Source organism: Bradyrhizobium sp. LCT2 (genome assembly GCF_009931255.1).
Classification (GTDB): Bacteria; Pseudomonadota; Alphaproteobacteria; order Rhizobiales; family Xanthobacteraceae; genus Bradyrhizobium; species Bradyrhizobium diazoefficiens.
The window spans coordinates 57,672-288,357 of record NZ_CP034432.1; the positions used below are offsets into that span (position 1 = coordinate 57,672).

The following is a 230,686-nucleotide window of genomic DNA, read 5'->3' on the forward strand; positions in this document are numbered from 1 at the left end:
GCGTCTTGACGTGGCTGCGATGCGCGCTCCTCTATGCTGATAGCGCCGAGGCTGCGCGCAGCCAATTGCAACCGACATCCCCGAGGAACGTCACACCATGACCACCGCCGCTGAAATCGCCGACGAGATCGCCAAGGCGTACAATCTGCCAAAGGCGCAAGCCAAGGCCATCGTGGACGGTGTCTTCAAGTCTATCGCCGATGCAGCAGCGAGCGACGCTGAAACCAATGTGCCGGGCTTCGGCAAGTTCAAGGTGAAGCACACCCCGGAGCGCGAAGGCCGCAATCCCTCGACTGGCGCGGCGATCAAGATCGCGGCGTCGAGGAAACTGACGTTCGCCCCGGCCAAGGCTCTCAAGGATGCGCTGAACGGCTAAAGGCAGGGGCGCAAGGCCGGGACCCCTGTTGGGCCCCTTGTCCGAGGGTTCTCTATGCGGACCAGCCGTGCCTTGAGGAAGGCGAGCGTGCGGATCGGACCGGTCAACTCGTTGTTGCCGGTCTTCCGGAAGGTGTTGATGGTCGCCACAGTGTCTTCCTTGATCTCTGTTTCCGCGCTCGCACCATCAGCGCTAAAGCCGCGCTTAGCGCAGGCTCGATGATGAAGGCTTGGTGCCAGTCTGGATGCCTGGACGGGACCCACCGTCGCGCCGATATCAGCCGCGCGCCAAGCGCTGCTTGGCTGGTCCGCCTGCGGCCATTCCGGTGAGGCGGACGAAGGCCGTGATGCTGACGGCAATGGCCCCGACGACCCCGAAAATCGTCTGCCAGGCGGGTGAAGGCATCGCAATCTGGGCGATTCCGTGCGCCGCGCTGTAGCCGGCGAAGGTGGCGGGCGCGACATAGAGGAGGATGATCGGGAGCCGGAGCCAGGTGCATGTCACGAAGGCGAGCGCGAGTTGGCCGATGCCGAAGGTTGCGCCGCCCGCTACGAGAGCCACCGCGATGCCGCCGAGCACACCAGCCCCGTGTGGAAGGCCCACATGCCGATCGTCACGCCAGCGAAGAATGGCAGTGCGAAGACGGCAAGCGTGAAGAGCAGCCAGCCGAAGAAGCCGATAACGAGCAGTGGTCCGAAGAGGGTCATGGTGGTGGGCTCCGTGAGATAAAGGCCTGACGGTCGCGCCTTCCACCACCACCACGGCGCGAGAATGAGTATAGCTGCAGACAAGCGCCAGCGGGAGCGATAATCCCGCTGGCCTTGCGTAGTCCAACTCGCGTAGCGATGCACCTTCATGGTTGGAAGGGATCGAATTCGTGAACGATGGCGGCGGGATCGCCATCGTACTCACCGGACGGCATAACGCCGTAGGTGCCTGTGCCAGACTGGAAGACGACGACACAGACCATGAGAGTGGTGGCGAGAATCCAGCCATTAGCGAATGCGAGGGCTTGAGACATTGATCCGGCTCCTGTGCTGAGGCGGGGACCATCCCCGCGCGATAGGCGCCCGATGTGTCGGGCCGAGGGCCGCAATCACCGCGCAGACGAAGACGGAGCGGCGGCACGCTCACGCGTAAGCCGACCCCTTGTGGGTTGATGGCGTCAGGCCTCTCGGTCCGACCAAGGATCAGCGCCGATAGACGCGGGGTGGCGCCCGCCGGCAGGAGACGTGCCTCTGAACCTGCGGAAACGGCGCATATCGTCGCCCTCTCCAGCCGTTGGCCGATCGGCTAAGGTGTATTGCGACTTGGCAAGATGGAGTGAGGCGCCATGGCACGGGGCGCGACCTGCACCTGGTAAAGAAGGCGCTCGCCATTACGGTGCTGGCGATCGAGCGGCAGCCGGGGCCGCTTCAATCGGTGTCTGATCAGAGCGACATGAAGGCGCTGCTCGACGATCTGATCGAGAACGATGCGGAGTTGGCGCACTATGCCCGTGCGGCACGGATCGCCGTAACGGGTGAGCCGGACTGAAAAGTGGGTTTGCGGAAAGCCGGCGATCCGCCTTTCCGCTCTCAAGTCACTACGCATTGCGGCGAGAGCGGCGCTATGCGCCGCCGAACCTCCAGACCGGGATGCCGAGCTTCTTCGCCTTGTCGGCGAGATTGTCCTGGATTCCCGTGCCCGGGAAATGCATCACCCCGATCGGCAGCTCGTTGAGCATCGCATCATTGCGTTTGAACGGAGCGGCCTTGGCATGCTTCGTCCAGTCGGGCCTGAAGGCGATCTGCGGGACCTTGCGGTTGTCGGCCCACTTGGCGGCGATCAGCTCGGCGCCCTTGGGAGATCCGCCGTGCAGCAACACCATGTCCGCATGCTTGGCGTGCACCTGGTCAAGTTTGGCCCAGATCAACCGGTGATCGTTGAAGTCGAGACCACCAGTCAGCGCGACTTTCGGTCCGGGCGGCATGAGCACCTGGTGGTCGGCGCGCTTCTTCGCGACCAGGAAGTCGCGGCTGTCGATCATCGCGGAGGTCAGATTGCGGTGGTTGACCTTCGACCCGTTGCGCGGCCGCCAGACGGAATGGGTGTGGCGTTCGAACTCATCGGCGGCCTGGTCGCGCATCAGCTCGAAGGCGTTGCGTCGCTCGATCAGCGTCTGACCCTCCGCTGTCAGTCGTTCCAGCTCGACGGATTTGATCTCGCTGCCATCTTGCTCCCGCTGCGACCGCTGCTGCGCCAGTTCGTTGTCGTCGAGCTCGCGCTCGATCCTGTCGCTGGCGCGATGGAAGACGTTCACTGTCGACCAGAGCAGGTCTTCGAGGTCGGCCTCAAGACGGGTATCGGACAGCGCCACCACCAGGGCATCGAAGATGTCGGCGATGCTGCCGGTGAGGACTCGCGCATCAGGGAGCCGCCGGGGATCGGGCTCATCGTGGAAGGGACGGTAGCCATGGAGCTGAAGTTCCTGGAGGACCTGGTCGGTCGGGGATGAGCTTTGGTGCGGCTCGAAATCGTCGTCGTGGTCGGTGGTCATTGCGGCTTTGCCTCGTCGGATCGACCGCGCCCATCGCGGCCTTCATGGCGACGAAAGCGGCGGGCGGAACGGACTTGCACCCGCAGCGCAGCGGAGGGCCGGAGCGTTAGCGGAGGAACGAAGGGGGCCGACTATTTTGCCTCGCGATGTAAAGGCGGCTCTGCCGCCGACGGAAAATAGTCGGTCCACGAGGTTGCCGGTCCGGGCCGCTTGCCGCCCGATCGCCCTCTTAAGAAGGCCGTGGGGCGGTCCTCTCCGGCGCCGAGGGGAAGCAGGACCACCGGCCTCGCGATAACGAAGCGGCTGCGTCGCACCTCATCCCCGTTCCGGCTATGCCGCCAGCTCGATAAAGCGCGCGACGTCCTGCGCCGCGATCTGCACGCGGCTCGCGGCCCGAAGGGCGTCAAATCCGAGCAGACGAAGATCCTCGTTGAAGTCGCCAAGCCGTGGCGAGATCACGATCGCCTCGATCCCGGCCTCCTGCGCCCGATCGATCAAGGTCGCCATGGCGCCGTCACCGGCAGGATCGTCATCGCGGGCGATGTAGAGCCGGCGGAGCGTGTCCGGGAGAAGGATGGCTGAGAGATGCGCCGCCGATAGGGCCGCGACCCTCGGCATGGTCCGCAGCACGCTGCGGAGCGACAGCATCGTCTCGATGCCCTCGCCGGCCGCCATGACCTCACCCGCTAGGCCAAATCGAACGGCGTGACCAAGCAGGTCGCCCATCGCCCGTTTCGGCGTGTCGATCAGCGCCTTGCCGAGCGTCGTCTCGCTGAAGCCTCCGGGGTCAAGCCAGGTGCGATGCGCGCCGGTCAGGTGGCCGCGGAGATCGGTGACGGCGGCGATCATCGCCGGCCAGGTCTCGGTCGCGCTGTGGTCGTCGGGCCTGTAGTAGCAACGTGGGTGAAAGCGCAGACTTCCGGTTTCGTGCAAAGCCGTAATGCCGCGATTGCGGAGATACGCTTCTACGAGTGTGCCTGCGATCGACTGAGACACGCCGAAGAGCCGCCGCGCCGCCTCTGGCGATCCGAGGGGCGCGGGCGACGTTCTCGACCGGAGGCGATTTGGCGCAGGCTCCGGTTCTGGACGCGGCAGGCTCAGAAAGCGTCGTGCCTCATTGGCGACGTCGCGAAAGTTCGTGAAACAGCAGCTCTCGCGGATCACGTCGAGGAGATCGCCATGCTCGGCCGAGGCAGCATCTCGCCAATGCCCAGCGGCGCCGGGTCCGGATTCCGGTCCGCTGAGCCGGACGAACATCGACCGGCCGGGCGTATTGCGGACGTCGCCCACCGTCCAATATCGGCCCTGGCGCCGCCCGTTGGACAGGTAATGGCGGCACACGGCCTCGGCGTCACGCGCAAGACGGCGGGCCAGTTCGGAGGCGTTGTCGCGGGCCATCAGGCGGCCTCCCGCTCGCCGATGCGCACGATCGGATAGTGGTCGAGCACCTTTGCCAACACGGCGGCGCCGGTCGCATCTGATGGCACGAACATGCGCAGCTTCCACGAGATGATTTCGCTGAAGAGGCCGTATGCGCGCAACCGGTCACGCATCACATCTGTAAAGCCGGACAGTTCGAAGCGATGGGCGCCCATCACGCGGACACGACGGAGCTGCAGATCCTCGGCGAGCTCAAGGACGGTGCGCCCCTCCATCAGCGCCGAGAAGGCTTCGTTCGGGGTCAAGCTGCAGGTCGCGGTCATGCAAGCGCTCGCGGCCCAAGCTGGCGAGACCCTGCGACCGATGATGCGCTCGCCAGCATCGGTCTGGAGCCGATAGACGCGCGTCGACTTGTTCGGCAACCGCTTCCAGATCGGCAGCAGCAGACCTGCGACGATGTGGAGCGTGCTCTCAGCGAACTCGGGAACGTCGACGACTTCGCCGTTCCATGCCGCGGCGAATGTCTCGCGATCCGTAGGCTGCCAGTGGCTCTCGTCCATCATCTTCATCGAAGCATGATGGTGCTCCATCGGACGAATCAGCCGCACCCGACTTTCGATCTCGCCGTCATCGAGCATGAAGCTCGGCGCCGGAATCTGCACCGCGGCGCGACCCGAGCGCTCGTTGACCAGCAGCACCGCCCGAGCATCGGCGAGATAACCGAGCGCGCGATCCAGCGTCATGGGGCGATTGCGCCGGCGTTCGGTGATCGTGAGCAGCCGGGTGTCCGCGCCGGTCGCGGGGTGCGTGTAGATCGGGCGCCGATCGGTGACGATGAAGCTCTCAGCCTGCAGTGTCTCCAGGCCGACATCGTAGACGCCGCTGGCGATGGCGCCCTCAACCTTGGCGTTGAGGAGCTGTTCGAAGGCTGTGAAAAGCAAACCTTGCAGGTCGATGGTGAGCGCGAGCAGGCGATTCAGGAACGTCGTGATCGGCGGCAACTCGTCCTTGATGCCGTTTGCGTCCATGAGCTTCAGGCCCGTGGCGTCCTCGAAGATCTGGAGTGAGCAGCCTTCGACCTTGCCGCGCACCAGCAGCAGATAGAGCTGGCGCAGCGCATCTCGGGCATAGTGGCTCTCAAGATTGTCCTCGGGCCGGAACAGGCCCTGGCCGCCGGTCTGGCGCTGGCCGCGCGTGATGGCACCCAGCGTGTCAAGCCGGCGCGCAATGGTCGAAAGGAAGCGCTTCTCCGCCTTGACGTCTGTCGCGATCGGCCGGAAGAGCGGCGGCTGCGTCTGGTTGGTGCGGTTCGTACGACCGAGACCCTGGATCGCGGCATCGGCCTTCCAGCCCGGCTCGAGCAAATAATGGACCCGAAGCCGGCGATTCCGCGCCGAGAGTTCGGCATGGTAGCTGCGGCCTGTGCCGCCAGCCTCCGAGAAGACACGCACGCGCTTCAGGTCATCCATGAAGGCGGCGGTCTCTGCGAGATTGGCGGAAGCTGCACGGTTCTCGACGGTAAGGCGGTCACATCTGCGCACCACGCGCCGCGAACGGCCGGTCACTTCCGCCACGAGGTCCGTCCCGAAGCGCTGCACGATCTGGTCGAGCGCGCCGGGAACAGGCGGAAGCGACGCGAGCCGCTCGATCAGCTCATTGCGGCGGGCGACGGCCTCGCGGCTCTCGACCGGCTGGCCGTCGCGGAAGACGGGCCGCGACGAGAGATTGCCCTCGGTGTCGGTGAAGGGCTCATAGGCCTGCACCGGGAAGGAATGGGCGAGGTAATCCAGCACGTATTCGCGGGGCGTGATGTCCACGCGCACGTCGTTCCATTCCTCAGGTGGAATCTCGGCGAGCCGACGCTCCATCAGCGCCTCGCCGGTCGATACGATCTGGATCACCGCGGCATGGCCCTCGGCCAAGTCCCGCTCGATGGAGCGGACCAGGGTCGGCGTCTTCATGCTGGTGAGCAGATGACCGAAGAATCGCTGCTTGGCCGATTCGAAGGCCGAGCGCGCGGCCGACTTCGCCTGGCGGTTGAGCGTGCCGTTCTCACCGGTAATGTTGGCGGCCTCCATTGCCGCGTCGAGGTGATTGTGGATGACGCTGAAGGCAGCGGCGTAGGCATCATAGATCCGGCGCTGCTCGTCGGAGAGCTGGTGCTCGACCAGTTCATACTCGACGCCGTCGTAGGAAAGCGAGCGGGCGGTGTAGAGACCGAGCGAACGAAGATCGCGAGAGAGCACCTCCATCGCAGCGACCCCGCCCTCCTCGATCGCCTCGACGAACTCGGCGCGGGTGGCGAACGGAAAATCCTCGCCGCCCCACAGCCCGAGGCGCTGGGCGTAGGCGAGATTGTGGACGGTGGTGGCGCCGGTCGCCGAGACATAGACGACGCGGGCATTGGGCAGCGCATGCTGAAGACGCAAGCCTGCACGCCCCTGCTGCGAGGGCGCGACATCGCCCCGCTCGCCCTTGCCGCCACCGGCATTCTGCATGGCATGGCTCTCGTCGAAAATGATGACGCCGTCGAAGTCGGAGCCCAACCATTGAACAATCTGCCGGACGCGCGAAAGCTTCTCGCCGCGGTCGTCGGACCGCAGCGTAGCGTAGGTTAAAAATAGGACGCCCTCGGCCAACCGGATGTCGTACCCTTGAGGGAAGCGCGAGAGCGGCGTGACCAACAGACGCTCCATGCCGAGCGCCGACCAGTCGCGCTGCGCGTCCTCGAGCAGCTTGTCGGACTTAGAGATCCAGACCGCCTTGCACCGGCCCTGGAGCCAGTTGTCGAGAATGATGCCGGCGGACTGGCGACCCTTGCCGGCGCCGGTCCCGTCACCGAGCATGAAGCCGCGACGGAAGCGGACGGCGTTCGGTGCGTCGTCGCGGGCGGCCGTGACGAGGTCGAAGGTCTCGTCAACGGTCCAGGCGCCGGCGAGATAGTTGCCATGCGCCTCGCCGGCATAGATGACCGTCTCAAGCTGGGCGTCTGAGAGGACGCCGCCACTGACGAGGCTGGCTGGCAGTCGGGGTCTGTAGCTCGGCTTCGGCGGCGCGACCGAGGCCATCGCGGCCGACTGCACCAGCTTGGTCGGGTGCGCCTGCGCGCCGGGGATCTGGATCGATTGTAGCCGGTATTCCTCGTAGATGGCGTCGCTGAGGCGCGCGCCCTCGGGCGGCGTCCAATCGGTCGTCTCGTAGACAAGATCAACCGCTTCGGGGGCGGCAACAGACGCCTTAGCCGGCTGCGCGGCCGGCCGGGCGAGATAGCCGCGCACGCTGCGAGGCGCCGGCGAGGCTGACATGGGAAGCGCGCCGGTTGATGCGACGCTCAGGCGAGGTGGAACGTGTTCGCCGATCCACCGGAGCAGCGTCGCGACGTCGGGCGCCATTCCCGGCGACGCCAGGAACGCGTTCCGGTCATCGGCAGGCACTTTGTCGATGACGGTGAGACGCGTCTCGATCGTGGTGCCGTGCTTGGCATAGACCGCGCCGGCGATCGCCGCAGTGAACACCACGCGGCCGCGTTCCTGCAGTCGGGCGAAGGCGTCATGCCAGGCTGAGGCTTCGGGTGAGACGTTTGCGCCTGATATCGTGACCAGCCGGCCGCCATCGGCGAGACGCGCCAGGGCCGAGGCGATGTGACGGTACGCGGTGTCGGCCATCCGGCCCGAAACGTTTGCCATCGCCGAGAACGGCGGGTTCATCAGCACGAAACTCGGGACCACCGTGGGATCGAGGTGGTCGTCGATTTGGGCCGCGTCGAAGCGCGTGACGGAAACGGCCGGAAAGAGAGAAGAAAGTAACACGGCCCGGGTCTTGGCCAGTTCGTTCAGCACAAGCCCGCTGCCGGCAATCTCGGCGAGGATGGCGAGCAGCCCGGTGCCGGCGGACGGCTCCAGCACGCGATCCGCCGCAGTAATGGCGGCCGCAGTCAGCGCAGCCAGGCCGAGCGGAATCGGGGTCGAGAATTGCTGGAAGATTTCGCTCTCGGCAGAGCGGCGCGTGTGGGTCGGCAGAAGCCTTGCGATCTTTTCCAAAGCGGAAAGTCGTGAAGCCGCAGAATCAGCTTTGCGGAAGAGCGCCTTTCCGTATTTGCGTAAGAACAGGACGGTGGCGACCTCACAAGTGTCATAGGCCATCTTCCAGTCCCAGGCGCCCGTCGCATCGGATGCGCCGGAGGCCACTTCCATTGCGGCGCGGAGAAGCGCGGCGTCGATGCGTCGGCCACGCTCGAGATGCGGAAGGAGATGACTCGCGGCAGCGATGATGACACTGGCGCCCTCGGGAGCGCGAACAGGCGAGATCGGAGCGGCCGGGTCGGCCGCGATCGGGGAATGGTCATTCATGGAGGAAGCCTTCAGGAGAGCGGGAATGGGCGAGCCGATCGGCGCTCTCTCTGACCGCGCCGGCTCAAACCCGTCCCGGCCGTCCTCTCCCTCTCAGCATCAAGGCGGTGCCCGACATGAGAAACGGCGCCCCACCGGGTTGGCGGCGCGCCGTGTACAAAGCGTTCGTCAGTATCCGAACTGCCAGGACGGCTACGCCTGGCCTTCGTCAGCGGCGACCGCTTCCGCGAGGTAGCTCGCATCGCCTTCGACGACGGTGACGGCGTATTTCGTCACGACGCAGCTCCTTCGATCGGATCATTTTCGCCCGCGAGAATGGCCTCGGCCTTCGCGATGGCGGCGTCTGCCCGCCGGCGCCAAAGCTCGACATCCATTGAGCCTTCCTCCGGAACGTGGATGAGTATTTTGAGCAGACCGAGCAGCAACTCGAAATGGCCGGCCTTGCGCTGGACCTGCTCGCCGAAACGTGAGGGAAACGCCAGGCGTGGGCCGCTATAGGCAGCGTCGCGGCCTTCCCAGGCACCGGTAACATAGGTATCGCCAGACGTTTCAACGTCCGACCTGTTGTCGTCCCAGCCCTCGTCGGCGATCGCAAGATCGCAGGCTTGGTCGAGCGTTTCGGCTTCGTAGGTTCGCTGCCGATAGATCGGCAAATGATAGGTCGTCTCGATGGTGAAGAAGGGCACGATAGCCTCCAGAATGCAAAAGCCCGGCTCGCGCCAGGCTTTGGTGTGAATGGCAGTGAAAAGACGCGGGACGGCCGAAGCCGCCCCGCGTGCTCGAGCTATTCGGCCGCGATCATGCGCGACTCGTCTGCTTCATCGGCCGGAGTTTCCTCGTCGTCGCCGGCGAGGAATTCCGGCAGCGCCTCGCCATCGCCCTCGGGCTCCGCAGCATCGACAGCCGCCGCCAATTGGGCGTCGGGCATCCGCAGGGGCTCGGGCAGCCAGCCGGCCTCGGCGAGGAGGCGCTCGGCCTCCTTGGCCATGTCGCCCTTCTTCAGATGATCGATGAGCTGCGCGGCCCGCTCGCCGGCCCCCTCCCGCACCGCTTCCAGGATGCGGAGCTTCGGGACGCGGCCGAGATAGTTCTCGACGGTCGGGCGCCAACCGGACTCCACCATGTCGAGGTCGACGGCCCGGGCGATGCGATCGGCCTCAGTGATCCGGTGCTCGACGGTGTGCGGCGTGATGCCGCCGCCGTAGCGGTCGCCCTTCTCGTAGAGCGCGTTGATGCCGAATGAGGCGCAGTGCGCGAAGAGCGCCGCCTGCTCGTCGCCGGTGAGGCCGGTCAGCCAATCCCAGAGTTCGGTCTTCTCCTTGGGCAGGCGCTCCTCCCACGTCTTGTGGCGCGCGTCGATCGCCTTGGCCGCTGGCGTGTCCTTCAGCCCTTGCGCTTGCACCGGGAAGCTGACGCTGCGCACCGAGACCTCCATCGCCGTCCCGTAGGAGGAATAGCGGGAGAAGACGTCGAGGCAGAATTTGTGCAGCACCGCCTGGAAGGCGACCGAAGGCGTGATCGCCAGCCTGTCGCGCAGCGCCAAAGTCCGCTCCGCCGTGAGCTCGGTCAGCAGGCGATCGGGGAGCGGCTTCACCGCATCATCATCCTCATCCTCTGCCTCCGCGAGCTGCCCGCCGATGGTGATGACGGCGCGCTGGATTCCCGGCGCTGATGGTTCGGCGCCGTCGAAGGTCGCGGCAGCGGGTTCGCCATCGCTGCCCTGCTCTGGCTCGGCCACGGGTAGCTCGTCCTCAGGGCGGACGTAACCGCGATCAACCAAGAGCGTGCCTTCGGCGTCGATGCCGACGAACACACCCGCGCGGGCGATGTCGGCAAGCTGATAGTTGATGGGTCGATCGTCAAAGACGGCGAGAGCCGTCTCGATTTCGCCAAGTCGCTGGTCAACCTCGTCGGGCAGCTCATCCGCGCCGTCATGCTCGGCTTCGAGCCTGGCAAATTCGGCCTTGAGCGCCTCGATGGTCGCCTGCTCTTCGGCGGTGAGACCGGCGGATACGCTGTCCAGCTCGCGCAAGCCACGCGTGTGGCCGTAGGGGAAGTCGATCGCGACCTCGATCCACTTCCAACCTTCGGCAGCGATCGTTTCTGCCTCCGCCTTCAACTTCTCGGCGACCAGGCGGTCGAGCAGAGCGACGTCCTCGAGCCAACCGCCGTCGTCGGACTGGAACAGGTCGCGCAGCACCACACCGCCAGCCGCCTCGTAGGCGTCGAGGCCGACAAACACGGCCCTCCGGTCGGAGGCGCGCGCCGTCTTCTCCGTCAGCATGCGGCGGATCTGATAGGGCTCCTTCTGCCAGGAGCCGGAGATGGCCTGCCAGACCTGTTCCTGGCGTCCATGATCCGCGGTGACGGTGAAGGCCATCAACTGCTCAAGCGACATGCCGTCCTCGGCATAGATGTCGAGCAACGCGGGCGAGACCGAGGCCAGGCGCAAGCGCTGCTTCACCACATTGACCGAGGTGAAGAAGACCGCGGCGATGTCCTCCTCGGTCCGGCCCTTCTCGCGCAGAGCCCGGAAGGCACGGAACTGATCGAGCGGGTGCAGCGGAGCTCGCTGGACGTTCTCGGCGAGCGAATCTTCCTCGGCGATGCCGCTGTCGCGAACGACGCAGGGCACCGGCGCGGTCTTGGCCAGGCGCTTCTGCTTCACGAGCAGCTCCAGCGCGCGATAGCGGCGGCCGCCGGCCGGGATCTCAAACATGCCGGTCTCGGCGCCTTCGGGGTCGAGGACCCGGCGGACGTTGAGGCTCTGGAGCAAGGTACGCCTGGCGATGTCCTCGGCCAGCTCCTCGATGGAGACGCCGGCCTTCACACGCCGGACGTTTGACTGGCTGAGCACCAGCTTGTTGAAGGGAATGTCGCGCGAGGACGACAGCGTGATCTTCTGAACGGCAGTAGCCATAGGTAATACTCCGCGACGGGCGACCCAAAGTCTCTCTCTGGACCTCCAACCCGTCACGAAGCGCGGCGCCGCCCTCTTCCTCTCAAGGGCAGCGCCACAAACTGACGATCAGGAAAGACGGAAAGGCACGGAGTAGGAAGCACGCCTTTCCGCATCTCCGGCTTTCCGGGTGTCAGGTCGCGCGGTCGGGCAGCTTCTTCGCGCGAGCCTCCAGCTGGAGAACGTGAACGTCCAGCATCTCCAGGTCCGCGCCCTGCTACAACGTGCTAGCGACAAGAGGAAAATGAGACTGGTACGCATCCGCCTCGTCGGGGACTGCGGATGAAGTCTGACGGTCCTCAGCAGATACGGGCTGCTGCGCGTGCATCCAGTCGGCGGCCTGCTGCGCCTTGCTGGCGGCAGTAAAGATGGCCCGAGGATCGTCCTTCAACACTTCGATCCACGACGCAATATACGCTGCGTGATCGGGATGCGGATAATGGGCTATGCCCAAATCGGCAAGGACAAGCCCGCTGAGAATCTCCACGCAACATTCCTCGGCGGCATAGGCAGCCGAGCCGAACCGACCCGAGAGATCGCGGTCAAGCCGGTGCTTTGCCCCTGAGGCATGGCCGTCCTCATGCAGCCAGACAGCATAGAATGATGCGGCATCGCGGAAGGACGCGAAGTCCGGCATGAATACCGTGTCCGATGACGGAAGGTAGTAAGCCTCGGATCCGCCGAATACAGTCTTGATCCCGAGGTTGGCGATGAAAGCTTCCGCATGCGCGAGGCGCTCGTTCTCTGGAAGGACGTTCGTCGGAGGGCGCTCGTATCCGTCCACCTGAGCGACGTTGAACACCGAGAATGCTCGGGCAAACATCCGCCGATCGCCGTCATCGTCGTCAGCCGGCTCGGACGGAGCGACCTGCTTCCACAGCACAACAGTGGTAGCGCGTTCGCCCTTGCGCACCTGCGCGCCAGCGTCCCGCCATTGCCGATAGGTGCCCCACAGGCCATCGCTGTAATGGCTGGCCGTGGCTGCGACCCAGAGCGCCACCGTGTTTATGCCCCGGCAGCGTCTGCCCGAAGCGACGTTGATTGGGCGAGCAACACTCGTCCCGTTGTGGAACCACGGCGCACGCCACTGGCCTGCACCTTGCTCGATTGCCGCGATGATCTCCGCGGTGATGCGCGTGTAAACATCGGCACGCGCTCCGGACTGCATCCTGAAAGACATCGTGATAGCTCCTTGGGAGCGACGCGAGCGCACGGGATCGCCACCGCTTGCGGGCGGCGTCACGCTCAACGTCGATGGGAAGGGATCAGTGAAAAGCTGGTGAGACAGCCTGACTGTTTAGATAACGGCCCATATTCGGGGCCAGTAGCGGCGCGAAGCTCGACGCGACCATCCTCTATCTCGAGCGCCTTGAGCTGCTCGGTTCGATGAGAGCTGAGGCCGAACTGCAGGTTGATGCTAGCGAGCGGCGCCGGAAGCTGACGGAGGTAAGCCGCCGGCTCTCCAACTAAGCTGGACAAGTTGGCCGAAACTCCAGTGAGTCGGCGCGTCGGAACCGGGCAGCAGCAGAGCGAGGCGCTCGGCATCGTCGCGGCGGCCTCAACCCGGATCGCAGCGCTCTCGAGCGTTCGGGTCCGGCTTCGCTCGGTCCGTCTACGCACGTGGCATAGAGGTCCGACAGGGATAGATAGCGCTCGTCCGCTGGCCGCGAGAACCGTTCCGACGATACTCGGCCGACGCGCTCGCCGCGGGTCACGTCCACCTGGTAGCCGCCGATGTGGTCGTGGCCAGCGCTCAGAACTTCTGACTTGGGTCATGGGTCATCTCCACGACAGGCACCGGAGACCTCTCCTCCGTTTTCAACCCGTCATGGCGAAGCCCGTCCGCTCTCTCACTCTAAAAGGGGGCGTTGCGGGGTTCTCCCCGCAGAAGGGGTCGGCCGAGACCTCAGGCTCGGGCGTAGGGGAAGGCTTTCCCCCGCAGCGCATAATACGCGACATCCGTGCGTTCGGCGGCCTTGCCGTCTATCGCGACAAAGCGGCCCCGAAGAACATGGCACCGATCTTTTGAGCAGATGATCAGTGGCGTTCACGGCGAAGGAGACGCAATCCCGATAGTGGACATTCACCAAGTTCGGTGACGAACTTCAACGGCAACGGCGAATCTCAAACTTGTGGGCGTAGTTTCACCGATTTTTGTGCACACGAAATTCAGAGAGAAGTCGAGGTAATCAAGTAGATCTTCTGCGTTGAAAACGACATCAGTCATCCGTGCGATCGACTTGTGGTGATACACGTCATTTCGAGCATCACGAACCGTTTGAATTTCCGCTTGAAGTGATCCAGCGAGAGGCGGTTTGGACCGCGCACGAATCGCGAAGAGAATATGGTCCAGTGATCTTCGATCAGACGCGCTATGTGACTAAGATGGCAAGCCTCGACAAACTGGAACCCGTTTACAAATCCCCAAACGAGATTTCGCTGAAATCGGTCCCCGTCGATGGCGTAGATGATCTCGCCGAATGAGTGTGCGGTGTCGGATGGTATTGGCACAGTTCCGATCTTCTTTACGGATCGAGCTTTGTTGCCATTTCGCAACTCATCATCGATCTTCCGCCACCACCGCTGGTGATCGTAATGCCGCTCCAGTGTGACGGCCACGGTGGACCGAAAAGCGGTTTCGAACGAATGGAACAGCCCAAACAACTGGGCGTGTTCTGCCACCTTGCGGTTGTAAACCTGGAAAAGAGCTGGCCGCCATTCCCCAGCGATGCCTGGTCGTTACCTGATTGGCCAGGAATCATTCGTGCAAGGACGGCGTGCGCGCAGCGCATCGCCCTCTGAAATGGCACCCGGAGAGCGTGAGCATAGCGGCCCGAAGGGGCACGCGGGTCCGAGTGCAACGACGAGACCGGCTTAGCAGCGGCACCCGGGAACGGGCCAGTGATAGCGGTCGCCGAAGGGGAGCCCCTTTTCCGAGTGCCCCCGGCGAGGAGCACATTATGTCTTGCGCGATGGGATCGTTACCCGCATGGGCCGAGACCCCGTTTCCGTAAGGGACTCGGTAAGCGCAGCTCATAGAGCCCGGTTCGCGACAGCGAACGCGCGCATCTAGGTACGTGGCCTTCGCCAGAGATGAACAAACCGCACCCGATCTTGTCCAGTCTGTCTCGCTCATAAAACGGAACACCGACAAGCCTTGGGCTGCCGGGTCGGGCAAGCGATCTGCGGCTTACTTTCGCGAAGAACTAATAGTGGGGTTATATCCAGTGGTTTGACGGCGCGGCCGAGGCCATGGTGTGGCACATGAAAACTCGCGCCCTAGTGGCCTGGAATGTGCGTCGGATTCGCGTAGAGCGAGGTATCTCGCAAGAAAAATTGGCTTGCGAGGCTGGGATAGACCGCTCCTACATGAGCAGTCTTGAACGGCAGTCGAAAAACCCGACGATTGATCTTCTTGAGCGGATCGCCGACACGCTCGGCGTTCATTTGTCCGAGCTCTTTGTTCAGCCGCCCAAGGGTACACGGATTCCAACCTCGTCCAACGGTCGCAAACCGGAGCGCCCGCAGCGCAGCAAGAAACAGTTACGGTCAGTGCAAGTTCGCTGATGCGGTAACAGTCTTGTCAATGATAGCCCGTGTGGGTTACCGCTGACCGCTCCGGAGTGTTCGTCATATCAGCGCCTCCAAGCATTCGGAGGCGCGCATACCGCATGACGCACGGGTCCATCCTTCCATCAGGGAACGGTTCAAATTGGACGAGGTCACCCAGTGTGCCGGACACAGCCCATAGTGTCGTCGATTGGTCTCTTGCTGGAATGGCGTCCGAAACGCTGGCCGGTCGAAGGCGCGGGCGAACATTGCAAGGGCTTGCTCGTCATCGATGTCCTGAAACTTGTCGACGAAATTGCGCAGCTCGCCTTCGCTGTCGGGAAACGGAATGCCCTCGACCAGGCGGCGCAGGAGGAATTCGGCTCGAAGCCGGAGACGCTCCTCGAATTCCGCGCCGGACCAGATCGCTACTTTAGGGACACCCAGTTTCGCGGCCGCCGCGCGAACCTCATCGCGACGCTGGGCGGAGACACTGCCACGGCATACGAACTTGAACGCGTCAGGTTTGCCGGTTACTGCGTTCACCGCCGCGGCCATATCCTTCTCCGCCTTCGCGTGGGTCAGGCTGCCGCGATTGACGCATTGAATGACAGTGCGCTCGTCCGGTTGGTCGTCGAACGGACGTGTGCCGATGATGTCACGCCCTTGGTCACTTCCCGTCTGACCGAACCAAGCGAGATCAGTCCAGCCATCGCAAAGGTGGTAGGCGAACACGAGGCGTTCGAACTCGGTGCCGCTGAAATCCTCGAAGTGAATCGGCCGGACCGTCCGAGCTATCGTCACCTGCCTACCTCCTGGCTCCCAGAGCACGGAGCGGGTTGATGATCTGAATGTCCTCGAAGTCCTTTTCATTATCGGTCACGACGACGCACTGGTTGGCTTCGGCTACAGCGGCAATGATTGTGTCTAGCGCGCTTCGCGAACGGCCTTTGGCTTTGCCGTTGGCCATCAGCCGCGCCCACACGAGGCCAGCTTTCTCGTCGAACGACAGCACGCGGCCAGCGAACAGCGCTTGCGGACCTTCGGGGCCCGCGAACCAAGTTTCAAGGCTATTGCGCTTCTTGCCCTTTGGTTTCTCTAAGATGCCTCGGCGGATTTCGGCGACGGTAAGCGAAGCAATGAAGAGGTCGTCATCCTTCTGAGCACCCATCCAAGCCAGCAGCGAGTCCGACGGCTCCGGCTTTATGATGTTGCTGATGATATTGGTATCAAGGAGGTAGCGCGTCACAGATCGACCTTACGCCCCTCTTCTCGCGGGCGGCTGAGGCCGAGATCTGCGCCGACCATAGGTGAGCGACGCAGCGCGGCGAGAATCCCCCCCGCTTTTGGAGGCTCACCCGCCACTGCCTGCCGTATAGTCCGGCGAAGCTGCCCGGCTTCCGGACCGTCCTCCGTCAATTTCCGGGCAAGGGATCGAAGCAGATCGCGGTCGGCGTCGAGCGCCTGGATCTCGAACCGCGCGATGCCACGCTTAGTCAGGCGGGACCGATAATTCTCGAGGGCTCTCTTCTGCGCACTGTTGCTCATCGCGTCCCTCCGTGCTATATCCAGATATATAACCGTATTTTCTTTGGAGTGCAAGGCTGGTGGAATTGTTATCGGTCTCGCCAAATGAAGATGGCCCCTCAAAGGCATGGGTGCCGCAGGGGGGTGCCACCATGACAAGACGCCCCTCTTCCAAGGGGGGCGATCACAAAAATATTATGGCTACGACGACGGTCGACCCGCGTCCCGCCGCTGCGCTGCCACCCGCCAGAATCTGCTCCAATTCGCCGCAAGCCATTGACTTACAATACATTTTTACCTTGCCGACGCGCTGCTGCTGGGCATCATTGTCGCGAAGCGGGGTATTCCGCGCTAGGACAAGGACGCGATCGTGGCGCGACCGAGACGTACAACAGCCGAACAGCTTCTTGTGGTTACCGACGCGACCCGCGAACCGGTTGCGCTTGCCTCATCAAAACCCGATCCACGCCTCGTCAATCTGGTCCGACTGCTGGCGCGACAGGCCGCGCGGGACTTCATTCGAGCCGAAACTGATAGCCGGACGCGAGACCACCTTCCGGAGTAAGGAGGTCGCCTCGTGAAGGTCGCGCTCTACGCCCGCTACTCATCAGACAATCAGCGAGACGCTTCAATCGAGGATCAGTTGCGGCTGTGCCGCCTGCACGCCGAGAAGCAGGGCTGGACGGTCGTCGATAGCTATACCGATCGCGCAATCTCTGGCGCGTCGCTGTTGCGTCCCGGCATTCAGGAACTGATCGGCGACGCGATGCGCGGCAAATTCGTCGTCGTGCTCGCAGAGGCGATGGATCGCCTGAGCCGCGATCAGGAGGATATCGCTGGACTGTTCAAGCGTATGGCTTTCGGCGGTGTGCGTATCGTTACGCTGTCGGAGGGTGACGTGACGCATCTGCACGTCGGTCTCAAGGGCACAATGAACGCTCTCTTCCTGAAGGATCTCGCCGACAAGACGCGCCGCGGGCTGCGCGGCCGCGTCGCGAATGGCAAGTCCGGTGGTGGGCTCTGCTTTGGGTATGACGTGGTGAAGCAGTTCGCGGCGAATGGCGAGCCGATCCGCGGCGATCGGACGATCAACAAGGCGGAAGCTGCCGTCGTACGCCGTATCTTTGCAGACTACATTGCCGGCAAGTCGTCCCGCGCGATTGCCTTTGAGCTGAATAAGGAAGCCGTGCCTGGACCACAGGACGCCGAATGGGGGCCGTCAACGATCCATGGCAACCCGAAGCGCGGCGTCGGGATCCTCAACAACGAACTTTATGTCGGGCGCCTCGTCTGGAACCGGCTCCGCTATCTGAAAGACCCGGATACGGGAAAGCGGGTGTCGCGTCTCAATCCTGAATCCGAGTGGGTGATTCAGGAGGTTCCGGAGATGCGCATCATCGACCAGGAAGTTTGGAATGCGGTGAAAGCGCGCCAAAAATCACTCGCCTATGAGACGTCTGAGCCCGGCGAGAACCCGTTGAATGAGCGGCGGCGCCCGAAGCACCTATTTGCCGGCCTCGTGAAGTGTGGCTGCTGTGGCGGCGGTTATACGATGATCTCGAAAGATCTGCTTGGCTGCGCAACGTCGCGGAATAAGGGCACCTGCGAAAACCGCTTGAACATAAGGCGAGACGCCCTTGAAGCCTCCGTGCTTAGCGGCCTCCGGACACACTTGATGGAGCCCGGGCTATTCAAGGAGTTCTGCGACGAATTCACTCGCGAGGTGAACCGGCTGCGGATTGAGCGCAGCGCAGACATCATCAGTCAGCGCAAAGAGTTGGAACGCGTTCAACGGGACTTGGATCGAGCGATCCAAGCCATCCTGGATGGTGTGCCCGGCGCTCAGCTCAAGGACAAGATTGGTGGTCTTGAAGCCCGCAAGGCCGAACTGACCGAGTTGCTGGCGAACGCTGAGGAACCACCGCCCCTTCTGCATCCGAACATGGCGGAGATATACCGCCAGCGGGTCGCCGCGCTTTACGAGAGCCTACTGAGCGCGGACGGCACGGCCGAGGCGGCTGAGCTGTTCCGGACGCTGGTCGATCAGGTGACGCTCGTGCCCAACGAGGCCGAACTGGCGATCGTGCTGCGCGGCGACCTGGCTGCGATCCTTCGGTTCGCCGCGAACAAGAAAAACCCCGACATCCTTGCGGAAGCCGGGGTTTTGGGTGCCTTGCTTTCGCAAGAATCGTTGGTTGCGGGGATAGGATTTGAACCTATGACCTTCAGGTTATGAGCCTGACGAGCTACCGGGCTGCTCCACCCCGCGTTAAACCGTTGCGCGCCTTCGTTAAAATGCCGGGGACGGGGGATGAGGGCCGGCGCTGTTCGCGTGGCTTGCTTCTTCCGTCCCAAAGGCTTCCTTGGAAGGCAACCCCGGGGCAAAGCCCGTCGGGTGCGGGGGGTATGTACCAACCCGGGCTGCCTTTGGAAAGGGCTGCGAGGACGTTTTTTTCGACTTTATGACAGGTGGATGGACCGGATTCCGGCCCGCCAGCCGCGCCCTTGCCAGAAGTTCCGCAAAGGGCCAGCTTGCCGCAACAAAACCAAGGGCGAAACGCCAGTTTAGGGAGCAACGCCATGGACCATATCCGGGACCAGATCTTGGACCGATCTTTGGACCGATCCCTGACAAGCGCCCCGCTGCGGGCCCTCGACGACGCCTTCCACGCCATGGTCGCGCGGTCGCGGGCGGAGCCGGCCGCTGATCTGGCCGAGCGGCTCGACCGGCTGGCGCGGCTGCGCGCCGTCGTCGCCGACAATGAAGAGCGCTTCCGCCAGGCGATCTCGGCCGATTTCGGCCACCGCTCGGCGGTCGAGACCACCATTGCCGAGACCATGATGGTCTACAGCGAGATCCGGCATGCGACAAAACACCTGAAGAGCTGGATGGCGCCGCAGCGCATCGCCACCGCGCTGCAATTCCTGCCGGCGCGCAACCGGCTGATGCCGCAGCCGCTCGGCGTCGTCGGCATCATCGCGCCCTGGAATTATCCGCTCCAGCTGACGCTGGCGCCCGCGATCGGCGCGATTGCCGCCGGCAACCTGGTCATGATCAAGCCGAGCGAGCTCGTCCCGCATTTCGCAGGCCTGCTGAAAGAGACGGTTGCCGCAAGGTTCGACGCGACCGAGCTGCTCGTCACCGGCGTCGAGGACGAGATCGCCAAGGCCTTCGCGTCGCTCCCCTTCGATCATCTGGTGTTCACCGGCTCGACCCGGGTCGGACGGCTGGTCGCGGAGGCCGCGGGGCGCAATCTGACGCCTGTGACGCTCGAACTCGGCGGCAAGTCGCCTGCTATCATCGACGCCTCCGCCGATCTCGATGAGGCGGCCGAGCGCATCGCCTACGGCAAGCTGCTCAATGCCGGGCAGACCTGCATCGCGCCGGATTACGTGCTGGTGCCGGAGCGCTCGCTGCAGGCCTTCGCCGAGAAGCTGCGCACGCAGATGCGGCGCATGTTCGGCACCGATCCCGCGAACAAGGACTACACCTCCGTCATCTCCGACCGGCACTACGCGCGGCTCGAAGGTCTCGTCGCGGATGCCGTAGAGCGCGGCGCAAGAATCCTGCAACCGGCAAGGGCCGACGATCCCAACTGGAAGGCGCACCGCAAATTCCCGCCGACGCTGATCCTTGGCGCCACCGAAGACATGGCGGTGATGCAGGAGGAGATATTTGGGCCGGTGCTGCCGGTGCTGGGCTATCGCGAGCCGGCGGATGCCATCGCCTTCGTCAACCGCCGCGACCGGCCGCTTGCGCTCTACTGGTTCGGCAAGGACCGCGACGCGCGCGACGCGGTGCTGTCGCGCACCGTCTCCGGCGGCGTCACCGTCAACGACTGCCTGTTCCACTTCGCGCAGGTGAACCAGCCGATGGGCGGCGTCGGCGCATCCGGCACCGGCGCCTATCACGGCGAATGGGGTTTTCGCACGTTCAGCAAGCTGAAGCCGGTGTTCTACCGCTCGAAATTCAACCGCCTCGCCGATCTCTACCCGCCCTATGGCGGCAAGATCGCGCGGCTGGAGAAGATGATGCGGTTCATGTCGTAGGGGCAGTCGTTCCGGGGCGCGAAGCGAACCCGGAACCTCGAGATTCCGGGTTCGCGCTACGCGCGCCCCGGAATGACGATAAGGGGAGAAACAACATTGTCTGACACATTCGATTTTGTCGTCGTGGGCGCGGGCTCCGGCGGCTGCACCGTTGCGGGGCGGCTGTCGGAGGATGCGGCGACATCAGTGGCGCTGCTCGATGCGGGCGGGCGGAACGACAGTTGGCGGATCACCACGCCATTCGGGCTCGCTTTGCCATACCGCGCGGCCAACTGGGCGTTCGACACTGTGCCGCAGAAGGGATTGAACGGCCGCATCGGCTATCAACCGCGCGGCAAGGGCCTCGGCGGTTCCTCGGCGATCAACGCGATGGTCTACATCCGCGGCAACAAATGGGACTACGACCACTGGGCCGCGCTCGGCAATGCCGGCTGGTCGTATGCGGATGTGCTGCCCTACTTCAAGCGCTCGGAGAACAACGCCGATTTCGACGGCGAATATCATGGCAAGGGCGGCCCGCTGCATGTCAACAAGCTGCGCTCGGACAATCCGATCCATGACGTCTTCCATCAGGCTGCGCGCGAGGCGCAGTTCCGCATCCGCGAGGACTTCAATGCCGACGACCATGAAGGGCTCGGCAGCTACCAGGTGACGCAGCACGGTGGCGAGCGCTGGAGCGCGGCGCGCGCCTATGTGGATCCCCACATGGGCAAGCGGGCGAATCTGCGCGTCGAGACGCAAGCGCATGCCACGCGCATCCTGTTCGAAGGTGGGCGCGCAGCGGGCGTCGAGTACCGGCAGGGCAAGGAGCTGAAGCAGCTCCGCGCCCGCCGCGAGGTGATCCTCGCCTCCGGCGCCTTCCAGTCGCCGCAGTTGCTGATGCTGTCGGGCGTCGGCGACGGCGATGCGCTTGCCGCGCACGGCATCGGCGTCGTGCATCATTTGCCGGGCGTCGGGCGCAATCTGCAGGACCATCCGGATTTCGTGTTCGTCTACGCCTCCGACTATCCGCACTTCGTTCACGCGTCACTCGGCCGGCTGCCATCCCTGCTGCGCGCGATCCAGCGGTACCGCCGCGAGCGACGCGGCCTGATGACCACCAATTTCGCCGAGTGTGGCGGCTTCCTGAAGACGCAGGCCCACCTCGACGTGCCGGACATTCAACTGCACTTCATCATCGCGATGCTCGACGACCACGGCCGCAAGAAGCACAAGGAAGCGGGCTTCTCGTGCCATGTCTGCCTGCTCAGACCGAAGAGCCGCGGCAGCGTCTGGCTGAAGAGCGCCGATCCGCTCGCAGCCCCCATGATCGATCCGAACTTCTTGGGCGAGGCGGAGGATCTCGAGACGATGGTCGCAGGCTTCAAGACCACGCGACGGCTGATGGAGACGCCTGCGATGCGCGCGTTGCAGAAGAAGGACATGTTCACGTCCGATGTGAAGACGGACGACGACATCCGCGCCATCCTGCGCAATCGCGTCGACACCGTCTATCACCCCGTCGGCACCTGCAAGATGGGCACGGACGCGATGGCCGTGGTCGATCCGCATTTGAAGGTGCACGGCGTCGAGGCCTTGCGCGTCGTCGATGCCTCGATCATGCCGACGCTGATCGGCGGTAACACCAATGCGCCGACGATCATGATCGGAGAGAAGGCGGCGGATATGATCAGGGCGGAAGTGCGGGCGAATTAGCGACGCTGTCGCGTCACTCTCCACTGTCGTCCCGGCCTAGTGGTTCATCACAGTGATTTTGACGTTTTGATACCGAGCCATTCGAGGATCGGCAAGCTTTCCGGTGGCACGAGGATTTCGATGCTTCTGGGGACGCCGGGTTGACGTCGGATGAAGCCGTTTCGTTCGAGGGTGACGATCATCTGATGGACCGAAGGCGGGCTGACGCGGAAGTGGCGCTGGATGTCGGCTTCGGCGGGGGACGTCCGAACATATGGGCGTAGGTATGGATGAAGGCCAGGTAATAACCCTGCTTCTCGGTGAAGCGCGCGCCTGATTTTTGACTCATCGTTGGATTCGTCCCGGCCTCCGACAAGGAGGCAAAGCATGAATGTACGTTATCGGGTCGAATTGAGCCAAGCCGAGCGCGACGAACTGACGGCGATGCTCGGCGGCGGCAAGCACGCCGCCCGCAAGCTTAAGCGGGCGCAGATTTTGCTGGCGGCCGATGGAGGCTGCCGCGACGAGGAGATTGCCCGGACCGTGAGTGTCAGCCTCTCCACCGTCGGCCGGACCAGGCGCCGCTTCGTGGAAGGCAATATGGAGCGGGCCCTGAGCGAGGAGCCGCGTCCGGGCGCTGAGCGCAAGCTGACCGGCAAGGAGGAAGCCCTGCTGGTGGCGACCGCATGCGCCAAGCCGCCCGCTGGCTGCAAACGCTGGACGCTGACGCTGCTGGCCGACACGATGGTCAAGCTCACCGATCACAACAGCCTGTCGGGCGAGACCGTGCGTCGCCGGCTGGCCGAGAACGACCTCAAGCCGTGGCGCAGGGACATGTGGTGCATTCCCCATGTCGACGGCGAATACGTTGCCCGCATGGAGGACGTGCTCGACCTCTACGCCGAGACGCAGAATCCCGCCCGGCCGCTGGTCTGCTTCGACGAGACCCCCATCCAGCTGATCGGCGAGGTGCGCCAGCCGGTCCCGGCCCAACCGGGACAGCGCGAGCGCTACGATTACGAGTATCGCCGCAACGGCACCGCCAATCTCTTCGTCACCTTCGATCCACATCGGGGCTGGCGCAACGTCAAGGTCACCGACCGCCGCGCCGCCGTGGACTACGCCCACTGCATGCGTGATCTCGTCGACGTCCATTATCCCGACGCCGCCTGCATCCGTGTCGTGCAGGACAATTTGTCGATCCACAAGCCTGGGGCGCTGTATGAGGCCTTCGCGCCCGCCGAGGCCCGGCGCATCCTGCGCCGCCTCGAATTCCACTTCACCCCGAAGCACGCCAGTTGGCTCAATATGGTCGAGTGCGAGATCAGCGTGCTACAGCGTCAGTGTCTCGGCCGCCGCATCGACGATCCCAAAAGGCTCCGAAACGAGATCGCAGCATGGCAAAAGAGGCGGAATAAAACCCGAGCCCGCATCAAATGGATGTTCACAACAGAAAAAGCCCGCACCAAACTCGGCCGCGCCTATCCAGCCACCGCCAAAGAGTCATAATCACTGTGATGAACCACTAGTGCGCAATTGCGCATGGGGGCCGGGACGACGGAAGCAATCAATTCAACAAGAACCCGCCGTCCACCGTCACCACGCTCCCCGTCATGTAGCGCGAGGCCTTCGAGGCCAGCAGCAGGATCGCGCCGTCGAGATCGGACTCGGCGCCGACGCGGCGCTGGGGGATGCGTTTTGCCAGGCGCTCGCCTGCCGGCGTCGACCAGAAGGCGTGGTTCATCTCGGTGTCGATATAGCCGGGCGCCAGCGCGTTGATGCGGATGTTCTGCCCCGCAAGCTCCAGCGCCATCGCCTTCGTCGCCTGGATGATGCCGGCCTTGGAGATCGCGTAGGGCGACACCGCTTTCAAGACGCCGGTGCCGAGCACCGAGGCGATGTTGACGATGTTGCCTTCCTGCTTGCGCGCGATCATGCGCCGCGCGACTTCCGTCGCGAGGAAATAGGCGCCCTTGAGATTGGCGCCGATCACCGTGTCCCAATCGGCCTCGGTCTGCTCGGTCGCCAGCTTCTCGATGGCGATGCCGGCATTGTTGATCAGCACCGTGACGGGACCGAGCGCGGCTTCCGTGGCATCGACGGCCTTCGCGATCGAGGCGATGTCGGTGACGTCGAGCGCGACGGCGGCGGCGCGGCCGCCGTTGCCGCGGATCTCCTGTTCCAGATTCTTCAACTTGTCCGTTTGCCGTGCCGCGAGCGCGACGGCCGCGCCATGCGCCGCCAGCAGCCGGGCAAACTGCCACCCCAGCCCCTGGCTCGCGCCGGTGACGAGGATGGTTTCTTTACTGACGTCGAATAGGCCTGACATGACGATTTCCTTGGGCGTAACCCTTGAGCTTCCGGAGCCAAAAATACAGACGATTTTAGCGGTCTGACACCAGAATGATCGGTTCGGCGTTCATTCGTTCCATCGAGGCAGGGCTCTGCTCATGAACAGTTTCGATCTCGCGGTCTATGCGGCGCTCGCCATCGCCATCGGCTTCGGATTCAGGACCGGCCTGCTGCGCAGCGCCATGACCATCCTCGCCTATCTGCTCGCCGCGCCCATCGCGGTCGCGCTGATGCCGCTGATCGTGCCGCAGGTCGCAAGCAATCCGAACGCGCCGCTGCTCCAGAACTGGATCTGGTTCTTCGGCATCTTTCTCGTCGTCGGCATGTTGTTCGGACATATCGGCCGCCTCGCGGTGAACGACACGGTCCGTGAGGCCGGGATCGGCGACCGCCTTGGCGGCGCCGCGCTCGGCGCCATCAGGGTCGGCCTCGTCGCCACCACGCTGGTGCTGGTGTTCGACCAGATCGTGCCGGCCAACCGCCAGCCTCCCTTCCTGGCCGGCTCGCATCTGCGGCCACTGTTCTCGGCGGCCGGGCAGATGGGCTTCAAGTCGCTGCCGCCGGAAGCCGCTGCCGCGATCGACCGCCTCAAGCAGGAGCGGCACATCTGATCAGGCGCATTTGCATCGCCGCGCGGATGCGCATGCATTTTGGTGCGAGCCCGTCCCTTATCAGCGGCACCACGATTGGCTAGAGTGCCGCCCGTCCAAAACCTGCCTGACATTACGGGAGTGAAACAGTGGATCTTGGGATCAAAGGTCGCCGCGCCATCGTCTGCGCATCCAGCAAGGGCCTCGGCCGCGCCTGCGCCATCTCGCTGGCCGAAGCCGGCGTTCACGTCACGCTGACCGCGCGCGGCGCCGAGGCCCTGAAGAAAACCGCCGACGACATCCGCAAACTCTATCCGGCCGTCACGGTCACCGAGATCGTCGGCGACATCACGACGCCGGCGGGCCGCGAGGCCGTGCTGAAGGCCTGCCCCGAGCCGGACATCCTGATCAACAATGCCGGCGGCCCGCCGCCCGGCGATTTCCGCAACTGGACCCGCGACGACTGGATCAAGGCGATCGACGCCAACATGCTGACCCCGATCGAGCTGATCAAGGCGACCGTGGACGGCATGATGGCGCGCAAGTTCGGCCGCATCGTCAACATCACCTCGGCCGCGGTGAAGGCGCCGATCGACATCCTCGGCCTCTCCAACGGCGCGCGCGCCGGCCTCACCGGCTTCATCGCCGGCCTGTCGCGCAAGACCGTGATCAACAACGTCACCATCAACGGCCTCCTGCCGGGCCCGTTCGAGACCGACCGCCTGACCGGCACCGCCAAGGCCGAGGCCGACAAGCGCGGCACAACGCCGGAGCAGATCCTGGCCGAGCGCGCCAAGCTCAATCCCGCCGGCCGCTTCGGCCAGCCGGACGAGTTCGGCTATGCCTGCGCTTTTCTCTGCGGCGCCAAGGCCGGCTTCATCACCGGGCAGAACATCCTGCTCGACGGTGGCGCGTTCCCGGGCACGCTGTGAGCCATCGCGCCTGAGACGGCGCAATCCACGAAAGACCATCATGCCCGGGCTTGCCCCGGGCATGATGGTGTGGAGGCGTCAGAGCCCAATCATTTCCGGCTCACTGCGAGCCCGGCTACTCATCGCCGTTTCGTCGGCTCATCCTCGTCCCGTTCGCTGGGACCGGAGGAATCGGCAGTGAGGCGCTCATCGGTCCAGTCGATGCCGAGTTCGTCGAGACCGTCGGCCAACAGATCGCCCAGCATCGGCTCGCCCAGCAGATATTGCACAGCTTCACGCCGGGGCGCCTTGTATTCGGCGCGGGCCTCGGCGGCGCGGGCGCGCAGATCGTCCCACTCGTCGACGGAGCCGTCGCCGCGGCCAATCCACATCAGCGTCACGAGGTCGAGCTGCTCGTCCTCGTTCAGCGCCCCGATGAAGCCGGTCAACTCGCTTGCGACCGGATCGGACGCCGTGTCCTCCAGAACGTCGATCCCGTCATCGTCGGAGGGGTTCGAGCCCGAGTCCGGATCGGATGCTGCTTCCTTGACGTCGAATTCGCGGGCCTTCTCGATGATGAAAGCGACCTTCTCGGCGGAAATTGCAAGCTCTGGCATCGTCTTCCCCTCTCGCTCTTCTCTGGTTTTTCCTGGGTTCCAGCGATAACGCGGCGCGCCACCAGATGATCCATTGCGCTTCATGGCGGAAACCCGCATGTTTCGGCGCCAAAGCGTTCTCTCTCGTCATTCCGGGGCGCGACGTCGTCGCGAACCCGGACTCTCACGCAACGATCTCGAGATTCCGGGTTCGATGCTTGCGCATCGCCCCGGAATGACAGCGAGGCGCAAAGCAAGAACATGGGGATGCGCCGGATGTCGTGGAAGGTGGGCAAGGTCAAGATCACGAAACTCGTCGAGATGGAGACAGTCGGCTCGACCCGCTTCATCCTGCCGGCCGCGACCAACGATGAAATCCGGAAGCTGCCCTGGCTGATCCCGCATTTCGCCACCGAAGAGGGCCGACTGAAAATGTCGATCCACTCGCTGGTGGTCGAGACGCCGACGCGCCGCATCGTGGTCGACACCGGTCTCGGCAACGACAAGCAGGGCCGCGGCGTCCCCGTCTGGAACAACCGCAGCACGCCGTTTCTGGAGACCATGGCGGCGGCGGGCTTTCCCCCTAACAGCATCGACACCGTGCTGTGCACACATCTTCATGTCGACCATGTCGGCTGGAATACGAAACTGGTCGACGGCAAATGGGTGCCGACCTTCCCGAAGGCGCGCTACCTGTTCGGCGAGACCGAATACGAGTATTGGCGCGATTATACGGCCGAGCCGGACAAGGTCGCGGTGTTCAACGATTCCGTGAATCCGGTCGTCGATGCCGGCCAGGTCGAGCTGATCCCAGGCGATCACCGGCTCTGCGAGGAGATCAGCGTGATCCCGACCCCCGGCCACAGCCCCGGTCACATGAGCGTCCTGATCGAGTCCGGCGGTGAGCAGGGGCTGCTCACCGGCGACGTTGCCCATCATCCCTGCCAGATGTCGCATCTCGACTGGTGCTCGGTCATCGATACCGATCCCGCCCAATCGGCGGCAACGCGGCACAAGGTGTTCTCGCGCTTTGCCGACACCCCGACGCTGGTGATCGGCGGGCATTACTCGGCCGGACACATCAGGCGGGATGGGGACGCGTTCAGGTTCGTGGCGCTGGGATGAGACGCAATCGTAGGGTGGGCACAGCGCGGCGTGTCCACCCTCCCGGGCAAGGAAAAGATTTGGTGGGCACGGCGCTCCGCACCTTTGCCCACCCTACAAAGGAGGGGCTGCAATGCGCCCCGTTTTGAGCGGTTGAATTTCCCGCCGCCCTGTTCCATGAAGCTATTTAACCGATCGGTCCATCTCCAGGGAGAAACGAGAATGAAGCTTGTTCGTTACGGCGAAAAGGGTGCGGAAAAGCCCGGCCTGATCGACAAATCCGGCCAGTTGCGCGACCTGTCGGCGCATGTGAAGGACCTGACCGGCGAGGCCTATTCGCCGGAAAGCCTGAAGAAGCTCGCCGCGCTCGACCCCGCCTCGCTGCCCGCCGTTTCCGGCAAGCCGCGGTTCGGCGCGCCCGTCACCGGCATCTCGAAATTCGTCGCCATCGGCCTCAACTACAGCGACCACGCCAAGGAAACGGGAGCCGCGATCCCGACCGAGCCGATCATCTTCATGAAGGCGAACACCTCGCTGTCCGGCCCGAACGACGCGGTCGAGAAGCCGCGCGGCTCGACCAAGCTCGACTGGGAAGTCGAGATCGCCGCCATCATCGGCACCCGCGCCAAGTACGTCTCCGAAGCCGACGCGCTGAACTACGTCGCCGGCTATTGCGTCTGCAACGACGTCTCCGAGCGCAACTTCCAGACCGAGCGCCTCGGCCAGTGGACCAAGGGCAAGTCGCACGACACCTTCGGCCCGGTCGGCCCGTGGCTCGCCACCAAGGACGAGATCAAGGACGTGCAGAACCTGTCGATGTGGCTCGACGTCAACGGTCAGCGCCGCCAGACCGGCTCGACCAAGACCATGATTTTCTCCATGGCCAAGTGCATCTCCTATGTCTCGCAGTTCATGACGCTGCTTCCGGGCGACATCATCACCACGGGCACCCCGCCCGGCGTCGGCCTCGGCATGAAGCCGCCGACCTTCCTCAATGTCGGCGACGTCGTGACGCTGGGCATCGAGGGCCTCGGCGAGCAGCGCCAGGAGATCGTGGCGGCGTAAGCGGCAATCACCTCCTTCGTCATTCCGGGATGGCGCGAGAGCGCCAGACCCGGAATCTCGAGATTCCGGGTTCGATGCTTCGCATCGCCCCGGAATGACAACAAGGATCCAAAATGAAGCTCACCTTCTCCGCCGCCTCGCCCTTCGCCCGCAAGGTGCGCATCGCCGCGATCGAGCTTGGGCTGATCGACAAGATCGAGTTCACGCCGGCAACCGTCGCCCCGGGGCAGGCCAATGAGGACTATTCGCGCATCACGCCGCTGAAGAAGCTGCCGGTGCTGATCACCAATGACGGCGACGTCATCCTCGATTCCTACGTCATCGTCGAATATCTCAACGAGATGGCCGGCGGCAGCCTGATCCCGGATTACGGTCCGCGGCGATGGAAGGCCAAGACCAATCACTCCCTGATCAACGGCATGCTCGATTCCATGCTGCTGTGCCGCTACGAGAGAATGGTGCGGCCGCAAGGCCTGCAATGGCAGGCGTGGTCGGACGACCACTGGAACCGGGCCTGGACCGGCATGGCGCGCTTCGAGAACATGCCCGATGTCCTGAACGGCCCGTTCGACATTTCGCAGATCGGCCTCGTCTGCGTGCTCGGCTATGCCGACTTCCGCTTCGCCGATTGCGGCTGGCGCAAGGCCTATCCGAAGCTCGACGCGTTCCATCAGAAGATGCTGGAGCGGCCCTCGGTCAAGATCTCGGTGCCGCCGGCGGCGTAACCCGCTAGGAGTGTCCATGAGCCTGAAATACTCGGTCGGCGATCTCACCATCCATCGCGTCATCGAGCAGGAAACCTCGTTCGTCCCGGCGCTGGAGATGCTGCCGGGACTGACACCCGAGGTGCTGGCCGAGAACCGGGCGTGGATGCGGCAGGCCAAGGCACTCGACGACAACGACGTGCTGCTCTTGTGCTTCCAGTCCTATGTGGTGAAGACGCCGCACCACACCATTTTGATCGACAGCTGCATCGGCAATGACAAGCCGCGCCCCAATCGGCCGAAATGGAACATGAAGACCGACGACACGTACTTGGGTGCACTTGGCGCCGCCGGATTCTCGCCTGGCGACATCGACTTCGTGATGTGCACGCATCTGCACGTCGACCACGTCGGCTGGAACACACGGCTCGAAAACGGCCGCTGGGTGCCGACCTTCCCCAAGGCGCGCTACGTCTTCGCCAGGCAGGAGTTCGACCATTGGTCGGCTCAGAACGCGAAGACGGAGATCCCGCCTTTCGTGGACAGCGTGCTGCCGGTGGTCGAGGCGAAGCGCCACGAGCTCGTCGGCAACGACCATCAGATCGGCGACCACGTCCGGATCCTGCCGACACCCGGCCACACGCCGGGCCATATCGCAATCACGGTGGGCCGCGGCAAGGACGACGCGGTGTTCTCCGGCGATCTCATGCATTCGCCGCTGCAGACGCTCTATCCGGAGCTGTCGATCAAGTTCGACGTCGACCCGGCGAAGGCGGCTACGACGCGCCGCAGCTTCCTGGAGCGCTATTGCGACACCGAGACGCTGTGCTGCACGGCGCACTTCCCTTCGCCGTCGGTGGGCAAGATCCGGCGCAAGGGCAACGCGTTCGTGTGTGCGGCGGTTTAGCGAGATGCCGTAGGGTGGGCAAAGGCGCGCGCTTCGCGCGCCGTGCCCACCACTCCTTATGCTGGGCACGCACCGCTTTGCCCACCCTACGATTCCACCCGTGTGGAGAAAGCAATGACAGCACTCCCCGACATCCCCCTGCCCGCCGGAATCCGCTCGCGTTATGTCGACGGCATCAACGGCTTGCGCATGCATGTGCTGGAGGCCGGCTTCGAGTCAAAGGGCCGCTCCTGCATCCTGCTGCTGCACGGCTTTCCCGAGCTGGCCTTCTCCTGGCGCAAGGTGATGCCGGCGCTCGCCGCCGCCGGTTATCACGTGATCGCCCCCGACCAGCGCGGCTACGGGCGCACCACGGGATGGACTGCCGACTACGATGGCGATCTCGCGCCGTTCTCGCTCCTCAACCTTGTGCGCGATGCGCTCTCCCTGGTGTCGGCCTTCGGCTACAAGCAGGTCGATCTCGCCGGGCATGATTTCGGCAGCCCAGTCGCGGCGTGGTGTGCGCTGATCCGGCCCGACGTGTTTCGTTCGGTGACGCTGATGAGCGCGCCATTCGGCGGAGCGCCGCCGCTGCCATTCAACACAGTTGACCGTCCCGCAAAGCCTGCGGTCGAAGACCCCGTTCATCGCGAGCTTGCCGCGCTGCCGCGTCCGCGCAAGCACTATCAATGGTACTACGCGACACGCGAAGCCAACGCGGACATGCAGCACGCGCCGCAGGGCGTGCACGATTTCCTGCGCGCCTATTATCATCACAAGAGCGCGGACTGGACCGACAACAAACCCTATCCGCTCAAGGCGTGGTCGGCAGACGAACTGGCAAAGCTGCCAACCTATTACGTGATGGACGCCGGCGAGACCATGGCCGAGACGGTCGCGAAGGAGATGCCCTCGCCCGCCGCGATCGCCGCGAACCAATGGCTGCCGGACAGCGACCTCGCCTACTACAGCGCCGAATACGGCCGCACCGGATTTCAGGGCGGGCTGCAATGGTATCGCTACGGTACGTCGGGCATGCTCAACGACGAGATGCAGCTGTTCTCCGGCCGCAGCATCGACGTGCCCTCCTGCTTCATCTCCGGCAGGCAGGATTGGGGCACCTATCAGCGCCCTGGCGTGTTCGAGGCGATGCAGAAAAGCGCGTGCACCAAGATGCTCGGCTGCCATCTCGTCGACGGCGCCGGCCATTGGGTGCAGCAGGAGCAGCCGGCCGAGGTGAGCCGGTTGCTGCTCGACTTCCTGGCCAAGACTTCCTGACTAAGTCCCGCGCCGGCTGATTTGACCCAGGAACCACGGCGGCCTATATAATTTAGAATCATTCTAAACTAGTGGGACAGGGCCGTCGTGAAGAATTTTGCCGATCTGACCGAGCGCGAGGTGCTTGCGGTCGCGATCTCCTCCGAGGAGGAGGACAGCCGCATCTACATGACCTTCGCCGAAGATCTGAGAGAGCGTTACCCGGACTCAGCCAAGATCTTCGAACAGATGGCCGAGGAAGAGCGCGGACATCGCCACATGCTGCTGGAGACGTACGAGCAGCGGTTCGGTCCGCACCTGCCTCCCATCCGCCGCGAGGACGTCAAGGGCTTCCTGCGTCGCCGCCCGGTCTGGCTCACCAAGAACCTGTCGCTCGACACCATCCGCAGGGAAGTCGAGACCATGGAACTGCAGGCCGAGCGCTTTTACGTGAAGGCCGCCGAACAGGCGCAGGATGTCGGCGTGCGCCGTTTGCTCGGCGATCTCGCCGAAGCCGAGAAAGGCCACGAAGAGATGGCCGCAAAGCTCTCGGACCAGATCCTGAGCCCGGATGTGCGCGCGGAGGAAGATCGCACCAACCGCCGCATGTTCGTGCTGCAATATGTGCAGCCGGGCCTTGCCGGCCTGATGGACGGATCGGTCTCGACGCTGGCACCGCTGTTTGCCGCCGCGTTCGCCACCCACCAGAACTGGCAGACGTTTCTTGTCGGCCTCGCCGCCTCGATCGGCGCCGGCATCAGCATGGGATTTGCGGAAGCGCTGTCCGACGACGGATCGCTCACGGGGCGCGGCTCGCCATGGCTGCGCGGTCTCACCTGCGGCTTGATGACGACGCTCGGCGGGCTCGGCCACACCGCGCCCTATCTGGTGCCCGACAGCTGGGCCAACGCGTTCTGGATCGCGACGGCGATCGCCGGAGTCGTCGTGTTCTTCGAGCTATGGGCAATCGCCTTCATCCGCTCGCGCTACATGGACACGCCGTTCCTCCAGGCCGTTTTCCAGATCGTGCTCGGCGGCGCCATCGTGCTGGCGGTGGGGATATTGATCGGAGCGGCGTAGCGACCTCACACTCGCTGTCATCGCCCGCGAAGGCGGGCGATCCAGTACGCCGCGGCGGATATGGCGAGAGCGAGCTCTCAAACGCGGGCCTCTGGAATACTGGATCGCCCGGCCAAGCCGGGCGATGACACCGAAATTGTTGTTGGGCCGACCTGATGACCACCGGCGAGACATATCAATCGCGATCAAACAGCGGTTGCAGCGTTCGGCTAAACTGCTCATCATCCGCAGACAACCAGAGCGGGAGAAGCGCCGTGGCCAAATCGGAATGGAGTTTCAAGAGCGCAGTCGAGCTGTCGGCCGCATTGAGCGCGAAGAAGGTCTCGGCGGTCGAGCTCACGCGGGACGCGATTGGCCGTATCGAGCGTCACGACGGCAAGATCAACGCGATCTGCGTGCGGGATTTCGATCGGGCGCTCGGCGCCGCGCGCGAGGCGGACGCTGCATTGGTCCGCGGCGAGCGCAAGCCGCTGCTCGGCCTGCCCCTGACGATCAAGGAATCCTTTAACATCGCCGGCCTGCCGACGACCTGGGGCTTCGTCCCGCAGAAGGATTTCAAGCCTGTCGAAGACGCGCTGCCGGTCGCACGCATCAAGCAGGCCGGCGGTGTGATCCTCGGCAAGACCAACGTGCCGGTCGGTCTCAGCGACTGGCAGAGCTACAACGACATCTACGGCACCACGAACAACCCCTATGATCTCGGCCGCACGCCGGGTGGATCATCCGGGGGATCTTCGGCAGCCCTCGCCGCAGGCTATTGCGCGCTCGCCACCGGCTCCGACATCGGCGGCTCCCTGCGTGTGCCGGCATTTCATTGCGGCATCTTCGCTCACAAGCCGACCATCAATCTCTGCGCAGCGCGCGGCGAGACTCCGCCGCCGTTTCCGGCCATTCCGCGCGAAGGCGACCTCGCCGTCATCGGTCCGATGGCGCGCACCGCTGCGGATCTCTCCTTGCTGCTCGACGTCATGGCCGGACCGGATCCGCTCGATGCCGGCGTCGCCTACAAACTCGATCTGCCTGTTGCGCGGCATCAGTCGCTGCGCGATTTTCGTGTCCTGGTGATCGAGAGCCATCCGCTGCTGCCGACTGACCGGGACGTGCGCGGCGCGATCGACAAGCTCGCCACCGACCTTGCGAAGGCCGGCGTGACGGTCGCGCGCGAGAGCCCGCTGCTTCCGGACTTCGCGGAGACGTCGCGGCTTTACATGCGCATGCTGCTGGGCTTCCTCGGCGCGTTCTTCCTGCCCGACGAGCTGGCGGATTCGCAGGCTCGGGCGAGCCAGTTGTCGCCGGAGGACCGAAGCCTCGAAGCGGAGCGGCTGCGCGGCACGATTGCAAGCCACCGCGCCTGGGTGCTCGACGCAGGTAGCCGCGCCGGCCTGCGGGCGCAATGGCGCGCGCTGTTCAAGAGCTTCGACGCGGTGATCTGCCCGATCATGCCGACGCCGGCCTTTCCGCACGATCATTCGCCGGAACAGAGCCTGCGACGCATCAGCATCGACGGCAAGGATTATCCTTATTCCGACCAGCTCGCCTGGCCGGGCGTCGCGACGCTTCCGGGCCTGCCTGCGACGGCCGTTCCGCTCGGCCTGTCGAAAGACGGCTTGCCCGTCGGCGTCCAGATCGTCGGCCCCTTCCTGGAGGACCGCACCCCCTTGAGGCTCGCCGAACTGATCGAGCGCGAGTTCGGCGGCTTCACACCGCCGCCATTGTTCGATGATTAGTCCTGTCGTCAACGTCCACAAGAGAGAGAACGTCATGAGCCAGGACATGGAAGAGCTCACCGCGCTCAACCGCGACTACGTCGCCTCCGTGCAGAACTGCGACGTCAAGCGGTTCGACCAGATCCTGGCGCCGGAGTTTTACTGCTCCAATCCCGACAAGACGCTGGTCGACCGCGCCGCCTTTCTGGAGCAGACGGCACGGCCGATCGCGATCCGGAATCTCAGGGAGCACGACGTCATCATCCGCATCATGGGCGACTTCGCCATTATCCACGCGGGGACAAGCTACACCACGGGAGACGGCCAGCAGGCGACGGGCCGCTACACCGATTGCTGGGCGAAGAAGAACGGCAGATGGCTCGCGGTGTCGGCGCACGTGTCGCGGTGAGGCGGGCAAACCATCCTCACACTCCGCTGTCATGCCCCGGCTTGACCGGGGCATCCAGTACTCCGCGGCGACAGTTGGCTCACACAACTCCCGCTGCGGAGTACTGGATCGCCCGCCTTCGCGGGCGATGACATGACACCATCAATGTGGATCAACTATCAAATACGATCACGCTCCGCAGCGTCTTGCCGGCCTTCATGTTGGCAAAGCCCTCGTTGATCTCCGACAGCTTCAGCTTGGCGGAGATCCAGTCCTCCAGGTGCAGCCGCCCTCGCAGATAGAAGTCGACCAAGCGCGGCATGTCGACGCGGAAATGGTTGGAGCCCATGGAGGAGCCCTGGATCTTGCGTTCGCGCAGGAAGTCGAAGCCGTGCAGCTCGATCTTCTGGCCGAACGGGATCATGCCGACGATGGTGGCGGTGCCGCCGGAGGCGAGCATGGCGAAGGCCTGCTCCGCGGTCTCCTTGCGGCCGAGCACCTCGAAGGAGTGATGCACGCCGCCATTGGTGAGATCGCGGACCTGCTTCACCACGTCGCCGTCGGCGGGGTTGATGATGTCGGTGGCGCCCAGCTTGGTCGCGAGCTGGAGTTTTGCGGGATTGGTGTCGATGGCAATGATGCGGCCGGCGCCGGCGATCTGCGCGCCGTTGATCGCGGCCATGCCGACGCCGCCGCAGCCGATCACCGCGACGGTTTCGCCCGCCGTCACCTTCGCCGTGTTCACCACCGCGCCGTAGCCGGTGATGACGCCGCAGCCGATCAGCGCGGCGAGATCGAGCGGCATCTCCTTCCGGATTTTGACGATCGCGTTCTCGTGCACCAGCATCTGCTCGGCAAAGGACGAGAGGTTGAGGAACTGGTGCAGTTTTTCGGAGCGAGACCATTGCATGCGGTCGGAGACGCCCGGCAGCAGCTTCACCGTGGTGTCGGTGCAGAGCACGGTGCGGCCCGTGGTGCAGTTGTCGCAGGTGCCGCAGAACACGGACAGGCAGGTGACGACGTGATCGCCCGGCTTCACATAGGTGACGTCGGAGCCGACCTGCTCGACCACGCCGGCGGATTCATGCCCGAGCACCGCGGGCAGCGGATGCGGATACAGCCCTTCCATGAAGTGCAGGTCGGAGTGGCAGAGGCCGGCGACCGATGTGCGGATCAGGACCTCGCGCGGGCCGGGCTTCGGCAGGCTGACATCCTCGATGACCAGAGGCTTGTTGACTTCATAGAGGACGGCGGCCTTCATCGAGCACTCCCTGTCGTTTTTTTTGCTTTGAACGCGGGCGCAGCCTACGCTGCCAGAACCAGTTCGCCAACCTCGCTCATGCCGGCATCGCGCTCGCCGAGCAGCAGCGCGGCGATCTTCGCTTGCGTGGCATTTTCCGTCAGCCGGAACGGATCGCTTGGCGCGACCCGGTGATCGATCACGAGGCGCGACAGCAGCAGCCGGCGTGCATCGCCGCGCATGGCGTGGATGCGATGCGCTTCCCAGGCGAGCGCGACGGCGCTGGCGACATGATAGAGCAGGCTCGTCGCGCGGCGCGCGTCGGCCTCGTTCTCGGCCTTGCCCGCAACCTCGCGCGCGAAGCCGACCGCGCGATCGGTGAGCGTGTGCAAACGGTCGCGCCAGGCCTGCGGCACCGAGGCGCTGTCATCGAGCCGGGCGTGCAGATCCGCGGCCAGCGCGGATTCCGCGCCATGGCGACCGACCGCGCGCCTCAGCGCATCGATCGCGACGATATTGCCGGTGCCTTCCCAGACCGAGCCGAGATGGGCGTCGCGCAGCAGTCGTGCGGTGGCGAATTCCTCGATATAGCCGATGCCGCCGCGCATCTCGAGCGCATCGCCGCAGACTTTTCGTGCATCGCGCGTGGCGCGGAATTTCAATGTCGGGGTGAGGATGCGCAGCAGCGCCGCCGCGTCCTGGCTGCCGGCCTCGGCGCGGTCGAGCGCGTCCGCCGTGAGGAAGCTCATCGACAGCGCCTGCTCGACCGGCAGCATGATCTTCAGCATCTGCCGCCGGCCGAGCGGCAGGTCGATGATGCGGCTGCCGAACACCACGCGGTTCTTCGCGACCGTCATGGCGTCATGGTAGGCGCGGCGCATCAGCGCGGTGGATTTCACGCCGTTGGAGAGCCGCGACGAGTTCACCATCTCGGCCATCTGCACGAAGCCGCGGTCGAGCTTGCCGACCGCGTAGGCGATCGCGCCTTCGAGCTTGATCTCGCCCGAGGCCATCGAGCGCGTGCCGAGCTTGTCCTTCAGACGCACGATCCGGTAGTGGTTCTGCGACCCGTCGTCGAGGAAGCGCGGCATCAGGAACAGGCCGACGCCGCGGGTGCCGGGGCCGGCGCCTTCGGGGCGCGCCAGCAGCATCACGACTTTCGCATCGGCGTTCGAGCAGAACCATTTTTCGCCGTACAGGCGCCAATGATCGCCCTCCTGCACGGCGCGCGTCGTGAGCGTGCCGACGTCGGAGCCGCCCTCCTTCTCGGTCATGAACTGGCCGCCCTGGGTCAGCTTGGTCATGTCGGTCTGGGTGAGACCATCGAGATATTTTGCCTTCAGCGCCTCGCTGCCGAAATTCGCCAGGAGTTTGGCGCAGCCGTCCGTGACGTTGATCGGGCAGCCCATGCCGAATTCGGTCTGGTTGAACAGGAAGGTGAAGGCGTGCTTGGCCACCACAGGATATTTGTCCGGCCAGCCCATGATGCCCTTGCGGATCGACAGCGCATGGATGCCGAACTCGCCGAACGCGGCTTTCTCCAGTTCGCGATAGGCCGGGTGGTATTCGATCCACTGCACGTCGCGGCCGAACTTGTCGCGCTGGTGCAGCACCGGCGTGTGGCGGTCGGCCAGCCGCGCACATTCGTCGAGGGTGCCGCCGGCGAGCTCGCCGAGGCGATCGAGATGCGGCTCGATGTGACGGAACAGCGTCTCCGGCAGATGGATGCGCAAGAGATCCGTCAGCGCCTGGTCGGCGCGGTAGAAATTCATGCCTGACGTATCGGGCGCCAGCAGGCCGGATGGTGCGGCCGCGGCATTTTTCGGCTGCGCTGTGACCGGCTTGTGCATGATCGTCCTCTTCGTTTCCGCCCGACGGCAATTCTTAGCGCTTGCCGCTTTGGATGATGTCGATCATGCTCCAGCCGCGGATGCGGATAAAGCCGCAAATTGTCAGGGAGGCATGATCGCCGTGAAGGAGCAATTCGCTCTGCGGAATTGTGATCGACCGGGCCTGCACCCCGGCTGGTTGTCCGGGTGGCGGATGCATAGATCAGCGGCTTCCCGTCCTAAGAGATCACGCCATGGAACATCCGAAATACAAGATCGCGCTCATCGTCGGCGCCGGCGAAGGCTTGAGCGCCTCGCTGGCGCGGCGCCTGTCCACGCAAGGCATTCGCGTGGCGCTTGCCGCGCGGAAGATCGAGAAGCTGGGCGCGCTCTGCACCGAGACCGGCGCCAAGGCCTATGCCTGCAACGCCACCGAGCCGGATGAGGTCGAGCGCCTGTTCGGCCTCGTCGAGCGCGAGATCGGCACGCCCGACCTCGTCGTCTACAACGCCAGCGGCCGCACCCGCGGACCGTTCGTCGATCTCGTTCCGGCCGATGTCGCGCAGGCCATCGCGATCAGCGCCTATGGCGGCTTCCTGGTGGCGCAGCAGGCGGCCAAGCGCATGCTGCCGAACAAGCACGGCGCGATCCTGTTCACCGGCGCCTCGGCCAGCGTCAAGGGCTATGCGCAGTCGGCCTCGTTCGCGATGGGCAAGTTCGCGCTGCGCGGGCTCGCCCAGAGCCTGGCACGGGAGCTCTCGCCGCAAGGCATCCATGTCGCGCATTTCGTGATCGATGGCGGCATCAGGAGCGCGGCGCGGACGGAGCCGGAAGACAAGCCGGACTCCATGCTCGATCCTGATGCGATCGCACAGAGCTACTGGAACGTGCTGCAGCAGCCGCGCAGCGCCTGGAGCTGGGAGCTGGAGCTGCGGCCGTGGGTGGAGAAGTTTTGAGTTGAGTTTGTCTTTCCGGGGCGGCTCGAAGAGCCGAACTATGGTGCGCATTTGCGCACCTGAGAATCTCGAGATTCCGGGTTCGATGCTTCGCATCGCCCCGGAATGACAACAATGAACGGGAAGCGACATGACCACGGACACCACCGTCGATACCGGCACCAGCGAACTCCTCTGCGTCATCCGCGACCGCGTCGCAGTGATCACGCTGAACCGGCCGGAGGCGCGCAATTCGCTGTCGGACAGCCTGACGCCGGCGCTGCGGACGATGATCCGCACCTGCGGCGAGAGCCCCGATGTCGGCGCGCTGCTGATCACCGGCGCGGGCGAAGCGTTCTGCGCCGGCGGCAACGTCAAGGGCATGGGCGCGCATCGCGATCCGAAGAAGCTGGAGATGTCGCTGGAAGATCGGGTCGCCGATCTCCAGGAGCGGCAGCGGCTGCTCACCGGCGCGCTGGTGTCGGTGCGCAAGCCGACGATCGCCGCGCTCCCCGGTCCCGCGGTCGGCGCGGGGCTTGCGATCGCCATGGCCTGCGACATCCGCATCGCCGCGCAATCGGCCTTCGTCGCCACCGGCTATGCCCGCATCGCGCTGAGCGGCGATTACGGCATCGCCTGGCTGCTCACCCGCCTCGTCGGCACCGCCCGGGCGCGCGAGCTGATGTTCACCGGCGACAGGGTCGATGCCGCGCGTTGTGAGGCCATCGGCCTCGTCAATCGCGTCGTGCCTGACGACAAGCTACAAGCCGAAGCCTTCGTGCTGGCAAAGTCGCTCGCCGAAGGCCCGCGCCTCGCGCTGCGCTACATGAAGGACAATCTCGACGAAGCCATCCAGTTCGATTTCGAGACCGCCCGCGACCACGAGGCCGAACGACTGATCCGCCTCACCACGACCGCCGATCACAAGGAAGCGGTGCAGGCCTTCATCGAGAAGCGCAAGGCGGTGTTCACGGGGAAGTAACAGGCCCTTCACAGTCAGGAATCGAACCTGGATGGTGCAACGAGCCCTCGTTCCGGGCGATGCGCAGCATCGAGCCCGGAATCCATTGGGCCGCAAGACACGCAGTTGAATGGGTTCCGGGTTCGCGTTACGCGCGCCCCGGAATGACGGCTTGGGAAGATCTACGCGACGACGACTGCTTAAGGCAAAAAAATGCCCGGCTCAGGTTGACCTGGGCCGGGCATGCAGTCGTGTCAGGCCGAGGCTGAGGGGCTGTCGGCCTGACGGGAAAGGGCGGTGAGACGCCAGCTCGCGCAGGGAATGTCCTTCGGCGCGAGCGCGATCTCCTTGTCGAAGCGCACCAGCTTCCAGTCATCGGGGTGATTGACGAAGGCAAATCCGGATTTGCGGGCGAGCGAGATCATGGTCTCGTTGGAGCGCAGCGTATCGCCGAACATGTGCTCGGCGCCGAGCGCGGCGGCGCGGCACTCAAGATTTTTCATGAGCGCAGTGGCGATGCCGTGGCCCTGCCAGCGATCGTCGACCGACAGGCCGAACTCGAGCGTCGCGGTTTCCGCATGCAGCGCGTAGCGCGCCTCGGCGACGATGGTCTCGAAGCCGTCGACCATCTTGGTCGCGACGACGGTGAAGCGCTCGCGCTCGCCCACCTGGAGGAAGTCGTGTAGCAGGCCCTTCGGCAATTCGCTGATCGCGCCGAAGAAACGGTTGTAGCGGGAGCGGGTCGAGAGCGAACGGAAATAGTGCTGAAGCTCCTCGGTGTCGCGCGGCTCGACGAAGCGAACGTTGATCGCCTCGCCCTGCCGGGTGCGCAGGGCGTCCGAATATTGCTTCAGATCTTCCAGGCGAAGAGTGCTCATGACACATGCCCTGAGAAAGAGGGACCGCCAGCGCCCCTGTAATCAGGCGGCGCCGGCCTGGCGGCCAATCAGGCCCGCCAGAAGGGTTTGTCGGCCTCATAGGCGATGTCGGACCAGGACAGGCCGACGTCGTGGAGGTCGCGGGCGGTCCAGTTGGTCAGCTCGCGGCGGGTCCGGTAGCGCTCGTGCCAGACATGAAGCGTCTCGCCGATCTGCTGGATCAGGCCGGGCGCATGATGATTTGTCATCGAATTCTGGGTCAAGGTAGACATTTTCAGCTCCTGGAGCTAACTTGGCCGCTAATATCTGCGCTCGATCGCACTGCGACAAACGACAATTTGTACCTCTTCGCATGAAATAACGTCATGTATCCTGCTGCCAGATGACTGCCAGATTGCCCTCCCTGAACGGATTGCGGGCGTTCGAGGCCGCCGCGCGCCATCTCAGCTTCACGCTGGCGGCGAGCGAGCTGAACGTGACGCAGACCGCGATCAGCCATCAGATCCGGCGATTGGAGGAGGAGCTCGGCATCCGCCTGTTCATCCGGCAGAACCGCGCGCTGGCGCTGACGCCGGAAGCGCGCGACTATCTGCCGGGCGTCCGCGCCGCCTTCAACGACCTCCGCCTCGCCACCGACCGCCTGCTGCGCAGGGACGACGACAAGGTGCTGACGCTCTCGACGCTGGCCTCGCTTGCCGCAAAATGGCTGCTGCCGCGGCTGACGGATTTCCAGGAGCAGCATCCCGGCATCGACGTGCGGATCACCACGTCGACCAGCCTCGTCGACTTCCAGCGCGACGATGTCGATGCCGCAATCCGCTACGGCCGCGGCCAGTGGCCGGGCCTGCGTGCCGACTGGCTGATGGCGGACGAGCTGTTTCCGGTGTGCAGTCCGTCACTGCTGCGCGGCGACAAGCCGCTGCAGCGTCCGGAGGATCTGCGAAATCATCCGCTGCTGCACACCTCCAACGCCAACAGCGACGACTGGCGGCTGTGGCTGACGGCGGCAGGCCTGCCGGCCGATATCGCCAAGCAGCCCGGCATCACCTTCGACATGATCTTCATGACCATCCAGGCCGCGATCGACGGCATCGGCGTGGCGATGGGGCGGACGTCCTACGTTCAGGACGACATCGCCAAGGGCCGGCTCGTCGTCCCCTTCAAGATCGCGCTGCCGGCCGATGCGGGCTTCTACCTGGTCGCGCCGGAGGGTCGCCGCGAGGCGCCAAAGCTCGCCGCGTTCCGTCAATGGATCGTCGCTGCAACGCAAAATAAAGCCTGAAAAATCATCAGCTTCCTCTGGAAAACCGATTGACTCGCCGCGCCCTGCGCGGGAAGGGGTAGGACAGATTGTCGCAGCAGCACAACCTGTCGCCTGCCGAGAAGTGAGTTCCGGTCCGGCCACACTTGAAGGGGAGTAACGTCATGGCTGGACCAGCAACCAATCCGCCCGAGATCAAGTCGCGCATCGGCGCGATCCTGCGCGCCACATCCGGCAATTTCCTCGAGCAGTTCGACTTCTTCCTGTTCGGCTTCTATGCCGCCGCCATCGGCAAGGCGTTCTTCCCCTCCACCAACGAGACGGCCTCGCTGCTCAACACCTTCGGCGTGTTCTGGCTCGGCGCCCTGATGCGGCCCGTCGGCGCGATCGTGCTCGGGGCCTACATCGACCGCATCGGCCGCCGCCAGGGCCTGATCGTCACGCTCGGCATCATGGCCATCGGCACCGTCGTGATCGCGTTCTGCCCGAGCTACGCGACCATCGGCATCGCAGCGCCCGTCATCGTGCTGATCGGCCGCCTGCTGCAGGGCTTCTCCGCCGGCGTCGAGCTCGGCGGCGTGTCAGTCTATCTCGCCGAGATCTCGACGCCCGGCAACCGCGGCTTCTACACTTCGTTCCAGTCGTCGAGCCAGCAGGTCGCGATCTTCGTGGCCTCGATCCTCGGCTATCTTCTCTCCGAGGTGATGCCGGCCGACACGGTGGCCGCCTGGGGCTGGCGCATTCCCTTCTTCGTCGGCTGCCTGATCATTCCCCTGATCTTCTTCCTGCGGCGCACGCTCGAGGAAACGCCGGCCTTCCTCGCCATGAAGAAGCATCCCACGGCGAGCGAGGTGTTCGCCTCCGCGCTCGCCAACTGGCGCATTGTCATCCTCGGCATGATGATCGCGATCCTGACCACGACGACGTTCTACTTCGTCACCGTGTACACGCCGACGTTCGGCAAGACCGTGCTGAAGCTGTCGACGCAGGACGCGCTGCTGGTGACGCTGCTGGTCGCCGTAACCAACTTCTTCTGGAATCCGGTCGGTGGCGCGCTGTCCGACCGCATCGGCCGCAAGCCGGTGCTGATCACCATCGCCTGCCTGTCGCTCGTCACCGCCTACCCCGCGCTGCACTGGCTGGTGGCGGCGCCGACCTTCGGCAAGCTGCTCGCGGTCGAGATGATGTTCTCGTTCTATTTCGGCGTCTACAGCGGCACCATGCTCGGCGCCCTCGTCGAGATCGTGCCGGCGCATGTCCGCACCACCTGCTTCTCGCTCGCCTTCGCGCTCGCAGCCGCGCTGTTCGGCACCTTCACGCCGTTCGCCTCGACCTGGTTGATCGAGCGGACCGGCGACAAGGCCTCGCCCGGCTTCTGGCTGATGTTCGCCGCCCTGCTCGGCATCATCGCGGCCTCGACCGTGTATCGCGGCGGCAAGGCGGTGCCGACCTATGATGCGGTGGCAGAGCCGGTTGCGGGGCGTTGACGGTTATTCCGGGGCGCCTCGAAGAGGCGAGCCCGGAATCCATTTCTCCCAGCATTCCAGACGCACGATGGATTCCGGGTTCAGCCCTGCGGACTGTCCCGGAATGACAGTGGGGCTACAGCTCCACCACCACGTAGTCGCTCTCGACCTTCACCGGGATCGTCTCGGCGACATACGGCCCCTTCACGACGCTCGCGCCAGGCGCGACATGGGCCGGATAGGCTTTCACGCGGAAGCGGCGGGGGTCGCAATAGGACTGGCCGGTGCGGATGTCGAACTCCCAGCCATGCCAGGGACAGCGGATGATCTCGCCAAGCCTGGTGTATTCGATCTCGCCGGGATCGCTCGATTGCGCGAGCCCGATCAGCGGGCCCTCGCACAGCGCCGCGCCCTGATGCGGGCAGCGGTTCATCAGGCCGAAATATTCGCCCTTGATGTTGAAGACCGCGATCGGCCGTCCCTCGATCTCCAGGAATTTTCGCGTGCCGGGTGGCAACTCATCGACCGGCGCAATCACGTGACGCGCCATCAATTGATTCCGTACAGCTTGCGCGCATTGCCGAGATAAAACGCCTCGCGGTTGGTATCGCTGACGCCCGCCGGCAAGACGCGCGACGGCTCGTCGTAGTCCCAGTGCGGATAGTCGGTCGCGAACAGCAGGCGGTCCCAGCCGATCCACTTGATGACGTCGAACAGATCCTCGCGCCGCTCCGGATCCTCCATCGGCTGCGTGGTCCACCACACCTGCTCGCGGATATATTCCGACGGCGGACGCTTCACATGCGGCACTTCGCTCCTGAGCCGCTGCCAGGCCTTGTCCAATCGCCACGCAAGCGACGGCGCCCAGCCGAAGCCGGCCTCGATCATCACCATCTTGAGCTTCGGGAAGCGTTCGAACACGCCTTCAAGCACGAGGCTGGCCAGCGCCGATTGCTGGCACTGCGAATGTCCCACCATCTCCTCGATGTAATAGGAAGGCCAGCCCGACGGCGTGATCGGGTTGCCGCCGAAGCCGAAGGCGTGGACGCCGACGGGAAGGCCAGCCTCTTCCGCGGCCTGATAGATCGGCCAGTAGCGGCGCTGGCCGAGCGGCTCGACGTTGCGGCTGAGCAGCAGCACCTGAACGAAATTCTTGTCGCCGGCGCGCTCGCGGATTTCGGCGGCCGCCGACAGCCCGTCCTCATTGCCCACGACGATGGACGCTTTCAGCCGTTTGTCCTTGCTGGTCCATTTGTCGATCTGCCAGTCGTTGATCGCCGAGCACAAAGCGGCCGAGAGCTCGTGATTGCGGATGCCCTGCCCGGCATTGAGCGGATTGAGCACGCCCAGCTGCACATTGTTGGGGTCGAGCAGCTGCTTCTGCATGAAGGAGAGCGAGGAGCCCTGCGGCCCGCCTTCCGGCGGATAGGCGTCGCGGCGCGAGGCGTTGGGCTGGGCCTTCGGATAGGGCGGGCCTTCCATCATGCCCTGATAGGCGTGCACGCCGTAGACTTCGAGATGATGCTGCCAGCGTTTGGCGAGATAGGGATAGAGCTCGGTGCGGGTCGCGCGGGCCGGATGGATGTCACAATCCGCGATCGCGGTCTTGGTCGTCAGGGGGGAAGCGGCTTCGGTGCTCTCGCGGAATTGAATATTCATCGCCTTGCCTCCTTTTGCAGCGGCTAAGTCAGGCGGGGATAGGTCGCATGCGGATTGTCGATCATGATCTTGCGCACGAGATCGGGGGTGAGGCCCTGGGGGAGCGCGTCCTGGCCGTCGAACTGCCAGTGTGGATAGTCCGTGGAGAATAGGACCAATTCATCCGACTGCATATGATCAAACAGGCGAATTAATGTCTCGGGTTCCGGCGGCGCATCAAATGGCTGTAACGAGAAGCGGATGTTGCTGCGCACAAGTTCCAGCGGCGCGCGATCGACCCAGGGCGTCTCCATCCGCACCCCGCGCCAGAATTTGTGAAGCCGCCAGAGAAAGGGGGAGATCCAGGACACGCCGGACTCCAGCATCACCATTTTCAGCCGCGGATATTTGGCGAACACGCCCTCGACGATCACGCTGGTGAGCTGGGTCTGGAACGCCTGGGCCTGACCGACATAATCCTCGATGTGATAGGAACCCCAGCCCACCGCGGTCGGCGGATTGTGATAGGCGGAACCGGCATGAATGCCGACCGCGAGGTCCAGCCGCTCCGCGGCCTCGTAGATCGGCCACAGCGCGCGCTTGCCGAGCGGCACGTCGCCCATCGCCAGCATCAACACCTGTACGAAACGGCGGTCGTGCGCGCAGCGTTCGATCTCGGCGACGGCCTTCTCGACGCTTTGCGTGGGGATCACGATCGAGCCGCGCAGCCGCTTGTCACGATCGAGCCATTCCTTCACCAGCCAGTCGTTCAGCGCACGGCAGAAGGCGGCCTGCATGTCCTCGGAAAACACCATCTGCACGGCGTAGAGCGGATTGCAGATGGCATGGCTGACCTGAAAAGGATCGAGCACATGGCGCTGCATGTCTTCCAGGCTCGCGCCCGGCTTGCCGCTCTCGGGACGCCAATCGGGGCGCGCCACGATCGGCGAGTTCTGCGGGTAGGATTGCGAGACGAGGTCCATCATGCCGCGCGTCGTCACCTGATCGCGCCAATAGTCGTTCAGGTACGGCAGCAGGCTGGTCAGATGCGGCACGGCCGGATGCACGTCGCAATCCACCCCGCCGGCGATCAGGGACGCCATCACGTCTCCTTCACGTTTCCTCGTCACGTCTTCTCGCGGTCGGCTTGGCCGCTCCGCCTTGTGTGCGCCATTCAAGCAGGCCTGACCGTCGCCCGCAACTCGGCCAGGGCAGCCAGCTTATGCTAGGAAGGCTGAGCTCGGTTGCGAGGGAATGAGAGGTCAAAGGGATGAAAGAGCTCGTCGGCATTGCTGAACAGGTTGCGGCGAAACTGATCGCGCGCAAACAGACCATTGCGGTCGCGGAATCCTCGACCGGCGGCCTGATTTCGGCCGGCCTGCTCGCGGTGCCCGGTGCATCCGCCTATTTCCTCGGTGGCGCGGTGGTCTACACCCGCGATGCCAGGCGCGTGCTGATGGATATTTCGGACGAAGGAATGAAGGGCTTCCGCTCCTCGTCGGAGCCATACGCAAAGCTGTTGGCCGAGCAGATGCGCAGCCGCTTCAATTGCGACTGGGGCCTGTCCGAGACCGGCGCCGCCGGCCCCACCGGCAACCGCTACGGCGACGCCGCCGGCCATAGCTGCATGGCGGTCGCGGGGCCGGCGGCGGAAGTGATCACGCTGGAGACGGGCGGCAATGACCGGCTTGCGAATATGCAAGTGTTTGCGACGACGGCGCTGAAGCTGCTGCTGAGGAAGCTATCGGAATAGCCGCATCGTCGTTTGCGGACGAGAGAGCGGCGCCGTCTTACATCTCGTGTCGTCCTGGCGAAAGCCAGGACCCATAACCCCAAATGGAAATTGTTGCGGTCGGCGGGGCCGCAGCTTCTTCCAACAACATTCGACGGTGGTAATGGGTCCTGGCCTTCGCCAGGACGACGTTGGGGAGGCACGGTGCCTACCGCCCTAAATGCCGCATGAAGATCCGCACCACGTACCCCTTGAACCGCGGCGCTTCGTCGTAAAGGTCCGATGCGATCCGTTCGATGGTCTCGCGCAGGGACAGGAATTGCGCCTGCCGCGCGCTGCTCTCGGTGCCCTGCATGCCTGCAAGTTCGTCCATCGCGGCGTCGGAGATCTGGCAGTGCACGACCTCGCCATCGTTCAGCATGGTGAAGCGAAAGGCCAGACGTTCGAGGTCGTGGCCGATAATCCTGTCGCGCGTCAGCGGCATCCAATTGTCCCGTTCGCGCCCCCGAACGGGACAATGCTGAAAATCTGACGCGTTGTCACCACCCGCGCCAAGGGGCATGGCCGTCATGCGACGCTCTTCAACAGCGCGCTCCCGTCAGTCGGCCACGCTCCGGCGTCAGTAGACGAGCGCCGTACCGGACGGCTTGTCCAGTGCCGCCGCCAGCGATCTGTACTCATCGCAATCCGTCCCGCAGATGGATGCGATCCGGCCGAGGTGATAGAGCGCCTGCTCGCGGTTGCCCCGCTCGAGCTGCCACAGTCCGTAATATTGCCACGTCAGCACGTGGTTCGGATCTGCCCGCAAGGCGCGCTCGTACCAGACCTGCGACTGCTCGTAGTCGCCGAGCTTGCGATAGGAGTAGCCGATGAGGTTGGCGACGTTCGGATGGTCGTCATGGCCGAGCGACTTCAACTGCGCGATCGCGGTCGCATAGTCGTTACGCTCGTAGATGGTGTCATAGGCCACGCGGTAACCGGCAGCGAAAGCGGGATCGCCTATGCTGGACTGGTTGCCTTGCTTCTTGCCCTTCTGGGTCGCCTTGGTGCCCGGCCGCTTCGGATAGGTTGGCTGCGGCTTCTGATCCGAATAGGCGCCGGCGTAGGGATCGGTAGAACTGATGCTGCCGCCGCCTCCACCGCCGCCGCCCCCGCCCGCGGCGAGCGCCGGCGAACTCAACAGGGCTGCAGCAAATGTGCCGAGTGTGACGAGCCTGATCATCCCAGTGAACATCTCCGTCTCCTGTCCTGCTTCAAGCGGCCCCGGACGAATTGATAACCCTGCCTCGGCAGCGATATTCCAGGTGCTGTGTTCACGGAGACGTCAGCGTTCGTACGACAGTTCTGTTGTCCTTTACTGGAATGCCACTTCGGCAAAGCTTCTCAGCTTTCGCGAATGCAGGCGCTCCGACTCCTGCTGCTTGAGCCGCTCCAGCGCCTTCAGGCCGATCTCGAGATGCTGGCCGACGCGGCGGCGGTAGAATTCGCTGGCCATGCCCGCGAGCTTGATCTCGCCGTGCAGCGGCTTGTCGGAGACGCAGAGCAGCGTGCCGTAGGGGACGCGGAAGCGATAGCCGTTGGCGGCGATCGCGGCCGATTCCATGTCGAGTGCGACCGCGCGCGATTGCGACAGGCGGCGGATCATCTCAGGGCCTGAGATCTCCCAGTTGCGGTTGTCGACGCTCGCGACCGTGCCGGTGCGCATCAGGCGCTTGAGCTCGAAGCCTTCGAGGCCCGTGACGTCCTCGACCGCCTCCTCGAGCGCGACCTGCATCTCGGCGAGCGCCGGGATTGGCACCCAGAGCGGCAGCTCGCGGTCGAGCACATGGTCCTCGCGCACGTAACCATGGGCGAGGACATAGTCGCCGAGCCGCTGCGTGTTGCGCAGGCCCGCGCAATGGCCGAGCATCAGCCAGGCGTGCGGGCGCAGCACCGCGACGTGGTCGGTGACGTTGCGCGCATTGGACGGGCCGGTGCCGATGTTGATCAGGCTGATGCCGCGATAGCCGGGCTCGACCAGATGGAAGGCCGGCATCTGCGGCATGCGTGTCGGCGCGTCCCCGCTCGTCGCGCCCCCGCTCCGCGTGATCACGTTGCCGGGCGCGACGAAGGCGTCGAGGCCGGCCTCGCCGGACTGAAGCCGCTGCTGGCAGAGCTGCGCGAAGGCATCGACATAGAACTGGTAGTTGGTGAAGATCACGAAGTTCTGGAAGTGCTCGGGATCGGTGCCGGTGTAGTGATAGAGCCGGCGCAGCGAGTAATCGACCCGGGCGGCCCGAAACAGGGACAGCGGCTCCGGCGCGCCGGGCTGGAGCTCGAAGGTGCCGTCCGCAATCGAATCGTCCATGGTGGCGAGATCGGGCACGTCGAACGCGTCGCGTAGCGATCGCGTCACAAGGGAATTCTCGCCGGTGGTGATGGCGGCTTCGATGTTGATGTCGCGGCGATAGGCGAAGTGGATCGGGATCGGCTCCGCCGACTCGCCGATCTCGACGGGTACGCCGTGGTTCTGGATCAACAGGCCGATCTGCTCGGTGAGATAGCTGCGGAACAGATCCGGCCGCGTTACGCTGGTCTCGTGCACACCGGGGCCGGCGACGAAGCCATAGGAGAGACGCGAATCCAGCCGCGCATACGTCGCGGTGGTGAGGCGGACGAAGGGGTAGTAGGCCCGCGCCCGCGTCGTGATCGCTTCGCCGCCGACATAGGCCTCGAGCCGGTCGCGCAGGAATTTCGTATTGCGTTCGTATATCTCTTCGAGCCGTGCGACGGCCGCGGACGCGTCGGAGAAGGATTCGGTGGCGATGGAGGGCGGGGATTGCATGGTTCGAACGCCGGGTTCGTGGGGCTTGAGTCGAACTATAGCAAGACGCAGCCAAGCCGTCATTGCGAGCGCAATGACGAGTTGGGGGTGACGCGCCGTCGCGCGTCACTTCTCCCGGAAGGCCCGCATCAACTGGTCGTGCAGCGGCTTCATCAGATAGGACAGCATGGTGCGGTCGCCGGTCTGGACGAAGGCTTCCACGGGCATGCCGGGGATCAGCTTGGAATCGCCGAGCCGGACGACCTCTTCGGCCGGCAGCGAGACGCGGATGGTGTAGTAGCTCTGGCCGGTACGCTGGTCGGTGGTGACGTCGGGCGAGACGCGGCTGACGACGCCGTTGAGCTCGGGCGTGGTGCGCTGGTTGAATGCGGACAGGCGCAGCAGCGTCTTCTGGCCGATCTGGAGCTTGTCGATATCGACCGGATTGACCTTGGCCTCGACCTGGAGATCGTCGGCCTGCGGCACGATCAGCATCAGCGCGTCACCGGCGGTGACGACGCCGCCGACGGTATGCACGGTCGATTGCAGGACCATGCCGTCCTGCGGCGCGCGGATGTCGACGCGGCGAAGCTGGTCCTCGGCGGCGACCTTGCGCTCGATCAGCTCGCCGATCTTGTCGTTGGTCTCACGCAAATCCTTGGAGACCTCGCTCACCATGTCCTTGTCGACCTGGATGATCTGAAGCTCGGTCTCGGTGATCTTGCCCTTGGCCTGCGCCCGCGAGGCGATGTACTGCGCCCGCTCGCCGTTGAGGCGAGCGCTGTCGCGCTCGAGCGTGGTCAGGCGCGAGATCTGCACGAGATGCTTCTCGTAGAGATCGCGCACGCCGGTGAGCTCCTGCTGCACCAGCGAGATTTCCTTGTCCTTGGCCCGCTCCTGCGCGGAGAGACCCTCGATCTCCTCGTTGAGCTGCTGGATGCGCTCGCGGAGCTGCGCCTTCTGGCCGGCACGGCCGTTGACGCGGACGTCGAACAGCTTGGTTTCGGCGGAGAGCAGCGTCTTGACGTCGTAATCGTTGCCGCGATCGAGCAGCGATTGCGGGAAGTCGATCCTGTCGATACCGCGCTGCTCGGCCTGGAGCCGTGCCGCGCGCGCCAGCGCGGCGTCGAGATTCTTGGTGACGATGGCGAGGTTCGCCTTGGTGACGGTGTCGTCGAGCCGCACCACCACGTCGCCGGCCTTGACCACGTCGCCGTCGCGGGCGCGCAGCTCGCCGACCACGCCGCCGGTCGGGTGCTGCACCTTCTTGACGTTGGATTCGACCACGACCTGGCCCGGTGCGATCAGCGCGCCCGAGATCTGCACAGTGGCCGCCCAGCCGCCGAGGCCGACGACCAGGACCAGCACGATCCCGAGCCCGAGCATCAAGTGAAACTTGATGGAATCCCGCACGGTCTTCTTGGCGGCGGGCTTGCCGCCACCGATCGCCATCGTGCTCATGACTTTGTGCTCATGACTTGGCCACTCCGCCCTCACTGACGACCTTGATCGGTGCCGGCGGCGTCACGCGCGGCTGGAGCACCTGGGCGAGCACCTGCTCCTTCGGGCCGAAGGCCTGCATGCGGCCGTCGCGCAGCACCAGGATCTGGTCGACCGCCTCGACGCCGATCGGCCGATGCGCCACCACGACGACGATGGCGCCGCGCTCGCGGGCGGCGCGGATGGCGCGGGTCAACGCCTCGTCGCCTTCGGTGTCGAGATTGGAATTGGGCTCATCGAGCACGATCAGGAACGGACTGCCGTAGAGCGCGCGCGCCAGCGCGACGCGCTGCGCCTGGCCCGCGGACAGCGCGCCACCCTGCTCGCCGACCTGCGTGTTGTAGCCCTCGCGCATCTTGATGATCATCTCGTGCACGCCGGCCTCCTTGGCCGCGGCGATGATGCCGTCGGAGGTGGCCTCGGGGTCGAAGCGGCTGATGTTCTGCGCGATGGTGCCGCCGAACAGTTCCACGTCCTGCGGCAGATAGCCGATGTGCCGACCGAGCATGTCGGATGACCATTGGTCGAGCGCCGCGCCGTCGAGCCGCACCTTGCCGCGCACCGGCTGCCAGACGCCGACCAGCGCGCGGATCAGCGAGGATTTGCCGGAGCCGCTCGGCCCGATCACGCCAAGGCCGTTGCCGGCGGCGAGCGCGAAGGTGATGTCCTGCACGATGAGGCGCTGATCGCCCGGCGGAACCATGGCGACGCCCTCGACCGAGAGCCGGCTGGTGGGCGCCTGCAACTGGGTCGGCATCGTCTGCGCCGGCATCTGCTCCAGCAGGCGGGTCAAGCGCTGCCAGCTCTGGCGGGCCGCGACGAAGGATTTCCAGTGCGCGATGGCGAGATCGACCGGCGCCAGCGCGCGGGCCGACAGGATCGAGCCCGCGATGATGATGCCGGCGGTCGCCTCCTGGTGGATGACGAGATAGGCGCCGACCGCGAGCACGGCGGATTGCAGCATCATGCGCAGCACCTTGGCGACCGCGCCGAGGCCGCCGGCGACGTCGCTCGCACGCTGATTGCCGGCGAGATATTTTTCGTTGGCCTCGCTCCAGCGCTGGTTCATCCGGCTGGTCATGCCCATCGACACCATCACTTCGGCGTTGCGACGGCTGGAGGCGGCGAGATCGTTGCGCTGGGCCGCAAGCCCCATCGCATCCTTCGCCGGCTGGCGGGACATGAACTCGGTGACCACCGTCAGGCCGACCAGGATGATGGCGCCGACCAGGGCGGTCAGGCCGATCATGACGTGGAAGGCGAAGCAGATGGCGAGATAGAGCGGCAGCCAGGGCAGATCGAAGAACGCGCTCGGTCCCATGCCGCCGAGGAAGGAGCGGACATTGTCGAGGTCGCGCAGCGGCTGGAGGCCCTCGTTGCGGCTGCCGATCAGCAGCGGCAGGCGCACGACGGTGTCGAACACGCGCTTGTTCAGGGCCTCGTCGAGCGCGGTGCCGATCCGCCCCAGGATCCGGTTGCGGATCATGTCGAGCACGCCCTGCGCCGCGTAGAGGAAGCTGGCGATGATGATCAGGCCGACCAGGGTCGGAATGCTGCGGCTCGGCAGCACCCGGTCGTAGACCTCCAGCATGAAGATCGACCCGGTCAGATAGAGCAGGTTGATCATGCAGCTCATCAGGCCAACGCCGACGAATGCCGTGCGACAAGCGCGCAGCGCGTCAGCAAGCTCTGAACGGCGAACGCCAGGGACGGCTGCCATCAGTCTGGTCTCTTTCGGGTAAGGGGCAAAGCCCCTGATTTCAAAGGCAATTTCAGGAGTAATTGACCCGGATTAACATCGCGTTTTCGCCCCTCGTCCAACGCGGCTGAATCAACCCGATCCCCTGTGGGGGCACATCACCCCCTGATGGCCCGGCGCGCAAGTCCGGAATCTCACAGTCTTGCGGCTTTTTCTTGCAGATATGTCACCTCTCCCCGGGCGGGGAGAGGTCGAAAGTTAGGTCAAGGCGCCGCTAGAACCGGCCGCCGCCGCGTACCAGCCGCACCACGAGCAGCAGGATGACCGCGCCGATGGCGGAATAGACGATTTCCGACACGAGCCCGGTGCCGATACGAATGCCGAGCTTCGGGAACAGGAAGCTGGCCACAAACGCGCCGGCGATGCCGATCACGATGTCGCCGATGATGCCGAAACCGGCGCCCCGCACCACCTTGCCGGCCAGCCAGCCGGCGACCAGGCCGACGAACAGGATGACGAGCAGGCCTTCATTGGAAATGTACATAAGTGAGGTCCCTCTCCGTGAACGGGGCCATGGAACCGGAACCGGGATGAATGGGGTCTGAATGCTGGTCGGCTCGCCCTCGGTGGGGCGTCTAAACAAAAAACTCGAAAACAACCCCATGCACAGTAGAACGGACCTTGGCCGAGCGCGCTCGGTGAATTGTGACAAGCCGGTGTTGCCGTAGAGGAATTCCGAAGTGGCGCGCGTTTGGAAAGTGAGGGACGCAAACTCTCTCATTCCCTCCCCCCTTGCGAGGGAGGGGCAGGGAGAGGGGTAGCCACGGGCCCGGGCGGCCTTTCACCTCTGCCCACTTGCGGGGAGAGGTCGGATCGCATCGCAAGATGCGATCCGGGTGAGGGGGTACGGGTCTCTCGACATGGTCATGCGCGGAGAGAGGCCCCTCACCCCAACCCTCTCCCCGCAAGCGCGGGGCGAGGGAGCGCACCGGCTATGTCGCGACCACCGGCTCCGCCAGGACGCACCTTGCCGCCCGGCCTGGTCCCACCTCCACATTCGCAGGCAGTTGCTCCAGGCAGCGCGGCTGGGCGGCGGCGCAGCGGGGGGCGAAGGAGCAATTGTGGGGCCTTTCGGCCAGCGACGGCGGGGTGCCGGGGATGGTTTCCAGCCGCGCGCCCCGTTTGGCGCCGTGGATTGTGGAGGCGAGCAGGCCCTTGGCATAGGGGTGCACCGGCGTGCGGACGATGTCGCGCAAGGTTCCCTGCTCCACGATCTGGCCGGCATACATCACCGCGACGCGGTCGCAGATCTCGATGGCGACGCCGATGTCGTGGGTGACGAAGATGACGGACATGCCGAACTCGCGCTGCAGCTCGCGCAGCAGCAGCAGGATCTGGATCTGCACGGTGGCATCGAGCGCGGTGGTCGGCTCGTCCGCGAGCAGGATCTTTGGACGGCAGGCGAGCGCCAGCGCGATCATCGCGCGCTGACGCATGCCGCCGGACATTTCGTGCGGATAGGCGTCGAGCCGACGCTTTGCGGAAGGGATGCGCACGACTTCGAGCATTTCGAGCGCGCGTGCCCTTCCTTCCGCATAAGACTTGCCTTCGTGGCGCACCACGCTTTCGGCGATCTGCGCGCCGATGGTGTAGACCGGATCGAGCGCGAGCGCGGGCTCCTGAAAGATCATCGAGACGGTCTGGCCGCGGAACGACGAGAGCTCCTCGTCATTCATCGCGAGCACGTCGCGGCCCATGACGTTGACCTTACCGGATATCTGCGTGCGCTTCTTCGGCAGCAGCCGCATCAGCGCACGCAGGGTCACGCTCTTGCCCGAGCCGGACTCGCCGAGCAGGCCCAGCACCTCGCCGTCCCCCGGTGAGAGGCTGAGATCGTTCACGGCATAGACCGTGCGCTCGCCGGTGAAGCGGATGTTGAGGCCTGAGATCTCGACGAGCTTTGTCATGACGGCAGTTTGGGTACCCGGTCGTGATAGTCGGTGACGCGCTGAAACGCCGCGCCGATGGTGAGCAGGGTCGCTTCATCGAAGGAGCGGCCGATCAGCTGCATGCCAACCGGCAGGCCGCTCCTGGTGAAGCCCGACGGCACCGTGAGCGACGGCAGGCCGAGGAAATTCACCGGGCGAGTGAACAGCGTCAGGCGCTGCACCATGGCCGGCGCATTCGGGCCGCCGCCGACATCGCTCTCCTCGATCGTCGGCGCCGGCACCGGCGAGGCCGGCGCGATGATCGCGTCGACACCAGCGGTCGCGGCGTTGTGGGCGGCGAGCGCGGGACCGCGCCAGCGCATCGCTTCGAGATAGGTGATGGCGGGAACGGCGAGACCGTTCTGCAGCCGCATCAAGACCTGCGGTCCATAATCCTGCGGACGCTCGATCATCCAGCGCTTGTGAAAGGCGGCGGCTTCCGCCGCGAGCACGAGCTGGCTCGCCGAAGACAATTGCCGCTGGTCCGGCAGCTCGACCTTGACGATGTCGGCGCCCTCGCGCTTGAGCACCGCGATGGTCTCGTCCAGCACGCGCGCGACCTCGCCGTCGAGATCGTCGACGTAGAACGACGCGGGCACGCCGATCTTGAGGCCTTTCAGCGAGCCCTTGGTCGCGCCGACATAGTCGGACAGCGGCTCATGGCTCGCGGTCGAATCCTCGGGATCGGGACCTGCCATCAGCGCCAGCAGCAGCGCACAGTCCTCGGCGGTGCGGGCGAGCGGGCCGACCGTGTCGAGCGATTGCGACAGCGGCATTGCGCCGGCGCGACTGACGCGGCTCCAGGTGGTCTTCAATCCCGTGACGCCGCAGAAATGCGCGGGCATGCGGATCGAGCCGCCGGTGTCGGAGCCCAGCGCCGCAAAGGTTAGCCGCGCGGCGACCGCCGAGCCGGAGCCCGACGACGAGCCGCCGGTGATATGCGCGACGTTCCAGGGATTGCGCACCGGACCGTAATGGGCGTTGTGGCCGGTCGGTCCATAGGCGAATTCGGCGAGATGCAGCGTGCCGAGCCGGACCTGGCCCGCATCCTTCAGCCGCTGCAAGGCGGTGGAGGTCGTCGTTGCAACGAAATCGCGGCGGATCAGCGAGCCGCAGGTCGAGACCTTGCCGGCATCGTAATACATGTCCTTGTGCGCGAGCGGCACGCCATGCAGCGGACCGCGCACTTCGCCCTTGGCCAGCTCGGCATCGGCGGCCTCGGCTGCTTTCAGCGCCGCCTCCGCCTCGATCGACATGAAGGCGTTGAGATGCGGCTGCCACTGCGCGATGCGGTGCAGCAGCGCGCGCGTCACCTCATGCGAGGACACCTGCTTCATCGCGATCGCACGCGCGACCTCGGTGAGCGTCATCAATGCCGGTTCGGTGCTCATTTCGACACCTTCGCCGTCTGCGCGAGCACGTAAGAAGCCGGCTCGAGGTCGAATGGCAGCGTGCCGGCGATGGCGACAAAGCCTTCGAAGGCCGGCCCGATGGAGTTGGAGATGCGTGTTGCGATCTCGTCATCCACGGCAACGCCGGCAACTAGCGCGATCGGCTTGATCTCTTTTGGTGTCGGTCTCGTCATGCGATTTCCCCTGCGGGCGCGCGGCTATGGCCTGACCCCGGAATGGCCATGTAGCACGCGGCCTCGTGGCCCATTGTATCGACCGCGGTGAGCTTTGGCGCTGCATTTGCGCAGAGCGGCTCCGCAAATGCGCAGCGCGTGTGGAAGCGGCAGCCCGACGGCGGATCGATCGGATTGGGCGGATCGCCGGTGATCGGCGGCTTTTCGGTACGCCTGTCAGGATCGGAAGACGGCATCGCCGCCAGCAGCGCGCGCGTATAGGGATGCGCCGGCTGGTCCCAGACCTGGTCGACCGGGCCGAGCTCGACGACCTCGCCGAGATACATCACCAGCACACGATCGCTGATGTAGCGCACGACGTTGAGATCGTGGCTGATGAAGAGATAGGTCAGGCCGAACTCGCGCTTGAGATCGGCCAAGAGGTTGAGCACCTGCGCCTCGACGGATTTGTCGAGTGCGGAGACGGCTTCGTCCAAAATCACCAACCGCGGCGACAACGCCAGCGCCCGCGCGATGTTGACGCGCTGGCGCTGGCCGCCGGAAATCTCGTGCGGATAGCGGTTGGCGAAGTTTTCCGGGCGCAGGCCGACCTTGCCGAGCAGCTCGCGCGCCAGCGCCCGCGCCGTGCCATCGGCCATGCCGTGGACTTTCGGGCCAAAGGCGATGGATTCCTCGATGGTGAGGCGCGGATTGAGCGAGGCATAGGAGTCCTGGAACACCATCTGCATGCCGCGGCGCAGCTCGCGCAGCGACAGCGCCTGACCGACGGTCATGCCGTCATAGATGATGTCGCCGGTATCGCGCGGCATCAGATGCATCAGGAGGCGCGCGGTGGTGGACTTGCCGCAGCCGGATTCACCGACGATGCCGACGGTCTCGCCCTTGGCGACAGAGAAGGAGACGTTGTCCACCGCGCGCACGGTGCGTTTCGCGGCGAACAGTCCGCCGCGGACGGGGAAATGCTTGGTCAGGCCGTTGACCTGGAGCAATGGCTGCGCAACGCCGCCAAGATCTTCAATCGGCTCTAGCATGGCGACGGAATCGTTGGTTTCGCTCATGGCCTAATTCCTGATGTCCATGGCGCTGCGCAGGCCGTCCGAGAGAAGGTTGAAGCAGATCGAGACCGCGAAGATCATCGCGCCGGGAAGCGCGGCGACCCAGGGATTGACGTAGATCGCGGTGCGCAGCGTATTCAGCATCAGCCCCCATTCCGGCTCCGGCGGCTTGGTGCCGAGGCCAAGGAAGGAGAGGCCGGCGGCCAGGATCATCGAGACCGAGATCAAGCTGGTGGCATAGACGAAGATCGCGCCCAGCACGTTGCCCAGGATATGCACGCGCATGATGGTGAAGGCACCGGCACCGGAGGCGCGCGCGGCCTCGACGAAATCCATGTTGCGCACGCCGGTGGTGACGCTCTCGGCAACGCGGGTGATCTGCGGCACGAACACGATGGTCAGCGCCACGATGGAGTTGAGGATGCCGGCGCCGAGCGCGCCGGAGATCGCGATGGCGAGCAGCACCGACGGGAAAGCGTAGAACACGTCTACGGTGCGCATGATCGCGGTGTTGAGCTTGCCGCCGACATAGCCGGCAATGATGCCAAGCGAGGTGCCGATGCAGAAGGCAAGGATCACGGGCAGGATGCCGATGACAAGCGACAGGCGTCCGCCATAGATCAGCCGTGCCAGCATGTCGCGGCCGAGCTCGTCGGTGCCGAGCGGGTAGCCGACCGTGCCGATATGCCGAAGGCGGCGGATCATCGAGCCCTTGTAGGGGTCTTCCAGACCGAGCCACGGCGCCAGGATCGCGGACAGGAAGATCAGCAGCAGCACCAGCGCGCAGGCCATGCTGACCTTGTCGCGCACGATGCGGCGGCCGACGGTGGCCCAATAGCCGCGCGCCTTGGTGGCGGGCGCGGCCTGCAGCGCGGCGTCGCTGGTGGCGGATAGCGGAAGATCGCTCATCGGCTAGCTCCCACTGCGTATCGGTGGATCCGGTGCGCGCCAAGGCGGCAGTGCACCTCTCCCGCTTGCGGGAGAGGCAGCGGCCGCCCTTGGCGGCCGTCCCTTTTAAGTACGCCGAGGCGAAGCCTCGGCTGTGGCGAAGCGCCGGGTGAGGGCTTTCTCCTCTTGGGGGTTCTCGATTGAGGAGACACCCTCTCCCCAACCCTCCCCCGCAGGCGGGGGAGGGAGCGCACCTTTTGCATCGCTACAGCGAGGCTCATCTGACTAGCCCCGCTTGATGCGCGGGTCGATCGCGGCTTGCGCGATATCGACCAGCAGATTGAGGAAGACGAAGAACAGCGCGAGGATCAGGATCGTGCCCTGCAGCAGCGGCAGGTCGCGCTGGAAGATCGCCGAGTTGAGCAGGAAGCCCGAGCCCGGCCAGGAGAACACGGTCTCGATCAGGATCGAGCCGCCGAGCATGTAGCCGAGCTGAAGCCCCATCACCGCGAGCGCGGTGGGCGCGGCGTTCTTGATGACGTGACGGAACACGCCGGTTTCGTGCAGGCCTTTTGCCCGCAGGGCCTCGACGAAGTCCTGGCTGAGGATGTCGCCGGTCAGCGCGCGCACGGTGCGGGTGACGATGCCCATCGGAATCACCGACGTGGTGATCGCCGGCAGCACGAGATATTTCAGGTGCGCCCAGTCCCACGCCCAGGAGTTGGAGCCGTTCGGTCCGGCGCCGACCGCGGGCAGCCAGTTCAGCTGCACCGAGAAGATGATGACCAGCACCATGCCGAGCCAGTAATGCGGCACCGAGACGCCGGCGATGGCAAAGGAGGTCGCGACCTTGTCGATCCAGGTCTCGCGGAAATAGCCCGCGGTCAGGCCGAGCAGGATGCCCATGGTGAAGCCGATGATGGCGGCGGCAATCGCGAGCGTGACGGTGTTGCCGACCGCGCGCATGACCTCGGCGAGCACGGGGCGCCCCGTCGCGATGGAATTGCCGAGATCGCCATGAAGGGCACGGAGCAGCCAAAGCCCGAACTGCACCGGCAGCGGCCGGTCGAAGCCGTAGGCGGCGCGCAGCTGCGCCGCGAGCTCCTGCGAAGCGTCGGCCGGCAGCACGGCGACGAGCGGATCGCCCGGCGTGATGTGCACGAGCAGAAAGCACACCAGCGCGACGCTGATGACGATCGGGACGACATAGACGATGCGTCTGGCGGTATAGGCGAGCACGTCGGATTCTTTCTTCCCTTCTCCCCTTGTGGGAGAAGGTGGCGCGAAGCGCCGGATGAGGGGTTCTATCCGCGGTTGCAGCATTATCGAATGAGAGAGAGGGTCACTCGCGGAGAGAGACCCCTCACCCGGCTTCGCTATCGCGAAGCCACCCTCTCCCACAAGGGGAGAGGGTACGGCGTGCGTGTGGCGCGAACTACTGTATCGACACCAGCGAGAAGTCGATGAACCAGCTCTTCGGCTGCACGACGCCTGTGACCTTCGGGCTGATGGCGCGGGGGCCGACGTCGTGGGCGACGTAGAGGAAGGCGGCGTCGTCGACCGAGGCCGCGTGCAGCTCGGCGAGCGCGGCATCACGCGCGGCGGGATCGAAGGTCTGGCGCGCCTTCTTGACCAGCTCATCGAACTTGGGATTGTTGATGAAACCCCAATTGTTCGAGACCGGCGGGGCCATGCCCGATTGCAGGAAGCGCACCAGTGCGAAGAACGGGTCCATCGCTGCATAGGTGACGTTGGTCGCGTTGGAGCCGTTGGCCGAGGGATCCTTGGCGCCGCGGCGCCAGTTGGTGAACAGCGTGTTCCACTCGATGACGTCGAGCTTCACGTCGAAATAGCATTCGGCGAGCGCCTGCTGGAGATATTCGTTCATCGGCAGCGGCTGCATCTGGCCCGAGCCGGAGGCCGAAGTCTGGATCTTCACCTCGAGCTTCTTGTTCGGGCCGAAGCCGGCCTCCTGCATCAGCTTCTGCGCGGCCGCCTTGTCATACTTGATCTCGAAAGCCGGCTTGCCGCGCCAGGGATGGCCGGGCTCGAAGGTGCCGGTCGCAGGCACCATCAGGCCGGCGAGCAGGCCGTCCTTGAGGCCTTCGCGATCGACGCAGAGGTTGGCCGCCTTGCGCACGCGGATATCGTTCCAGGGCGAGCCTTCGATGCGCGAGAACTGCCACGGCCAGACATGCGGCTGCTCGTTCGCATAGAGCTTGAAGCCGCGCTGCTTGAGCTCAGGCAGCGCATCCGGCGCCGGCGCCTCGACCCAATCGACCTGTCCGGAGAGCAGCGCCGCGGTGCGGGCGTTCGCCTCCGGCATCGGCAACAGCACCATCTTGTCGACCTTGGGCACGCGCGCCTTGTCCCAATAGCTCGCGTTCTTGACCAGCTCGAGCCGCTCGCGCGGGGTGAAGCTCGCCATCTTCCAGGGGCCGGTGCCCGCGGCATCCTTCGCAAAGGCAGTCCACGCAGCCTGCGACTTGGCCTTGGCGTCGGCGCCTTCCGCCTTGTCATAGAAATGCTGCCACTTCGCCGGGCTCGCCATGAAGAGGTTGGTGAGATTGATCGGCAGGAAGCTGTCGGGCTCCTTGGTGGTGAGCTCGACCGTCATGTCGTCGATCTTCTTCGCCGAGGCGAGCGTCGGCATGCGCGAGGCGGTGACGCCGACCTGGCTGGCGTCGAACTGCGGCGCATCCTGCTTCAGCACCTTCTCGACGTTCCACACCACGGCGTCCGCATTGAACGGCGAGCCGTCATGGAAGGTGACGCCGGGGCGCAGCTTGAAGGTCCATTTGGTCTTGTCGGCATCGTCGACCTTCCACTCGGTGGCAAGGCCGGGGATCACCACGCTCGGCTTGTCGGCGGAGGACAGGTCCCAGCCGGTCAGCGCGTCATACATGGTGAGGCCGGTGAAGCGGTTGCCTTCAAAGCCCTGATCGGGCTGGCCCAGCGTGCGCGGAATATCGGCAGCGGTCATGCCGATGCGCAGCACCGTTTCCGCGCTGGCCACACGCGGCCATGCGGCGGCACTGCCGAGCGCCAGCAACGCGATCAGCGCCGCGCGGGTCTTATTGTTCTTGATCAGCATCGTCTCAGTCCTCTTCCGGCTTTCAGTGACTAATTTTGATGCAATCGTATGCAATGGCTGTGCCAATGGGGAAACTTTTTCTGCAAATTGCCCCTGCGACGACAAGTCTTTGTGATCGCACGTCTGCGGAGGCACGTCGCTGCCTATTCTGGCATCAAGATTGCAAGTTTGGCCCCGAAATCTCCTGGGAGCTTTGGGCCATGCGTATCCGACTAACGACCTGTTTCGCCGTGCTTGCGCTGGCGATTTCCGCGATCTCGGCGCGCGCCGAAACGGTGGTGCGCTACGGCATCTCGATGGCGGACATTCCGCTGACGACCGGCCAGCCCGATCGCGGCGCCGGCGCCTATCAGTTCACGGCCTACACGATCTACGATCCGCTCGTCGCCTGGGAGATGGACGTCGCCGATCGTCCCGGCAAGCTGGTGCCGGGCCTCGCGACCGAATGGAAGGTGGACGATGCCGACAAGACCAAATGGCGCTTCACGCTGCGCAAGGGTGTGAAGTTTCACGACGGCAGCGAGTTCAACGCCGATGCCGTGATCTGGAATCTCGACAAGGTGCTCAACGACAAGGCGCCGCAATTCGACAAGCGGCAGAGCGCGCAGGTGAAGACCCGCCTGCCGTCCGTCGCAAGCTACGCCAAGATCGACGATTCCACGGTGGAGATCACCACCAAGACGGTCGATTCCTTCTTTCCCTATCAGATGCTGTGGTTTCTGGTCTCGAGCCCGGCGCAGTACGAGAAGCTCGGCAAGGACTGGGACAAGTTCGCCAGCCAGCCCTCCGGCACCGGCCCGTTCAAGCTGACCAAGCTGGTGCCGCGCGAGCTTGCGGAGCTCACCAAGAACCCGGACTACTGGAACAAGAAGCGCATCCCCAAGGTCGACAAGCTGGTGCTGGTGCCGATGCCCGAAGCGCTGACGCGCACCAACGCGCTGCTCGCCGGGCAAGTCGACCTGATCGAGACGCCGGCGCCGGACGCCGTGCCACAGTTGAAAGCGGCCGGCATGAAGCTCGTCGACAACGTCACGCCGCATGTCTGGAATTATCATCTGAGCGTGCTGCCGGGCTCGCCCTGGACCGACATCCGCTTGCGCAAGGCGCTGAACCTTGCGATCGATCGTGAGGCCGTGGTCGGCCTGATGAACGGCCTGGCAAAACCCGCCAAGGGCCAGGTCGATCCGTCGAGCCCGTGGTTCGGCAAGCCGACCTTCGAGCTGAAATACGACCTTGCGGCGGCGAAGAAGCTGGTCGAGGAAGCCGGCTACTCCAAGGCCAAGCCGCTCAAGACCACCTTCATCATCGCGCAGGGCGGCACCGGCCAGATGCTGTCGCTGCCGATGAACGAATTCCTGCAACAGAGCTTCAAGGAGATCGGCATCGACATCGACTTCAAGGTCGTCGAGCTCGAGACGCTCTACACGCATTGGCGCAAGGGCGCGGCCGACGAGATGAACGCCGGCATCACCGCCAACAACATCGCCTATGTCACCTCCGACCCGCTCTACGCCATCGTCCGCTTCTTCCATTCCGGCCAGATCGCGCCGGTCGGCGTCAACTGGGGCGGCTACAAGAACCCGAAGGTCGACGCGCTGATCGACGAGGCCAAGCAGACCTTCGACAGCGCCAAGCAGGACGAACTTTTGGCCCAGGCACATGCGCTGATCGTCGACGATGCCGCACTGGTGTGGGTCGTCCACGACACCAACCCGCATGCGCTGTCGCCGAAGATCAAGCAGTTCGTCCAGGCGCAGCACTGGTTCCAGGACCTGACCACGATCGGGGTGGAGTGAGGGCAATCTACCGCGTCGAACACCCTGTCGTCCCGGGCAAGCGTCAGCGCAGACCCGGGACCCATAGCCACAGGGAGATGTTTGGCGAAGACTCGGGTTGCCGATCTCGCGCCGCAACTCCTCCCTGGGATTATGGGTCCCGGATCGGGGCGCGCTTGAGGCGCGCTTATCCGGGACGACAGCGAATGTGTGCCCCCTACTTCGTCAGCAGCGCGTATGCCCCGTTCCAGCCTTCCGCCGGCGGATTGAGCTGGAATTCCTTGATGCGGATTTCATAAAGCTTGAACAGCTTTTCCAGCGTGTCGGCGTCCTCGCTGCGACGGCCGCGCTCGATGGCGTCCAGCGCGCCCTGCCAGTCGCGGTTGCGGTAGCAGCCGAGCATCTCGATGGTGACGTTGCGCAGGCGCTGGAAGGAGCCTGAATGCATCACGTCCTCGCGGCCGGCGACGGCGTAGATCACCTCCGGCTCGGTCTTGCCCTTGACCATGATGAAGTCGAGCTCGAGGATCGCGAACTTGTCCTTGGCGGCGAGCGCGGTCCTGGAGCCGACGATGATCGGGAAACCGTATTCCTTCGACTGTCCCTCCAGGCGCGAGGCCAGGTTCACGCTGTCGCCGAGCACCGAATAGTTCTTCTTCAGGTCGGAGCCCATGTTGCCGACCACGCCGATGCCGGTGTTGAGGCCGATGCCGACATTGAGCGGGATGTAGACGTGGCCGCCGTCGGCGGCTTCCTCCTCGCGCTCCTTGTTGACCGCGTCGATCCGCTCCAGCATCTGGATCGCGGCCTCGCAGGCATTGACCTCGTGCTCGGCATCGTCGAGCGGCGCGTTCCAGAACGCCATGATGGCGTCGCCCATGTACTTGTCGATATAGCCCTTCTGATCGATGATCACGTCGGTCAGCGGCGTCAGGAAGCGGTTCATCAGCGTGATGAGGCCTTGCGGATCGTGCTTGTAGCTCTCCGAGATCGTGGTGAAGCCGCGCACGTCGGAGAACATGATCGTCATCTCGCGCTCCTCGCCGCCGAGCACGAGCTTTTCCGGCGACTGCGCCAGCTGTTCGACCAGAACCGGCGACATGTACTGCGCGAACATGCCCCGGATCTGCACGCGCTGGCGCTGCTCGCGCACGAAGCTGGCGAAGATCAGCGTCAGGTAGATCGCGGTGGTCGACAGCAGCGGGTAGGTGAAGTCGATGAGGTAGCGGTACTGCGCGTAGAAGAACCAGGACACGCCGACCAGGATGGCGGCGAACATCGCGCCCGCAAGCACGAGGCGTACCGGGCCGAGGTTCGGCGTGAAGATGATGACGAGCAGGCCGATGACAAGCGCGGCGATCAATTCGACGCCGAGCGCGTAGTTCGGCTGGGAGATCACCGCGCCGCTCAGCACGCTCTCCAGCACCTGGGCATGAATCTCGACGCCCGGCATGGTCGAGGACACCGGCGTGGTCTTGATGTCGTTGAGCCCGACCGCGGAGGTGCCGACCAGCACCAGCTTGCCGGCGATCTTGGCGGGCGGCACGGTGTTGTCGAGCACGTCGGCCGCCGAGACGTAGATCGAGGGATCCTGGCGAGCGTAATGCACCCAGAGCTGGCCGTTTCTGTCGGTCGGGATCTCGACGCCCTTGAGGCGCACGCCCCGCACGCCGGTCTTGTCGGTCCGGACCAGCAGCGTCGGCGTTCCCGTGATGACCCGCAGGATCTCGAGGCTGAGCGAGGGCATGACCATGCCCTGCGCGCGCATGATCATCGGCACGCGGCGGATCAATCCGTCGCGCTCGGTCTTGATCGAAAACAGGCCACGGCCCGCCGCAACCTTCTCGATGACGGGCACGTTGCGCAGCAGGCCCGGGAATTCGAACAGAAAGCGTTCGGCACCGTCCTCGCCGACCGTCGCGACGCCGGTGAAGGGGAGCTCCTTGTCGATCTCCGACGAGATCGCCCGCTGCCCGGTCTCGCCCAGCACCACGCGCGAGCGCTTGATAGCATCGGCAAGGATCTGGTCATTGGTCGGCAGCTCGCGCAGCTTGGCGCGGGTGGCATCGTCCAGATAGCGCATCTGGCTCGCGACCAGATCCGGGTTGAGCCGGTCGGCTTCCGAGAACACCACGTCGAAACCGATCGCGACCGCGCCGTTGCTGGTGAGGTTCTGGATCAAATCGGCGATCCGCGTCCGCGGCCACGGCCACTGCCCGAGCCTGGCGAGGCTCTTGTCGTCGATGTCGACGATGGTGACCGGCCGCGCCGTCTTGTGGCGCGGATCGATCAGCTGAAACATGTCGAAGGTGCGCAGCCGCAATTCCTGGATCGGCGGCGGATCCCAGAGCCGGGCGCCGGCGAAGACGACCAGCAGCGCCAGGCACATCAGCCGCGCAAGGCCAAGCTTCCGCGCAAACCACCGCCGGAGGATCTTGAGACGTTTCATATCGCCTGAATTTCCCGCAGCTCTTCTTCGTCCGATGTTCGGGCGACAATACGCAATCAGCTACATCTTTGATACCGGAATCCGCCGCGGACGAGGCGCCGTAGCCGAACCGGGGGAATGACCGTCAGGCATGGTTCGCGACGATGAAATCGCCGGCATGCAGGCTGCTCGCCACGAGATTCTTCAGGCGGATCGACTGGTGATCGTCGAGCGTGACCAGCGTGTCGGCTCCCTGTTGCGTGATGCCGAGATCGCTGAAGGAGTGGATGTTGGCAAACTTCTGCAGGTCGATCTTGTCCTGGCCCAGCTCGAAATCGACGATCGTGCTCTGAACCGGAAGCGTCGAATTCGTAAAGGAGAACTGGTCCTGCCCGTCGGTTCCGACCAGGGTGGGTCCCGTGGGCGGATCGACGACCAGCGTGCCGCCGTTGCCGTCGTTTGCGAAATGGAAGCTGTCGATGCTGTAGCTCCCGGCAAACTTGATGGTCGCGGTGTCGGTCCCGTCGGACAGCGTCAGCACGCCGCCCAGATGGTCGGCGTTTTCGGTGTAGGTCACCCCGGTCAGGCTCGAGAAGCCGATGTCCTTGAGGTCGAGGAGATCCGAATTGGCGGTGGTGCCGTCGCCCGCAAAGCCGTTGACGACGCCGGTGAAATCGGCGGCGTGTTCGATCGCGAAGGTGCCGGTGGTTCCGGTCCCGTTGGCGAAGGTCACGCTCTGTGCGGAAGCCTCACTGAGGTTCAGCACCGCGCCGGTCTCGATCGTCATGGGCGTGTCGGCGGGCGGATCATAAACGGTGGTGCCGCCATGACCGTCGCTCTGAAGGGTCCAATTCAGGTCCTTGCCGAGGAACGACAGGGTGACGGTGGTCGCGCCGTTGTAGAAGTCGACGGTCGTGATGTTGGTGTCCGAATTGTACTGGGCTTGCGCCGACATCGAGGACGTCCAGGCGAGATCCTTCATGTCGATCAGATTGCCGGACGAGAGCGGAGCTCCGGCCGGAGAGCCCGAGATGAGCCCGTGGAAATCCTTGGCATGGTCCAGGACAAGGGTGCCCAGGCCGTTGTCGTAGTAGACGACGATCCCCGACACGGAGCCCTCGATCTCCACGACGGCCTTGTTGGAAATCTCGATCGCTCCGGTGCCGCTGACATTGCCCTTGATGTCGATGTTCGAAACGTTGTTTCCGGAGAACGGGCCCGCCTCGATCAGACCATTGTCGACGACGTCGCCCTTCACCGTGAACACGGTGCCGGGCTCGGTCAGCAGCGTCACGCCGGAGTCGACGGTGAGGTCGTGGATCGTGACGTTGGCCGCGCTGTCGACGGTGGAGGGTTCGCCTCCGGCGAGCAGCTTCACGTCGTAGCTGGCCCCCGGCACGCCCAGGCTCCAGTTCGACGCCGTGTTCCAGTCGCCGCCGGCAGGATTGGTCCATTCATCGACCGGGGCGATCTCGACGATGGTGCCGCCGTTTCCGTCGCTGCTCGTGATGAAATGCGTGTCGCTGTAGCTGCCGATGAGCTTGAGCGTGATGCTGTGGTTATGCGTATCGCTCACGACGAGATTGCCGGTGAGGGCGTCATAGGTCGCCGTGGTCCCGCCGTCCCAGGTGATGGTCGACAGGTCGATCTTCTCGTTGGCGGCGAAGCCGGCGATCGAACCGCCGAAGGTCGTCGTGTCGATCTCGAGCTCGCCGCCGGCGCCGGCGAAGGTGACGGTCTGCGACACCAGGTTCTTGATCTCGAGCGTCGCATTGGCGTCGATCGTGACCGAGCCTGCGCCGGTCAGCGAGCCGAACAGCGTCAGCGTTCCGGTGTGGACCTCGATGAGATGGCTGTTGACGATGGTGCCCGTGATCGACGCCGCGCCCCAGCTGTCGATGTCGCCGGAATTGCTGATGCCCGTTCCGTTCACCGAAATCGAGGCGCCATTGAGCAGATCGATTTCGCCGGCGTTGACGATCGAGGACACGTTGCCGAAGACGCTGCTGCCGCCGACGGTCCAGATGCCGCCTGCATTGTTGTTGAAGGTCGCGCTCGCGACCGAGATGTTGCCGTTGATGTGGCCGGTGTTGTTGATGATGACGGCGCCGCCGGTCTCGACGATCGCATAAGTCGCGGAGGTCACGGTGGAGGCGACGGCCGGCCCGATCGTGCCGGAATTGTCGATCGTCGCGAGGCCGTTCGCGTTCTCCTGGATGAAGATCGCCGCATGGCCGGTCGCGCCCACGACCGAGCCGGTGTTGGTGATATGCGTCGAGCCGGTCGCGGCCGGATCGCCCGGAGCGACGGCGTTCTGATTGACACTGATGCCGACGCTGCTGGTGCCGGTGATATGGCCGTTATTGACAATGGTGACAGCGCCTGCGCCCGCGGCAAAAGCGGACAGGCCGACCGCGCCGGTGGCGGAGCCGTTGTTGGTGACGCTGACGTCACCGCCGCCGTGATCAAAGGCACCGATCGCGGTGCCCGCCGCGGTGATCGACGAGCCCGCGCCGGTCGTGACCGTGACCTTGCCGACGCCCCAGGTGAACGCCTCGATGCCGTAGCCGGCATCCGCGATGATGGTCGCATCGCTGGTGACGGTGACGTCGCCGCTGACGGCGTTCGAGAAGACGCCGCTGCCACCCGGCTTGTAGCCCGCGATGATCGCGCCCGGCGTGGTGGTATCGCCGTTCGGCGCCGAGCCGGAATGGATGGTGCCGTGCGCCACGACGGAGATCGTGCTGTGTACGCCGCTTGCGATCGCCGCAGCGTAGTTGACCGCCACGATGCCGGAGCTGCCCGAGATGACGCTATCGCCGCTCGCCAGGGTAACGCTGATGTCGCCCTGGTCGATGCTATAGGCGAGAATGCCGTAGCTGGTCGTGCCCTTCACCGAGGCATTGGCAGCGAGCGTGACGGTGACGTTGCCGCTACCGCCGTTCAGCGCCTGGGCGCGGATACCTATCTCGGCACCGATGACGGTGGTGCCGGCGCCGTCGTTCACCGTGACGTCGCCATTGCCGTAATTGTAGGCGTGGATGCCGTAGCCGCCCGCGGCGGTGACATTGCCGTAGTTGTTGACGACGACGTTGCCATAGACGTTGGCGTTGGCGCCAAAGCCAGTCGCCGCGCCGAGGTAGCCGGCCTCGAGGCCAGCCGGCGCGTTGCCGCTCAGATTGAGGCTCGCACCAGAGTTGACGGTGCCGTAGTTGGTGACGGTGATCGAGCTGTGATCCGAGGCCAGGAGCGTGCTCGCGCGATTGACTGCGACAACGCCGGAGCTTCCCGACGTGACGACGCTGCCGGCCTCCGTCCTGACGGTCGTGCTGCCTGAGCCATAGCTGCGCGAGCGGATGCCGTAGATCGAGTTCCCCGTGATGGTGCCGCCGGCGTCGATGGTAATGTCGCCGCCACCCTCAGTGTGCGCATCGATGCCGTAAGCGCCGCCCGCGGCGCCGCCAAGCTGGGTGATCGAAATGTCGCCGCCGTTGGCGGTGTTCAGGTTCTCGACCAGCACACCGACCGAATTCGCGCCGGAGCCGGTCGCCTTGCCGGTGAGATTGTTGACCGTGATGGCACCGGAGCCCGTTTGGCTGTCGCGCAACGTGATGCCGTTACCGGCACTGCCGGTAATGTTGCCGGTCGCCGTCAGCGAGATGTCGCCTGTGCCATTCTGCGTGACGACGACGCCATTGGCCGCACCGGTCAGTGCACCGGAGGGCGTGAGAATGATGTCACCATGGCTACCGGGCGACCCACCCGAGGCGGTGAAGTCGACCGCATCACCACTTAATGCCTCAATGTTGGCATCACCGGTGATGGTGAAGGTGCCTCCCGTTGACGCCTGACCGCTGATGGTACCGCTGAAGGCGTGGCTTGTATCGTCGAGCTTGAGCGTGTTGGAGCCGCCCGCGAAGAGGACCGTCTGCGCGTCCGCACCGCCGAGCTCGAGCATCGCGTCGTTGTCGATGATCACCGCGCCGACGCCGCTGAGGCCGCCGGAGAGGTTCAACGTTCCGGCCTGGACCTCGATGGTGCCGGTGTTGGTGACCGCCGCCGAGATCGTGTTGAGACCGGTGACCCCGTAGAGATTGCCAGAATTGCTCAGGCTGCCGCCATTGATCGAAACGTCGGACAGATGGAGTTTTGACGCGGCGTCGATCGAGATCGTTCCGCCGGCGTTGGCCACCGTGGCGGTTATCAGCTTCAGCGTGGCGCCGTTCACCACCTCGATCAGATCGTGATTGGTGATCGCGTGAAGGACGCCGGGATCGACCGTCAGCGTGCCGCCGGTGACGGCGATCGTGCCGGTATTGGTGATATCGGCGTTGTGGATCGCGCTCGTGCCGGTCGATTCCAGCGTCCCCGCGATCGTCAACGTGCCGCCATCGATCACTGCACCGACGAGATCGAGCGTCGAGCCTGATGTGACCGAAACCGCGCCGGTGCCGTTGGTCACCGTCATCGCGATCAGCTTCAGCGTGCCGCCATTGATCGCGGCCAGCGTGCCGGTGTTGGTGACGGCCTCGTGGTCGATGTCGAGCTCGGCGCCATTGGCCTGAAGCGTGCCGGCGTTGGCGATGGTGGCCGAGGTCATCGTGGCAAGCGTCAACAGGCCGCCAACCGCCTCGATCAGGCCGTTGCTGGTGATGGCAGCATCGGTGATCGTGGTCGCCCCGGACGAATCCAGCGTGCCCGAAACGGAGAGTGCGCCGCCGGTCAGGCTCGCACCCGCCAGGGTCAGCTTCTTGCCGGGATCGACCTTGACGGTGCCGCCATTGCCGATCGTGGCTCCCGCAATGGTGGCATCGTCGAGCGTCAGTGTGACGCCGTTTTCGACCGTGACCGTGCCCTTGTTCAGGGTTGCGTTGCCGTCGATCTTGCTGTTGCCGGTGACGTCGATCGCGCCGCCCTGCGCACCGCTATAATTGTCGATGGTGCCGCCGGTGATCTCGGTACCGGACAGCGTCAGCGTCTGGACATCGTCGATCTTGATGACATGGCTGGTGTTGGTCAGGATATCGTTGAGCAGCGTCGCGGCGCCGGCGATCTCGAGCGTGCCGGTGTTGGCGACCGCTCCGCCCTGGATCCTGGCGCCGTCCTTGAGCTTGACGGTGTTGTCGAGCTCGATGCTGGAATTGTCGGTGATATCAGTCCCGGACACGGTGACGCCATCCAGCGTCAGCGCGGCACCCGCGGTGACCGCAGTGACGCTGAGTATGGCACCGCCGTCGATCTTGCTGGCACCGGTGACGTCGATGGTGCCGCCGCCCTTGATGGCGCCGCCGCTGAGCGTGGCGTGGTCCAGGGTCAACGCGGCATTGGCATCGACGATAACGTTGCCGCTCGAATTATTGACGGTCGAGCCCTGGTCGATGGCCAGGGCGCCGTTCGTCAGCACCTCGATCGTGCCGGCATTGTTGACGCCCTCATTGCTCAGCGCATTGCCGCTGCCGCTGACGTTGAGGACAGCATTGTTGTTCAGGATGCCGTCGCTCAGGACGGCGTTGCCGGTCAGGTCGATTTCACCGTTGCCGGTGATCACGCCTGTGCCGCGGATGCCGGCGTTGAGGACGGGCCCCCCCTCATCGTCACCGCCGCCGATAACCGGCCCCGCTCCGCCGATCGTCGCGCCGTTGACGGTCAGCTTGCCGCTGGCATCGACGGTGATGTGGCCTGCGTTGGCGACGCTGGTGCCCTGATCGACGGTGAGCCAGCCATTCGCCAGCACCTTGATCGTCCCGGTGGAGGTGTTGGAGACGCTTTCGTGGGCGAACTCGGCCGTACCCTTGACGTTGACCGTGCCGGAATTGTTCAGCGCGCCGTGCTCGATCAGGCTGGTGCCGTCGAGCTCCAGCGTGCCCAGAATGGTGACGGTGCCGCCGTCGACCGTCGCGGTATCGACGATCAGCATCGTGCCGGCATCGGCCTTCAGCGTGCCGCCGGCATTGTGGATCGTGGCCAGCATGTTCAACGTGCCGCCCGACAGCTCGATCGTGCCCGAATTGCTGATCGTGGTGCCGTTGGCGAAATCACCGCCGCCCTGGAGCGTCAGATAGCCGGCATTGGTAAGCACGCTCGTGTCGAGGATCTTGGCCTTGCCGCCGACCGACATCGTGCCGGTCACGGCGTTGATGAGGATCGAGTCCGCGCCCATGTTGAGCGCGCCCGATATCGTCAGCGAGCTCTGGTTGATCAGTTTCGGCGGCGGGCCGCCGAAATCGTTCATCGTCACCGACCTGGCATAGGCCGCGCTGTCGATCGTCACCGGATAGGACGGGGTCAGGCCGTGCAGTTGATCGGTGATGACGATGACGTCGTCATTGATGGTCGGGACGGTGCCGGTTTCCCAGTTCGCCGCGTCCTTCCAGAAACCGCCGGAAGGCGCGCCCGCGTGGTCGGTCGCGATCCACACCACCGCGGGCGCATCGGTGCCCTTGATCGTGACGGTGATGGTCTGCTGCGAGGTGGCGCCCTGCGAATCCTTGAGCGTCACGGTGTAGGTCAGCGTCAGCACCTCGCCCTTCGGAATGAAGTCGGCGAGGTAGACGGGAAGGTCGGCCAGCGACCAGTTGATGGTGCCGGTGCCGTCCCCGGTGCTGTCGGCACCCGCCGCGATCGCGACCGACATCGCGCTCTGGAACGCGGCGAGCGGACCCGGCGGAACGGTGCTGCCATCAGGCAGGGTCGCGCTGGTCAGCGCCACCGACACCGTATGCTTGTCGGTGAGATCGACGTCGTCGAAGCTCAGCGTACCCGACGTCGGCACATCGCTGGTGAGCGGACCGCCCGGCTTGCTGGTGCCGCCTTCGAAGGTGATGGTCGGAACGCTGGTGGTGATCACCGGCTTGTCGTTGGTGCCGGTGATCGTGATGGTGATGTCGATGAACGACGCTTCGGGGTTGACCGAAAAATTGTTGTCGACGCGGACCCTGTAGGTGAGCGTCAGCGTTTCGCCCGCCGCCAGGAAGTCGAAGACGTGGTCGGGGATCGTATAGGTCCAGACCGCAGAGCCGTTATTGTTGTTGCCGGCGGCGGCGGCGACCTGGATATCGATCTGCGTCGCCGCGATGTCCTGCTTCTGGAGTGCAGAGAGTGTGCCGGTGACATCCTGCTGGCCGGCGGTCTTGTAGACGTAGTTCGGCGCGTCACCGAGGCTTATGCTCACCGTCGGCTGATCGCCCAGGTTCTGGTCGACGAAGGTGATCCGGCCGGAGATCGTATCGGGCGTCGTATCGCCGGTCGCGTTCGCGTGCTCGGTCAGCGCGAACGCCGTCTTCACATTGCCGTCGAGATCGAGGCTTTGACGCAGGGGCGGCCCGGGGATGCGGGTGCTGGTCGCCGGATTATGGCCCGCCCCCTCCGAACCCGGCTGATTGAGATTCGTGAAGGTCGCGGTCGCGGTGGCACCGGTGTCCGTCTTGATAACGACAATGTTGCCGGTCTGCGTGATCGTGTCGGTGAAGTTCGTGGTCAGCTTGGTGTTGGTGTTGTTGTCGGTGAACTTCAGCGTGAACACGTCCGTGATCAGCTTCTGGATGTCCGGCGACATCAGCGCGTTGGTGATCGAGACGTTGCCGCCGCTGATCTGGATCATCTGGCCGGCCTGATTGACCGTCGCGATCGGCAGCAGCGTGACCTTGTCGAACAGGATGTAGGAGCCCGTCGTGCCGTTCGGCTCGACCAGCACCTGGAAGCTCGCCTGCGGCTGCGGATCGCCGCCGCCGGCGGGAACGACGAAGTTGATCTGGGTCAGCACCGCCGTGCCGCGGATGCCCATGGTGGCGACCGGCGTGTCGATTTTCATGTCGCCGTGCTTGGCGGTCTCGCCGGCGACGAAGGTGATGGTGCCGGCGACCAGGCTGAGCAGCGAGGAGTTGTTCGACCCGTTGGGGTCGTAGACCATCTCGTTCAGCACCATCCGCGCATTGGAGGACAGGCCGAACACGGTGCCGTCGATGAAGGTGATACCGAGCGTCGAATCCGCGCCGGTCGAGACCACGTCGCCCTTCTCGACATTGTCGCCGTTGTTCAGGATGACCGAAACGCCGTTGCGGATCGCGGTCGCGCTGCCGGAGAGTTTGGTGACGTGGCCGATGACCTGGGCCGCGGCAATGCCGGGCGCGGCCTGCGCATATTGCACGTGGCCGGTGAGGGCATTGACGACGTCGCCGGTGAGGTGGGCACCATCGGGCGAGGCGATCGCGGCGCGCTTGTCGCCCCTGAAATAATCGTGAACGACGAACTCGTGGCCCTCATGGGACAGCACGAGGTCGAGACCTGCGCGCTTGAACTCGCCGTTGAAGATCAGGTTCGGGTCGGGAACCACGAACGCGCCATCAGGCACGTGGCCGTGCGCCTTCGCGATGAAGGGCTTGGCGGTAAAGGAATCGACATGGAGATCGGCGGGCGAGTGGGAACCCTGGCCGTCCAAGAAGATCGCGGCGTCAAATTTGCCAGCGTAATTCAACCGGGCACCGTAAAAAGGGTTAAAATTTAAGTAAGTATCAACCGCCTAAGCTTGCATAGCATTACTAAATCCTTAGCGAAACCATCTATTGCTTGTGTGATTTCGCGTCACTTGACGATCGGAGCCCTCGAGGAGCAGTGCCCTCATGGTGAGGACAAAGTATTCCTTGCAGTATTCTGAAGTTGAAGTCGGCCTGTTTTCGCACATTCTCAGTCATCCAAAGTAAACTGCCGTATAGATCAAGCGGCAGATACTCATGTCATCTTTTCTTCGTGGAACCCCGGGGCATCCTGCGGGAAATACGGAACTAAATCTGTGACCCAACTAACAGAACCCGTGAAATAGCGGGTCGTTAGCCATAGGCGCCAGAACCAGCCTACCTGCAACTTCTGCCTGCAATTGTTTCCATTTCGCGGCGACCGGACACCTCCTAGTCCCCGATTCGTAAAAATTTTACGCAATTTGGGCAGAGCCGTTTCAGCCTGTCCCACGGTTTTGGGGCCCCTGCCGGGCGCATTAAGCAGAACAAAACGGCCCGTCTCGCACTATCTCCGCGAAAGCAACAAAGCCCGGCACGTACAGGTCGAGGGGGACCTGGCGAAGCCGGAAGGGGATGTCAGATGGAGACCGCTGCTCGCTCGCGCGCCTGGCGCGCAATCCTTGTCCTGTGCGGATTGGTCCTGCTCGGATCGGCCGCAGAGCTCCGCGCCGGCACGCTGCTGTCGCCGGGCGCCGGCGTCCTCGTGCGCAAATCCGCCGAACCGTTCGGCGTGTTCGCCTTTGCCATCTCGTCCGGCAGCCTCCAGCAGAAATGGTCCGCGCTGAAATCCAGGCTCGACGACGACATGGTGCAGCTCGCGCTGTGCGACGGCGACCGCGACAATTGCGCATCGCCTGCGGCGCTCAAGCTGCTCGCCATCGTCGACCAGGCCCGCGCCCGCGACGGCCGCGCCCGGCTGGGCGAGACCAATCGCGCCATCAACCTCGCCATCCGCGCTGCCAATGACGGCGCCGACGACGTCTGGAGCTCGCCGCTTGCGACCTTCCAGCGCGGCGCCGGCGACTGCGAAGACTATGCCATCGCCAAGCTGGCCGCGCTGCGGCTCGCCGGCGTTGCCAATGAGGACCTCCGCGTCGTCGTGGTGCGCGACATCCGCGCCGGCGAGGAGCATGCGGTTGCCGCGGCAAAGCTCGACGGACACTGGCTGATGCTGGACAACCGCCGCATGGCGATGGTCGAGGACGACGACTCGCGGGGCTACCAGCCGCTGTTCGTGCTGTACCAGTCGGCCGTGCTGAAATATGTCGACGAGCCGGTGCGGTTCTCGATGGCCACGGCCGAGGCGCACTGAGCTAGCTTGTAGCCGGATAGAGCCAACGGGTCGGCGCAAAGCGCCGCCCCACAAATTCATTCCACCGCGCGATCCGGGGCGCTAGCATGCCTCCGGCAAGGCGGGGGCGACTGGAATGCGGTTCATCGGGTTGATTGTGCTTGCGCTGCTGGCGCCCGCGGCACCCCTGTTCGCGCAATCCGGCCCATCCGACCGCTCCATCGCCGACAAGCTGCCGCTGTTCGCCAGGAACAACTGCCAGCAGATTCGCGACCCCGGCAATCAATTGATCTGCGGTGACGCCGAGCTTGCCGCCGCCGCCGAGAAGCTGGGCACGGCGATCGAAGCGCGGCTCGCCCGCCTGCCCGACCGCCTGCCGGCCATCGAGGAGAACGCCATCTGGGGCCGCCAGCGCAATCTCGGCTGCGGCATCGTCGGCGAGACCCGGATCCGCGCCGACGATTTCGACCGGGTGAAGGCGTGTCTCCTCAAGGTGACCGAGGAGCGCGCCACGATCCTGCGTGATCCCGATTTCGACTGTCTCGCCGCCAATACGGCCGCGGGCGCACTGATCTGCGCGGACCCCTCGCTGGCGCTCGCCGAAACGGAGCTCAATGGCCAGGTGCTCGGGCTGATCGGCAAGCTGGACCCGACTGCGGCCCGCTTTGCCTTCGCTGAATACGGCCGGTGGACGCGAGAGCGCGACCGCAGATGCAATCTGGTCGGCAAGGAGAACGTGCCACTGCAAGAGCTCGAATCGGCGGAGAGCTGCCTCGCCGATTACCTCGCACACAAGACCGACGAGATCCGCGCCGCCAAGAGCGATCCCAAAAAGGTGTTCGGCCGGCAGGTCGCGGCCCGGTCGCCCGACACCGACGCCGTCGACTTCTGCGCCGCGCGGATTCACGCGGCCAATTCCTGCGGAAATTTCCTGCGCATCAACCGCGTCTACGCCGTCGACAGCCAGGTGAGCGACCAGGAGGCGCAGGTCACGGGCGAGATCGAAATGGTCGTGCTGGCGCCCTTCGCCACATGCAGCAAGGTCGCCTCCACCTGCACCGGCACCTGCTGGGACGCCAGGACGGGTCGTCCGCAGCCGGGAGCCGCCGGCAACAAGGAGCGCTCCGCGGACGCCTTCAACGTCACGCGCCGCCTCAGGATCCAGCGCACCTTCGCCTTCGTCAAAGCCGGCGACGGCTGGCGCTGCCGTGAAGACGAGCTGGCACCGGTGAATTCGGGGACCGCGGGCGGGGGATCGTAGGTGTTTCTTCTCCCTCTCCCCGCTCTTCGCGGGGCCGCGGCGAGCTCCGCTCGCGCTGAGAGGGTTGGGGTGAGGGGCAGCTTCCGCAAAGACGGTGAAAGATGGACTCGCGGAGACTCCCCCTCACCCGGAATTTGCTCCCGCAAATTCCGGCCTCTCCCCGCACGCGGGGAGAGGCGAAGACGCATCAAAACATCAGATTGTCCTTCACCAGCACCCAGCGGCCGCCCTTGACCTGCTGCACCTGGGTGATGGTGTTGGCGAGGTGGTCGGTCTTGGAGAACTTCGTCGGAGGCGAGCTGAAGATGTCGAGGAACTTCTCGCCCGACTCGAGCGAGTCCAGCATCTTCTGTCCCGTGAGGTCCTTGCCCGCCTTCTGCGCATAGAAGGCGAAGGTCATCACCGCGTTGTAGCCGATGATCGCCTGCGTGTTGGCGTCGGTGTTGAACATCTTCTTGTAGTTGACGAGCCAGTCGTGGACCTTGCCCTTGGCGGTGTCCTCATACGGGATCTCGAAGCCCGACGCGGCATAGAGGCCTTCCACTGCTTCCTTGCCGAGCATGGGCACTTCCATCACGTTGACGGGCGTCGCGCCGAGGAAGGTGACGTCCCAGCCGAGCTTCCTGGCCTCGGTCATGGCGCCGATGGGCTCGCGCAGCACCGCGCCGAGCACGACGAGGTCGCAGCCGTCGGACTTCATCTTCGCGACCTGGGCGCTGAAGTCGGAGGCCCCGCGCTTGTAGCTCGTGATCGAGGCCGGCTGCACCTTCATCACAGCCAGTTGCTGGTTGAATCCGTCGAGCACGTTCTTTCCGTACTCGTCGTCCTGGTGCATGATGCAGGGCTTCTGGAAGCTCTTCCACTCCATCATGTATTTGAGCGCGGCGCGCGTGCTCTCCACATAGGGCAGGAGGTTGTTGAACTTCAGCCGCTCCTGCGGCTTGGCCGGATCGAACTTGAAGGTGAACTCCGCCGCCGTCAGCGGGAAGAGCTGAAGCACCCCGGCGTCGAGCAGGATGTCCTGCGCCGCGAGCACGGTCGGCGATCCCATTGGTCCCACCATCGCGAAGATCTTGTCGCGCTCGATCAATTTTTGCGACGCCAGCACGGCCTTCTTCGGATCGTAGCCGCTGTCCTCGACCACCAGCCGGATCTTGCGGCCGTTGACGCCGCCGGCGGCGTTGACCTCCTCGACCGCCATCTTCATGCCGTTGGAGACCGGCACGCCCCAGCCCTTGATCGGCCCCGACAGATCCTGGTGGGTGCCGATCACGATCTCGGTCGCCGAGATGCCTTCATTGGTGACCTTGGTCTGTGCTGCGGCCGGCAGATGCGTGAGCACCACCGCGCTCACCGCAAGGCCGAACGCCCTGAACGATTTCGACATTGACGTCTCCTCTCCCTGGCCCTTGTTGCGCGAAGGGTTGGCCATCGCTCCTTCGCTGATTTCAGCGTCTCCTTGCGCACGGCCTTCCGGCCGCGCGCCTCACGCCACCGCACGTTCGCGATACATGGCGTCGATCTCGGCAGCGTAGCGCTTGTTCACGAAGCTGCGCTTCAGCTTCATGGTCGGCGTCAGCTCCTCGTCCTCCGGGGTGAGCTGGCGTTCGATCAGGAAAAACCTCTTGATGGTCTCGACGCGGGCGAAATTGACGTTGACCTGCTCGATCTCGCGCCAGATCAGGTCCTGGATCTCCGTCGCCCGGCACAGGCTCGCATAGTTGGTGAAGGGGATGTCGTGGTCCTGGGCGAACTTCTCGACGTTCTCCTGATCGATCATGACGAGGCAGGTGAGGTACGGCCGCTTGTCGCCGATCACCACCGCATCCGAGATGTAGGGCGAGAATTTGAGCTGGTTCTCGATCTCGGACGGCGTGACGTTCTTGCCGCCGGAGGTGATGATGATGTCCTTCATCCGGTCGGTGATGCGAACGAAGCCCTCGTTGTCGATGGTGCCGACGTCGCCGGTGTGCAGCCAGCCGCGCGGATCGATGGCCTCCGCCGTCTTCTCCGGCTGGTTCAGATAGCCCATGAACAGGAAGTCGCCCTTGATCAGGATCTCGCCGTCGGGCGACAGCGCGACCTCGCCCCAGGACACGGCGGTGCCGACCGAGCCGAGCTTGATCCGCGTCGCCGGCATCATGGTGGCGACACCGCAATTCTCGGTCTGGCCGTAGACCTCGTGCATGTCGATGCCGAGCGCGAGATACCAGCGGATCAGCTCCGGCGCGATCGGCGCCGCGCCGGTGAAGGCGATGCGGCAGCGATCGAGCCCGATCATGCGGCGGATGTTGCGAAAGGCGAGCCGGTAGGCGAGCTGGTTGGCGAGGCGCAGCGACAGCGGCGGCGCCCTGCCCTCGATCCGGCAATCGACCATGCGGTAGCCGATCCCGATGGCGCGGCGGTAGACCCATTGCTGGAGCGGCGTCGCATCCTTCAGCGCGATGGTGATGGCGGAATAGAATTTTTCCCAGATGCGCGGCACCGCGAGGAAGATGGTCGGCTGCACCTCGCGCAGATTGTCCGGCACGGTCTCCGTGCTTTCGGCAAAATTCATCACCGAGCCGAGCGCGACCGAGATGTAGTAGCCGCCGATGCGCTCGGCGACATGGCAGAGCGGCAGGAAGATCAGCCGGTCTTCGTTCTCCCGCGCCGGGATGAAGTCGTTGGCATGCCGCATCTGGTGCGTGACGCTGCGGTTGGCATGCATCGCGCCCTTGGGCGGGCCGGTCGTGCCGGAGGTATAGACGAGCACCGCGAGATCTTCAGGGCCGCGGCTGTCGATCATCTCCTGCCACAGTGCTTCGCGCCCGACCATATGGTTGCGCCCGAGCGCGCGAAACTCGTCGAGCGACATCACCATGTCGTCGGAGAAGCCGCTGAGGCCCTCCATGTCGAACACGACGATCCTTTGCAGGGACGGGCAGCGTGTGCGGCAGGTGAGGATCTTGTCGAGCTGCTCCTCGTCCTCGGCGAAGATCACCTTCGTGCCGGAATCGTTGACGAGATACTGGACCTGGGACGAGGCATCGGTCGGATAGATTCCGGACGAGACGCCGCCGGCGCACAGGATGCCCATGTCGGCATGGACCCATTCCGGCACGGCATTGGCGATGATGGAGGCGACGTCGCCGGGCATGAAGCCGATCGCGCGAAGCGCGTAGGCGATCTCCTTCGAGATCTCCAGCCACTCGCGCCAGCTCGTCGGCTGCCAGATGCCGAACTTCTTCTCGCGGATCGCCGGCCTGTCGCCCCGCGTTTCCGCGGCGCGCAAGAAGCTTTTCGCGATCGTATCAGCGACCGTCAGCACCGCCGGTCGGGCCATGCGCGTCTCCTCCTTGTCGCTTCCCCTCCGCTGCCTGCCTTGCCGGCGGTCTATGTCTTGCGGACGGGCACCCCATCTAACGCCAAGTCTTGCCTTAACGCCACGTCTTCTTCTTTTTCCAGCGCCGTTCGCCCCGAGCGCCCGCTTCCTTGGCGCCAAGGTAGAATTCCTGGATGTCCTGGGAATGCATCAAGCGGTCGCAGGTGTCGTTCATCACGATACGGCCGATCTCCAGCACATAGCCGTAATGCGCCGTTTCCAGCGCCACCTTGGCGTTCTGCTCGACCAGCAGGATCGACATGCCCTGCTCCTCGTTGACGCGGCGGATGATGGTGAAGATCTCCTTCACCAGCAACGGCGACAGGCCGAGCGAGGGCTCGTCGAGCAGCAGCAGGGTCGGCCGGTTCATCAGCGCGCGGCCGATCGCGAGCATCTGCTGCTCGCCGCCGGAGAGCTGGCCGGCCGGCTGGTCGATGCGCTCCTTCAGCCGCGGGAAATAGCCGTAGACGCGCTCCAGATCCTCCGCGACGCCGCCACGGTCCTTGCGCGGATAGGCGCCCATCATCAGGTTCTCGCGCACGGACAGGAACGGGAACACCTCCCGCCCCTCCGGCACGTGGCTGAGGCCCAGCCGCACGATCCGGTCGGCCTCCATGCGCTGGATCGGCCTGCCCATGAACTCGATCGCGCCCTTCTGCGGATCGAGAATGCCGGAGATCGTCTTCAGCACGGTGGTCTTGCCGGCGCCGTTGGCGCCGAGCAGCGTGACGATGCGGCCGCGCGGCACCTCCAGCGAGATGCCGCGGATCGCCATGATCGGCCCGTAATAGCTCTCGATGTTGGAAAGCTTCAGGATGATGTCCGGTGTCGCCGCGGCATCCATCGCGTCAGGCTCCCAGATACGCGGCGACGACATCAGGGTGCTGCTGCACCTCGGCCGGCGAGCCCATCGCCAGCACCCGGCCATAGTTCAGCGCGATGACGCGGTCGGAGACGCGGTTGACCAGCGACATGTCGTGCTCGACCATCAGCACGGTGACGCCAAGCTCGTTCTTCATGTCACGGATCCAGAACGACATGTCGTCGGTCTCCTCGACATTGAGGCCGGAGGACGGCTCGTCGAGCAGGATCAGCTTCGGCTCAGAGCACAGCGCCCGCGCCAGCTCGATCACCTTGCGCACGCCGTAGGGCAGGCCCGAGATCAGCTTGTCGCGATAGGGCTCGAGATCGAGGAACTCGATCACCTGCTCGACCCGGCGGCGATGCAGCTTCTCGTTGGCGCGCACGCTCGGCAGGAACAGCAGCTCCTGCCAGAGCTGCGTGGTGGAATGGCGGTGGCGCCCGACCAGGAGGTTGGACAGCACCGTCGCGTTCTCGAACAGTTCGATGTTCTGGAAGGTGCGGGCGATGCCTAGTCTTGCGATATCGTAAGGCGGCTGCTCGGTGATGTCCTGGTCCTCGAAGAAGATGCGGCCCGAGGTCGGCCGGTAGATGCGCGAGATCAGGTTGAAGATCGAGCTCTTGCCGGCGCCGTTGGGCCCGATGATCGAGAGGATCTCGCCCTTCTCCACCGCGAACGACACCGCATCGACGGCCTTGAGGCCTCCGAAATGCAGCGACAGGTTCTCGGCGCGAAAATAGCTCATCGGTTGCGCTCCGACTTCACGTAGATCTTCTGCCGCTTGAAGGTGGCGCGCTTGTAGAGCGGGAAGAGCTGGAAGAAGAGCTTGATCTTGAGCCAGCGGCCGTAGAGCCCGAGCGGCTCGAACAGCACGAACAGCACGATGATGATGCCGTAGATCGCGCCCTTCAGACCGTTGAGCGAGGCGAAGGCCGCGACCTTGGACTGGACGTCGGCCGCTCCTTGGGTGCCGGCGCCGAAAGCGGCGGCAATGCCGGCGATGATGCCGGGCATGTCGTCCTTCAAATAGGTCAGGAACGGGTCGATCATCACGATGAAGATCGCGCCCAGCACGGCGCCGTGCAGGCTGAAGCTGCCGCCGATCAGGATCACGATGATGAACTCGATCGAGAGCTGGAGCGTGAACATCTCCGGCGAGATGAACGAGAGCTTGTGCGCGAACAGCACGCCGGCAAAGCCGGTGATCGCCGCCGAGATCGCAAAGGACTTCACCTTGTAGAGCGCGACGTTGACGCCCATGCTGCGCGCCGCGGTCTCGCTGTCGCGGATCGCGACGAAGGCGCGGCCCGTCGGCGAGCGCAGCAGATTGAGCGTGCCGACGATGGTCAGCACCAGCACGGCGAGACACAGGAAATAGAAGGTCGGGCTGTCGCGCGGCACCGCGACGCCGAGCAGCGACAGCGTCTTGACCCGCATGCCCTCGTTGCCGTTGGTGACGCTCTCCCAGCGCGCCAGGATCTCCTCGACGATCAGGGCAAAGGAGATGGTGGCGATGACGAGATAGATGCCCTGGAGCCGCAGCGCGGGAAAGCCGACCATCGCGCCGATGATGCCGGTCAGAAGGCCTGCGGCGAGGAAGTAGACCGGGAACGGCACGTTGTATTTCTGCAAATAGGCCGCCGTGTAGGCGCCGATCGCGAGGAACGCGGCATGCCCGAGCGAGGCCTGCCCCGTAAAGCCGGTCAGGATCAGCAGCGCCACGCCGACGGTTGCATAGATGCAGACGAAGACGAGCTGGCTCATCAGATAGCTGGAGAGCACGTAAGGCGCGATCAGCAGCAGCGCGAGCAGGATGCCGTAGGAGACGAAATAGCCCGAATGCGGGAACAGCTTGATGTCGTCTTCGTAGTCGGTCTTGAACAGGAAGCGCATGGCGTTCAGACCTTCTTGCGGACGTGAAGGCCGAACAGGCCTTCGGGCTTGAGCAGCAGCACGGCGAGCAGCACGACGTAGGGCGCGACGTCCTTCCAGCCCTCGGCCAGATAGAAGCCGGCCATGCTCTCGATCACGCCGATCAGGATGCCGCCGACCACCGCGCCGGGGATCGAGCCGAAGCCGCCGAGGACCGCGGCGGGGAATGCCTTGAGGCCGAGCACGAGGCCGACATTGGAGTGAATGAAGGTGATCGGCGCCAGCAGCACGCCGGCGCAGGTCGCGACCGCCGCGCTGATCGCCCAGACGATCGACACCACGCGCTTGACCGGGATGCCCATGTAATAGGCCGCCAGCATGTTCTCGGAACTGGCGCGCATCGCGGTGCCGAGCGTGGTCCTGTTGAAGAAGAGCCAGAGCAGCGTGCACAGGATCATCGTCGCCGCGATCACCGAGAGCTTGTCATAGGCGAGCACCAGCGAGCCGATGCGCAGCACGCCCTGGCTGAACGGCGTCTCGATCTTCAGATCATCGGTGCCCCAGATCATGCCGGCGATCGAGCGCAGGAAGTAGCCGAGCCCAATGGTCGCCATGATGATGGAGAATTGCGGATAGCCGAGGATCGGCCGCACCACCACGCGTTCGGCCAGCATGCCGAACAGCGCCATCGCGGCCACCGCACCGGCAAAGCCGATCCAGTAGTTCAGGCCCATCATGCCGATGAAGGTGAAGGCGAAGAAGCCGCCCAGCATCATCAGGTCGCCCTGGGCGAAGTTGACGACCTCGGTCGCCTTGTAGACCAGCACGAAGCCGAGCGCGATCAGGCCGTAGACGCAGCCGAGCGCAACACCGCTGACCAGCTGCTGAACGAAATCCAGCATCGCCGCGCTTCCTCCTGACGCAACCGGCGGTTCTTCGATCGCCTCGTCGCATCTTGTGTCCAGTCGCTACGCAGTCGTTTCGCTGCGTCAGCGCCATTTGTCCCGGCGCCAATTCAGCCTGAACCGCCAAGCGCTGTCAACAAACGGTGACTTGCCTTTGGTCCAAGACGGATGACGGAATTTGCGGCAGTGTGATTCACCGTGCCGAAACATCTTCGGGTCATGGTCGCGGGCGATGCAAAACCGGATGGTGTGGCCGTCATGAAGCCGGACAGCTCGGCGCTCGAAGTCCGAGGGTTAACGAAGCGTTTTGACCGTCCGGCGGTCGACGGCCTCGACCTCACAGTTCACGCCGGTGAATTCTACGCCCTGGTCGGCCCCAACGGCGCTGGCAAGACCACCACTTTGCGCATGGTTGCGGGCCTCTTGCGGCCCGACGCCGGCGCGGTCTCGATCTTCGGCATCGATGCGCTCCAAAATCCGGTCGCCGCCAAGCAGGTGATGGCGTGGGTCTCCGACGAGCCCATGATCTACGACAAGCTGACGCCGCTGGAGTACCTCGAATTCGTCGCCGGGCTGTGGGGCATCGCGCCATCCGCCTCGGAACCGGTCGCCGAGGGGCTGCTCAGCTCGCTCGGGCTCGAGCCGCACCGGCACGAGCGCTGCGAGGGCTTTTCCAAGGGCATGCGGCAGAAGGTGGCGCTGGCCGGCGCGCTGGTGCACGATCCCCGCCTCATCATTCTCGACGAGCCGCTGACAGGGCTGGACGCCGTGTCCGCCCGCCATGTGAAGGGGCTGTTGAGCGAGCGCGTCCGCACCGGCTGCACCGTGATCATGACCACGCACATCCTCGAGGTTGCCGAGCGCATGGCCGACCGCATCGGCGTGATCGCCTCGGGCCGCCTGGTCGCCGAAGGCACGCTCACCGAGCTGCGCCAGCAGAACGGCCATGCCGACACCAGCCTGGAAGATCTCTTCATCGCGCTGGTGACGCTCCAGGAAGCCGCATGAGCTCGGCGACCGCGCTGACCTGGTTTGCCCGCCACGAGCTCCGGCTCGCCTGGCGCGAATGGCTCGCCATGATGACCGGCGGCCGGCGCAAGCGAACGCGCGTCGCCGTCATCGGCCTGCTTCTGTTCGCAGCGCTCCTCCACGTGCCGGCCTGGGCCGTGATCGGCCGCGTCGCCGACCTGCAACTGCCGCTCGACAAATCCTCGCTGATCGTGATCACGGCGACGATCTTTCTGGCCTGGACCTTGATGCTGTCGCAGGCGATCGAATCGGTGACGCGCGTGTTCTACGCCCGCGCCGATCTCGATCTGATCATGTCCTCGCCGGCGACGCTGGCCAACCTGTTCTCGGTGCGCATTGCCGCGATCGCGCTCGCCGTCACGGTGCTGGCGCTGTTGTTCTCGACACCCTTCATCGACGTGCTGGTGATCGGCGGCGGACCGCGCTGGCTTGCGGCGTTCGGCGTCGTGGTCGCGATGGGCCTGTCGGCCGCGGCGATCGCGATTGCCGTCACCATCCTGCTGTTCCGCTTGATCGGTCCGGCGCGGACGCGCTTCGTGGCCCAGATCCTCGCCGCCATCATCGGCGCCGGCTTCGTGATCGCGCTCCAGGTCGCCGCGATCATGTCCTACGGCACGCTGTCGCGCTTCACCATCCTGACCTCCGGCACCTTTGCCGAACACGCCCCCGACGCCGACAGCATCTGGTGGTGGCCGGCGCGGGCGGCCCTGGGCGACAGCGAGCCGCTGTTGCTGCTTCTCGCGCTCGGACTGGTGCTGCTCGGCAGCGTCATGGCGATCTTCTCGGGCCGCTTTGCCGACACCGCGATCGATGCCGCGGCGTACGGCACATCCGGCCGCCGCAGCGCGAAGCAGCGCCCGTTCCGCGGCGGATCGCGGCAGCAGGCGCTGCGGCGCAAGGAATTTTCGCTGCTCTGGCGCGATCCCTGGCTGATCTCGCAGACCCTGATGCAGCTGCTCTATCTGGTGCCGCCGGCGCTGCTGCTCTGGCGCAGCTTTGCCGACAGTTCTGCCGCACTGACGCTGATCACACCCGTGATCGTGATGGCGGCGGGACAGCTTGCCGGCGGACTGGCCTGGCTGACGATCTCGGGCGAGGACGCTCCCGACCTCGTCGCGACCGCGCCGCTCACGCCGTCCAGCGTCATCCGCGCCAAGATCGAGGTGGTGCTGATCGCGATCGCGGTCATCTTCTGCCCGCTGGTCGCGGCGCTGGCGTTTGCCTCGCCGATCCAGGCCGCGGTCAGTGCCGGTGCGATCATCATCAGTGCGGCCTCCGCGACCGCAATCCAGCTCTGGTTCCGGGTGCAGGCCCGGCGCAGCCAATTCCGCCGCCGCCAGACCTCTTCCCGGCTTGCGACCTTTGCCGAGGCCTTCTCCTCGATCGGCTGGGCCGCCACCGCTGCGCTGCTGCTCGCTCTCCCCCTCGCCGGCCTCGTCAGCGGCCTGATCACCGCGAGCCTCGTCGCCATCACCTGGAAATTCAGCCCAAGACGCGAATAAGCGGCGCGGATGACAGCTGCGATACTGACGCGCTGTTGATCGAAGCCCATTGGCCCCGCGCTGCATTGCGCGTTAGACTTTCTCCTGAAGTCATCGGGGACGGATATGTGGCGACTTGTTTCGGCCGCTCTGGCGCTGTTCGGCGCGCTCCTCTCGCCTGCCCTCGCTCAGCAGCAGCCCCAGCGCAGCGAATGCCTGGCGATGGCCAACACCGCGCCCCGCGCCATGCCGGTCGCCTTCCGGCAGGCGACAGCCGCGGCCGAGGTCGAGATCACCTATGTCGGCCACTCCACCTATTTCATCGACACGCCCGGCGGCTTGCGCATCGCCACAGACTATAGCGGCGCCTATCAGATCGGACGGTTGCCCGACGTCGTCACCATGAACCGGGCGCACAGCACGCATTACTCTTTATTCCCCGACAAACGCATTCCCCATGTGCTGCACGGCTGGGGCGAGGACGGCAAGCCGGCCATCGTGTCGGAGCGCATCGGCGACACCTTCATCCGCAACGTCACGACCGACATCCGCCGCTACTTCGGCGACGATGCCGGCACCGACATGATCCGCGACGGCAACTCGATCTTCATCTTCGAGGTCGCCGGCCTCTGCATCGGCCATCTCGGCCACCTTCACCACAAGCTCGACGACAGCCATTTCGCCCAGATCGGGCGGCTCGACATCGTGATGGTGCCGATCGACGGCACCTACACCATGTCGCTGGACGGCATCTCCGAGATCACCAAGCGGCTGCGCGCCTCCGTGGTGCTGCCGATGCACCGCTTCGCCACCCCGCTCGACGATTTCATGCGCCGGATCGGCCAGCAGTTCGAGATCGACCGGCGCCTCGAGCGCTCCTTCCGCATGTCGCGCGATGCGCTGCCCTCGAAGCCGACGGTGATCATCCTCGACGGCGTCTGAGGCGCAATTTTCTCCAAGCCTGCTGGCGCCCATTGGTGCTGATCTCTCCGCAACAGGAGATCGACATGACAGACTTTGCGAGACTGCTGCACGCGGATGGACCAAACCCCGAGCACGCGGCAGCGCTCCGGCTTTACGGCCGCTTCGTCGGCGACTGGGATGCCGAGATCACCGCCCGCGGCCCCGATGAAACGAAACACACCGCGCCCGGCGAAATCCATTTCGGCTGGGTGCTGGAAGGCCGCGCTGTCCAGGACGTCTGGATCATTCCCCGTTCCAGCGGCAGCCCCGCCTTTCCGATCGCCGGCAACTGGTACGGCACGACGCTGCGGGTCTACGATCCGACCATCGATGCGTGGCGGATCTCCTGGTTCGATCCCGGCCGCAGCGTGTTCCGTCAGCAGATCGGCCGTCCGCGCGGCGATGACATCGTGCAGGAAGGCAAGACCGACGCGGGCGACCTGACCCGCTGGAGCTTTACGGAGATCGCGGACGACTCCTTCCATTGGCTCGGCGAGGTCAAGCCGGCTCCCGCAGCCGATTGGCGACTTGTGGTCGATGTGAGGGCGAGGCGACGCAAGGGTTAAGTCGAATGGATTTTGACTGAATCGATCGGGCCACGGGTTCGCTGCAACCTCTCCCGCTTGCGGGGGAGGTCGCGCCGAAGGCGCGGGTGGGGGCTCTCTCCACACTGGGAATCTCTCTGTGGAGACACCCCCACCCCAACCCTCCCCCGCAAGCGGGAGAGGGAGCGCACCTCCTCCGCCGTTGCTATGGTGCTCTGAGCAACGCGCGCTGCCGGGCGCAAGGACGAGATGCTAGGCTCCCGCCACAAAAAACATAGAGGGAGCGAACGCCGATGGCTGCAAGCGGTCTACCCGCCAACACGAGCGGGCTATTCGTCGAGCCGCGCGAGGACTGGCTCGCGCTGCATCAGGAGGAGATCATCGATCCCTCGCGGCCGATCGTCGATCCCCATCATCACCTGTGGAATCGCGGGCACCGCTACCTGATCGAGGAGATGGCGGCGGATATCGGCTCCGGCCACAACATCGTCGCCACTGTCTATGTCGACTGCCGCTCGATGTATCGCGCACACGGGCCCGAGGCGTTCCGGCCGGTCGGCGAAGTCGAGTTCGCCAACGGTGTCGCCGCAATGAGCGCAAGCGGTGCTTACGGCACGGCCGCGATCTGCGCCGGCATCGTCAGCCATGTGAACCTGCTGCTGGGCGACGCCGCCAAGCCGGTGCTGGAAGCCGAGATCGCGGCGGGCAACGGCCGTTTCCGCGGCATCCGGCATTCCTCCGCCTGGGACCAAGATCCTGTCGTCGCGGGCATGTACGCGAACCGGCCGAAAGGACTGCTGCAGGATCCGACCTTCCGCAAAGGCTTTGCCTGCCTGGCGCCGCTGAACCTCAGCTTCGATGCCTGGCTGTTCCATCCGCAGATCGGCGAGCTGATCGAGCTCGCGCGCGCCTTCCCCGACACCAGGATCGTGCTCGACCATTGCGGCGGTCCGGCCGGCGTCGGCCGCTTTGCCGGGCGGCGCGAGGAGGTGTTTCCGCAATGGCGCGCCTCGATCCGCGAGATCGCCAGATGCGAGAACGTGGTGGTGAAGCTCGGCGGCCTCGCGATGTGCCTGCTGGGCTACGATTTCCATCTGCGCGAGAGCCCACCGTCCTCCGAGGAGCTTGCCGCGGCCTGGCGGCCCTATATCGAGACCTGCATCGAGGCGTTCGGCGCAAGGCGCGCGATGTTCGAGAGCAATTTCCCGCCGGACAAGGGCCAGTGCAGCTATCAGGTGATCTTCAACGCCTTCAAGCGCATCGCGGCGCCTCTGGGCGAGGCCGAGAAGACGGCGCTGTTCTCGCAGACCGCGACCGATATCTACCGGCTCGACTTGCCGTCATGACGAGAGAGGGGCCGGGATGTTGGTCCCGACCCCTCTTCCGTCGTAGCCGCTGGGAAGCGTCCTCGAAAAGTCTTGGTCCGGGCGTGCGCTAGCCGGCGCCCATCAGCGAGGCGGGACGGCGCTCGCCGGTGGAGACGAACATCCGCTTGAGCTTGTTGACGACGCGGATCAGGAAACCGATCATCACCGGATTGGTCTTGCGGCAGAAAGCGATTTTCTTGACGTGGCCTTCGACATGCCATTTGGCATGCGCGCCGTCGCGGAAGAAGATGACGTCGCCGGGACCGTAGCGCTTCGGCGGCATGCCGTCGCTTTCGAGCACGATCGATCCTTCCATGATCATGATCGTCTCGTCGATGTCGTAGTACCAGTTGAAGCGCCCTTCGGTGCAGGACCAGATGATGGTCGAGGCGGTACCGTCCGCGCTGGTGGACAGTATGTGCGAGCGCGACACCGGATTGCCTTCGATGATCCAGGACGGCTCGATCGGCCGCAGCTCGAGATCCACATTGCAACTACTAATTTCAATCAATGCGCGCGACATCTGTTTCCCCAGGGGATAGAATAGGTTTTTGGCCGGGTCGGGGCCCGGATTGTTTCCAATGATGTACACAACGCTAGTGATCGGCTTTTAATTCTTTCTTACGCAGGCCTCGACAATCAGCCGCAAGTTGCATGTGCGAAGCAGCTAACGCCGCGATTTCCCTGCAAATTCGCGCACATGAACCCATCTTTTCCGGGGTGCGACAAAATGCGCGAAGTGACCTGAAAGGAGCCGTGCTGATGCCCCTCACGCCCGAGGTTCTGACAGCCAACAGCCAGGTCGTCGCCCGGCTCGGGAGCCTTGATATCTCCTTCACGCCGGATGATGAGTCCTGGTTTACCATCGACGGCATCGAAGGCCCCCGGCAGGTCGGCAGCGACGGCTCCGGCGGCGCGTTCGTGCTGCTGCCGTCGCAGAATGTGCTCTACGTCTCATCGGAGGGCCGCGCAGGAATTATCGCTGGTACGTTCGAGGCCTTCATCCAGCTCGTCGTCGTCCGGCCCTACTGGCTCGACATTCTGAAATTCTCCGCGGGCGGCGACCTCGCGGAAATGCGGCGCGCGGCGGATGCACTGGAGGCGACCCTCGACGACGAGGATGAGGTCAACGAGGCCCGCGAGCAAATCCGCAAGGGCCTCGACCTGCCCGAGCCGGACGATCCGGTCGGTGCGCTCTACGAGGCGGTGGCTGCTTCCGACGCCATTGTGCGGACCACCGACGGCAGCCCGTTCACGACGCTGTTCAACCGCTTCAGCATCGACAACAACCCGATGCTGCGCAACGCGGCGGCGTGAGAGCAGGAGAGACCGTTGCGAGGACGTTCACCCCTCCCCAGCGGGGAGAGGTGAAGCAAACTACTTCGCCCACTCGCCCTTGCGGAACACTGGCACCTTGCTGCCGTCGGCGAGGATGCCGTCGATGTCGGTCTCGGCCGAGCCGATCATCCAGTCGATATGGATCAGGCTCTGGTTGCCGCCCTGCGCGGCGATCTGCTGCGGCGTGAGCTGGGCGCCGTTGACGAAGCATTTCGAGTAGCACTGGCCGAGCGCGATGTGCGAGGCCGCGTTCTCGTCGAACAGCGTGTTGTAGAACAACAGCCCGCTCTGCGAGATCGGCGAGGAATGCGGCACCAGCGCCACCTCGCCGAGACGGCGCGCGCCCTCGTCGGTGTCGAGCACCTTGTTCAGCACCTCGGCGCCGCGCGAGGCCTTCGCGTCGACGATCCTGCCGTCCTCGAAGCGCACCGCGATGTTGTCGATCAGCGTGCCCTGGTAGGACAGCGGTTTCGAGCTCACGACATGACCATAGACGCGGCGGCAATGCGGCGTGGTGAAGACCTCTTCGGTCGGGATGTTGGCGTTGCAGCTGATACCGTTCTTGGACAGGGAGGCGCCGCCTTCCCATTCATGGCCGTCGGCAAGGCCGATGGTGAGATCGGTGCCCGGGCCTGAGTACTGCAACGCGCGGAAACGCTGGCCGTTGAGCCAGTTGGTGCGCTCGCGCAGCACCGCATTGTGGCTCGCCCAATTGGCCATCGCGTCCTCGCGATCGACGCGGGAGGCCGCGAAGATCGCATCCGCGAGCTTGCCGATCGCAACGTCCTCGGGATCGTTGGGGAACACCTGCTTGGCCCATGATGGGCTCGGATAGGCGATGATGTTCCAGTTGGTGTCGAAATTGACGATCTTTTCCAGTGCCGGCTGATAGGCCATCGAGTTGGCCTTGCTGGCGCGCGCTACCTTGGACGGATCCTCGCCCGACAGCAGCATCGGATTGTCGCCGACGATGGCGAGCCGCGCGGTGTTGTCGGAGAATGCCTTGGCCATGCCCTCATAGAGCCAGCCGGCGGCGCGATCGAAACTGTTGTCGTGACCGTGGCGGTAACGCGCCAGCGTCATCTCCTCGTCCGACAGGATCGGCGTCACGATACCGGCGCCGGCCTTGTAGGCATGAACGGCGATCCGCCGCACCAGCGGCAGCGCGATCGCCGGCGCCGTCAGGAGCAGATCCTGTCCCGGCCGCAAGCCCAGGCCCACCTTCACCGCCACCTCGGCCAGCCGGTCGAGTTTCGCGGGATCGATGGGAGTGGAGGTGATGCGTTGATCGGTCATGCCGGGTCCTCTGCCGAAAGTCTCTCGCTCAATCTAAGTCTAGCATCGCGAGACACAAGTATACGAGCGTATTGGGGGCGACGAAAGATACGCAGTTTCGCGCATCTTGGTTTTCAACGCGTTGCCGATTTCAGCACCCGGTCGACCATGGCGGGAGCAAGGCCGAGGTAATTTTTCGGTGAAGTGAGCGCATCGATCGTGGCGCGGTCGATTCTGGCAGAGACGCGCGAGTCGGACGAGAGCGCGTCCGCCAGCGTCAAACCTTTCTCGTTGGCGAGCCGGCAGGCGTCATAGACCACGTCATGCGCCTCCTGCCGCCCGATCTGGGGCGCGAGCCCCATCATGACCGCTTCGGCCACAATCAGGCCCCGGCTGATGGCGAGATTGTCGTTCATCTTCGCCTCGTCGACGATGAGGCCCGCGAGCGCGAACCTCGCCTGGTGCAGCGCCCCCGCGGCCAGCACGAAGCTTTCGGGGATTGCCATCCACTCGGCGTGCCAGGGGCCGGTGGCGCGCTCGAAATCCTGCACCATCGCATCCAGCATCAGGCCCGCGTGCTGGCGCACCGCCTTGGACGCCGCCAGCATCAGTTCCGAGGAGATCGGGTTGCGCTTCTGCGGCATGGTCGAGGAGGCGCCACGGCCCTTGACGAAGGGCTCGTAGACCTCGGCGAACTCGGTCGAGGCCATGATCATGATGTCGAGCGCGATCTTGCCGAGCGAGCCGGTGACGAGCGCGAGGAAGTTCACGGCCTCGGCAAAGCCGTCGCGCGCGACGTGCCAGGTCGAGGCGGGAACGCCGAGCTTCAGCTCGTCGCACAGCGCCTCCTGCACCTCAAAGCCCTTGTCGCCGAGCGAGGCCAGCGTGCCGGCGGCGCCGGCGAACTCGCCCACCAGGACCCGCGGCTTCAATTGCGCCAGACGCTCGGCGTGGCGATCGAACATCGCTAGCCAAATCGCGGTCTTGTAGCCGAAGGTCACCGGCAGCGCCTGCTGGAGATGAGTGCGCCCCGCCATCGGCGTATCGCGATGGCGCCTGGAGAGGTCGGCGAGAATCTTTCGCAGCTCCGCGATGTCGCGCTCGACGATCTCGAGCGCGGCACGCAATTGCAGCACTACGGCGGTATCCATGATGTCCTGCGTGGTCGCGCCCCAATGCACGTAACGGCCGGCATCGCCGCATTGCTTCACCATCTGGTGCACCAAGGGCAGGATCGGATAGCCGACGATGTCGGTCTCCTGCCTGAGCAGGTCGAAATCGAGCGCGGCAACGTCGGTCCGCGCCGCGATCTGGTCGGCGGCATCCTGCGGGATCACGCCGCATTTGGCCTCCGCCTTCGCCAGCGCCACCTCGACCTCGGCATAGCGCGCAACCAGCGCGACATCGGAAAACACCTCGCGCATCTCAGGCGTGCCGAAGGCGTCGCGGAACAGCATGGAGTCGAGCACGGTGGTCGAGGCGTGGAGAGCGGGCATGGGCGTTTCTTTATGGTTGGTGTTTTGTGTGGAAGCAGCTTACGCAGGCCGCGCCGTTCGGCAATGGACAATGCCGGGTCATCACACATTCGGAGTCTTGCATTAGTCTCGCCGCCGCGCGTCAAACCATCGGCTCCGTCATCCCCGCGCAACCGCGAAGCGGTTGTCGCTGGAGGTGCGAACCATGCGACGCGACGCGTCGCGTGGAGAGCCTCGAAGGATGGCAGGCCGGGATGCGGGCCGTCGCCCTTCGAGGGCCGCTGAAGAAGCGGCCACCTCAGGGTGAAGGGAAGCGCGGTCGGCGATATCAGATTGAGTACGTGGCCTGCGACAATCCGACTCCAGCCGCCACATTCCAGTCGAGGCTGCACTCCTCCCCGCAAATGGCATGGCAGCCATCTTGAGATCGCAATGAACCAAGCGGCCTCCCGGCGGACTCACAGACTTAGGTCGAAATCCGTTTTGCTTTGTCATTGCCCCGATGTCGTCGTGAGGTCTGAGTTTTCGACGTGCAGTTTCTGTTCCGGGATCACCTTCTCGACACCGACCGGCGCGAGCTGAGCCGCGAGCAGGTTCCCGTTTCCGTGGAACCGCAGGTTTTCGACCTCGTCGTCCATCTCATGGAAAACCGCGACCGGGTGGTCAGCAAGGACGAGCTGATCGACAAGATCTGGCACGGGCGCAGCGTCTCCGAATCCACCCTGACCAGCCGGATCAATGCGGCACGCAAGGCGGTCGGCGACAACGGCGCGAGCCAGGCGCTGATCCGAACCATCGCGCGCAAGGGTTTTCGTTTCGTCGGCGACGTCGAGACCAAGCTCGCCGCGGCCGCGCCGGAACCCGGCCGGTGGATACCAGCGCCGCAGGCGACACTCGCGCTGCCCGACCGGCCCGCCATCGCCGTGCTGCCCTTCACCAATATGAGCGGTGACCGCGAGCAGGACTATTTCTCCGACGGCATCAGCGAGGACATCATCACTGCGCTGTCGAAGCTGCGCTGGTTCTTCGTCGTCGCGCGCAACTCCTCCTTCGTCTACAAGGGCCGCGCCGTGCACATGCACGAGGTCGCGCGCGAGCTCGGCGTGCGCTACGTGGTCGAAGGCAGCGTGCGGCGGAGCGGCGAGCGCGTGCGCATCTCGGCCCAGCTCAACGACGTCTCGACCGGCAGCCATCTCTGGGCCGAACGCTACGACCGCGAGCTTGCCGACATCTTCGCCGTGCAGGACGACATCACCGAGGCGATCGTCGCCGCGATCGAGCCGCAGCTCTATACGGCCGAGAGCTTTCGCGCCGGGCAGAAGCCGCCGGGCAGCCTGGATGCCTGGGACCTCGTCATGCGCGCATTGTCGCATTACTGGCGCATCACCCGCGAGGACAATGCGGCCGCGCAAGGGCTGCTCGAGAAGGCCGTCGCGATCGATCCCGCCTATGGCAAGGCGCTGGGCCTGCTCGCGACCAGCCATATCTTCGGCGCGCATATGGGCTGGGCCGACATGGCCGCGACCGTGCCGGTCGCCGAACGCGCGGCGCTTGCGGCGGTGGAGGCCGATCGCGAGGACGCCTGGGCCCATCACGGCCTCGCCTACACCTACCTGTTCCGCCGCCGCTTCGACGACGCGCTGGCGGAGTTCGAGCTGACCTTGAGGCTCAATCCGAATTTCGCGATGGCGCACGCCTTCTACGGCGTGACGCTGTGCTACGCGGGACGATGGCAGGACGGCGATGCCGCCGCGCGCCGCGCGCTGCGGCTGAGCCCGCGCGATCCGCTCGCGGCGATCTATTGCGGGGTCGCCGCCTATGCCCAGTTCATCGGCCGCAATTACGAGGCAAGCTTGCAGATGGCGCGGGAATCGATGCGGCAGCGCGCCGATTTCGTCGGCGCACATCGCGTGCTGACGGCGGCCGCCGGCATGCTGGGTGATCCGGTCCTTGCCGCGTCCGCGCTGGAAGGCTTGCGCCGCGCCCAGCCCGGCATCTCGCTCGCCTGGATCACAAGCGAGCTGCCGATGCTGCTGGAGCAGGACCGCGAGCATTATCTGGAAGGATTGCGTCGCGCAGGGATGGAGTAGACTTCTCGCGCAGCATCGAGAGTGCGCCCTCCCCCCACAAGGGGCGAAGGGAGGCGAACAACCTAAGCCACCGCGCGCCGGCCGATGATCGCGAAACGGAGCTTGCCCGAGATGAAATCGATCGCGGCGACCGCGACCAGGATCATCAGGATCAGGAACGACACCTTCTGCCATTCCAGCACACGGATCTGCTCGGCGAGCTGGAGGCCGATGCCGCCGGCGCCGACGATGCCGATGATGGTGGCCGAGCGGGTGTTGGACTCGATGAAATAGAGCACCTGGCCGGCGATCACGGGCAGAACCTGTGGCAACAGGCCAAAGCGGATCTCGTGCAGTGCGCTGCCGCCGGAGGCGCGGATGCCCTCGACCTGCTTCTGGTCGGCGCCCTCGATCGCCTCCGAGAACAACTTGCCGAAGGCGCCGAAATCGGACACGGCGATGGCGAGCACGCCGGCGAAGGGGCCCAGGCCGACGACATTGATCCAAACAAGCGCCCAGATCAGCGTATCGACGCCGCGGATCGAATCCAGGAAACGGCGGATCGGGAAGCGCAGGATGTTTGACGGCACCACGTTGCGGGCGGCGAGCAGGCTGACCGGCAGCGCGAACAATGCGGCGAGCGTCGTGCCGAGCAGAGCGATCGACAGCGTCTCGCCGAGCGCCTTCAGATAGATCGGCAGCGAGGAGCCGGGATCGGGGGGGATCATCATCAGGCTGATCCAGCCGAGCTGGCTGAGGCCTGCGACGAAGCGCGACGGCGAGAAGTCGAGATCGACGAGGCCGTACACCAGGACCGCGAACGCCGCGACGATCATCGCCGGCATTGCGAGCCGCGCCGAGGCAGGCCGGTCGAACACGTCAGGATAGCGCGCGCGAAGCTCTCGCGTGTCAACCTCTTGCGGCCGCGTCACGTCCGCGCCTCCTTGCCGAACAGGCGGCCGCGCAGCCAGCCGGTGGTGATGTCTATGATGAAGACCGTAATGATGATGGTGAGCAGGATCGCGCTGACGTCCGAATAATAGAATTTGCGGATGGCGACGACGAGCTCCTGGCCGATGCCGCCGGCACCGACAAAGCCCATCACCGAGGCTTCGCGAACGTTGATCTCGAAGCGCAGCAGCGCGTAGCTGGCATAGCCCGCGGTCACCTGCGGCACGACGGCAAAGCGCATGCAGGAGAGCCAGCTCGCGCCGGTCGAGCGGATACCCTCGACCGGCTTCATGTCGGCGTTCTCGACGATCTCCGAGAACAATTTTCCGAGCGCGCCGGTGGAATGGATCGCGATCGCAAGCACGCCAGCCATCGGCCCGAGCCCGAAGGCGATCACGAAGATCAGCGCGAAGACGATGCCCGGGACGGTGCGTGCAAATTCGAGCAGACGCCGCACCGTAAAGCGCAGCCAGGGCGCGGGCGAGGTGTTTTCCGCCGCGAAGAAGTTCAGGACAAAGGCGAGGGTCGCACCGGTCAGCGTGCCGACATAGCTGATCAGCAGCGTCTCACCGAGCATCTTCAACCATTTGCGCCAGCCCCAAAGCCACTCGCCGACATCGGTCCAGACCCGCTGGCCGTTGTCGAGCGTGAGGATGCGATCGAAATAGCTGACGAAGTTGCCGAAATAGGTGAAGAAGGTGCGCAGGTTCACTTCGGCGCCGATCGCGGCGAGAAGCAGCGCGGCGGCGAACACCACGATTCCGAGCAAGAGACGGAGCCGCCTGCGCGCGACCGCCTGATTGTAAGCGGTGTTCAGCGCAGCCAGTTGCTGCTCGGGCAGGATCGAAACCGCGAGGGTCATCTGTTCAGGAAAAGTGGCCGATCAAAGAGAAAGAGCCGGGTCCATCGACCAGGCTCGAGTAGCTCGTCCCGAAACTCAGGACGCCTTCTTCTTACGCAGTGCATCGACGAACTTGATCAGCTCGATCGTGCCATCCCAGTCCTTGGTGGTGGCGGGATGGAAACCCTTCTTCTGGCCGTCCTGGAGGCGATCGAAGGCCGCCTTGTCCTTGGCCGGCGCGTCGAAGAACGCCTTCGCGATCGCCGCCTTCGCCTCTTCCGGCAGGTCGGAGTTGTAGGCATAGGGACCGTTGATGATCGGCGCCGACTTGTGGATGATGCGGAAATCGTCCTTCTTCATCGGCGAGCCGTCGGCATTCTTCAGCATGCCCTTGGTCAGCATCTGCGCCAGCGTCGAATCGTCGTCGCTGGTCCACTGGTTGGCCGCGACATCGACCGTGCCCTGCGCCAGCGCCAGGATCGCGTTCTCATGGCTGCCGGTGAAGACGACCTTGCTGAAATAGGTGTCGGCGTCCGCGATGCCCATCTTGTCGAGCTCGAAGCGCGGCACGTTGTTGCCGGACGTCGAGTTCGGGTCGACGAGGCCGAGGTTCTTGCCCTTGAGCTGGTCGATGCTCTTGTAGGGGCTGCTCGCCTTGACGAAGAACACCGAATAGTAGCCGGTCGAGCCGTCGGCGTTGATATCGTTGGCAAAGGCGTCGGTCTTGACGCCGGTCAGGCGGGCGCGGGCGAACGAGGCCGAGCCGTAGCTGGCGATATGGATGTTGCCGGCGCGCTGGCCTTCGATGACGGCGGCGTAGTCATTGGCGATGCGCAGCGTGACCTTCACGCCCAATTCCTTGGAGAGATAGCTCATGAACGGCGCCCAGCGCTCGGTCACGCCCGAGGCGTTTTCCGCCGGAATGACCGCGAAGGTCAGCTCGGGATATTTGGCTTTCCAGTCGTCGGCGGAGGCCGAGGTCGTGAATGCGAGCGCGGCGGCGCCGGCAAGAACTAATCTGCGAGTGATCATGATACCCTCTTCATCGGTTGGGGTCGGTTGACGCAAAAATTGGCAACGACAGAAGCGATGCGGCTCAGGCGGCGGCCGCCGTTCCAAGCGCCGGAATGCCTTCGGGCGCCGGCACGGGCGAGCCGCCCATGACGTCGGTGGCTTCGAGATCGTAGAGCTCGCGCGCGACGTGATCGGTCAGCGCAGACGGTGCGCCGTCGAACACGACACGGCCCTGCGCCATCCCGATCAGGCGGTCGCAATAGCTGCGCGCCAGGTCGAGCGAATGCAAATTGCAGAGCACGGTGATGCCGAAATGCTTGTTGATGCGCAGCAGCGCATCCATCACGATCTTGGTGTTGCGCGGGTCGAGCGAAGCGATCGGCTCGTCGGCGAGAATGATGTCGGGCTGCTGCACCAGCGCGCGGGCGATCGCGACGCGCTGTTGCTGGCCGCCGGAGAGCTGGTCGGCGCGCTGCGCGGCGAGCGCGGCGATATCGAACTGTTCGAGCGCGGACATCGCCAGCGCCTTGTCGTGTTCGGGCCAGGTCTGCGACAGCGAGCGCCAGGCCGGCATCGTCGCGAGGCGCCCCATCAGGACGTTGGTGAGAACATCGAGCCGACCGACGAGGTTGAACTGCTGGAAGATCATCGCCGAGCGCGCCCGCCACTGCCGCAGCTCCCTGCCGCGCAGCGCGGTGACGTCGAGGCCGTCGAACAGGATGCGGCCCTGCGTCGGCGTCACCAGGCGGTTGATGGTCCGCAGCAGGGTGGACTTGCCGGCGCCGGATCGTCCGATCACGCCGACGAATCCGCCGGGGGAAATTTGAAACGAAGCGTCGTCCACCGCGGCTTTTGCGCCAAAGCGGCACGTCAGACCTTCAACCACCAGCATGCAGGGCTCCAGAGTAGCTGGGACCCACCGCTAACGCCGACGCTTGACACTTGTGTGACATGCACGTTGCGGTGCGGCGATCCAACACACCTCATCCCCTGTCATCGCTGCGTCATGACATTGTCATCGAGCCGCTCGAAGAGGAATGCCCGCCCTCACGCTTCGGATACGACATGGCCGGCAAAGCCCTTTCAGTCCAACCGACCATCGATCCCTCGGCCAAGCTGCACGAGACCCGGCTCGGCGCCTATACCGAGGTCGGCGCGCGCACGATCCTGCATGAAGTGACGATGGGCGATTACTCCTATGTCGTGAACGATTCGCAGATCACCTACACCACGATCGGGAAATTCTGCTCGATCGCGGCGATGACGCGTATCAACCCCGGCAATCATCCGATGCATCGCGCGACGCAGGCGCACTTCACCTATCGTTCCAGCGCCTACTTCCCCGGCGAGAGCGACGACACGGAGTTCTTCGACTGGCGGCGCCAGCATCACGTCCATATCGGCCACGACGCCTGGATCGGCCATGGCGCGATCGTGCTGCCCGGCCGTAACATCGGCACCGGCGCGGTGATCGCGGCCGGCGCCATCGTCACCAAGGACGTGCCCGCCTACACCATCGTCGCCGGCAATCCCGCGCGGATCGTAAGGCGGCGCTTCTCGGAAGAGATCGCCGGACGGCTTGCGCGGCTCGCCTGGTGGGACTGGGATCACGACAAATTGCGTGAAGCCCTGCCCGATTTCCGCAGGCTCGGGATTGAAGATTTTCTCTCCACGTATGAAGCACGGGCACACTCCCCTGCCAGCAAACGAAGCGCGGTCGCGTGACAGACATTTTCCTTGAGGGCGGCCGGGCCCTGATCGGCACCGAGTTGGTCGAGACGTCACTCAGCGTGGCCGGAACGGACATCGCACGGGTCGATGCCGCCCGTGGCCGGGCTCGGCTCGCGATCGATGCGCGCAATCTGCTGGTGTTGCCGGGAATCGTCGATCTGCATGGCGATGCCTTCGAGCGGCAGATGATGCCGCGCGCCGGCGTGGACTTCCCGATCGACGTCGCGCTCGCGGACAGCGACCGCCAGGCGATCAGCAACGGCATCACCACGGTGTTTCACGCCACGACCTGCTCGTGGGAACCGGGCCTGCGCAGCGCCGACAATGCGCGCGGCCTGATGGAGGCGATCGAGCGGCAGCGTCCGCAATTCGCTGCCGACACCCGCTTCCATCTGCGGCACGAGACCTACAATCTCGATGCCGAGGCCGAGATCAGCCAGTGGCTCGCCGAGGGCCGCGTCGACCTGTTCGCCTTCAACGACCACATGGATGGCACCGTCGCCGACATGGCCAAGCCGCGCAAGCGCAACCGCATGGTGGAGCGCACTGGCTTGTCCAGCGAGGATTTTGACGGGCTGGTCGACCGCGTGATCGCGCGCGCCGCCGACGTGCCGGCCTCCGTGTCGCGGCTCGCTGCTTCTGCCCGCGCGGCAGACGTGCGGATGCTCTCGCATGACGATGCGACACCCGCGATGCGCCGGGAATTTCGTGAGCTCGGCGCTGACATCGCCGAGTTTCCGATCAACGAGGAGACGGCGCGGGCGGCAGCGAGCCACGGAGATGCCATCGTGTACGGCGCGCCGAACGTCGTGCGCGGCGGCAGCCACACCGGCTGGACCCGGGCATCCGACATGATCGCAAAGGGGCTCTGCTCGGTGCTGGCGTCGGACTATTACTATCCCGCGCAACTGCTCGCCGCGTTCCGCCTCGCCGCCGATGGCGTGTTGCCGCTGACGGAGGCCTGGAGCCTGGTCTCCGCGGAGCCTGCGCGCGCGACCGGCCTTGCCGACCGCGGCATCCTCGCCGAAGGACGCCGCGCCGACATCCTCCTCGTCGACGACACCGTGCCGCTGCGGCCGCGGCTCGTCGCGGTGATATCGGGCGGAAAGCTCGTGCATCTCACCGATGCGACGCGACTGCTCAGCGCGGCGGCGGCGCCGCGCGAGGCTGTCGTCGCGGCATAAATTGGCTATGCTGAGGCGATGACAGGTTTTCCCCGCTACGCGATCTATTTTGCCGCCGGCGCCGACAGCGCGCTGACCCGCTTCGGCGCCAAGCTGCTCGGCTACGATGCCTACACCGGCGACGAGGTGCCGTTTCCGCCCGAGGCGCTGCACGTTGCACCGGACTGGCGTGACGTCTCCGCCGATCCCCGCAAATACGGCTTCCATGCCACGCTGAAGGCGCCGATGGCGCTGACGCCCGGCAGCACCGAGGCGGAGCTTATGGCAGCCTGCGCGACATTCGCCGAAACGGCGCGGCCGATCCCGGCCATCCGCCCGATCGTCGACACCATCAGCGGCTTCATCGCCGTCATCCCGGCCGAGCCGGTCGATGCGCTCCAGCAGCTCGCCGCCGATTGCGCGCGCGAGTTCGATTCCTTCCGCGCCGCTCTCACCGCGGAAGACCGCGCACGCCGGAAGCCCGACAAACTCACCGAGCGGCAGCGCGATTATCTCGACCGCTGGGGTTACCCCTACGTGATGGAAGAATTTCGCTTCCACATGACCCTGACTGGGCGGCTGGATGCAGAGCGCCGCGGACCGATCCTGGAGATGTTGCGGACGCGGTTCGCGTCGCTTCGTCTCGACACGCTGGCGATCGACCGCCTCGCCCTGTTCAGGCAGGACGAGACCAAGGCGCGCTTCCGCATCATCGGCGAGTGGGCTTTGGCGCGGTAGACCTCAGCGCCAGCTCGCAAGATTGAAGGCGAGCGCCACCGCGCCGACCAGAACGAGGCTGGTCGCCCAGACTGCATCCAGATTGAACCAGCTGCGCGAGACGAACCTCAATCCCAGATAGCGGTAGACCAGCCACGCCAGACATCCGCCGGCGCTGACCATGGCGGCAACGTGCACCAGGGACACCAGCACCGCCATCCCGAGACTTGCCTTCATCAGCGCGCCCGCCGCCTCATGGCCGGCATCGAGCTCGAGGGCCTGGCAGAGCCCGAGATAGATCGGCACGAGCATCAAGGCCGCGCCGTGGGCAATGGCAACGGCGAATGACCAGAGCGCCAATTGCGTTGGCGGAATTCGTGCCAGCGCGCGGGGATGGCGCCGCTCGATCAGCCGATAGACACCGAAGCCGATGACGAGAAGGCTCGCACTGATCTGGATCGAACGCTGCCACTCGGCCAGCACGAGCAGGAACGCGAATGGCAGCAGCACGAGAAATGTTGCCAGGAGATGTCCGGCCGCCAGGGCCCACAACGCGCGGAACAGCGCGCGTGGGCTCTTGTCCATGAGCCCGGCCGAAACAGCGAGCGGCCATCCCATTCCCGGGTTGACCCCGTGGTAGAGACCGCTCGCAACAAGAGCGAGCCAAAGCCAGCCAAGCGCCGGGCTCGCGTGCGCCCCATCTAGACCGACGGGTAGCAAAAGGAATCCGTCGAACAATCGCCGCCCTCGAGCCTGATCTGGTGCGCACGATATCCGTCGGGGAAGCTCACGAAATAGTCCTTGTCGAGCTCGAGGCCGCCGTTGCCACCGACATTGGCCATGACTTCCACGCCCGGAACCCCGTCGGGATAGAACTGATCGTCCCAGGTGGAATAGAGCGAATTGGTCCAGTACACGCGCCTGCCGTCGCGGCTGATCTCGACCATCTGCGGACCGGCGGCAAATGCCTTGCCGTTCGGATGGGGGGTGCGGCGCGCGATGCCGCCGATGTGGACCGAGCCCGCAAGCTTCGGCTTTCGCGGATCACTCACATCGTACTGGCGCATTTCACCCGTGCCCCAGCACGAGACATAGAGGAACCGGTCATCCATCGACAGGTCTATGTCGGTCACCAGCGGCGGCACGGCGCCAAATCCCTGCAGCAGCGGCGGGAGCTTCTCCTTTGGCGCGGGTTCGGGAGGGATCGTCGCCGTCTTCTCGGCATGGAATTTTCCGCCTTCGCGCCACCAGGTCCAGATCGATGCTTCGAGGTTGGTGGTGTCGACCACAACGCCAACGAAGCCGTATTCGCGAACCGGATCGTGCGCGGGCCGCACCTCCAGCGCCATCTGATGATTGGCGCCGAGGTCGATGGTCTGGACGTTGCGACGGGCGCGAAGGTCCCAGAAGTGGAGACGATGGCCATATTTGTTCGACAGCAGATCTTCCGGAACGATCCCGTTCTCGAACTGCGGCGGCAATGCCCATTCGCTCGTCACCATGTAGTCGCGCGGCAGATTCCACCAGAAGTCATAATGCAGCGTCTGCGGGCCACGGTCGATCTCCCATCGTCCAAGGACCTCGAACGTCTCGCAATCCATGATGAAGACGCCCGGAGGTCCGTTGGTGCCGTCCTTGCCGCCGCCGCCCAGCGTGCTGACATAGATGCCGTCCGGCCCGCAATGGATGGTGTGCGGGCGCGAGTAGCCGGTCTTCTTGAAGACTTCCTCCGGTTCGATGATCTTGTGGATCTTGGCTTTGGTCGGATCGGGCTTGGTATCGATGATGTAGATCCGCGACGAGCGCAGCCCGGGGATGATGAGATAGCGCCGCTCGATGAAGGCGTGTCCGGCGAGCGGCGACAAGGCGGAAGAGCAGGCATTCCAGCCGAAGTGATGAAACTCGTCGCCTTTGTTGGGCATCGTCACGGTGTGGACGATCTGGCCATAGGTCGGCGATCCCGGCTTGACGTCGATGACCGCAAGAGCATCCGGTTTTGAGAAATCCGGACTGAGCAGCAACGTATAGGCAAAGTTCTCCGCAGGTGCTTCCATCGCAAGCTTGGGCGATGCGTGAAAGGTGGGATCCGGCCTCATCGTCATGGCACTGCCTCCCTGTTCTGTCGGTTCGCGCCAACCTGGCTCGGGACAGCGGCATAATGAAGAACTGGTGCGCGATGTCTTGAGCTGCTCCGCGGGCTTCGTTGGCGAGCCTACAATATGTCATCGCCGGGCTGCGGGAAACGGCCCGAGCCGCGCCAATTCGACGCCTTCCGCCAAATGGAAGCCGGCGGGATCAGAGCCAGGGCCCCTCACACTCGGTGTCGTCCCGGCGAAGGCCGGGACCCATACCCCCAGGGAGCGGTTTGGCGAAGGCTAGTAGTAAAAGTCTTCCCGCGGTACCAACACCTGCGTTCACCGATAGATCACGCGGTATGGGTCCCGGCCTTCGCCGGGACGACGACTGGGGAATTGGCCGCTACTTCCCCCACCGCAGCGCCAGGGCATCCCGCTCCTTCGCCAGCTCCAGCAGCCCCGCGCGCGTCGCGGGATGCAGCGGCTGGAGCGGATGGCGCACGGCGTCCGATTTGATCACGCCGCCGGCCTGCATCATGGCCTTGCAGGCGATCAGGCCGCATTGGCGGTTCTCGTAGTTGATCAGCGGCAGCCAGCGCTCATAGGCGGCTTTCGCTTCCTCGCGCTTGCCGGCGAAATAGGGATCGATGATCTGACGGATGCCGTCGGGATAGCCGCCGCCGGTCATGGCGCCGGTGGCGCCGGCGTCGAGATCGGCGAGCAGCGTGATCGCCTCCTCGCCGTCCCACGGGCCCTCGATATCCTTGCCGCCCGCCTCGATCAGGCTGCGGAGCTTTGCCGCGGCGCCCGGCACCTCGATCTTGAAATAGCGGATGTTGGCGAAGTCGCGCGACAGCCGGGCGAGCAGCTCGACCGACAGCGGCGTGCCGGCCACCGGCGCGTCCTGGATCATGATCGGAATATTGATCGCGCCGGAGAGCACCTTGAAGAATTCGACGATGCCCTTCTCCGGCACGCGAAACGTCGCGCCGTGATAGGGCGGCATGACCATCACCATGGCGGCACCGGCCGCTTCGGCCTGCTTGCTGCGCGCCGCACAGACGGCCGAGCTGAAATGGGTCGTGGTGACGATGACGGGAACCCGTCCCGCGACATGCTCCAGCACCGCATGCATCACGGTTTCGCGCTCGGCGTCGGTGAGCACGAACTGCTCGGAGAAATTGGCGAGGATGCAGAGGCCATTCGAGCCTGCATCGATCATGAAATCGATGCAGCGGCGCTGGCCCTCGAGGTCGAGCTCGCCGCGCTCGTCGAAGATGGTGGGCGCGACCGGGAACACGCCGCGATAGGGGCGCTGGGCCTTGTGGTGGGGCGTAACCGGCATCGAACTCTCCATCCCTGATATTCCTGCACATCTAACGCCGCACTCGCGCGGCACGACAGATGTACTCGGGGCGCGGATCGGCGGCAATGCCGATCCGCGTTCCGTTGGAACAGGGATGTGAAAGTTAAGCGGTCTTCACCGCGCCGAGGAAACCTTCGACCGCGACGCGGAGGCGATCGGCGTCTGCCGACATCTTCTTCACGGATTCCGACAGCACCGTGCCGGCGTTGCCGGTTTCCTGATTGAGCTTGGCGACGCTGCCGATGGTGTCGGTCACCTCACGGGTGCCTTGCGCGGCCTGCTGGAAGTTGCGCGAGATCTCGGTGGTGGCCGCCCGCTGCTGTTCGACGGCGGCCGCAATCGCGGTCATCTTCTCGTCGATGCCGCTGATGGCGCCGCCGATGGAACGGATGGCGGTTACCGCCTGACCGGTCGCGCCCTGGATCTCCTCGACCTGGCGGGAGATCTCTTCGGTGGCCGTCGCGGTCTGCGCGGCGAGACTCTTGACCTCGCCGGCGACCACGGCAAAGCCGCGGCCGGCCTCGCCCGCGCGTGCGGCCTCGATGGTGGCGTTCAGCGCAAGCAAATTGGTCTGGCCGGCAATGGCGTTGATCATCTTCACGACCTCGCCGATGCGGCTTGCGGTCTGGTCGAGGATTTCGACCGTGGCGTTGGTCCGCTCGGCCTGCGACACGGCCTCGCGGGCCTCGCGCGCGCTCGACTGCACCTGCGCGGAAATCTCGCCGACGGAGGCCGAGAGCTCCTCGGTCGCGGCAGCGATGGTCTCGAGATTGTTGGTGGCCTGCTCGGCAGAGGAGGCGACCGCCGCGGTCTGGCTGCTGGATTCCGAGACCAGCGTACGCACATCGGTCGCCGTCGCATCGAGCTCCCGCGCCGACGCGGCAACGCTGTGAATGACGGCCTGCACGGTGTCGTCGAAGCTGCGGCAGGCGGCATCGACGGTGCCGGAGCGGGCAAGCTGGAGCGCCTGCTGCGATTCACGTTCCTGACCGAGACGCTCCGCGGTCGCGGCGCTCTCGCGCAGGCTCTCGAGCGCAGCCGCCATGGTGCCGAACTCGTCGGGATACCGGGATTGCGGAACCGGTGTCGCATAATCTCGCGCGCCGATGCGGGCGATGGCATCCAGAATGGCGCGCACTGGACGCATGAGGCGCGTGCGCACCACATAGACGCCGGCCAAGGTCACCGCGAGCGCCACAAGGAAGGCGAGCGACTGCACGACGAGATTGGTGAGGGCCCTGGCCTGAACGGCCTCGGCGCGCGCGATCGACTGGTCCAGCGCCTTGTTCGCGACTGCGACTATCGACGCGAACGGCGACTGGCACAGCGCATTCCATTCCGAGGCGGGCATCGCGGGCTTGCCGCTGCCGTCAAAATTCCTGGTGAGCTCTCCGATCTGCTTCAGGACGCCGTCGGTCTTGGCCTTCGCGTCCGACGCTGCCGTAACCAGCTCCGCCGTCACCTCGGGCGCAGCCAGCAACTCGGCCATCCCCGCCCAGCCAGAGGCGATCGTGCCATCCCATTGCGCCACCGACCGCTTCTGAACGTCGTCGAGCGGCTTGCTGCTGTTGACGTTCGAGCGAAGCGACGAACAATGGACCCCATAACGGTCGCGCACCTGCCAGGCAAAGCGGCGAACCTGAATCATGCGGGCGATGTAGGGATCGTTCATCCAGGCGCGGTTTGACACCGCGGTGGAGGCGAGGTTCGCGGTGTCGATGACCTTGGTGACGGCATCGTACCAGACATTGGTACGCTCCATCTTGCGCTCGGCCCGCGGACGCTTGGCTTCGTCGTAGAACAACTCGAACTGCGGCGCGGCTTCGTTCCAGCGCTGCTTCAGCGTATTCGCGAGCTCGTCGCGCCGGTCGAATTCGATCGTGGAGAGCGCCGAAGCGATGGATTCATAGCCGGCCTGCTCGGCCTTCTCCGCGGCTCCCAACTTGGCGCGCGGCTCGTCCTCGCCGAGCAGCGCGCTCTGGGCATCGCCGCGATTGTTGCGCAGCGACAGCACGCCGTGGAAGATGGTCTTGTCGGCGGCGGCAAGCCGCGCGGTTTCGAGACTGTCGCTGTAACGGCCGAAGGCCCCGACCATCTGGATCGCCGTGCTGGCCAGCGCGCCGGCCGCAAGCAGGGCCATCAAGGTCAGAAGAAGCGAGCTTACCGATTTCTTAAACATTGCCATGAGGTCAAGGGGCCTACTCTTCAACGAGTGGCCACCTTGCATCGCAACCTGCCAATGTTTCGTTAAGGTTTTAGTCGATTTGAGCCGGCTTCGCCTGCACCCATTCGGGCGGCCCGCCGCTCCTTACGCGACTTTCGTAAAATCGGGCGCCCGGCGCTCGGCAAACGCCGTGAACGCTTCACGCGCCTCGGCAGTGCGCAGGCGCTGCGCGAACTGCTCGCCCTCCGCCTGCATCTGCGCGACCAGCGCCTCGCCGTTACGCATCAGCTTCTTGGTGGCGGTGAGCGCGCCGGCCGGCTGGCGGGCGAGACGCTGCGCCAGCGCGAGGGTCTCGGCGTCGAGCTTGTCGAGCGGGACAACGCGGTTGGCGAGCCCCCATTCCAGCGCAGCCTTCGCCGGCACCGTCTCGCCGAGAGCGAACATCTCGTAGGCGCGGGCATAGCCGATGCGCGCCGGCATCAGCAGGCTGGAGGCGGCTTCCGGCACCAGCGCGAGGCTGACGAAGGGCGTGGACAATTGCGCGTTGTCGGCGAGCACGACGAGATCGCAATGCAGAAGCATCGTGGTGCCGACGCCAACGGCGCGACCCTGCACGGCCGCAACCAGCGGCCGCGTGCAGCGCGCCAGCGACTGGATAAAGCGTATGACGTTGCGGCTGCCTTCCGACTTTCCGCTCGCAACGGTCGCGAACTCGCCGACGTCGTTGCCGGCGGTGAACATGTCGCCCTCGCCGCGGATCAGGATCACGCGGGCGGACGGATCGAATTCGGCGGATTCGATTGCATCCGCGAGCTTGCCGTACATCGCATCGGTCAGCGCGTTCTTCTTGTCGGGGCGCGCCAGGGTCAGCGTGAGAATTCCACCGTTGTTCTCGATCCGGACGTGCTCGGTCATTGGGCTCTCCTCTTATTCCTCTGGATCTCTTGCAGGGTCTCTTGGAAACTTGTCCTGAATGCTCGACAGCCAGCGCGCGACGATGTCGATCTCGGCGCTGGTAAATCCGTCCGTCAGCGCCGCGTTGATCTCCGCCGCCGAGGTTTTCGCCTGCGCCAGCACGGTACGCCCCTTCGGCGTCAGCCACACGCGCCAGGCGCGCCCGTCCTCGCGATCGGCCCGCCGCTCAATCAGCCTTGCGGCCGCGGTCCGGTCGACGAGGCCGGAAATGCCGGCCGGCCCCATATCCAGCGCCGCGCCTGCCTCTCCCATCAGGACGCCGTCCTGCCTGCCGAGGATGAACAACAGCCCCGCCTGCGCCGGCGTTACCTCGCTCTCGGGCTGCGCGGCCATCCAGCGCTGCAACCGGCGTTGTGCGACGTTGAGCAGGTAGATCAGCCGGTGATGCCTCGTTGCGGCGTCTTTATTTCGCATGCGAAATAGATAGCCGAGACCGACCGGATTGTCAAAGGGCGGCTGCCGGGCCTAGATAGCGCGACAGCCGTCCAGAAACAGCGCCGCGCAGGTCTTGACGCGCCGCTCGATGTCCTTGCGTGACGGCAGCGCCAACCCGCCATAGATCGCCGCACGCTGCGGCGCCGACGCGACCATGCCGATCAGCATCCCGGCGGCCTCCTCGACGTCATCGAGCGCGATGCGCTTCTTCTTCACCTGGGCACGCAGCCAGCCGGCAAGCGCCGTGACGGTGCGGGAGATGCCGTTCTTGTAGAAATGGGCTGCAAGCTCCGGGAATGCGGCCGATTCCTGCAGCACCATGCGCTGCAACGCCACGACTTCCGGATCGAGCGCAAGATCCGCGCAGGCCAGCAGCGCGGCGCGCAGGCCCTTTTCGATGTCGACCTCGTCGCTTGCCTGGAGATCGACCGCGGAGAGCAGCCGCTCGAGCCTGTCGGCGCACATCGCCTCGAACAGCGCGGCCTTGCCGGGAAACAGACGATAGAGCGTCTTGGTGGAGATGCCGGCGCGGCGCGCCAGCTCCTCGGTGCTGGTCGCCGCATAGCCGTCGCCGGCAAAGGCCTGCCGTGCGGCCTCGAGAACGATTCCCTTCGTCTCCTCGTCGCTACGCACCGGCGGCCGGCCGCGCGGACGGCATTCGTTTTCCGATTTTGCCTGAGCCATGTCTTTAAATGATGCCTGTCATTCCATTGACAATTCCAAAGCTAGTCGCATTTTGGAAATTATCAAGTTTCCTAATTCAGGGGAGCCGGCCATGACCGTCCACACCACCCCGACTGCTGCCGCCCAGACCGCCCTTCCAACGACCGCCCTGGAGGGGGTCCTGCCCGCCGCGCCGGTCCAGGCAAGCCGGAAAAAGCTCAATTTTCGCAAGCTGTTGCTGATGGGAGCCGCAGCCGTCGCGCTGGCCGGCGCCAGCTGGTACGGCTACGACTACTGGACCGTCGGCCAGTACCTCGTCTCCACCGATGACGCCTATGTGAAGGCCGACAACACCACGATCGCGCCGAAGGTCAGCGGCTATCTCAACCGGGTCCTGGTCGCCGATAACGAGCATGTGAAGGCCGGTCAGGTGCTGGCCCGGATCGACGACCGCGACTTCCGCGTCGCGCTTGACCAGGCCAGGGCCGATGTGCAGGCGGCGAACGCGACGATCGCCAGCAAGGAAGCGCAGCTCGAGGTTCAGCAGGCGGTGATCAAGGCCGCGCGCGCCACGCTCGACGTCGACCAGGCCGCCCTCACCTTCGCCGCTCAGGACAACAAGCGCTACACCGATCTCGCCGCGACCGGCTCCGGCAGCGTGCAGAATGCGCAGCAGGCGCAATCGCGCATCGCCTCGGCGCAGGCGACGCTCGAACGCGACACCGCCAACCTCGCCTCCGCTCTCAAGCAGGTCGACCTGCTCAAGGCCGAGATCGTGCAGGCCAAGGCGGCGGCCGCGCGCGCGGAAGCCGTGCAGCACCAGGCCGAGCTGAACCTCGGCTACACCACCGTGATCTCGCCGATCGACGGCGTCGTCGGCAACCGCTCCTTGCGCGTCGGCCAGTTCGTGCAGGCGGGAACGCAGCTGATGTCGATCGTGCCGACTGATGGCGCCTATGTCGTCGCCAATTTCAAGGAGACGCAGCTCACCCACGTGCAGGCGGGACAGGCCGTCGACATCGAGGTCGACATGTTCCCGGGCCAGATCGTGCACGGCCGCGTCGATTCCATCGCACCCGCCAGCGGCCAGGAATTCGCGCTGCTGCCGCCCGACAACGCCACCGGCAATTTCACCAAGGTGGTGCAGCGCATCCCGGTCAGGATCGCGCTCGACGCCGCGCATGGCCCCGCGATTGCGCTCCGGCCCGGCATGTCCGTGATCCCGACCATTGCAACACGTTCGACCGCGCCGGCCGCGAATGCGGCCGCCGCGCCCAAAGCGAAGCTCGTCTCCGGAGGGTCGTGCCATGTCAAACAGCCTTTCAATTTCGACGCAAGCAGCACCGGCCGCGACGCCTGATCGCGCCGTCGCCGATCCCGCCCGCGCGAGCGCCGCGACCTGGATCGCCGTGCTCGCCGCCATGATCGGCTCGTTCATGGCGATCCTGAACATCCAGATCACCAACGCCTCGCTGCTCAACATCGAGGGTGGCATCGGCACCGGCGCGGACAACGGCTCCTGGATCTCGACGTCGTATCTGATCGGCGAGATCATCGTGATCCCGCTGACCGACTATTTGAGCCGCGTGTTCTCGTTCCGCCGCTACATGCTGGTGAGCGCGTCGCTGTTCGCCGCCTTCTCCGTCGCCTGCGCCTTCACGCACGATCTGCCGTCGATGATCGCGATGCGCGGCCTGCAAGGTTTTGCCGGCGGCGTGCTGATCCCGATGGCGTTCACGCTGGTGCTGACCAAGCTGCCGAAGCCGCAGCAGCCGGTGGGGCTCGCGATCTTTGCGCTGTCCGTGACCTTCGCCCCGGCGATCGGCCCGACCATCGGCGGCTATCTCACCGAAACCTACGGCTGGCGCACCATCTTCTTCGTCAACGTGATCCCGACCGCGGTGATGGTGGCGGCGCTCTATCTGACGCTGGAGAAGCAGAAGATGCAGCTCGGCCTCCTGAAGGAGGGCGACTGGGCCGGCATCGTCACCATGGCGATCGGACTGTCGGCGCTGCAAGCGGTGCTGGAGGAAGGCAACAAGGACGACTGGTTCTCCTCGCCCTTCATCGTCAAGCTCGCGGTGATCGCGGCCGTCAGCCTGACGCTGTTCGTCACGATCGAGCTCACGATCGAGAAGCCGCTGATCCGGCTGCGCCTCCTCGCTCAGCGCAATTTCGGCTTCGGCACGCTCGCGATGACCATGGTCGGCTTCGCGCTGTTCGGCTCGGTCTACATTCTGCCCGCCTATCTCGGCCAGGCGCAGGGCTATAACGCCGAGCAGATCGGCAACGTGCTGGCCTGGACCGGCCTGCCGCAGCTCGTGCTGATCCCGCTGATCCCGAAACTGATGCAGCGCTTCGACACGCGCTACATCGCGATCACCGGCCTTCTGATCTTCGCCTACAGCTGCTTCATGAACACGGCGATGTCGCCGGACTATGCCGGCGACCAGCTCTGGATCCCGAACATCGTGCGCGCCGTGGGGCAGGCGATGGTACTGACGCCGCTGACCTCGGTGCTGACGGGCGGCATCGCACCGCAGGATGCGGCCGCAGCCTCCGGCATCAGCAACATGTTCCGCAACCTCGGCGGCGCTATCGGCACGGCGACGCTTGCCACCATCATCACCAAGCGCGAGCAATTCCACTCCAACATCATCGGCCAGTCGGTCACGCTCGGCCGCGAGGAGGTCCGCAGCCGCATCGCGCAGATGACGGACTACTTCATCGCGCACGGCGTGCCCGACCCCCATGCCGCGCGCGAGCAGGCCATCATCGCGCTCGGCAAGACCGTGAAGCGCCAGGCGCTGGTGATGGGCTATTCCGACACCTTTGCGGTGATCGGCGTCGTGCTGGTGCTCGCCGCGATCGCGGTCCTGCTGACGCGTCGGGTGAAGGCGGCGGGTGGGCCGGCGCATTGAGCCGTTCCGTTGACGTCCTCAGTGCTCTGCCGTCAGATGCTGCGCGATTTCGTCGATCGGATGCCTGGTGAGATCCTTGTGGACCTCGGCGATGATGCGCGCCTTGACGTCGGCATGAAGGGCTTCGCGCAGATCGGCCAGCGTTCGCGGGGGGCCACGACAACAAGCGCCTTCACGTCGCGCTCGCGAACGAGCTGTTCCATTGCGCCTGCCACGCGCCGCGCGAAGCGATGCTGCTCGAGATGGTGCCAGTCGGCGGCCTCGACCGCGGTTCTCTGTCCCATTGGGCTATTCAAGCGGCCCGGACGATCGGTGCCCTGCTCACGCGTGGGCGGATTCTCATCCTCGTGCACTTGCTCCATCTTCAGGCTTGGATGCAACGGATTGCCGTCGTTGCGCAGGAACAGGGCCTTGCGGCCGTCGCCAACAAACACGAGCGCGTTGTGAGGGATGTTCAGCAGCCTCATATCGATGCTCCGGCGTTGCCAGCCGAACATTCAAACTCTCGTTTGCCGACGAGGTTAACTCAAATCAATGCGAGTCAGTCGCCGAAAAACGGTCCGCAATACTTACCGATGTCTGCATGCCCGAGCTCGCATCCTGGCCACTGCGGCCGCGCTTCCGAATTTGAGACAAATCAAGGACAGGCTGTAAGCACCGATGGAGGTTTGGCGCATTGAACGAGCTCTATCTCTGAAGGAGAGAGATCATGGCAAACGAAACCAAGCTCCCCGTCACCAAGAAAACCAACGAACCCGCATTTGGCGGCGAAACGTGGCGACCGTTCGAGGCGCTCCGCAAGGAAGTCGATCGGCTGTTCGAGGATTTCGGCACTGACGATTTCTGGCGCCGCCCGTTCCATTCGCTCGCCGGCTTCGAGCGCAATTGGGCACAGAAGCTCGTGAGCACACCGGCCGTCGATGTCACCGAAAGCGACAAGGCCTATGAGATCACGGCCGAATTGCCCGGAATGGACGAGAAGGACATCGAGGTGAACGTCGCCAATGACGGGCTCACCATCAAGGGCGAGAAGAAATTCGAGAGGGAGGAGAAGCAGAAGGACTATTACGTCTCCGAGCGACGCTATGGTTCCTTTGAACGCCACTTCGGCCTCCCCAAGGATGTCGAAGCCGACAAGATCGAAGCGTCGTTCAGAAACGGCGTGCTTAAAGTGACGCTGCCGAAGACGGCGGAAGCGCAGAAGCCCGCCAAGAAGATCGAGGTCAAGGCGGCCTGACCCCCAGGCATCGGCGCGAGGCCGCCAAGGCGCAGCGGCCTCGCGGGATTTGCGCTGATCTCACTGCGCGCAGAAATAGCTCGACGCCTCCGTCACCGCACCCGCCTTGTAATGCGGCCAGGCCGGCCAGCGGCACAGCGGCAGCGCCCGCGTCACCGCGAACAACGGCCCTTCGACCTTTTGCTCGGTGACCTCCAGGTCGCCGGGCGCCTTGCCGTTCTCGACCCAGTCGACCAGCACGCTCAGCATGTCGACATTGGCCGGCGCGCCGGAACCGACATGGTCGACGCCGGGCGCGGTGTAGAGCCTTGCGAACAACTCCGTCGTCGCCGAGCCCATCAGGCGCTCGACGCTTTCGAAATAGCGGATGCCGGCATAGGGATTCTGCGCATAATCGGCCATGTGCTCGAGCATGATCAGCCGGCCGCCGCGGGCGCGGAAGCGGCTGAGATCGGGGTCGGTCGAGTCCATCAGGCTGGAGACCTCGAGCAACCGCGCCTTGTGCTCCTCCGGCTTGTAGGTCGTAACGTCGAGATTGGGATCTCGCGCGAACACATACCGGATGCCGCCGGCGCCGTAGATCCAGGCGATGCCGTTGTTGGGCGCGGGCGGCTGCGCCGGCGGCGCGGTGCCGAGCCACCACGCGATCCAGCCGCCGGTCGGACCGGCCGCCGGCGTGTCCTCACCCGACACGCCCCAGCCCGGATAGTCGTCGAGACCGTTGGCGAGCGCGAACGGGAACTTGTAGGTCGCATGCAGCGTGTTGACCGCCTTGATCTGCGCATCGGTCAAACACTCATCCCCGCTCTGGCCGCCGGCACAGCGCAGCGTCTCGACCTTGAATGCCGCCTTGCAGGATACGGGATCCTGCACCAGCGCATCGACGGAACCGTCGGCCTTGTCGCACGCCGCGCGCACGGCATCGCCGACGAGCTTGACTTGCGCCGGGTTGATCCAGCCGTCGCCCATGGTCACGAGGCCCGAACGCGTGCCGGCATGCTGGAGGCCGACCCAGTTGATGACAGGCACGCGGGCAAAGATCCCGTCGAAATCATCGGGGTAGCGCTGCGCCATGGTGAGGCCTTCGCGACCGCCCTCGGACGAGCCCATGAAGTACATCTTCTCGGGCGTCCTGCCGTAGGCGCGCTGCATCAGCGCGACGGCAACGTCGCGAACCTTTTTGTAGGCACGATGGGCGAAGTTCTCGAAGGCTTCGTCATTCAGCGCGAACACCTGCGGCGGCTCGCCCGGCCTGGACTCATGGCCGGAATCGGTACCGTAGGTGACGAAGCCGCGCGCGAGCGGCGAGGGCTTGTCGAACGGATAGGCCGGCGGCAGCGAAAGGCCGGTGATCAGCACGCCGTTGAAGCCGCCGCCGCCATATTGCACCGAGCGGCCGTTCCATTCGACCGGCAGGTTGACCTGAAACTTGATCGGCGGCGCCTTGGGATCGACGGGATCGATATGGCCGAGCACCTTGCAGAAGCCGGGATTGGCCGGCGTGATGCGCCCCGATGGTGTCGGGCCGCGCTCCGCAACAGCGAGTTGCGACGGCGCCTGCAACGTCGCAGAATCGATCTTCACGGCATCGACGCCGCCGACGAGCCCCTTGCAGACCGTGTCGGCATCCTCCACCAACGTTACCGCCGACGCGCCGCTCGCGCCCATTGCCGCCGCCGCGCCCACGAGCCATGCGCACAGCTTCGCTCTCTTTCGCGTCATCGTTTCCACCCGGCGTTCGCTGTTTGTTGGATTTGGCCAGTTGGCCGCATTGAATGCAACCTTCAACGTTCCGTCAATCGCTCACGTTCGCATTCTGATCAGAACGATCCGAACGCGCTGCCCAGCGCGATCACGGCGACCAGCGCCAGCAGCGACGTCACGATGCCGACCATGACGATGTCGAAATAGCTGTCACGGTGCGTCAGGCCGCAGATCGCGAGCAGGCTGACCACCGCGCCATTGTGCGGCAGGATGTCCAGCGTCCCCGAGCCGATCACCGCGACTCGATGCATCAGCGAGAGCTCGATCCCGGTGCGGGCGGCGAGTTCGACATAGGTCGGGCCGAGCGCTTCGAGCGCGATGGTCAGCCCGCCCGATGCCGACCCGGTCAGCGCGGCCAGGATGTTGGTCGCGACGGCGAGCGAGACCAGCGGTCCGCCCTCGATCGCCAACACCCAGTCGCGCACGATCGTGAACGCCGGCAGCGAGGCGACGACGGCACCGAATCCGACGAGGCTGGCGACACTGAACGCAGGCAGCACCGACGCATTGGCCCCGGCGTCCATGGTCCGGCGAAGCGCCGGCAGGCGGGCACGGTTCAGTGCGATGGTGGTGACGATGGCCGCCGCCAGCGCCACCGCGACCGACCACACGCCCGCGACGGCCGCGAGCGACGTTTCGCCAAAACGTTGCTCGGCGAGATAGCTGACATCGAGCCGCGGCAGCACCACCAGCGACATCACCAGATTCACGGTGACGACGACGACCAGCGGCGCGATGGCGTTCAGCACGGGCGAAGGCCGGTCGCTGCGATGACCGTGTTGTAGTTCAGCCGGATCGAACTCGCGCGCGGTCGTTGCGCGCTCGCGCACGAGTTCGTCGGCGGCGGCCTGCTCGATCAAGCCGTCGGCATCGTCGCCATAGCCTTCTCCGGCGCGGCGGGCTGCTGCCTCGGCGCGATGCAGCCACCACAATCCCGCGCCGAGCATGATGAGGGAGGCGATGATGCCGAGGCCCGGTGCGGCGAACGGCGTCGTCCCGAAGAACGGCATCGGGATCGCATTCTGGATCGACGGCGTGCCTGGCAGGGCCGACATCGTGAAGGTCGACGTTCCCAGCACGATCGCGGCCGGGATCAGGCGACGCGGAATCGAAGCCGCGCGAAACAGCGAGCGGGCCATGGGAACGATGACGAAGAACGCGACGAACAGGCTGACGCCGCCATAGGTGACCAGCGCGCCGGCGAGAACGACCGCCAGGATCACGCGCCGCTCGCCAAGGCGCTCCGCCATGAAGCCGGCGACCGACGTCACCGCGCCGCTGTCATCCATCAACTTGCCGAAGACGGCACCAAGCAGAAAGATCGGGAAGAACTGCGCCAGAAATCCCGCAGCATTCACCATGAACACCTGCGTCAGGTTCGCAAGCAACGGTTCGCCGCCGAACAGGGCAGCAACGAGTGCCGCGAACGGCGCGAGCAGAAGCACGCTCCAGCCGCGAAAGGCAAACAGGACAAGCAGGCCGAGCCCGACGAGGAGGCCGAGGAGACCCATGTCTCAGCACTCCGTCAGGAGGACGTCGAGATCGGCGGTCGATTGCCGGCCGATGTCGGCCCCATGCTCGGCGAGAAACGCGTCCGCGGCCATGCGCCCTTCGGCGCGCAGCATCGAGACGAATTCCCATTCCGCGTTGAGTTTCGACGACGCGCCGAACTTCGTCAGCATGTCGCTCTTGATCCGGTGCGTCCGCATCTTCGCCCAGCGCGCGCCTTCGCCGCTGCCGGGGTCGGCCGCCTGGCGCAGCAGCGCGATCATCCGCAGTTCCTTCATCAGCGGCGAGTTGAACGAGATTTCGTTCAGCCTGTTGAGGATTTCAGCCGCTGTCCGCGGTTCCTCCGGCCGCTCGGTCGGATTGATCTGGACGAGGATGGTGTCGTGCGCGTCGCTCTCGCGAACCAGCGGCGTGATTGTCGGATTGCCGGCGAAGCCGCCGTCCCAATAGGGCTCGCCGTCGATCTCGATGGCACGGAACATGGTCGGCAGGCAGGCCGATGCCAGCAGCACATCCGCCGTGATCTCCGCGTTGCGGAAGATGCGGCCGCGTCCGGTGCGCACCCGCGTCGCGGTGATGAACAGCTGGATCGGCGAACGCACGAGGCGTTCGAAATCGATGCTCTCGGCCAGCACCGCGCGCAGCGGATTGTAGCCGGTTGGATTGAGGTCGTAGGGCGACAGCACGCGCGACATCAGATCGGTGAGGATGTAGAAGGGCGACGTATCGAGGGTCCAGCGTCCCATCAGCCGGTCGAGCGGCGAGCGTTGCAGCGGACTGAAGGCAGCGGCCCTGGAGACGCGGCGCCAGTATTGTTCGAGCGCCTCGCGCGCGCCCTCGGCGCCGCCGGCCGTCCAGCCATCCGCCAGCACCGCCGCATTCATCGCGCCTGCGGAGGTTCCGGAGATCGCGGCGATCGTGAGCCATCTCTCTTCCAGCAGGCGGTCGAGCACGCCCCAAGCGAAGGCGCCGTGCGAACCGCCGCCCTGAAGCGCGAGATCAATCAGTACGGCGTCCCGTTCCATGGCGGACACTCACGCAACTGAAGCTCAAATTCGACGCGATTTTTGACCACGTCGAATTCGAGCGCAGTGTGAGAGCAGTTGCCAAAAGATGCAACCGGAACGTGGGGCCGTTTAGTGCTCGAATACCAGCCTTGCGCCGACCGTGCCGTCGAGAGCGCGGATCTGCTGGAGCAATTCGCCCGAATCCTGGCCGCCGAGATCGGCATCGAGCACGACGTAGCCGAGGTCGCCGGCGGTCTCCAGATATTGCGCCGCGATGTTGATGTCGCGCTGGAGGAAGACCTCGTTGAGCCGCCGCAGCATGCCCGGCACGTTGCGATGGACATGGCTGAAGCGCGCGCCGGAGGGACGCAGATGCAACTGCACCTCCGGGAAGTTCACCGCACCCATGGTCGAGCCGGTGATGAAATAGTCGACCAGCTTGCGCGCGACCTCGCCGCCGATGCGCTCCTGCGCCTCCTCGGTCGAGCCGCCGATATGCGGGGTAAGGATGACGTTGCCGAGGCCCTGCACCGGGCTCTTGAAACGATCGGAATTCGACGACGGCTCGACCGGAAACACGTCGATGGCGGCACCGGCGATGTGATCGTCGCGCAAGGCGCGCGCCAGCGCATCGAGATCGACCACGGTGCCGCGGCTGTTGTTGATCAGGAAGGAGCCCGGCTTCATCGCCCGCAGCTCCTTCTCGCCGATCATGCCTGATGTCTCCGGCGTCTCCGGCACGTGCAGGCTGACGACGTCGCTCTGCGCCAGCAGCTCCTCGAGCTTCTCGACCGGCTCGGTGTTGCCGTGGCGGAGCTTGTCGGTGCGGTCGTAATAGATCACCCGCATGCCCATGGCCTCGGCCAGCGTCGAGAGCTGCGAGCCGATATTGCCGTAGCCGATGATGCCGAGGGTGCGGCCGCGGACCTCGCGGCTGCCGGTCGCGGACTTGTCCCAGCCGCCGTCATGGGCCGAGACCGAGCGCGGGAAAATCTGCCGCAGCAGCATCACGATCTCGCCGATCACGAGTTCGGCGACGCTGCGCGTGTTGGAGAACGGGGCGTTGAAGACGGGAATACCGCGCTTGCGCGCCGCCAGCAGATCGACCTGGTTGGTGCCGACGCTGAAGCAGCCGACCGCAAGGAGCTGATCGGCGGCCGCCAGCACGTCGTCGGTAATCTGGGTGCGCGAGCGGATGCCGAGCAACGACACGCCCTTGAGCGCCTGGCGCAGCGCCTCGCCGTCCAGCGCCTTGGTCAGCCGCTCGACATTGGCAAAGCCCGCGCTCCGGAACAGGTCCACGGCACTGTCATTGACGCCTTCGAGCAGCAGCGCCTTCGCGCTCCGCTCAGGGCTTTGGCCTGGGGCTGGCATAGAATCTCCTAAAATGGCGGCTTTGCCGCAGCTCATAAACCGCGGACGGTGCACAGCACAATAGGGGTTGGATACGGGGAGAAGATGGCGGGGCGCGGGTGTGCCTGGCATCCCACCAGCTCCGTCATCCCCGCACGCACAATAGCCGCCCCGTCATCCCGAGGTGCGAGGCATGGGACGCTATGCGTCCCATGGGGAGCCTTGAAGGATGAACGGCCCCGATACAGCCGGGCCGTCGCCCTTCGAGGGCCGATGAAGAAGCGGCCACCTCCAGCGACAACGGCTTCGCCGTTGCGCGGGGGTGACGGATAGCGCCAATCAAATCACATAGAACCCGTGCGTCCCGTCAAGCCGCAGCTGCTCGACCAATCCATACTCCCAATTGAGATAGGCCTGCATCGCACCTTCCGCGACATCGGTCCCCTCATAGGGACGGCGATAGCGGTGCGCCGGATCCGGCTTCGGCAGCACGAGCGGCGGACCGACCTCCAGCGCGCCGTCATAGCCGCCTTCGAGCACGTACACCTCCCAGCCCATCTGCGCGAGCCAGGATGCCGTCATGTCAGCGCGGACGCCCTTGTCGTCGGTCAGGAGGATGCGTGCGCCACGCACCGGTGCGGCCATGTCGGTCTCCTGGACAAGCTGGCCGCCGGGATAATGGCGGAAGCCCGGAAGGTGGCCGGCCGCGTATTCCTCCGCATCGCGCACGTCGAAGCGGTAGAGCGTGCGATCGGTCTGCGCCGCGAGCGTCGCCGCCTCGCCTGCGCCGATGTGGCGGACGCCGGCGCGATAGGCGACGTCGCGGGCATTGGCCGGGCCGCCCTCGAACGGCCCGATCGCGCCGCGCCGGTCGGCGCCGTGGTTGAGCGCATGCCGCGCCAGCGTCCAGCCGATGGTGCCGTTGCGCAACGCCCGCACCTTGTTGGGCACGCCCGCATTGATCAGCGACTGGGTGCCGATGATCGAACGGGTGCGGCCGGCACAATTGACGATGATGGTGGTGTCGGGATCGGGCGCGGCCTGGCCTGCCCGCAGCACAAGTTCCGCGCCGGGCACGCTGACCGAGCCCGGAATGTTCATGGTCGCATATTCGTCGAAGCGGCGGACGTCGAGGATCGCGATGTTGGCCTTGTCCGCGATCAGTTTTGCCACTTCGTCGGCACTGAACGACGGCGTGTGACGTCGCGCCTCGACCAGCTCGCCGAACGCTTTCGAATAGGAATTGACGTCCTCGAACACCTGATAGCCCGCATCGCGCCAGGCCCTCAGCCCGCCATCGAGCGCACGGACATTGCTGTAGCCGAGCGCCGCAAGGCGCTCTGCGCCCGCCGCGACCAAACCCTCACCGTCATCATAGAGCACAACCGCAACGTCCTTGCGCGGCAGTCTCACCTCGGCCTCAATCGCGATCCGGTCCGCGGCCATGTTGGCCGCGAACAGCGGATGGCCGGTGGCGAAGGCGGCCTCGTATCTGAGATCGAGCAGCGCGATCTCCTCGCGCAGCAGCAGCGCGCGGCGGATATCGGCGGGGGTGACGGTCGAAAGCTTCATGGCGTGAACCTTGAGAGGACAGGCCATGGGCTTTTGAACGATCGCAGGCGAGTTGGCTAGTCTTTCCGGCGCAGCTCACTCGCCGGGAACGAGGAGCCCGAGCGGCGGCTGCGCAGGACGCCGCAACCTGCGGCGCGACAGGTAGAGCAGGAGACCGGTGATCGCGAATAGCGGCATCAAGGCCGCGGCAATCATGAACGCGAGCTTGCCCGGCCACCCCAGGATCGCACCACGATGGATGTCGTACACGGCCGCGATGATCTTCTCGCCGAAGGTCTTGTCGGCGTAGCGATCCGCGGCGACCAATTGACCGGTAGCGGCATCAACGCGGAATTCGTCGCGCGTGGCCTCGAGCGTCGAATCCTTACCCCACGACCGGATCCGTATCGCCGTGCCGGGGCCGGCGGGTAGCGTCAGCAGGGCCCTGGAGAAGCGGTCGCCCTCCTCGCGCTGGAACGTAGTCCATGCCTGGTCGAATCCGATCGGCCGGGCCGGCTCGGAAACGGCCGCCACGCGCGGCGCCTTTGCAGGCATCTTGGGCTGCATCTTCGCGGCTGCCACATGCGGGCGCGACAGCAGCCAGGCGACGCCGTCCTTGTACCAATCGAACGAGTACCAGAGCCCGGTGAGCGTCATCACCAGATAGATCGGAAGAACCCAGGTGCCGATCACCGCATGCAGCGTTCGGTGCAGACCGCGTCCGCTGAGTCCGAGATTGGGCTTCAGCCACATCTTCACGCTGCCGGCACGGCGCGGCCAGCGCAGCACGAGACCCGAAACCAGCATGACGATCAGGCCGAGCGCGGCCACGCCGGTGACCTGGCGCCCCCAGCCTTTGGCATCGCCGGGGATGAGCAACCAGCGATGCAGCCTGCGCACGGTCGCGAAAAATTCCTCGCCCCGCGGCGAACCCAGCACGCGCGCGTCGTAGGGGTCGAGATAGAGCGAAGCCGGCCGCCCGCCCTGCTCATCGCGGCCAAAGCGGACATGCACCGCCGCGGCCGGATCGCTCGACAGAGTGACGGCCGAGACCTTGCCGAAAGCCTGGGCCGCCTTCAGCCGCGCGACCAGTTCGTCCGGCATCAGCGCCGGCGTGGACCGCGGCAAGACCTGCATGATGCCGGCGTTCAGATGGTCGACGATCTCGTCCTCAAAGCTCATGATCGCGCCGGTCAGCGCGATCAGGGACAGCAGCAGCGCGAGCGCGAGGCCCGCGATGGAGTGGACCTGGCGCAGGACGGCCTTGATGGTGTGCCCCAGCCGCGCTGCCATCGTTAGAACTTCACCGTCGCCGACAGAGAGACACGGCGAGCATCGCCAATGGCGACGTTCAGATTGTTGACGGCAGAAGGATAATAGACGGTGTCGAATAGGTTCTTGACGTTGAACTGATAGACGACCGGGAACTGCTCGTACTTGGTCTCGTAAGTCGCGAAAATGTCCGCGACGACATAGGACGGCAGGAAGAAGGTGTTGGTCGAATCGCCGGGACGGTCGCCGACATAGCGCGCGCCGCCACCGAGCCGGAGCTGACCCGGCAAGGCTGTGCCAAAATCATAGACCAGATAGAGCGAGGCCGTGTTCAGCGCGACGTTCTGCAGCTTCTTGCCGTAGAGCGTCGGATCTTCGGACGCCGTCACCCGCGCATCGGTGTAGCCATAGCTGCCGATCAAGGCCCAGCTGTCGGTGAGCCTGCCGGTGACGTCCAACTCGATGCCGCGCGAGTGGGCACGGCCGACGGTGTGGAGCTCCACCACGCCCGCGCTGTTCGTCTTCGTCGTCTGCACGTTCTTCTTGTCGAGATCGTAGAGCGCAAGTGTACCGGAGATGCGCTTGTTCAGATCGAACTTCACGCCAGTCTCGTATGACACGCCTTCTTCTGGCGCGACGTTGGAGTCGATCGTGACGCCGATCGGGGCAATGGTCGAGTTCGGCTTCAGTGACTCGGTATAGCTCGCATAAAGCGAGACCTGGTCGGTCAGCTTGAAAATGGCGCCGCCGAGCGGAAGTACCTTGTCCTGGGACACGTTGGTGTTGGTGACGAACGGCTTTCCGCGGCCGGCGATCTGGTCGTAGTCCATGTAGCGCACGCCGCCGACCAGTGCGAACCGTTCGGTCAGATGCAGCGTGTCCTGGAAGAATAACGACCATTGGCCGAGCTTGTCAGTCTGGGCGCTGTCGCTGTTCGAGGCCGTCGTCCCCGGCCCGATCAGCCCGTAGACGGGATTGTAGACATTGAAGGCGGGAGTTGCCTGCCGGATCAGAACGTCGCGGTAGATAGTGCGATACTGGCCGTCGCCGCCGAACACCACGTCATTGCGCATGTTGCCGAGCCAGAAGCCACCGGAGATGTAGGACGTTCCGTAGCTGACATTGCTGAGCGAGCTCCCTGTGCCGTCATTGCTGCGCGTCTCGGCACCCGTCGCGAAGTTGATGCCGGTGATGCGGAGCTGGTTGGCGCTGAAGGTTTCGGTGTTGTAGCTATAGCCTGCGTAGAGCTTCCAATCCTGGTTGAAGCGGTGCTCGACCGACGCCTGCATCAGGTCGGAGGTGCCCCATGTGTTGTTGAAGGGCTCGTCGAGCCGGCGGTCGGCTGGAACTGCCAGCGGCGCTTTCGTCACCGGATTGAATGCGGTGCCGCGATCGAACGGATAGATGAACTCGCGATGCTCGTAGTTGAGCTGGACCGTGGTGTCCTGGCCGTACCAGGCCAGCGACGGCGCGACCAGCATCTCGCGGTGACGGCCGAAATTGCGCCAGTAATCCTCGCTGACGCCGTAGCCAATGAAGCGATAGGCAAGGCCCTGGTCGCCGATCGGACCGGTGACGTCGAGCAGGCCGTCGGCGCCGGTCTTGGAGGCACTGAAGGCCGAGCCGAGCAGCGTCACCGAGCCGTGCTGGTAGAGCTCGGGGCGCTTGCTGATGGTGTTGACGATGCCGCCGGGGTCCATGATGCCGTAGAGCAGCGAGGCCGGTCCTTTCAGCACCTCGACGCTTTCGACCGCGGCGTTCAGGCTGCGGCCCTGCACCAGCGGCATGCCATTGCGCATGATCGAGCCGTCGCGGTTGTCTCCGAAGCCGCGGCGGATCACCGCGTCCTGGCTGCCGGCGAGCGTGTTAGTCTGGGTGATGCCGCTGATATTGATCAGCGCGTCGTCGATGTTGCGCGGGAGCTGGTCCTTCAACACCTGCTCGGGAACGATGTTGACGGCCTGCGAGGTATCGAGCGGCGAGGCGCCGCTGCGCAGCGTGGTCGCACTCGGCATCGCACGGTAGCCGAGCTTGGCGGCTTGCTGCGCGGCGGCCTCCGCGGCCGCGCGCTCGGATATTGTCGGCGCTGCCGGCGCGGCATTGCGATTGCGTTGGCGCGCGGCGGTCTGGGTGCGGCGTGAAGTCTCCTCCGATGCACGCGCCGGCTTCGGCCGCTGTGCCGGCGCCTCCACCGTCACCGGCGGCAGGGCCGATTGCGCCTGCGCGCTCGTCGTGTTGGAGGGATATTCGGCGAGCAGCACGGCTGCTCCGATGAGAAGACCTGCACGGCTCCCGCCGGCACGAATTCGATGACCGCTGACGCGGCCACCCAGATGGGCACGCACTTTCGATTCACTTCCAAGTCAGACACAGCATTGAAGCTGGCGCGTCTAACAGCCGTTGCGAATGAAGAGAACCGTAGGCGGGCTTGAATCCCTCTAGTGTTGAATGGTTCTAAGCGCGGATGGACGCGGAACAGCAATCAAGGATTGCTCTCGCGCACGATCGCGACGCGCTGCGCGCGAAATCCGCGGCGGCTTGTCGCAACGTTGCGGGATTTCACACGACGGCAGGAGCCATCAGTTCGTCGAGCTTCCGCTTGGACGCAGTGCCGTCCGACAAGGCCCGGAGCGGCGGGCGCACGCGCAGCCACGCTGCATCGCCCGTCTGCGCCGCAAGGATCGCCTTCAGCGTTGCGAGGAAGGATGGCGTCTTCACCACGACGTCGATCGCGGCCTGCATGCGTGCTTCGACATCCTTGCCGTCGATCATCGCCTTGACCAGCTCCGGCGCAACGTTCGCCATGCCGCAGATGGTGCCGGCGCCGCCGGCGGCGATGGCGCGGGCGATGTCGGCTTCGTTGCCGACGGTGATGGCGAGCTCCGGGCTAGCTGCGCGGAACGCCTGGAACTGCTTGAAGTCGCCGCTGGAGTCTTTCAAGCCTGCAACCAGCTTGCCATAGCGCTTGCGCAAGCTTGCGGCGACCGTGGTCGGAATCGCAACGCCGGAGATCTGCGGGATGTGATAGAGCGAGGCACGCAGGCGATCGTCGGCAACGCCATCGATGATCGCAGCGAAGGCATCCTCGATACCCTCGGGCGTGACGCTGCGGTCGAAGTAAGGCGGCAACAGCAGCACGTGGCGCAGGCCGAGGCCGAGCACGGCGCGCGTCAGCGCGATACTGTCGCTGATGGCGGGAAATCCACCGCCGATTCCGATGCGCTCCGGCGCGACGCCGGCCTTGAGCATGGCTTCGATGGTCGCGACGCGTTCGGCGACGTTGAAGGAGGTACCCTCGCCGGTGGTGCCGAACAGCACGACACCGTCGACGCCTTTGCTGAAGAGTTGCTTGGCGTGGGCGGCGAGCCGGGCGTGATCCACGCCACCGTCGGTCGCCAGCGGCGTCGCCGACGCCACCCAGAACCCGCGAATTGCCTCCATCATCACACCACCCTTTGCTGCGGTCTCGGACTAAGCCTCTGATCCCTAACGATCTTCCGGGCTCAGCGGAGACTTGTTTTTGCTTTACTTTTCACCTTGTACCTTACATACAAGACAGACGCAAATCCCCGTCGCGCAGCAGGCGCGCGACAGACGCGGCCAGATTTTGAGGAGGTCTTGCATGGACATGGTGACCCCTGTGGAGCGTCCCGACCAATTGCTCGCGGCCTTGCGCGACAAGCTCGGCGCGGCCGCCGTGCTGACCGGCACCGATGTGCCTGCGCGCAATTGCAACGACTGGAGCGCGAGCCTGCCGCAAACGCCGCGGGCGGTGATCCGTCCGCTCGATGCGCAGGGCGTTGCCGATGCGATTCTGACCTGCCGCAAGGCGCATCTGCCGTTCGTACCGCAGGGCGGATTGACCGGGCTGTGCCGCGGTGCCTCGCCTGAAGCGGGCTGGGTCGCGATTTCGCTGGAGCGCATGACCGGCATCGAGGAGATCGATCGCGCGTCGATGACGATGACGGTGAAGGCGGGCACGCCGCTGGAGACGATCCAGAAGGCCGCGGACGAGGCCGGCTTCTTCTTTCCGCTCGACCTCGGCTCGCGCGGCTCGTGCGCGATCGGCGGCAACCTCTCCACCAATGCCGGCGGCAACCGCGTGATCCGCTACGGCATGACGCGCGAGCTGGTGCTCGGCCTGGAGGTGGTGCTGCCTGATGGCACCATCATCACCAATCTCAACAAGCTGATGAAGAACAATGCGGGCTACGACCTGAAGCATCTGTTCATCGGCTCGGAAGGCACGCTCGGCATCATCACCCGCGTGGTGCTGAAACTGTTCCCGAAGCCGCGCTCGACCATGGCGGCGCTCTGCGCGCTGAAGGACTATGCGGCGGTGATCGCACTGCTGGACGCCGCGCGCAGCGGGCTCGGCCCGCTGCTGTCGGCGTTCGAGGTGATGTGGCCGGATTATTGGGACGTGATCACGACGCGCGCCGGCGTGAAGCCGCCGGTCGCCGCGGGTCACGGCCTCTACGTGCTGGTGGAAGCGCAGGGCACCGACGAAAGCCTGGATGCGCCACGCTTCCAGAGCTGGCTCGAGGAATTGATGGAGCGCGGGCTCTTGGCCGATGCCGCCGTCGCGCAATCGCTGGCGCAGACGCAAGCCTTCTGGCGGGTGCGCGACATCTGCGCCGAGTTCGGCCAAGTGCTGGGCCCGCACATCTCCTACGACATCGGCCTTGCGGTTAAGCGGATGGACGAGTTCGTCACGCGCTGCAAGGCCGCACTCGCCGACGGCATCAAGGGCTGCGAGAGCGTCTATTACGGCCATATCGGCGACGGCAATCTGCACCTCGTGTCCTGGGTCACCGGGCTTTCCGTCGAGCAGCAGCCGAAGGAAGAGATGGACGCGATCATCTACGGTCTCGTGCGCGAGATGGGCGGCAGCGTCTCCGCCGAGCACGGCATCGGCACGCTGAAGAAGAAATGGCTGGGTCATGCCAGGAGCGAAGCCGAGATCGCGCTGATGCGGACGCTGAAGGCCGCGCTCGATCCCGATCATCTGCTCAATCCCGGCAAGGTGATCTGACCGGTTGCACGGTGATGGGAGCGCCGATGAGATCATTGAAGCTCGATACGCCGAAATCGCTGTCGCAGCGGGTGATGCAGCGGCTGCGGCAGGCGATCATCGACGGCGAGTTCGCGCTCGGCGCGGCGATCTCCGAGGAGATGGTGGCGAATTCCTTCGGCGTCAGCCGGACGCCGGTGCGCGAGGCGATGGGCCAGTTGCAGGCGCAGGGGCTCGTGGTGATCCGCCCGCAGGTCGGCAGTTTTGTCTTCACCCCGAGCGCGGACGACATCGCCGCGCTCTGCACTTTCAGGATCGCGCTGGAGCCCAAGGCCGCAGAACTCGCCTTCCGCCACGATCGCGATGGTGCGGTGGCGACGATGAGCGAGGCGATCGAGGCGATGGAGCCGGCGGTCTCGGCCCGCGACAACATCGCCTATGGCCGCGCCGATGCAGCGTTCCACGAGGCGCTGTTCGCCCATTGCGGCAACCGCTACCTCGTCGAATCCTACCAGCTCGTCTCCGGCCGCGTCGCGGCGCTGCGCACCAATCTGACCTCGCCGATCGACGTGCGCACCCGCACGTCCTTCGACGAGCACCGCAAGTTGCTGGACCTGTTCGCGCGCGGCGCGTTTGCGGCTTTCGAAGCGCTGATGACCACGCACATCACCAATTCGGGCGTGGTCTACGCCAAGGCCTTGAAAGTGGAGGCGTTGAAAGTGGAGTGAGCGGTTCTACCGCCCGTCCTTCGGACCAGGCCTGTCCAGGAAATCCAGCGCGGTGTTGATCTGCTCGAGCTGATGCTCGATCCTGTCGCGGTCCTCGACGGTTTGCGCCGTCTCGAGCTCCTCTACGAGCTTCTGCTTCCGCGCCAGCAGGTTCTCTATGACCGTACTCACAAGTCCCCCATCGCCCCGAAGCGAGCATCAAGGCAAAAATCCGGTTGCGGGCACTGGCGCCGGGATCGTCGCGGCGCGCGCGAGCAGAGCTCGCGCCGGTGCCTTCATCAGAATGTTCGCGGGGGCGGTTGGTTCCTGCAAATGAACCGCAACGCGGGGCCGACGGAACTGTCGGCGCAAGCTGACCGCCGTCAGAAGCTTCCTTGCCCATCATATGAGCGATCCGTCGTCCGGGTTCTCACCGCGGCCGGCATCGGATCTGCGATTGCTCCATCACAGTCCGCTGACGCTGCCCGCGCGACTGGCGTTGCCGAATTGCGCGCCACGCGGGAACCGGAATCGTCGAAGACAGCCCAGCGATCGGTTGTATTCGCGCCTCCGGAGTCCTATGCGTATGCGCCATGGACACCCAGATCATCGCCGCCGAAAAGCCTCTGATGGCCCAGGCCCGCCCGCGCAAGCCGGCGCCGTTTCTCCCGATGAGCCGCGCCGAGATGGACGCGCTCGGCTGGGATGCCTGCGACATCGTGCTGGTGACGGGCGATGCCTATGTCGACCATCCGAGTTTCGGCATGGCGATCATCGGCCGGCTGCTGGAGGCGCAAGGCTTCCGGGTCGGCATCATCGCGCAGCCGGACTGGCATTCGGCCGAGCCGTTTAGGGCGTTAGGCAAGCCAAAGGTGTTCTTCGGCGTGACCGGCGGCAACATGGACTCCATGGTGAACCGCTACACCGCGGACCGCCGCCTGCGCCATGACGACGCCTACACGGCGGGCGGCGAAGGCGGCAAGCGGCCGGACCGCTGCACCATCGTCTATGCCCAGCGCTGCCGCGAGGCGTTCAAGGACGTGCCGGTCGTGCTCGGCGGCATCGAGGCCTCGCTACGCCGGATCGCCCATTACGACTACTGGTCCGACAAGGTGCGCCGCTCGGTGCTGGCCGACGCCAAGGCAGATCTGCTGCTCTACGGCAATGCCGAGCGCGCCGTCGTCGAAGTGGCGAACCGTCTTGCCGCCGGCGAAGCGCCGCGCGAGCTCGACGACATCAGGGGCGTCGCGCTGTTCCGCCGCGTGCCCGAGGATTACAGCGAACTGCACGCCGACGATCTCGACTCCGCCGACGAGGGCGCAACCCGCCAGAAGGGCGCGACCGTCATTCGCCTGCCGGCGCTGGAGCAGGTCGAGCAGGACAAGGAAGCCTATGCGCGTGCGTCACGCGTGCTGCACCGGGAGAGCAATCCCGGCAATGCGCGGCCGCTGGTGCAGCGTCATGGCGACCGCGATCTCTGGCTCAATCCGCCGCCGATCCCGCTGACCAGCGACGAGATGGACGCGGTCTACGATCTTCCTTACGCGCGCGCGCCGCATCCGTCCTACGGCGATGCCAAGATCCCGGCGTGGGACATGATCAAGTTCTCCGTGACGATCATGCGCGGCTGTTTCGGCGGCTGCACCTTCTGTTCGATCACCGAGCATGAGGGCCGCATCATCCAGAACCGCTCGGAAGGCTCCATCCTGCGCGAGATCGAGAAGATCCGCGACAAGACGCCGGGCTTCACCGGCGTGATCTCCGACATCGGCGGCCCCACCGCCAACATGTACCGGATGGCGTGCAAGGACCCGAAGGTCGAGGCGGCGTGCCGGCGACCGTCCTGCGTCTTCCCGGAGATCTGCCCGAACCTCAACACGTCGCATGACGATTTGATCCGGCTCTATCGCAAGGTGCGCGAGACCAAGGGCATCAAGAAGGTGATGGTCGCCTCCGGCGTGCGCTACGACCTCGCGGTGGAGAGCCCGGAATACATCAAGGAGCTCGTCACCCATCACGTCGGCGGCTACCTGAAGATCGCGCCGGAGCATACCGAGCGCGGCCCGCTCGACAAGATGATGAAGCCGGGCATCGGCGCCTACAACCAGTTCAAGCGGATGTTCGATGCCGCGGCCGAGCAGGCCGGCAAGAAATATTACTTGATCCCGTATTTCATCGCGGCGCATCCGGGCACGACCGACGAGGACATGATGAACCTCGCGCTCTGGCTCAAGAAGAACCGCTATCGCGCCGACCAGGTGCAGACCTTCCTGCCCTCACCGATGGCGACCGCGACCGCGATGTATCACACCGGCGTCAATCCGCTGCGCGGCGTGCGTCACGGCGGCAGCGACAAGGTCGAGGCGATCAAGGGCCTGCGGCAGCGCCGCCTGCACAAGGCGTTCCTGCGCTATCACGACCCCGACAACTGGCCGGTGCTGCGCGAGGCGCTGAAGGCGATGGGCCGCGCCGACCTGATCGGCTCCCGTCCCGACCAATTGGTCCCAGCGCACCAGCCGCCCGGCACCGGCAAGGCCGCCGGCACAAGGCGGCCCGTGCGCCCCGGCGGCAAGACGCAGCGGTTCACGACCAAGGGTCTGCGGGTGATGAAGTAGGCAAAGCCGGATGAGGTCCGGTCCGGCCTGCCTTCAAAATAGAAAATTTGAAAACAACCCCATGCACAGTAGCCTGCATGAGCGGGATCAATGGCTTACGCGCTTTGCGCCGACGTTGACCCGTCGGGCAAGACTGGAGCAGGATGGCATCGTCGGGCGCCTGGGATGAGCAAGCCTCCGGCGCCACTCCGTATCGATATCGTCAAGCTTCACACAGCGTCCCGCGCGCGAGCTTTTTCGCGCCTGTTCGACGCGCTGTGCGGATCATGCTCCAAACGATAGTCGAACCAGTCCATCGATTGGAATCCAATCTACACGCCGGGCGATGAGCGCTCGCTCCGTACCGCACACACCGAGACCCCTTGACCTCGGCGCCATCATGCAACATATGAAGTTACATGAAACGAGACAGCCGTCTATCCGGCGTGCTCCATGTCCTTCTCCACATGGCGCAGCAGCCTGGCCCCTTCACGTCCGAGACCCTGGCGAAGGCGATGGACACCAACCCGGTGGTGATCCGGCGCATCATGGCGGGCCTCAGGGACCTCGGCTACGTCCGCTCCGAGAAGGGGCATGGCGGCGGCTGGACGCTGGCCTGCGAGCTTTCAAAGGTGACGCTGCGCGACGTCTACACCGCGCTCGGCAGTCCCTCGCTTCTGGCCATGGGCAACCGGACGGAGGCGCCGGGTTGCCTCGTCGAGCAGGCCGTCAATGCCGCCCTGGATCGGACCTTTCAAGATGCCGAGGCGCTGCTGCTGTCACGCTTTGGCAAGGTGACACTGGCGATGCTGGGCGATGATCTGCGCAAGCGGCTCGGGGCCCGCAAGGTCCGCGACATCAGCGCGCATCACGCGTGATCGGCTCCGTTCAGCAAGGCAACCTCATGACCGACATTCAAGCCATGTTCTCCGATCCGCAAGCAGTGGCGAAATACACGGAAGGGCCGCCGCGCTTCGTTCCCGGCTACAATTCCATGCTGTCCATGGCGGCGATCCTGCTGGCCGAGCGCGCGCGTGAAGACGCGCGAATCCTCGCCCTCGGCGCCGGAGGCGGCCTGGAGTTGAGGGCTTTCGCGCAGGCGCAGCCGCGCTGGACCTTCGATGGTGTGGACCCCTCGGCGGCGATGCTCGATCTCGCGCGGCAAACGTTGGGCCCGCTCGCTTCGCGCGCGCATCTCCACCGGGGCTATGTCGACGCTGCCCCGGAGGGGCCGTTCGACGGCGCCACGTGCCTGTTGACCCTGCACTTCGTCGATGCCGCGGAACGGCGTCGCATTGCCGCCGAAATCCGCCGCCGCCTCAAGCCGGGCGCGCCCTTCGTGATCGCTCATTTCAGCATCCCTGATCGCGACGATGAGCGGCCGCTGTGGCTATCGCGATATTCGGCGTTCCTGGCCGCATCCGGCGTCGAGCCGGACAAGGCGGCTGCCGCGCGCGACGCCGTCACCAACCATCTGGAGATCCTCACGCCCGCGCAGGATGAGGCAATTCTGCGGAACGCTGGCTTCTCCGAGCCGACCCTGTTCTACGCCGGATTCACCTTCCGCGGCTGGGTGGCATACGCCTGAGACGTCACGCTTCGTCGACACGGCGCGCATTCATGGAAAGCCGGGACCCGCCGGGACGTGCAGACATGATCCCTTAGCCCGCGAATGAGGCGGTGTCCGTTCTGCCTTCAAAACCAGACATGGCCAGTACGCTCCTGCGAGTCGGCAAAGGGCCAACAACGGAAGAAGCTCTGCAAGAGGTGATCGTCGGACATTGCTTGCAGCATCAATCCGCATCTACGCGCTAGTCGCGCGCGGGCACCGGCTTCCGCGTGATGGTCGCCGCCGGAAGCGGCGTGAAATCCGGGTTCTGGTCGTTACCGACCCGTATGCCGGAATAAGCGACGAGCCCGTCAGCGGTGGCGACCGCGTCGCCCGAGCGTAACGAGCCGTCCATCGCGAGATCGACTGATGCAAGACCGGCGGGGCTTTGGCCGTTGCAAGTGCAATCGGCGCGCAGCGCCTTCCGATAGGCAAAGGCGTTTTCGCTATCGGCGTAGCGTTCGCCGGTTGCGGCATAGGCTCTGTCAATGCTGGAGCCGAAGAAAACTTTGGTCGGGCTTGCCGGACAGAAGGCCTTACACATCTGCGCCGGCGAGGCCGCGCCGCGCATCAGCGGAAAATATTTGCCGTCGCAACTGCGCACGCAGAAGGCAGGTCCCGCGCTTACGACGACCGGCCGCGGCGGTGGTGATTGCGGATCAAAAGACGAGGTCTGCTGCTGTTGCTTCTGGCCGCCACCGAAAAAGAAATCAAGCAAGCCTTCGGCCGCACTCATTTCGGGCGTCAGCGCCACGGGGCCAACGATGGCGACAGCAACAAGCATGCGGCGCAGCTTGCGCTGAAAGCATGATTCGGTACGCATCGCTTGCTCCACCGGACGCAACGAACTCTCTTCAGCACAAAGAGCGCTTGCGGCAATCGTGGATACGAAACGCGCTCTAAGCTGGGCGCAGAAGGGGAAAGAAATAGGCGAGTGGGCACGGCAAGCGCCACATTTCGGCCGTTATGGGACGCCGTGGGAGCCGTGATCCCCCGGAGTTCGCGCCGCGTTGAAACCGACCGAAGTCCGGTTCGGGTCAAAAGCAGCGGTCGTCCAATCTGTCAGGCGGTGTCCGGCCTCCCTCAAACCGCAGACATGACGATCGCTCATGTGGCGCTCGGCTCGGGGCCACTGACAGACCATTTTTGCGTGACCAAGTACGGTCTGCTCGCGGAAGCCGACGTGAGCGGCGGCATTACCGGCACATGCGGGAGCATCACCGACGTTAACCCTGTCGGCAAATGATTTGTCGCGAGTCGGCAGCCGTCGACAAGTTGCCTCATTGGCGCGGAGAATTTTCAGCGGCACGAATCTGGGTCAGAGGCGCATTATGCTGAGAATGGCGTTGTTGGGCCTCCTCATCCTGTTGAGTGTAGGAATGCTGTCGGCAATGGAGCTGAGAGCGCCACCGCGTCGCGCGGCCGCGATCGTGCAGCCGCTTGCCGAGCAGGACGCGGGCACTTCTGCTTCACACGACGCCCTGGCGAAGGCTGACCGCCTCGACGTTGCCGCTGTGAGCAGCGCGATGCCGACACAGACTGCTTCGGTGGAAGACCGCGTTGCTCCGCCAGAAGACGCCCATATTGGCTCGTCCGAGCCGGAGCCGATCGTCCGTCATCGGCACAATCCGAAAAAGATCGCGACCGCTGAACGTTCCAAGCCGAAGGCAACCGCTGTCAAGCGAACTGCCAACTTCCAGCGCTCAAAGGCCGCAAGCAATGCGGAGCCCTGTCGGCTCAAGGCGTTTGGTGGCTTGCGCAAGGCATTGAATTTGACCGGTTGCGACATCTGAGGACGCTTCTCGGGTGGCCGATTGAAGTTGAGCGATCCGAGTTCGTGGCCCGCTATCGGGCAGCAGTCCAGACCGCGCCTAATCAGTTTCCCCAAAGGGGGCTTACGGGTGCACACCCCGTATTGCCATCTTTCCTCCGATCTACGTCTCGCAAACTCTTCCGATCATCCATATGTTGCCCCCATGAAAAAGATCGGATTTCTGTCCTTCGGACACTGGACGCCCTCGCCGCAGTCGCAGACGCGCTCGGCGGCGGACACGCTGCTGCAATCGATCGAGCTTGCGGTTGCGGCCGAACAGCTCGGCGCGGACGGCGCCTATTTCCGTGTGCATCACTTCGCGCGCCAGCTGGCCTCGCCCTTTCCGCTGCTTGCCGCGGTCGGCGCCAGGACCAGCACAATCGAGATCGGCACCGCCGTGATCGACATGCGCTACGAGAACCCGCTCTACATGGTGGAGGACGCGGGCTCCGCCGATCTCATCGCCGGCGGCCGGCTGCAGCTCGGCATCAGCCGCGGCTCGCCCGAGCAGGTGATCGACGGCTGGCGCTATTTCGGATACCGGCCGGCCGACGGCCGGAGCGATGCCGACATGGGCCGCCGCCATGCCGAGGTCTTTCTCGACCTGCTCCGCGGCGAAGGCTTTGCCGAGCCCAATCCGCAGCCGATGTTTCCGAACCCGCCGGGGCTGCTGCGCCTCGAGCCGCATACCGCCGGCCTGCGCGAACGGATCTGGTGGGGCGCCGGCTCCAACGCGACCGCCGTGTGGGCGGCGAAGCTCGGCATGAATTTGCAAAGCTCGACGCTGAAGAACGACGAGACCGGCGAGGCCTTCCATGTGCAGCAGGCCGCGCAAATCCGCGCCTATCGTGCCGCGTGGAAGGAAGCCGGCCACGCCCGCGAGCCGCGCGTGTCCGTCAGCCGCAGCATCTTCGCGCTGATGAACGATCGCGACCGCGCCTATTTCGGCGGGGAGCGCGGAGGCGAAGACCAGATCGGCTTCATCGACCCGCAGACGCGGGCGATCTTCGGCCGCTCCTATGCGGCGGAGCCGGATGTGCTGATCGAGCAGCTGCGGCAGGATGAGGCGATCGCGGAGGCTGACACCTTGCTGCTGACGATCCCGAACCAGCTGGGCGTGGCCTACTGCGCGCATGCGATCGAGGCGATCCTGACGCACGTTGCGCCTGCGCTCGGCTGGCGCTGAGAGATCTGGCGAAAGCCGTGCATCGCATGTCGGCCAATTCGCCACCGTTGATCTGTTGACCCAATGCGTCAGGGGCGTGTCGGCTCATCATTGATGGGCAACCGCCACCCAGGCGTTGGAACTTCGTCGCATCGCTCGCAGACCGGCGAACGGACGCCATGACACGCGACCTGCCAGGACGCTGCTCCGCCGTCTTCTCGCCCCCATTGTCGTTCAGGGAGCTAGGCGGGGCGGCGCTATGGTGGGCATAGTTCCCAAAGGTTCCGCGTGATCGTCCGACATCTTCTACAACGCGACTCTCATCATTCCCTTTCGCGCCGCGCGCTCCTGCGCGGGCTTGTCTCGGCAGGCAGCACTCTCGCGCTGGGCGGATGCGCAGGCTTGGGCGCGACCGGCGCGCGCTACGACGCGTCGTCCCTTTCCGTTGATCCCACACTGCTCGTCGCCACCACACGAAAGCCCGTGAAGGGCGGCCGCACGAAACCCTGGTTCGGGCCGGAGCGGGCGACCGCAATGACGGTCGCGCGGGCAAGGCTGGTGGCGCCGGACGAGAGCCGACTTTCCCTCGCCTCGGTCGGACTGGGCGATTGGCGCCTAGATCAGGTCGAACCGGTGCAAGCCGAAATTGGCGATCTCCTTGCGCAGGCCGGCGCGGGAGGAGACGTGCTGATCTATGTGCACGGCTTCAAGCAGACATTCGAGACGGCCGCGCTCGACGCCGCCCATCTCTCCGATGGGATCAAATTCCGCGGCCGGACTATGGTGTTCTCCTGGCCCTCCAAGGCAGGATTGTTCGACTATGCCTATGACCGGGACAGTGCGATGTGGTCCCGCGACGATTTCGAACGCGTGCTCTCTTCCCTCGTGTCGACGTCAGGCGGCGGCCGCGTGCACATCGTTGCGCACAGCATGGGGACCATGCTGACGCTCGAGAGCCTGCGTCAGCTCTATGCGCGATACGGCGACACCGTCACGAGCAGGATCGGGACGGTCGTGTTTGCCGCACCCGATATCGACATGGACGTGTTCACGTCGGCGATCCACCGCATCGGTCCGCTTGCCGGCAAGATCACCGTGATCGCCGCGACGAACGATCGCGCTCTGGCTCTGTCGGGACAAATCGCGGGTGGAATGACCAGGGTCGGCGCCGCCGAGAAGGCTGTCATCCAGCGACTCGGCGTGCGCGTGGTCGATGCTTCCCAGGAAGGCTGGAGCATCATCAATCACGATCTGTTTCTATCGAGCGCGGAAGTGCAGCGGGAGATCCGCCGTTCGATCGACAGTACGGCCGCGTAAGAGCGTGCACTTGCGGCGCATCGTGGACTTCCCGATGGACGCGCCGACTTCTTCGCCGGCTTCACGCGCTCGGCGCAGGGAGACTATCTGCAGGCCTTCATGATCGCGGGCGCAACGGGGATCGTCGCGGCCGTGCTGTCGCTGATGATCGGCCGGCGGCCGGTGCAACCCGCGCTCGCCACGACCTTGTCAACGCCATCCGCGCCTCGCCACCAGATGACCGGGTAGGACCAGTCGTTGGTGTGATCGACATCGGCCGCGGCGTTCAGCTGATGTTTAGCAAGATCCGCCCTGACGTGCCGCTGCGCATCAAATCCAGCGCATCGTTGATGTCATCGAGCGCGAACTCGTGGGTCACGATCCCGCGGTAACTGACCTTGCCGGCTTCGTCGAGCCGGACGAGACGCGGGATGTCGCGCGCCGGCTGGCACTGCCCGCCTTCCGAACCCTTCAGCACCTTCTCGAAGTGTAGCGGCAGCGTGTAGATCTCGACCTTGTCGCGGGGAACACCGACAAGGATACAGCGGCCCTTCTTCGCGGTGACCTCGTAGGCGAGCTCGATCAAACGGCTGACGCCGGTGGTCTCGACGACCTTGTCGGGGCCGTCAGCCCCCGTGATGGACCGAACCTCGGCGGCGACATCCTTCACCGTCTCGGAGTTGATGGTGTGGGTGGCGCCGAACTGCCTCGCCATCTCCAGCTTGTTGTCGAGGCGGTCGATCGCAACGACCGGATGGGCGCCGACCATCGCGGCGAATTGCACGATGTTCAGCCCGACGCCGCCGACGCCGAACACGACGACGGCTTCGCCGATCGCGACCTGCGCGTCGTTGTTGACGACGCCGAGCGCGGTCGTCACCGCGCAGCCGAGCAGCGGCGCGCTCGTGCGATCGATCGAGGAGGGAACAGGCGTGACGCGATTTTCCGACACCACGGCATATTCGTTGAAGGTGGTGACCCAGCCCGCGTTGAGGCGCTTGCCGTGCCAGGAATAGACCGGCGTATTGGACTGGATGCCCTTGCCCGGCCGCCAATGCATGACGACGGTGTCGCCCTGCTTGCACGAGACGACGCCGGGTCCGGTTTCGATGATGGTCGCCAGCGCTTCGTGCCCCAAAAGGTGCGGCAGGAACTTGTCGACGCCCTTGACGGCGTCGATCTCGTTGATCTGTGCGCCGCAGATGCTCGAGGTGTGCACGTGCGCGAGCACCTGGCCGTGTTCGAGCGTATCGGGCAAGGTGAACTCGTCGACGATCAGCGGCTTGCCGGACTCGACGAGAATCGCTGCCTTGGCAGTCTTGATGTCCATGAGCTGAGCCCGGTCACTCGAAATAGATGAATTCGTAATCGCCGGTGTAACCGAGCTTCCCGTAGAGCCAGATCCATTCGGAGGTGTGCAGGATGGACTCCGCCGTCAGCGCCCAGCATTCGAGGTTGTGCAACTCGGCAACGGTCCGGTAGCCCTCGACCATGACGTATTTGTTCTTGCCGACCCGCTCGATCTCCTTGAGCGCCGCATCGAGCTCGTAGAGCCTGAGATTGTGCAGAGTGCCGAGCGAGATGACGAGGTCGAAACTGTCGTCGCCATAGGGATAGACGTCCTGGGCGCGATAGTTGAACAAATACGGCCTCACCTGCTCATGCGAATTTGCAAGACCATGCTTGGAGATATCGAAGCCGACGACCTTCAAGCCCGGCAGGATCTTTTGCATCTCGTACAGCAGGAAGCCCTTGCCGCAGCCGACGTCGAGCACGCTGGACCCATCCTTCAGGCCATAGGTCTCGATCAGCGCCTTGGCGACCGGAGCCCAGCGCCCGTCGATGAAGCGGTAGCCGCCATAGCCGAAACGGCGGTCGCCATCCCAATAATCGGCCTCGTATTCCCGCGCCTTCAGCGAGCAGCCGATCTTGTCGTCGTTCATGCGCCCCATGTAGTCGCGCTTGGTCGCAGTATGCAGTGGCGTCACGATATTCAGTAGTCGTCCCATCAAGTCCTCGGATTCCATCACGCGCTGAGATTGTCTTGACCGGCCTGGGGAGCCTTGCGACGTGACCTGCGAATCACCCTAGCATCTGTGCTGCAGGTGATCGTTGTTTCAGATCAATGATGGTGCGGCAGCCCCATCCACAACGTGCAGATGCGCACGGCCGGCGTCAGCCGGTCAAGGATCGAGGGATTCCTCCGCTTCACTGAGAGCTTCATCGATGGGACAAGTTCGGACCCGCCTGCTTCTGCAGGCATTCGCGGGTAGCGCGGACCCGATGTCAGGCGGACGCTTCGGCCGGCTCCGACATCGTCACCCGGTTCTTGACGCTGGGGCGCTCCTGCATCCGGGCGTACCAGGCGCGAAGTGCCTCGCACTCCGCAGGCACCGGCAGCTTCAGGAGCTCCGCAAAGATCAAGCCGCCGATGACCGTGATGTCGGCCATCGAGAAGGCCTCGCCGGCGACGAATGGCTGCTGCTTCAGAATGCCGTTGAAGTAATGCATGCCTCTGACGGCCTTGTCGCGCTGACGCAGGCCCCACTCGGCGTTCTGATAGATCTCGACCTCGGGCCCAAGCCCCGGCGTTGCGTGATGAAAGTACACGCTGATCGCGTCGAGCAGCTCCAGCTCGCCGCGCTTGCTCATCATGTGGATCACGCCCTTTTCGCGCGGCGTCCTGCCGGTGAGCACGGGAGCGCCGTCGAGCGCGTCGAGATATTCGGTGATGGCGGTGCATTCGCCGATGAAGGTGCCGTCGTCGAGCTCGAGCACCGGCAGCGTGCCCGAGTAGTTCTTGGCGAGGAACTCGGGTTTCTTGTGCTCGCCCTTCCACAGGTTGACCGACACGAACGTGACGCGCGGCCGCAGATTCTTCTCGGCGATGGCGATGCGGACGCGGGCCGGGTAAGGGCCGGTGGCCCAATCATGAATCTTCATCGATAAACCTCTTTGCTTCTCTCTACCTGCCACTTGGTAGACATTTATAGCCTTCAAAACCCGGCGGTCAAAGCCTATCTGTCACTTGGTAGATAGCGAAGCGGTGAGGCGGCGACATGAGTACCAGCGCACGGGAAGCCATCCTGGCGGCCGCCAGACGCACCGCACAGGCGCACGGCTATGGCGGCCTGAACTTCCGCGATCTCGCCGCTGAGGTCGGCATCAAGGCCGCGAGCATCCACTATCATTTCCCGAGCAAGGCCGATCTCGGCGCAGCGGTCGCCAGGCGCTACTGGGAGGACACCGCGGCGGCGCTCGAAGCCATGCTGGCCGAGACCCCGGATCCCCTGCGCTGCCTGCACCGCTATCCCGACGTCTTTCGCAAGGCACTCGAGAACGGCAACCGCATGTGCCTGTGCAGCTTCATGGCTGCCGAGCATGACGACCTGCCGGACGCGGTGAAGCGGGAGGTGCAGGCCTTTGCCGATGTGAATGTCGCCTGGCTGAGCAAGGTCCTGGCCGCTGCGGCTCCGAGCAGTTCCGGGGAGAGCGAACGGCGCGCCCGGGCGATCTTCGCCGCGATCGGCGGCGCCCAGCTCCTGGCGCGGAGCCGCTCGGATCTGTCGCTCTACGACACCTTGATCGACAGCTACCGCGCGGCCGGTCTGCTGCCGGCCTGACGGATGGTTCCCGCGAGCCGGGGCGATGACACCATGAGAGTGGCGGCACCGCAGGATTGCGTGCACCATGGCGGCCGATTCGAACGTCGTGGACGCCTGCGGCGCCCGTCTTGGTGCCGCTGACGATTTCGGTGTCGGGGAGGACCTCATGCGTAAGCCCGAACGCAACTTCGGCTAGCGTTGGCCGAAATGCATCATCATGCGGCTTCTCACGATCCCGTTCTGGTCGCGCTATCGATTCTGATCGCGGCCCTCGCCTCCTATACGGCGCTGGACCTGGCGACCCGAATGCGAGCTGCTTCGGGAAGGGCCCGCCGATCCTGGCTGGTCGCCGCGGCGATCGCTATGGGCGGCGGCATCTGGTCGATGCATTTCGTCGGCATGCTGGCCTTCAGCCTGCCTGGAATCGAAATCTCCTACGATCCATTCCTGACTCTGCTCTCGCTCGTCATTCCGATCGTCGTCGCCGCTGCCGCCTTTGCCGTTGTCGGACGACGCCCGCAGGCGCTGCTCGCATCCGGCTTCGCGATGGGACTTGGCATCTCCGGCATGCACTATACCGGCATGGCCGCGATGCGGATGGCGGCCCTCATCCAATACGATCCCCGATGGGTCGTGCTCTCGATCCTGATCGCGATCAGCGCCTCGATCGTGGCGCTCTGGCTCGCCTTTCGCAACACCAACGCGGTGCAGCGGCTGTTCGCGGGCCTGGTGATGGGCCTTGCGATCTCCGGCATGCACTATGCCGCGATGGAAGGCGCCATGTTCCTGCCGACCAGCGCCATGGCCCGGCCGGCAGGCCATCTCGGCGTCGGTCAGGCGCCGCTCGCGTTCCTGCTCGCCGGCATCACCATCATGATCCTGAGCATCGGCATCGCGGCGGCGGTCTATGACAGGGCATCGGCGGAGCGCGCCCAACGCGAGGCCGCCGCACTGAGGCGCAGCGAAGAACGCTTTCGGCTGCTCGTCGAAGGCATCGCGGACCACGCGATCTTCATGCTCGATCCGGACGGGCGCGTGGGCAACTGGAATCTCGGCGCGCGCCGGCTGATGGGCTATGGCGACGACATCGTCGGGACGAGCTACACCATTTTTCACACCGAGGAAGATTGCGCGGCCGGGGCGCCCGCGCGCGCGCTCGTTGAAGCCGAGCGGGAGGGGAAGTCCGCCATAGAAGGCTGGCGGGTGCGCAAGGACCGCAGCCGCTTCTGGGCGGAGGCAACGATCGTCGCGGTCCGGAACGACAGCGGCGCAATCGCCGGCTTTGCGAAGATCGTGCGCGACGTCAGCGAACGGAGACGGGCGCAGGAAGCGCTGGATCGCGCGCGCGAAGCACTGATGATGTCGCAGAAGATGGAGACCATCGGCCAGCTCACCGGCGGCGTGGCCCACGACTTCAACAACCTGCTCGCGGCCGTTCTCGGCAGCCTCGAACTGCTGAAGAAGCGCCTGCCGACGGACGATCCGAAGATCCTGCGCCTGGTGGAGAACGCGATGCAGGGCGCGGTGCGCGGCGCCTCCCTGACCCAGCGCATGCTCGCTTTCGCGCGCAAGCAGGATCTCAGGCCGGCGGTCGTCGACGTCCGCGAGTTGGTGCGCGGCATGGCGTCATTGCTGAAATTCGAGGCCGGGATTGGTGTCGAGACGCGGTTCCCGATGCATCTGCCGAAGGTGAAGGTCGACGCGAACCAGCTCGAACTGGCGATCCTCAACCTGGCGGTCAACGCGCGCGATGCGATGCCGGACGGCGGCCAGATCACCATCGCCGCACGCGAGGAGCAGGGCGAAGGCGGCCTTTCGAGCAGCGGCTATGTCGCGCTCTCGGTGAGCGACACGGGCTGCGGCATGAGCGACGAGATCCTCAAGCACGCCCAGGAGCCGTTCTTCACGACCAAGGGCGTCGGCAAGGGCACCGGGCTCGGCCTGTCGATGGTCCACGGACTTGCCGAGCAGTCCGGCGGCAAGCTCGTCTTGAAGAGCCGTCCCGGAGAGGGCACGACGGCCGACATCTGGCTGCCGATCGCCGAGGAGACCGCGGTGCCGGACCTGCGCATAGCGGCTCCGGCAGCCGTAGCCCGGCCCAGCCGGCAGCTTTCCGTGCTCGTCGTCGACGACGACCTCCTGGTGCTCGAGAACACGGCAGCGATGCTAGAGGATCTCGGGCACGTCGTGGTCGAGGCGCGCTCGGGCGATGAGGCGCTGGCCTTGCTCCGCCGCACCCGCACCGTCGACCTGGTCGTGACCGACTATGCCATGCCCGGCATGACCGGCCTGCAGCTTGCCAAGGCCATCGCAGCGGAGCGCCCGGAGACGGTCATCCTCCTCAGCACGGGATACGCGGACCTCCCCAGCGACACGCGATCCAGCCTGCCGCGCCTGGCAAAGCCGTTCGACCAGGCCGCACTTGCGAAGGCGATCGAGGCGGCGATGGGCGAGGAAGAGCCGGCCGGATCCGTCGTCGCGTTTCGACCGAAGAGCGCATGATTGCCTGATGATGAACGGCGCGCCATCCAGAATAAGACTGCGAACTCGTATGTTATTGAAGTGACCATACAACTTATGGCGCACCCAAACACGACCCACTGCAGATGGCGCCAGCCTTCTGGAGCACGGAGACCGCTCGGCTGCGGCCACACGAGGTATCAAGGCACGAGCTCAGGGCACCTCCCGCCGTCCGATTCTCCCGCCACTCACAATCCGATCGCTCGGATGCACTACGACCCGATCGCCGACAGCCAGTCCAGAGATCACCTCAGCCACGTGTTTATTGCGGTGACCGATCTGGATCGGCTCGAGCCGGGCATGTCCATTCTCGTCGGCAAAAACGGCCCACTGGTCACCTTTTCGGAACAAGGCGCTCACCGGGATGGTCAATGCATCGGTGGCGCTCCAGGTGGTCACATGGACGACCACCCGGTAGTCGTGGCCAAGCTGGGACCACACTTCGGGCGGATCCACGAAATCGATCGTCACCCGTACCCGCTGCTCCTCAATGCCTAGCGCCGACACCTTCAGGAAGCCTGCGGGGTCCACGCGCACGACCTTGCCCTTGATCGAGGGCCCGCCCCAGCCGTCGATCCGGACGGGCGCGCCAACCTTGATCTGCACGGCGTCGGTCGAGAGCAGGTCGGCCACGACCTCCAGATCGAGCGGGTTGCCGATATCGACCAGCGGCGTCCCTGGCAGGACCGTCGCCTCGCTGTCCTGGACGATCTTCAGCACCCGTCCGCTCGCCGGCGCGAGTACCCGGACGCAACAGGTCGGCTCCGCCGACGGGGCAGCGTTGGCTGGATCCATCAACCGGGCAGCCAGGCTGGTGCGTACCGCACGCCGCATGTCGACCTGAGCCTTGGCGCTCGCCAAGGCGGCCTCGTTCGTGGCCACGTCGAACTTCGCCTTATCGAAAGCCTGGGCCGAGGTGGACTGCGTCCGCAACAGCGTCTGCGCCCGCTGGAACTCGGTCCTGGAAAAGTCCAGCGCCGCTCCGATCCGCTGTACCTCGGCTTCCTGTTGCTGGATGGCTGCGTCCGCGGCCGCAACTTCCGCCTGAAGCTGGTCGCGGGAGCGCACGTCGATGAAGCCCGGCAGTGTCGGCTGCATCAAGGCGATGACGGTCTGGTTGGCGACGACCTCGTCGCCGACGTGAAGCGACGGCCCCTGCTCGCCGAACGGATGCGAAATCCTCAGGACCTTGCCTGCGATGGGCGCCGAGACGGTGTAGACGTGGCGGACGCGCGTCTTGCCGTCGTCGTCCGCCGTGACTTCGATCGGGCCCTTCGCGACGGTCGAGAGATCGACCAGAACCGGCCGGGGCCATGCGAACCACGCCAGTCCGCCCGCGATCCCGGCCAGGGCCGCAGCACCGATGATACGTTTGGTCCAGTTTGCCGACATGGCTAGTCTCGCGTCTTGAGGACCGCCACGAGGTCCAGTTTATCGATGCGTTCGCGGATGACCACCGCGGAGGCGACAGCGGCCAGCACCACCACGGACGTGGCGAAGACGTAGGTCGAATGCTCGACGACAAGGCGGACGCGCATCAGTTCTCCGGCCAGGTTCGTCTTCATGACCCACGCGAGCCCGTAGCCCATCACCCACCCGGGCGGCTGGGCGACCAGCGTCAGGATGGCGAGCTCAAGCAGGAGGATGCGCAGAACCTCGCCGCGCGTGAAGCCGAGGACGCGCAGGCTCGCCAATTCCCGCGCCCGCTCCGACAGCGAGATCCGTGCGTTGTTGTAGACGACGCCGAACGCGATCACGGCGGCGAGCCCGGTGTAGATGCTCGCCATCGTGGTGATGAGCAGCGCGACCGTCTTGCGGAAGTTGGCCAGCGAGACGCGCTGCAGCGCCACACCGGCGACCGTCGGCATGGACTTCACGGCCGCGTAGAAGTCCTCCTTCCGGTTCTCGTCGAGGCTGAGGTTGACGCTGGTGACGACGGGGGCCTCGCGCATGACCTGCCGGAGTGCGTCGATATCCATCATGCCCCTGATGCCGAAATAGTCCTCGACGGTGGCCACGACCGGCATCGTGACGGTACGTCGGGCGCCCTCGAGCAGATCGAGCTCGACGGTATCGCCGGCCGCGACCCCAAGGATGTGGCCGAGCATGCCGGAGATCGCGAGGCCGGTCTCCGGAAGCGCGACTGGCCGGAGGTCGACGTCGATGATGCGCCTCAGGTCGGCACCGGCGGGCCGGCCGCTGATCGTGATCCGGCGCTCGACGTTGCCATGGCGGATCCGGACGGGCACCTCGCGGAACGGCTCGGCGGCGAGAACGCCGGGCAGCCGGTTCACCTGCTCCACGACATTCTCGACCCGCTTCTCGACGAAGCCGATGGTCGCGTCCTGCCGGTCGGCGAGGAAGTAGGTCACGTCGATCAGTTGCTCCATCGTGTCCCGGGTAAACAGCGAGACGACCAGGATCGCGGTGGCCAGCGCCATCCCAAGCGCCGTGAACGCGGCCCGGACCGGGTGTCGCGCGATGTTGCGGATCATCATCAGCGTCGGCTGCGACACGACTTCGTCGAGCTGAATGCTCGCCGGGAGCAGCCGCCGGTACACCGGAGGGGCCGGCGGTTGCATGGCGACTGCGGGCGCCAGCCTCACGACTTCGCGCAGCGCCCGCAACGCGCCGATTGCCGCGGCGGCCGCGCTGAGCGCGCCGGCGATCACATACAGATCCGGCGCCTTCGCGAACACCAGGAACGGGAAGTGGAAGAAGTCGCCGAACAGCCCCGTGACGCGCAGTCCCAGTAAGGTCCCGACGATGCTGCCCAGGACGATTCCCGCCGCCACGATCATGGCGACGAACTTGAAATAGTGCAGAACGATGCTGCCGTCCGTGTAGCCCAATGCCTTCAGGAGGCCGATCTGCTCGCGCTCCAGAGCGACCAGCCGGCTGAGGGTGAGATTGACCAGGAACGCGGAGACCAGAAGGAAGATCGGCGGCAGCGTGCGGCTCATGTTGTTGAGCATGTCGAGTTCATGATCGAGCCAGGCGTGCGAGGTCTGGTCCTTCCGCCCGTGGGCCGCCTGGCCGCCGTAGGGATCGAGCAAGGCATCCAGCCGCAAGATGACCTCGCGCTCGGCGGCGCCGGGCTGCAGCTTGACCGAAACTGCCGAAAAGGCGCCGTCGAGATCGTAGACGCCTGCGAGCGCCTTCTCCGACATCCAGACGATGGCGAAGCGGCGGTCGTCCGGCATCAGGTCGCCCGGGCCGACGGTGTAGACGAACTCGGGGGACAAGGCCGTGCCGACGATGACGAGCTCACGCTTCTTGCCGTTCAGAATGGCCGAGAACCGCGCCCCTTCGGAGAACCCATGCGCCCGCGCGAACGGCTCGTTGACGACGACCTCCTCTGTCCGTCCCGGCTCCGGAAGCCGTCCGGAACGGATGTACAGCCGATTGAGGTGCGGCTCGGCGTTGTCGGGTAGGGATACGAACTGCCCGCTGGCCGGTTCGGAAAAGCCGGGGATGTCGAGCAGCGCGAGCTTCGCGATGCGCGCGTCGACGGCGGCGACACCGGGAATGTCCGCGATTGTGTCGGCGAGCGCCCTGGGTGCGCGCTTCGCCTGGGCGAACACGTCGCCGAAGCCGTAGCGTTCGTAGTACGCGATCCGCGTCTCTTCCAGAGAACGATGCGAGCCGACGGCGAGCACCAGTGTGGCGACGCCGCCTCCGACGACCAGCGCGATGGCGAGGACCTGCGCCCACATCCGCCTGACGTCCCGGAACAGCTTGATGTCGAGTGCCTTCATGCGGTCACCAGATGAGTTCGGCCGCTTCGCGACGGGTCTCGTTCCTCTGGATCCTGGAGATGCGGCCGTCGGCGAAGAACAGCACCCTGTCGGCGACTTGCTGGATGCTGGCGTTGTGCGTGATGATAATTGTCGTGGTGCCGAGCTGTCGGTTGACGCCGAGCAGCGCTTCGATCACGCGAATGCCGGTCTTCGAATCCAGCGCCCCGGTCGGCTCGTCGCAGAGCAGCACCGCCGGGCGTTTGGCGATCGCACGGGCGATAGCCACGCGCTGCTGCTCGCCGCCGGATAGCTGCGCCGGAAAGTGATGCATCCGCTCCTCGAGCCCGACCAGAGCGAGGGCGTCGGCCGGCCGCATCGGATTCTTGGCCACCTCGGTGACCAACGCCACGTTTTCGTAGGCGGTGAGGCTCGGCACCAGATTGTAGAACTGGAAGACGAAACCGACGTGGTCGCGGCGATACTTTGTGAGCTCGCGGTCTTCGAGATCGGTCAGGTCGAGATCGCGGAAGAACAGCCTGCCGCTGGTCGGCCGGTCGAGACCGCCCATGATGTTAAGCAGCGTGGTCTTGCCGCTGCCGGAGGGGCCGAGCAGCACGACCACCTCCTTTTCGGCGATTTCGAGGTCGACGTCGTTGAGGGCATGCACCATCACCTCGCCCGAGACGTAGGTCTTGGTCAGTCCCTCCGCTGTGAACACGGCTTCACGCATGGCTGCCCTTTCGGGACGTGATTGTCGGCCGGATCCGCCCTTTCGGTATTGACGTAAGTCAGGGTCTCGCGAGTGGCCCGACCACCGCCCTCGGAGAAGCCGCGGATTGACGGACGAACATTGCGATGCTCGCCGCCCAGACGAGCGCCATGCCGAGCAGGACCCACTTGAAATCGGAATGGATCAAGAAGTTGACGACGGCCATTAGCCCGATCGAGAGCGCGCCGGCGACCCCGGCACCGAGCCCAGCCACGGCGTGACGGTCGCGGAAGGACGTTCCGGCCAGGGTGAGCGGCAGCATTGAGGATAGACGCCAGCGATGCCGTGTGTCGCGCATCGTCGGCGCCCCGTATCAACCGTGACGATAGGTGCTGCCGGTCGAGTCCTGCCCGAGGATTCGGCTCAACCGCGGTATGAAGCCCGGGACTTCCGTAGCGTACTTCGCATAAGCCTCCCCGAATTCCGACCTTGCGTCCCGCTCCTCGTCGCGCGCGAGCTTCACGTACATGATCGTCAGCACCGGAAACATCGCCAGCGTGAGGATCGTTGGCCACTGCAGCAGGAAGCCGAACATCACCAGCACGAAACCGACGTACTGCGGGTGCCGGACGTAGCTGTAGGGCCCGGTGGTCGCGAGGCTCCGGGTCTGCTGCGCATCGTACAGCACCCTCCACGCCGCGGAGATCAGGACGAAGCCCGCGCCGATGAAGATGAAGCTCAGGATGTGGAACGGTCCGGCGTGCGGATTGGTCTTCCAGCCGAACATCATCTCGAGCAAGTGCCCGGCGTCATGGGAGAACCAATCGACGTTCGGATAGTGCGACTGTAGCCATCCTGAAAGGAAGTAAATGGTGAGCGGGAAGCCGTACATCTCCACGAACAACGCCACCAGAAATGCGCTGAAGGCGCCGAACGAGCGCCAGTCGCGGGCGGTCTGCGGCTTGAAGAAGCTGTAGGCGAACAGGATGAAGACCGCCGAATTGACGATGACGAGACTCCAGAGACCGTAGGCGGGCGCGGTATCGTGCATCACGCGTTCCTTGGATCGTTGGGGCGGCCGCCGCCATGGTGGTGACCGTGTCCGCCATGCATGAAGAGGTGCATCAGCGGACAGGCGAGAAGCGGAAGCCAGATCAACAATCCGAGCACATGGGCCCTGTGCTCGGTGAACAGGAGCGCGCCCGCGATGACCAGAAATCCCACCAGGACCAGGCCGGCCTTGGCCTTGGCCGACAAGCCCTCTCGAGGGCGCTCGCGATACCCGGAATGATCCTGCACCGACATCTGCACGCTCCTATGGCTCTTAGTAGCCTAGAGGCGCGGCTGCCATCATTGTTGACGCAGATCAACGGCGCCAGTCCCGCAGGGCCTCACTGCATCGGCTTGCCGGGCTGCATTCCCATGCCCATCATGCCTCCGCCCCGCATCGCCGACATCATCGGCATCATGCCCATCTGCGGCGCGAGCAGCTCGTCGGCGGTCTTCTTCTGCTCGTCGGAAAAGCTGCCGACGAGATTGGTCAACGCGGATTTCATCGCGCGGGTAGCTTCGAGCCGCGCGGACAGCCATTTCTCCTGCCAGGTCAGCCGGTCTACCAAAGGCTCGGAGCCGGCCTGTGACATCATCGAGGTTCGCAGCTCGCCGAGGGCCTTGGCATTCGCGCGTAGCGTGTCTGCAAACGCGTTCCAGGCCGGCGCCTGGGCGTCCGTGATCTTGAGCTCGGTCCGGAGGAAAGCGATCCGCCCCTCCACGCGATCGATCGTCTCCATGCCGTCGCCGGACTGTCGCATCATGCCCATCATCCGCATCATGTCCGACATCGGCATGTTGCCGCCCATCATGTTCATCATGCCGCCGCTGGTCATGCCCTGGGACGGTCCGGTGCCGCGCGGCGGCTCCGGAGCCGCGGGCGCCTTGGCTGCCGGCGCCTCCTTCTGGTCAGGATGATGACCCTGGTGCTCGGCAGGCGATTGCGCGAACGAGGGATTGCTGAGGATCGTGAGCAGCAAAGCTGCCGCAAGCGTGGGGCTTCGCATCGTTAATCCTCCTGAGATCTGGCATTTGGATGGATTGTGACGATCGCCGCCTGATGCGAGTTGATTCACGTCAACCAAAGCCGCGGTCGCGACAGGATTACCAAGTGTTCATTGCTTGCAATCCCTCAAAGCGGAAAGCCCGGCTGCGCCTCATGATGGCGGGTCCACAATCCGGGAGAACGGACATGATCACGAAGAAGCTCTTGGCTGCGATCGGCATCGTTTCCCTGTTGGCGGTGCCGGCGATGGCGCAGACCACCGACAAGGAAAAGAACGGCCATCATTACAGCGGTGGTCCGAAGACCGAGGTCCCCCACCACATGGGCAAGAAGGAGACGGTCGGCGTTTCGAAGGACGGCGCGTCCGGTGGCCATCACTACACGGGCGGCCCCGCTTCGTCGCCGCACCACATGGGCGACAAAAAGTAATAAGGATCGCGCCCGTTCTCGCGGCGGCAACACCGCCGCGGCGGGCTTCTCGGTTTCGGCAGGTCGGCTCGGCCGGCCTGCCGTCAGCCGACCACCCGATCTCCGACGAATCGACGACACCTCGATCGGGATCACGGGCAGTAGAGATGTGCTCGAAAAGGCGGTGTTGGCCAGCCGAAACGAGGCCGGGTTCGCAGATGGGTACTGGGCGACCGCGCCATCCAGAACCAAGCCACGAACTCCTACACAATTGAAACTCCTTGTGATTTTGCAAGCGCTCGCAGCGCAGCGATGCTCGCCGCCGACTTCGGCCTTGAGCACGCCTCATAACTCTGCGCGCCATGGCGGCTTCGGGATGCTAGTATCGCGAAGGCCGCAAGACCGACGCGATTGAAATACGGTCGAGACGATGGCGCGCGAAGAGACGCACTCCAAAAACAACGCCTGACCGCACTTGCGGTTCGTCGGCCGGGATATGGAGGACGCTATGGCATGGCGCGACGACAAGGCCCGGGCAACTCTGATCCACGACGCGGCGCAAAGCGTGCAGCCGGGCAAGGCGCCCCGGACCTTTGCCGAGCTTCTGTTCGGCTACACCAATAGCGAGGATCTCGCCAACTACGATGCCTCCTCGCTTGCCCTGCTGGCGGAGCAAGCCTGGGAGCACGTGCAGCGGCGCACGGCCGGTCGTGCCGATATCCGCATCGTCAATCCGATGATGCCGGATGGGCGCGAGATTTCCGTGCTCGAAATTCTCAACGACAACATGCCCTTCCTGTTCGATTCCACCATGGCGGAAATCGCCGAGCAGGGCATCGAAGTCACCCTCGTCGCTCACCCCATCATCGCGGTGGAGCGCGATGACCAGGGCAAGCTGCTGCACTTCTACGGTGAAGCCCTCCCGGAGGGAGCAAAGGGCGCGCGAGAGAGCCTGATTCACCTCCACATCACCCGCCTGGACGCCGACGCTGACCGCGACAGGCTGATTGACGGCCTCACCAGGACGTTGAGCGACGTGCGCGCCTGCGTCGTCGACTGGCGCGCCATGCGCGACCGGGTCGAGGACGCGATCAAGACTTTCTCGTCCAATCCGCCGCCGCTGCCGATCGACGAGGTCGCCGAGGCCAATCAGTTCCTGCAATGGCTGTGCGCCGACAATTTCACCTTTCTCGGCGTGCGCGAATATCGCTTCTCGCCCGACAGCGATGGGTCGGACGACATCACGACCGCCGAGGGCCTCGGCATCCTGCGCGATCCCGATGCGAAGGTCCTGCGCCGCGGCAACGAAATGGTGGTGATGACATCGGAAATTCGCGAGTTCATGCGCGAGCCGACCCTGCTGATCGTCATCAAGGCCAATGTGAACAGCCGGGTTCATCGCCGCATCCGGATGGATTATGTCGGCATCAAGCTTTATGCGCCCGACGGCCGGCTCGAGGGCGAATTGCGTGTCGTCGGCCTGTTCACCTCGGGCGCGTATACGCGCTCGGCACGACAGATCCCCTATATCCGTCACAAGGTGACACGGGTGCTCCAGCGCGCCGGCTTCGACCCGAACAGCCATTCGGGCAAGGCCTTGATGCATATGCTCGAGGAATATCCGCGCGACGAGCTATTCCAGGTCGACGTCGACACCCTCTTCAATTTCGTCATGGAGATTTTGATCCTCTATGAGCGCCCCCGCGTCCGGGCGCTGGCCCGGGTCGACAAGTTCGATCGCTTCGTCTCCATCCTCGTCTTCATTCCACGCGACAAATACGACACCGACGTGCGCACGCGCGTCGCCAACTTCCTGGCGCAGGCCTACCGGGGGACGCTGTCGGCCTCCTACGTATCCTTCCCCGAAGGAGCATTGGCGCGCGTCCACTACATCATCGGACGTTATGAAGGTAAGACCCCCGCCGTCGAGCGCGCCGCGCTGGAAGCCGGGATCAGCGCCATTGCCGCGACCTGGGCCGACAAGCTGAAGGCCGCGCTGGCTGCGTCGACCGATGGCATGCGGGCGCGCATGCTCGCCAATCGCTATGCCCAGGCCTTTACCGGCGGCTATACCGAGGTGTCCACGGCGGAACAGGCGATCGCCGATATCGCCACCATCGAGAAGCTCACCCCGGCCCGCCCGGTGACGATTTCGGTTCACCGCTTCGAGGAGGACGATCCCAGGCGCTTCGGCCTGAAGGTGTTCTCGGATGCCGCGCCGCTGTCGCTGTCCTATCGCGTGCCGGTGATCGAAAATCACGGCCTGCGCGTGGTCGACGAACGCACCTATCAGATCGTGCCCGGCAACAGGCCCGAGCCGGTATGGCTGCACGACATGACGATCGAGACCAGCGACGGCCAGCCGATCGAGATCAGCCGGGAATTCAGCCATCGCCTGGAAGCCTCAATCATGGCGGTGGTCACCGATCGCGCCGAATCCGACGGATATAACGCCCTGATCCTGCGCACGGCCCTGGGCTGGCGGGAAGTCTCGACCATCCGGGCGCTGTCGCGCTATTTGCACCAGATCCGCGCTCCGTTCACCCAGGACTATATGTGGGAGACCTTGCGCAAGAACGCCGCGATCACAGCCAACCTCGTCGCGCTGTTCCAGGCCCGCCGCGATCCGCGCCTCGTCCTGACCGATCGCGAGCGTTCGGCGCGCGAGACAACTCTGCTTGCCGAAATCGAGGAGCAGCTCAAATCCGTCGCCTCGCTCGATGAAGACCGCATCCTGCGCCGCTTCACCAATCTGGTGCAGTCGACCATCCGCACCAATTTATGGCAGGTCGGCCGGGACGGACATCCGCGCCCGGTGATCTCCTTCAAGTTCGACGCGCGCAAGATCGAGGACCTGCCCCCTCCCCGACCACTCTATGAGATTTTCGTCTATTCAACCCGCGTCGAAGGCATTCACCTGCGCTTCGGCAAGGTTGCGCGCGGTGGCTTGCGCTGGTCCGATCGGCCGCAGGATTTCCGCACCGAGATCCTCGGCCTGGTGAAAGCGCAGCAGGTCAAGAACGCCGTGATCGTGCCGGTCGGCGCCAAGGGCGGCTTCGTACCCAAGCGGCTGCCGCCGCCCTCCGATCGCGAGGCGTGGCTCGCGGAGGGCACCGAAGCCTATCGCATCTTCGTTCGCTCGCTGCTCGAACTCACCGACAATCTCGACGGCGACGTCGTCGTGCCGCCCGACTTGACCGTGCGGCATGACGGCGACGACCCCTACCTCGTCGTCGCCGCCGACAAGGGCACCGCCACCTTCTCCGACATCGCCAATGCGATTTCGGCCGAGAAGAACCATTGGCTCGGCGATGCCTTCGCCTCCGGCGGCAGCCAGGGCTACGACCACAAGAAGATGGGGATCACGGCGCGCGGCGCCTGGGAAGCGGTCAAGCGCCACTTCCGCGAGCTCGGCACCGACATTCAGACCATGCCTTTCACCGTGGTCGGCGTCGGCGACATGTCCGGCGACGTTTTCGGCAATGGCATGCTGCTCTCGCCGGCGACAAAGCTCGTGGCGGCATTCGATCACCGCGACATCTTCATCGATCCCTCGCCTGATCCCTCGATCAGCTTCGCCGAACGCAAGCGCCTGTTCGACCTGCCGCGATCGAGCTGGCAGGACTACAACAAGACGCTGATCTCGCGGGGCGGCGGCGTGTTCTCGCGCACGCTCAAGGCGATCCCGCTGGCACCGGAAGTGCGCACCCTGCTCGATCTCGACAAGGAGCAGGCCACACCGTTCGAGGTGATGACGGCGATCCTGAAGGCGCGCGCGGACTTGCTGTGGTTCGGCGGCATTGGCACCTACATCCGGGCGTCGGCGGAGAGCGACGATCAGGCCGGCGACCGCGCCAATGATCCGATCCGCATCACCGGGACCGAGGTTCGCGCCAGGGTGATCGGCGAAGGCGCCAATCTCGGCGTCACCCAGCGCGGCCGCATCGAAGCGGCGCAGACGGGCGTCAAGCTCAACACCGACGCGATCGACAATTCCGCCGGCGTGAATACCTCGGACGTCGAGGTCAACATCAAGATTGCATTGGCGCGCCCCGAGCGCGAGGGACGCCTCAGCCCGGCTGACCGCAACACCCTGCTCGCCGCGATGACCGATGAAGTCGGCACGCTGGTGCTGCGCAACAACTACCTCCAGACGCTGGCGCTCTCGCTTGCCGAACGCAAGGGCGTGGCCGAGACCGGCTTCCTCACCCGCCTGATGCAGTCGCTCGAGCAGCGTCACCTGCTCAGCCGTGCCGTGGAATTCCTGCCGACGATGCAGCGATCGCCGAGCGCACGAGGCGCGGCCAGGCCCTGACACGGCCGGAGCTCGCCGTATTGCTCGCCTACGCCAAGCTGACACTCTACGAAGACCTGCTCCTCACCGGCGTGCCGGATGATCCTTATCTCGCCCGCCGACTGTCCCTGTATTTTCCGCGCGAGGTTCTCGAGAAATTCCCGACCGCGGTCGAGCACCATCGCCTCCGACGCGAGATCATCGCGACCAGTCTCGTCAATGCCGTGATCAACCGCGGGGGCCCGGCCTGCATCGTGCGCCTGACCGACGAGACCGACGCCGATATCTCGACCATCGTCATGGCGCAGGTGGCGGTGGACGCGATCTACGAGCTCAGGCGACTCAACGACGCGATCGACGCGCTCGACACACGTATCGACGGGCAGTTGCAGCTCAGCCTCTACGCGACGATCCAGGATCTCCTGCTCTCCCGCATGGTCTGGTACGTGCGCAATGTCGATTTCAAGGATGGGCTGAGCGCGATCAACGCCCGGTTTGGCCCTGCCGTCCGCGAGATCGCAGCCTCCCTCGACGACGCCCTGCCGCCGGACCTGCAAGCCGCGCGCGGCAAGCGCCGGCAGGAGCTGACCGATGCCGGCGTCCCGACCGGCCTCGCCGGCGAATTGGCGGACCTCGACGCCCTGGTCTCGGCGCCTGACATCGTGACGGTCGCCGAGCGCACCGGCCGCAGCATCCGCGATGCCACTGCGACGTTCTTTGCCACTGAGGCCAATTTCCGTCTCGACCGCATCATCGCCGCCGCGCGCAGCGTGCCGGTCAGCGATCATTTCGAACGCCTGGCCATCGACCGCGCCGTCGAACTGATCGCGGCGGCCGAAAGACGCCTGACCGCGGATATGCTGGCAACCGGCCAATCCGGTCAGCAGGCTGTGGAGACCTGGCTTGCGGCTCATCCCGAGGCGACGCGCATCCGCCGCGCGGTCGAGGAGATTTCTGCCGGCGGCCTGACGCTCGCCAAGCTGATGGTGGCGGCCAACTTGTTGGGGGACCTGGTCAAAGCCTAGAGGGAGGAATCCAATGATTCACGCCACGTGCCATACCGCCGACAATGTCCGCTGTATCGAGTTCGATGCCACACCGTGGTTCAACGAGGCTGATGCTCCGAGCATCATCGATTTGGCCCAACGAGGATGGTCCAGCACGGCGATTGCGGAATCCCTCGAGCACCGACGTGGATACGAAGGCTTGCACGACCTCGTTGAGTATGCGGCGAAGCGACTGCAATCGGAATCCCTGGAGGACCCGACCTGGGAAACCTTCGAGTGCGTCGTCGATGGACCCGAGGCCGTCGCCTGGCTCGAGAAGAACCGGCCCAACGTTGTCGCAAGGATCCCGTAGACCAAGGCAAGCGCGGCAAAGGCCACAATTGATTGGCGGCATCGCACACGAAGCGGAAATGGCGCGCCACGGCCGATGAAGATGGGCACTATTGTTTCGCTGTGCCACTGTGCGCAGTCTGGCGCTCTATCCAGCCGAGCCACGGGCGCGTGCGCCGGCGCTGTCACGCGGCGCCGTTACAGTTTTCCATAGACTCGCCCGGCGACCGCCTTCAGGCGCTCGACCGAGCCGGACTCCGGATGCGGCTTGACCGGCGCGAACAGGATCGAAGCCTGCCTGCCGTTCTTCCAGACATAGATGTTGACGGCGTTGCCGTTGCCCTTGGTGCAGGAATGCTCGCCGAACGCTTCACTGCCGAGCTCGGGTATCGCCACGTGTTGGCACGGGCCCGCGCGCTTCATCATGCTGATGACGGTGTCGCGCGAGATCGCGATCACCGCGACGGTCATGGTGTTGGCCTCGCGATCGAACATCATGCAGCTGCCCGCGCCGGTCCGCTGGACCGTCAGCGTGCCCTCGTCGAGAAAGCCGTCGGCATCCGCGGCCGTGAGCCACTCGCAATTGCCGAACCGCTCGCTGCTCTTGCTTACATTCCCGATGGCAACGCGCGCGGCTTCGGTGATCGGTCCGAGCAGCGCATCGTCGGCACGCCGGCCGATCGGATAGACGCTGATCTGCAGGATGTAGTCGCCGGACAAGGCGACGACCGAGGCCTCCTGGCGCTGCGCACCGGCGGCGCTCGTTCCGCCCTGGCCTTCGTCGCCGATCCCGGCGACTGCGTTAAGCGGCATGCGCTCGCCAAGCGTCTTGACGAAGGTCGCGTACAATTCCCTGGCGCGGTCCTTGTCGGGATTGCGGAACACGGTCAACATCATCGTGTCGCCGCGCCCGGCCTGGTAGATGCAGCCGCGACCGTCCTGATTTGAAATCAGCGACCATTTGAGCGCCGGCATCGCACGGGCGAGCTCCTGGGCGCTGATGAACGGGCAGGTCTCGGCCGCGCGCACGGGAAGGACCGGGACGGCTGCGATTGCAAGGAACAGGGCGAGGCAGGAGAACAGACGATCGATAGGACGCATGGGACAACTTACCACCGCAAATGGCGCGCCATTCAGAACAAAACCGCGAGCTCGTATATAATTGAAATTGTTATACAAATTCAAGCTTCTGGGAGGATCGACTCACCGAAGGCTACCTACGTCCCCAACGGTTTCCGCCGAGTTTATGATGGACGTAGTTTAGCGATCCGCCGGCGCCCGAGGCCATGCTCGCCGATCTGTCGCGCTACACCCACCGCGTTGCCATCGCCAACAGCCGCCTGATCGCCTTCGACCAGCAGGGTGTCACCGAGGGGGAGCAAAACTGCCCACCAGCAGAAACCTCGTGATGCTCACGCCTTCTCGAATGTCCAAGGGACGGCCGACCGGGGACGAATTGTCGCGAAACGAGCAATCTCGCCAGACTTGATAACTTGCTTATGATATCGCGGAGATAGCTTGTTCGCAGCTGTCCGCTTTTCTGGGAGAAAGCGGGCGCTGTAGCTCTGCCGGTTTACCGTGGGTAGGCTTTATCAATGGACAATGTCACCGCTCGAACGAACGCCGACGCCTTGACCAAGAGAAGCCTCGCTCAAACAAAGACTGGCGAAAGCCCGCCACGCACGGATGTCGGCACGATAACGCTCCATTGGGCGACCGCGCTCGCGTTCGTCGTAAGCCTCGTTACCGGCATACGCATCGCAGCGGACGCGTTGCGCGCCCCCTTCTCGAAATGGCTCGCTCCGGTCCTGCCGCAGGGCGAGATCTTTTCCTGGCACTTCCTCGCGGGACTCGCCGTCTTCTTCTGCGGGTCGGCCTACGTCGCCTACCTCGCGCGCAGCGGCCTCGTCGAGCGCAACAGCCCCAAGAAGACGCGGATCCTCGCGATGCGCGCTCCGGCTCGCCTCAAATGGGGAGCCGTCAACATCATCCTGCACTGGTTCGTCTATGCGCTCGTGATCTTCCTCACGGGGACGGGCGTGATGATGTATCTCGGCTATGGCGGCTGGTGGGCTTATTTCCACTCGACCGCCGCCTTCGTCGCGCTCGTCTATATCTTCGCGCATGTCGTCGCGCATTTTCTCTATGGCGGCTGGCAGCAGATTTTCCGCGTGTTTCGGCCGGCGCCGCTCGCGATCACGAAGGCCGTGCGGCCGAGGCCTCTTCTCGTCGCCGCTGCGATCGGGGTGGCAGTCGCGTGCGGCGTCGCCGGGCTCGACTGGGCAACGCGCGATACGCTCGTCGTCGCGCGGGTGAGCGACGCGCCCAAGCTGGACGGCGCCATGGGCGATCCCGCCTGGTCGCGCGCGCGCCCCGTCTTCATCCGCACGCAGCAGGGTGCCAATCTCGGCGGATCGGGCGAATCGCTCGTGGAGGTGCGCGCCCTGCACGACGGGCAGAAGATCTATTTCGCCTTCCGCTGGGAGGATCCCACGCGCTCCCTGCGCCGCATTCCGATCATCAAGAAAGAGGACGGCTGGTACGTCCTCGACGAGCGTGCGGGCCTGCAAGATGCCGTCGACTTCTACGAGGATAAACTGGCGGCCATCTTCTCAGATAATCCATCGCTCGGCGGCGCAGGCGCGACGGATCTCGGCACCAACCCGCTGCCCGGCAAGCCGATGCCGATCAACGGCCGGGGCTTCCACTACACGACGGATGCCAGCTACATTGACATGTGGCAGTGGAAGGCGTCGCGCGGGGGCATGCTCGGGCGTGTCGACAGCCAATATATCGGCCCGCCCTACGCCCCGACCTTGGACGAGCAAAATTACGATGCCCGCTACCAAGGCGGCTATTGGAACAAGCCTGGTCGCGCTCTTTATTCGTATAACTTCAAGTTCATCCACAGGAACGACAAGGGGCCCGTCACGGTTCTGCGGCTTCCCAAGGACTGGAAGGCGCAGGTCGCGGCCCTCAGCAAATTCGATCTTAATCCCGACAGCAGCGACGACGAGAACGGCCGCTGGTACATGTTCGACGGGGAGAGCGAACCCTACACTCCAGAGGCCGACGCGAGGATTCCCGTTGGCACGATCCTGCCCGGCGTGATTATTGCCGGCGACAACGAAGGAGAGCGGGCCAATGTCACCGGGGTTTCAAAATGGAGCAACGGACATTGGACGCTCGAGCTGACGCGCAACATGAAAAGCGATGGCCGATATGACAAAGCCTTCGTGCCAGCCCACGATCTCTACATGTGGGTCGCTGTCTTCGACCATGCACAGACGCGGCATGCGAGCCATAACCGCCCGGTGCGTGTCGTCACGCAGAACTAGGCGTCTCATGGGGAGCGACGTGCTCGACCGGAGGCCACTACGGCGCGGCTGCGCTGAAGCATCGCTTCGCCCTCAACCGCGCATCGCATTCCGGCGCGGCGAGCAGCGGCCTGCTCGCAGAAATTCGCGACGCCCAGAGGCCTCGCGATGAAGACTCATTGTCGGCTCGTCCTCAACGGCAAGCTCGTCGAAGCCCGCGCCGGCGAAAGCCTGATCGACGCGGCGCTCGGCGGCTCGATCCTCATTCCACACGACTGCAGATCGGGACAATGTCAGAGCTGCCGGGTGACGGTCGTTTCGGGCTCGGTCGATGACGGCGGCTCGGGCCATGGCCGCACTGTGCTCGCCTGCCAGGCCGCGGTCGCAGGCGATGCGGAGATCGAATTCGAAGAATTGCCGCTACCGATGAAGCGGGCGTGCGCCGTTACCGAGATCAACGAGCTCTCGCCAGAGATCGCCGAAGTCGTGCTGACGACCTCAGCGCCGCTCGAGTTTCGGCCGGGCCAATATGTGCGCGTCAAGTTTTCCGGCTATCCTGCGCGCGAGTTCAGCCCGACCTTCAGACTCGATGGCTCCTTCAAGCAAGTCGAACTCGTCTTCCACATCCGGCGCCTGCCTGACGGCACGGTGTCGGGGCAGATCGGCAAGGCCATCAGGCCCGGCCATGCGGCACATGTGCAAGGCCCCTTCGGACAAGCCTATCTACGACAGGGCCAGGGGCCGCTGGTGCTGGTCGCCGGCGGAGCAGGCTGGGCCCCGATCTGGGCGCTGGCCCGCTCGGCGCGCTCGACCCAGCGCAACCGCGAGATGGCGGTCGTCGCCGGCAGCCGGGATGCCGATAACCTCTATATGCTTCCCTCGTTGCAGTGGCTGATCGACGACGGTGTCCGCGACGTCACTGCGACGACGGAGGTCGGATCTACCCTGCCGATCAGGCCCGGGCGCCCGTCGCACTACCTGCCCCTGCTCGGGCTGGAGGATACGGTCTACGTCGCCGGCCCCGTTGGTCTCGTCGACATCGTGAAGAACAAGGCGCGCTCGGCCAATGCGGAATGCTACGCCGATCCTTTCCTGCCGAGCTCTCAGACCCCATCGCTGATGGACAAGATCACCCGTCTATGGCGAAGCCGGGAGCAGCCTCATCGCCCCGGTCTGTGAGCCGATGCCGAGCTTAGCAGCGCCGGCGGCTCACGGCTTGACGGGCAGACTACCGAGGCTGGTGATGACGTCGGCCGCCTTCTGGGTATCGGCAAAGCGTAGAAAGGCCAAGGCGTCCGGATCCTGCAACGTGCTTAAATAGATCAGCGCCAGCACCGCGCTCGAGGGATAATCCGCGTCGGTCGGATAGTGGCCGTCCACGCGAAGCACTGTGAGCCCCTGTTCCAACGGCCGCGAGAAGGGGCCGAAGCCGATCGCGCCTTGAACATCGCGAACCGTCTCGATCGCTTCCTGTGTGGTCGTCGCCGTCTTCGATTTCTCGGTGATCTCGAGATCATGCCAGCCGGGCATGCTGGCCCGTAGCACGGTGAGAGTGCTGTCCTGGTCCTCGCGCCGCACGACGCGGATGCGCATATCGGCGCCGCCAAGCTCCTTCCAATTCGCGAGGCGGCCCGAATAGATCGCAACGAGCTGATCGCTTGTGACGGCACTCACTCCACAGCCGGGATGGACGATGAAAGCCGAGGGCAGGCGGGCGATCTCCTTGTAGACGATGCCGGAAGCCGCTTCGGCGTCGGTCAGGCGGCGTGCGACGCGCCCTAAGATCGCCTTGCCGGACCCCACGGCCGCGATGCCTCCGCCAGAACCGATGCTCGGCGGGACCTCGATCTGTGGCGATCCTTCCTGCTGCATGAAGCTCGCGGCGATGACGCGCAGGACATCGATTCCGTCTCCGGTCCCGACGATGTCGAGCCTGCGTGTTTCGGCGCTAGCGGCATTCACCCCCGCAAGGCAGAGGCCCAAAATTGCCGCCGTTATCCTCGAAAATGCCATGGCAAACCCCTTCGAAGCACGAGGTGCGCAATCTGGCAAAGAAACCTAAACCATCTGTTGTCGCAACGCCGTGCCTTTTGGGATCATCCGTGGCGGACAGAAAGTGAAAAGCACAAAATCTGACGGTTTAAAAAAACCATTTGCTAATTAACCGGCCACAAATAGACGATCAAATTGACGATTTTGGGTATTCCACTCGCCTAAGGTTGGTGCCTGGAAGGGGCCTCAATGAGCGACATTGACCGGCCCCCATAAGTTCAGGGTGCTGGCGGTGGTGGCGACTGACCCGGATATGGCAGAGGCATCGAGGGCGCCGCCCCGCTGGCGTCGTTGGGCCGTTCCGTCCGGGATTCCGAGTTTCCCCTCGTCTATCGCCATGCGCCTTGTTGCCGTCGTGCTCGCGACCGGCGTCCTCGGGCTCGGCCTCATCGGCGGCTTGACGGCGCTACGCCTGCAGCAGCAACTGAGGCATCAGGCTGGGGCACTGGGTGAACTCTCAGAAGACCAGCTCGCTCATCGCCTCGACGGCGAGGCGCAGTTGGCGCGAGCGCGAATCGAGGTCCTGGGCGCAGAAACCGCATCTCGCCTGCGTCAGATCGCTCAGCGCGCCGATGTCGCCAAGGCGGTCGCCTCGAACAACGATGTGACTATCCGCGAGTTGCTCAGCATCGTTGCTTCGACCTCCGGCTTCGAAAGGCTGATCGCCTTCGACGAAACCGGTCGCGTGATCGGCGCCAACACGCCCCTCGACCTCCTCGCGCTCAACCGGGCGCTCGAGAGTACCGCTCTCTCTGTCAATCTCAACGCGATCCTCAAGGACAATAGCCGCTCGCACCCGCGGGGTGAGGAAGGCATCAATGAGTTCAAATTGCGTGAATTGTCAGCGCTCGGCCTGCCGCAGCGCCACACCATAGCGCACACCGCGATCGAGCCCGTGTTCGACGACTTCGGCGACCTCATCGGCGCGCTTGCCGCCATCCGACCGCTCGGCCGCACGGAACGGACCCTCGAGAACTTCACTTCGCTAGCCAATGCCGGCGTGGTCATCATCACGGGTGACAACGAGATCGTGTCTTCCGCGGGGCCTGAAGGGGTGAGATTCAGCGGCGCCAGGACGCGTTTGACCGGGCTGCAGCGCTCGGATGACGGCAACTACGTCGCGCGCTGTGTCGATTACGAGGCGACGCTCAAGGTGTGTACGTTCGCGAGCGCATCGCTGGTGACGACGACACGCGATCAGATGTTCCAGATCGGCGCATCCCATACGCGTTCGCTGATGTGGCAGTTCCTGGCATCCGCGGCGCTGGCGCTCGGTGCCTTGGTCGTCGCGCTATTGGCCGCCGTGAGGCACCTCACGAAAGGACTTTCAGCGCTCGCCAAGACCGCCCAGGAAATCGCGGGTGGCAATCTCGACGTTCAATTCCGCGCAACGGGCATCGGCGAGGTCCGCGGCCTCGGCCTCGCATTCGAGCGAATGCTGACGCATTTGCGGGCCAGCACTCAAAGAATTCGCCAGCTCGCTTTCTACGACACGGTGAGCCGCCTTCCCAATCGGGAGAAGATGCGCGTCGATGCGCCGGCGCTCATCGGCGCGGAAGAGGGCGCAGCGCTGTTCTTCCTCGACCTGGATGGCTTCAAATCCATCAACGACACTTTCGGGCACAAGGCTGGCGACGAGCTGCTCAGGATGGTGGCCGAGCGCTTGAGCAATTTGCTGACGTCCAAGGGCGCTGCCGGCAAATGTCTGCTCGCCCGGGTCGGGGGCGACGAGTTCGTCGCCATCATCGCTGGGGTGAAGACGGTCGAGGCCGCGAGCCTCAGTGCCCGCGAGATGATCGAGACGCTGCAGGTTTCCTTCAAGCTCCAGAGCAACCATGCAACCATCGGCGTCAGCATCGGCATTGCGATCTGTCCCACCCATGGCACAACCTATGACGATCTCCTGATCCGCGCCGACCTTGCGATGTACGTCGCGAAGAGCTCGGGACGCAATACCTACGCGTTCTTCACCCCGGATCTCGCAGAGGTCGCGCGTGCCCGCCATGCGCTCGAAACCGATCTCGCCCTGGCGATCCGCAATGAAGAGCTCGTCGTCCACTACCAGCCCAAGGTGTCCTGCGCGAATGGCCGCATCCTAGGGGTGGAGGCGCTGGCGCGCTGGCATCACCCGAAGGAGGGCGACATTCCTCCTCAGCGCTTCATCAAGATCGCGGAAGAGATCGGCCTCATCATGGAGATCGACCGCTTCGTGCTCAGGCGCGCGCTCGCCGAAATCGGGGGCTTGATCCGGGCCGGCTCGAACCTCGTGCTCGCCGTAAATGTCGCGGCGACGGAAATCGAAGACCCGCTGTTCATCAGGGATATCATCACGACCGTTCGCGAGGCCGACTTCCCGCCGCCAAACCTCGAGATCGAGATCACAGAGTCGGTCGCGATGCGCAATCCTGATGTCGTGCGCGAGAGAATAAGCCTGCTCAGGCAATTGGGCATACGCTTCGCAATGGACGATTTCGGAGCCGGCTATTCGAATCTTTCGACGATGGCGAGGCTCCCCTTCGACGCCGTGAAGCTCGATCGCACGCTCGTGGCGGGTGTCGCGGGAGACCGCGAAAAGCAGACGATTCTTCGCCTGGCGCTCGGACTTGCGGACGAATTGGGGTTCGAAACGGTCGTTGAAGGCGTCGAAACGGCCGAAGACCTTCGGTTCGCGGCCGAAAACGGCGCCACCATGGCGCAAGGTTATATTTTTTCTCCGCCGCTACCGCTCGAAGAGTTCGCCGTCCTGCTCCAGCCAACCCTTTTGGCGGTCGAACTGGTGCCCAGGCGAGACGGAGCGGAGCGGAAGACTATGATCCGCTGAGGCGTCGGCGCCAACCTCAGATGCCGATCGGGTATCAAATAGGCACCGATCCATACGAGAGCTCTGCAAGAGTTCGCGGTTCTGTACTGAATGGTGGGAAAATGGCGCGCCCGGAACGATTCGAACGTCCGACCCTCAGATTCGTAGTCTGATGCTCTATCCAGCTGAGCTACGGGCGCGTTTTTCGCGGACAGTGCGGGCTGGGCCCGCAGGCAGCCTCCGGACAGCGCCGGAGGGGTGCGAAAGAGCGCTCTGACTAACCGCTCTTGTCCCGATTGGCAAGGTCCGGGATGGGGAGATTTTGTAGAGAAATGACGACTTCGCCCGGGTCATTCCGGGCTCGCCAAGCGAGAAGTGCGGAATCTCGACCCCAAACCTCTGGATTCCGGGTTCGGCGCTTTGCGCCGCCCCGGAATGACGCCGTTGCTCGGCCGCTGACCGACTTACGCCCGCGCCCGCTCGTTGCGGATGGAGAGCAGTTCCACGGGGCGGTCGGGGATGACGATCCGGAAGGTGGCGCCGATGGTGCCTTCGACCAGGTGGATGTCGCCGCCATGGGCGCGGACGAGCTCGGCGGCGATGGCCAAACCAAGCCCGCTGCCGCCAGGACGGCCCGATGTCTGGAACGCCTCGAACAGATGGTCGCGGGTCTTCTGGGGGACGCCGGGACCGGTGTCGGAGACCTCCAGGATGGCGACGGCGCCCTCGCGCTTGCCCGTGATCCGGATCTGCTGCGCGCCGCCGTCGCCGGAGGAATGACTTTCCAGCGCCTGGGCGGCGTTGCGGACGAGGTTGAGCAGCACGCGGAACAGCTGGTCGGGGTCGGCATCGACCGCGAGCCCGCGCTCGATCGCGGCGACCCAGGCGATCGAGGCATCGCTGGCAAGGCCGGCGGTCTCGCGCACCTCGAGCACGACAGGCTCGATCAGGATCATGCGGCGGTCGGGCGAGGCCTCCTGGGCGCGGCCGTAGGACAGCGTCGACTGGCAGAAGGCGATGGCGCGCTCGAGCGAACGCACGAGCTTGGGCGCAAAGCGCTGCACCCGCGGATCCGGCACGCTGGCAAGCTGGTCCGACAAAAGCTGCGCCGACGCCAGCAGATTGCGCAGATCGTGGTTGATCTTGGAGACGGCGAGGCCGAGGGCGGCAAGCCGGCTCTTCTGATGCAGCATCGACATCAAATCGCGCTGCATGTCCGACAATTCGCGTTCGGCCACCCCGATCTCGTCGCTGCGCTGGCTCGGCACGATGATCCGCGCCGAGCTCTCGGGGTTTTCGTGGAAGCCGACCAGGCTCGCGGTGAGCCGCCGCATCGGCCGCACGAAGAGATAGTGGAGCGCGAGATAGACGAGGCCCGCGGTCAAGACCCCGATGATCAGCGCGACCACGACGACATTGCGGGAGAAGCGGTACATCGACTGCCGCAGCGGCAATTCGTCGGTCACGATCTCGACGAACTGGGCGTTGCCGACGCCGGGGCCGACGATGCGGATGGCCTGGTTGCCGGTCTCCAGCATCATCTGGATCGAGCCGGTGATCGCCTCCCATACGGTCATGTCGCGGAGGTCAACGTCGTGCTCGATCGCGGCGGGCAGATTGTCGCTGGCGAGCAACCGGCGCTGCTGGCCCATCTTGATCGCGACGGCGCGGGCATTGATGCTTTTCAGGATCTCGCGCGACAGCGAATCGGGAACCATGCCGAGCGGGGCGGCGTCGAGCACCAGTGCCGCCGTGTTGGCGGCGGCCACGCGGTCGTTCAGCCGGTTGACCCAGAAGTTGGCGATGGCGGGCACATAGAGAAGAATGGCCGCGATCATCACCAGGGGGACCGTGAGCAGCAGCAGCTTGCCTGACAGCCCCAAGCCGGCAGGCCCACGCGGCCGCATCGCCGGCGGGTCCCGCTGATCCGTATCCTGGATCGGCTGGAGGTCTGTCGCTGCCACGAAATTCGTCCTCGCTGACTTGGCCGGACTGAGTTGGCCGGTGAACGATCTGGCGGAGGAAGGATGCGGCCACCCCCCGGTCCGGTCAAATTACGGATCGCTAATCTCCCAAGGTGGGATGTAGGCGCTGATAAGGCGAGTCGCCACCTCAACGATTAAAAACCCCGCACAATCAGCGATATTCAGCGCAATCCTGCGCTCTCGCGGCGTTGACGAAAAGGGAGCGCTCGCATATAAGCCGCCCGAATTGTCCGCGATGACCCGGTGTGACGCCGGGAGCGGCTCTCTTGGGGCCGAAAAAGGGCCCGTTTTGGGCCGCATCGTTGGGACTTTACCATCAATTCTACAGGCAAATTGCCCGGTCAGCGGAGAAAAACCCGTGAAGCGGACTTATCAACCCAGCAAACTGGTGCGCAAGCGCCGTCACGGTTTCCGTGCCCGTCTCGCCACTGCCGGCGGCCGCAAGGTTCTCGCCGCCCGCCGCGCCCGCGGCCGCAAGCGTCTGAGCGCCTGAGCCAGACCCCCTTTTTGGGATTTCATCATGGATCGGCTGAGGCAGCGGGCGGATTTCCTCGCCGTTGCCAATGGCGCGCGGGTGAATAGTCCCGCGTTCGTCCTGCAAAGCCGCCCCCGCGACGACAGCGGCCCGATCAGAATCGGCTTCACCGTCACCAAAAAGAACGGCAACGCCCCCGAGCGCAATCGCATCCGGCGCCGGCTTCGCGAACTGGTGAAGCGGCTCGAGCCGGTGTTAATGCAGCCCCATCATGATTATGTGCTGGTCGGCCGAAGGGACGCGTTGTCGCGCCCCTTCGCCACCATGCTCGACGATCTGCGCATAGCGTTCTCGAAGCCCGCGCGGCATACGGCCAAGGAACAGTCAAAGGGACGCGGCCAGAGGCCCGGCACCGCTCCTGCTGCCAGCCGCAAAACGGATTGATGACGAGACATTAGATGATGACCGACAATCGCAATACCATCCTCGCCGTCATTCTATCGGGCCTCGTGCTGATCGCCTGGCAGTATTTCTACAACGTGCCGGCGATGGAGAAGCAGCGCGCCCAGCAGCAGGCGCAGGCCGAGCTCCAGAAGACCACGCCGCAGCCGACGGCCTCCGCGACGCCGGGGGCCACGCCGCAATCCGGCGGTGCCGCGCAGCCGTCAACGCCGGCAGCAGGCCAGCAGGCTCAGCCGGTCGTCGCCCGCGACGCCGCGATTGCGGCCAGCCCGCGCGTGAAGATCGACACGCCGCGGATCGCCGGCAGCATCTCGCTGAAGGGCGGCCGCATCGACGATGTCGCGCTGGTGCAGTATCGCGAAACGGTCGATCCGAAGTCGCCGCCGATCGTCCTGTATTCGCCCTCGGGCACCGCTGAGCCCTATTACGCCGAGTTCGGCTGGGTGCCGGCCACGGGCGTGACGGCGAAACTGCCGGACGCGCAGACCCTCTGGCAGCAGGACGGCAGCGGCAGCCTGACGCCGACGACGCCGGCGGTGCTGAAGTGGGACAATGGCGAGGGCCTCACCTTCCGCCGCACCATCTCGGTCGACGACCACTATCTCTTCACCATCAAGGACGAGGTGAGCAATGTCGGCAACGCGCCGGTCACGCTCTATCCGTTCGCGCTGATCTCGCGTCACGGCACGCCGCAGGTTTCCGGCTACTACATCCTGCACGAAGGCCTGATCGGCTATCTCGATGGCTTGCAGGAATACGCCTACAAGAAGATCGACGAAGCCAAGTCGGTGAACTTCAAGGCCACCAATGGCTGGCTCGGCATGACCGACAAGTACTGGGCCTCGGCGCTGCTGCCGGACACCAGTGCCCAGCTCCAGGCGCGCTTCTCGTCGAACCCGGTCGGCAACGTCCACACCTACCAGACCGACTATCTGCTCGATCCCGTCACCGTCGCGATCGGCGGCAGTGCGACGGCGAACGCGCGGCTGTTTGCCGGCGCCAAGGAAGCCGGCGTGGTCGGCATCAACTTCCCGCTCGCCGGCCACGGCGGTTACAACAAGGAACTCAACCTCAACCATTTCGACCTGTTGATCGACTGGGGCTGGTTCTACTTCATCACCAAGCCGATGTTCCTCGGCCTCGACTTCTTCTACCGCTTCTTCGGCAATTTCGGCATCTCGATCCTGCTCGTGACCGTGATCGTGAAGCTCTTGTTCTTCCCGCTGGCGAACAAGTCCTACGCCTCGATGGCGAAGATGAAGTCGATCCAGCCGCAGCTTCAGGCGCTGAAGGAGCGCTACCCCGACGACAAGGTGAAGCAGCAGCAGGAGATGATGGAGATCTACCGCAAGGAGAAGATCAATCCGGTCGCCGGCTGTCTTCCCGTCGTGATCCAGATCCCGGTGTTCTTCTCACTCTACAAGGTGCTGTTCGTCACCATCGAGATGCGGCAGGCGCCGTTCTACGGCTGGATCAAGGACCTCTCCGCGCCGGATCCGACCAATCTGTTCAACCTGTTCGGGCTGATCCCGCTCGATCCGACCACGATTCCGGTGTTCGGCCACTACCTCGCGCTCGGCATCTGGCCGATCATCATGGGCATCACGATGTGGTTCCAGATGAAGCTGAACCCGACGCCGCCGGATCCGACCCAGCAGATGATCTTCAACTGGATGCCGCTGATCTTCACCTTCATGCTGGCGGGCTTCCCGGCGGGCCTCGTGATCTACTGGGCCTGGAACAACACGCTCTCGGTGCTCCAGCAGAGCTTCATCATGCGCCGCAACGGCGTGAAGGTGGAGCTGTTCGACAATCTCAAGGCGACGTTCGCGAGGAAGGCGACGTAAGTCACCCACTCCGTCATTCCGGGATGGTGCGCAGCACCAGACCCGGAATCTCGAGATTCCGGATTCGATGCTTCGCGTCGCTCCGGAATGACCGCGAAACAAAGAGCTTCGCATGACCGACGACAAAGATGCGAAGCTGATCGAGGCCGGGCGAAAGCTGTTCGCGCGCGACTGGCAGTTCATCTGGGCCTCGCCCTCGATCCAGACGCTGCCGCCGATGGACGGGCTGGAGATCGCCTTTGCCGGCCGCTCCAATGTCGGCAAGTCGAGCCTGATCAACGCGCTCACCGGCCGTAACGCGCTGGCGCGCACCTCGCATACGCCGGGCCGCACCCAGGAGCTGATCTTCTTCGAGGTCCCCGGAAAGAAAGACCTGCGCCTCGTCGACATGCCCGGCTATGGCTACGCCAAGGCACCGAAGAGCCAGGTCGCGTCCTGGACCGAGCTGATTCATAAATTCCTGCTGGGCCGCGCCAGCCTCGCGCGCGTCTATGTGCTGATCGACGCGCGGCACGGCCTGAAGGACGTCGATCTCGATATCCTCGGGACGCTCGACCGCTCCGCCGTGAGCTACCAGATCGTGCTGACCAAGGCCGACCAGGTGAAGCCCTCCGAGCTTGCCTCGCGCATTGCCGAGACCGAGGCCGCGCTGGCCAAGCATCCGGCCGCGTTCCCGAACGTGCTCGCGACCTCGTCGCGGAGCGCGACGGGCATGGCCGAGCTGCGCGCCGCGATGGCGAAGCTGCTGGAAGAGCGGAGTTCGTGATGGCCGCGCATCGCCTGTTGATTGGGCTTGCCGGCTTGATGGGCGCCGCCGGCGTCGCGCTGGCCGCCGCCTCCGCCCATGGCGGCGACGCGAGCCGGCTTGCCTCCGCCAGCGCCATGCTGCTGTTTCATGCAACTGCCATACTTGCGACGGTCGCGCTGCTCGCGCGCGGCCTTCTGCACGGCGGAATTGGCCTCATTGCCGCGTCCGGCTTCGTAGGCGGCGCCGCGCTGTTCGCGGGCGATCTCACCTTGCGGCAATTTGCCGGGCACTCGCTGTTTCCCTACGCGGCGCCGACCGGTGGGACGGTGATGATCTTGAGCTGGCTGGCGGTGACGCTGGCGGCCGTGGTGGCGCAGAAATAGCGCTCGATCTTCCCCTCCCCTGGAGGGTAAGAACCAACACCCACTTTGCGCTGCCCCCGCCAATCGGATAGAACGCGGCCCGACAGTCCCGCCAGCGAGATCCGCCTCATGACCGACATCTCCCCGCTCGACCAGGCCCGCATCCTGTCCGAAGCGCTGCCGCACATGCAGCAGTATGACGAGGAAACCATCGTCATCAAATATGGCGGCCATGCCATGGGCGACGAGGAGACCGCGAAGAACTTTGCCCGCGACATCGTGCTGCTGGAGCAGACCGCGATCAACCCGGTGGTCGTGCATGGCGGCGGGCCGCAGATCGCGACCATGCTCAAGCGCCTCGGCATCCAGTCGGAATTCGCCGCCGGCCTGCGCATCACCGATGCCGCGACCATCGAGATCGTGGAGATGGTGCTGGCCGGCTCCGTCAACAAGCAGATCGTCGGCTATATCAACGAGGCCGGCGGCAAGGCCGTGGGACTATCCGGCAAGGACGCCAACATGGTGAAGGCGTCGAAGACGACGCGCACCATCGTCGATCCGGGCTCGAACATCGAGAAGGCGATCGATCTCGGCTTCGTCGGCGACCCCGAGAAGGTCGACCTCACGCTGCTCAACCAGCTGATCGGCTACGAGCTGATTCCGGTGCTGGCGCCGCTCGCAACCTCCAAGGAAGGCCAGACGCTGAACGTCAACGCCGACACCTTTGCCGGTGCCGTCGCGGGCGCGCTGAAGGCCAAGCGCCTGTTGCTGCTCACCGACGTGCCGGGTGTGCTCGACAAGTCGAAGAAGCTGATCCCGCAATTGTCCGTGAAAGACGCGCGAAAACTGATCGCCGACGGCACCATTTCCGGCGGCATGATCCCCAAGGTCGAGACCTGCATCTACGCGCTCGAACAGGGCGTCGAGGGCGTCGTCATCATCGACGGCAAGATGCAGCACGCGGTGCTGCTGGAGCTGTTCACCAACCAGGGCACGGGAACGCTGATACATAAGTGAGGCGCGAGCGAACAAAGAGCGGCGTCATGGCCGGGCAACAGCGCGAAGCGCGTCTTCGCGAAAATGTCCCGGCCATCCACGATCTTTCGCCCCGCGCCAAGAACGTGGATGCCCGGGACAAGCCCGGGCATGACGAGCCGAGAGAGCGACGGCATCGTCGCTCGGTCGTGACCCGTTTCCTGATGACGCTGCCGGCTGCGGCCGTGTCATTCGTCTTCTCCTCCGCGCCCGCCTTCGCCGACCTCAAGATCTGCAACCGCATGTCCTATGTCGTCGAGGCCGCGATCGGCATCGACGACAAGGCGGCGACCGCGACGCGCGGCTGGTTCAGGATCGATCCCGCCACCTGCCGCGTGGTGGTGCAGGGCACGCTGACCGCCGACCGCATCCTGCTCAATGCCCGCGCGCTCGGCGTCTATGGCGCCTCGCCGATCCCGCAGAACGGCAACGACATGCTGTGCGTCGCCCAGGACAATTTCGTCATTGCGGCTGCGCGGCAATGCCGCAGCGGCCAGACGCAAGTCCCCTTCACGCAGGTGACGCCGACGCAAGGCGACGACGGCAACCTGGTGACGTATCTCGCCGAGGATTCCGAATATGACGACGAGCAGGCGCGCCTCGCCGGCATCCAGCGGCTGCTGGTGATCATCGGTTATGACGTCGGGGCGATCGACGGTGTCGACGGACCGAAGACGCAAGCAGCGCTGGCTGCGTTCCTGAAGAGCCGCGGGCTGCCGTCCGACGCCGTGTCGTCGCCAAATTTCTTCAAGACCATGGTCGACGCGACGCAGACGCCGTCGCCGAGCGGCCTGACCTGGTGCAACGACACCCCGCACAAGGTGATGGCGGCGATCGCCACCGACGACGGCAAGTCGGTGACGAGCCGCGGCTGGTACCGCATCGACCCCGGCAAGTGCCTGCACCCCGACGTGAGCGGCCAGCCGAAGCAGATCTTCAGCTTCGCGGAAGCCGTCGATGCCGACAACCGCGCCGTCAAGCTGAAGGACAAGCCGCTGAACTGGGGCGGCGAGAAGCAGCTCTGCACGCGCGAGACCAAGTTCGAGACCGTTGAGCAGACCGATTGCGGCGCGCGCGGGTTTGCGGCGACGGGTTTTGGCGCGGTCGACATGTCGAGCGGCGGCAGGACGCTGCGGTTTGCGATGCCGTGATGTGATGATGGCGCTACACATTGCGCCGTCGTCCTGGCGAAACCCAGGACCCATTGCCCCAGGATCGGGTTTGGCGAAGAACGACGACCAGATTGCCCCAATGATCGGTCACGGAGTATGGGTCCTGGCTTTCGTCAGGACGACGATTGAGGGCGGGGCCGCGGCCTCGGTCAACGGATAGAGAGTTGCAATGAACCCACCCCGCGCCTTCACCCATGTCGACACCTGGGTGTTCGACCTCGACAACACGCTGTATCCGCATCACGTCAATCTGTGGCAGCAGGTCGATGCGCGGATCGGCGAGTTCGTGTGCAATTGGCTGAACGTCAGCCCTGAGGAAGCGCGCCATATCCAGAAGGACTACTACCGACGCTTCGGCACCACCATGCGCGGCATGATGACCCTGCACGGCGTGCGCGCCGACGACTATCTCGCCTACGTGCATAAGATCGATCATTCGCCGCTGGAGCCGAATCCGGCGCTCGGCGCGGCCATCGCAAAGCTGCCGGGACGCAAGCTGATCCTGACCAACGGCTCGGTCGACCATGTCGATGCGGTGCTGGCGCGGCTCGGCCTCGCCACCCATTTCGACGGCGTGTTCGACATCATCGCGGCCGAGTTCGAGCCCAAGCCGGCCCCGCAGACTTACCGGAAATTCCTCGGCGACCATGCCGTCGATCCCGCCCGCGCCGCGATGTTCGAGGACCTCGCCCGCAACCTCACCGTCCCGCACGAGCTCGGCATGACCACCGTGCTGGTGGTGCCCGACGGCACCAAGGAAGTGGTGCGCGAGGACTGGGAACTGGAGGGCCGCGACGCCGCCCATGTCGACCACGTCACGGATGATCTGGCGGGGTTTTTGGCGGGGTTGTCGCCTCACTGACCGCCGTCGTCCTGGCGAAAGCCAGGACCCATTACCCCAGGGAGAGGTTGCGGCGCGAGACTGACAACCACGAGTCGTCGTTAAACTCCTCCCTGGGGTAATGGGTCCTGGATCGCCGCTCCGCTTCGCTGCGCTGGTCCAGGACGACGGTGGGGGATGGAGGACGACAGCGGAGTATGCCTTGACTCTCCCCTGCCAAATCCCGAAAAAGCGCCCCAATCCGTCAAAATTCCCGTTCCGAAGAGGAAATCCCGATGTCCCTGTCCGCCCTCGAATCCACCATCAACAGCGCCTTCGACGCGCGTGACGGCATCTCGACCTCGACCAAGGGCGAGGTGCGCGAGGCCGTGGACCAGGTGCTGGAGACTCTGGACAAGGGTGAGGCACGCGTTGCCGAGCGCGGGGCCGACGGCAAGTGGAAGGTCAATCAGTGGCTGAAGAAGGCCGTGCTGCTGTCCTTCCGCCTCAACGACATGGGCGTCATTCCCGGCGGTCCGGGCAAGGCGACCTGGTGGGACAAGGTGCCCTCGAAGTTCGAAGGCTGGGGCGAGAACCGTTTTCGCGATGCCGGCTTTCGCGCGGTGCCGGGCGCGGTGGTGCGCCGCTCGGCCTTCATCGCCAAGAACGTCGTGCTGATGCCGTCCTTCGTCAATCTCGGCGCCTACGTTGATGAGAGCACGATGGTCGACACCTGGGCCACCGTCGGCTCCTGCGCGCAGATCGGCAAGCGCGTGCACATCTCCGGCGGCGCCGGCATCGGCGGCGTGCTCGAGCCGCTCCAGGCCGAGCCCGTGATCATCGAGGACGATTGCTTCATCGGCGCGCGCTCCGAGGTCGCCGAAGGCGTGATCGTGCGCAAGGGCGCGGTGCTGGCCATGGGCGTGTTCCTGGGCGCCTCGACCAAGATCGTCGACCGCGACACCGGCGAGGTCTTCATCGGCGAAGTGCCTGAATATTCGGTCGTGGTGCCCGGCGCGCTGCCCGGCAAGCCGATGAAGAACGGCCATATCGGCCCGAGCACCGCCTGCGCCGTGATCGTCAAGCGCGTCGACGAGCGCACGCGGTCGAAGACCAGCATCAACGAGCTGCTGCGGGATTAAGACTCTCTCCTCCCCTCTCCCCGTTCTTACGGGGAGAGGGTTGGGGTGAGGGGCCTCTCTCCACGGATGAGATTGCCGTGAGACCTGTACCCCCTCACCCGGATCGCTCCGGACGATGCTTCGCATCGCCGAGGCGATCCGACCTCTCCCCGCAGGCGGGGAGAGGTGAAGAGCCCCTTGCGGCACCTATCGAACCCTCCCTCCCTCCATCGCGACCAATTCCCGGACGGCCTGCGCCGCCCGGAACCTTCGCCATGGACTGGACCTGGTACCTCTTCCGCTTCGACGGCCGCATCAACCGCGCCCTGCTATGGCAGGCGCTGCTGATCGTTGCGCTGCTGGCGGGCTTGCTGGAGATCGTCGGTCAGGTCATCGGGATCCTCGGAGGGACCAGATCCACCTTGAAGCTCGCCATCGACCTCGATTTCGACTTCGGTCTCGACGACCTGTTCAAGCTGGTCGATCCCCGAGCCTCCCGCTCGCTGGCATCCGCCGATCGCGCGACCTCGATCCTCAAGGCGTCCGGCATGGCGCTGTTCTTCTGGATTTATCTCGCGACTACGATCAAGCGACTGCACGATCGCGACAGGAGCGGCTGGTGGATCGTTCCGTTCTTCTTCGTACCCGGCTTGTTCAGTCAGTTCGCGGACCTGCTGCCCAAGACAAACTGGATGCATCCTTTCAGCCTGGCGGTTTCGATCCTGTGGCTGTGGGGCCTCGTCGAAATGTTCTGCCGGCCCGGCACCTCGGGCCACAACCGGTTCGGCCCCGATCCGCTCGCCGACATCGAGGACGGCTCCGCGTCCGCCGCGTCCCCTGCGCAAGGCTGGGACCAGAGCCGCGAGATCGAAATTGTCCCGCCCAACGCTAGCCCACCCGGCGGCATGCATGTTAAGCGGGGCGCATGACCGATGCCCTCTCGATTGCCCGCGATCTCATCCGCTGCCCCTCGGTAACCCCGGCCGATGCCGGCGCACTCGGGGTGCTTGAAAACGCCCTCAACGCCGCCGGCTTCACCTGCCACCGCGTGACGTTCAGCGAGCCCGGCACCGCCGACGTCGACAATCTCTATGCGCGGATCGGCAGCGAAGGGCCGCACATCACCTTCGCCGGCCACACCGACGTGGTGCCGGCTGGCGACGAGAGCGCCTGGAGCGTCGGCGCATTCTCCGGCGAGGTGAAGGACGGTTTTCTGCACGGCCGCGGCGCGGTCGACATGAAGGGCGGCATCGCCTGCTCGGTCGCCGCGGTGCTGGAGCATCTCGCCGCCAACGGCGGCAAGCCGCGCGGCGACGGCACGGGGTCGATCTCGTTCCTGATCACCGGCGACGAGGAAGACGTCTCCATCAACGGCACCATCAAACTTCTGAAGTGGGCCGCCGAGCGCGGCGAAACATTCGATCATTGCGTGCTGGGCGAGCCCTCCAATGTCGAGACGCTCGGCGACACCATCAAGGTCGGCCGACGCGGCTCGCAATCCGGCACGCTGTATGTCGACGGCGTGCAGGGCCATGTCGCCTATCCGCACCGCGCCTCCAATCCGGTGCCGGACATTTCGCGATTGATCGTGGCGATCTCCGACGAGCCGCTCGACCACGGCAGCGCGCAGTTCCAGGCGTCCAACCTCGAATTCACCTCGGTCGACGTCGGCAACAAGGCCAACAACGTCATCCCCGGCGAGGCCCGCGCAAAATTCAACATCCGCTACAACGACAACCACACCCAGGCGAGCCTGCGCGAGCTGGTCGAATCACGGCTGGCAAAAGCCTGCGGCAACCGCATCAAGGCCCGCATCGTCTGGGAGCAGTCGAACTCGAACGTGTTCGTGACCAAGCCCGGCCCGTTCACCGATCTCGCGGTGTCCGCGATCGAGGAGATCACGGGGCGGAAGCCGGAGCTATCAACCTCAGGCGGCACCTCGGATGCGCGCTTCATCTCCAGCTACTGCCCGGTGATCGAGTTCGGTCTGGTGGGACAGACCATGCACCAGGTCGACGAGCGGGTGCCGGTGAAGGATCTGGAAAAGCTGACGCAGGTGTATCGGGGGATACTGACGCGGTATTTTGGGTGAGGCGATAGCGCCTCCTGGAATTCCGCTGTCATCGCCCGCGAAAGCGGGCGATCCAGTATTCCAGAGACAGCCGTGATTGAACCGAGAGGCCGCGGCGTACTGGATTCCCCGCCTTCGCGGGGAATGACAGTGGCGGGTGTCGCGAGAGCTTCCCGCCTCCCGTCTCTCTAATAATCTACCTTCACCAGATACAGCCCGTCCGGCGGCGCGACGATGCCGCAGGCGGCGCGGTTGCGGGCCGCCAGCGCTGCGGAAAGATCGTCCGCGGTCCAGCGGCCTTCGCCGACCCAGACCAGCGATCCCACCATCGAGCGCACCTGGCTGTGCAGGAACGAGCGCGCCGAGGTGATGATGGTGATCTCGCGCCCGTCGCGCAGCACGTCGAGTTGGTCGAGCGTCTTCTCCGGCGACTTGGCCTGGCACTCGGTGTCGCGGAAGGTGGTGAAATCATGCTTGCCGAGCAGGCGCCGCGCGGCCGCATGCATCGCATCGCTATCGAGCCGGCGCGGTACGCGCCAGGCGTGGCCGATGTCGAGCGCGAGATTGGCGCGGGTGTTGACGATGCGGTAGCGATAGTGGCGCTTCACGGCCGAGAAGCGCGCTTCAAAAGTATCGGGTACGATCTCGGCCTCGAGCACAGCGATCGGATGCGGCCGCAGATGCGCATTGAGCCCGTCGCGAAAGCGGCCCGGCGGAAACTGCTTCTCGATATCGACATGCGCGACCTGACCGCGCGCATGCACGCCGGCATCGGTGCGACCCGCGCCATGCACCCGCAGATCCGCACCGGTCATCGCCTTCACCGCCGCTTCCAGTGCGCCCTGCACCGACGGCAGCGTGTCCTGCACCTGCCAGCCGAAGAACGGCGCGCCGTCATATTCGATGGTGAGCTTGTAGCGGGGCATCGTTTCCAATTCTGCCGTCATCGCCCGGCTTGACCGGGCGATCCAGTACGCCGCGGCCTATCCGTTCGACCGAGAAGCCTCGGCGTACTGGATACCCCGCCTTCGCGGGGTATGACAGTGTCAGTTGAATTTGGCGCCCGCCTTCAGCGGCACACCACGCAAGAAGTCCGTAGCCTGCATCCGCGCCTTGCCTTCGCGCTGCAGCTCGATGATGCGGATCGCGCCCTCGCCGCAGGCGATGGTGAGCCGGTCGTCGAGCACCTCGCCCGGCGCGCCCGAGCCCTTGGCGAGCTCGCAGCGCAGGATTTTGACGCGCGCGTTCTCGCTGACGCCTGCGAGCTCGGCCCAGGCGCCGGGGAACGGCGACAGGCCGTGGATGTGGCGCAGCACCGCCCGTGCGGGCTTGGTCCAGTCGATCCGCGCCTCCGCCTTGTCGATCTTGGCCGCATAGGTGACGCCGTCCTCGCTCTGCTTCTTGAGCTGGAGCCCCCCGCGGTCGAGCGCGGCCATGGCGCGGACCATCAGGTCGGCGCCGAGGCGCGAGAGACGATCGTGCAGGTCGGCCGCGGTCATGGTGTCCGTGATCGCCAGCCGCTCGGCCATGGCGACATCGCCGGTGTCGAGGCCGACATCCATCTTCATCACCATCACGCCGCTTTCGGCATCATCAGCCATAATCGCGCGGTTGATCGGCGCGGCGCCGCGCCAGCGCGGCAAGAGCGAGGCGTGCAGATTGTAGCAGCCGAGCTTCGGCGCATCGAGGATGGCCTGCGGCAGGATCATGCCGTAGGCGACGACGACGGCGGCATCGGCGTCAAAGGCGCGAAATTCTTCCAGCGCCTCCTCTGTCTTCAGCGTCTTCGGCGTCAGCACGGGAACGCCGAGTCTTCGCGCGGCTTCCTCGACCGGGGTCGGCTGCAATTGCAGGCCGCGCCGCCCGCCCGGCTTCGGCGCGCGGGTATAGACGGCCACGATCTCATGGCCGTGCGCGACGAGCTCGAGCAGCGTCGGCACGGAGAAATCGGGCGTGCCCATGAAGATCAGGCGAAGGGGCATCGGAAAAACCTGCGAGGAACGTGATCCAATTACTGTCATTCCGGGGCGGCTCAAAGAGCCGAACCCGGAATCTCGAGATTCTCAGGTGCGCAATTGCGCACCATAGTTCGATGCTGTGCATCGCCCCGGAATGACGGAGAACCTCACTCCGCGCGCTTGGCGGCTTTCTCGAACTTCTTCAGCACGCGGTCGCGCTTGAGTTTTGACAGGTAGTCGACGAACAGGACGCCGTTGAGGTGGTCGATCTCGTGCTGGATGCAGGTGGCGTAGAGGCCTTCGGCGTCCTCCTCGTGCACCTTGCCGTCGAGATCGGTAAAGCGCACGCGCACCTTCGCAGGCCGCTCGACCTCCTCGTAATATTCGGGGATCGACAGGCAGCCTTCCTCGTAGACCGACAATTCCTCGGACGAGGCGATGACTTCCGGATTGATGAAGACGCGCGGCTCCGGCTTGGTCTCGCCGTTCTCGTCGCGCTTGGCGAGGTCCATGGTGATCAGCCGCAGCGGCTGGGCGATCTGGATCGCCGCCAACCCGATGCCGGGCGCGTCGTACATGGTCTCGAACATGTCGTCGGCAAGCTTGCGGATCTCCGTCGTGACCTTCTCGATCGGCTTGGAGACCAGACGCAGCTGCTTGTCGGGCAGGATGATGATTTCTCTGAGGGCCATGGCGGGCGATTTAAGCCGGGCGCGACAAGCGGTCAATGAGGCCCGGAACGCGTTAACGATCCGCTAACCATAAAACTTCAGCTTTCGTTAACCATAAAAATTAACGGGGCATTTACCATAAATGTTCGCTATTCGTTCGTGCCGGCAGCCGAATCGGCTAGAAGGACAGACATGAACGAGATCATTTTCGTGGCTGGCGACTGGCCGGTGCGCACGATCGACGCGCTGATCGGCTTCGGCGTCCTGGTCCTCATCCTGCTGGTTGTGATCGCCGTGGTCATTGCACGCTCGGGGCGGCGCGGGGCGGAACTCGCGATGGCGAATGCGATCCGCGCCGACGAGCTCGAGGAGCGCATCAGCCAGATGCTGCACGCCCAGAGCGAGGCTTCGGGCCGGGTCGATGCCATGACCCAGGCGCTGGCCGGCCGCCAGGCCGAGATGGCACGGGCGGTCAACGAGCGGCTGGATTCGGTGACCCATCGCGTCGGCCAGTCCATGGAGCACTCGACCCGCAACACCATGGAGAGCCTGCACGCCCTGCACGAGCGGCTCGGCATCATCGACAACGCGCACAAGAACCTCACCGACCTCACCACGCAGGTGACGACCTTGCGCGACGTGCTCGCCAACAAGCAGTCGCGCGGCGCCTTCGGCCAGGCCCGGATGGAGGCGATCGTCCAGGACGGCTTGCCGAAGGGCGCCTACGAGTTCCAGTTCACGCTCTCGACCGGCAAGCGGCCGGACTGCGTCGTGTTCCTGCCCGACCAGCGCCCGCTCTGCATCGACGCGAAGTTTCCGCTCGAGGCGATGACCGCGCTGCACGATGCCCGCACCGACGAGGAGAAGCGCATCGCCACGCAGCGGCTGCGCGGCGACGTGATGAAGCATGTCAGCGACATCGCGGAAAAATATCTCGTCACCGGCGAGACCCAGGAGATGGCACTGATGTTCGTGCCGTCGGAATCGGTCTACGCCGAGATCCATGACGGCTTCGACGACGTGATCCAGAAGGCCTATCGCGCCCGCGTCGTGCTGGTGTCGCCCTCGCTGCTGATGCTGGCGATCCAGGTGATGCAGCAGATCATGAAGGACGCGCGCATGCGCGATGCCGCCGACCAGATCCGCACCGAGGTCATCAAGCTCGGCGACGATCTCGGCCGCTTGCGCGACCGCGTGCTGAAGCTCCAGAAGCATTTTGCCGACGTGAACGAGGACGTCCGCCAGGTGCTGATCTCCGCCGACAAGATCGAGAAGCGCGCCGGACGGATCGAGGAGCTGGATTTCAGCAAGGCCGATACGCCCGCGGAGGGCCCGCACCTGGTGGCGACGGGCGCGGCCGAGTTGTTCCCGAGGAAGCTCCAGGCGGGGGAGTGAATTCTTCACCTCTCCCCGCTTGCGGGGAGAGGTCGGATCGCCCCCGGCGATGCGAAGCATCGTCCGGCGCGATCCGGGTGAGGGGGTACAGGTCTCACGGCCATCTCACGTGCGGAGAGAGGCCCCTCACCCCGCCCTCTCCCCGTAAGAACGGGGAGAGGGAGAAGAGGCACCGCCCCCAGAATCTGCTAACACCCCCCCATGACCGCACCCGACGCGACCTCCGGAACCGTCCAAACCCGCGCTGATGCCCCCGCCGCCTCCTGGCGCGACAGCCTTGCCGTGTACCTGCAACCGCGGGTGCTGATCGTGCTGTTCCTCGGCTTCTCGTCCGGCCTGCCGCTGGCGCTGTCGGGCTCGACGCTGCTGGTGTGGATGCGCGAGGCCGGGGTCGATCTCGGGACCATCGGGCTGTTTGCGCTGGTCGGCACGCCCTACACGCTGAAATTTTTGTGGGCGCCGCTGGTGGACGCGCTGCATGTGCCGCTGTTCACGCGCGCGTTCGGACGGCGCCGCGGCTGGCTGCTGTTCTCGCAGCTGCTGCTGATCATCGCCATCCTGCTGCTGGCGCTGACCGATCCCGCGCGCTCGCCGTTCTACGTCGCGCTCGGCGCGTTGCTGGTGGCGACGACGTCCTCGACGCAGGACATCGTGGTCGACGCCTTCCGCGTCGAGAGCCTGCCGGAGAGCGAGCAGGCCGCCGGCATGGCATCCTATGTCGCGGCCTATCGCATCGGCATGCTGGTCTCGACCGCGGGCGCGCTGTTCATCGTCTCCGGTTTCGAGAGCACCGGCATTTCGCGCACATCAGCCTGGATGTGGGGCTATGTGGTGATGGCGGCGATGGTGCTGATCGGCACGATCACCGCGCTGGCCGCGACCGAGCCCGAGCAGTCGGTGCGGGCGGAAGCCGCAACGCAGGCCGATACGGCGTTCGCGCGCGTGCTGCACGCGGCGATCGGCGCGTTCTCGGAATTCCTGGCGCGCAAGGACGCGCTCGCCGCGCTTGCCTTCGTCGTGCTGTTCAAGTTCACCGACGCCTTCTCCGGCACCATGACGGCGCCGTTCGTGATCGACCTCGGCTTCTCCCGCAACGACTATGCGGCGATCGTGAAGGGCGTCGGCCTTGCGGCGACGCTGATCGGCGGCTTTGCCGGCGGCTTCCTTGCCCGACGCTACCCGCTGGCGACGTGCTTGTGGATCGGCGGCGTGGTGCAGGCGCTCGCCAACCTCTCCTTCTCCTGGCTGGCCTTCGTCGGCACCAGCCAATGGGCGCTCGCCTTCGCCATCACAGCTGAGAATTTCACCAGCGCCATCGGCACCGTGATCTTCGTCGCCTACCTCTCCGCGCTGTGCCAGAACCCGCTGCACACGGCGACACAATACGCGCTGCTGACCGCGCTCGCCGCAGTGGGACGCACCTATCTCTCGTCGGTGGCCGGCTATGTCGCCAAGGCGACCGGCTGGCCGCTGTTCTTCGTGATCTGCGTGCTGGTGGCGATCCCGAGCCTGGTCCTGCTGACATGGCTGCAGAAGCGCGGGCATTTCGAAGAGCTGGGGCCGGTAAGGGTGTGACCACCACTGCTGTCATGCCCCGCGAAGGCGGGGCATCCAGTATTCCAGAGACAGTTGTGATTGACCGAGAAGCCGCGGGGTACTGGATCGCCCGCCTTCGCGGGCGATGACACCGGAGTTGTGGAGAAGGCGTCGCGAATCACCCCCTACTGCTTCTTGATGATGCTCCACTTCGTGACCACGGCTTCGCTCATCTGGCCGGGGTCGCTGGCGCAGGCGACTTCGTCGACCTTGATCGAGATTTCCTTGCCGACGAAGGTCTTCAGCTGCGCGGCCTGCGCATCGCCGCTCGGAACGAGCTGGAAGGTCTCTGGGCCGGTTTCGAGATTGCACAGCCCGTTCGGCGCCGGCAGGCGGCGCGGCTCGGAGGTGATTTGATACATCGCGATCCGCTTGCCGGCGTTCTTGACGTCGCGCACCTTCATTGCGTTCAGCTCGCCCGAGAGCACGTCACCGGTGTTGATCGGCTTGCCTGGCTTGGGCGGCGGCGGCGCCGCGTCGTCCTGCTGCGCGGAGATGGCCGGCGTCACCAGCAGCATCATCGTCGCGGCCAAAGCCAATCGAGTGGCGAAAAGTTTCGTCATGTCGTCCGTTCCGTGGGGTCTGTAGGATAGCTAGAACAGGGTCCGCTGCCGCATCGCGGCCGATAGCGTACCTTCATCGAGATAATCAAGCTCGCCGCCGACCGGCACACCATGGGCGAGCCGGGTTACTTTTACGTTGGCGTCCTGAAGCAGGTCGGTGATGTAGTGCGCCGTGGTCTGGCCGTCGACCGTCGCGTTCAGCGCCAGGATGACTTCGTGGACCTCGGCAGCATGTGCGCGCGCGACCAGCGCGTCGATGGTGAGATCCTGCGGGCCGACGCCGTCGAGCGGCGACAATGTCGCACCCAGCACATGATAGCGCCCTTGAGTGGCATTGGCCCGCTCCAGCGCCCAGAGGTCGGCGACATCGGCGACGACCACGATGATCGCGGGATCGCGCTTCGGATCGGTGCAGACGGTGCAGGGGTTTTGCGTGTCGATGTTGCCGCAGGTCTTGCAGACCTGGACCTTGTCGAGCGCGACCTGGAGGGCCGAGGACAGCGGCATCATCAGCGCCTCGCGCTTCTTGATCAGATGCAGCGCGGCGCGCCGCGCGGAGCGCGGACCGAGGCCCGGCAGCCGTGCGAGAAGCTGCACCAGCCGCTCGATTTCGGGACCTGCAACCGCGCCCATGTTACTGGCCGAACAGCCCCGGCGGCAGGCCGAGCCCGCCGGTGAGCGACTGCATCTTCTCCTGCACGGCGGCCTCCGCCTTGCGGCGGGCATCGCCGAGCGCGGTCACGAGCAGGTCCTCGAGCACCTCGCGCTCTTCCGCCTTCATCAGCGAGGGATCGATCTTCACGCCCTTGACGTCCATCTTCGCGGTCATACGCACCACGACGAGGCCGCCGCCGGAGATGCCTTCGACCTCCACATTGCCGAGCGCGTCCTGCATCTCCTGCATCTTGGATTGCAGCTGCGCCGCCTGCTTCATCATGCCGAGAAAGTCAGCCATAGTCCCGTGTCCTTGGAAAGATAGGCTCAGAGATCGTCGTCGGTATCGGAACCGTCGGGCGGATCGTCACTGCCATAGTCGGCGTTAATATTGGATTCCGGCGTCTCGGGGGCAAGCCTGCGGACCTCGACGACCTTCGATCCGGGGAAGCGCGACAGTACCTCCTGCACGCGCGGATCGGCCTCCGCGGTACGCGCATGCTCCTGCTTGGCGGCCTGGTTCACCGAACGCAGCGTCGGCTGGCCCTGCTCGTTGGAGACGATCACGGTCCAGCGCCGGCCGGTCCAGAGTTCGAACTTGCGCGCGAGCTCGGTGATCATGGTCCTGGAGGCATTGGGCTCGAGCGCGACTTCCAGCCGGCCCTCCTCGAAACGGACGAGGCGCATGTCGGCTTCGAGCGCGGCCTTGGTCATGATGTCGCGCTTCTGGCCGGCAAGCGCGACGAGCTGGGTGAAGCTCGTGATGCGCAGCTGGGGTGCCGCGGCCTGCGGATCCGGCGCGGGCGCCGCCATCTGCGGCCGGGCAGCACCGCCGCCGAACGATGACGGCGATGAGGTCGGCGCGCGCATGGGCGCGGCCGAGGCGACAGGCGCAGCAGACGCAACCGGCGCGGCCGGCGCGCTACGCGCCGCACTGCCGCCGCTCACGACCGGCGAGCCGCCGCCGTTCTGCTCCAGCATCCGGATCGCCTCGTCCGGCGTCGGCAGGTCGGCGACATAGGCGATGCGCACCAGCACCATCTCGGCGGCGGCGGCGGGGCGCGTCGCGGCCTGCACCTCGGTGATGCCCTTGAGCAGCATCTGCCACATCCGCGACAGCACGCGCATCGAGATTTTCGAGGCGAAATCCCGCGCGCGCACCCGCTCGGTCTCGCCATAGGCGACGTTGTCGGCGGTCGCCGGCACGATTTTCACGCGGGTGACGAAATTGACGAACTCGGCGAGGTCCGAGAGCACGACGATCGGATCGGCGCCGACGTCGTACTGGTCGCGGAACTCCTTGAAGGCGGCGGCGATATCGCCACGCGCCAGCGAATCGAACAGGTCGATCACACGCGTACGGTCGGCGAGGCCCAGCATCTGCCTGACCGCATCGGCTTTCACCGTGCCTGCCGCATGCGCGATCGCCTGGTCGAGCAGCGACAGCGAATCGCGCACGGAGCCTTCCGCGGCGCGCGCGATGATGCCCAGCGCCTCGGGCTCGATCTCGACGCTTTCCTTCGCCGCGATGTTGGCAAGGTGTTTCATCAGCACGTCGGCCTCGACCCGGCGCAGGTCGAAACGCTGGCAGCGCGACAGCACGGTGACCGGAACCTTGCGGATCTCCGTGGTCGCGAACACGAACTTGGCGTGCTCCGGCGGTTCCTCCAGCGTCTTCAGGAAGGCGTTGAACGCCGCCGTCGACAGCATGTGGACTTCGTCGATGATGTAGACCTTGTAGCGGGCGCTGGCCGGCGCGTAGCGCACGCTGTCATTGATCTGGCGAACGTCGTCGACGCCGGTATGCGAGGCCGCGTCCATCTCCAGCACGTCCATGTGCCGGCTTTCCATGATCGCCTGGCAATGCACGCCCAAGGTCGGCATGTGGATGGTCGGGCCCTTCACTGAGCCGTCCGGCATCTCGTAGTTGAGCGCACGGGCAAGAATTCGCGCGGTGGTGGTCTTGCCGACGCCGCGGACGCCGGTGAGGATCCAGGCCTGCGGGATACGCCCGGTCTCGAATGCATTGGAGACGGTGCGGACCACGGCCTCCTGGCCGATCAGGTCGTCGAACGAGGAGGGGCGGTATTTGCGCGCCAGCACCCGGTAAGGCGCGTTGCCAGCCTGGCTGGCGCTATCGGGGTTAGGAGGGGCGCCAGCGTCGGTCATCGGTCGATCCGCAATGAAATCTCTCTCGGCCGGCTCTTGCGGAAAGGAGCGCGCTGGCGGCAGGGCCGCCGGCGCAATTCGCTCGGAAAAACATGTAGGAGACTGACGAGCGACCCGATCCGGACCTCGTTAGGGCTGCTTCCTTCCGGACCTGACCCGGTTGGCGAGTGGCTCGTCCACCGCCAATCTCCCGGTCCCTATTTGGGGCCAAAAGGTCGGGAAAGCAAGCGGGTATCAGCTTGAACCGGTTGAGTTTGCCCAGCATCCGGGCAATTCCCGGTCTGCCCAGCCGACAGGCTGTGCTTTCGCTGATGAGACCACCTTGCTAGAACCTTGCCGGAACCCCATCCAACCAGAAAAGCGATTGATCCCAATGGTTACACGTCGTGATGTTGCATCGATTGTCGGACTTGGCGCCGTTGGCGCGATGGCCGCGGGCGCACTGGCGTCCCCGGCCGTGGCCCAGGCCGCCGATCCGAACGAATCGACCTTCGCCCGCATCCGCCGCACCAAGAAGATGCGGATCGGCGCGGTCGGCGGCGGCGCGCCCTATTACATGAAGGACCTCGCCAGCGGCCAGTGGAAGGGCTTTTACATCGACATCGCCAAGGCGCTCGCCGACGACATGGAAGCCGAGCTCGAGATCACCGAGACCACCTGGGGCAATTCGGTGCTGGACCTGCAGTCCAACAAGATCGACATCTTCTTCGGTCTCAATCCGACCCCGAAGCGCGCGCTGGTGGTCGATTTCTCCGTGCCGGTCTTCAACAACGCCTTTGGCATCCTCTGCAAGAAGGACTTCAAGCCGAAGACCTGGGCCGAGCTGAACTCGCCCGACGTCAAGATCGCGGTCGACCAGGGCTCCTCGCACGACCAGGTCGTCAGCCGCCTGATACCGAAGGCGCAGATCTCGCGCCTCAAGACCGCCGATGACGCCACCGCCGCGCTCCAGACCGGCCGCGTCGACGCGCAATGCCTGATCACCATGCTGTCGCTGACCGTGCTGAAAAAGAATCCCTCGCTCGGCCAGTTCGTGCTGCCGACGCCGATCTTCGCCACCACGTCGAACGCCGGCTTCCGCCGCGAGACCGACAAGACCTGGCGCGACTATGTCAACACCTGGATCGACTTCAACAAGGGCCTCGGCTTCATCCGCAACGCGATCATCACCAACATGGAGCTGGTGGGCGTGACCGAGGCGGACATTCCCCCGGGCGTTTCGTTGTAAGCTCCCACTGTCATTCCGGGGCGATGCGAAGCATCGAACCCGGAATCTCGCACTGCAATCTCTGGATTCCGGGTTCGCGACTTCGTCGCGCCCCGGAATGACGGTGCAAACGGCACCCGCGACGAGTAAACGCACGCATGTATCACTGGGACTTCGGCATTCTCTGGAGCTATCGCTGGCTCTTTCTCAACGGGCTCGGCGTCACCGTCGGCTTCACCGTGGTCATCGTGGTGCTCGGACTGGTGTTCGGCCTGTTCGGCGCGTTCGGCAGCCTGTCGCGCTTCAAGGCGGTGCGCCTCGTCGCCCTCACCTTCATCGAGGCGTTCCGCTGCACGCCGATCCTGGTGCAGCTGATCTGGTTCTATTACGCGCTGCCGATCCTCGCCGGCGTCGAGATGACGCCGATCACGGCCTCGGCGCTGGCGCTATCGCTCTATGGCGGCTCGTTCTATTCGGAGATCATCCGCGGCGGCATCGTCTCGATCGACAAGGGCCAGTCCGAAGCGGGTGCCGCGCTCGGCATGACCCCTGGCCAGGCGATGCGGCGCATCGTGCTGCCGCAGGCGATCAAGCGCATGATCCCGGCGCTGATGAACCAGTCGATCATCCAGTTCAAGAACACCTCGCTGGTCTCAGTGCTGGCGGTGCCTGACCTCGTCTATCAGAGCCAGGTCGCGGCCCATGACAGCTACCGGCCGCTGGAAACCTACACGGCGGTCGCGGTCGCCTATGCCGCGATCCTGATTCCGCTCACCATCATCGTCCGGCGCGGCGAGAAGCGACTGGCGGTCGGCGAATGAGCGACACTTCGAAGATCGAGATCCGCGCCTTACGCAAGAGCTTCGGCAGCAACGAGGTCCTGAAGAACATCAGCCTCGACGTCGCCAAGGGCGGCGTCGTGGCGCTGATCGGCCCGTCGGGCTCGGGCAAGTCGACGCTGCTCCGCTGCGTCAATCTTCTGGTGACGCCTGATGGCGGCAGCGTTCGCGTCGGCGATACACGCTTCCAGTTCGGCGAGGGCGCAAAGCTGCCCGACGTGAAGACACTTGCAAGATTCCGCGCCACCACCGGCATGGTGTTCCAGCACTTCAACCTGTTCCCGCACATGACCACGCTCCAGAACGTGATGGAGGGACCGGTCACGGTGCGCCGCATGGCCAGGGCCGACGCCGAGAAGCTCGCGCGGGCGCAGCTCGCCAAGGTCGGCCTTGCCGAGAAGGCGGACCAATATCCGGCGACGCTCTCCGGCGGACAGAAGCAGCGCGTCGCGATCGCGCGGGCGCTGGCGATGGAGCCGGACGTGATGCTGTTCGACGAGGCGACCTCGGCGCTCGATCCTGAACTCGTCGGCGAGGTGCTCGCCGTCATGCAGCGGCTGGCCTCGGAGGGCATGACCATGGTGATCGTGACCCATGAGATCGCCTTTGCCCGCGAGGTCGCCGACCGCCTCATCTTCATGCGCGACGGTGTCGTCGTCGAGGAAGGCCCAGCGCGGCAGGTGATCGACAATCCCCAGGAAGCCGCGACGCGTGCCTTCCTCAGCCATTTCCACCGCACCGGCGCGCTGCCGCCGGCCAACGCAACATCCTGATGTCCGATTTCAATCGCGTCTATCTCGTCACCGGTGCCGCCAGCGGCATCGGCCGCGCCACCGCAAGACTGCTCGCGGCACCCGGCACCGCGCTGCTGCTGCACACGCGCTCCAATGCGGCCGGCCTCGATGCCGCTGCGGCGGAAGCCGAAGCGCAAGGCGCTGTGGTCGCAAAATGCCTCGGCGACCTCGCCGGGGAGGCCGCCGCCATCGACGCCGTCGCCGCTGCGCAAACCGCCTTCGGCCGACTCGATGGGTTGATCCTCGTGGGCGGCCATGCCCGCCGCGGCAGCGCGATCGGCACGCCGGCGGATGAATTCCGCCAGGCGATGGACGAATCCGCGCTGGCCTTCACGCGTCTGGTCGACGCCGCGCTGCCGCTGCTGCGCGCCGGCCGCGACGCACGGATCGTCGCGGTGTCGTCCTTCGTGGCCCACGCGATCCGCCCCGAGTTTGCGCCGTTCGCGGCAACGGCCGCCAGCCGCTCCGCTCTGGAGGCGCTGGTGCGGCTCACTGCGGTCGAACTCGCGAAAGACGGCATCACCGTCAACGCCGTCTCACCGGGCCTCATCGTCAAGGACAAGCCGAGCGAGAGCCGGCTGTCGCCCGAGCAGATCGCTGCGACCGAAGCGCTGATTCCGATGCGCCGCCGCGGGCGGCCGGAGGAAGTGGCCGAAATCATCGCCTTCCTGGCGTCCCCCAAAGCATCCTACGTCACCGGCCAGGTCTGGCACGTCAATGGAGGCCTGACATGACCGAAGCGACCGTCGAACGCATCAGGCTGTTCCTGATCGAAAGCCCGATCAAGATGGCGCGCCTGCAGGGCGTCGGCAACGTCAAGGGCACGGTGAAGCGCGTGCTGATCGAGCTCACGTCAAGCGACGGCGTGATCGGCTGGGGCGAGGCAGCGCCGTGGGAGGTCTTTACAGGAACGCCGGAAGCAGCCTTCTCCGCGCTCGACATTTATTTGAGGCCGATCGTGCTCGGCAAGCCGGTGCGCCGCATCCGCGCGCTGATGGCCGAGCTCGACCGCGCGCTGGTCGGCCATGCCGAGGCCAAAGTCGGAATCGAGATGGCGCTGCTCGACATCGTCGGCAAGTCGTCGGGACTGTCGGTCGCCGATTTGCTCGGCGGCCGCGTGCGCGACACGATCCCGCTGTCGTTCTCGATTGCCGATCCCGATTTCGCCGCCGATCTCGAGCGCATGCGAAAGATGGTTCCGGACGGTAATGTCATCTACAAGGTCAAGACCGGCGTAAAACCGCATCGCGAGGATCTCGATCATCTCGAGGCAATCCGGAAGGAATTCGGCGACAAGGTCGACCTCCGTGTCGACTACAACCAGGCGCTGGCGCCGTTCGGCGCCATCAAGATTTTGCGCGATGTCGAGGAGTTTGCGCCGACCTTCATCGAGCAGCCGGTGCCGCGCAAATATCTCGACGTGATGGCGCAGCTCTCCGCGGCGCTGGAAACGCCCGTGCTCGCCGACGAAAGCTGCTTCGACCGCCGCGACATGATGGAGGTGGTGCGACGCGAGGCGGCCGACGCCGTCTCGATCAAGCTGATGAAGGCCGGCGGCCTGTTCGAGGCGCAGGCGATCATGGCGATCGCCGACATTGCCGGCCTGCCCGGCTATGGCGGCACGCTGTGGGAGGGCGGCATCGGCCTTGCCGCAGGTACGCAGCTGATTGCGGCCACGCCGGGCATCTCGCTCGGCTGCGAATTCTACATGCCGCATCATGTGCTCACCGAGGACGTGCTGGAAGAGCGCGTCGCCAACCGCGCGGGTCACGTGGTGGTGCCCGACGGCCCCGGTCTCGGCATCCGTGTCACCGAGGCCTCGGTCCGCGCCAATGCACGGGTGCTCGCGGAGGCGTAGTTTCTGTCATTCCGGGGCGCGCAAAGCGCGAGCCTCGAATCCATAACCACAGGAAGAGGTGGTGGCGGGGGCTGGCAACTGCGTGTCCTCGCCAAACTACTCCCTGTGGTTATGGGCCCCGGACCAGCGCTCCGCTTCGCTGCGCTTGTCCGGGGCGACGACCGTGTATGCAGTACCGGCGGAGCCCCGATCCTTCCCCTATCGGAATCGGTATCGTATGGTCGGGCCCAACAAGCCCGACCCCACCGGGCCATCCGGAAAACCTTCATGTCCGAACCCGCCTGGTCGCTGCACTCCCGCCTGAAAGAGGACACCATCGACATCGGCGACCTGCCGCTGTCGAAGGTGCTGGTCATCAAGGACGCCAATTATCCCTGGCTGCTGCTGGTGCCGCGGCGCGTCGATGCGGTCGAGATCATCGATCTCGACGAGGTGCAGCAGGCGCAGCTGATGACCGAGATCTCCCGCGTCTCGCGCGCGCTGAAGGAGATCACCAAATGCGACAAGCTCAATATCGCGGCGCTCGGCAACCTCGTGCCGCAGCTTCACGTCCACATCATCGCCCGCCGCACCGGTGACGCCGCCTGGCCGCGGCCGGTCTGGGGCGTGATGCAGCCCTTGGCGCATGACGCCACAGAGGTGCAGAATTTCATCAGCGCGCTTCGCCGAAAAATCTGGTTGGGTTGAAAGAACAAGAAATGTCAGCATTCGACGCATTTCCGCTGGGACAGCCGGCCTTCGTCACCAACATCCTCGACCGCGCCGCGCATCTGCGCCGCGACGACGAAAAGCTGTTCGCGCTGGAGCAGAAGCCGTCCTCGCGCGCCTATGTCGTCCACCGCGACTCGCTGCTGGTGAAGCGCGAAGGCGAAGACGTGCGCGCGCTGCTGGGAATCGACGAGGCGCTGAAATGCGGCGCCAATCCCGGCACGATCTTCCTAGGCTTACGCGACGGCGCCGCTGTGTTCGGCATGGGCCTGTCGCAGGCCGCCGCCGAGAAGCTGGTCGGCCGCGAGGACTACAGCCTCACCGAGCTGCGCGGCATGGCCATGCAGGGCGCGATTCCCCCCGACGAGCTTTCGGCGATCGCGATGGCGAAGTCGATGGTGAGCTGGCACCAGCGCCACGGCTATTGCGCCAATTGCGGCACGCGCAGCGCGATGAAGGAAGGCGGCTGGAAGCGCGATTGCCCTGCCTGCAAGGCCGAGCATTTTCCGCGCACCGATCCGGTCGTGATCATGCTGGTCGCCTCCGGAGAAAAATGCCTGCTCGGCCGCCAGAAGCAGTTTCCGCCGGGCATGTTTTCCTGCCTCGCCGGCTTCGTCGAGGCCGCCGAGACCATCGAGGACGCGGTGCGCCGGGAGATCCTCGAAGAATCCGGGATCCGCTGCACCGACGTGCAGTATTACATGACGCAGCCGTGGCCCTACCCGTCGTCGCTGATGATCGGCTGCAGCGCGCGGGCGCTGAACGAGGACATTGTCGTCGATCATTCCGAGCTGGAGGATGCGCGCTGGTTCACGCGCGAGGAGGCGGCACTGATGCTGACGCGAACGCATCCCGACGGGCTCGCCGGCCCGCATCCCTTCGCCATCGCCCATCATCTGCTCGGCCGCTGGGTGCACGACAAGAGCGGCGCTTGAGCTGAGGCCAGCGATGGCCGGGACCGCGCCGCGCATCCTCTGCATCGGCATTCCCGTGCGCGACCTGACCTTTCGCGTGGAGGCCGTGCCCGCGCGCGGCAGCAAGGCGAATGCCACGCATCTTGCCGAGATCTGCGGCGGCAACGCGCTCAATGCCGCGATCGCGATGGCACGGCTTGGCGGCCGCGTCTCGTTCGCGGGTCCCATGGGCGATGCGCGGGAGACGTCGAGCGGCTTCATTCTCGAACGGATGGCGCAGGAAGGTATCGACCCAAGCCATATCGTGCGCATGCCCGATGTGACGACGCCCGTCTCCGCGATCATGATCGAGCCCTCCGGCGAGCGGACACTCACGATCTATCGCGATCCCGGCCTGTGGAGCGTGGAGCTGCCCGATGCCGACGCCCTGCTCGCCGATTGTCGGGCGGTCCTCGTCGAAAGCCGCTGTGCAGGGTTCGCGACCTCCCTCTGCGCCGAGGCACGCCGGCGCGGCATTCCCGCCGTCGTCGGCGTGGACCGCGCGATGTCTCTGCAGGACGGCCTGCTCACGGCGGCCTCGCATCTTCTGTTCGCCAGTGAACAGGTGCAGGAGACTGCCGGCATCGCCGACGACGGCGAAGCATTGCGGCACCTGGCGAGGTTGACGTCGGCCTTCCTCGCCGCCACACGCGGTCCCCTCGGTACGATCTGGCTGAACGATGCAGGCGAGCTTGAGGAGACACCGGCCTTCCCGGTTCAGGCGGTCGATACGCTCGGCGCCGGCGACGTCTTCCATGGCGCCTTCACGCTTCGCCTGGCCGAGGGTGCGGTGGTACGGGAGGCGCTGCGATTCGCCGCGGCTGCCGCAGCGCTGAAATGTACCCGCCATGGTGGCGGCCTGGCTGCCCCGCAACGCGTTGAAGTTGAAAGGCTTTTAGACGGACCGCCAGCGGGGGCGCCGGGCGGGTCGCCAAGATTATAGGCTTGTCGTGGAAAGATTTTCTCTATATCAGGGAAATCGACCCCTATAATGAAACAAAGTTCTTCAAATGACTGACCTCGCCGTCCAGATCCCCGAGACCAGCCGCCGCCTCGACGCCATCGACCGCAAGATCCTGATGGTACTCCAGGAGGATGCCTCCCTGTCCGTCGCCGAGATCGGCGATCGTGTCGGCCTGTCCTCGACCCCCTGCTGGAAACGCATCCAGCGGCTGGAGGCCGACGGGGTGATCCTGAAACGGGTCGCCCTCGTCGACCAGAACAAGATCGGGCTCGGCATCTCCGTGTTCGTCTCGGTCGAGAGCTCCGATCATTCCGACGCCTGGCTCAAGAAGTTCGCCGAGGCCGTCAGCGCCATGCCCGAGGTGATGGAGTTTTACCGGATGGCCGGCGACGTCGACTACATGCTGCGCGTCGTGGTCGCGGACATGCAGGCCTATGACGTGTTCTACAAGAAGCTGATCAGCGCCGTGCCGCTGAAGAACGTCACCTCGCGCTTCGCGATGGAGAAGATCAAGTCGGTCACCGCGCTGCCGATTCCGGCGGTGGTGGCGGCTTAGAGCTCACCACACGAAAAGTGTCATCGCCCGGCTTGACCGGGCGATCCAGTACTCCGAGACGCCTGCGATTGAACCGAGAGGCCGCGGCGTACTGGATGCCCCGCCTGCGCGGGGCATGACGCAGTGCATGTGGTGATACCGGCCCCTCTCAAATCGTCTGATTGTACGCGCCGACTTCGGGATGCGTGCGCAGCACGCTGTTCACCATCTCGAACATGTCGTGCATGCGCTGCTCGGAGACCGGGCTCTCGACCACGACCACGAGCTCGGGCTTGTTGGAGGAGGCGCGCATCAGGCCCCAGCTGCCGTCTTCCACCGTGACGCGCACGCCGTTGACGGTGACGAGATCGCGGATCGCCTGGCCGCCGATCTTGGCACCCTTGGCCTGCAAGCCTTCGAAATGCTTCACCACGGCGTCGATGACGCCGTATTTGACCTCGTCGGCGCAATGCGGCGACATGGTCGGCGACGACCAGGTTTTTGGCAGCGCGTTCTTCAGGTCGGCCATCGACTTGCCGGGGGCGCGGTCGAGCATATCGCAGATCGCAATCGCCGAGACGAGGCCGTCGTCATAGCCGCGTCCATACGGCTTGTTGAAGAAGAAGTGGCCCGACTTCTCGAAGCCGGCGAGCGCACCCGTCTCGTGGGTGCGGCGCTTCATGTAGGAATGGCCGGTCTTCCAATAGGTGGTCTTGGCGCCCTGCTTCTGCAACACCGGATCGGTGATGAAGAGGCCGGTCGATTTCACGTCGACGATGAACTGCGCGTCCTTGTGGATCGCCGACATGTCGCGCGCCAGCATCACGCCGACCTTGTCGGCGAAGATTTCCTCGCCGGTGTTGTCGACGACGCCGCAGCGGTCGCCGTCACCGTCGAAGCCGAGGCCGACATCGGCCTTGTGCTGCAGCACCGCGTCGCGGATCGCGTGCAGCATCTCCATGTCTTCAGGATTCGGATTGTATTTCGGGAACGTGTGGTCGAGCTCGGTGTCGAGCGGGATCACCTCGCAGCCGATCGCCTCCAGCACCTGCGGCGCGAATGCGCCCGCGGTGCCGTTGCCGCAGGCCGCGACGACCTTGAGCTTGCGCGTCAGTTTTGGACGGCTGGTGAGATCGGCGATGTAGCGCGCCGGATAATTCTCGTGGAATTGATAGGAGCCGCCGACCTTGTTCTTGAAATCGGCGTTGAGCACGATCTCCTTGAGCCGCGTCATCTCGTCCGGGCCGAAGGTCAGCGGGCGGTTGGCGCCCATCTTCACGCCGGTCCAGCCATTGTCGTTGTGCGAGGCCGTGACCATCGCGCAGCAGGGCACGTCGAGATCGAACTGCGCGAAATAGGCCATCGGCGTCACCGCGAGCCCGATGTCGTGCACCTTGCACCCCGCCGCCATCAGGCCGGAGATCAGCGCATATTTGATCGAGGCCGAATAGCCGCGGAAGTCATGGCCGGTGACGATCTCCTGCTTGACGCCGAGTTCCGCGATCAGTGCGCCCAGCCCCATGCCGAGCGCCTGGATCCCCATCAGGTTGATTTCCTTCTGGAACAGCCAGCGCGCGTCGTATTCGCGAAAACCCGTAGGTTTCACCATCGGCTCGGATTCGAAGGCGTAGGTGTTGGGCAACAAGACGGATTTCGGCTTGGGAAACATTGAGACGGTCTCGTGAAAAGGGGGGGCAGGATTTGATGCAGCCTTAGCGAATGCCAGGCCGCAGCGGAAGGCGGGAATGGCAGCTTGTGGCTTATAATTGCGGCAGTTTAGCAACGGGGGAAATCTGACCGCGAGAGCGGTCGAAACAACGACGCTTTTTGAAATATACGTTCGCAGGAGCCTTTGGGAGGCTCTTACTGCTCCAGCACCATCTGCCCGTTGGCGTACTCAAAACGCTTCAGCCGGGACAGGAAGGAGAGGCCGAGCAGGTTTTCCGACAGCGCCTCGTCCGGCAACACCATGGCGTCGACGTCGCGCACGACGAGGCCGCCGACCTCCAGCATGGCGATGCGGGTGCGCGCGGCCTTGATGGTGCCGTTGGCGGTGGAGACGGTGGCGTTGTACTCGCCGCGCGAGGGACGCAGGCCGAAGCGGGCGGCCGAGGTCTCGTTCAGCGCAACGACGGAGGCGCCGGTATCGACCATGAAGCCGATGCGCTGGCCCTCGATCCGGCCCTCGGTCTGGAAATGGCCACGGCCGTCGCGGCCAATGGCGAGGCTGCGGCCACCGACCGGCGCCGTGGTTGCGACCGCGACCGTCGGGCGCGGCGCTGACGTGGCGGAAGCGGAGCTCATCCTGTCCGCCATCTGCGCCATGAAGGTGCCGAGGCCGATCATGATGGCCGCGAGGATCAATATGTTACGCATCACACCACTTCCGAGCCGGAAAGCTCGATTTCACCACGCGACACGACCGTCCGCGAGCGACGCCGCGGCCGGGCCAGTGCCATTTTGACGAAAAGGATGAGCGGACGGTTAATACGGGTTCGTGATTTCTCAGGTGCCGCGCGGTTTGACCCGCCGGGTCGGCAATGCATTCGCCGGATCTTCCGGCCAGGGATGGCGCGGGTAGCGGCCGCGCAGGTCGGAGCGTACCGCGGCGTAGCTGCCGCGCCAGAAACCGGGGAGATCGCGCGTCACCTGCACCGGGCGCTGCGCCGGCGACAGCAATTCCAGCACCAGCGGCACCTTGCCGGCCGCGATCGACGGATGGGTGTTGAGGCCAAACAACTCCTGGAGCCGCACTGCGATGGTCGGCCCCTGCTCGGCCTCGTAGTCGATCGCGAGCACGGTCCCGGTCGGCGCCTCGAAATGCGTCGGCGCCTCGCGGTCGAGCCGTGCGCGCATCTCCCACGGCAACAGCGCCATCAGCGCATCGGAGAGATCGCCGGCGGAGATATCCTTGAGCGCTATCTTGTCGTAGAGCGCGGGCACCAGCCAGTCGTCGCGCCGCGCGATCAGCCCGTCGTCGGACAGGTCAGGCCAGCTGTCGCCTTCGGCCTTGCGCAGGAACATCACGCGGTCGCGCCATTGCTTGGCCGCCTTCGACCAGGGCAACCGGTCGAGGCCCGCGGCGATCAGACCATCCGCGAAGATGCGCGCGGTCTCCTCCGACGGCGACACAGCCAGCGTAGCTTCAGAGAGCGTGATCGCATGCAGCGCGCGCTTGCGCCGTGCACGCAGCGCCATCGCGCCGCGATCGAACGAGATCTCGTCAACGGTCTCGATATGCTCGGCGAAATGCCGCTCGATGTCGTCCTCGGTGATTTGCGCGGCGAGCAGGATGCGGCCGCTCGCCGCCGTGCCCGTCATTTCGCCGATCGCGATATAGGGCGCGCGGGCGAGCGACGAGGTCTGCTCGACGGCGGCGCCGCGACCGTTGGCGAGCACGAAACTGCCGTTGCCGCGATTGCGCGCGACGCGGTCCGGGAAGGCGTAGGCGAGCATCAGGCCGGTCGAGAGATCTTCCTGCGGCCCCTCCTTCTCTGACGCCGCGACCTGCGAGGCCCAGCGCCGGGCAAGGTCGCGCGCACTCGATGCGCGCGCCGAGCGGTCGCGGCGGAACTGGTCGCGCCGGTGCTCGAGATCGGCGCTGTCGCCGCCGAGCCCGCGCTCGGTGAGGATCGCCGCGATCTCGGCGGCGTCTTCGCCCGCGCCGGCGCGATGCGAATCCACGATCATGCGCGCCAGCCGCGGCGGCAATGCCAGCGCGCGCAGGCTCTTGCCTTCCGCGGTGATGCGGCCGTCGCCATCCAGCGCATTGAGCTCGCTGAGAAGGCTCTTGGCTTCCTTCCAGGCCGGCTGCGGCGGCGGGTCGAGGAACGACAGCGCCGCCGGATCGGCCACGCCCCATTGCGCTAGGTCGAGCACGAGCGAGGACAGATCGGCGCTGAGGATTTCGGGCTGGGTGTAGGGCGCGAGCGACGCCGTCTGCGGCTCGTCCCAGAGCCGGTAACAAACACCCGGCTCGGTGCGGCCGGCGCGGCCGCGGCGCTGGTCAACCGCGGCGCGCGAAGCGCGCACGGTCTCGAGCCGGGTCAGGCCGATATCAGGCTCGTAGCGCGGCACGCGGGCAAGACCCGAATCGACCACAATGCGCACGCCTTCGATGGTGAGCGAGGTCTCCGCGATAGAGGTCGCCAGCACCACCTTGCGCGTGCCCTTCGGCGCCGGCGCAATGGCGCGATCCTGCACGGCGGCATCGAGCGCGCCGAACAGCGGCACGATCTCGATACTGGCGTCCTGGACGCGCTCGCCGAGAAAATTCTGGGTGCGGCGGATTTCAGCGGCACCGGGCAGGAACGCCAGCACCGAACCGCCATCGGCGCGCAACGCCGAGGCGATCGCATCCGCCATCTGCCGCTCGATCGGCGCGTCCGCCTTGCGGCCGAGATAGCGCGTCTCGACCGGAAAGGCGCGGCCCTCGCTTTCGACGACGGGCGCCTCACCGAGCAGCTTTGCGACGCGGGCGCCGTCGAGCGTTGCCGACATCACGAGAATGCGCAGATCCTCGCGCAGGCCGGTTTGCGCGTCACGCGCCAGCGCAAGGCCCATGTCAGCGTCGAGCGAGCGTTCGTGGAATTCGTCGAACAGGACGGCGGCAACGCCGGAGAGCCCGGGATCGTCCATGATCTGACGGGTGAAGATGCCTTCGGTCACGACCTCGATGCGCGTCGCGCGCGATATCTTCGAGCCGAAACGGACGCGGTAGCCGACGGTCTCACCTGCCCGCTCGCCGAGCGATTTGGCCATGCGATCGGCGCTGGCGCGCGCCGCGATGCGCCGCGGCTCCAGCACGATGATCTTCTTGCCCTTGGCCCAGGGCGCATCGAGCAGCGCCAGAGGCACGCGCGTGGTCTTGCCGGCGCCGGGCGGGGCCACCAGCACGGCCGCATTGTGTGCCTCGAGCGTGCGCGACAAATCGTCGAGCACGGCATCGATCGGGAGGGGCGTGTCGAAGCTGCGGGGCAAAGGTCTCGGTCCGTCATCACCCGCGAAGGCGGGTGATCCAGTAAACTCAGGTCCCAATCATCACGAAGATCGGGGTTACTGGATACCCCGCCTTCGCGGGGTATGACAATCGTGTGTCGCTATCAGCCCTGCGCCGACGGACGGCCGACGCTCTCGTAGGTGAAGCCGGCGGCGTGCATGTCTTCGGGGCTGTAGATGTTGCGGAGGTCGACGACGACGGGCTGCGCCATGACGCTCTTCAGCCGGTCGAGATCGAGGCCGCGGAACTGCACCCATTCGGTGACGACAACCAGCGCATCGGCGCCTTGCGCACAGGAATAGGCGTCCTCGCAATAGGTGATGCTGGGCAGCTCACTCTTGGCCTGCTCCATGCCGACGGGATCGAAGGCCTTCACCTTGGCGCCCATGTCGATCAGGCCGGTCACCAGCGGGATCGACGGCGCATCGCGCATATCGTCGGTGTCGGGCTTGAAGGTGAGGCCGAGTACGGCGATGGTCTTGCCGCGCAGCGAGCCGCCAAGCGCCTGGCTGACCTTGCGCGCCATCGCGCGCTTGCGGTTCTCGTTGACGGCCAGCACGGATTCGACGATGCGCAAGGACACGTCGTAGTCCTGCGCGATCTTGATCAGCGCCTTGGTGTCCTTCGGGAAGCACGAGCCGCCGAAGCCGGGACCTGCATGCAGGAACTTGGTGCCGATGCGGTTGTCCAGGCCAATGCCGCGCGCGACCTCCTGCACGTTGGCCCCGACCTTTTCGGAGAGATCGGCGATCTCGTTGATGAAGGTGATCTTGGTCGCGAGGAACGCGTTGGCAGCGTATTTGATCATCTCGGCGGTGCGGCGCGCCGTGAACATCAGCGGCGCCTGGTTCAGCGACAGCGGGCGATAGATGTCGCCCATCACCTTGCGGGCGCGCTCGTCTGAGGTGCCGACCACGACGCGGTCCGGGAACTTGAAGTCGCGGATCGCCGCGCCCTCGCGCAGGAATTCGGGGTTGGAGGCGACGACGACGTCGGCGTTGGGATTGGTTTCGCGGATGATGCGCTCGACCTCGTCGCCGGTGCCGACCGGCACGGTCGACTTGGTCACCACGACGGTGAAGCCCGACAGCGACTGCGCGATCTCTTTCGCGGCGGCGTAGACGTAGGACAGATCGGCGTGCCCGTCACCGCGGCGCGACGGCGTGCCGACCGCGATGAAGACGGCATCGGCGTCCGCGACCGGCTTCGACAGGTCGGTGGTGAAGTCGAGCCGCTTGGCCTTGACGTTGGTCGCGACCAGCTCGTCGAGGCCGGGCTCGTAGATCGGGATCTCGCCGCGATGGAGCGCCGCGATCTTCTTCTCGTCCTTGTCGACGCAGGTGACGTCGTGACCGAAATCCGCAAAGCAGGCCCCGGACACCAGTCCCACATAGCCCGTTCCGATCATCGCGATTCGCATGAGAAACCCTGTCTTGGCTTGGTTAACGAAACCCCAATGCGGGGCGGTTTAGCATTTTCCCGATGGAAGGGAACAGTCTGCGAGCAAAAACCGGCACGCGAATTGAACCGGTAAAGAAGTCGTAAGCCGCAAGGCCCCACACTGCATCACGCCCGCACAGAGCCGGGTGGAACACGCCTCGAAACGGGACACCATGGCACCATCAGGCACAATCCCTGGGAACGGGAGCGTTAACGCCCCTTCTGCCGCACGTGTCGACTGGGTCGACTATGCCAAGGGCATCTGCATCGTCATGGTCGTGATGATGCATTCGGTGCTGGGGGTCGAGCTCGCCGCGGGCGAGACCGGTTTCATGCATGTCGCCGTGGCCTTCGCAAAGCCGTTCCGGATGCCGGATTTCTTCCTGATTTCGGGCCTGTTCCTGTCATTGGTGATCGATCGCGACTGGCGAACCTATCTCGACCGCAAGGTGGTGCATTTCGCCTATTTCTATGTCGTCTGGGTGACAATCCAGTTCGGCTTCAAGGCGCCCGCCTTCGCGGCGGAGACGAGCTGGCGCGAGGTCGGCCTCTTGTACCTCGAATCCTTCATCGAGCCGTTCGGCACGCTCTGGTTCATCTACCTGCTGCCGGTCTTCTTCGTCGTCACAAAACTGACACGGCGCGTCCCGCCGCTCGCGATCTGGCTGATCGCCGCGGCGCTGGAGACGGCGCGCATCGCGACCGGCTGGACCGCGATCGACGAGTTCTGCGCGCGCTTCGTCTATTTCTATTCGGGCTATCTGTTCGCGCCTTACGTGTTCGCGCTGTCGGATCGCGCGCGCAGCCAGCCTGGGCCTGCACTCGCAGCGCTCGCGACCTGGGCGCTGATCAATGCCGGCCTTGTCGCGTATGGGGCCAGCGAATGGAAGGTCGTCTCGCTCCTGCTCGGCTTTGCAGGCGCCTGCGCCATCATCACGATGGGCACGCTGCTCGCGCGCGCGCAGTGGCTGAACTTCTTCCGCTTCTGCGGTGAGCACTCGATCGTGATCTATCTCGCCTTCTTCCTGCCGATGGCGGCAACGCGCACGCTGCTGCTGCGCACCGGCGTCATTCCTGATATCGGCACGGTGTCGCTGATCGTCACCATCGCCGGCGTGCTTGGATCGCTCGCGATCTGGCAGGCCGCCCTGCGGCTCGGTGCCCATTTCCTGTTTGAGCGCCCCGATGCGTTCTGGACCGCGCCGAAGAAGGCGGGCGTGCGGTTGCAGGCGGCGGAGTAACTGCACTCTCGGTGTCGTCGCCCGGCTCGACCGGGCGACCCAGTACGCCGAGACGCCAGTGATTGAGCCGAGAAGCCGCGGCGTACTGGATTCCGAGCCTTCGCGGGGAATGACAGTGGGGATGCGAGGAATGACAGCGGGGGATAGTCGCGCCGTCAGCCCAAAAATCCCCCTCCAAAGGCTGTCAAAGCCCGCAAAAATTCATACATTGCGGCCATGCCCAAGACATCCCCGAAGACCACCGCCAAAGCTGACACCAAGGCTGCCGCGCCCAAGACGGCCGCCGACAGCAAATCCGCTGCCACAACTGCTGCCAAACCGGTGGCGGCGAAGGCGGCCGGCAAGGGCGACCATGTCTTCCTGGTCGACGGTTCCTCCTACATCTTCCGCGCCTATCACGCGCTGCCGCCGCTGAACCGCAAATCCGACGGTCTTCAGGTCAATGCCGTGCTCGGCTTCTGCAACATGCTGTGGAAGCTTTTGCGCGACATGCCCGCCGACAACCGGCCGACGCATCTGGCCATCGTGTTCGACAAGTCGGAGGTCACCTTCCGCAACAAGATCTACCCCGAGTACAAGGCGCACCGGCCGCCGGCGCCTGACGATCTGATCCCACAATTCGCGCTGATCCGCGAGGCCGTGCGCGCCTTCGACCTGCCCTGCCTGGAACAAGGCGGCTTCGAGGCCGACGATCTGATCGCGACCTATGCGCGGGAGGCCAGCGACCGCGGCGCCACCACGACCATCGTGTCCTCCGACAAGGATCTGATGCAGCTCGTGAACGACAGGATCACGATGTACGACACCATGAAGGATCGCCGGATCGGCATTCCCGAGGTGATCGAGAAATTTGGCGTTCCACCGGAGAAGGTGGTCGAGGTGCAGGCGCTCGCCGGCGATTCCACCGACAACGTGCCGGGCGTCCCCGGCATCGGCATCAAGACCGCGGCGCAGCTGATCGTCGAATATGGCGACCTCGAGCAGCTCCTGTTCCGCGCGACCGAAATCAAGCAGCCGAAGCGGCGCGAGGCGCTGATCGAGAATGCCGAAAAGGCGCGGATCTCGCGCAAGCTGGTGCTGCTCGACGACAAGGTCGAGCTGGAGGTGCCGCTCGACGACCTCGCCGTCCACGAGCCCGACGCGCGCAAGCTGATCGCCTTCCTGAAGGCGATGGAGTTCTCCACGCTGACGCGCCGCGTCGCCGACTATTCGCAGATCGATCCCGCCAATGTCGATGCCGATGTGGCGAACAGCAGCGAGGCCCGCGGCGGCGACAGCGCGGCCAGGACGACCTCGTCCGCGACGTCCGGCGATCTCTTCGCCGCTCCTGCGGTTACGGCAACGGGCGGCGACAAAGGCGGCAAGTCGGCCAGCATCAAGGGCGCGCCGATCTCGCTCGCCGCCGCGCGCGAAGAGGCGCTGCGCAAGCTTCCGGTCGACCGCGGCAAGTACCAGGCGATCAAGACGCTCGCCGAATTGAACGCCTTCATCGCGCGCATTCACGATGCCGGCCATGTCGCGATCGAGATCAGGGCGAACTCGATCGATCCGATGCAGGCCGATCTCTGTGGCGTCGCGCTGGCGCTCGCGCCGAACGATGCGTGTTACGTGCCGCTGGCGCACAAGCAGTCCGGCGGCGGCGCCGGCCTGTTCGATGCCGGCCTCGCGCCCGATCAGGTCAAGCATGCCGACGCGATCGACGCGTTGCGGCCGGTGCTGGAATCATCGGGCATCCTCAAGATCGGCTTCGACGTCAAATTCACCGCCGTCATGCTGGCGCAGCACGGCATCACCTTGCGCAACACCGACGACGCCCAGCTGATCTCTTATGTGCTCGACGCCGGCCGCGGCTCGCACGGGCTGGAATCGCTCGCCGAGCGCTGGTTCGGCCACGCCATGCTGAAGGAGGGCGAGCTGCTCGGCAGCGGCAAGGGCAAGATCACGTTCGACCAGGTGCCGATCGACAAGGCCGCGCCGCTGTCAGCGGAAGGCGCCGACATGGCCTTGCGGGTCTGGCGCGTGCTGAAGCCGCGCCTCGTCGCCGAGCACATGACGACGGTCTATGAGACATTGGAGCGGCCGCTGGTCGCGGTGCTCGCGCGCATGGAGCGGCGCGGCATCTCGATCGATCGCCAGGTGCTGTCTCGTCTCTCCGGCGACTTCGCCCAGACCGCGGCCCGCGTCGAAGCCGAGATCCAGGAGATCGCGGGCGAGCCGGTCAATGTCGGCAGCCCCAAGCAGATCGGCGACATCCTGTTCGGCAAGATGAGCCTGCCGGGCGGTACCAAGACCAAGACCGGCGCATGGTCCACCACCGCGCAGGTGCTCGACGAGCTCGCCGAGCAGGGCCACGACCTTCCGAAGAAAATTCTGGAGTGGCGCCAGGTCTCAAAGCTGAAATCGACCTACACCGACGCGCTGCCTGAATACGTCAATCCGCAGACCCATCGCGTGCACACGACTTACGCGCTGGCCGCGACCACGACGGGCCGGCTGTCGTCGAACGAGCCGAACTTGCAGAACATCCCGGTGCGCACCGAGGACGGCCGCAAGATTCGCCGCGCTTTCATCGCGACGCCCGGGCACAAGCTCGTCTCCGCCGACTATTCGCAGATCGAATTGCGGCTGCTGGCCGAGATCGCCGACATCCCCGTGCTGAAGCAGGCGTTCCGCGACGGTCTCGACATTCACGCCATGACCGCCTCCGAAATGTTCGGCGTTCCGATCAAGGGCATGCCGAGCGAAATCCGCCGCCGGGCCAAAGCGATCAATTTCGGCATCATCTACGGCATCTCGGCGTTCGGCCTCGCCAACCAGCTCGGCATCGCGCGCGAGGAGGCGTCGGCCTACATCAAGAAGTATTTCGAGCGCTTCCCCGGCATCCGCGCCTATATGGACGAGACGCGGGACTTCTGCCGGAGCCACGGCTATGTCACGACGCTGTTCGGCCGCAAGTGCCATTACCCCGACATCAAGGCGTCCAACGCCTCGGTGCGCGCCTTCAACGAGCGCGCCGCGATCAACGCGCGTCTTCAGGGCACCGCAGCCGACATCATCCGCCGTGCCATGACGCGGGTGGAGGACGCACTCGCCGAGAAGAAACTCTCGGCGCAGATGCTGCTCCAGGTGCATGACGAATTGATCTTCGAGGTGCCGGACGCCGAGGTCGAGGCGACGCTGCCGGTCGTGCAGCACGTCATGCAGGACGCGCCGTTCCCGGCCGTGCTGCTGTCCGTGCCGCTGCACGTGGATGCGCGTGCCGCGAAGAATTGGGACGAGGCGCATTGACGGCTCTTCGCCTCGGCTCACTTGCGCTTCGCTGACGCCACAAACACGGTGTCGTCCCGGCGAAGGCCGGGACCCATAACCACAGGATCGAGTTGGGCGAAGATTGCCCACTACGATCCCGCACCACACTTCTCCCTGGGGGTATGGGTCCCGGCCTTCGCCGGGACGACGCCAGAGAGACACGCACTGAATCGAATTGTCCTCCGAGCAATTGCGCGATGGCTCCGCCGCCTCGCGCATATTAGAACCACCGCATCTCCTGCACCGGTTCACCCATGCCCCACACTTCCGCGCTGCTCGGCTTCGCCCTCGTCTGCCTCGGCCTCGTGCTCACGCCGGGACCGAACATGATCTACCTGATCTCGCGCTCGATCACGCAGGGGCCGGCGGCGGGCATCGTCTCGCTCGGCGGCGTGGCGCTCGGCTTCGTGTTCTACATGCTGTGCGCGGCGTTCGGCATCACGGCGCTGCTGCTCGCCGTTCCCTTTGCCTATGACGCGCTGCGCTTTGCCGGTGCCGGCTATCTGCTGTGGCTGGCCTGGCAGGCGGTGAAGCCGGGCGGGCGCTCGCCGTTCCAGGTGAAGCAGCTTGCGATCGACAGTCCGCGCAAATTGTTCGCGATGGGCTTCGTCACCAATCTGCTCAACCCGAAGATCGCGATGCTGTATCTGGCGCTGCTGCCGCAGTTCATCGATCCCGCAGCCGGCAGCGTGCTGACGCAGTCGGTGGTGCTGGGCGCGATCCAGATCGCGATCAGCGTCAGCGTCAACGCGATGATCGCGCTCGCGGCAGGTTCGATCGCGCTGTTCCTGGCGAACCGGCCGAGCTGGATGCTGGTGCAGCGCTGGCTGATGGGCACGGTGCTGGCCGGGCTTGCGGTCAGGATGGCGGTGGAAGCGCGGAAGGTGTGATTGGCTTTCTTCCTTCTCCCCTTGTGGGAGAAGGTGGCGCGAAGCGCCGGATGAGGGGTTGCTTCCCCGAGCACAGATGCGGATGAGTTCGTGGAGACAGACCCCTCGCCCGTCTCGCCGCTACGCGGCGAGCCACCCTCCCCCACAAGGGGGGAGGGAAAAAGGCCCAATCAATCCAGCTTCGCGTCCATGCCCCGCTTCACCGCAGGCCGCGCCATCAGGGCCTCGTACCAGCGCTTGACGTTGGGGAAGTCGGCCAGCTCAACCTTGTGGCGTGGATGGCGCCAGGCCCAGCCCAGGATGGCAAAATCGGCAACCGAGAGGTCGCCGGCGACGAAGTCGCGGTCCGCCAGCCGGCGGTCGAGCACGGCGTAGAGCCGGCGGGTTTCGGCCATGAAGCGCTTCAGGCCGTAGGCGCGGTCCTGCTCGTTCTCGAGCGCGATGAAATGATGCACCTGGCCGGGCATCGGGCCGAAGCCGCCCATCTGCCACATCAGCCATTCGTAGACCGGAATACGACCCGCGAGCGATTTCGGCAGGAATTTGCCGGTCTTTTCGCCCAGGTAGAGCAGGATCGCACCGGATTCGAAGATGCTGACGGGCTTGCCGTCCGGTCCCTCGGGGTCGACGATCGCAGGGATCTTGTTGTTGGGGGAGAGCTTCAGGAACTCCGGGGCCATCTGCTCGCCCTTGGTGATGTTCACCGGGATCACCTTGTAGGGCAGCCCCATTTCCTCCAGCGCAACCGAGATCTTGCGGCCGTTCGGCGTGTTCCAGGTGTGCAGCTCGATGGTCATGCGTCGTTTCCTTCCCCAAAAGGCATGAGCCCTCACCTACTCCAGAAGGTTGCGACCCCACAACCGGCGGTCCGGGATGGCCGATCGTCGGCCGATCCCTGTTGACTGGACCTGTCCCCTCTGGAATGTCGCGGCCGTCGCGGATAAATTCCGCCACTTCCAAAAACGCTCCCGAGGGACCGCCGTGTCGAAATCAGCCTCCCGCGCCCGCCTGTTCGAAATCATCCGCCGGCGCTCCTTCGGCCGCGGCGAGGTGACGCTCGCGTCGGGCCGCAAGAGCGATTTCTACTTCAACCTCAAACCGACCATGCTCGACCCGGAGGGCGCGACGCTGCTCGCCGAGCTGACCTATGAGGCGCTGAAGGACGACAATCTCGATTTCATCGGCGGGCTCGAGATGGGCGCGGTGCCGCTCGCCGGCGCGCTGGCGCAGATCTCCTGGATCAAGGGCCACCCGATCGCGGCGTTCTTCGTGCGCAAGAAGCCGAAGGAGCACGGCGCCAAGCTCGCGATCGAAGGCCTGCCCAGGGGCGAGACGCTCCAGGGCAAGCGCGTCGTCATCGTCGAGGACGTCACCACGACAGGTGGCTCGGCGATGAAGGCGGTGGAATCCGTGCGTGAGACCGGCGCCGAGGTGGTGCTGGTGCTGACCATGGTCGACCGCGAGGAAGGCGCCACCGACACGTTCGGGGCGGCCGGCCTGCCGTTCCGCTCGCTCTACAAGGCGTCGGAATTCTTGAAGGCGTGACGACTCTTCCCCCTCGCCCCGTTCTTACGGGGCCGCGACGAGCTTCGCTCGCGCTGACGGTTGGGGTGAGGGGCCACCCTCCACGGGTGAGATGGCCGCGAGACCTGTCCCCCCTCACCCGGATCGCAAGGGCGATCCGACCTCTCCCCGCAAGCGGGGAGAGGTGACCTCAACCGCTCATTTACCATCCCGCCTTATGGTGAATCCTGTGCTGAGACCTCGCGGGTCGCGGCCGGTTCAGTAGCGTCGGGTGGAGTAAGCGTTGCGTACAGTCATGTCCCATGCGCGCCGGCGGCGTCGCGCGATGCTTGTGGCCGCCACCCTGGCAGCCCCGCTGCTTGCAGCTCCCGCCCCGGTTTCGGCCGAAGGCCTGTTCGACTTCTTCTTCGGCGGCATGCAGCAGCAGCGGCCGCAGCGCGAGGTGCCGCAGCAGGCGAGCTCCTACGCCGATCCCTTCACCGGCCAGCAGAATCCCGCAACCCCGCAATATGTGCCACCGACACGCTCAGCGGCCGCCGGCGGCTCGGGCCCGGCGTTCTGCATGCGTAGCTGCGATGGCAAATATTTCCCGCTGATGCGCGGCCTCGCCTCGCCGGCGCAGATGTGTCAGGCGTTCTGTCCTGCCAGCGCGACAAAGATTTATTTCGGCTCCTCGATCGACGGCGCCGCGTCGCAGACCGGCGAGCGCTACGCCGACAGCGAGAACGCGTTCGCCTATCGCAAGGCGCTGCGCGCGGACTGCACCTGCAACGGCCGCGAGCCGGTCGGCCTTGCCCCGGTCGATCTCGCGCTGGATTCTTCGCTGAAGGCCGGCGACGTGATCGCCACCTCCGACGGCCTCGTCGCCTATACCGGCATCCGCGTTGGCAACGAGCAGACCGCCGACTTCACCCCGGTCGCCTCCTATCCCGGCCTCACCGCACAGGTCCGCGCGCGCCTCGGCGAGATGAAGGTGGCCCCGGTGCGCGCAGAGACGGTGGCAGCAGATGCGCCGGCAGCGGAGATCGTGCGCGAGACGCTGCCTGATGTGACGGTGCCGAAGACGCAGGCGAAGCCGGCGAAGCGGGCAGGACTGGATTAGGACCCAACTGTAACCAAGCCGTCGTTGCGAGGAGCACTTGCGACGAAGCAATCCAGAATCCCTCCGCGGACAGATTCTGGATTGCTTCGCTACGCTCGCAATGACGGAGGATGGTGAGTCACCTCCCGATAATCACCCCGATCACATTCGGCGCCGCCAGATATTTCTCCTCGATCGCCGCCCGCGCGGCGGCGCGGTTCTCCTGGGTCAGCAGGCCGCGCTTTTCGGCCAGGATCATCCAGCAGAAACCCCACCAGTCGGTCAGCATGCCCTGATCGCCAACGAGGTCATAGCCCTGCTCGGCCGCGAAGATGCGCGCATGCGCTTCGTCCAGCGTGTCGAGAAACAGGTGGTCCTCGACCGAGAACAGGTCGTCGCTGATGTCGTCGATGGTGTAGCCCCAGATCGACTGGCACACCGCGTTGAACTCGCGGTCGAGCTGGTCGTCATCGATCCTCTGGCGCCGCGCCGCCTGATGCAGCCGCGACAGCGAGCGCGCGAAATCGGCGATCCGGGTGAGGGCAAACTGGTCGAAGGCAATGGTGGACATGTAGTCCTCGCAAAGTCGGACAGACGCTAGATATTGTGTCGGCAACGCGCCGAATCACAATGATATATCAAAGGCTTGCTAAATTGTTCTTAATTTGTTCTGATGCTGAAGGATTGGTTGTTGAGATCGTCGTCCTGGCGAAAGCCAGGACCCATTACCCCGGTCAGCGTTGCCTTTGCGAGCTTGAGCCATGAGCGCAGGCAGCTACTACGTCTACATCCTCGCAAGCCGCCATCACGGGACGATCTATATCGGCGTGACCAACGACATCCGCACGCGGCTTGAACAACATCGCTCCGGCCGCGGCTCCAAGTTCGTGCAGAAGTACAATATCTTCCGTCTCGTTCACGTCGAAGCGTTCGCGACGCCGCGGGAAGCCATCGCGCGCGAGAAGCAGCTCAAGTTCTGGAAACGGGACTGGAAGATCAAGCTGATCGAACAAGAAAATCCCGACTGGAATGACCGCTCGGGCCTTCTCTGACAGTCGGGGTAATGGGTCCTGGCTTTCGCCAGGACGACGTTGTGGTGAAAGCTGGCGCGAAGGCGACACCGAAATCTTCGCCGGGACGACGATGGGGAAGCAGTTTCCGCTTCCCTCCCCTCCCCCTCAATTCACCGCCGACACCAACTTGTCCCCGCACGCATTCGCATAAAACTTGCCGCCGCATTGGCGCTTGATGGCGGCGCAGCGTTGTGCGGGAGACGCATTCTGTGGAACGCTGAAGCCGCAGCTCAGGCCATCAGTGCTACGGCCCTTGCCGGCGGCGAAGGCGGCGCTCGAGGTGGCGATGCAGATGACGAGGAGCGCTGCAGCAGCGATTTCAATCAGCAGTCTCATGGGGCGTCTCCTCCACACTGATGGCTGAATTGGCCGCCATTCTAGCACCAAATCCACGTTCTCCGTGCTCGTCCGGGTTCCCAAATCGGCCCGTTCCTTGCATAAATTTGCGCCAGCGCAGTGCACGGCCGCACCGGCGATAGTTCCGGTGCAGAGGCAAGACGCGTAGGGTTAGTGGTGTTTCTGTCGACCAGGAAGTGACGGCCTTGCAAGATCAATCGTTCCAGCCAAACTTTCCCGCCCCCGACCAGCCCATCGACGAGCTCGCGCTGGCCGAGATCAAGGGCGCGATCCTGGCGAAGCTGCGTCTTGCCATCGGCAAGGACGCCGGCATGGCGACCAGGCACGACTGGTACCAGGCCGCGGCGCTCGCGCTGCGCGACCGCATCGTGCATCGCTGGCTCACGGCCGAGAAGCACAGCTACGACGCGGGGCGCAAGCGCGTCTATTATCTCTCGCTCGAATTCCTGATCGGCCGCCTCTTCACCGATGCGCTCAACAATATGGGGCTGCTCAAGATCTTCGAGGTCGCGCTCGGCGATCTCGGCGTCTCCCTGCCCGAACTGCGCAAATGCGAGCCGGATGCCGCGCTCGGCAATGGCGGTCTCGGGCGGCTTGCCGCCTGCTTCATGGAGAGCATGGCAACGCTCTCGATCCCGGCGATCGGCTACGGCATCCGCTACGATTACGGCCTGTTCCGCCAGATCATCAACCAGGGCTGGCAGCAGGAATATCCGGACGAGTGGCTCGGCTTCGGCAACCCCTGGGAATTGCAGCGGCCGGAAGTGATCTACAACATTCATTTCGGCGGCGGCGTCGAGCATGTCGACGACAAGGGCCGCGACCGCGCGATCTGGCATCCGGGCGAGACCGTGCAGGCGATCGCCTACGACACGCCGATCGTCGGCTGGCGCGGCCAGCACGTCAACGCGCTCCGCCTGTGGTCGGCACGCTCGCCCGATCCGTTGAAGCTCGACGCCTTCAACAAGGGCGACTATGTCAGCGCCAGCGCCGAGCAGTCGCGCGCCGAAGCGATCTGCAAATTCCTCTATCCGAACGACGAGAGCCCGGCGGGCCGCGAGCTGCGCCTGCGCCAGGAATATTTCTTCGTCTCCGCCTCGCTCCAGGACCTGGTCAAGCGGCATCTGTCGTCCGACGGCCAGCTTCGCAGCCTGTCGTCGAAGGTCGCGGTGCAGCTCAACGACACCCATCCGAGCCTCGCCGTCACCGAGCTGATGCGGATCCTCGTCGACCTGCACAATTTCCGCTGGGACGAGGCATGGAAGATCACGGTCGCGACGCTGTCCTACACCAACCACACGCTGCTGCCCGAGGCGCTCGAGACCTGGCCGGTCGAGCTGTTCGAACGCCTGTTGCCGCGGCATCTGGAGATCATCTACCGCATCAACGTCCAGCATCTGGCGCTCGCCGAGGCGCGCGCGCCCGGCGACATCGACTTCCGCGCCTCGGTCTCGCTGATCGACGAGAAGAGCGGCCGCCGCGTGCGCATGGGCCAGCTTGCCTTCGTCGGCTCGCACCGCATCAACGGCGTCTCGGCGATGCATTCGGACCTGATGCGCGAGACCGTATTCCACGATCTCAACCATCTCTATCCCGGCCGCATCACCAACAAGACCAACGGCATCACCTTCCGCCGCTGGCTGATGCTGGCAAACCCGAAGCTGACCGACCTGTTGCGCGAGACCTGCGGCGACGCCGTGCTCGACGATCCGACGCAGCTCTCACTGATCGAGGCGCGCGCCAGCGACGTCGAATTCCAGAAGAAATTCCGCGCCGTCAAGCATCACAACAAGACGGCCCTGGCGCGGCTGATCGGCGAGCGGCTCGGCATCAAGGTCGACCCGGGCGCGCTGTTCGACGTGCAGATCAAGCGCATCCACGAATACAAGCGCCAGCTGCTCAACGTCATCGAGACGGTCGCGCTGTACCAGTCGATCAAGGACGATCCCAACGGCAACTGGGTGCCGCGGGTGAAGATCTTCGCCGGCAAGGCGGCGGCGAGCTACAAATACGCCAAGCTGATCATCAAGCTGATCAACGACGTCGCCGAGGTCGTCAACAACGACTCCACGATCGGCGGCAAGCTGAAGGTCGTCTTCCTGCCCGACTACAATGTCAGCCTCGCGGAGGTGATCATCCCCGCGGCCGACCTGTCCGAGCAGATCTCAACCGCCGGCATGGAAGCTTCCGGCACCGGCAACATGAAGCTGGCGCTCAACGGCGCCATCACCATTGGCACGCTCGACGGCGCCAATATCGAGATCCGCGACCATGTCGGGAACGAGAACATCGCGATCTTCGGCATGGAGGCCGGCGACGTCATGATCCGGCGCAAGCAGGGACTGGATGCCTCCGACGTGATCCGCAATTCGCCAAAGCTCCAGCGCGCCATCAACGCGGTCGGCGCCGGCGAGTTCTCGCCCGGCGACCCGGGCCGCTTCGAATCCATCGCGCATGCGCTGCGCTATCTCGACCATTACATGGTCAGCGCCGATTTCGATTCCTACTACGAGGCGCAGCGCGCGGTCGATGCGCGCTGGCAGGTGGCGCCGGCCTGGACCCGCGCTTCGATCCTCAATGTCGCGCGCATGGCGTGGTTCTCCTCCGACCGCACCATCCGCGAATATGCCGAGGAGATCTGGAACGTGCCGGTCAATCCGACCACGCCGCTGCTGCCGGACCTGCGCGACGCCGCAGGCTGATTTTCCGCAGTGTGAAATCGGCGTTACCTGCGAGGTTATTGCACAGCCAGGCAATGGCTGTGGTATGACGACCGTCATTCCGGAGCGGCTCGCAGAGCCGAACCCGGAATCTCGAGATTCCGGGTTCGATGCTTCGCATCGCCCGGAATGACAGACGGAAACACCCATGCACGCCAAGCTCCCGCACCCGTTCGACGACGCCACCCGCATCACCGCCGGTGACAGCAGCTGGCAGGGACACACCAGCGACGATTACTGGGCCTTTGTCGGTCCGTTCGGCGGCGCCACCGCCGCGACCATCTTGCGCGCGTTGATCGAGCATCCGCAGCGCGCCGGCGACCCGCTGGCGCTCACCGTCAATTACTGCGCGCCGATCGCCAAGGGCCCGTTTGACCTGGATGTGCGGCTGGTAAAGGCCAACCGCTCCAGCCAGCACTGGAGCGTCGAACTGTCGCAGGGCGGCGGCGAGGTCGCGACGCTCGCAACCGCGGTGTTCGCCGAGCGGCGGCCGTCCTGGGAGCACAGGGTGGCGACGGTCCCGGACGCAAAGCTGTTCGAAGAGACGCTGCCGTTCCCGAAAATCTCGGCGTCCTGGGCCAACCAATACGAATTCCGCTTCGTCGAGGGCGAGATGCGGATCGGCCCGCCGCAGGCCGAGCTTGCCAGCACCTATTCGAAAATCTGGATCAGCGACCGTACCCCGCGCAGGCTCGACATGCTGTCGCTGATGTCGATGTCGGACGCCTTCTTCGGCCGCATCTTCCACGCGCGGCGCGAGCTGGTGCCGTTCGGCACGGTGTCGCTGACGACCTATTTTCACACCGACAGCGAGGAGCTCGCAGCCGAGGACATCACGCGCGTGCTGGCGACGGCCGATTCGAAGATCATGCACAAGAGCTACGCCGACCAGAACGCCGAGCTGTGGTCGCCGAACGGAAGGCTGCTCGCGACGACGACGCAGATCGCGTATTTCAAGGCTTGAGCTGCCTCCACGTCATTGCGAGGAGCGTAGCGACGAAGCAATCCAGACTGTCTCCGCGGAGGGATTTCTGGATTGCTTCGCTGCGCTCGCAATGACGGTGGAGATATCTCGCCACAAACAAAAAGGGCGGCCTCGCGGCCGCCCTTTTGCATTCTCAAATGATGCGACCTTACTCCGCCGCGAGCTTCACGTCCGGCGCGGCTGCGCGCACTTCGGCGTCGACCTGGGCTTCGAACTTGGCAAAGTTCTTCTGGAACATGCCGACCAGCGCGCGCGCGGTCTTGTCGAACTCGTCCTTGTCCTTCCAGGTGTTGACCGGGTTGAGGATTTCGCTCGGCACGCCCGGCAGCGCGGTCGGGACCGCGAAGCCGAAATACTTGTCGGTGCGGAATTCGACGTTGCGAAGCGAACCGTCGAGCGCCGCGGTGAGCAGCGCGCGCGTCACCTTGATCGGCATGCGCGAGCCCGTGCCATACTTGCCGCCGGTCCAGCCGGTGTTGACCAGCCAGCAGTCGACATTGTGCTGGGCGATCAGGTCGCGCAGCATGTTGCCGTAGACGGATGGATCGAGCGGCAGGAAGGGCGAGCCGAAGCAGGTCGAGAACTCCGGCTGCGGCTCGTTGCCGAGACCGCGCTCGGTGCCCGCGACCTTGGCGGTGTAGCCGGAGAGGAAGTGATACATCGCCTGCGCCGGCGACAGCTTTGCGATCGGCGGCAGCACGCCGAAGGCGTCGGCGGCGAGCATCACCACGTTCTTCGGCTGCGGCGCGCGGCCGGTGCGCGAAGCGTTCGGGATGAAGTCGAGCGGATAGGCCGAGCGGGTGTTCTCGGTCTTGGAGCCGTCGTCGAAGTCCACCACGCGGGTGTCCTCGTCGAGCACGCAGTTCTCGAGCACCGCGCCGAAGCGCGTGCTTGCGGCATAAATCTGCGGCTCGGCTTCCTGCGAAAGCTTGATGCACTTGGCGTAGCAGCCACCTTCGAAATTGAAGACGCCGTTCGGGCCCCAGCCGTGCTCGTCGTCACCGATCAGGGTGCGGTTCGGGTCGGCCGACAGCGTGGTCTTGCCGGTGCCGGAGAGGCCGAAGAAGATCGCGGCATCGTCCTTGGCGCCGACATTGGCCGAGCAGTGCATCGGCATCACGCCGCGCTCGGGCAGATAGTAGTTCAGCGTGGTGAAGACCGACTTCTTCATCTCGCCGGCGTAGTAGGAGCCGCCGATCAGCACGATCTTGCGGGCGAAGTCGATCGCGACGACGTTCTCCGACTTGCAGCCGTGGCGCTTCGGATCGGCGCGGAAGCTCGGCATGTCGATGATGGTGAGCTCGGGCGTGAAGGTCGACAGCTCGATCGCCTCGGGGCGGATCAGCAGCGTGCGGATGAACAGCGAATGCCAGGCGAGCTCGGTGAACACGCGGGTCTTGATCCGGTAGGCCGGATCGGCGCCGCCGTAGAGGTCCTGCGCGAACAGGCTCTTGCCTTCGGCGTGCTTGAGGAAGTCCTGATAGAGCGTCTCGAACTGCTCCGCGGTGATCGACTGGTTGCCGGCCCACCACATCTTCTTGTCGGTGGTGGCGTCACGCACCGTGAACTTGTCCTTGGGGCTGCGGCCCGTGAACTCGCCGGTGTCGGCGCACAGCGCACCGTCGGCAGACAGCACCGCCTCGCCCGCGGAGAGCGAGTATTGATAGAGTTGCGGCGCGCCGAGGTTCCAGTGAACCTGTTTGAGATTCTTTAAGCCGAATTTGTCGGCGCCGAAGGCACCGTTGCGCACGCCCGTCTCTTGCACGAAAAAATCCTCCTAGAACCCGCGACACATAGCGCGACCAAGCTTTGGCGCCATCGCAGTCACCATGAATAATAGGCCATCCGGCCTAGGTTGGGCGACCTAATACTGATGAACGCTGGCGTTGCCAAGCCGATCCCGCAGGATTTGGTTTATTCAAGGACCGCGCCAAACGTCGCGCATGTCTGCTCTGAGCAGGTGCATCAAAAAATCACGAATGATCGCGCAACCAAATGCGCGTTTCGACGTTATCGGGGGTTATTGCGACGCACAATTCCCTGGCGGTCTATCGTACGTCTCCCTCGCCGATCAGTGCGAACGGTCCCCACATCGCAGGATAGGCGTTGCGCGGCGACGAGGCGTCGTCGAGATACGTCAACATGGCGCGGCGCAACGCTTGGGCACGACCGATTCCTGGTTCGTTTTTGAGCAGAGCGAATGTCGACGTGGTCAAGCGGGTGGCAGCTTCCGAATCCACTGCCCAATGCGAGACCAGGAGCGCGCGGGCACCGGCATAGAAGAACGAGCGCGCCAATCCCGACAGGGCCTCTGCGCCGGGCTTGTCGCCCGCGATAGTGTTGCAGGCCGACAGCACAACCCAATCCGCGTTGAGCTTGAGCTGGGCGACTTCGCTCGCGGTGAGAAGACCGTCGTCGAGCTCGGAGGGCTGATCGGGAATGGAGAGCGCGAGCGAAGGCTCGCCCAGTCCCTTGACGTCGCCCGCAACGAGGCCGTGGGTGGCAAAGTAGATGATGCTGTATTGAGCAAGCGCTGCACGCTTGAGCGTCGTTTCGCTGGCGTCGCGGCCGAGATGGATATCGACATCGTCTGCGCCGACATCCCTGGCCACCGCGTTCAGTTCGTCGGCAGTGTCAGGCAGCTGCGGCAGCGCTTGCGCAAGCCACGCACGATCGACGCCGGCGCCGCGCCAGAAGTCGGTATAGGCAATCGTCGCGATGCTGCGCGCGGCGACCTTGCCGCTTGCGGCGCGACGATCGGCCGGCCCTTCGGCTGCAGGGTTGAACACGGGATCGCCAAAGCCGGTCATTGGCTTGACGCCTTGATCCTTGCGCGCAAAGGCCCGCAGCGATTTCAGGCTGATCACCGACGGCAGCACCGAGACGGCCTGACGCCGCAACAGCCAGGCGGCGTTGCGATAGCCTTCGAGCTTGTCCGGGATCGCAGCTTGCGGCTTCTCGGTGACGAGCAGATGAAACGGCAGTGCGGTCAGTGCGGCCGAGGGCACCACCAGCAGGCTGCGCTTGTCTTTCGTCAGCGCTTCGACCGGGCCGAGCAGCGCGACATAGAGCTCATTGGCGAGCGCGAGGTCGAACAGGCCGGATTTGCCGGACGCATCGTGTGCCTTGCCGACGTCGAGCCCTTTGCGGAACGCCGACACTTTCTGCGCCAGCGCGTCCGCGCCAAGCGGAATCTCCTTCCAGTCGACGCCCTCGCGCGTGATCGCGATGACGTAGCCCTGCTTGTCCACGACGGAATAGATCGTCATCGCCTCGTCGGCCGACAGCAACGGCTGGATGTCCTTCACGCCGAGCGGCAGCGGATTGGACAGCGAGGCATAGTCGGGAAACTCGACGGCGAGCGTCTTCTGCAAGCCGGCGCGCTCGCTCGCGATCGCCGCGATTCGCGCGCGGCTGCGCTGCTCGGCCGCGACGTCGCGTTGCGCGGCTTGCTTGGACACCGCCGTGATGATCGCCTTGTCGAGCGCCTCGGCCTCGGCCGCGAGATCCTGCTCCTTGCGCACGAGCTCGGCGAGCCGGTCGCTGCCGGCCGCAAGCCGCACCGCGAGCTTATTCACGGCGGATGCGGCGGACGATTGCGTGCCGCGCTGGATCGCGGCCAGCGCTTCGTCGAGGGCCTTGTCGTCGGAGAGGAGATGCTGCTGCCGCGCGGAAAACAGGATCGGCAGCACCACACGCAGCTGTGCGCGGCCGCTGCGAAGCGTCCTTTCCGCCAGCGGCAAGGCATCGGCAGTGCGCCCGGAAACATAAAGGAAATAGGCGAGATTGCTGGTCGAGGTCACGACGTCAGGATGATCCGGCCCAAGCGCGCGCTCGCGGATCGCAAGGGCGCGCCGGTAGAGCGGCTCGGCATCGGCATAACGCTGCTGGTGCTCGTAGAGCCCGGCGAGATTGTTCAGCGAACGCGCGACGTCGGGATGATCCGGACCCAGCACCTTTTCGCGGATCGCGAGCGAGCGCTTGATCGGCGCCTCGGCATCCGCATCGCGGTTGAGGTCGCGATCGACCTGACCGATGTTGTTCAGAACCGTGGCGACCGCGGGATGCTCGGGCCCGGCGGCCTTCTGATAGATCGCGAGCGCCCGCTGGAACAGCGGCTCGGCGTCCGCAAAATGCTCCTGCTTCACGTAGAGCGTGGCGAGATTGTTGAGGGCCTGGCCGACATCGGGATGCTCGCGCGACAGCGCCTTTTCGCGAATGGCCAGCGCACGCTTGAACAGCGGCTCGGCTTCAGTGAAGCGGCCCTGCCGCTGATACAGCGCGGCGAGATTGTTCAGCTCGGGCGCGATCAATGCGGTGTCGAGGCCGAGCGACTTTTCCATCAGCGCGATCGCGCGCTTGTAGATCGGCTCGGCGAGGTCGTCGCGGCCCTGGCCGGCATAGACCTGGCCGAGATTGTTGAGCGCGGCGGAGAGTTCGCGGCCGTCGTTGCCCTTCTCCAGGCTCGCCACCATGGCCTGCGCCAGGGGCAGCGCCTCCGCATATTTGCCGGCCTGGTTGAGCGCGTTGATCCGCGCGCCCTGTGCGGCGAGATCGGCCTTCTGGGCAAGACCGGGGGTGGCAAGCGACGTGGTGATCGCGAGCGCCAGACCCGCGGCCAGCGCCAAACGACGATGCGTCATGAACCCTCTCGCTGCCAATCCCGAACCGCTCACGGTGTTGGGTCGCCGCGATCGGCAACGGCGTTCAATTCTGGCGCGGCTCGTCCGTCTTCGCGCGCGCTTCGCCGGCGAGGCGGACCAGCATCTTGCGCAGCGCCGTGCCGCTGGTCACCCGCTCCGGGAAGTCCAGCCGCAGCGCGGTCTGGCCGTCCTGCATGTCGAGGCCCTCAGGGTCACAGCCGGTGCAGCGCCAGTCGCCGGCGGCGGCGCCGAGCAGCCTGGTCGCGTAAAGGCCCATGGCGTCGCGGTGGTCGGCATTCATGTGCTCCACGGCCCCCTCCTCCGCCGCCATCAGGTCCTCGGCGCCGCTGAGATCGGTCAGGAACTGCTCCGGCTTGAGGTCGACGATCCGGCCGAAGCCGGCCACCAGATGGGTTCCCGTGGGCCGGATCCTGAAGAACGAGAAGTCCTTAAACGAAACAAAGGCTTCCGCCGATGGGTGCGCATTCAGATACCGCCGTTCGAGAAGATCCTTCTCGGCGCCGGCCTGCTCCGCCAGGCCGGACAACATGATCCGGGCGCCTTCTAGCGGATCGCCGGCGGCGCGCTCATCCAGCATCAGGGAGACCCGGCTATCTGCCAGGATGTTCCTGGTGTGCACGGCCAATCCGGAGATCAGCAGGATCGGCGAGCCATCCGGGTGGCTCGCCAGATTGACCAGGGAACAATAGGGATCGCCGCTGCCCACCATCAACGTTGCGAGAGCGCCCTGCCGCGACCGCCTGAGCAGCGACTTGGCGAGCTTTCCTGGGTCGAAATCGGGGGTCGGTTGCATGGGCTTTCTCGGCTCAGGTGGTTGCAAGGGGGGTCTTTTTTCGGCTAAACGGGGGTCTGGTTATGGGTCGGGATGCGGCGAATCTGCCGTGTTTCGTGGAACTTGGTCACACTTCAGCCCAGCTTGCATTGCTCGGTGACAAAGTTCGAACGCCAAGTTCGGGACCCATGTATGCGGCGCATCACTGGATTGCTCGCCGTTTCAAGCCACGACCCAAACGGAAAGCAGAAAGCAGAGGCTCATGCCCACAATCGCTTTGGTCGACGACGACCGCAACATTCTCACATCCGTCTCGATCGCGCTGGAAGCCGAAGGCTACCGCATCATGACCTACACCGACGGCGCTTCCGCGCTTGACGGTTTCCGCACCACCCAACCCGACCTCGCCATCCTCGACATCAAGATGCCGCGCATGGACGGCATGGAGACGCTGCGCCGCCTGCGGCAGAAGTCCGACCTGCCGGTGATCTTCCTGACCTCCAAGGACGAAGAGATCGACGAGCTGTTCGGCCTCAAGATGGGCGCCGACGATTTCATCCGCAAACCGTTCTCGCAGCGGCTGCTGGTCGAGCGCGTCAAGGCAGTGCTGCGCCGCTCGGCGCCGAAGGACCCGACCGTAGCGCCGAAGGAGAACGACGCCAAGGCGCTCGACCGCGGTCTTTTGCGCATGGATCCGGAACGCCATACCTGCACCTGGAAGAACGAGCCGGTGACGTTGACCGTCACCGAATTCCTGATCCTGCAGGCGCTCGCGACCCGGCCCGGCGTGGTGAAGAGCCGCAACGCGCTGATGGACGCCGCCTACGATGACCAGGTCTATGTCGACGACCGCACCATCGACAGCCACATCAAGCGGCTGCGCAAGAAGTTCAAGGTGGTCGACAACGAGTTCGAGATGATCGAGACGCTGTACGGCGTCGGCTATCGTTTCAAGGAAGCCTGAGGCGGCAGGGCACCTTCGCGAATGTCCGGAGCATTGCCGGTTCTGGTTCCATCGGAACCGGGATGACTCTAGAATGCGGGGACCGTCGCACGAGCTGTCCTAACGCGGGCGTAAGCATTGCTGGACCGAACGCAGCCTGACCCGAACCAGAGCGCCGAGGATATCGCATCCGACGGCGTTCCGGTGCACGTCGCCGAGGACAAGCCGGCGGCGCAGGGCTGGCGGCCGCTGAACTGGCTCAAGCGCGCCGGGCAATTCTTCTTCGCGCTGTCCTTCTCGAGCCTGACCCGCCGCATCGTCTCGCTCAACCTCGCCGGCCTCGTCGCGCTGGTGGCGAGCATCCTCTATCTGTCGCAATTCCGCGCCGGCCTGATCGACGCGCGCGCGCAGAGCCTGCTGGTGCAGGCTGAGATCATCGCCGGTGCGATCGCGGCCTCCGCGACGGTGCAGACCAACGCCATCACCATCGACCCCGACCGGCTGCTCGACCTCAAGCCGGGCGAGACCTATGGCGGGTCGGACGACTATTCGCCGCTGGATTTTCCGATCAATCCGGAGCGCGTCGCGCCGGTGCTGCGCACGCTGATCTCGCCGACCAAGACGCGCGCCCGCATCTACGATCCGAACGGCAGCCTGCTGCTCGACAGCCGCAACCTCGAGAACGTGCTGCGCTTCCCCCTGCCGCCGCTGTCCGCCGAGAAGCCCGGCGTAGTCGAGCGCGGCATGGTCGCGGTGCGCACCTGGCTGAACCGCGGCGACCTGCCGCTCTATCGCGAGCTCGGGCCCGAGAACGGCAATGGCTATGCTGAAGTGGGCGACGCGCTCCAGGGCCAGAAGCGCTCGATGGTTCGGGTCAATGCGCGCGGCGAGGTGATCGTCTCGGTCGCGGTCCCCGTGCTGCGCTCGCGCGCCATCCACGGCGCGCTGATGCTGTCCACCCAGGGCGACGACATCGACCAGATGGTCACCGCCGAGCGCCTCGCCATCCTGAAAGTCGGCGGCGTCGCCGCCGCGGTCATGATCATGCTGTCGCTGCTGCTGGCCAGCACGATCGCAGGTCCCGTACGCCGGCTCGCGGACAGCGCCGAGCGCGTCCGCCGCCGCATCAAGACCCGCGTCGAGATTCCCGACTTCACCCGCCGTCGCGACGAGATCGGGCATCTGTCCGGCGCGCTGCGCGACATGACCAACGCGCTCTACAGCCGCATCGAGGCGATCGAGATGTTCGCCGCCGACGTCGCGCACGAATTGAAGAACCCGCTGACCTCGCTGCGCTCCGCGGTCGAGACGCTGCCGCTGGCGCGCAACGAGAACAGCCGCGCCCGCCTGCTTGAGGTAATCGAGCACGACGTCAAGCGGCTCGACCGCCTGATCTCTGATATCTCCGACGCCAGCCGGCTCGATGCCGAATTGCAGCGGCAGGACGCGATTCCGGTCGATCTGCGCCGCCTGCTCGGCACGCTGGTCTCGGTCGCCAACGAAACCAAGCTCGGCCACGACGTCGCGGTCGAGGCGCGCTTCGAGGGGCGCGGGCCGACCGACACGTTCGCCGTGACCGGCCACGATTCACGGCTCGGGCAGGTGGTCTCGAACCTGCTCTCCAACGCGCAATCCTTCTCGGAGGCCGGCAGCAAGGTGCGCCTCACCTGCCGCCGCGTGCGCGGTGAAATCGAGATCGTGGTCGACGACGACGGCCCCGGCATCCGCGATGACGCGCTGGAGCGCATCTTCGAGCGCTTCTACACCGACCGTCCGCATCAGGGCTTTGGCCAGAACTCCGGCCTCGGGCTCTCGATCTCCAAGCAGATCGTCGACGCGCATGGCGGGCGCATCTGGGCGGAGAACCGCCCCGGCCCCGCGGACGAGGACGGCGCGCCGACGGTTGCCGGCGCGCGCTTCGTGGTGAGGCTGCCCGCGCTATGAGCGACGGCGGGCCCAGCGTGCACGCCTCCGCGGTCAAGGTCGGGAATCTGGCGGTGCTGATCCGCGGACCGTCGGGCTCCGGCAAGTCGCGCCTTGCCTTCGATTTGATCATGGCGGGGCGCGCCGGCGTGGTCGAAAGGGCCGTTCTGGTCGGTGATGACCGTGTCCATCTGGCGACAGTCGGCGACGAAATTGAAGTCCGCCCCGCGCCGCCGCTCGCCGGCCTGATCGAGATCCGGGGCCTCGGAATCCGCCGCTGCGACTTCGTGGAGCATGCGACCGTCGGCCTCGTGGTCGATCTGGCCGCCGCGGACGCGGAACGCCTGCCGCCGGCCGAATCCCTGAAAACAAGCATTTTAGGTGTCGAAATACCGCGAATCCCTGTTAGCCGCGATTATTCGCCCCTCCCACTGGTTGTTGCGGCCTTGACCACTACCAAGAGTTCATCTTCCGTTAATCCCTGAGGCGATTGTTTGAAGGGAAATGGTAACCATATGAACCCCACTATCGCGACCGAATAGACCGGCGCAGCTCCCCTCATCCATCCGTCTAAGTTCAGGGAGATACGCAACATCCCCTCTTGCGCAGGGGCTCTGGATGGTCAAAGTGGCGCGTTCGTGCGGTGCACCAAAAGCGCCCGCGAGGAGTTTTCCGATGATTGGTCTAGTACTTGTGACCCACGGGCGCCTTGCCGACGAATTCAAGGCAGCGCTTGAACATGTCATGGGCCCACAAAAGCAAATCGAAGCGATTACGATCGGCGCTGAAGATGATTCCGATCTGTGCCGAAGCGACATCATCGAGGCGGTTAACCGCGTCGATTCCGGCGACGGCGTTGCGATCCTCACCGACATGTTCGGCGGCACGCCATCCAACCTGGCAATATCCTGTATGAGCCGGCCGAAGGTCGAGGTGCTCGCGGGCATCAACCTTCCGATGCTGGTGAAGCTCGCCAAGGTGCGTGAGGAACGCGCGCTGCCCGACGCGATCGCGATGGCCCAGGAAGCGGGTCGCAAATACGTCACCATCGCCAGCCGCGTGCTCGCCGGCAAATGAGCGACGACGCGCCGCAAGCCGGGTCGGGCGTGCCCGCGGGCGCGATCTCCAAGGAGCTCCTCATCATCAACAAGCGCGGCCTGCACGCACGCGCCTCGGCGAAATTCGTCCAGGCGGTCGAGCGCTTCAACGCGCAGGTGTGGGTGACGCGCGGCGGCGAGACCGTCGGCGGCACCTCGATCATGGGCCTGATGATGCTCGCTGCGGGACCCGGCACGACGATCACGGTCGCTGCGGCCGGTGCGGATGCCGATGCCGCGCTCGCGGCGATCACGGAGCTCGTTGAAAGCAAGTTCAACGAGGAAGGGATTTAGCGCCCTCCCGCCATGCGCCGTGCTGCACTCCCTCGCCCCGTTCTTACGGGGAGAGGGTTGGGGTGAGGGGCCTCTCTCCACACACGAGATCGTTGTGAGACCTGTACCCCCTCACCCGGATCGCAAGAGCGATCCGACCTCTCCCCGCAAGCGGGGAGAGGTGAACAGAGGTCACTTCGCCGGCGGCGCGATGTAGATGTTCCAGCTCATCGACGGGCCGGCCTTGCCATGGGTGAAGCGGCGCGTCGTCATCACGATGCGCTCGGCGTTCGGCGCAGTCTCCGACACCCATTTCTCGAACGCCGGCAGACGGCCGTCGGTCGGATCGAACACGCCGATGAAGCCGTAGGTCTTGACGTCATCGCGCGAGGTCAGCCCGGAATCCCAGGCCTCTAACGGCAGCAATGCGGACGGATGGTCCGGGCTGTAGAACACCAGCGGCTGGATCTGTTCCATCGTGCCGGCAACGACGGCCCAGCGCGAGCCGAAGCGGGTGTGCCAGGCCTGGGTCAATTCGCGCGCGAGCTCCGAGCGCGCGCCATAGATCGCTGCGTTGCCGGCATTGGCCGCCATCTCGCGCGCGGCGATCCAGGGCGAGGCGGCAAGCGTCGCAACGCTGAGCACGAGCCAGATCGCGACGATGTTGAACAGGGTCGCGCTCTGCACCCGCAGCGCGGGGATCGCGACCAGCGCCAAGGGCACCAGGAAGAACAGCGAGATGCCCCAATCGGTCTTCATGTAGATGCTGAAAACCAGTGCGCCGAGCGGCGGGCCGACCGCGACGATGATCTGGATGATCCAGACATTCAGCGCCTGCGAGACATTGACACCCGGATTGGCGCCGCGCGCCCAGGCGCGGGTGACGATGCGCGAGGGCGTACGCAGCAGCAGCTTGCGCCACGGCGGCACCCACGCCATGGCGAGCGCGGCGAGCGCGACGGGAAGCGCCAGCAGCGCGACATTATGCAGGGCATAGCCGGCCACCAGCTGATGCACGAGGCGGCTGTCCTCGAGGCTGTAGGTGTCGCCGGCATAGGTCAGCGGCACGAAATGCACCTCCGCCAGCCAGACGATGTGCGGGATCATCGCCACCACCATCGTCGCGATCGCCACCCACGGCGCCGGCGACAGCAGGAACCGCAGTCGCTCCGGATGGATCAGCGCGGCAAGGCCGATGGCGCCGATCATGGTCAGCACCCAGTATTTGGTCATCAGCGCCAGCGCGCCGGCAAGGCCGAGCCAGATCCCGGACTGCCAGCTCCTTTTCTCGAAGGCGTTGAGATAGGCGAACACGAGGAGCGGCAGCGTGACGAGCTGGAGCAGGTCGGGGTTGTACTTGAAGCCCTTGAAATTGAAGATCGGGTAGAGCGCGACCATCACCACGACCAGGAACGCGCGCCGTGCGTCCACGACGCGCAAGCTCAGCAGCCAGCAGATCACCATGCCGATGCCGACGGTCGTCATGGCCAGCGCATAGGTCGCCCAGTCCGTCGCCGGGAACACCTTGAACCAGAGGCCGGCGACCCAGCCCGACAGCGGCGGGTGCTTGCCGTAGCCCCACAGGAATTTCTGGCCCCAGCCCCAGGCTTCCGCGACGTCCATGTGAACGTCCTGCGCTGCCTTGAGATTGATCAGGATGAAGGTCCAGAGCACCGCATGCAGGATCGCGAGCTGGATCACCAGCCACAGGCGGGCCTCCGGCCGGACCGCGCTGGCAACCAGCCAGGCCCGGAAGCGGTTGAAACTCACCCAGGTCTTCGCGCGGGCTCGGCCAGATGGGATTGAGGTCGTCGACATCAGCCGTTGCGTAGCGCGTTTTGGCCCGTCGTGGAATCAGCTTGGCGTGAAGAAAGGCCCTGAAAATACAGCAATATGGTTGCCGCACGGGGATGTGAGTGGTATCCCGCGCCCATGACGACCGTCCCCATTTCCAACATCCGCAATTTCTCCATCGTCGCCCATATCGACCATGGCAAATCGACGCTGGCCGACCGCCTGATCCAGATGACCGGCGGCCTCACCGACCGCGAAATGGCGGGCAAGGAGCAGGTGCTCGATTCCATGGATATCGAGCGCGAGCGCGGCATCACCATCAAGGCGCAGACGGTTCGGCTCGCCTACCGCGCCAAGGACGGCAAGGACTACATCTTCAACCTGATGGACACGCCCGGCCATGTCGACTTCGCCTACGAAGTCTCGCGGTCGCTGGCGGCCTGCGAGGGTTCCCTGCTGGTGGTCGACGCCAGCCAGGGCGTCGAAGCTCAGACGCTCGCCAACGTCTACCAGGCGCTCGACAACAATCACGAGATCGTTCCGGTCCTGAACAAGGTCGACCTGCCGGCCGCCGAACCCGAGAAGGTCAAGCAGCAGATCGAGGACGTCATCGGCATCGACGCCTCGGACGCGGTGATGATCTCGGCCAAGACCGGCCTCGGCGTTCCCGACGTGCTGGAAGCCATCGTCACCCGCCTGCCGCCGCCGAAGGGCGATCGCGATGCGACCCTGAAGGCGCTGCTGGTCGACAGCTGGTACGACGTCTATCTCGGCGTCGTCGTGCTGATCCGCGTCGTCGACGGCGTCATGAAGAAGGGTAGCCGCGTGCGCATGATGGGCACGGGCGCTGCCTACGACGTCGAGCGCGTCGGCTTCTTCACGCCGAAGATGACGCAGGTCGACGAGCTCGGCCCCGGCGAGATCGGCTTCATCACCGCCGCGATCAAGGAAGTCGCCGACACCCGCGTCGGCGACACCATCACCGACGACAGGAAGCCTGTCACCGAAATGCTGCCGGGCTTCAAGCCGGCGATCCCGGTGGTGTTCTGCGGCCTGTTCCCGGTCGACGCCGACGATTTCGAGACGCTGCGCGCCGCGATGGGCAAGCTGCGCCTCAACGACGCCAGCTTCTCGTTCGAGATGGAAACCTCCGCGGCGCTCGGCTTCGGCTTCCGCTGCGGCTTCCTCGGCCTCTTGCACCTCGAGATCATCCAGGAGCGGCTGTCGCGCGAGTTCGATCTCAACCTGATCGCGACCGCGCCGAGCGTCATCTACAAGATGAAGCTGACCGACGGCACCGAGCTCGAGATCCACAATCCCGTCGACATGCCCGACGTGGTCAAGATCGAGGAGATCCAGGAGCCCTGGATCGAGGCGACGATCCTCACGCCCGACGAATATCTCGGCAGCGTGCTGAAGCTGTGCCAGGACCGCCGCGGCGCGCAGAAGGAGCTGACCTATGTCGGCGCCCGCGCGATGGTGAAATACGATCTGCCGCTCAACGAAGTGGTGTTCGACTTCTACGACCGCCTCAAGTCGGTCTCCAAGGGCTACGCCTCGTTCGACTATCATCTCACCGACTACAAGCCGGCCGACCTCGTCAAGATGCAGATCCTGGTCAATGCTGAGCCGGTCGACGCACTCTCGATGCTGGTCCACCGCACCCGCGCCGAGGGGCGCGGCCGCGCCATGGTCGAGAAGATGAAGGAGCTGATCCCGCCGCACATGTTCCAGATCCCGATCCAGGCGGCGATCGGCGGCAAGGTGATCGCCCGCGAGACGGTCCGCGCGCTGCGCAAGGACGTCACCGCGAAGTGCTACGGCGGCGACATCACGCGCAAGCGCAAGCTTCTGGAGAAGCAGAAGGAAGGCAAGAAGAAGATGCGGCAGTTCGGCAAGGTCGACATCCCGCAGGAAGCCTTCATTGCCGCGCTGAAGGTGGATAGCTGAGGCTGCTGCCCGGACCAGTTTTGACGTAACGAGACTGGTCAGGCCCGGCCATCCGTGGCCGGAAAACAAAAACCGCGAAAACAACCCCATGCACAGTAGCCGGCCCCTTGTCGGCATTGCGCTTTTCGAATTTTCGATTTTACGAAATCGATTTGACCCGTCGGGCAAAACAGGGGCATGATGGCATCATGGCAGCGGGTGCGACGCGGGCGCCCCTCAGGAGGCACCGGAGGCAACATGCCGAAGGCCTGAGTGATCAACATCACAGATCCAATACTTGCCTTTCGGCAGGCTCCGCATACGCTGCGCACGTGATGTTCGGGGCTGCGATGGGCGCATTTCGCTGGTTTTCATTGTTATTTGTCGTCTGGCTAACCTGCGGTTCGGCGCACGCCGAGCGCCGCGTCGCGCTCGTTATTGGCAATTCGGCCTACAAGAGCGTGCCGAGGCTTGCGAACCCGGTGAATGATGCCGCCCTGGTCGGTGGCATGTTCAAGAAGGCCGGGTTCGACAGCGTCGACGTCAAGCTCGACCTCAGCGTGGTCGATATGCGCAAGGCGCTTCGCGAGTTTGCAGGCAAGGCTCGCGAGGCGGAAGTCGCCGTCATCTATTACGCCGGCCACGGGATCGAGCTGGACGGCAACAACTACCTGATCCCGACCGATGCTGCCCTGGAAACAGACAACGACGTGTTCGACGAGGCGTTTCCGCTCGACCGAGTGTTGTTTGCCATCGAACCGGCCAAACAGCTCCGCCTCGTCATTCTCGACGCCTGCCGCGACAATCCCTTTGCCAAGACAATGAAGCGCACGGTTGCCGCCCGCGCTATCGGACGTGGTCTTGCCAAGGTCGAGCCGACCAGTTCGAACACCATGATCGCCTACGCTGCGAAGGCGGGCTCGACCGCCTCCGATGGCGACTCGAAGAACAGCCCGTTCGCGGCCGCGCTCGTCGAGCGTCTGCCCACACCGGGCCTCGACCTGCGCAAGGCCTTCGGCTTCGTGCGCGACGATGTCCTCAAGAACACCGGCTACAAGCAGGAGCCGTATGTCTATGGTTCGCTGGGCGGTGACGACGTCCCCCTGGTCCAGGCCAAGCTGGCAGCCGCATCCGGTCCTCAGGCGAGTCCCGATGACGCCGTCCGTCGGGATTATGAGCTGGCTCTGCAGATCGGCACGAGAGAGGTTTGGACGGCTTTCCTCGCGAAGTATGCCGACGGGTTCTACGCCAGCCTGGCCAAGGGGCAATTGAACCGAATCGCAGCAGAGGAGACGCGCGCCGCCGCCGCCGATAAGGCGCGGCAGGCCGAAGACGAGAAAGCGCGGCTTGCGGCGGAGCGGGCCAGGAAGGCGGAGCAAGATAGGGCGGCGGCAGCCGCCAAGGCCGCCGAAGATGCGCGGATTGCGGCTGAGAAGGCCAAGCAGGTCGAAGAGGCCAAGGCCGCCGCGGCCGAGCAGCGCAGGAAAGAGGCCGAGGCCGCAGCAGCCAAAGCGCTCGCCGACAAGCAGGCAGCCGAGAAGGCTCTTGCGGACAAACAGGCCGCCGACAAAGCCGCTGCCGAGAAAGCCGCCGCAGAGCTGGCGGCGAAAAAGGCTGCCGAGAAGCCGGCAGGCGCGGGTGGCGAACAGAAGGTCGCGGCGCTCGCGCCGCCGTCGGCGCAGCCTGCCATGCCACCCCTGGAGGTCGCGAAATCGGTGCAGTCGGAATTGCGCCGGGTCGGGTGCCTGACTGCGTCGGCTGACGGTGACTGGAATGCGACGTCACAGCGCTCGCTGACGCTGTTCAACAAGTATGCCGGAACGAAACTCGACGCCAGGCTCGCCAGCTTCGACGCGCTCGACGCCATCAAGGCGAAGCCGGGCCGGGTCTGCCCGCTGGTGTGCGACCATGGCTTCAGGGCCGACGGCGATGCCTGCGTCAAGATCACATGCCGTGCCGGCTCCCGCGTCAATGACGACAACGAATGCGAGAAGATCCCGGAGAGGAAACCCGCGGCCGCGCGCGAGAATGCAAAGGGACGAGACGAGCAGCGCAAGCAGGTTGAATCGGCACCGACCAAGCCGCAGAGCACCGGCCAGATGGTTTGCAATGCGGCGGGATGCCGCCCAGTACGTCCGGGATGCAAGCTCGGCTATGCAAGGTCCGGGCAGGGCGTGACGGTCGCTGAAGGGACCCGGGAAGTCTGCAATTGAGGCGACGGGGATAGATTTGCGGCGATGAAAGAGATTTCCCCTGGATAGTGAGCGCTTCGTTCCAACTCTCGATGATCGGGTGTACGGAAAGCCAGTGTCCGCCTTTCCTAAAGCGGTGACACAGCGCCTCGTCGGCTCTTGGCCATCGCGCCGGCGAGCGCAACGCAGCGGCTTGTCCGGAGCCCGGCGCAAGCCGGAGGTCGCCGGCTGAGGGGTAAACCGACGCGGTTGCCCCCAAGCCGGCCATTCCCCGACTGTTCAGTTTCCGTCAGGTGCTCCGCCCGGAAAGCCGACGACGCCCGTCAGGGACCTCCATCTCGTGCCCCCGCGCGGCTTCACGACGTCTTCTGCTTCGCTTCGACGTATCGCGCGAAGTTGTCGAGGATCGCCTGCCAGCCGCCTTGCTGCTGCTCGACCGAGTGGGTCGGCTCGCTATCGAAGACAACGCGGACGACAATGCCATTCGAGCCCGGCACGAACTCAACCTCGGCCTTGCGATCGCCGAACGCATATTCGATCAGCTTGTGTTCGACGATCTTGGTGTAGGTGCCGGCGAAGTCAAAGCCCATGCTGCCGTCCTTGGCCTCCATGCGAGACGAGAAGATGCCGCCTTCTCGCAGGTCGACCGTCGCCTTGGTTGTATGCCAGTCGTCGGACGCCGCGTTCCACTTCACGATGTCGGCAGGCGTCGTATAGGCACGCCAGACCTGATCGATGGGGGCTGCCACGGTGGTTTCGACGGTGATCCTCATGAACATTGCTCCTGGTTCGATTTTGACGGTCGAGGTGACGGCATCACTGACGTGTGCGAGGTCCGACCAAGGACGATCGAGACCGGTCCGTGCCGACATGGTCGTGTCGTGAATCTCCAGAAAAAAGCAAACCCGTCACACTGAAGGGCGAGCAAATGCGCGGTCATGAGGTCCAAGGCGCTGTCAGATCATTGCCCGAGCTGTTGAAGCACGGCGGACCACAACGCAAGCGGCTCCCTGAGGGCTCCCGGTTCGGACGGCTTTTGGCGAACGGCGGTGTGCACCATGACGAGCTTCGAGGCCGGATCGACCAGGATGACCTGACCGCGGATGCCGAGCAGGGCAAATCTGCGCTGCTCGCCGGGCAGGAGCCACACCTGATAGCCGTAGCCGAAATAGGGTGTGGCCACGCGCGGAGCGAGATGACCGTCGTCTGGCCTGACCGTCGTGGCATCCAGCAGCCATTGCCGGGGGATCAACTGACGGCCTTCCCAGGCGCCGTCATGCGCGAGCAGCCGGGCGAGGCGCGCATAGTCGCGCAAGGTTGCGTTGAAGCAGCAAAAGGCAATCTCCTGCCCGCTGCCATCGATCGCCCATGAGGCATCCGCTTCAGTGCCGATGGCATCCCAGATCCGGTCGTGGAGATAGTCGGCAACCGGCGTGCCCGTCGCGGAGCGCAGGACCAGGCCCAAGATCTCGGTTTCCACACTGGCATAGTGCCATCGGGTCCCCGGCGGGGCGGTTCTTGTATTGAATTGTGCGACGACGGCGGCGGGATCTTTCGGCTCTTCAACGAACAGGGCTCGCCCAAGCCGGGCTATGTCATCTTGCCCGTCATAGACCTCGGAAAATTCGACGCCCGACGACATGTTCAGCAGGGCCCGGATGGAGGTGCTTCCATATTCCGTTCCCGCAAGGCCGGAGACGTAGGTCGAGACGGGGTCGTCGATCGACTTGATCCGTCCCTCCGAGACCGCGATCCCGACCAGCATGCCCACCAGCGTCTTGGCCATGGACTGCGAGAGAAAGCGGTCGTGGTCGGTCCGCGCATATTGATAGTGCTCGTACAGGATTGTGTCGTCCCTGGCGATCAGGAGTCCCGTCACCGGGTTGCGTTTGAGGTAATCCGCGATGCTCAGCCGTTCCGTACCGAAACTGTAGGCGATCGACGGCTCCGGCGCGCGCTTGAACTGCCAGGGCGCCGTCGCCCGACCGATCGGGCGCGAAGGATAGATCTCGCCGAAATGGCTGTAGACGCCGACGAGCTTGTCGAGCTGGGTGGTGGTCCCCCGCGTGCCGACCGGATAGCCGGACGCCGCGCCGTAGAGCTCGGCATCGGGGCCGCTCTCCGAGAAGACCGGTCCCGCCTCGCCGGGAAAGCTTCGGACGTCCTGTGCGCAGGCCAGGGGCGCCCAGAGCGCGGAGGCGAGAATGACAGGCAAGAAAAGCCCCCGGCAACCGCGGGGCTTGCTGAGTGCTCCCCAATTCATCGTACTTGTCTCCTCACACATCTTTGTTTGTGTGCGTTTATGAGAGCAACCTCGCAGACCGGTGACGGAGGCATGCTATCATTACGGGTAGACGGTGTCAGCATGTGGCCCACCGCCGACGTCGGCCGAATTCTGCGCCACCGAGACATCCATCATCCGATCGCGAAATCAGCCGCTGTCTCGGCGTGGATCGCCGTCGTGTCGAAGGTCTCGACTGTCGTGTCGCCCTGCCCGACCAGCATCGTGATCTCGGTGCAGCCGAGGATGATGCACTCGGCACCACGGGCGACCAGCGCCGCCATCACCTCCCGATAGCGGCAACGCGAGGGGGCGGCGACGTTTCCAAGGCACAGCTCGTCGTAGATGATGCGGTTGACGTCGGCCCGCGCCTCGGCGGGAGGAACGAGGACGTCGAGATCATGCGCGCGCAGCCGGTCGATGTAGAAGTCTTCCTCCATCGTGAACTTCGTGCCGAGCAACCCGACGCGCCGGTATCCTCTGGACCGGATGCGCTGTGCCGTTGAGTCGCCGATATGGATGAAGGGAATGGTCAGCTTCGCCACGATCTCGGGCGCCAGCTTGTGCATCGTGTTGGTGCACAATACGATCGCCCGCGCGCCGGCGCTTTCCAGGCGCAGCGCGACCTCGGCGAGGCTGCTTGCGGCCTCCTGCCAGCGGCCGGCGTACTGCATCTCCTTGATCTCCTGAAAATCGTAGGAATACATCAGCAACGGGGCCGAGTGCAGCTTGCCCATGCGGTCGCGGACACGCTCGTTGATCAGCTTGTAATAGAGCGCGGTGCTCTCCCAGCTCATGCCTCCGATCAGGCCAATGGTTCGCATCCCGGCATCTCCCAAAACTCGCTCGATGGATCGTAGACGAAGACGCGGAAGCTCGCCATGACGCGATTGAACCGGCCGCAAGTCCGGCTACACCAAACAAGGTCGTGCCGCTGCAATAGCCGCCGTTTCTCGCAGATGGATGCGCGATACGGATGAAGCGGGTGCCTGTATGCAGTTTTTCCTGTGTGAGATCGTCGCCCGAATCGTCGCGATCTATCTGTGCGTCGATTGCGGGCGCATGCTGCGCTATGGCTATGCCGA

194 protein-coding genes, 2 tRNA genes, 1 other RNA gene and 6 pseudogenes (1 of these 203 running past the window's edge) are annotated in these 230,686 nt (G+C 65.0%); 95 read left to right on the forward strand and 108 right to left on the reverse strand.

Going from position 1 to position 230,686, the window contains the following annotated elements; all coding sequences use genetic code 11:
• Window positions 1-97: 97 nt before the first annotated feature.
• Entirely contained in the window at window positions 98-376 is a 279-nt protein-coding gene (locus EI171_RS01190; RefSeq protein WP_060910361.1) for an HU family DNA-binding protein, read from the forward strand.
• A 276-nt stretch (window positions 377-652) separates the two neighbouring features.
• Here the strand turns inward: EI171_RS01190 and EI171_RS01195 are convergent.
• Both EI171_RS01195 and EI171_RS44570 read right to left on the reverse strand, forming a co-directional pair.
• Window positions 653-1,083: pseudogene (locus EI171_RS01195) on the reverse strand (hypothetical protein).
• Between the two features lie 146 nt (window positions 1,084-1,229).
• A complete protein-coding gene (locus tag EI171_RS44570) occupies window positions 1,230-1,397 on the reverse strand; it encodes a hypothetical protein (RefSeq protein ID WP_202633088.1) in 168 nt (55 codons plus the stop codon).
• A gap of 302 nt (window positions 1,398-1,699) precedes the next feature.
• Between EI171_RS44570 and EI171_RS01200 the strand changes: the two genes are divergently transcribed.
• The gene (locus EI171_RS01200) at window positions 1,700-1,912 is read left to right on the forward strand and encodes a hypothetical protein (RefSeq protein WP_161532359.1); all 213 of its coding nucleotides are present in this window, start codon (window positions 1,700-1,702) and stop codon (window positions 1,910-1,912) included.
• Window positions 1,913-1,985: 73 nt separating this feature from the next.
• On the opposite strand, the gene EI171_RS01205 is transcribed toward EI171_RS01200, so the two are convergent.
• The 8 genes and pseudogenes from EI171_RS01205 to EI171_RS01240 form a co-directional block, all read right to left on the reverse strand.
• Window positions 1,986-2,915, reverse strand: coding sequence for a DUF2493 domain-containing protein (locus tag EI171_RS01205; RefSeq protein ID WP_161532360.1), 930 nt, complete (start codon window positions 2,913-2,915; stop codon window positions 1,986-1,988).
• Window positions 2,916-3,245: 330 nt separating this feature from the next.
• Entirely contained in the window at window positions 3,246-4,313 is a 1,068-nt protein-coding gene (locus EI171_RS01210; RefSeq protein WP_161532361.1) for a toprim domain-containing protein, read from the reverse strand.
• Window positions 4,313-8,644, reverse strand: a complete 4,332-nt coding sequence (locus tag EI171_RS01215; RefSeq protein WP_161532362.1) for a strawberry notch family protein — start codon at window positions 8,642-8,644, stop codon at window positions 4,313-4,315. Before EI171_RS01215 ends, EI171_RS01210 begins: the two co-directional genes overlap by 1 nt.
• Window positions 8,645-8,916: 272 nt before the next feature.
• On the reverse strand, window positions 8,917-9,330 hold the full coding sequence (locus tag EI171_RS01220; protein WP_011091004.1) for a hypothetical protein: 414 nt from the start codon (window positions 9,328-9,330) through the stop codon (window positions 8,917-8,919).
• 98 nt (window positions 9,331-9,428) lie between these two features.
• Window positions 9,429-11,564 carry a ParB N-terminal domain-containing protein gene (locus tag EI171_RS01225; RefSeq protein WP_161532363.1) on the reverse strand — a complete coding sequence of 712 codons (2,136 nt, stop codon included), beginning with the start codon at window positions 11,562-11,564 and terminating at the stop codon, window positions 9,429-9,431.
• A gap of 256 nt (window positions 11,565-11,820) precedes the next feature.
• Window positions 11,821-12,783 carry an ArdC family protein gene (locus EI171_RS01230; RefSeq protein WP_246740423.1) on the reverse strand — a complete coding sequence of 321 codons (963 nt, stop codon included), beginning with the start codon at window positions 12,781-12,783 and terminating at the stop codon, window positions 11,821-11,823.
• 128 nt (window positions 12,784-12,911) lie between these two features.
• A pseudogene (locus EI171_RS45355) lies at window positions 12,912-13,360 on the reverse strand (DUF932 domain-containing protein); the annotation flags it as partial.
• Between the two features lie 466 nt (window positions 13,361-13,826).
• Window positions 13,827-14,285 carry a hypothetical protein gene (locus EI171_RS01240; RefSeq protein ID WP_161532364.1) on the reverse strand — a complete coding sequence of 153 codons (459 nt, stop codon included), beginning with the start codon at window positions 14,283-14,285 and terminating at the stop codon, window positions 13,827-13,829.
• Window positions 14,286-14,867: 582 nt separating this feature from the next.
• Here EI171_RS01240 and EI171_RS01245 point away from each other — a divergent pair.
• On the forward strand, window positions 14,868-15,170 hold the full coding sequence (locus EI171_RS01245; protein WP_161532365.1) for a helix-turn-helix domain-containing protein: 303 nt from the start codon (window positions 14,868-14,870) through the stop codon (window positions 15,168-15,170).
• A gap of 63 nt (window positions 15,171-15,233) precedes the next feature.
• On the opposite strand, the gene EI171_RS01250 is transcribed toward EI171_RS01245, so the two are convergent.
• Genes EI171_RS01250 through EI171_RS01260 form a run of 3 tightly spaced genes read right to left on the reverse strand, consistent with a single transcriptional unit; the run spans window position 15,234 to window position 16,700 of the window.
• The gene (locus EI171_RS01250; protein ID WP_246740424.1) at window positions 15,234-15,956 is read right to left on the reverse strand and encodes a restriction endonuclease; all 723 of its coding nucleotides are present in this window, start codon (window positions 15,954-15,956) and stop codon (window positions 15,234-15,236) included.
• 4 nt (window positions 15,957-15,960) lie between these two features.
• On the reverse strand, window positions 15,961-16,401 hold the full coding sequence (locus EI171_RS01255) for a type II toxin-antitoxin system VapC family toxin (RefSeq protein WP_161532366.1): 441 nt from the start codon (window positions 16,399-16,401) through the stop codon (window positions 15,961-15,963).
• Entirely contained in the window at window positions 16,398-16,700 is a 303-nt protein-coding gene (locus EI171_RS01260) for a hypothetical protein (protein ID WP_028343822.1), read from the reverse strand. Before EI171_RS01260 ends, EI171_RS01255 begins: the two co-directional genes overlap by 4 nt.
• A 556-nt stretch (window positions 16,701-17,256) precedes the next feature.
• Between EI171_RS01260 and EI171_RS46600 the strand changes: the two are divergent.
• Window positions 17,257-18,330, forward strand: a pseudogene (locus tag EI171_RS46600) (recombinase family protein); the annotation flags it as partial.
• A gap of 36 nt (window positions 18,331-18,366) precedes the next feature.
• Here EI171_RS46600 and EI171_RS46605 read toward each other — a convergent pair.
• The 3 genes from EI171_RS46605 to EI171_RS01270 all read right to left on the reverse strand — a co-directional run bounded on the left by EI171_RS46605 (window position 18,367) and on the right by EI171_RS01270 (window position 18,948).
• Entirely contained in the window at window positions 18,367-18,615 is a 249-nt protein-coding gene (locus EI171_RS46605) for a hypothetical protein (protein ID WP_371740405.1), read from the reverse strand.
• A gap of 51 nt (window positions 18,616-18,666) precedes the next feature.
• Window positions 18,667-18,864: a hypothetical protein gene (locus EI171_RS46610; protein WP_371740406.1), complete on the reverse strand. Its 198-nt coding sequence runs from the start codon at window positions 18,862-18,864 to the stop codon at window positions 18,667-18,669.
• Window positions 18,865-18,871: 7 nt separating this feature from the next.
• A tRNA-Met gene (locus tag EI171_RS01270) sits at window positions 18,872-18,948 on the reverse strand.
• Window positions 18,949-19,259: 311 nt separating this feature from the next.
• Here EI171_RS01270 and EI171_RS01275 point away from each other — a divergent pair.
• Window positions 19,260-20,729, forward strand: coding sequence for a coniferyl aldehyde dehydrogenase (locus EI171_RS01275; protein WP_161532367.1), 1,470 nt, complete (start codon window positions 19,260-19,262; stop codon window positions 20,727-20,729).
• A 96-nt stretch (window positions 20,730-20,825) separates the two neighbouring features.
• Window positions 20,826-22,424 carry a GMC family oxidoreductase gene (locus EI171_RS01280; protein ID WP_161532368.1) on the forward strand — a complete coding sequence of 533 codons (1,599 nt, stop codon included), beginning with the start codon at window positions 20,826-20,828 and terminating at the stop codon, window positions 22,422-22,424.
• A gap of 47 nt (window positions 22,425-22,471) precedes the next feature.
• Here EI171_RS01280 and EI171_RS01285 read toward each other — a convergent pair whose 3' ends face one another.
• Window positions 22,472-22,792 carry a LexA family protein gene (locus EI171_RS01285; protein WP_371740233.1) on the reverse strand — a complete coding sequence of 107 codons (321 nt, stop codon included), beginning with the start codon at window positions 22,790-22,792 and terminating at the stop codon, window positions 22,472-22,474.
• Here EI171_RS01285 and EI171_RS01290 point away from each other — a divergent pair.
• The gene (locus EI171_RS01290) at window positions 22,791-23,912 is read left to right on the forward strand and encodes an IS630 family transposase (RefSeq protein ID WP_161532241.1); all 1,122 of its coding nucleotides are present in this window, start codon (window positions 22,791-22,793) and stop codon (window positions 23,910-23,912) included. The genes EI171_RS01285 and EI171_RS01290 overlap by 2 nt on opposite strands.
• 58 nt (window positions 23,913-23,970) lie before the next feature.
• Here the strand turns inward: EI171_RS01290 and EI171_RS01295 are convergent, their stop codons facing one another.
• Window positions 23,971-24,732 (reverse strand): SDR family oxidoreductase, encoded by a 762-nt coding sequence (locus tag EI171_RS01295; RefSeq protein WP_161532369.1) that lies wholly within the window; start codon window positions 24,730-24,732, stop codon window positions 23,971-23,973.
• Window positions 24,733-24,853: 121 nt separating this feature from the next.
• Here EI171_RS01295 and EI171_RS01300 point away from each other — a divergent pair, with 121 nt between their 5' ends.
• On the forward strand, window positions 24,854-25,366 hold the full coding sequence (locus EI171_RS01300; RefSeq protein ID WP_011090611.1) for a CvpA family protein: 513 nt from the start codon (window positions 24,854-24,856) through the stop codon (window positions 25,364-25,366).
• Window positions 25,367-25,494: 128 nt separating this feature from the next.
• Window positions 25,495-26,277 carry an SDR family oxidoreductase gene (locus tag EI171_RS01305; protein ID WP_011090612.1) on the forward strand — a complete coding sequence of 261 codons (783 nt, stop codon included), beginning with the start codon at window positions 25,495-25,497 and terminating at the stop codon, window positions 26,275-26,277.
• A gap of 119 nt (window positions 26,278-26,396) precedes the next feature.
• Here the strand turns inward: EI171_RS01305 and EI171_RS01310 are convergent, their stop codons facing one another.
• Entirely contained in the window at window positions 26,397-26,873 is a 477-nt protein-coding gene (locus tag EI171_RS01310; protein ID WP_028173751.1) for a DUF3775 domain-containing protein, read from the reverse strand.
• A 255-nt stretch (window positions 26,874-27,128) separates the two neighbouring features.
• On the opposite strand from EI171_RS01310, the gene EI171_RS01315 reads away from it, so the two are divergent.
• From EI171_RS01315 to EI171_RS01350, 8 genes are all read left to right on the forward strand, one after another.
• A complete protein-coding gene (locus EI171_RS01315) occupies window positions 27,129-27,977 on the forward strand; it encodes an MBL fold metallo-hydrolase (RefSeq protein WP_161532370.1) in 849 nt (282 codons plus the stop codon).
• A gap of 201 nt (window positions 27,978-28,178) precedes the next feature.
• A complete protein-coding gene (locus tag EI171_RS01320; RefSeq protein ID WP_011090615.1) occupies window positions 28,179-29,021 on the forward strand; it encodes a fumarylacetoacetate hydrolase family protein in 843 nt (280 codons plus the stop codon).
• A 113-nt stretch (window positions 29,022-29,134) separates the two neighbouring features.
• Window positions 29,135-29,746 carry a glutathione S-transferase family protein gene (locus tag EI171_RS01325; RefSeq protein WP_028173749.1) on the forward strand — a complete coding sequence of 204 codons (612 nt, stop codon included), beginning with the start codon at window positions 29,135-29,137 and terminating at the stop codon, window positions 29,744-29,746.
• Window positions 29,747-29,762: 16 nt separating this feature from the next.
• Window positions 29,763-30,632 (forward strand): MBL fold metallo-hydrolase, encoded by an 870-nt coding sequence (locus EI171_RS01330; protein ID WP_161532371.1) that lies wholly within the window; start codon window positions 29,763-29,765, stop codon window positions 30,630-30,632.
• 114 nt (window positions 30,633-30,746) lie between these two features.
• On the forward strand, window positions 30,747-31,889 hold the full coding sequence (locus EI171_RS01335; RefSeq protein ID WP_161532372.1) for an alpha/beta hydrolase: 1,143 nt from the start codon (window positions 30,747-30,749) through the stop codon (window positions 31,887-31,889).
• A gap of 87 nt (window positions 31,890-31,976) precedes the next feature.
• Window positions 31,977-32,948 (forward strand): iron exporter MbfA, encoded by a 972-nt coding sequence (gene mbfA / locus EI171_RS01340; protein WP_011090619.1) that lies wholly within the window; start codon window positions 31,977-31,979, stop codon window positions 32,946-32,948.
• A gap of 254 nt (window positions 32,949-33,202) precedes the next feature.
• On the forward strand, window positions 33,203-34,675 hold the full coding sequence (locus EI171_RS01345) for an amidase (protein ID WP_161532373.1): 1,473 nt from the start codon (window positions 33,203-33,205) through the stop codon (window positions 34,673-34,675).
• A 34-nt stretch (window positions 34,676-34,709) separates the two neighbouring features.
• The gene (locus tag EI171_RS01350; RefSeq protein WP_028173745.1) at window positions 34,710-35,063 is read left to right on the forward strand and encodes a nuclear transport factor 2 family protein; all 354 of its coding nucleotides are present in this window, start codon (window positions 34,710-34,712) and stop codon (window positions 35,061-35,063) included.
• Window positions 35,064-35,214: 151 nt separating this feature from the next.
• On the opposite strand, the gene EI171_RS01355 is transcribed toward EI171_RS01350, so the two are convergent.
• The gene (locus tag EI171_RS01355; RefSeq protein WP_011090622.1) at window positions 35,215-36,303 is read right to left on the reverse strand and encodes a Zn-dependent alcohol dehydrogenase; all 1,089 of its coding nucleotides are present in this window, start codon (window positions 36,301-36,303) and stop codon (window positions 35,215-35,217) included.
• 44 nt (window positions 36,304-36,347) lie between these two features.
• Window positions 36,348-38,132, reverse strand: coding sequence for an acyl-CoA dehydrogenase family protein (locus tag EI171_RS01360; protein WP_161532374.1), 1,785 nt, complete (start codon window positions 38,130-38,132; stop codon window positions 36,348-36,350).
• A 233-nt stretch (window positions 38,133-38,365) separates the two neighbouring features.
• Between EI171_RS01360 and EI171_RS01365 the strand changes: the two genes are divergently transcribed.
• Both EI171_RS01365 and EI171_RS01370 read left to right on the forward strand, forming a co-directional pair.
• Window positions 38,366-39,067, forward strand: coding sequence for an SDR family oxidoreductase (locus EI171_RS01365; protein WP_161532375.1), 702 nt, complete (start codon window positions 38,366-38,368; stop codon window positions 39,065-39,067).
• Between the two features lie 130 nt (window positions 39,068-39,197).
• Window positions 39,198-40,028, forward strand: coding sequence for an enoyl-CoA hydratase (locus EI171_RS01370; RefSeq protein ID WP_028173741.1), 831 nt, complete (start codon window positions 39,198-39,200; stop codon window positions 40,026-40,028).
• Window positions 40,029-40,261: 233 nt separating this feature from the next.
• On the opposite strand, the gene EI171_RS01375 is transcribed toward EI171_RS01370, so the two are convergent.
• On the reverse strand, window positions 40,262-40,885 hold the full coding sequence (locus tag EI171_RS01375; RefSeq protein ID WP_060908918.1) for a GNAT family N-acetyltransferase: 624 nt from the start codon (window positions 40,883-40,885) through the stop codon (window positions 40,262-40,264).
• Between the two features lie 68 nt (window positions 40,886-40,953).
• On the reverse strand, window positions 40,954-41,157 hold the full coding sequence (locus EI171_RS01380; protein ID WP_027543408.1) for a DUF1127 domain-containing protein: 204 nt from the start codon (window positions 41,155-41,157) through the stop codon (window positions 40,954-40,956).
• Between the two features lie 110 nt (window positions 41,158-41,267).
• Here EI171_RS01380 and EI171_RS01385 point away from each other — a divergent pair, with 110 nt between their 5' ends.
• Window positions 41,268-42,167 carry a transcriptional regulator GcvA gene (locus EI171_RS01385; RefSeq protein WP_011090628.1) on the forward strand — a complete coding sequence of 300 codons (900 nt, stop codon included), beginning with the start codon at window positions 41,268-41,270 and terminating at the stop codon, window positions 42,165-42,167.
• Window positions 42,168-42,310: 143 nt separating this feature from the next.
• Window positions 42,311-43,633, forward strand: a complete 1,323-nt coding sequence (locus EI171_RS01390) for an MFS transporter (RefSeq protein ID WP_161532376.1) — start codon at window positions 42,311-42,313, stop codon at window positions 43,631-43,633.
• A gap of 115 nt (window positions 43,634-43,748) precedes the next feature.
• Here EI171_RS01390 and EI171_RS01395 read toward each other — a convergent pair whose 3' ends face one another.
• Genes EI171_RS01395 through EI171_RS01405 form a run of 3 tightly spaced genes read right to left on the reverse strand, consistent with a single transcriptional unit; the run spans window position 43,749 to window position 46,353 of the window.
• Window positions 43,749-44,162, reverse strand: coding sequence for a Rieske (2Fe-2S) protein (locus tag EI171_RS01395; protein WP_011090630.1), 414 nt, complete (start codon window positions 44,160-44,162; stop codon window positions 43,749-43,751).
• Window positions 44,162-45,271: an amidohydrolase family protein gene (locus EI171_RS01400; protein ID WP_028173738.1), complete on the reverse strand. Its 1,110-nt coding sequence runs from the start codon at window positions 45,269-45,271 to the stop codon at window positions 44,162-44,164. Before EI171_RS01400 ends, EI171_RS01395 begins: the two co-directional genes overlap by 1 nt.
• 23 nt (window positions 45,272-45,294) lie before the next feature.
• The gene (locus tag EI171_RS01405) at window positions 45,295-46,353 is read right to left on the reverse strand and encodes an amidohydrolase family protein (RefSeq protein ID WP_161532377.1); all 1,059 of its coding nucleotides are present in this window, start codon (window positions 46,351-46,353) and stop codon (window positions 45,295-45,297) included.
• 167 nt (window positions 46,354-46,520) lie between these two features.
• Between EI171_RS01405 and EI171_RS01410 the strand changes: the two genes are divergently transcribed.
• On the forward strand, window positions 46,521-47,003 hold the full coding sequence (locus tag EI171_RS01410) for a CinA family protein (protein ID WP_011090633.1): 483 nt from the start codon (window positions 46,521-46,523) through the stop codon (window positions 47,001-47,003).
• Between the two features lie 187 nt (window positions 47,004-47,190).
• On the opposite strand, the gene EI171_RS01415 is transcribed toward EI171_RS01410, so the two are convergent.
• The 13 genes from EI171_RS01415 to EI171_RS01475 form a co-directional block, all read right to left on the reverse strand.
• On the reverse strand, window positions 47,191-47,466 hold the full coding sequence (locus tag EI171_RS01415; protein WP_028173735.1) for a DUF1488 family protein: 276 nt from the start codon (window positions 47,464-47,466) through the stop codon (window positions 47,191-47,193).
• A gap of 135 nt (window positions 47,467-47,601) precedes the next feature.
• Window positions 47,602-48,216, reverse strand: a complete 615-nt coding sequence (locus tag EI171_RS01420; protein WP_161532378.1) for a M48 family metallopeptidase — start codon at window positions 48,214-48,216, stop codon at window positions 47,602-47,604.
• 120 nt (window positions 48,217-48,336) lie between these two features.
• Window positions 48,337-49,806 (reverse strand): AMP nucleosidase, encoded by a 1,470-nt coding sequence (locus EI171_RS01425; protein ID WP_161532379.1) that lies wholly within the window; start codon window positions 49,804-49,806, stop codon window positions 48,337-48,339.
• 105 nt (window positions 49,807-49,911) lie between these two features.
• The gene (locus tag EI171_RS01430) at window positions 49,912-51,246 is read right to left on the reverse strand and encodes an HlyD family type I secretion periplasmic adaptor subunit (protein WP_028173732.1); all 1,335 of its coding nucleotides are present in this window, start codon (window positions 51,244-51,246) and stop codon (window positions 49,912-49,914) included.
• A 10-nt stretch (window positions 51,247-51,256) separates the two neighbouring features.
• Window positions 51,257-53,005: a type I secretion system permease/ATPase gene (locus EI171_RS01435; protein ID WP_161532380.1), complete on the reverse strand. Its 1,749-nt coding sequence runs from the start codon at window positions 53,003-53,005 to the stop codon at window positions 51,257-51,259.
• Window positions 53,006-53,258: 253 nt separating this feature from the next.
• Window positions 53,259-53,528 carry a GlsB/YeaQ/YmgE family stress response membrane protein gene (locus tag EI171_RS01440; protein ID WP_011090639.1) on the reverse strand — a complete coding sequence of 90 codons (270 nt, stop codon included), beginning with the start codon at window positions 53,526-53,528 and terminating at the stop codon, window positions 53,259-53,261.
• 448 nt (window positions 53,529-53,976) lie between these two features.
• Window positions 53,977-54,951 carry an ABC transporter ATP-binding protein gene (locus EI171_RS01445; protein ID WP_161532381.1) on the reverse strand — a complete coding sequence of 325 codons (975 nt, stop codon included), beginning with the start codon at window positions 54,949-54,951 and terminating at the stop codon, window positions 53,977-53,979.
• Window positions 54,948-56,363 (reverse strand): amidase, encoded by a 1,416-nt coding sequence (locus EI171_RS01450; protein WP_161532382.1) that lies wholly within the window; start codon window positions 56,361-56,363, stop codon window positions 54,948-54,950. Before EI171_RS01450 ends, EI171_RS01445 begins: the two co-directional genes overlap by 4 nt.
• The gene (locus EI171_RS01455; RefSeq protein ID WP_161532383.1) at window positions 56,360-56,557 is read right to left on the reverse strand and encodes a hypothetical protein; all 198 of its coding nucleotides are present in this window, start codon (window positions 56,555-56,557) and stop codon (window positions 56,360-56,362) included. The genes EI171_RS01450 and EI171_RS01455 overlap by 4 nt, the downstream gene beginning before the upstream one ends.
• Complete coding sequence (locus EI171_RS01460; RefSeq protein WP_028173727.1) at window positions 56,554-57,615, reverse strand: ABC transporter ATP-binding protein; 1,062 nt, start codon at window positions 57,613-57,615, stop codon at window positions 56,554-56,556. The genes EI171_RS01455 and EI171_RS01460 overlap by 4 nt, the downstream gene beginning before the upstream one ends.
• A gap of 3 nt (window positions 57,616-57,618) precedes the next feature.
• On the reverse strand, window positions 57,619-58,521 hold the full coding sequence (locus EI171_RS01465) for an ABC transporter permease (RefSeq protein ID WP_161532384.1): 903 nt from the start codon (window positions 58,519-58,521) through the stop codon (window positions 57,619-57,621).
• A 264-nt stretch (window positions 58,522-58,785) separates the two neighbouring features.
• Window positions 58,786-59,739 carry an ABC transporter permease gene (locus EI171_RS01470; protein ID WP_161532385.1) on the reverse strand — a complete coding sequence of 318 codons (954 nt, stop codon included), beginning with the start codon at window positions 59,737-59,739 and terminating at the stop codon, window positions 58,786-58,788.
• 196 nt (window positions 59,740-59,935) lie between these two features.
• Window positions 59,936-61,594, reverse strand: coding sequence for an ABC transporter substrate-binding protein (locus tag EI171_RS01475; protein ID WP_161532386.1), 1,659 nt, complete (start codon window positions 61,592-61,594; stop codon window positions 59,936-59,938).
• A 200-nt stretch (window positions 61,595-61,794) separates the two neighbouring features.
• On the opposite strand from EI171_RS01475, the gene EI171_RS01480 reads away from it, so the two are divergent.
• Window positions 61,795-63,390 carry an ABC transporter substrate-binding protein gene (locus EI171_RS01480; RefSeq protein WP_060908929.1) on the forward strand — a complete coding sequence of 532 codons (1,596 nt, stop codon included), beginning with the start codon at window positions 61,795-61,797 and terminating at the stop codon, window positions 63,388-63,390.
• Between the two features lie 196 nt (window positions 63,391-63,586).
• Here EI171_RS01480 and EI171_RS01485 read toward each other — a convergent pair whose 3' ends face one another.
• Together EI171_RS01485 and EI171_RS01490 are read right to left on the reverse strand one after the other, a co-directional pair.
• On the reverse strand, window positions 63,587-65,818 hold the full coding sequence (locus EI171_RS01485) for a CHASE2 domain-containing protein (RefSeq protein WP_011090647.1): 2,232 nt from the start codon (window positions 65,816-65,818) through the stop codon (window positions 63,587-63,589).
• Between the two features lie 124 nt (window positions 65,819-65,942).
• Complete coding sequence (locus EI171_RS01490; RefSeq protein WP_161536892.1) at window positions 65,943-74,147, reverse strand: FecR domain-containing protein; 8,205 nt, start codon at window positions 74,145-74,147, stop codon at window positions 65,943-65,945.
• A 743-nt stretch (window positions 74,148-74,890) separates the two neighbouring features.
• Here EI171_RS01490 and EI171_RS01495 point away from each other — a divergent pair.
• Window positions 74,891-75,622, forward strand: coding sequence for a transglutaminase-like cysteine peptidase (locus EI171_RS01495; protein ID WP_161532387.1), 732 nt, complete (start codon window positions 74,891-74,893; stop codon window positions 75,620-75,622).
• Between the two features lie 115 nt (window positions 75,623-75,737).
• Entirely contained in the window at window positions 75,738-76,862 is a 1,125-nt protein-coding gene (locus EI171_RS01500) for a lysozyme inhibitor LprI family protein (RefSeq protein WP_161532388.1), read from the forward strand.
• Window positions 76,863-77,049: 187 nt separating this feature from the next.
• On the opposite strand, the gene EI171_RS01505 is transcribed toward EI171_RS01500, so the two are convergent.
• The 6 genes from EI171_RS01505 to EI171_RS01530 form a co-directional block, all read right to left on the reverse strand.
• The gene (locus EI171_RS01505) at window positions 77,050-78,249 is read right to left on the reverse strand and encodes an ABC transporter substrate-binding protein (RefSeq protein WP_161532389.1); all 1,200 of its coding nucleotides are present in this window, start codon (window positions 78,247-78,249) and stop codon (window positions 77,050-77,052) included.
• Between the two features lie 99 nt (window positions 78,250-78,348).
• Window positions 78,349-80,187: a long-chain fatty acid--CoA ligase gene (locus EI171_RS01510; RefSeq protein ID WP_011090652.1), complete on the reverse strand. Its 1,839-nt coding sequence runs from the start codon at window positions 80,185-80,187 to the stop codon at window positions 78,349-78,351.
• A 94-nt stretch (window positions 80,188-80,281) separates the two neighbouring features.
• Window positions 80,282-81,070 carry an ABC transporter ATP-binding protein gene (locus EI171_RS01515; protein ID WP_060912706.1) on the reverse strand — a complete coding sequence of 263 codons (789 nt, stop codon included), beginning with the start codon at window positions 81,068-81,070 and terminating at the stop codon, window positions 80,282-80,284.
• A gap of 4 nt (window positions 81,071-81,074) precedes the next feature.
• The gene (locus tag EI171_RS01520; RefSeq protein WP_011090654.1) at window positions 81,075-81,833 is read right to left on the reverse strand and encodes an ABC transporter ATP-binding protein; all 759 of its coding nucleotides are present in this window, start codon (window positions 81,831-81,833) and stop codon (window positions 81,075-81,077) included.
• Window positions 81,830-82,981: a branched-chain amino acid ABC transporter permease gene (locus EI171_RS01525; RefSeq protein ID WP_060908933.1), complete on the reverse strand. Its 1,152-nt coding sequence runs from the start codon at window positions 82,979-82,981 to the stop codon at window positions 81,830-81,832. Before EI171_RS01525 ends, EI171_RS01520 begins: the two co-directional genes overlap by 4 nt.
• A 5-nt stretch (window positions 82,982-82,986) precedes the next feature.
• Complete coding sequence (locus EI171_RS01530) at window positions 82,987-83,862, reverse strand: branched-chain amino acid ABC transporter permease (RefSeq protein ID WP_161532390.1); 876 nt, start codon at window positions 83,860-83,862, stop codon at window positions 82,987-82,989.
• A gap of 261 nt (window positions 83,863-84,123) precedes the next feature.
• On the opposite strand from EI171_RS01530, the gene EI171_RS01535 reads away from it, so the two are divergent.
• The 5 genes from EI171_RS01535 (at window position 84,124) to EI171_RS01555 (ending at window position 89,229) form a co-directional block, all read left to right on the forward strand.
• Complete coding sequence (locus EI171_RS01535; protein WP_028173716.1) at window positions 84,124-84,873, forward strand: ABC transporter ATP-binding protein; 750 nt, start codon at window positions 84,124-84,126, stop codon at window positions 84,871-84,873.
• Window positions 84,870-86,396 carry a permease gene (locus EI171_RS01540; RefSeq protein WP_161532391.1) on the forward strand — a complete coding sequence of 509 codons (1,527 nt, stop codon included), beginning with the start codon at window positions 84,870-84,872 and terminating at the stop codon, window positions 86,394-86,396. The genes EI171_RS01535 and EI171_RS01540 overlap by 4 nt, the downstream gene beginning before the upstream one ends.
• 105 nt (window positions 86,397-86,501) lie before the next feature.
• Window positions 86,502-87,317: an MBL fold metallo-hydrolase gene (locus EI171_RS01545; protein ID WP_161532392.1), complete on the forward strand. Its 816-nt coding sequence runs from the start codon at window positions 86,502-86,504 to the stop codon at window positions 87,315-87,317.
• A gap of 65 nt (window positions 87,318-87,382) precedes the next feature.
• Window positions 87,383-87,904, forward strand: a complete 522-nt coding sequence (locus EI171_RS01550) for a hypothetical protein (protein WP_038966118.1) — start codon at window positions 87,383-87,385, stop codon at window positions 87,902-87,904.
• A 272-nt stretch (window positions 87,905-88,176) separates the two neighbouring features.
• Complete coding sequence (locus EI171_RS01555; RefSeq protein ID WP_011090661.1) at window positions 88,177-89,229, forward strand: amidohydrolase; 1,053 nt, start codon at window positions 88,177-88,179, stop codon at window positions 89,227-89,229.
• Between the two features lie 88 nt (window positions 89,230-89,317).
• Here EI171_RS01555 and EI171_RS01560 read toward each other — a convergent pair whose 3' ends face one another.
• Window positions 89,318-89,773, reverse strand: coding sequence for a cupin domain-containing protein (locus tag EI171_RS01560; protein ID WP_038966115.1), 456 nt, complete (start codon window positions 89,771-89,773; stop codon window positions 89,318-89,320).
• A gap of 131 nt (window positions 89,774-89,904) precedes the next feature.
• On the opposite strand from EI171_RS01560, the gene EI171_RS01565 reads away from it, so the two are divergent.
• Window positions 89,905-90,567 (forward strand): hypothetical protein, encoded by a 663-nt coding sequence (locus tag EI171_RS01565; RefSeq protein ID WP_083860063.1) that lies wholly within the window; start codon window positions 89,905-89,907, stop codon window positions 90,565-90,567.
• 60 nt (window positions 90,568-90,627) lie between these two features.
• Here EI171_RS01565 and EI171_RS01570 read toward each other — a convergent pair whose 3' ends face one another.
• Both EI171_RS01570 and pcaB read right to left on the reverse strand, forming a co-directional pair.
• On the reverse strand, window positions 90,628-91,884 hold the full coding sequence (locus tag EI171_RS01570) for an aminopeptidase (RefSeq protein ID WP_011090664.1): 1,257 nt from the start codon (window positions 91,882-91,884) through the stop codon (window positions 90,628-90,630).
• A gap of 113 nt (window positions 91,885-91,997) precedes the next feature.
• Complete coding sequence (gene pcaB / locus EI171_RS01575) at window positions 91,998-93,359, reverse strand: 3-carboxy-cis,cis-muconate cycloisomerase (protein WP_011090665.1); 1,362 nt, start codon at window positions 93,357-93,359, stop codon at window positions 91,998-92,000.
• 509 nt (window positions 93,360-93,868) lie between these two features.
• Between pcaB and EI171_RS01580 the strand changes: the two genes are divergently transcribed.
• On the forward strand, window positions 93,869-95,428 hold the full coding sequence (locus tag EI171_RS01580) for a winged helix-turn-helix domain-containing protein (RefSeq protein WP_038966114.1): 1,560 nt from the start codon (window positions 93,869-93,871) through the stop codon (window positions 95,426-95,428).
• 62 nt (window positions 95,429-95,490) lie between these two features.
• Here EI171_RS01580 and phnE (EI171_RS01585) read toward each other — a convergent pair whose 3' ends face one another.
• The 4 genes from phnE (EI171_RS01585) to phnC all read right to left on the reverse strand — a co-directional run bounded on the left by phnE (EI171_RS01585) (window position 95,491) and on the right by phnC (window position 99,105).
• Window positions 95,491-96,339: a phosphonate ABC transporter, permease protein PhnE gene (gene phnE / locus EI171_RS01585; protein WP_011090667.1), complete on the reverse strand. Its 849-nt coding sequence runs from the start codon at window positions 96,337-96,339 to the stop codon at window positions 95,491-95,493.
• Entirely contained in the window at window positions 96,336-97,220 is an 885-nt protein-coding gene (gene phnE, locus EI171_RS01590) for a phosphonate ABC transporter, permease protein PhnE (RefSeq protein ID WP_011090668.1), read from the reverse strand. The genes phnE (EI171_RS01585) and phnE (EI171_RS01590) overlap by 4 nt, the downstream gene beginning before the upstream one ends.
• Window positions 97,221-97,295: 75 nt before the next feature.
• Window positions 97,296-98,231: a phosphonate ABC transporter substrate-binding protein gene (gene phnD, locus EI171_RS01595; RefSeq protein ID WP_161532393.1), complete on the reverse strand. Its 936-nt coding sequence runs from the start codon at window positions 98,229-98,231 to the stop codon at window positions 97,296-97,298.
• A gap of 64 nt (window positions 98,232-98,295) precedes the next feature.
• Entirely contained in the window at window positions 98,296-99,105 is an 810-nt protein-coding gene (gene phnC / locus EI171_RS01600; RefSeq protein WP_161532394.1) for a phosphonate ABC transporter ATP-binding protein, read from the reverse strand.
• Between the two features lie 173 nt (window positions 99,106-99,278).
• On the opposite strand from phnC, the gene EI171_RS01605 reads away from it, so the two are divergent.
• From EI171_RS01605 to EI171_RS01615, 3 genes are read left to right on the forward strand one after another with little or no spacing between them, the layout of a single operon-like run.
• On the forward strand, window positions 99,279-99,938 hold the full coding sequence (locus tag EI171_RS01605) for a chloramphenicol acetyltransferase (RefSeq protein WP_028175524.1): 660 nt from the start codon (window positions 99,279-99,281) through the stop codon (window positions 99,936-99,938).
• A complete protein-coding gene (locus tag EI171_RS01610; protein ID WP_161532395.1) occupies window positions 99,935-101,128 on the forward strand; it encodes an alpha-D-ribose 1-methylphosphonate 5-triphosphate diphosphatase in 1,194 nt (397 codons plus the stop codon). Before EI171_RS01605 ends, EI171_RS01610 begins: the two co-directional genes overlap by 4 nt.
• 18 nt (window positions 101,129-101,146) lie before the next feature.
• Window positions 101,147-101,845: a DUF1045 domain-containing protein gene (locus tag EI171_RS01615; protein ID WP_161532396.1), complete on the forward strand. Its 699-nt coding sequence runs from the start codon at window positions 101,147-101,149 to the stop codon at window positions 101,843-101,845.
• 3 nt (window positions 101,846-101,848) lie between these two features.
• On the opposite strand, the gene EI171_RS01620 is transcribed toward EI171_RS01615, so the two are convergent.
• The 7 genes from EI171_RS01620 to EI171_RS01650 form a co-directional block, all read right to left on the reverse strand.
• Window positions 101,849-102,442, reverse strand: a complete 594-nt coding sequence (locus EI171_RS01620; RefSeq protein ID WP_246740427.1) for a hypothetical protein — start codon at window positions 102,440-102,442, stop codon at window positions 101,849-101,851.
• An 83-nt stretch (window positions 102,443-102,525) separates the two neighbouring features.
• Window positions 102,526-103,926, reverse strand: a complete 1,401-nt coding sequence (locus tag EI171_RS01625; protein WP_011090675.1) for a selenium-binding protein SBP56-related protein — start codon at window positions 103,924-103,926, stop codon at window positions 102,526-102,528.
• A gap of 376 nt (window positions 103,927-104,302) precedes the next feature.
• Entirely contained in the window at window positions 104,303-105,244 is a 942-nt protein-coding gene (locus EI171_RS01630; protein WP_028175519.1) for a dihydrodipicolinate synthase family protein, read from the reverse strand.
• 124 nt (window positions 105,245-105,368) lie between these two features.
• Window positions 105,369-107,450: a methyl-accepting chemotaxis protein gene (locus tag EI171_RS01635; RefSeq protein ID WP_161532398.1), complete on the reverse strand. Its 2,082-nt coding sequence runs from the start codon at window positions 107,448-107,450 to the stop codon at window positions 105,369-105,371.
• 123 nt (window positions 107,451-107,573) lie between these two features.
• On the reverse strand, window positions 107,574-108,344 hold the full coding sequence (locus EI171_RS01640; RefSeq protein ID WP_161532399.1) for an enoyl-CoA hydratase: 771 nt from the start codon (window positions 108,342-108,344) through the stop codon (window positions 107,574-107,576).
• A gap of 12 nt (window positions 108,345-108,356) precedes the next feature.
• Entirely contained in the window at window positions 108,357-108,818 is a 462-nt protein-coding gene (locus EI171_RS01645; protein ID WP_161532400.1) for a MarR family winged helix-turn-helix transcriptional regulator, read from the reverse strand.
• Between the two features lie 51 nt (window positions 108,819-108,869).
• The gene (locus EI171_RS01650) at window positions 108,870-109,523 is read right to left on the reverse strand and encodes a TetR/AcrR family transcriptional regulator (protein WP_011090680.1); all 654 of its coding nucleotides are present in this window, start codon (window positions 109,521-109,523) and stop codon (window positions 108,870-108,872) included.
• A gap of 91 nt (window positions 109,524-109,614) precedes the next feature.
• Here EI171_RS01650 and EI171_RS01655 point away from each other — a divergent pair, with 91 nt between their 5' ends.
• Window positions 109,615-110,862 (forward strand): HlyD family secretion protein, encoded by a 1,248-nt coding sequence (locus tag EI171_RS01655; protein ID WP_039187204.1) that lies wholly within the window; start codon window positions 109,615-109,617, stop codon window positions 110,860-110,862.
• Entirely contained in the window at window positions 110,810-112,423 is a 1,614-nt protein-coding gene (locus EI171_RS01660) for a DHA2 family efflux MFS transporter permease subunit (RefSeq protein WP_202633089.1), read from the forward strand. The genes EI171_RS01655 and EI171_RS01660 overlap by 53 nt, the downstream gene beginning before the upstream one ends.
• 18 nt (window positions 112,424-112,441) lie before the next feature.
• On the opposite strand, the pseudogene EI171_RS01665 reads toward EI171_RS01660, so the two are convergent.
• Window positions 112,442-112,920, reverse strand: a pseudogene (locus EI171_RS01665) (host attachment protein).
• 212 nt (window positions 112,921-113,132) lie between these two features.
• Between EI171_RS01665 and EI171_RS01670 the strand changes: the two are divergent.
• Window positions 113,133-113,660, forward strand: a complete 528-nt coding sequence (locus tag EI171_RS01670) for an Hsp20/alpha crystallin family protein (protein ID WP_161532401.1) — start codon at window positions 113,133-113,135, stop codon at window positions 113,658-113,660.
• Window positions 113,661-113,720: 60 nt separating this feature from the next.
• On the opposite strand, the gene EI171_RS01675 is transcribed toward EI171_RS01670, so the two are convergent.
• From EI171_RS01675 to EI171_RS01710, 8 genes are all read right to left on the reverse strand, one after another.
• Window positions 113,721-115,382 (reverse strand): tannase/feruloyl esterase family alpha/beta hydrolase, encoded by a 1,662-nt coding sequence (locus EI171_RS01675; protein WP_161532402.1) that lies wholly within the window; start codon window positions 115,380-115,382, stop codon window positions 113,721-113,723.
• Between the two features lie 98 nt (window positions 115,383-115,480).
• Complete coding sequence (locus EI171_RS01680; RefSeq protein ID WP_161532403.1) at window positions 115,481-116,935, reverse strand: GntP family permease; 1,455 nt, start codon at window positions 116,933-116,935, stop codon at window positions 115,481-115,483.
• Window positions 116,936-116,938: 3 nt separating this feature from the next.
• A complete protein-coding gene (locus EI171_RS01685; RefSeq protein ID WP_038966094.1) occupies window positions 116,939-117,958 on the reverse strand; it encodes a patatin-like phospholipase family protein in 1,020 nt (339 codons plus the stop codon).
• Window positions 117,959-118,069: 111 nt separating this feature from the next.
• Window positions 118,070-119,314, reverse strand: a complete 1,245-nt coding sequence (serA, locus tag EI171_RS01690; RefSeq protein ID WP_161532404.1) for a phosphoglycerate dehydrogenase — start codon at window positions 119,312-119,314, stop codon at window positions 118,070-118,072.
• A gap of 318 nt (window positions 119,315-119,632) precedes the next feature.
• Window positions 119,633-120,865, reverse strand: coding sequence for a rhodanese-like domain-containing protein (locus EI171_RS01695; RefSeq protein ID WP_028175506.1), 1,233 nt, complete (start codon window positions 120,863-120,865; stop codon window positions 119,633-119,635).
• A gap of 75 nt (window positions 120,866-120,940) precedes the next feature.
• Window positions 120,941-122,137 (reverse strand): PepSY domain-containing protein, encoded by a 1,197-nt coding sequence (locus EI171_RS01700; RefSeq protein ID WP_161532405.1) that lies wholly within the window; start codon window positions 122,135-122,137, stop codon window positions 120,941-120,943.
• A gap of 2 nt (window positions 122,138-122,139) precedes the next feature.
• Entirely contained in the window at window positions 122,140-124,461 is a 2,322-nt protein-coding gene (locus EI171_RS01705) for a TonB-dependent siderophore receptor (RefSeq protein WP_161532406.1), read from the reverse strand.
• A 214-nt stretch (window positions 124,462-124,675) separates the two neighbouring features.
• Complete coding sequence (locus EI171_RS01710) at window positions 124,676-125,560, reverse strand: dihydrodipicolinate synthase family protein (protein WP_161532407.1); 885 nt, start codon at window positions 125,558-125,560, stop codon at window positions 124,676-124,678.
• A gap of 178 nt (window positions 125,561-125,738) precedes the next feature.
• On the opposite strand from EI171_RS01710, the gene EI171_RS01715 reads away from it, so the two are divergent.
• Window positions 125,739-127,151 carry an FAD-binding oxidoreductase gene (locus tag EI171_RS01715; RefSeq protein WP_161532408.1) on the forward strand — a complete coding sequence of 471 codons (1,413 nt, stop codon included), beginning with the start codon at window positions 125,739-125,741 and terminating at the stop codon, window positions 127,149-127,151.
• 26 nt (window positions 127,152-127,177) lie between these two features.
• Entirely contained in the window at window positions 127,178-127,858 is a 681-nt protein-coding gene (locus EI171_RS01720) for a GntR family transcriptional regulator (protein ID WP_161532409.1), read from the forward strand.
• 6 nt (window positions 127,859-127,864) lie between these two features.
• On the opposite strand, the gene EI171_RS44575 is transcribed toward EI171_RS01720, so the two are convergent.
• Window positions 127,865-128,029, reverse strand: a complete 165-nt coding sequence (locus EI171_RS44575) for a hypothetical protein (RefSeq protein WP_171901136.1) — start codon at window positions 128,027-128,029, stop codon at window positions 127,865-127,867.
• 401 nt (window positions 128,030-128,430) lie between these two features.
• Between EI171_RS44575 and EI171_RS01725 the strand changes: the two genes are divergently transcribed.
• The 3 genes from EI171_RS01725 (at window position 128,431) to EI171_RS01735 (ending at window position 132,019) form a co-directional block, all read left to right on the forward strand.
• Complete coding sequence (locus tag EI171_RS01725) at window positions 128,431-130,452, forward strand: YgiQ family radical SAM protein (RefSeq protein WP_161532410.1); 2,022 nt, start codon at window positions 128,431-128,433, stop codon at window positions 130,450-130,452.
• Between the two features lie 398 nt (window positions 130,453-130,850).
• Window positions 130,851-131,309, forward strand: a complete 459-nt coding sequence (locus tag EI171_RS01730) for an Rrf2 family transcriptional regulator (RefSeq protein ID WP_161532411.1) — start codon at window positions 130,851-130,853, stop codon at window positions 131,307-131,309.
• A 26-nt stretch (window positions 131,310-131,335) separates the two neighbouring features.
• Window positions 131,336-132,019: a class I SAM-dependent methyltransferase gene (locus tag EI171_RS01735; protein WP_028175499.1), complete on the forward strand. Its 684-nt coding sequence runs from the start codon at window positions 131,336-131,338 to the stop codon at window positions 132,017-132,019.
• 223 nt (window positions 132,020-132,242) lie between these two features.
• Here the strand turns inward: EI171_RS01735 and EI171_RS01740 are convergent, their stop codons facing one another.
• Window positions 132,243-132,875 carry a DUF2865 domain-containing protein gene (locus EI171_RS01740; protein ID WP_028175498.1) on the reverse strand — a complete coding sequence of 211 codons (633 nt, stop codon included), beginning with the start codon at window positions 132,873-132,875 and terminating at the stop codon, window positions 132,243-132,245.
• A 261-nt stretch (window positions 132,876-133,136) separates the two neighbouring features.
• Here EI171_RS01740 and EI171_RS01745 point away from each other — a divergent pair, with 261 nt between their 5' ends.
• From EI171_RS01745 to EI171_RS46365, 5 genes are all read left to right on the forward strand, one after another.
• A complete protein-coding gene (locus tag EI171_RS01745) occupies window positions 133,137-133,286 on the forward strand; it encodes a hypothetical protein (protein ID WP_161532412.1) in 150 nt (49 codons plus the stop codon).
• Between the two features lie 85 nt (window positions 133,287-133,371).
• Window positions 133,372-133,833 carry a hypothetical protein gene (locus tag EI171_RS01750; RefSeq protein WP_161532413.1) on the forward strand — a complete coding sequence of 154 codons (462 nt, stop codon included), beginning with the start codon at window positions 133,372-133,374 and terminating at the stop codon, window positions 133,831-133,833.
• Window positions 133,834-134,016: 183 nt separating this feature from the next.
• Window positions 134,017-135,039 carry an LLM class flavin-dependent oxidoreductase gene (locus EI171_RS01755; protein WP_161532414.1) on the forward strand — a complete coding sequence of 341 codons (1,023 nt, stop codon included), beginning with the start codon at window positions 134,017-134,019 and terminating at the stop codon, window positions 135,037-135,039.
• A gap of 267 nt (window positions 135,040-135,306) precedes the next feature.
• Window positions 135,307-136,335: an alpha/beta hydrolase gene (locus tag EI171_RS01760; RefSeq protein WP_202633090.1), complete on the forward strand. Its 1,029-nt coding sequence runs from the start codon at window positions 135,307-135,309 to the stop codon at window positions 136,333-136,335.
• A 99-nt stretch (window positions 136,336-136,434) separates the two neighbouring features.
• A complete protein-coding gene (locus EI171_RS46365; RefSeq protein WP_256380410.1) occupies window positions 136,435-136,563 on the forward strand; it encodes a hypothetical protein in 129 nt (42 codons plus the stop codon).
• Window positions 136,564-136,600: 37 nt separating this feature from the next.
• Here EI171_RS46365 and EI171_RS01765 read toward each other — a convergent pair whose 3' ends face one another.
• From EI171_RS01765 to EI171_RS01775, 3 genes are all read right to left on the reverse strand, one after another.
• Complete coding sequence (locus EI171_RS01765) at window positions 136,601-137,644, reverse strand: zinc-binding dehydrogenase (RefSeq protein ID WP_161532415.1); 1,044 nt, start codon at window positions 137,642-137,644, stop codon at window positions 136,601-136,603.
• A gap of 13 nt (window positions 137,645-137,657) precedes the next feature.
• Window positions 137,658-138,323 carry a class I SAM-dependent methyltransferase gene (locus tag EI171_RS01770; RefSeq protein WP_028175493.1) on the reverse strand — a complete coding sequence of 222 codons (666 nt, stop codon included), beginning with the start codon at window positions 138,321-138,323 and terminating at the stop codon, window positions 137,658-137,660.
• A 277-nt stretch (window positions 138,324-138,600) separates the two neighbouring features.
• Complete coding sequence (locus EI171_RS01775) at window positions 138,601-139,257, reverse strand: glutathione S-transferase (protein ID WP_038966091.1); 657 nt, start codon at window positions 139,255-139,257, stop codon at window positions 138,601-138,603.
• 116 nt (window positions 139,258-139,373) lie between these two features.
• On the opposite strand from EI171_RS01775, the gene EI171_RS01780 reads away from it, so the two are divergent.
• A complete protein-coding gene (locus EI171_RS01780; protein ID WP_011090707.1) occupies window positions 139,374-139,937 on the forward strand; it encodes a TetR/AcrR family transcriptional regulator in 564 nt (187 codons plus the stop codon).
• Window positions 139,938-140,126: 189 nt separating this feature from the next.
• Window positions 140,127-142,421 (forward strand): MHYT domain-containing protein, encoded by a 2,295-nt coding sequence (locus tag EI171_RS01785; RefSeq protein ID WP_161532416.1) that lies wholly within the window; start codon window positions 140,127-140,129, stop codon window positions 142,419-142,421.
• Between the two features lie 171 nt (window positions 142,422-142,592).
• On the opposite strand, the gene EI171_RS01790 is transcribed toward EI171_RS01785, so the two are convergent.
• The 7 genes from EI171_RS01790 to EI171_RS01820 form a co-directional block, all read right to left on the reverse strand.
• Window positions 142,593-143,831, reverse strand: a complete 1,239-nt coding sequence (locus tag EI171_RS01790) for an efflux RND transporter periplasmic adaptor subunit (protein ID WP_161532417.1) — start codon at window positions 143,829-143,831, stop codon at window positions 142,593-142,595.
• Between the two features lie 2 nt (window positions 143,832-143,833).
• Window positions 143,834-146,197, reverse strand: coding sequence for an ABC transporter permease (locus tag EI171_RS01795; RefSeq protein WP_161532418.1), 2,364 nt, complete (start codon window positions 146,195-146,197; stop codon window positions 143,834-143,836).
• Window positions 146,198-146,201: 4 nt separating this feature from the next.
• Window positions 146,202-146,909: an ABC transporter ATP-binding protein gene (locus EI171_RS01800; RefSeq protein ID WP_161532419.1), complete on the reverse strand. Its 708-nt coding sequence runs from the start codon at window positions 146,907-146,909 to the stop codon at window positions 146,202-146,204.
• Between the two features lie 58 nt (window positions 146,910-146,967).
• On the reverse strand, window positions 146,968-147,210 hold the full coding sequence (locus EI171_RS01805) for a hypothetical protein (protein WP_202633091.1): 243 nt from the start codon (window positions 147,208-147,210) through the stop codon (window positions 146,968-146,970).
• 51 nt (window positions 147,211-147,261) lie between these two features.
• Window positions 147,262-147,939 carry an isoprenylcysteine carboxylmethyltransferase family protein gene (locus EI171_RS01810; RefSeq protein ID WP_161532420.1) on the reverse strand — a complete coding sequence of 226 codons (678 nt, stop codon included), beginning with the start codon at window positions 147,937-147,939 and terminating at the stop codon, window positions 147,262-147,264.
• Window positions 147,939-148,193 (reverse strand): DUF2933 domain-containing protein, encoded by a 255-nt coding sequence (locus tag EI171_RS01815; protein WP_039187214.1) that lies wholly within the window; start codon window positions 148,191-148,193, stop codon window positions 147,939-147,941. The genes EI171_RS01810 and EI171_RS01815 overlap by 1 nt, the downstream gene beginning before the upstream one ends.
• A gap of 86 nt (window positions 148,194-148,279) precedes the next feature.
• Window positions 148,280-148,945: a Spy/CpxP family protein refolding chaperone gene (locus EI171_RS01820; protein ID WP_202633092.1), complete on the reverse strand. Its 666-nt coding sequence runs from the start codon at window positions 148,943-148,945 to the stop codon at window positions 148,280-148,282.
• Between the two features lie 185 nt (window positions 148,946-149,130).
• Here EI171_RS01820 and EI171_RS01825 point away from each other — a divergent pair, with 185 nt between their 5' ends.
• The 3 genes and pseudogenes from EI171_RS01825 to EI171_RS01835 all read left to right on the forward strand — a co-directional run bounded on the left by EI171_RS01825 (window position 149,131) and on the right by EI171_RS01835 (window position 155,005).
• On the forward strand, window positions 149,131-149,373 hold the full coding sequence (locus tag EI171_RS01825) for a hypothetical protein (RefSeq protein WP_028175482.1): 243 nt from the start codon (window positions 149,131-149,133) through the stop codon (window positions 149,371-149,373).
• Between the two features lie 475 nt (window positions 149,374-149,848).
• Window positions 149,849-154,671, forward strand: a pseudogene (locus EI171_RS01830) (NAD-glutamate dehydrogenase).
• Between the two features lie 13 nt (window positions 154,672-154,684).
• Window positions 154,685-155,005, forward strand: a complete 321-nt coding sequence (locus EI171_RS01835; RefSeq protein WP_161532422.1) for a hypothetical protein — start codon at window positions 154,685-154,687, stop codon at window positions 155,003-155,005.
• Window positions 155,006-155,181: 176 nt separating this feature from the next.
• Here EI171_RS01835 and EI171_RS01840 read toward each other — a convergent pair whose 3' ends face one another.
• Entirely contained in the window at window positions 155,182-156,084 is a 903-nt protein-coding gene (locus EI171_RS01840) for a hypothetical protein (protein ID WP_161532423.1), read from the reverse strand.
• 176 nt (window positions 156,085-156,260) lie between these two features.
• On the opposite strand from EI171_RS01840, the pseudogene EI171_RS01845 reads away from it, so the two are divergent.
• The 3 genes and pseudogenes from EI171_RS01845 to EI171_RS01855 form a co-directional block, all read left to right on the forward strand.
• Window positions 156,261-156,353 (forward strand): annotated as a pseudogene (locus tag EI171_RS01845) (transposase); the annotation flags it as partial.
• A gap of 261 nt (window positions 156,354-156,614) precedes the next feature.
• The gene (locus EI171_RS01850) at window positions 156,615-158,321 is read left to right on the forward strand and encodes an ethylbenzene dehydrogenase-related protein (protein WP_246740428.1); all 1,707 of its coding nucleotides are present in this window, start codon (window positions 156,615-156,617) and stop codon (window positions 158,319-158,321) included.
• Window positions 158,322-158,468: 147 nt separating this feature from the next.
• Complete coding sequence (locus tag EI171_RS01855) at window positions 158,469-159,479, forward strand: 2Fe-2S iron-sulfur cluster-binding protein (protein WP_161532425.1); 1,011 nt, start codon at window positions 158,469-158,471, stop codon at window positions 159,477-159,479.
• A 30-nt stretch (window positions 159,480-159,509) separates the two neighbouring features.
• Here the strand turns inward: EI171_RS01855 and EI171_RS01860 are convergent, their stop codons facing one another.
• Window positions 159,510-160,313: a PstS family phosphate ABC transporter substrate-binding protein gene (locus tag EI171_RS01860; protein WP_028175476.1), complete on the reverse strand. Its 804-nt coding sequence runs from the start codon at window positions 160,311-160,313 to the stop codon at window positions 159,510-159,512.
• A gap of 262 nt (window positions 160,314-160,575) precedes the next feature.
• Between EI171_RS01860 and EI171_RS01865 the strand changes: the two genes are divergently transcribed.
• Complete coding sequence (locus tag EI171_RS01865) at window positions 160,576-163,173, forward strand: EAL domain-containing protein (RefSeq protein WP_161532426.1); 2,598 nt, start codon at window positions 160,576-160,578, stop codon at window positions 163,171-163,173.
• A 102-nt stretch (window positions 163,174-163,275) separates the two neighbouring features.
• Here EI171_RS01865 and EI171_RS01870 read toward each other — a convergent pair.
• Together EI171_RS01870 and EI171_RS01875 are read right to left on the reverse strand one after the other, a co-directional pair.
• Window positions 163,276-163,352: transfer RNA gene (locus EI171_RS01870), tRNA-Arg, on the reverse strand.
• Window positions 163,353-163,616: 264 nt separating this feature from the next.
• On the reverse strand, window positions 163,617-165,116 hold the full coding sequence (locus EI171_RS01875; protein WP_028175987.1) for a HAMP domain-containing sensor histidine kinase: 1,500 nt from the start codon (window positions 165,114-165,116) through the stop codon (window positions 163,617-163,619).
• 379 nt (window positions 165,117-165,495) lie between these two features.
• Between EI171_RS01875 and rpmH the strand changes: the two genes are divergently transcribed.
• From rpmH to dapE, 11 genes are all read left to right on the forward strand, one after another.
• Complete coding sequence (gene rpmH / locus EI171_RS01880; protein WP_008542748.1) at window positions 165,496-165,630, forward strand: 50S ribosomal protein L34; 135 nt, start codon at window positions 165,496-165,498, stop codon at window positions 165,628-165,630.
• A gap of 27 nt (window positions 165,631-165,657) precedes the next feature.
• Window positions 165,658-166,056 (forward strand): ribonuclease P protein component, encoded by a 399-nt coding sequence (gene rnpA / locus EI171_RS01885; protein ID WP_011090819.1) that lies wholly within the window; start codon window positions 165,658-165,660, stop codon window positions 166,054-166,056.
• Between the two features lie 17 nt (window positions 166,057-166,073).
• Entirely contained in the window at window positions 166,074-167,921 is a 1,848-nt protein-coding gene (gene yidC, locus EI171_RS01890; protein ID WP_038966085.1) for a membrane protein insertase YidC, read from the forward strand.
• A 112-nt stretch (window positions 167,922-168,033) separates the two neighbouring features.
• Entirely contained in the window at window positions 168,034-168,687 is a 654-nt protein-coding gene (gene yihA / locus EI171_RS01895) for a ribosome biogenesis GTP-binding protein YihA/YsxC (RefSeq protein WP_028175985.1), read from the forward strand.
• Window positions 168,687-169,052, forward strand: a complete 366-nt coding sequence (locus tag EI171_RS01900) for a DUF423 domain-containing protein (protein WP_028175984.1) — start codon at window positions 168,687-168,689, stop codon at window positions 169,050-169,052. Before yihA ends, EI171_RS01900 begins: the two co-directional genes overlap by 1 nt.
• Before the next feature lie 108 nt (window positions 169,053-169,160).
• The gene (gene argB / locus EI171_RS01905) at window positions 169,161-170,048 is read left to right on the forward strand and encodes an acetylglutamate kinase (RefSeq protein ID WP_011090823.1); all 888 of its coding nucleotides are present in this window, start codon (window positions 169,161-169,163) and stop codon (window positions 170,046-170,048) included.
• Window positions 170,049-170,230: 182 nt separating this feature from the next.
• Entirely contained in the window at window positions 170,231-171,217 is a 987-nt protein-coding gene (locus EI171_RS01910; protein ID WP_028175983.1) for a DUF1036 domain-containing protein, read from the forward strand.
• A gap of 190 nt (window positions 171,218-171,407) precedes the next feature.
• The gene (locus EI171_RS01915) at window positions 171,408-172,100 is read left to right on the forward strand and encodes a pyrimidine 5'-nucleotidase (protein WP_028175982.1); all 693 of its coding nucleotides are present in this window, start codon (window positions 171,408-171,410) and stop codon (window positions 172,098-172,100) included.
• 254 nt (window positions 172,101-172,354) lie between these two features.
• Window positions 172,355-173,200, forward strand: a complete 846-nt coding sequence (gene dapD, locus EI171_RS01920) for a 2,3,4,5-tetrahydropyridine-2,6-dicarboxylate N-succinyltransferase (RefSeq protein ID WP_161532427.1) — start codon at window positions 172,355-172,357, stop codon at window positions 173,198-173,200.
• 254 nt (window positions 173,201-173,454) lie between these two features.
• The gene (locus tag EI171_RS01925; protein ID WP_161532428.1) at window positions 173,455-174,108 is read left to right on the forward strand and encodes a DUF805 domain-containing protein; all 654 of its coding nucleotides are present in this window, start codon (window positions 173,455-173,457) and stop codon (window positions 174,106-174,108) included.
• Window positions 174,105-175,271 carry a succinyl-diaminopimelate desuccinylase gene (dapE, locus tag EI171_RS01930; protein WP_161532429.1) on the forward strand — a complete coding sequence of 389 codons (1,167 nt, stop codon included), beginning with the start codon at window positions 174,105-174,107 and terminating at the stop codon, window positions 175,269-175,271. Before EI171_RS01925 ends, dapE begins: the two co-directional genes overlap by 4 nt.
• Window positions 175,272-175,438: 167 nt before the next feature.
• Here the strand turns inward: dapE and truA are convergent, their stop codons facing one another.
• From truA to def, 3 genes are all read right to left on the reverse strand, one after another.
• Window positions 175,439-176,176 carry a tRNA pseudouridine(38-40) synthase TruA gene (truA, locus tag EI171_RS01935; RefSeq protein WP_038966077.1) on the reverse strand — a complete coding sequence of 246 codons (738 nt, stop codon included), beginning with the start codon at window positions 176,174-176,176 and terminating at the stop codon, window positions 175,439-175,441.
• Window positions 176,177-176,296: 120 nt separating this feature from the next.
• Window positions 176,297-177,232, reverse strand: a complete 936-nt coding sequence (fmt, locus tag EI171_RS01940) for a methionyl-tRNA formyltransferase (RefSeq protein ID WP_161532430.1) — start codon at window positions 177,230-177,232, stop codon at window positions 176,297-176,299.
• A gap of 143 nt (window positions 177,233-177,375) precedes the next feature.
• Window positions 177,376-177,900, reverse strand: a complete 525-nt coding sequence (gene def, locus EI171_RS01945) for a peptide deformylase (RefSeq protein ID WP_011090831.1) — start codon at window positions 177,898-177,900, stop codon at window positions 177,376-177,378.
• Between the two features lie 171 nt (window positions 177,901-178,071).
• Here def and EI171_RS01950 point away from each other — a divergent pair, with 171 nt between their 5' ends.
• Together EI171_RS01950 and EI171_RS01955 are read left to right on the forward strand one after the other, a co-directional pair.
• Window positions 178,072-179,274, forward strand: coding sequence for a DNA recombination protein RmuC (locus tag EI171_RS01950; RefSeq protein WP_161532431.1), 1,203 nt, complete (start codon window positions 178,072-178,074; stop codon window positions 179,272-179,274).
• Between the two features lie 201 nt (window positions 179,275-179,475).
• A complete protein-coding gene (locus EI171_RS01955; RefSeq protein WP_161532432.1) occupies window positions 179,476-180,849 on the forward strand; it encodes an MFS transporter in 1,374 nt (457 codons plus the stop codon).
• Between the two features lie 146 nt (window positions 180,850-180,995).
• Here the strand turns inward: EI171_RS01955 and EI171_RS01960 are convergent, their stop codons facing one another.
• From EI171_RS01960 to ffs, 5 genes are all read right to left on the reverse strand, one after another.
• Window positions 180,996-181,433 (reverse strand): hypothetical protein, encoded by a 438-nt coding sequence (locus tag EI171_RS01960; RefSeq protein WP_011090835.1) that lies wholly within the window; start codon window positions 181,431-181,433, stop codon window positions 180,996-180,998.
• Between the two features lie 30 nt (window positions 181,434-181,463).
• Complete coding sequence (recR, locus tag EI171_RS01965; protein ID WP_011090836.1) at window positions 181,464-182,066, reverse strand: recombination mediator RecR; 603 nt, start codon at window positions 182,064-182,066, stop codon at window positions 181,464-181,466.
• Window position 182,067: 1 nt separating this feature from the next.
• Window positions 182,068-182,388 carry a YbaB/EbfC family nucleoid-associated protein gene (locus tag EI171_RS01970; protein WP_011090837.1) on the reverse strand — a complete coding sequence of 107 codons (321 nt, stop codon included), beginning with the start codon at window positions 182,386-182,388 and terminating at the stop codon, window positions 182,068-182,070.
• 26 nt (window positions 182,389-182,414) lie between these two features.
• Window positions 182,415-184,256: a DNA polymerase III subunit gamma/tau gene (locus EI171_RS01975; RefSeq protein ID WP_028175972.1), complete on the reverse strand. Its 1,842-nt coding sequence runs from the start codon at window positions 184,254-184,256 to the stop codon at window positions 182,415-182,417.
• Window positions 184,257-184,350: 94 nt separating this feature from the next.
• An RNA gene (gene ffs, locus EI171_RS01980) (signal recognition particle sRNA small type) lies at window positions 184,351-184,447 on the reverse strand.
• Window positions 184,448-184,629: 182 nt separating this feature from the next.
• Between ffs and EI171_RS01985 the strand changes: the two genes are divergently transcribed.
• The 9 genes from EI171_RS01985 (at window position 184,630) to EI171_RS02025 (ending at window position 192,135) form a co-directional block, all read left to right on the forward strand.
• Window positions 184,630-185,484: a transporter substrate-binding domain-containing protein gene (locus EI171_RS01985; protein WP_028175971.1), complete on the forward strand. Its 855-nt coding sequence runs from the start codon at window positions 184,630-184,632 to the stop codon at window positions 185,482-185,484.
• A gap of 137 nt (window positions 185,485-185,621) precedes the next feature.
• On the forward strand, window positions 185,622-186,284 hold the full coding sequence (locus EI171_RS01990; protein ID WP_027547482.1) for an amino acid ABC transporter permease: 663 nt from the start codon (window positions 185,622-185,624) through the stop codon (window positions 186,282-186,284).
• Window positions 186,281-187,075, forward strand: coding sequence for an amino acid ABC transporter ATP-binding protein (locus EI171_RS01995; RefSeq protein WP_011090841.1), 795 nt, complete (start codon window positions 186,281-186,283; stop codon window positions 187,073-187,075). Before EI171_RS01990 ends, EI171_RS01995 begins: the two co-directional genes overlap by 4 nt.
• A complete protein-coding gene (locus tag EI171_RS02000; RefSeq protein ID WP_161532433.1) occupies window positions 187,075-187,830 on the forward strand; it encodes an SDR family NAD(P)-dependent oxidoreductase in 756 nt (251 codons plus the stop codon). Before EI171_RS01995 ends, EI171_RS02000 begins: the two co-directional genes overlap by 1 nt.
• Window positions 187,827-188,954 carry a muconate cycloisomerase family protein gene (locus tag EI171_RS02005; RefSeq protein ID WP_161532434.1) on the forward strand — a complete coding sequence of 376 codons (1,128 nt, stop codon included), beginning with the start codon at window positions 187,827-187,829 and terminating at the stop codon, window positions 188,952-188,954. The genes EI171_RS02000 and EI171_RS02005 overlap by 4 nt, the downstream gene beginning before the upstream one ends.
• Window positions 188,955-189,221: 267 nt before the next feature.
• A complete protein-coding gene (locus tag EI171_RS02010; protein ID WP_028175968.1) occupies window positions 189,222-189,641 on the forward strand; it encodes an HIT family protein in 420 nt (139 codons plus the stop codon).
• 11 nt (window positions 189,642-189,652) lie between these two features.
• Window positions 189,653-190,597, forward strand: a complete 945-nt coding sequence (nudC, locus tag EI171_RS02015; RefSeq protein WP_161532435.1) for an NAD(+) diphosphatase — start codon at window positions 189,653-189,655, stop codon at window positions 190,595-190,597.
• A gap of 13 nt (window positions 190,598-190,610) precedes the next feature.
• Window positions 190,611-191,558, forward strand: coding sequence for a sugar kinase (locus tag EI171_RS02020; protein ID WP_161532436.1), 948 nt, complete (start codon window positions 190,611-190,613; stop codon window positions 191,556-191,558).
• Between the two features lie 67 nt (window positions 191,559-191,625).
• Window positions 191,626-192,135: an Lrp/AsnC family transcriptional regulator gene (locus EI171_RS02025; RefSeq protein ID WP_011090847.1), complete on the forward strand. Its 510-nt coding sequence runs from the start codon at window positions 191,626-191,628 to the stop codon at window positions 192,133-192,135.
• A gap of 148 nt (window positions 192,136-192,283) precedes the next feature.
• Here EI171_RS02025 and EI171_RS02030 read toward each other — a convergent pair whose 3' ends face one another.
• From EI171_RS02030 to EI171_RS02045, 4 genes are all read right to left on the reverse strand, one after another.
• Window positions 192,284-193,783, reverse strand: coding sequence for a phosphomannomutase/phosphoglucomutase (locus EI171_RS02030; RefSeq protein WP_011090848.1), 1,500 nt, complete (start codon window positions 193,781-193,783; stop codon window positions 192,284-192,286).
• Between the two features lie 194 nt (window positions 193,784-193,977).
• On the reverse strand, window positions 193,978-194,490 hold the full coding sequence (locus EI171_RS02035; RefSeq protein WP_161532437.1) for a TIGR02281 family clan AA aspartic protease: 513 nt from the start codon (window positions 194,488-194,490) through the stop codon (window positions 193,978-193,980).
• Between the two features lie 129 nt (window positions 194,491-194,619).
• Window positions 194,620-197,094 carry an ATP-dependent helicase HrpB gene (gene hrpB / locus EI171_RS02040; RefSeq protein WP_161532438.1) on the reverse strand — a complete coding sequence of 825 codons (2,475 nt, stop codon included), beginning with the start codon at window positions 197,092-197,094 and terminating at the stop codon, window positions 194,620-194,622.
• A gap of 122 nt (window positions 197,095-197,216) precedes the next feature.
• Window positions 197,217-198,533: a UDP-glucose/GDP-mannose dehydrogenase family protein gene (locus EI171_RS02045; RefSeq protein ID WP_161532439.1), complete on the reverse strand. Its 1,317-nt coding sequence runs from the start codon at window positions 198,531-198,533 to the stop codon at window positions 197,217-197,219.
• Window positions 198,534-198,726: 193 nt separating this feature from the next.
• On the opposite strand from EI171_RS02045, the gene EI171_RS02050 reads away from it, so the two are divergent.
• From EI171_RS02050 to EI171_RS02060, 3 genes are all read left to right on the forward strand, one after another.
• The gene (locus tag EI171_RS02050; RefSeq protein WP_161532440.1) at window positions 198,727-199,794 is read left to right on the forward strand and encodes an acyltransferase family protein; all 1,068 of its coding nucleotides are present in this window, start codon (window positions 198,727-198,729) and stop codon (window positions 199,792-199,794) included.
• A gap of 216 nt (window positions 199,795-200,010) precedes the next feature.
• Window positions 200,011-203,082 (forward strand): DNA polymerase I, encoded by a 3,072-nt coding sequence (polA, locus tag EI171_RS02055; RefSeq protein WP_161532441.1) that lies wholly within the window; start codon window positions 200,011-200,013, stop codon window positions 203,080-203,082.
• A 275-nt stretch (window positions 203,083-203,357) separates the two neighbouring features.
• A complete protein-coding gene (locus EI171_RS02060; RefSeq protein WP_028176044.1) occupies window positions 203,358-203,993 on the forward strand; it encodes a LysE family translocator in 636 nt (211 codons plus the stop codon).
• 170 nt (window positions 203,994-204,163) lie between these two features.
• Here EI171_RS02060 and EI171_RS02065 read toward each other — a convergent pair whose 3' ends face one another.
• Entirely contained in the window at window positions 204,164-204,790 is a 627-nt protein-coding gene (locus EI171_RS02065; protein ID WP_011090855.1) for a glutathione S-transferase family protein, read from the reverse strand.
• A gap of 184 nt (window positions 204,791-204,974) precedes the next feature.
• On the opposite strand from EI171_RS02065, the gene pyrE reads away from it, so the two are divergent.
• Both pyrE and EI171_RS02075 read left to right on the forward strand, forming a co-directional pair.
• On the forward strand, window positions 204,975-205,538 hold the full coding sequence (gene pyrE / locus EI171_RS02070; RefSeq protein ID WP_027547500.1) for an orotate phosphoribosyltransferase: 564 nt from the start codon (window positions 204,975-204,977) through the stop codon (window positions 205,536-205,538).
• 304 nt (window positions 205,539-205,842) lie between these two features.
• Window positions 205,843-206,619 carry a DUF2865 domain-containing protein gene (locus EI171_RS02075; protein ID WP_161532442.1) on the forward strand — a complete coding sequence of 259 codons (777 nt, stop codon included), beginning with the start codon at window positions 205,843-205,845 and terminating at the stop codon, window positions 206,617-206,619.
• A gap of 118 nt (window positions 206,620-206,737) precedes the next feature.
• Here EI171_RS02075 and EI171_RS02080 read toward each other — a convergent pair whose 3' ends face one another.
• Window positions 206,738-207,169: a hypothetical protein gene (locus EI171_RS02080; protein ID WP_011090858.1), complete on the reverse strand. Its 432-nt coding sequence runs from the start codon at window positions 207,167-207,169 to the stop codon at window positions 206,738-206,740.
• 190 nt (window positions 207,170-207,359) lie between these two features.
• Between EI171_RS02080 and EI171_RS02085 the strand changes: the two genes are divergently transcribed.
• A complete protein-coding gene (locus EI171_RS02085; RefSeq protein ID WP_161532443.1) occupies window positions 207,360-207,650 on the forward strand; it encodes a GIY-YIG nuclease family protein in 291 nt (96 codons plus the stop codon).
• A 126-nt stretch (window positions 207,651-207,776) separates the two neighbouring features.
• Here the strand turns inward: EI171_RS02085 and EI171_RS02090 are convergent, their stop codons facing one another.
• Window positions 207,777-208,007, reverse strand: a complete 231-nt coding sequence (locus tag EI171_RS02090; protein WP_161532444.1) for a hypothetical protein — start codon at window positions 208,005-208,007, stop codon at window positions 207,777-207,779.
• A gap of 206 nt (window positions 208,008-208,213) precedes the next feature.
• Between EI171_RS02090 and EI171_RS02095 the strand changes: the two genes are divergently transcribed.
• Both EI171_RS02095 and EI171_RS02100 read left to right on the forward strand, forming a co-directional pair.
• Window positions 208,214-210,730 (forward strand): glycogen/starch/alpha-glucan phosphorylase, encoded by a 2,517-nt coding sequence (locus EI171_RS02095; RefSeq protein WP_161532445.1) that lies wholly within the window; start codon window positions 208,214-208,216, stop codon window positions 210,728-210,730.
• A 166-nt stretch (window positions 210,731-210,896) separates the two neighbouring features.
• Window positions 210,897-211,712: an acyl-CoA thioesterase II gene (locus EI171_RS02100; RefSeq protein WP_161532446.1), complete on the forward strand. Its 816-nt coding sequence runs from the start codon at window positions 210,897-210,899 to the stop codon at window positions 211,710-211,712.
• A gap of 169 nt (window positions 211,713-211,881) precedes the next feature.
• On the opposite strand, the gene EI171_RS02105 is transcribed toward EI171_RS02100, so the two are convergent.
• The 3 genes from EI171_RS02105 to EI171_RS02115 form a co-directional block, all read right to left on the reverse strand.
• Window positions 211,882-213,498 (reverse strand): phosphoenolpyruvate carboxykinase, encoded by a 1,617-nt coding sequence (locus tag EI171_RS02105; RefSeq protein ID WP_011090863.1) that lies wholly within the window; start codon window positions 213,496-213,498, stop codon window positions 211,882-211,884.
• Between the two features lie 283 nt (window positions 213,499-213,781).
• Window positions 213,782-216,376: a tetratricopeptide repeat protein gene (locus EI171_RS02110; protein WP_161532447.1), complete on the reverse strand. Its 2,595-nt coding sequence runs from the start codon at window positions 216,374-216,376 to the stop codon at window positions 213,782-213,784.
• Between the two features lie 64 nt (window positions 216,377-216,440).
• Window positions 216,441-217,190 (reverse strand): HugZ family protein, encoded by a 750-nt coding sequence (locus EI171_RS02115; protein ID WP_161532448.1) that lies wholly within the window; start codon window positions 217,188-217,190, stop codon window positions 216,441-216,443.
• A gap of 241 nt (window positions 217,191-217,431) precedes the next feature.
• Here EI171_RS02115 and EI171_RS02120 point away from each other — a divergent pair, with 241 nt between their 5' ends.
• The 5 genes from EI171_RS02120 (at window position 217,432) to EI171_RS02140 (ending at window position 221,426) form a co-directional block, all read left to right on the forward strand.
• Complete coding sequence (locus EI171_RS02120; RefSeq protein ID WP_008542552.1) at window positions 217,432-218,133, forward strand: response regulator transcription factor; 702 nt, start codon at window positions 217,432-217,434, stop codon at window positions 218,131-218,133.
• 117 nt (window positions 218,134-218,250) lie between these two features.
• Window positions 218,251-220,056 carry a sensor histidine kinase gene (locus tag EI171_RS02125; RefSeq protein ID WP_028175918.1) on the forward strand — a complete coding sequence of 602 codons (1,806 nt, stop codon included), beginning with the start codon at window positions 218,251-218,253 and terminating at the stop codon, window positions 220,054-220,056.
• Window positions 220,053-220,520 (forward strand): HPr kinase/phosphorylase, encoded by a 468-nt coding sequence (locus EI171_RS02130; protein ID WP_161532449.1) that lies wholly within the window; start codon window positions 220,053-220,055, stop codon window positions 220,518-220,520. The genes EI171_RS02125 and EI171_RS02130 overlap by 4 nt, the downstream gene beginning before the upstream one ends.
• A 190-nt stretch (window positions 220,521-220,710) precedes the next feature.
• On the forward strand, window positions 220,711-221,112 hold the full coding sequence (locus tag EI171_RS02135) for a PTS sugar transporter subunit IIA (protein WP_011090868.1): 402 nt from the start codon (window positions 220,711-220,713) through the stop codon (window positions 221,110-221,112).
• Window positions 221,109-221,426, forward strand: a complete 318-nt coding sequence (locus EI171_RS02140) for an HPr family phosphocarrier protein (RefSeq protein ID WP_011090869.1) — start codon at window positions 221,109-221,111, stop codon at window positions 221,424-221,426. The genes EI171_RS02135 and EI171_RS02140 overlap by 4 nt, the downstream gene beginning before the upstream one ends.
• Window positions 221,427-221,597: 171 nt before the next feature.
• On the opposite strand, the gene EI171_RS02145 is transcribed toward EI171_RS02140, so the two are convergent.
• Window positions 221,598-223,223: a glycosyltransferase family 39 protein gene (locus EI171_RS02145; RefSeq protein ID WP_161532450.1), complete on the reverse strand. Its 1,626-nt coding sequence runs from the start codon at window positions 223,221-223,223 to the stop codon at window positions 221,598-221,600.
• Between the two features lie 114 nt (window positions 223,224-223,337).
• Here EI171_RS02145 and lepA point away from each other — a divergent pair, with 114 nt between their 5' ends.
• Both lepA and EI171_RS02155 read left to right on the forward strand, forming a co-directional pair.
• Window positions 223,338-225,149, forward strand: a complete 1,812-nt coding sequence (lepA, locus tag EI171_RS02150) for a translation elongation factor 4 (protein ID WP_028175920.1) — start codon at window positions 223,338-223,340, stop codon at window positions 225,147-225,149.
• Between the two features lie 329 nt (window positions 225,150-225,478).
• Window positions 225,479-227,341 (forward strand): caspase family protein, encoded by a 1,863-nt coding sequence (locus tag EI171_RS02155; protein WP_161536895.1) that lies wholly within the window; start codon window positions 225,479-225,481, stop codon window positions 227,339-227,341.
• 335 nt (window positions 227,342-227,676) lie between these two features.
• Here EI171_RS02155 and EI171_RS02160 read toward each other — a convergent pair whose 3' ends face one another.
• The 3 genes from EI171_RS02160 to EI171_RS02170 all read right to left on the reverse strand — a co-directional run bounded on the left by EI171_RS02160 (window position 227,677) and on the right by EI171_RS02170 (window position 230,425).
• Window positions 227,677-228,093 carry an SRPBCC family protein gene (locus EI171_RS02160; protein WP_038967708.1) on the reverse strand — a complete coding sequence of 139 codons (417 nt, stop codon included), beginning with the start codon at window positions 228,091-228,093 and terminating at the stop codon, window positions 227,677-227,679.
• 188 nt (window positions 228,094-228,281) lie between these two features.
• Entirely contained in the window at window positions 228,282-229,535 is a 1,254-nt protein-coding gene (locus tag EI171_RS02165; RefSeq protein WP_246740429.1) for a serine hydrolase, read from the reverse strand.
• A 200-nt stretch (window positions 229,536-229,735) separates the two neighbouring features.
• Window positions 229,736-230,425, reverse strand: coding sequence for an aspartate/glutamate racemase family protein (locus EI171_RS02170; protein WP_161532452.1), 690 nt, complete (start codon window positions 230,423-230,425; stop codon window positions 229,736-229,738).
• A gap of 139 nt (window positions 230,426-230,564) precedes the next feature.
• Between EI171_RS02170 and EI171_RS02175 the strand changes: the two genes are divergently transcribed.
• On the forward strand, window positions 230,565-230,686 hold the start of the coding sequence (locus EI171_RS02175) for a hypothetical protein (RefSeq protein WP_161532453.1). It continues 178 nt past the right edge of the window; 122 of the gene's 300 nt are visible here — the first part of the coding sequence; its start codon is at window positions 230,565-230,567; its stop codon lies off the right edge, out of view.

Bases quoted from the DNA above. Each gene is read 5' to 3' on its own strand.
- EI171_RS01190 (WP_060910361.1), top strand. From the start codon at position 98: ATGACCACCGCCGCTGAAATCGCCGACGAGATCGCCAAGGCGTACAAT.
- EI171_RS44570 (WP_202633088.1), bottom strand. From the start codon at position 1,397: ATGTCTCAAGCCCTCGCATTCGCTAATGGCTGGATTCTCGCCACCACT.
- EI171_RS01205 (WP_161532360.1), bottom strand. From the start codon at position 2,915: ATGACCACCGACCACGACGACGATTTCGAGCCGCACCAAAGCTCATCC.
- EI171_RS01210 (WP_161532361.1), bottom strand. From the start codon at position 4,313: ATGGCCCGCGACAACGCCTCCGAACTGGCCCGCCGTCTTGCGCGTGAC.
- EI171_RS01215 (WP_161532362.1), bottom strand. From the start codon at position 8,644: ATGAATGACCATTCCCCGATCGCGGCCGACCCGGCCGCTCCGATCTCG.
- EI171_RS01225 (WP_161532363.1), bottom strand. From the start codon at position 11,564: ATGGCTACTGCCGTTCAGAAGATCACGCTGTCGTCCTCGCGCGACATT.
- EI171_RS01230 (WP_246740423.1), bottom strand. From the start codon at position 12,783: ATGTCTTTCAGGATGCAGTCCGGAGCGCGTGCCGATGTTTACACGCGC.
- EI171_RS01245 (WP_161532365.1), top strand. From the start codon at position 14,868: ATGAAAACTCGCGCCCTAGTGGCCTGGAATGTGCGTCGGATTCGCGTA.
- EI171_RS01260 (WP_028343822.1), bottom strand. From the start codon at position 16,700: ATGAGCAACAGTGCGCAGAAGAGAGCCCTCGAGAATTATCGGTCCCGC.
- EI171_RS46605 (WP_371740405.1), bottom strand. From the start codon at position 18,615: ATGCAGAAGGGGCGGTGGTTCCTCAGCGTTCGCCAGCAACTCGGTCAG.
- EI171_RS01275 (WP_161532367.1), top strand. From the start codon at position 19,260: ATGGACCATATCCGGGACCAGATCTTGGACCGATCTTTGGACCGATCC.
- EI171_RS01290 (WP_161532241.1), top strand. From the start codon at position 22,791: ATGAATGTACGTTATCGGGTCGAATTGAGCCAAGCCGAGCGCGACGAA.
- EI171_RS01285 (WP_371740233.1), bottom strand. From the start codon at position 22,792: ATGCTTTGCCTCCTTGTCGGAGGCCGGGACGAATCCAACGATGAGTCA.
- EI171_RS01295 (WP_161532369.1), bottom strand. From the start codon at position 24,732: ATGTCAGGCCTATTCGACGTCAGTAAAGAAACCATCCTCGTCACCGGC.
- EI171_RS01300 (WP_011090611.1), top strand. From the start codon at position 24,854: ATGAACAGTTTCGATCTCGCGGTCTATGCGGCGCTCGCCATCGCCATC.
- EI171_RS01310 (WP_028173751.1), bottom strand. From the start codon at position 26,873: ATGCCAGAGCTTGCAATTTCCGCCGAGAAGGTCGCTTTCATCATCGAG.
- EI171_RS01315 (WP_161532370.1), top strand. From the start codon at position 27,129: ATGTCGTGGAAGGTGGGCAAGGTCAAGATCACGAAACTCGTCGAGATG.
- EI171_RS01320 (WP_011090615.1), top strand. From the start codon at position 28,179: ATGAAGCTTGTTCGTTACGGCGAAAAGGGTGCGGAAAAGCCCGGCCTG.
- EI171_RS01325 (WP_028173749.1), top strand. From the start codon at position 29,135: ATGAAGCTCACCTTCTCCGCCGCCTCGCCCTTCGCCCGCAAGGTGCGC.
- EI171_RS01330 (WP_161532371.1), top strand. From the start codon at position 29,763: ATGAGCCTGAAATACTCGGTCGGCGATCTCACCATCCATCGCGTCATC.
- EI171_RS01335 (WP_161532372.1), top strand. From the start codon at position 30,747: ATGACAGCACTCCCCGACATCCCCCTGCCCGCCGGAATCCGCTCGCGT.
- EI171_RS01350 (WP_028173745.1), top strand. From the start codon at position 34,710: ATGAGCCAGGACATGGAAGAGCTCACCGCGCTCAACCGCGACTACGTC.
- EI171_RS01355 (WP_011090622.1), bottom strand. From the start codon at position 36,303: ATGAAGGCCGCCGTCCTCTATGAAGTCAACAAGCCTCTGGTCATCGAG.
- EI171_RS01360 (WP_161532374.1), bottom strand. From the start codon at position 38,132: ATGCACAAGCCGGTCACAGCGCAGCCGAAAAATGCCGCGGCCGCACCA.
- EI171_RS01365 (WP_161532375.1), top strand. From the start codon at position 38,366: ATGGAACATCCGAAATACAAGATCGCGCTCATCGTCGGCGCCGGCGAA.
- EI171_RS01370 (WP_028173741.1), top strand. From the start codon at position 39,198: ATGACCACGGACACCACCGTCGATACCGGCACCAGCGAACTCCTCTGC.
- EI171_RS01375 (WP_060908918.1), bottom strand. From the start codon at position 40,885: ATGAGCACTCTTCGCCTGGAAGATCTGAAGCAATATTCGGACGCCCTG.
- EI171_RS01380 (WP_027543408.1), bottom strand. From the start codon at position 41,157: ATGTCTACCTTGACCCAGAATTCGATGACAAATCATCATGCGCCCGGC.
- EI171_RS01385 (WP_011090628.1), top strand. From the start codon at position 41,268: ATGACTGCCAGATTGCCCTCCCTGAACGGATTGCGGGCGTTCGAGGCC.
- EI171_RS01390 (WP_161532376.1), top strand. From the start codon at position 42,311: ATGGCTGGACCAGCAACCAATCCGCCCGAGATCAAGTCGCGCATCGGC.
- EI171_RS01395 (WP_011090630.1), bottom strand. From the start codon at position 44,162: ATGGCGCGTCACGTGATTGCGCCGGTCGATGAGTTGCCACCCGGCACG.
- EI171_RS01400 (WP_028173738.1), bottom strand. From the start codon at position 45,271: ATGAATATTCAATTCCGCGAGAGCACCGAAGCCGCTTCCCCCCTGACG.
- EI171_RS01405 (WP_161532377.1), bottom strand. From the start codon at position 46,353: ATGGCGTCCCTGATCGCCGGCGGGGTGGATTGCGACGTGCATCCGGCC.
- EI171_RS01410 (WP_011090633.1), top strand. From the start codon at position 46,521: ATGAAAGAGCTCGTCGGCATTGCTGAACAGGTTGCGGCGAAACTGATC.
- EI171_RS01415 (WP_028173735.1), bottom strand. From the start codon at position 47,466: ATGCCGCTGACGCGCGACAGGATTATCGGCCACGACCTCGAACGTCTG.
- EI171_RS01420 (WP_161532378.1), bottom strand. From the start codon at position 48,216: ATGTTCACTGGGATGATCAGGCTCGTCACACTCGGCACATTTGCTGCA.
- EI171_RS01425 (WP_161532379.1), bottom strand. From the start codon at position 49,806: ATGCAATCCCCGCCCTCCATCGCCACCGAATCCTTCTCCGACGCGTCC.
- EI171_RS01430 (WP_028173732.1), bottom strand. From the start codon at position 51,246: ATGAGCACGATGGCGATCGGTGGCGGCAAGCCCGCCGCCAAGAAGACC.
- EI171_RS01435 (WP_161532380.1), bottom strand. From the start codon at position 53,005: ATGGCAGCCGTCCCTGGCGTTCGCCGTTCAGAGCTTGCTGACGCGCTG.
- EI171_RS01440 (WP_011090639.1), bottom strand. From the start codon at position 53,528: ATGTACATTTCCAATGAAGGCCTGCTCGTCATCCTGTTCGTCGGCCTG.
- EI171_RS01445 (WP_161532381.1), bottom strand. From the start codon at position 54,951: ATGACAAAGCTCGTCGAGATCTCAGGCCTCAACATCCGCTTCACCGGC.
- EI171_RS01450 (WP_161532382.1), bottom strand. From the start codon at position 56,363: ATGAGCACCGAACCGGCATTGATGACGCTCACCGAGGTCGCGCGTGCG.
- EI171_RS01455 (WP_161532383.1), bottom strand. From the start codon at position 56,557: ATGACGAGACCGACACCAAAAGAGATCAAGCCGATCGCGCTAGTTGCC.
- EI171_RS01460 (WP_028173727.1), bottom strand. From the start codon at position 57,615: ATGAGCGAAACCAACGATTCCGTCGCCATGCTAGAGCCGATTGAAGAT.
- EI171_RS01465 (WP_161532384.1), bottom strand. From the start codon at position 58,521: ATGAGCGATCTTCCGCTATCCGCCACCAGCGACGCCGCGCTGCAGGCC.
- EI171_RS01475 (WP_161532386.1), bottom strand. From the start codon at position 61,594: ATGCTGATCAAGAACAATAAGACCCGCGCGGCGCTGATCGCGTTGCTG.
- EI171_RS01480 (WP_060908929.1), top strand. From the start codon at position 61,795: ATGCGTATCCGACTAACGACCTGTTTCGCCGTGCTTGCGCTGGCGATT.
- EI171_RS01485 (WP_011090647.1), bottom strand. From the start codon at position 65,818: ATGAAACGTCTCAAGATCCTCCGGCGGTGGTTTGCGCGGAAGCTTGGC.
- EI171_RS01495 (WP_161532387.1), top strand. From the start codon at position 74,891: ATGGAGACCGCTGCTCGCTCGCGCGCCTGGCGCGCAATCCTTGTCCTG.
- EI171_RS01500 (WP_161532388.1), top strand. From the start codon at position 75,738: ATGCGGTTCATCGGGTTGATTGTGCTTGCGCTGCTGGCGCCCGCGGCA.
- EI171_RS01505 (WP_161532389.1), bottom strand. From the start codon at position 78,249: ATGTCGAAATCGTTCAGGGCGTTCGGCCTTGCGGTGAGCGCGGTGGTG.
- EI171_RS01510 (WP_011090652.1), bottom strand. From the start codon at position 80,187: ATGGCCCGACCGGCGGTGCTGACGGTCGCTGATACGATCGCGAAAAGC.
- EI171_RS01515 (WP_060912706.1), bottom strand. From the start codon at position 81,070: ATGGATGCCGCGGCGACACCGGACATCATCCTGAAGCTTTCCAACATC.
- EI171_RS01520 (WP_011090654.1), bottom strand. From the start codon at position 81,833: ATGAGCTATTTTCGCGCCGAGAACCTGTCGCTGCATTTCGGAGGCCTC.
- EI171_RS01525 (WP_060908933.1), bottom strand. From the start codon at position 82,981: ATGCGCTTCCTGTTCAAGACCGACTACGAAGACGACATCAAGCTGTTC.
- EI171_RS01530 (WP_161532390.1), bottom strand. From the start codon at position 83,862: ATGCTGGATTTCGTTCAGCAGCTGGTCAGCGGTGTTGCGCTCGGCTGC.
- EI171_RS01535 (WP_028173716.1), top strand. From the start codon at position 84,124: ATGAAGCCGGACAGCTCGGCGCTCGAAGTCCGAGGGTTAACGAAGCGT.
- EI171_RS01540 (WP_161532391.1), top strand. From the start codon at position 84,870: ATGAGCTCGGCGACCGCGCTGACCTGGTTTGCCCGCCACGAGCTCCGG.
- EI171_RS01545 (WP_161532392.1), top strand. From the start codon at position 86,502: ATGTGGCGACTTGTTTCGGCCGCTCTGGCGCTGTTCGGCGCGCTCCTC.
- EI171_RS01550 (WP_038966118.1), top strand. From the start codon at position 87,383: ATGACAGACTTTGCGAGACTGCTGCACGCGGATGGACCAAACCCCGAG.
- EI171_RS01555 (WP_011090661.1), top strand. From the start codon at position 88,177: ATGGCTGCAAGCGGTCTACCCGCCAACACGAGCGGGCTATTCGTCGAG.
- EI171_RS01560 (WP_038966115.1), bottom strand. From the start codon at position 89,773: ATGTCGCGCGCATTGATTGAAATTAGTAGTTGCAATGTGGATCTCGAG.
- EI171_RS01565 (WP_083860063.1), top strand. From the start codon at position 89,905: ATGTGCGAAGCAGCTAACGCCGCGATTTCCCTGCAAATTCGCGCACAT.
- EI171_RS01570 (WP_011090664.1), bottom strand. From the start codon at position 91,884: ATGACCGATCAACGCATCACCTCCACTCCCATCGATCCCGCGAAACTC.
- pcaB (WP_011090665.1), bottom strand. From the start codon at position 93,359: ATGCCCGCTCTCCACGCCTCGACCACCGTGCTCGACTCCATGCTGTTC.
- phnE (WP_011090668.1), bottom strand. From the start codon at position 97,220: ATGACCCTCGCGGTTTCGATCCTGCCCGAGCAGCAACTGGCTGCGCTG.
- phnD (WP_161532393.1), bottom strand. From the start codon at position 98,231: ATGATCACTCGCAGATTAGTTCTTGCCGGCGCCGCCGCGCTCGCATTC.
- phnC (WP_161532394.1), bottom strand. From the start codon at position 99,105: ATGCTGGTGGTTGAAGGTCTGACGTGCCGCTTTGGCGCAAAAGCCGCG.
- EI171_RS01605 (WP_028175524.1), top strand. From the start codon at position 99,279: ATGGCCGGCAAAGCCCTTTCAGTCCAACCGACCATCGATCCCTCGGCC.
- EI171_RS01615 (WP_161532396.1), top strand. From the start codon at position 101,147: ATGACAGGTTTTCCCCGCTACGCGATCTATTTTGCCGCCGGCGCCGAC.
- EI171_RS01620 (WP_246740427.1), bottom strand. From the start codon at position 102,442: ATGGGATGGCCGCTCGCTGTTTCGGCCGGGCTCATGGACAAGAGCCCA.
- EI171_RS01625 (WP_011090675.1), bottom strand. From the start codon at position 103,926: ATGACGATGAGGCCGGATCCCACCTTTCACGCATCGCCCAAGCTTGCG.
- EI171_RS01630 (WP_028175519.1), bottom strand. From the start codon at position 105,244: ATGCCGGTTACGCCCCACCACAAGGCCCAGCGCCCCTATCGCGGCGTG.
- EI171_RS01635 (WP_161532398.1), bottom strand. From the start codon at position 107,450: ATGGCAATGTTTAAGAAATCGGTAAGCTCGCTTCTTCTGACCTTGATG.
- EI171_RS01640 (WP_161532399.1), bottom strand. From the start codon at position 108,344: ATGACCGAGCACGTCCGGATCGAGAACAACGGTGGAATTCTCACGCTG.
- EI171_RS01645 (WP_161532400.1), bottom strand. From the start codon at position 108,818: ATGCGAAATAAAGACGCCGCAACGAGGCATCACCGGCTGATCTACCTG.
- EI171_RS01650 (WP_011090680.1), bottom strand. From the start codon at position 109,523: ATGGCTCAGGCAAAATCGGAAAACGAATGCCGTCCGCGCGGCCGGCCG.
- EI171_RS01655 (WP_039187204.1), top strand. From the start codon at position 109,615: ATGACCGTCCACACCACCCCGACTGCTGCCGCCCAGACCGCCCTTCCA.
- EI171_RS01660 (WP_202633089.1), top strand. From the start codon at position 110,810: ATGTCAAACAGCCTTTCAATTTCGACGCAAGCAGCACCGGCCGCGACG.
- EI171_RS01670 (WP_161532401.1), top strand. From the start codon at position 113,133: ATGGCAAACGAAACCAAGCTCCCCGTCACCAAGAAAACCAACGAACCC.
- EI171_RS01675 (WP_161532402.1), bottom strand. From the start codon at position 115,382: ATGACGCGAAAGAGAGCGAAGCTGTGCGCATGGCTCGTGGGCGCGGCG.
- EI171_RS01680 (WP_161532403.1), bottom strand. From the start codon at position 116,935: ATGGGTCTCCTCGGCCTCCTCGTCGGGCTCGGCCTGCTTGTCCTGTTT.
- EI171_RS01685 (WP_038966094.1), bottom strand. From the start codon at position 117,958: ATGGAACGGGACGCCGTACTGATTGATCTCGCGCTTCAGGGCGGCGGT.
- serA (WP_161532404.1), bottom strand. From the start codon at position 119,314: ATGCCAGCCCCAGGCCAAAGCCCTGAGCGGAGCGCGAAGGCGCTGCTG.
- EI171_RS01695 (WP_028175506.1), bottom strand. From the start codon at position 120,865: ATGAAGCTTTCGACCGTCACCCCCGCCGATATCCGCCGCGCGCTGCTG.
- EI171_RS01700 (WP_161532405.1), bottom strand. From the start codon at position 122,137: ATGGCAGCGCGGCTGGGGCACACCATCAAGGCCGTCCTGCGCCAGGTC.
- EI171_RS01710 (WP_161532407.1), bottom strand. From the start codon at position 125,560: ATGATGGAGGCAATTCGCGGGTTCTGGGTGGCGTCGGCGACGCCGCTG.
- EI171_RS01715 (WP_161532408.1), top strand. From the start codon at position 125,739: ATGGACATGGTGACCCCTGTGGAGCGTCCCGACCAATTGCTCGCGGCC.
- EI171_RS01720 (WP_161532409.1), top strand. From the start codon at position 127,178: ATGAGATCATTGAAGCTCGATACGCCGAAATCGCTGTCGCAGCGGGTG.
- EI171_RS01725 (WP_161532410.1), top strand. From the start codon at position 128,431: ATGGACACCCAGATCATCGCCGCCGAAAAGCCTCTGATGGCCCAGGCC.
- EI171_RS01730 (WP_161532411.1), top strand. From the start codon at position 130,851: ATGAAACGAGACAGCCGTCTATCCGGCGTGCTCCATGTCCTTCTCCAC.
- EI171_RS01735 (WP_028175499.1), top strand. From the start codon at position 131,336: ATGACCGACATTCAAGCCATGTTCTCCGATCCGCAAGCAGTGGCGAAA.
- EI171_RS01745 (WP_161532412.1), top strand. From the start codon at position 133,137: ATGACGATCGCTCATGTGGCGCTCGGCTCGGGGCCACTGACAGACCAT.
- EI171_RS01750 (WP_161532413.1), top strand. From the start codon at position 133,372: ATGCTGAGAATGGCGTTGTTGGGCCTCCTCATCCTGTTGAGTGTAGGA.
- EI171_RS01755 (WP_161532414.1), top strand. From the start codon at position 134,017: ATGAAAAAGATCGGATTTCTGTCCTTCGGACACTGGACGCCCTCGCCG.
- EI171_RS46365 (WP_256380410.1), top strand. From the start codon at position 136,435: ATGATCGCGGGCGCAACGGGGATCGTCGCGGCCGTGCTGTCGCTGATG.
- EI171_RS01765 (WP_161532415.1), bottom strand. From the start codon at position 137,644: ATGGACATCAAGACTGCCAAGGCAGCGATTCTCGTCGAGTCCGGCAAG.
- EI171_RS01770 (WP_028175493.1), bottom strand. From the start codon at position 138,323: ATGGGACGACTACTGAATATCGTGACGCCACTGCATACTGCGACCAAG.
- EI171_RS01775 (WP_038966091.1), bottom strand. From the start codon at position 139,257: ATGAAGATTCATGATTGGGCCACCGGCCCTTACCCGGCCCGCGTCCGC.
- EI171_RS01780 (WP_011090707.1), top strand. From the start codon at position 139,374: ATGAGTACCAGCGCACGGGAAGCCATCCTGGCGGCCGCCAGACGCACC.
- EI171_RS01785 (WP_161532416.1), top strand. From the start codon at position 140,127: ATGCATCATCATGCGGCTTCTCACGATCCCGTTCTGGTCGCGCTATCG.
- EI171_RS01790 (WP_161532417.1), bottom strand. From the start codon at position 143,831: ATGTCGGCAAACTGGACCAAACGTATCATCGGTGCTGCGGCCCTGGCC.
- EI171_RS01795 (WP_161532418.1), bottom strand. From the start codon at position 146,197: ATGAAGGCACTCGACATCAAGCTGTTCCGGGACGTCAGGCGGATGTGG.
- EI171_RS01800 (WP_161532419.1), bottom strand. From the start codon at position 146,909: ATGCGTGAAGCCGTGTTCACAGCGGAGGGACTGACCAAGACCTACGTC.
- EI171_RS01805 (WP_202633091.1), bottom strand. From the start codon at position 147,210: ATGCTGCCGCTCACCCTGGCCGGAACGTCCTTCCGCGACCGTCACGCC.
- EI171_RS01810 (WP_161532420.1), bottom strand. From the start codon at position 147,939: ATGCACGATACCGCGCCCGCCTACGGTCTCTGGAGTCTCGTCATCGTC.
- EI171_RS01815 (WP_039187214.1), bottom strand. From the start codon at position 148,193: ATGTCGGTGCAGGATCATTCCGGGTATCGCGAGCGCCCTCGAGAGGGC.
- EI171_RS01820 (WP_202633092.1), bottom strand. From the start codon at position 148,945: ATGCGAAGCCCCACGCTTGCGGCAGCTTTGCTGCTCACGATCCTCAGC.
- EI171_RS01825 (WP_028175482.1), top strand. From the start codon at position 149,131: ATGATCACGAAGAAGCTCTTGGCTGCGATCGGCATCGTTTCCCTGTTG.
- EI171_RS01835 (WP_161532422.1), top strand. From the start codon at position 154,685: ATGATTCACGCCACGTGCCATACCGCCGACAATGTCCGCTGTATCGAG.
- EI171_RS01840 (WP_161532423.1), bottom strand. From the start codon at position 156,084: ATGCGTCCTATCGATCGTCTGTTCTCCTGCCTCGCCCTGTTCCTTGCA.
- EI171_RS01855 (WP_161532425.1), top strand. From the start codon at position 158,469: ATGAAGACTCATTGTCGGCTCGTCCTCAACGGCAAGCTCGTCGAAGCC.
- EI171_RS01860 (WP_028175476.1), bottom strand. From the start codon at position 160,313: ATGGCATTTTCGAGGATAACGGCGGCAATTTTGGGCCTCTGCCTTGCG.
- rnpA (WP_011090819.1), top strand. From the start codon at position 165,658: ATGGATCGGCTGAGGCAGCGGGCGGATTTCCTCGCCGTTGCCAATGGC.
- yidC (WP_038966085.1), top strand. From the start codon at position 166,074: ATGACCGACAATCGCAATACCATCCTCGCCGTCATTCTATCGGGCCTC.
- yihA (WP_028175985.1), top strand. From the start codon at position 168,034: ATGACCGACGACAAAGATGCGAAGCTGATCGAGGCCGGGCGAAAGCTG.
- EI171_RS01900 (WP_028175984.1), top strand. From the start codon at position 168,687: ATGGCCGCGCATCGCCTGTTGATTGGGCTTGCCGGCTTGATGGGCGCC.
- argB (WP_011090823.1), top strand. From the start codon at position 169,161: ATGACCGACATCTCCCCGCTCGACCAGGCCCGCATCCTGTCCGAAGCG.
- EI171_RS01910 (WP_028175983.1), top strand. From the start codon at position 170,231: ATGACGCTGCCGGCTGCGGCCGTGTCATTCGTCTTCTCCTCCGCGCCC.
- EI171_RS01915 (WP_028175982.1), top strand. From the start codon at position 171,408: ATGAACCCACCCCGCGCCTTCACCCATGTCGACACCTGGGTGTTCGAC.
- dapD (WP_161532427.1), top strand. From the start codon at position 172,355: ATGTCCCTGTCCGCCCTCGAATCCACCATCAACAGCGCCTTCGACGCG.
- EI171_RS01925 (WP_161532428.1), top strand. From the start codon at position 173,455: ATGGACTGGACCTGGTACCTCTTCCGCTTCGACGGCCGCATCAACCGC.
- dapE (WP_161532429.1), top strand. From the start codon at position 174,105: ATGACCGATGCCCTCTCGATTGCCCGCGATCTCATCCGCTGCCCCTCG.
- truA (WP_038966077.1), bottom strand. From the start codon at position 176,176: ATGCCCCGCTACAAGCTCACCATCGAATATGACGGCGCGCCGTTCTTC.
- fmt (WP_161532430.1), bottom strand. From the start codon at position 177,232: ATGCCCCTTCGCCTGATCTTCATGGGCACGCCCGATTTCTCCGTGCCG.
- def (WP_011090831.1), bottom strand. From the start codon at position 177,900: ATGGCCCTCAGAGAAATCATCATCCTGCCCGACAAGCAGCTGCGTCTG.
- EI171_RS01950 (WP_161532431.1), top strand. From the start codon at position 178,072: ATGAACGAGATCATTTTCGTGGCTGGCGACTGGCCGGTGCGCACGATC.
- EI171_RS01955 (WP_161532432.1), top strand. From the start codon at position 179,476: ATGACCGCACCCGACGCGACCTCCGGAACCGTCCAAACCCGCGCTGAT.
- EI171_RS01960 (WP_011090835.1), bottom strand. From the start codon at position 181,433: ATGACGAAACTTTTCGCCACTCGATTGGCTTTGGCCGCGACGATGATG.
- recR (WP_011090836.1), bottom strand. From the start codon at position 182,066: ATGGGCGCGGTTGCAGGTCCCGAAATCGAGCGGCTGGTGCAGCTTCTC.
- EI171_RS01970 (WP_011090837.1), bottom strand. From the start codon at position 182,388: ATGGCTGACTTTCTCGGCATGATGAAGCAGGCGGCGCAGCTGCAATCC.
- EI171_RS01975 (WP_028175972.1), bottom strand. From the start codon at position 184,256: ATGACCGACGCTGGCGCCCCTCCTAACCCCGATAGCGCCAGCCAGGCT.
- EI171_RS01985 (WP_028175971.1), top strand. From the start codon at position 184,630: ATGGTTACACGTCGTGATGTTGCATCGATTGTCGGACTTGGCGCCGTT.
- EI171_RS01990 (WP_027547482.1), top strand. From the start codon at position 185,622: ATGTATCACTGGGACTTCGGCATTCTCTGGAGCTATCGCTGGCTCTTT.
- EI171_RS01995 (WP_011090841.1), top strand. From the start codon at position 186,281: ATGAGCGACACTTCGAAGATCGAGATCCGCGCCTTACGCAAGAGCTTC.
- EI171_RS02000 (WP_161532433.1), top strand. From the start codon at position 187,075: ATGTCCGATTTCAATCGCGTCTATCTCGTCACCGGTGCCGCCAGCGGC.
- EI171_RS02005 (WP_161532434.1), top strand. From the start codon at position 187,827: ATGACCGAAGCGACCGTCGAACGCATCAGGCTGTTCCTGATCGAAAGC.
- EI171_RS02010 (WP_028175968.1), top strand. From the start codon at position 189,222: ATGTCCGAACCCGCCTGGTCGCTGCACTCCCGCCTGAAAGAGGACACC.
- nudC (WP_161532435.1), top strand. From the start codon at position 189,653: ATGTCAGCATTCGACGCATTTCCGCTGGGACAGCCGGCCTTCGTCACC.
- EI171_RS02020 (WP_161532436.1), top strand. From the start codon at position 190,611: ATGGCCGGGACCGCGCCGCGCATCCTCTGCATCGGCATTCCCGTGCGC.
- EI171_RS02025 (WP_011090847.1), top strand. From the start codon at position 191,626: ATGACTGACCTCGCCGTCCAGATCCCCGAGACCAGCCGCCGCCTCGAC.
- EI171_RS02030 (WP_011090848.1), bottom strand. From the start codon at position 193,783: ATGTTTCCCAAGCCGAAATCCGTCTTGTTGCCCAACACCTACGCCTTC.
- EI171_RS02035 (WP_161532437.1), bottom strand. From the start codon at position 194,490: ATGCGTAACATATTGATCCTCGCGGCCATCATGATCGGCCTCGGCACC.
- EI171_RS02045 (WP_161532439.1), bottom strand. From the start codon at position 198,533: ATGCGAATCGCGATGATCGGAACGGGCTATGTGGGACTGGTGTCCGGG.
- EI171_RS02050 (WP_161532440.1), top strand. From the start codon at position 198,727: ATGGCACCATCAGGCACAATCCCTGGGAACGGGAGCGTTAACGCCCCT.
- polA (WP_161532441.1), top strand. From the start codon at position 200,011: ATGCCCAAGACATCCCCGAAGACCACCGCCAAAGCTGACACCAAGGCT.
- EI171_RS02060 (WP_028176044.1), top strand. From the start codon at position 203,358: ATGCCCCACACTTCCGCGCTGCTCGGCTTCGCCCTCGTCTGCCTCGGC.
- EI171_RS02065 (WP_011090855.1), bottom strand. From the start codon at position 204,790: ATGACCATCGAGCTGCACACCTGGAACACGCCGAACGGCCGCAAGATC.
- EI171_RS02075 (WP_161532442.1), top strand. From the start codon at position 205,843: ATGCTTGTGGCCGCCACCCTGGCAGCCCCGCTGCTTGCAGCTCCCGCC.
- EI171_RS02080 (WP_011090858.1), bottom strand. From the start codon at position 207,169: ATGTCCACCATTGCCTTCGACCAGTTTGCCCTCACCCGGATCGCCGAT.
- EI171_RS02085 (WP_161532443.1), top strand. From the start codon at position 207,360: ATGAGCGCAGGCAGCTACTACGTCTACATCCTCGCAAGCCGCCATCAC.
- EI171_RS02090 (WP_161532444.1), bottom strand. From the start codon at position 208,007: ATGAGACTGCTGATTGAAATCGCTGCTGCAGCGCTCCTCGTCATCTGC.
- EI171_RS02100 (WP_161532446.1), top strand. From the start codon at position 210,897: ATGCACGCCAAGCTCCCGCACCCGTTCGACGACGCCACCCGCATCACC.
- EI171_RS02110 (WP_161532447.1), bottom strand. From the start codon at position 216,376: ATGACGCATCGTCGTTTGGCGCTGGCCGCGGGTCTGGCGCTCGCGATC.
- EI171_RS02115 (WP_161532448.1), bottom strand. From the start codon at position 217,190: ATGCAACCGACCCCCGATTTCGACCCAGGAAAGCTCGCCAAGTCGCTG.
- EI171_RS02120 (WP_008542552.1), top strand. From the start codon at position 217,432: ATGCCCACAATCGCTTTGGTCGACGACGACCGCAACATTCTCACATCC.
- EI171_RS02130 (WP_161532449.1), top strand. From the start codon at position 220,053: ATGAGCGACGGCGGGCCCAGCGTGCACGCCTCCGCGGTCAAGGTCGGG.
- EI171_RS02135 (WP_011090868.1), top strand. From the start codon at position 220,711: ATGATTGGTCTAGTACTTGTGACCCACGGGCGCCTTGCCGACGAATTC.
- EI171_RS02140 (WP_011090869.1), top strand. From the start codon at position 221,109: ATGAGCGACGACGCGCCGCAAGCCGGGTCGGGCGTGCCCGCGGGCGCG.
- EI171_RS02145 (WP_161532450.1), bottom strand. From the start codon at position 223,223: ATGTCGACGACCTCAATCCCATCTGGCCGAGCCCGCGCGAAGACCTGG.
- lepA (WP_028175920.1), top strand. From the start codon at position 223,338: ATGACGACCGTCCCCATTTCCAACATCCGCAATTTCTCCATCGTCGCC.
- EI171_RS02155 (WP_161536895.1), top strand. From the start codon at position 225,479: ATGGGCGCATTTCGCTGGTTTTCATTGTTATTTGTCGTCTGGCTAACC.
- EI171_RS02160 (WP_038967708.1), bottom strand. From the start codon at position 228,093: ATGAGGATCACCGTCGAAACCACCGTGGCAGCCCCCATCGATCAGGTC.
- EI171_RS02170 (WP_161532452.1), bottom strand. From the start codon at position 230,425: ATGCGAACCATTGGCCTGATCGGAGGCATGAGCTGGGAGAGCACCGCG.